General features: G+C 74.1%; 218 protein-coding genes, 1 tRNA gene, 2 pseudogenes and 2 riboswitches (2 of these 223 only partly in view). Of the genes and pseudogenes, 95 read left to right on the forward strand and 126 right to left on the reverse strand.

Annotation, left to right across the window (positions count from 1 at the left end):
• Both AC5L34_RS02715 and AC5L34_RS02720 read left to right on the forward strand, forming a co-directional pair.
• Nucleotides 1-87: the end of a glycoside hydrolase family 10-like protein gene (locus tag AC5L34_RS02715; protein WP_494823720.1), read on the forward strand. 1578 nt of this gene lie to the left of the window's left edge; only the last 87 of its 1665 coding nucleotides appear in the window; the start codon falls outside the window, past its left edge; its stop codon occupies nt 85-87.
• A 179-nt stretch (nt 88-266) separates the two neighbouring features.
• On the forward strand, nt 267-806 hold the full coding sequence (locus AC5L34_RS02720) for a phospholipase (protein ID WP_441176080.1): 540 nt from the start codon (nt 267-269) through the stop codon (nt 804-806).
• Nucleotides 807-888: 82 nt separating this feature from the next.
• Here the strand turns inward: AC5L34_RS02720 and AC5L34_RS02725 are convergent, their stop codons facing one another.
• Together AC5L34_RS02725 and AC5L34_RS02730 are read right to left on the reverse strand one after the other, a co-directional pair.
• Nucleotides 889-3720 carry an ATP-binding protein gene (locus tag AC5L34_RS02725; protein WP_494823721.1) on the reverse strand — a complete coding sequence of 944 codons (2832 nt, stop codon included), beginning with the start codon at nt 3718-3720 and terminating at the stop codon, nt 889-891.
• 184 nt (nt 3721-3904) lie between these two features.
• The gene (locus AC5L34_RS02730; RefSeq protein WP_101412874.1) at nt 3905-4123 is read right to left on the reverse strand and encodes an FmdB family zinc ribbon protein; all 219 of its coding nucleotides are present in this window, start codon (nt 4121-4123) and stop codon (nt 3905-3907) included.
• A gap of 39 nt (nt 4124-4162) precedes the next feature.
• Between AC5L34_RS02730 and AC5L34_RS02735 the strand changes: the two genes are divergently transcribed.
• The 3 genes from AC5L34_RS02735 to AC5L34_RS02745 all read left to right on the forward strand — a co-directional run bounded on the left by AC5L34_RS02735 (nt 4163) and on the right by AC5L34_RS02745 (nt 10157).
• Nucleotides 4163-5692: a lytic murein transglycosylase gene (locus AC5L34_RS02735; protein ID WP_494823722.1), complete on the forward strand. Its 1530-nt coding sequence runs from the start codon at nt 4163-4165 to the stop codon at nt 5690-5692.
• Between the two features lie 72 nt (nt 5693-5764).
• The gene (locus AC5L34_RS02740) at nt 5765-6781 is read left to right on the forward strand and encodes a GNAT family N-acetyltransferase (RefSeq protein WP_441176264.1); all 1017 of its coding nucleotides are present in this window, start codon (nt 5765-5767) and stop codon (nt 6779-6781) included.
• A gap of 97 nt (nt 6782-6878) precedes the next feature.
• Nucleotides 6879-10157 carry a lamin tail domain-containing protein gene (locus AC5L34_RS02745; protein WP_494823723.1) on the forward strand — a complete coding sequence of 1093 codons (3279 nt, stop codon included), beginning with the start codon at nt 6879-6881 and terminating at the stop codon, nt 10155-10157.
• 65 nt (nt 10158-10222) lie between these two features.
• Here AC5L34_RS02745 and AC5L34_RS02750 read toward each other — a convergent pair whose 3' ends face one another.
• The 6 genes from AC5L34_RS02750 to AC5L34_RS02775 all read right to left on the reverse strand — a co-directional run bounded on the left by AC5L34_RS02750 (nt 10223) and on the right by AC5L34_RS02775 (nt 17482).
• Nucleotides 10223-10747, reverse strand: coding sequence for a helix-turn-helix domain-containing protein (locus AC5L34_RS02750; protein WP_494823724.1), 525 nt, complete (start codon nt 10745-10747; stop codon nt 10223-10225).
• A 974-nt stretch (nt 10748-11721) separates the two neighbouring features.
• Nucleotides 11722-12705 carry a porphobilinogen synthase gene (gene hemB / locus AC5L34_RS02755; protein WP_494823725.1) on the reverse strand — a complete coding sequence of 328 codons (984 nt, stop codon included), beginning with the start codon at nt 12703-12705 and terminating at the stop codon, nt 11722-11724.
• 19 nt (nt 12706-12724) lie between these two features.
• Nucleotides 12725-14305, reverse strand: coding sequence for a bifunctional uroporphyrinogen-III C-methyltransferase/uroporphyrinogen-III synthase (locus tag AC5L34_RS02760; protein ID WP_441176086.1), 1581 nt, complete (start codon nt 14303-14305; stop codon nt 12725-12727).
• A complete protein-coding gene (hemC, locus tag AC5L34_RS02765; protein ID WP_441176087.1) occupies nt 14302-15270 on the reverse strand; it encodes a hydroxymethylbilane synthase in 969 nt (322 codons plus the stop codon). Before hemC ends, AC5L34_RS02760 begins: the two co-directional genes overlap by 4 nt.
• Nucleotides 15267-16715, reverse strand: a complete 1449-nt coding sequence (locus tag AC5L34_RS02770) for a glutamyl-tRNA reductase (protein WP_494823726.1) — start codon at nt 16713-16715, stop codon at nt 15267-15269. Before AC5L34_RS02770 ends, hemC begins: the two co-directional genes overlap by 4 nt.
• A complete protein-coding gene (locus AC5L34_RS02775) occupies nt 16712-17482 on the reverse strand; it encodes a redox-sensing transcriptional repressor Rex (protein WP_357713603.1) in 771 nt (256 codons plus the stop codon). Before AC5L34_RS02775 ends, AC5L34_RS02770 begins: the two co-directional genes overlap by 4 nt.
• Before the next feature lie 400 nt (nt 17483-17882).
• On the opposite strand from AC5L34_RS02775, the gene AC5L34_RS02780 reads away from it, so the two are divergent.
• Complete coding sequence (locus AC5L34_RS02780; RefSeq protein ID WP_494823727.1) at nt 17883-19184, forward strand: sensor histidine kinase; 1302 nt, start codon at nt 17883-17885, stop codon at nt 19182-19184.
• A gap of 22 nt (nt 19185-19206) precedes the next feature.
• A complete protein-coding gene (locus tag AC5L34_RS02785; protein WP_088998230.1) occupies nt 19207-19860 on the forward strand; it encodes a response regulator transcription factor in 654 nt (217 codons plus the stop codon).
• 111 nt (nt 19861-19971) lie between these two features.
• On the opposite strand, the gene AC5L34_RS02790 is transcribed toward AC5L34_RS02785, so the two are convergent.
• Genes AC5L34_RS02790 through AC5L34_RS02800 form a run of 3 tightly spaced genes read right to left on the reverse strand, consistent with a single transcriptional unit; the run spans nt 19972 to nt 22623 of the window.
• Nucleotides 19972-20622 (reverse strand): HAD family hydrolase, encoded by a 651-nt coding sequence (locus tag AC5L34_RS02790; RefSeq protein WP_494823728.1) that lies wholly within the window; start codon nt 20620-20622, stop codon nt 19972-19974.
• 35 nt (nt 20623-20657) lie between these two features.
• Nucleotides 20658-20909 carry a glutaredoxin family protein gene (locus tag AC5L34_RS02795; RefSeq protein WP_088998228.1) on the reverse strand — a complete coding sequence of 84 codons (252 nt, stop codon included), beginning with the start codon at nt 20907-20909 and terminating at the stop codon, nt 20658-20660.
• Nucleotides 20902-22623, reverse strand: a complete 1722-nt coding sequence (locus tag AC5L34_RS02800; protein WP_494823729.1) for an AMP-binding protein — start codon at nt 22621-22623, stop codon at nt 20902-20904. The genes AC5L34_RS02795 and AC5L34_RS02800 overlap by 8 nt, the downstream gene beginning before the upstream one ends.
• A gap of 554 nt (nt 22624-23177) precedes the next feature.
• Between AC5L34_RS02800 and AC5L34_RS02805 the strand changes: the two genes are divergently transcribed.
• The 3 genes from AC5L34_RS02805 (at nt 23178) to AC5L34_RS02815 (ending at nt 26291) form a co-directional block, all read left to right on the forward strand.
• Nucleotides 23178-24137, forward strand: coding sequence for an ECF subfamily RNA polymerase sigma factor, BldN family (locus AC5L34_RS02805; protein WP_441176092.1), 960 nt, complete (start codon nt 23178-23180; stop codon nt 24135-24137).
• Nucleotides 24138-24424: 287 nt separating this feature from the next.
• The gene (locus AC5L34_RS02810) at nt 24425-25294 is read left to right on the forward strand and encodes a DUF5667 domain-containing protein (protein WP_494823730.1); all 870 of its coding nucleotides are present in this window, start codon (nt 24425-24427) and stop codon (nt 25292-25294) included.
• A gap of 121 nt (nt 25295-25415) precedes the next feature.
• Nucleotides 25416-26291, forward strand: coding sequence for an HAD family hydrolase (locus tag AC5L34_RS02815; protein WP_363619838.1), 876 nt, complete (start codon nt 25416-25418; stop codon nt 26289-26291).
• A 142-nt stretch (nt 26292-26433) separates the two neighbouring features.
• Here the strand turns inward: AC5L34_RS02815 and AC5L34_RS02820 are convergent, their stop codons facing one another.
• The 7 genes from AC5L34_RS02820 to AC5L34_RS02850 all read right to left on the reverse strand — a co-directional run bounded on the left by AC5L34_RS02820 (nt 26434) and on the right by AC5L34_RS02850 (nt 32793).
• A complete protein-coding gene (locus tag AC5L34_RS02820) occupies nt 26434-27243 on the reverse strand; it encodes a lysophospholipid acyltransferase family protein (protein ID WP_494823812.1) in 810 nt (269 codons plus the stop codon).
• A 278-nt stretch (nt 27244-27521) separates the two neighbouring features.
• The gene (locus AC5L34_RS02825; protein WP_494823731.1) at nt 27522-28595 is read right to left on the reverse strand and encodes an NAD-dependent epimerase/dehydratase family protein; all 1074 of its coding nucleotides are present in this window, start codon (nt 28593-28595) and stop codon (nt 27522-27524) included.
• Nucleotides 28596-28715: 120 nt separating this feature from the next.
• Complete coding sequence (locus AC5L34_RS02830) at nt 28716-28817, reverse strand: 30S ribosomal protein bS22 (RefSeq protein WP_007465623.1); 102 nt, start codon at nt 28815-28817, stop codon at nt 28716-28718.
• Nucleotides 28818-29033: 216 nt separating this feature from the next.
• Nucleotides 29034-29243, reverse strand: a complete 210-nt coding sequence (locus AC5L34_RS02835; RefSeq protein ID WP_007465625.1) for a helix-turn-helix domain-containing protein — start codon at nt 29241-29243, stop codon at nt 29034-29036.
• A gap of 524 nt (nt 29244-29767) precedes the next feature.
• Nucleotides 29768-31366 (reverse strand): hypothetical protein, encoded by a 1599-nt coding sequence (locus AC5L34_RS02840; protein ID WP_494823732.1) that lies wholly within the window; start codon nt 31364-31366, stop codon nt 29768-29770.
• 58 nt (nt 31367-31424) lie between these two features.
• Complete coding sequence (locus AC5L34_RS02845) at nt 31425-32003, reverse strand: TetR/AcrR family transcriptional regulator (protein WP_350822407.1); 579 nt, start codon at nt 32001-32003, stop codon at nt 31425-31427.
• Nucleotides 31996-32793 carry an alpha/beta fold hydrolase gene (locus tag AC5L34_RS02850; protein WP_494823733.1) on the reverse strand — a complete coding sequence of 266 codons (798 nt, stop codon included), beginning with the start codon at nt 32791-32793 and terminating at the stop codon, nt 31996-31998. The genes AC5L34_RS02845 and AC5L34_RS02850 overlap by 8 nt, the downstream gene beginning before the upstream one ends.
• A gap of 77 nt (nt 32794-32870) precedes the next feature.
• Here AC5L34_RS02850 and AC5L34_RS02855 point away from each other — a divergent pair, with 77 nt between their 5' ends.
• Nucleotides 32871-33272: a VOC family protein gene (locus tag AC5L34_RS02855; protein WP_494823734.1), complete on the forward strand. Its 402-nt coding sequence runs from the start codon at nt 32871-32873 to the stop codon at nt 33270-33272.
• A 1-nt stretch (nt 33273) separates the two neighbouring features.
• Here the strand turns inward: AC5L34_RS02855 and AC5L34_RS02860 are convergent, their stop codons facing one another.
• Nucleotides 33274-34194, reverse strand: coding sequence for a proline dehydrogenase family protein (locus AC5L34_RS02860; RefSeq protein WP_494823735.1), 921 nt, complete (start codon nt 34192-34194; stop codon nt 33274-33276).
• 130 nt (nt 34195-34324) lie between these two features.
• Here AC5L34_RS02860 and AC5L34_RS02865 point away from each other — a divergent pair, with 130 nt between their 5' ends.
• The 3 genes from AC5L34_RS02865 to AC5L34_RS02875 are packed head-to-tail and all read left to right on the forward strand — an operon-like array spanning nt 34325 to nt 36354.
• Nucleotides 34325-34594: a hypothetical protein gene (locus AC5L34_RS02865; protein WP_441176099.1), complete on the forward strand. Its 270-nt coding sequence runs from the start codon at nt 34325-34327 to the stop codon at nt 34592-34594.
• Between the two features lies 1 nt (nt 34595).
• Entirely contained in the window at nt 34596-35762 is a 1167-nt protein-coding gene (locus AC5L34_RS02870) for a glutathionylspermidine synthase family protein (RefSeq protein ID WP_494823736.1), read from the forward strand.
• A 19-nt stretch (nt 35763-35781) separates the two neighbouring features.
• The gene (locus AC5L34_RS02875) at nt 35782-36354 is read left to right on the forward strand and encodes a CGNR zinc finger domain-containing protein (protein WP_101415254.1); all 573 of its coding nucleotides are present in this window, start codon (nt 35782-35784) and stop codon (nt 36352-36354) included.
• Nucleotides 36355-36422: 68 nt separating this feature from the next.
• Here AC5L34_RS02875 and AC5L34_RS02880 read toward each other — a convergent pair whose 3' ends face one another.
• Both AC5L34_RS02880 and AC5L34_RS02885 read right to left on the reverse strand, forming a co-directional pair.
• Nucleotides 36423-37229 carry a sugar phosphate isomerase/epimerase family protein gene (locus tag AC5L34_RS02880; RefSeq protein ID WP_199184597.1) on the reverse strand — a complete coding sequence of 269 codons (807 nt, stop codon included), beginning with the start codon at nt 37227-37229 and terminating at the stop codon, nt 36423-36425.
• 120 nt (nt 37230-37349) lie between these two features.
• Nucleotides 37350-38294 (reverse strand): Ppx/GppA phosphatase family protein, encoded by a 945-nt coding sequence (locus tag AC5L34_RS02885; RefSeq protein WP_441176102.1) that lies wholly within the window; start codon nt 38292-38294, stop codon nt 37350-37352.
• A gap of 74 nt (nt 38295-38368) precedes the next feature.
• On the opposite strand from AC5L34_RS02885, the gene AC5L34_RS02890 reads away from it, so the two are divergent.
• Nucleotides 38369-39178, forward strand: coding sequence for a DUF3109 family protein (locus tag AC5L34_RS02890; RefSeq protein WP_101412897.1), 810 nt, complete (start codon nt 38369-38371; stop codon nt 39176-39178).
• A 58-nt stretch (nt 39179-39236) separates the two neighbouring features.
• Here AC5L34_RS02890 and AC5L34_RS02895 read toward each other — a convergent pair whose 3' ends face one another.
• Both AC5L34_RS02895 and AC5L34_RS02900 read right to left on the reverse strand, forming a co-directional pair.
• The gene (locus AC5L34_RS02895; RefSeq protein ID WP_088998216.1) at nt 39237-39920 is read right to left on the reverse strand and encodes a response regulator; all 684 of its coding nucleotides are present in this window, start codon (nt 39918-39920) and stop codon (nt 39237-39239) included.
• 23 nt (nt 39921-39943) lie between these two features.
• Nucleotides 39944-41230 (reverse strand): sensor histidine kinase, encoded by a 1287-nt coding sequence (locus AC5L34_RS02900; protein ID WP_494823737.1) that lies wholly within the window; start codon nt 41228-41230, stop codon nt 39944-39946.
• A gap of 200 nt (nt 41231-41430) precedes the next feature.
• On the opposite strand from AC5L34_RS02900, the gene phoU reads away from it, so the two are divergent.
• The gene (gene phoU, locus AC5L34_RS02905; protein ID WP_357972793.1) at nt 41431-42084 is read left to right on the forward strand and encodes a phosphate signaling complex protein PhoU; all 654 of its coding nucleotides are present in this window, start codon (nt 41431-41433) and stop codon (nt 42082-42084) included.
• A gap of 64 nt (nt 42085-42148) precedes the next feature.
• On the opposite strand, the gene AC5L34_RS02910 is transcribed toward phoU, so the two are convergent.
• Nucleotides 42149-42916 (reverse strand): phosphoglyceromutase, encoded by a 768-nt coding sequence (locus tag AC5L34_RS02910; protein WP_441176104.1) that lies wholly within the window; start codon nt 42914-42916, stop codon nt 42149-42151.
• Between the two features lie 149 nt (nt 42917-43065).
• Here AC5L34_RS02910 and AC5L34_RS02915 point away from each other — a divergent pair, with 149 nt between their 5' ends.
• Nucleotides 43066-44400 carry an MDR family MFS transporter gene (locus tag AC5L34_RS02915; protein ID WP_494823738.1) on the forward strand — a complete coding sequence of 445 codons (1335 nt, stop codon included), beginning with the start codon at nt 43066-43068 and terminating at the stop codon, nt 44398-44400.
• A gap of 112 nt (nt 44401-44512) precedes the next feature.
• The gene (locus AC5L34_RS02920; RefSeq protein ID WP_441176106.1) at nt 44513-45886 is read left to right on the forward strand and encodes an MFS transporter; all 1374 of its coding nucleotides are present in this window, start codon (nt 44513-44515) and stop codon (nt 45884-45886) included.
• A 435-nt stretch (nt 45887-46321) separates the two neighbouring features.
• On the opposite strand, the gene AC5L34_RS02925 is transcribed toward AC5L34_RS02920, so the two are convergent.
• From AC5L34_RS02925 to mshA, 3 genes are all read right to left on the reverse strand, one after another.
• On the reverse strand, nt 46322-47221 hold the full coding sequence (locus tag AC5L34_RS02925; RefSeq protein WP_441176107.1) for a hypothetical protein: 900 nt from the start codon (nt 47219-47221) through the stop codon (nt 46322-46324).
• A 79-nt stretch (nt 47222-47300) separates the two neighbouring features.
• The gene (locus AC5L34_RS02930) at nt 47301-47912 is read right to left on the reverse strand and encodes a type III secretion system chaperone family protein (protein ID WP_494823739.1); all 612 of its coding nucleotides are present in this window, start codon (nt 47910-47912) and stop codon (nt 47301-47303) included.
• Between the two features lie 61 nt (nt 47913-47973).
• The gene (gene mshA, locus AC5L34_RS02935) at nt 47974-49338 is read right to left on the reverse strand and encodes a D-inositol-3-phosphate glycosyltransferase (RefSeq protein WP_441176109.1); all 1365 of its coding nucleotides are present in this window, start codon (nt 49336-49338) and stop codon (nt 47974-47976) included.
• 180 nt (nt 49339-49518) lie between these two features.
• On the opposite strand from mshA, the gene AC5L34_RS02940 reads away from it, so the two are divergent.
• Together AC5L34_RS02940 and AC5L34_RS02945 are read left to right on the forward strand one after the other, a co-directional pair.
• Complete coding sequence (locus tag AC5L34_RS02940; protein WP_441176110.1) at nt 49519-50280, forward strand: SDR family NAD(P)-dependent oxidoreductase; 762 nt, start codon at nt 49519-49521, stop codon at nt 50278-50280.
• A gap of 23 nt (nt 50281-50303) precedes the next feature.
• Complete coding sequence (locus AC5L34_RS02945) at nt 50304-51110, forward strand: class I SAM-dependent methyltransferase (protein ID WP_494823740.1); 807 nt, start codon at nt 50304-50306, stop codon at nt 51108-51110.
• 51 nt (nt 51111-51161) lie between these two features.
• Here AC5L34_RS02945 and AC5L34_RS02950 read toward each other — a convergent pair whose 3' ends face one another.
• Nucleotides 51162-52253, reverse strand: a complete 1092-nt coding sequence (locus AC5L34_RS02950) for a UDP-N-acetylmuramate dehydrogenase (protein WP_494823741.1) — start codon at nt 52251-52253, stop codon at nt 51162-51164.
• Between the two features lie 70 nt (nt 52254-52323).
• Here AC5L34_RS02950 and AC5L34_RS02955 point away from each other — a divergent pair, with 70 nt between their 5' ends.
• The 8 genes from AC5L34_RS02955 (at nt 52324) to AC5L34_RS02990 (ending at nt 60308) form a co-directional block, all read left to right on the forward strand.
• Nucleotides 52324-53085 (forward strand): maleylpyruvate isomerase family mycothiol-dependent enzyme, encoded by a 762-nt coding sequence (locus AC5L34_RS02955; protein WP_441176113.1) that lies wholly within the window; start codon nt 52324-52326, stop codon nt 53083-53085.
• A gap of 236 nt (nt 53086-53321) precedes the next feature.
• On the forward strand, nt 53322-54623 hold the full coding sequence (locus tag AC5L34_RS02960; protein WP_363896573.1) for an ABC transporter substrate-binding protein: 1302 nt from the start codon (nt 53322-53324) through the stop codon (nt 54621-54623).
• Between the two features lie 76 nt (nt 54624-54699).
• Nucleotides 54700-55710 (forward strand): carbohydrate ABC transporter permease, encoded by a 1011-nt coding sequence (locus tag AC5L34_RS02965; protein WP_441176114.1) that lies wholly within the window; start codon nt 54700-54702, stop codon nt 55708-55710.
• Nucleotides 55707-56540 carry a carbohydrate ABC transporter permease gene (locus AC5L34_RS02970; protein WP_088998202.1) on the forward strand — a complete coding sequence of 278 codons (834 nt, stop codon included), beginning with the start codon at nt 55707-55709 and terminating at the stop codon, nt 56538-56540. Before AC5L34_RS02965 ends, AC5L34_RS02970 begins: the two co-directional genes overlap by 4 nt.
• Nucleotides 56537-57916, forward strand: coding sequence for a GH1 family beta-glucosidase (locus tag AC5L34_RS02975; protein WP_441176115.1), 1380 nt, complete (start codon nt 56537-56539; stop codon nt 57914-57916). Before AC5L34_RS02970 ends, AC5L34_RS02975 begins: the two co-directional genes overlap by 4 nt.
• 19 nt (nt 57917-57935) lie before the next feature.
• A complete protein-coding gene (locus AC5L34_RS02980; RefSeq protein ID WP_101412912.1) occupies nt 57936-58940 on the forward strand; it encodes a LacI family DNA-binding transcriptional regulator in 1005 nt (334 codons plus the stop codon).
• A 56-nt stretch (nt 58941-58996) separates the two neighbouring features.
• Nucleotides 58997-59410 carry a RidA family protein gene (locus AC5L34_RS02985; protein ID WP_441176116.1) on the forward strand — a complete coding sequence of 138 codons (414 nt, stop codon included), beginning with the start codon at nt 58997-58999 and terminating at the stop codon, nt 59408-59410.
• A 1-nt stretch (nt 59411) separates the two neighbouring features.
• On the forward strand, nt 59412-60308 hold the full coding sequence (locus tag AC5L34_RS02990; RefSeq protein WP_494823742.1) for a GNAT family N-acetyltransferase: 897 nt from the start codon (nt 59412-59414) through the stop codon (nt 60306-60308).
• A 130-nt stretch (nt 60309-60438) separates the two neighbouring features.
• Here AC5L34_RS02990 and AC5L34_RS02995 read toward each other — a convergent pair whose 3' ends face one another.
• From AC5L34_RS02995 to AC5L34_RS03010, 4 genes are all read right to left on the reverse strand, one after another.
• Nucleotides 60439-60954, reverse strand: coding sequence for an O-acetyl-ADP-ribose deacetylase (locus AC5L34_RS02995; protein ID WP_494823743.1), 516 nt, complete (start codon nt 60952-60954; stop codon nt 60439-60441).
• A gap of 1 nt (nt 60955) precedes the next feature.
• Entirely contained in the window at nt 60956-61747 is a 792-nt protein-coding gene (locus AC5L34_RS03000; RefSeq protein ID WP_494823744.1) for an EI24 domain-containing protein, read from the reverse strand.
• A gap of 78 nt (nt 61748-61825) precedes the next feature.
• Complete coding sequence (locus AC5L34_RS03005; RefSeq protein ID WP_441176120.1) at nt 61826-62629, reverse strand: MerR family transcriptional regulator; 804 nt, start codon at nt 62627-62629, stop codon at nt 61826-61828.
• Nucleotides 62622-63158 (reverse strand): VOC family protein, encoded by a 537-nt coding sequence (locus AC5L34_RS03010; protein WP_494823745.1) that lies wholly within the window; start codon nt 63156-63158, stop codon nt 62622-62624. Before AC5L34_RS03010 ends, AC5L34_RS03005 begins: the two co-directional genes overlap by 8 nt.
• A gap of 149 nt (nt 63159-63307) precedes the next feature.
• Here AC5L34_RS03010 and AC5L34_RS03015 point away from each other — a divergent pair, with 149 nt between their 5' ends.
• Nucleotides 63308-64294 carry a helix-turn-helix transcriptional regulator gene (locus AC5L34_RS03015; RefSeq protein ID WP_441176122.1) on the forward strand — a complete coding sequence of 329 codons (987 nt, stop codon included), beginning with the start codon at nt 63308-63310 and terminating at the stop codon, nt 64292-64294.
• Here AC5L34_RS03015 and AC5L34_RS03020 read toward each other — a convergent pair.
• Nucleotides 64285-65199: an SDR family oxidoreductase gene (locus AC5L34_RS03020; RefSeq protein WP_441176123.1), complete on the reverse strand. Its 915-nt coding sequence runs from the start codon at nt 65197-65199 to the stop codon at nt 64285-64287. The genes AC5L34_RS03015 and AC5L34_RS03020 overlap by 10 nt on opposite strands.
• Nucleotides 65200-65275: 76 nt before the next feature.
• Between AC5L34_RS03020 and AC5L34_RS03025 the strand changes: the two genes are divergently transcribed.
• Nucleotides 65276-65980, forward strand: a complete 705-nt coding sequence (locus AC5L34_RS03025; protein ID WP_441176266.1) for a nucleotidyltransferase domain-containing protein — start codon at nt 65276-65278, stop codon at nt 65978-65980.
• A 17-nt stretch (nt 65981-65997) separates the two neighbouring features.
• Here the strand turns inward: AC5L34_RS03025 and AC5L34_RS03030 are convergent, their stop codons facing one another.
• Nucleotides 65998-66447 carry a VOC family protein gene (locus tag AC5L34_RS03030; protein WP_441176124.1) on the reverse strand — a complete coding sequence of 150 codons (450 nt, stop codon included), beginning with the start codon at nt 66445-66447 and terminating at the stop codon, nt 65998-66000.
• Between the two features lie 66 nt (nt 66448-66513).
• Here AC5L34_RS03030 and AC5L34_RS03035 point away from each other — a divergent pair, with 66 nt between their 5' ends.
• Nucleotides 66514-67140 (forward strand): CGNR zinc finger domain-containing protein, encoded by a 627-nt coding sequence (locus AC5L34_RS03035; RefSeq protein WP_441176125.1) that lies wholly within the window; start codon nt 66514-66516, stop codon nt 67138-67140.
• An 11-nt stretch (nt 67141-67151) separates the two neighbouring features.
• On the opposite strand, the gene AC5L34_RS03040 is transcribed toward AC5L34_RS03035, so the two are convergent.
• The 5 genes from AC5L34_RS03040 to AC5L34_RS03060 all read right to left on the reverse strand — a co-directional run bounded on the left by AC5L34_RS03040 (nt 67152) and on the right by AC5L34_RS03060 (nt 70597).
• Nucleotides 67152-67889, reverse strand: coding sequence for an alanyl-tRNA editing protein (locus tag AC5L34_RS03040; RefSeq protein ID WP_441176126.1), 738 nt, complete (start codon nt 67887-67889; stop codon nt 67152-67154).
• Between the two features lie 11 nt (nt 67890-67900).
• Entirely contained in the window at nt 67901-68788 is an 888-nt protein-coding gene (locus tag AC5L34_RS03045; protein ID WP_441176127.1) for an alpha/beta fold hydrolase, read from the reverse strand.
• Complete coding sequence (locus tag AC5L34_RS03050) at nt 68785-69099, reverse strand: DUF2516 family protein (protein ID WP_088998194.1); 315 nt, start codon at nt 69097-69099, stop codon at nt 68785-68787. The genes AC5L34_RS03045 and AC5L34_RS03050 overlap by 4 nt, the downstream gene beginning before the upstream one ends.
• A 71-nt stretch (nt 69100-69170) precedes the next feature.
• Complete coding sequence (locus AC5L34_RS03055) at nt 69171-69977, reverse strand: hypothetical protein (RefSeq protein WP_494823746.1); 807 nt, start codon at nt 69975-69977, stop codon at nt 69171-69173.
• Nucleotides 69974-70597 carry a helix-turn-helix domain-containing protein gene (locus AC5L34_RS03060; RefSeq protein ID WP_494823747.1) on the reverse strand — a complete coding sequence of 208 codons (624 nt, stop codon included), beginning with the start codon at nt 70595-70597 and terminating at the stop codon, nt 69974-69976. Before AC5L34_RS03060 ends, AC5L34_RS03055 begins: the two co-directional genes overlap by 4 nt.
• 111 nt (nt 70598-70708) lie before the next feature.
• Between AC5L34_RS03060 and AC5L34_RS03065 the strand changes: the two genes are divergently transcribed.
• On the forward strand, nt 70709-71506 hold the full coding sequence (locus AC5L34_RS03065; RefSeq protein ID WP_494823748.1) for an alpha/beta fold hydrolase: 798 nt from the start codon (nt 70709-70711) through the stop codon (nt 71504-71506).
• A 257-nt stretch (nt 71507-71763) separates the two neighbouring features.
• On the forward strand, nt 71764-72723 hold the full coding sequence (locus AC5L34_RS03070; protein WP_494823749.1) for a sulfotransferase family protein: 960 nt from the start codon (nt 71764-71766) through the stop codon (nt 72721-72723).
• Nucleotides 72724-72738: 15 nt separating this feature from the next.
• Here the strand turns inward: AC5L34_RS03070 and AC5L34_RS03075 are convergent, their stop codons facing one another.
• The 4 genes from AC5L34_RS03075 to AC5L34_RS03090 form a co-directional block, all read right to left on the reverse strand.
• On the reverse strand, nt 72739-73698 hold the full coding sequence (locus AC5L34_RS03075) for an asparaginase (protein WP_441176133.1): 960 nt from the start codon (nt 73696-73698) through the stop codon (nt 72739-72741).
• Between the two features lie 96 nt (nt 73699-73794).
• Nucleotides 73795-74637 carry a beta-keto acid cleavage family enzyme gene (locus AC5L34_RS03080; protein ID WP_494823750.1) on the reverse strand — a complete coding sequence of 281 codons (843 nt, stop codon included), beginning with the start codon at nt 74635-74637 and terminating at the stop codon, nt 73795-73797.
• Between the two features lie 92 nt (nt 74638-74729).
• Nucleotides 74730-75842 carry a CAF17-like 4Fe-4S cluster assembly/insertion protein YgfZ gene (gene ygfZ / locus AC5L34_RS03085; RefSeq protein WP_441176135.1) on the reverse strand — a complete coding sequence of 371 codons (1113 nt, stop codon included), beginning with the start codon at nt 75840-75842 and terminating at the stop codon, nt 74730-74732.
• Complete coding sequence (locus AC5L34_RS03090; protein WP_101412925.1) at nt 75839-76267, reverse strand: Fur family transcriptional regulator; 429 nt, start codon at nt 76265-76267, stop codon at nt 75839-75841. The genes ygfZ and AC5L34_RS03090 overlap by 4 nt, the downstream gene beginning before the upstream one ends.
• A 65-nt stretch (nt 76268-76332) precedes the next feature.
• Between AC5L34_RS03090 and AC5L34_RS03095 the strand changes: the two genes are divergently transcribed.
• Nucleotides 76333-77181 carry an aminotransferase class IV gene (locus AC5L34_RS03095; protein WP_494823751.1) on the forward strand — a complete coding sequence of 283 codons (849 nt, stop codon included), beginning with the start codon at nt 76333-76335 and terminating at the stop codon, nt 77179-77181.
• 11 nt (nt 77182-77192) lie between these two features.
• Here the strand turns inward: AC5L34_RS03095 and AC5L34_RS03100 are convergent, their stop codons facing one another.
• Together AC5L34_RS03100 and mtfM are read right to left on the reverse strand one after the other, a co-directional pair.
• Nucleotides 77193-77786 carry a heme-binding beta-barrel domain-containing protein gene (locus AC5L34_RS03100; RefSeq protein ID WP_088998184.1) on the reverse strand — a complete coding sequence of 198 codons (594 nt, stop codon included), beginning with the start codon at nt 77784-77786 and terminating at the stop codon, nt 77193-77195.
• Nucleotides 77783-77887: a small membrane protein MtfM gene (mtfM, locus tag AC5L34_RS03105; RefSeq protein WP_267897534.1), complete on the reverse strand. Its 105-nt coding sequence runs from the start codon at nt 77885-77887 to the stop codon at nt 77783-77785. The genes AC5L34_RS03100 and mtfM overlap by 4 nt, the downstream gene beginning before the upstream one ends.
• A 12-nt stretch (nt 77888-77899) precedes the next feature.
• Here mtfM and AC5L34_RS03110 point away from each other — a divergent pair, with 12 nt between their 5' ends.
• From AC5L34_RS03110 to AC5L34_RS03120, 3 genes are read left to right on the forward strand one after another with little or no spacing between them, the layout of a single operon-like run.
• Nucleotides 77900-78274, forward strand: a complete 375-nt coding sequence (locus AC5L34_RS03110) for a DsrE family protein (protein WP_088998183.1) — start codon at nt 77900-77902, stop codon at nt 78272-78274.
• A gap of 55 nt (nt 78275-78329) precedes the next feature.
• Nucleotides 78330-78710, forward strand: a complete 381-nt coding sequence (locus AC5L34_RS03115; protein ID WP_441176137.1) for a hypothetical protein — start codon at nt 78330-78332, stop codon at nt 78708-78710.
• Complete coding sequence (locus AC5L34_RS03120) at nt 78707-80761, forward strand: amylo-alpha-1,6-glucosidase (protein WP_494823752.1); 2055 nt, start codon at nt 78707-78709, stop codon at nt 80759-80761. The genes AC5L34_RS03115 and AC5L34_RS03120 overlap by 4 nt, the downstream gene beginning before the upstream one ends.
• Before the next feature lie 9 nt (nt 80762-80770).
• On the opposite strand, the gene AC5L34_RS03125 is transcribed toward AC5L34_RS03120, so the two are convergent.
• The 6 genes from AC5L34_RS03125 to AC5L34_RS03150 all read right to left on the reverse strand — a co-directional run bounded on the left by AC5L34_RS03125 (nt 80771) and on the right by AC5L34_RS03150 (nt 85264).
• Complete coding sequence (locus AC5L34_RS03125) at nt 80771-81628, reverse strand: beta/alpha barrel domain-containing protein (RefSeq protein ID WP_441176139.1); 858 nt, start codon at nt 81626-81628, stop codon at nt 80771-80773.
• A gap of 98 nt (nt 81629-81726) precedes the next feature.
• Complete coding sequence (locus AC5L34_RS03130; protein WP_088998179.1) at nt 81727-82050, reverse strand: DUF1416 domain-containing protein; 324 nt, start codon at nt 82048-82050, stop codon at nt 81727-81729.
• A gap of 3 nt (nt 82051-82053) precedes the next feature.
• Nucleotides 82054-82902, reverse strand: a complete 849-nt coding sequence (locus AC5L34_RS03135; RefSeq protein ID WP_088998178.1) for a sulfurtransferase — start codon at nt 82900-82902, stop codon at nt 82054-82056.
• A 201-nt stretch (nt 82903-83103) separates the two neighbouring features.
• The gene (locus AC5L34_RS03140; protein WP_311202345.1) at nt 83104-83181 is read right to left on the reverse strand and encodes an Ms5788A family Cys-rich leader peptide; all 78 of its coding nucleotides are present in this window, start codon (nt 83179-83181) and stop codon (nt 83104-83106) included.
• Nucleotides 83182-83331: 150 nt separating this feature from the next.
• Nucleotides 83332-84120: an LmeA family phospholipid-binding protein gene (locus AC5L34_RS03145; protein ID WP_494823753.1), complete on the reverse strand. Its 789-nt coding sequence runs from the start codon at nt 84118-84120 to the stop codon at nt 83332-83334.
• A gap of 82 nt (nt 84121-84202) precedes the next feature.
• Nucleotides 84203-85264: a hypothetical protein gene (locus tag AC5L34_RS03150; protein WP_441176140.1), complete on the reverse strand. Its 1062-nt coding sequence runs from the start codon at nt 85262-85264 to the stop codon at nt 84203-84205.
• Between the two features lie 245 nt (nt 85265-85509).
• Between AC5L34_RS03150 and AC5L34_RS03155 the strand changes: the two genes are divergently transcribed.
• From AC5L34_RS03155 to pstB, 7 genes are all read left to right on the forward strand, one after another.
• Nucleotides 85510-86229, forward strand: coding sequence for a winged helix-turn-helix transcriptional regulator (locus AC5L34_RS03155; RefSeq protein WP_197697787.1), 720 nt, complete (start codon nt 85510-85512; stop codon nt 86227-86229).
• Between the two features lie 100 nt (nt 86230-86329).
• Nucleotides 86330-87262, forward strand: a complete 933-nt coding sequence (locus tag AC5L34_RS03160; protein ID WP_441176141.1) for a polysaccharide deacetylase family protein — start codon at nt 86330-86332, stop codon at nt 87260-87262.
• Nucleotides 87263-87374: 112 nt separating this feature from the next.
• Nucleotides 87375-88301 carry a mycothiol synthase gene (gene mshD / locus AC5L34_RS03165; RefSeq protein WP_494823754.1) on the forward strand — a complete coding sequence of 309 codons (927 nt, stop codon included), beginning with the start codon at nt 87375-87377 and terminating at the stop codon, nt 88299-88301.
• Between the two features lie 429 nt (nt 88302-88730).
• Nucleotides 88731-89837 (forward strand): phosphate ABC transporter substrate-binding protein PstS, encoded by a 1107-nt coding sequence (pstS, locus tag AC5L34_RS03170; protein ID WP_357713442.1) that lies wholly within the window; start codon nt 88731-88733, stop codon nt 89835-89837.
• Nucleotides 89838-89889: 52 nt separating this feature from the next.
• Nucleotides 89890-90981, forward strand: coding sequence for a phosphate ABC transporter permease subunit PstC (pstC, locus tag AC5L34_RS03175; RefSeq protein WP_441176143.1), 1092 nt, complete (start codon nt 89890-89892; stop codon nt 90979-90981).
• A complete protein-coding gene (pstA, locus tag AC5L34_RS03180; protein ID WP_441176144.1) occupies nt 90978-92066 on the forward strand; it encodes a phosphate ABC transporter permease PstA in 1089 nt (362 codons plus the stop codon). Before pstC ends, pstA begins: the two co-directional genes overlap by 4 nt.
• Nucleotides 92067-92086: 20 nt before the next feature.
• Nucleotides 92087-92863 (forward strand): phosphate ABC transporter ATP-binding protein PstB, encoded by a 777-nt coding sequence (gene pstB / locus AC5L34_RS03185; RefSeq protein ID WP_494823755.1) that lies wholly within the window; start codon nt 92087-92089, stop codon nt 92861-92863.
• Between the two features lie 110 nt (nt 92864-92973).
• On the opposite strand, the gene AC5L34_RS03190 is transcribed toward pstB, so the two are convergent.
• On the reverse strand, nt 92974-93807 hold the full coding sequence (locus tag AC5L34_RS03190) for an NUDIX hydrolase (RefSeq protein WP_441176146.1): 834 nt from the start codon (nt 93805-93807) through the stop codon (nt 92974-92976).
• 71 nt (nt 93808-93878) lie between these two features.
• On the opposite strand from AC5L34_RS03190, the gene AC5L34_RS03195 reads away from it, so the two are divergent.
• Nucleotides 93879-94847, forward strand: coding sequence for a Gfo/Idh/MocA family protein (locus AC5L34_RS03195; RefSeq protein WP_441176147.1), 969 nt, complete (start codon nt 93879-93881; stop codon nt 94845-94847).
• Nucleotides 94848-94892: 45 nt separating this feature from the next.
• Here the strand turns inward: AC5L34_RS03195 and AC5L34_RS03200 are convergent, their stop codons facing one another.
• From AC5L34_RS03200 to AC5L34_RS03210, 3 genes are all read right to left on the reverse strand, one after another.
• Nucleotides 94893-95897 (reverse strand): inorganic phosphate transporter, encoded by a 1005-nt coding sequence (locus tag AC5L34_RS03200; protein WP_088998169.1) that lies wholly within the window; start codon nt 95895-95897, stop codon nt 94893-94895.
• Nucleotides 95898-95901: 4 nt separating this feature from the next.
• The gene (locus tag AC5L34_RS03205; protein ID WP_088998168.1) at nt 95902-96528 is read right to left on the reverse strand and encodes a DUF47 domain-containing protein; all 627 of its coding nucleotides are present in this window, start codon (nt 96526-96528) and stop codon (nt 95902-95904) included.
• A 143-nt stretch (nt 96529-96671) separates the two neighbouring features.
• Nucleotides 96672-97637, reverse strand: coding sequence for a PPK2 family polyphosphate kinase (locus AC5L34_RS03210; RefSeq protein WP_494823756.1), 966 nt, complete (start codon nt 97635-97637; stop codon nt 96672-96674).
• Nucleotides 97638-97981: 344 nt separating this feature from the next.
• Between AC5L34_RS03210 and sigJ the strand changes: the two genes are divergently transcribed.
• Complete coding sequence (gene sigJ / locus AC5L34_RS03215) at nt 97982-98938, forward strand: RNA polymerase sigma factor SigJ (protein WP_441176149.1); 957 nt, start codon at nt 97982-97984, stop codon at nt 98936-98938.
• Between the two features lie 106 nt (nt 98939-99044).
• Here sigJ and AC5L34_RS03220 read toward each other — a convergent pair whose 3' ends face one another.
• On the reverse strand, nt 99045-99551 hold the full coding sequence (locus AC5L34_RS03220) for a DUF402 domain-containing protein (protein WP_441176150.1): 507 nt from the start codon (nt 99549-99551) through the stop codon (nt 99045-99047).
• Between the two features lie 66 nt (nt 99552-99617).
• Between AC5L34_RS03220 and AC5L34_RS03225 the strand changes: the two are divergent.
• Together AC5L34_RS03225 and AC5L34_RS03230 are read left to right on the forward strand one after the other, a co-directional pair.
• A pseudogene (locus AC5L34_RS03225) lies at nt 99618-101041 on the forward strand (ATP-dependent DNA helicase); the annotation flags it as partial.
• Between the two features lie 138 nt (nt 101042-101179).
• Nucleotides 101180-101875: pseudogene (locus AC5L34_RS03230) on the forward strand (ATP-dependent DNA helicase); the annotation flags it as partial.
• 172 nt (nt 101876-102047) lie between these two features.
• On the opposite strand, the gene AC5L34_RS03235 reads toward AC5L34_RS03230, so the two are convergent.
• The gene (locus AC5L34_RS03235) at nt 102048-103346 is read right to left on the reverse strand and encodes an AI-2E family transporter (protein ID WP_494823757.1); all 1299 of its coding nucleotides are present in this window, start codon (nt 103344-103346) and stop codon (nt 102048-102050) included.
• Between the two features lie 158 nt (nt 103347-103504).
• Between AC5L34_RS03235 and AC5L34_RS03240 the strand changes: the two genes are divergently transcribed.
• Complete coding sequence (locus AC5L34_RS03240; protein ID WP_088998164.1) at nt 103505-103843, forward strand: GroES family chaperonin; 339 nt, start codon at nt 103505-103507, stop codon at nt 103841-103843.
• Between the two features lie 98 nt (nt 103844-103941).
• Nucleotides 103942-104109, forward strand: coding sequence for a hypothetical protein (locus AC5L34_RS03245; protein WP_165947924.1), 168 nt, complete (start codon nt 103942-103944; stop codon nt 104107-104109).
• A 63-nt stretch (nt 104110-104172) separates the two neighbouring features.
• Here the strand turns inward: AC5L34_RS03245 and AC5L34_RS03250 are convergent, their stop codons facing one another.
• The gene (locus tag AC5L34_RS03250; RefSeq protein ID WP_494823758.1) at nt 104173-105663 is read right to left on the reverse strand and encodes a PrsW family intramembrane metalloprotease; all 1491 of its coding nucleotides are present in this window, start codon (nt 105661-105663) and stop codon (nt 104173-104175) included.
• A gap of 22 nt (nt 105664-105685) precedes the next feature.
• A riboswitch (SAM riboswitch) is annotated at nt 105686-105806 on the forward strand.
• A gap of 46 nt (nt 105807-105852) precedes the next feature.
• Here AC5L34_RS03250 and AC5L34_RS03255 point away from each other — a divergent pair.
• Nucleotides 105853-107145, forward strand: coding sequence for an aminotransferase class V-fold PLP-dependent enzyme (locus AC5L34_RS03255; RefSeq protein WP_494823759.1), 1293 nt, complete (start codon nt 105853-105855; stop codon nt 107143-107145).
• A 99-nt stretch (nt 107146-107244) separates the two neighbouring features.
• Here AC5L34_RS03255 and AC5L34_RS03260 read toward each other — a convergent pair whose 3' ends face one another.
• Nucleotides 107245-108183, reverse strand: coding sequence for a DMT family transporter (locus AC5L34_RS03260; protein WP_494823760.1), 939 nt, complete (start codon nt 108181-108183; stop codon nt 107245-107247).
• On the opposite strand from AC5L34_RS03260, the gene AC5L34_RS03265 reads away from it, so the two are divergent.
• A complete protein-coding gene (locus tag AC5L34_RS03265; RefSeq protein WP_494823761.1) occupies nt 108182-109573 on the forward strand; it encodes an aminotransferase-like domain-containing protein in 1392 nt (463 codons plus the stop codon). The genes AC5L34_RS03260 and AC5L34_RS03265 overlap by 2 nt on opposite strands.
• Before the next feature lie 22 nt (nt 109574-109595).
• Here the strand turns inward: AC5L34_RS03265 and AC5L34_RS03270 are convergent, their stop codons facing one another.
• Nucleotides 109596-110852: an FUSC family protein gene (locus AC5L34_RS03270; RefSeq protein ID WP_494823813.1), complete on the reverse strand. Its 1257-nt coding sequence runs from the start codon at nt 110850-110852 to the stop codon at nt 109596-109598.
• Between the two features lie 74 nt (nt 110853-110926).
• Here AC5L34_RS03270 and AC5L34_RS03275 point away from each other — a divergent pair, with 74 nt between their 5' ends.
• Nucleotides 110927-111568, forward strand: coding sequence for an HD domain-containing protein (locus AC5L34_RS03275; RefSeq protein ID WP_494823762.1), 642 nt, complete (start codon nt 110927-110929; stop codon nt 111566-111568).
• 84 nt (nt 111569-111652) lie between these two features.
• On the opposite strand, the gene AC5L34_RS03280 is transcribed toward AC5L34_RS03275, so the two are convergent.
• Entirely contained in the window at nt 111653-112009 is a 357-nt protein-coding gene (locus tag AC5L34_RS03280) for a DUF4031 domain-containing protein (protein WP_494823763.1), read from the reverse strand.
• 67 nt (nt 112010-112076) lie between these two features.
• On the opposite strand from AC5L34_RS03280, the gene AC5L34_RS03285 reads away from it, so the two are divergent.
• Entirely contained in the window at nt 112077-113477 is a 1401-nt protein-coding gene (locus AC5L34_RS03285; protein WP_441176159.1) for an FAD-binding oxidoreductase, read from the forward strand.
• A 41-nt stretch (nt 113478-113518) separates the two neighbouring features.
• Here AC5L34_RS03285 and AC5L34_RS03290 read toward each other — a convergent pair whose 3' ends face one another.
• Complete coding sequence (locus tag AC5L34_RS03290) at nt 113519-114049, reverse strand: hypothetical protein (protein ID WP_441176160.1); 531 nt, start codon at nt 114047-114049, stop codon at nt 113519-113521.
• 90 nt (nt 114050-114139) lie between these two features.
• Nucleotides 114140-115957 (reverse strand): glycerol-3-phosphate dehydrogenase/oxidase, encoded by a 1818-nt coding sequence (locus AC5L34_RS03295; protein ID WP_494823814.1) that lies wholly within the window; start codon nt 115955-115957, stop codon nt 114140-114142.
• 78 nt (nt 115958-116035) lie between these two features.
• On the opposite strand from AC5L34_RS03295, the gene AC5L34_RS03300 reads away from it, so the two are divergent.
• Nucleotides 116036-118564 carry a S8 family serine peptidase gene (locus tag AC5L34_RS03300; RefSeq protein WP_494823764.1) on the forward strand — a complete coding sequence of 843 codons (2529 nt, stop codon included), beginning with the start codon at nt 116036-116038 and terminating at the stop codon, nt 118562-118564.
• A 16-nt stretch (nt 118565-118580) separates the two neighbouring features.
• Here AC5L34_RS03300 and AC5L34_RS03305 read toward each other — a convergent pair whose 3' ends face one another.
• Nucleotides 118581-119171: a dienelactone hydrolase family protein gene (locus AC5L34_RS03305; RefSeq protein WP_494823765.1), complete on the reverse strand. Its 591-nt coding sequence runs from the start codon at nt 119169-119171 to the stop codon at nt 118581-118583.
• Nucleotides 119172-119234: 63 nt separating this feature from the next.
• On the opposite strand from AC5L34_RS03305, the gene AC5L34_RS03310 reads away from it, so the two are divergent.
• The 3 genes from AC5L34_RS03310 to AC5L34_RS03320 all read left to right on the forward strand — a co-directional run bounded on the left by AC5L34_RS03310 (nt 119235) and on the right by AC5L34_RS03320 (nt 121184).
• Nucleotides 119235-119837 carry a helix-turn-helix domain-containing protein gene (locus tag AC5L34_RS03310; RefSeq protein WP_441176163.1) on the forward strand — a complete coding sequence of 201 codons (603 nt, stop codon included), beginning with the start codon at nt 119235-119237 and terminating at the stop codon, nt 119835-119837.
• A gap of 128 nt (nt 119838-119965) precedes the next feature.
• Nucleotides 119966-120895, forward strand: a complete 930-nt coding sequence (locus tag AC5L34_RS03315; protein ID WP_494823766.1) for a GNAT family N-acetyltransferase — start codon at nt 119966-119968, stop codon at nt 120893-120895.
• 91 nt (nt 120896-120986) lie between these two features.
• Nucleotides 120987-121184 carry a hypothetical protein gene (locus AC5L34_RS03320; protein WP_441176165.1) on the forward strand — a complete coding sequence of 66 codons (198 nt, stop codon included), beginning with the start codon at nt 120987-120989 and terminating at the stop codon, nt 121182-121184.
• A gap of 56 nt (nt 121185-121240) precedes the next feature.
• On the opposite strand, the gene groL is transcribed toward AC5L34_RS03320, so the two are convergent.
• From groL to AC5L34_RS03335, 3 genes are all read right to left on the reverse strand, one after another.
• Nucleotides 121241-122863 (reverse strand): chaperonin GroEL, encoded by a 1623-nt coding sequence (gene groL / locus AC5L34_RS03325; RefSeq protein WP_088998150.1) that lies wholly within the window; start codon nt 122861-122863, stop codon nt 121241-121243.
• Nucleotides 122864-123137: 274 nt separating this feature from the next.
• Nucleotides 123138-124211, reverse strand: a complete 1074-nt coding sequence (locus AC5L34_RS03330) for a hypothetical protein (RefSeq protein ID WP_494823767.1) — start codon at nt 124209-124211, stop codon at nt 123138-123140.
• Between the two features lie 177 nt (nt 124212-124388).
• The gene (locus AC5L34_RS03335; RefSeq protein WP_067305333.1) at nt 124389-124592 is read right to left on the reverse strand and encodes a cold-shock protein; all 204 of its coding nucleotides are present in this window, start codon (nt 124590-124592) and stop codon (nt 124389-124391) included.
• Between the two features lie 210 nt (nt 124593-124802).
• Here AC5L34_RS03335 and AC5L34_RS03340 point away from each other — a divergent pair, with 210 nt between their 5' ends.
• Nucleotides 124803-125336, forward strand: a complete 534-nt coding sequence (locus AC5L34_RS03340; RefSeq protein ID WP_441176167.1) for a GNAT family N-acetyltransferase — start codon at nt 124803-124805, stop codon at nt 125334-125336.
• Between the two features lie 52 nt (nt 125337-125388).
• On the opposite strand, the gene paaN is transcribed toward AC5L34_RS03340, so the two are convergent.
• From paaN to AC5L34_RS03360, 4 genes are all read right to left on the reverse strand, one after another.
• Nucleotides 125389-127062, reverse strand: coding sequence for a phenylacetic acid degradation protein PaaN (gene paaN / locus AC5L34_RS03345; protein ID WP_441176168.1), 1674 nt, complete (start codon nt 127060-127062; stop codon nt 125389-125391).
• A 53-nt stretch (nt 127063-127115) separates the two neighbouring features.
• Entirely contained in the window at nt 127116-128135 is a 1020-nt protein-coding gene (locus tag AC5L34_RS03350; RefSeq protein WP_494823768.1) for a GNAT family N-acetyltransferase, read from the reverse strand.
• Between the two features lie 263 nt (nt 128136-128398).
• Nucleotides 128399-129685: a threonine synthase gene (thrC, locus tag AC5L34_RS03355; protein ID WP_358164495.1), complete on the reverse strand. Its 1287-nt coding sequence runs from the start codon at nt 129683-129685 to the stop codon at nt 128399-128401.
• A gap of 10 nt (nt 129686-129695) precedes the next feature.
• A riboswitch (SAM riboswitch) is annotated at nt 129696-129832 on the reverse strand.
• A gap of 131 nt (nt 129833-129963) precedes the next feature.
• Entirely contained in the window at nt 129964-130392 is a 429-nt protein-coding gene (locus AC5L34_RS03360; RefSeq protein ID WP_441176170.1) for a DoxX family protein, read from the reverse strand.
• A gap of 176 nt (nt 130393-130568) precedes the next feature.
• Here AC5L34_RS03360 and AC5L34_RS03365 point away from each other — a divergent pair, with 176 nt between their 5' ends.
• Nucleotides 130569-131318 carry a hypothetical protein gene (locus AC5L34_RS03365; protein ID WP_441176171.1) on the forward strand — a complete coding sequence of 250 codons (750 nt, stop codon included), beginning with the start codon at nt 130569-130571 and terminating at the stop codon, nt 131316-131318.
• Nucleotides 131319-131388: 70 nt separating this feature from the next.
• On the opposite strand, the gene AC5L34_RS03370 is transcribed toward AC5L34_RS03365, so the two are convergent.
• Nucleotides 131389-132312 carry a hypothetical protein gene (locus tag AC5L34_RS03370; protein ID WP_441176172.1) on the reverse strand — a complete coding sequence of 308 codons (924 nt, stop codon included), beginning with the start codon at nt 132310-132312 and terminating at the stop codon, nt 131389-131391.
• A 476-nt stretch (nt 132313-132788) separates the two neighbouring features.
• Between AC5L34_RS03370 and AC5L34_RS03375 the strand changes: the two genes are divergently transcribed.
• Nucleotides 132789-133349, forward strand: coding sequence for a DUF4232 domain-containing protein (locus AC5L34_RS03375; RefSeq protein WP_494823769.1), 561 nt, complete (start codon nt 132789-132791; stop codon nt 133347-133349).
• Here AC5L34_RS03375 and AC5L34_RS03380 read toward each other — a convergent pair.
• On the reverse strand, nt 133346-134221 hold the full coding sequence (locus tag AC5L34_RS03380) for an ABC transporter permease (RefSeq protein WP_101412963.1): 876 nt from the start codon (nt 134219-134221) through the stop codon (nt 133346-133348). The genes AC5L34_RS03375 and AC5L34_RS03380 overlap by 4 nt on opposite strands.
• Nucleotides 134218-137082, reverse strand: a complete 2865-nt coding sequence (locus tag AC5L34_RS03385; protein WP_494823770.1) for an alpha/beta fold hydrolase — start codon at nt 137080-137082, stop codon at nt 134218-134220. The genes AC5L34_RS03380 and AC5L34_RS03385 overlap by 4 nt, the downstream gene beginning before the upstream one ends.
• Before the next feature lie 364 nt (nt 137083-137446).
• Between AC5L34_RS03385 and AC5L34_RS03390 the strand changes: the two genes are divergently transcribed.
• Genes AC5L34_RS03390 through AC5L34_RS03420 form a run of 7 tightly spaced genes read left to right on the forward strand, consistent with a single transcriptional unit; the run spans nt 137447 to nt 145700 of the window.
• Nucleotides 137447-138616: a hypothetical protein gene (locus AC5L34_RS03390; protein WP_494823771.1), complete on the forward strand. Its 1170-nt coding sequence runs from the start codon at nt 137447-137449 to the stop codon at nt 138614-138616.
• Entirely contained in the window at nt 138603-141131 is a 2529-nt protein-coding gene (locus tag AC5L34_RS03395; protein WP_494823772.1) for a sensor histidine kinase, read from the forward strand. Before AC5L34_RS03390 ends, AC5L34_RS03395 begins: the two co-directional genes overlap by 14 nt.
• The gene (locus AC5L34_RS03400) at nt 141128-141598 is read left to right on the forward strand and encodes a roadblock/LC7 domain-containing protein (protein WP_441176177.1); all 471 of its coding nucleotides are present in this window, start codon (nt 141128-141130) and stop codon (nt 141596-141598) included. The genes AC5L34_RS03395 and AC5L34_RS03400 overlap by 4 nt, the downstream gene beginning before the upstream one ends.
• Complete coding sequence (locus AC5L34_RS03405) at nt 141595-142068, forward strand: DUF742 domain-containing protein (RefSeq protein ID WP_441176178.1); 474 nt, start codon at nt 141595-141597, stop codon at nt 142066-142068. Before AC5L34_RS03400 ends, AC5L34_RS03405 begins: the two co-directional genes overlap by 4 nt.
• Nucleotides 142046-142783 (forward strand): GTP-binding protein, encoded by a 738-nt coding sequence (locus AC5L34_RS03410; RefSeq protein WP_494823773.1) that lies wholly within the window; start codon nt 142046-142048, stop codon nt 142781-142783. Before AC5L34_RS03405 ends, AC5L34_RS03410 begins: the two co-directional genes overlap by 23 nt.
• A 45-nt stretch (nt 142784-142828) precedes the next feature.
• Nucleotides 142829-143377: a hypothetical protein gene (locus AC5L34_RS03415; RefSeq protein WP_494823774.1), complete on the forward strand. Its 549-nt coding sequence runs from the start codon at nt 142829-142831 to the stop codon at nt 143375-143377.
• 22 nt (nt 143378-143399) lie between these two features.
• The gene (locus AC5L34_RS03420) at nt 143400-145700 is read left to right on the forward strand and encodes an AAA family ATPase (protein ID WP_441176181.1); all 2301 of its coding nucleotides are present in this window, start codon (nt 143400-143402) and stop codon (nt 145698-145700) included.
• Between the two features lie 33 nt (nt 145701-145733).
• Here the strand turns inward: AC5L34_RS03420 and AC5L34_RS03425 are convergent, their stop codons facing one another.
• The 19 genes from AC5L34_RS03425 to AC5L34_RS03515 all read right to left on the reverse strand — a co-directional run bounded on the left by AC5L34_RS03425 (nt 145734) and on the right by AC5L34_RS03515 (nt 158751).
• The gene (locus tag AC5L34_RS03425; protein WP_441176182.1) at nt 145734-146162 is read right to left on the reverse strand and encodes a gas vesicle protein K; all 429 of its coding nucleotides are present in this window, start codon (nt 146160-146162) and stop codon (nt 145734-145736) included.
• On the reverse strand, nt 146159-146413 hold the full coding sequence (locus AC5L34_RS03430) for a gas vesicle protein (RefSeq protein ID WP_441176183.1): 255 nt from the start codon (nt 146411-146413) through the stop codon (nt 146159-146161). The genes AC5L34_RS03425 and AC5L34_RS03430 overlap by 4 nt, the downstream gene beginning before the upstream one ends.
• A 19-nt stretch (nt 146414-146432) precedes the next feature.
• On the reverse strand, nt 146433-147272 hold the full coding sequence (locus AC5L34_RS03435) for a GvpL/GvpF family gas vesicle protein (protein ID WP_441176184.1): 840 nt from the start codon (nt 147270-147272) through the stop codon (nt 146433-146435).
• Nucleotides 147256-147624 carry a gas vesicle protein gene (locus AC5L34_RS03440; RefSeq protein WP_088998131.1) on the reverse strand — a complete coding sequence of 123 codons (369 nt, stop codon included), beginning with the start codon at nt 147622-147624 and terminating at the stop codon, nt 147256-147258. Before AC5L34_RS03440 ends, AC5L34_RS03435 begins: the two co-directional genes overlap by 17 nt.
• Nucleotide 147625: 1 nt before the next feature.
• Nucleotides 147626-147970, reverse strand: coding sequence for a gas vesicle protein GvpO (locus AC5L34_RS03445; RefSeq protein ID WP_363896366.1), 345 nt, complete (start codon nt 147968-147970; stop codon nt 147626-147628).
• The gene (locus AC5L34_RS03450) at nt 147924-148235 is read right to left on the reverse strand and encodes a gas vesicle protein GvpG (protein WP_441176185.1); all 312 of its coding nucleotides are present in this window, start codon (nt 148233-148235) and stop codon (nt 147924-147926) included. Before AC5L34_RS03450 ends, AC5L34_RS03445 begins: the two co-directional genes overlap by 47 nt.
• Nucleotides 148236-148238: 3 nt before the next feature.
• Nucleotides 148239-148994: a GvpL/GvpF family gas vesicle protein gene (locus tag AC5L34_RS03455; RefSeq protein ID WP_494823775.1), complete on the reverse strand. Its 756-nt coding sequence runs from the start codon at nt 148992-148994 to the stop codon at nt 148239-148241.
• 2 nt (nt 148995-148996) lie between these two features.
• A complete protein-coding gene (gvpJ, locus tag AC5L34_RS03460; protein ID WP_441176187.1) occupies nt 148997-149440 on the reverse strand; it encodes a gas vesicle protein GvpJ in 444 nt (147 codons plus the stop codon).
• A complete protein-coding gene (locus AC5L34_RS03465; protein WP_494823776.1) occupies nt 149437-150681 on the reverse strand; it encodes an SRPBCC family protein in 1245 nt (414 codons plus the stop codon). Before AC5L34_RS03465 ends, gvpJ begins: the two co-directional genes overlap by 4 nt.
• Nucleotides 150682-150683: 2 nt before the next feature.
• Complete coding sequence (locus AC5L34_RS03470; protein ID WP_494823777.1) at nt 150684-151160, reverse strand: hypothetical protein; 477 nt, start codon at nt 151158-151160, stop codon at nt 150684-150686.
• A 275-nt stretch (nt 151161-151435) separates the two neighbouring features.
• On the reverse strand, nt 151436-151945 hold the full coding sequence (locus tag AC5L34_RS03475; RefSeq protein ID WP_441176190.1) for a GNAT family N-acetyltransferase: 510 nt from the start codon (nt 151943-151945) through the stop codon (nt 151436-151438).
• A 152-nt stretch (nt 151946-152097) separates the two neighbouring features.
• Complete coding sequence (locus tag AC5L34_RS03480) at nt 152098-152997, reverse strand: hypothetical protein (protein ID WP_441176191.1); 900 nt, start codon at nt 152995-152997, stop codon at nt 152098-152100.
• Complete coding sequence (locus tag AC5L34_RS03485) at nt 152966-153727, reverse strand: DUF3618 domain-containing protein (protein ID WP_441176192.1); 762 nt, start codon at nt 153725-153727, stop codon at nt 152966-152968. The genes AC5L34_RS03480 and AC5L34_RS03485 overlap by 32 nt, the downstream gene beginning before the upstream one ends.
• A 22-nt stretch (nt 153728-153749) precedes the next feature.
• On the reverse strand, nt 153750-154142 hold the full coding sequence (locus tag AC5L34_RS03490; RefSeq protein ID WP_088998122.1) for a phage holin family protein: 393 nt from the start codon (nt 154140-154142) through the stop codon (nt 153750-153752).
• Nucleotides 154139-154852 (reverse strand): hypothetical protein, encoded by a 714-nt coding sequence (locus AC5L34_RS03495; RefSeq protein WP_441176195.1) that lies wholly within the window; start codon nt 154850-154852, stop codon nt 154139-154141. Before AC5L34_RS03495 ends, AC5L34_RS03490 begins: the two co-directional genes overlap by 4 nt.
• Before the next feature lie 221 nt (nt 154853-155073).
• The gene (locus AC5L34_RS03500; protein WP_441176196.1) at nt 155074-155616 is read right to left on the reverse strand and encodes a DUF3263 domain-containing protein; all 543 of its coding nucleotides are present in this window, start codon (nt 155614-155616) and stop codon (nt 155074-155076) included.
• 183 nt (nt 155617-155799) lie between these two features.
• Nucleotides 155800-156816, reverse strand: coding sequence for an ABC transporter permease subunit (locus AC5L34_RS03505; protein ID WP_441176197.1), 1017 nt, complete (start codon nt 156814-156816; stop codon nt 155800-155802).
• The gene (locus tag AC5L34_RS03510) at nt 156813-157823 is read right to left on the reverse strand and encodes an ATP-binding cassette domain-containing protein (protein WP_494823778.1); all 1011 of its coding nucleotides are present in this window, start codon (nt 157821-157823) and stop codon (nt 156813-156815) included. Before AC5L34_RS03510 ends, AC5L34_RS03505 begins: the two co-directional genes overlap by 4 nt.
• A 142-nt stretch (nt 157824-157965) precedes the next feature.
• Nucleotides 157966-158751: a DeoR/GlpR family DNA-binding transcription regulator gene (locus AC5L34_RS03515; protein ID WP_088998118.1), complete on the reverse strand. Its 786-nt coding sequence runs from the start codon at nt 158749-158751 to the stop codon at nt 157966-157968.
• Between the two features lie 194 nt (nt 158752-158945).
• Here AC5L34_RS03515 and AC5L34_RS03520 point away from each other — a divergent pair, with 194 nt between their 5' ends.
• Genes AC5L34_RS03520 through nagA form a run of 3 tightly spaced genes read left to right on the forward strand, consistent with a single transcriptional unit; the run spans nt 158946 to nt 161901 of the window.
• Nucleotides 158946-159875 carry an SIS domain-containing protein gene (locus AC5L34_RS03520; protein WP_441176198.1) on the forward strand — a complete coding sequence of 310 codons (930 nt, stop codon included), beginning with the start codon at nt 158946-158948 and terminating at the stop codon, nt 159873-159875.
• Nucleotides 159872-160792 (forward strand): ROK family protein, encoded by a 921-nt coding sequence (locus AC5L34_RS03525; protein WP_101412986.1) that lies wholly within the window; start codon nt 159872-159874, stop codon nt 160790-160792. Before AC5L34_RS03520 ends, AC5L34_RS03525 begins: the two co-directional genes overlap by 4 nt.
• On the forward strand, nt 160792-161901 hold the full coding sequence (gene nagA / locus AC5L34_RS03530; RefSeq protein ID WP_441176199.1) for an N-acetylglucosamine-6-phosphate deacetylase: 1110 nt from the start codon (nt 160792-160794) through the stop codon (nt 161899-161901). Before AC5L34_RS03525 ends, nagA begins: the two co-directional genes overlap by 1 nt.
• Before the next feature lie 300 nt (nt 161902-162201).
• Here the strand turns inward: nagA and AC5L34_RS03535 are convergent, their stop codons facing one another.
• A complete protein-coding gene (locus AC5L34_RS03535; RefSeq protein WP_441176200.1) occupies nt 162202-163410 on the reverse strand; it encodes a DUF4032 domain-containing protein in 1209 nt (402 codons plus the stop codon).
• A 112-nt stretch (nt 163411-163522) separates the two neighbouring features.
• On the opposite strand from AC5L34_RS03535, the gene AC5L34_RS03540 reads away from it, so the two are divergent.
• Nucleotides 163523-164290: a phosphatase PAP2 family protein gene (locus AC5L34_RS03540; protein WP_494823779.1), complete on the forward strand. Its 768-nt coding sequence runs from the start codon at nt 163523-163525 to the stop codon at nt 164288-164290.
• A gap of 9 nt (nt 164291-164299) precedes the next feature.
• Nucleotides 164300-165538 (forward strand): APC family permease, encoded by a 1239-nt coding sequence (locus AC5L34_RS03545; protein WP_441176202.1) that lies wholly within the window; start codon nt 164300-164302, stop codon nt 165536-165538.
• A gap of 18 nt (nt 165539-165556) precedes the next feature.
• Here the strand turns inward: AC5L34_RS03545 and AC5L34_RS03550 are convergent, their stop codons facing one another.
• Nucleotides 165557-167347, reverse strand: a complete 1791-nt coding sequence (locus tag AC5L34_RS03550) for a potassium channel family protein (RefSeq protein WP_441176203.1) — start codon at nt 167345-167347, stop codon at nt 165557-165559.
• Nucleotides 167348-167438: 91 nt separating this feature from the next.
• Between AC5L34_RS03550 and AC5L34_RS03555 the strand changes: the two genes are divergently transcribed.
• The 4 genes from AC5L34_RS03555 to AC5L34_RS03570 all read left to right on the forward strand — a co-directional run bounded on the left by AC5L34_RS03555 (nt 167439) and on the right by AC5L34_RS03570 (nt 171506).
• On the forward strand, nt 167439-167930 hold the full coding sequence (locus AC5L34_RS03555) for an MSMEG_6728 family protein (RefSeq protein ID WP_441176204.1): 492 nt from the start codon (nt 167439-167441) through the stop codon (nt 167928-167930).
• 90 nt (nt 167931-168020) lie between these two features.
• The gene (locus AC5L34_RS03560) at nt 168021-169553 is read left to right on the forward strand and encodes an FAD-dependent oxidoreductase (RefSeq protein ID WP_441176205.1); all 1533 of its coding nucleotides are present in this window, start codon (nt 168021-168023) and stop codon (nt 169551-169553) included.
• A gap of 49 nt (nt 169554-169602) precedes the next feature.
• Nucleotides 169603-170811: a hypothetical protein gene (locus tag AC5L34_RS03565; protein ID WP_494823780.1), complete on the forward strand. Its 1209-nt coding sequence runs from the start codon at nt 169603-169605 to the stop codon at nt 170809-170811.
• Between the two features lie 251 nt (nt 170812-171062).
• Nucleotides 171063-171506 (forward strand): HNH endonuclease, encoded by a 444-nt coding sequence (locus tag AC5L34_RS03570; RefSeq protein WP_441176207.1) that lies wholly within the window; start codon nt 171063-171065, stop codon nt 171504-171506.
• Nucleotides 171507-171620: 114 nt separating this feature from the next.
• On the opposite strand, the gene AC5L34_RS03575 is transcribed toward AC5L34_RS03570, so the two are convergent.
• Nucleotides 171621-173495 carry a hypothetical protein gene (locus tag AC5L34_RS03575; protein ID WP_441176208.1) on the reverse strand — a complete coding sequence of 625 codons (1875 nt, stop codon included), beginning with the start codon at nt 173493-173495 and terminating at the stop codon, nt 171621-171623.
• A gap of 311 nt (nt 173496-173806) precedes the next feature.
• Between AC5L34_RS03575 and AC5L34_RS03580 the strand changes: the two genes are divergently transcribed.
• Complete coding sequence (locus AC5L34_RS03580; RefSeq protein ID WP_494823781.1) at nt 173807-175366, forward strand: MSCRAMM family protein; 1560 nt, start codon at nt 173807-173809, stop codon at nt 175364-175366.
• A 106-nt stretch (nt 175367-175472) separates the two neighbouring features.
• On the opposite strand, the gene AC5L34_RS03585 is transcribed toward AC5L34_RS03580, so the two are convergent.
• Nucleotides 175473-176246, reverse strand: a complete 774-nt coding sequence (locus AC5L34_RS03585; RefSeq protein WP_494823782.1) for an enoyl-CoA hydratase/isomerase family protein — start codon at nt 176244-176246, stop codon at nt 175473-175475.
• 123 nt (nt 176247-176369) lie between these two features.
• Nucleotides 176370-178763: a M4 family metallopeptidase gene (locus AC5L34_RS03590; protein WP_441176212.1), complete on the reverse strand. Its 2394-nt coding sequence runs from the start codon at nt 178761-178763 to the stop codon at nt 176370-176372.
• A gap of 168 nt (nt 178764-178931) precedes the next feature.
• On the opposite strand from AC5L34_RS03590, the gene AC5L34_RS03595 reads away from it, so the two are divergent.
• The 3 genes from AC5L34_RS03595 (at nt 178932) to AC5L34_RS03605 (ending at nt 181708) form a co-directional block, all read left to right on the forward strand.
• Entirely contained in the window at nt 178932-179426 is a 495-nt protein-coding gene (locus tag AC5L34_RS03595; RefSeq protein WP_441176213.1) for a hypothetical protein, read from the forward strand.
• A gap of 69 nt (nt 179427-179495) precedes the next feature.
• On the forward strand, nt 179496-181115 hold the full coding sequence (locus tag AC5L34_RS03600) for a succinic semialdehyde dehydrogenase (protein ID WP_494823783.1): 1620 nt from the start codon (nt 179496-179498) through the stop codon (nt 181113-181115).
• Nucleotides 181116-181117: 2 nt separating this feature from the next.
• Nucleotides 181118-181708, forward strand: coding sequence for a TetR/AcrR family transcriptional regulator (locus tag AC5L34_RS03605; protein ID WP_441176215.1), 591 nt, complete (start codon nt 181118-181120; stop codon nt 181706-181708).
• Between the two features lie 298 nt (nt 181709-182006).
• Here the strand turns inward: AC5L34_RS03605 and AC5L34_RS03610 are convergent, their stop codons facing one another.
• On the reverse strand, nt 182007-182603 hold the full coding sequence (locus tag AC5L34_RS03610) for a hypothetical protein (protein WP_441176216.1): 597 nt from the start codon (nt 182601-182603) through the stop codon (nt 182007-182009).
• Between the two features lie 718 nt (nt 182604-183321).
• Between AC5L34_RS03610 and AC5L34_RS03615 the strand changes: the two genes are divergently transcribed.
• Both AC5L34_RS03615 and AC5L34_RS03620 read left to right on the forward strand, forming a co-directional pair.
• Nucleotides 183322-184542 carry a LysR family transcriptional regulator gene (locus tag AC5L34_RS03615; RefSeq protein ID WP_494823784.1) on the forward strand — a complete coding sequence of 407 codons (1221 nt, stop codon included), beginning with the start codon at nt 183322-183324 and terminating at the stop codon, nt 184540-184542.
• Nucleotides 184543-184582: 40 nt separating this feature from the next.
• Complete coding sequence (locus AC5L34_RS03620) at nt 184583-185785, forward strand: LysR family transcriptional regulator (RefSeq protein ID WP_441176218.1); 1203 nt, start codon at nt 184583-184585, stop codon at nt 185783-185785.
• Nucleotides 185786-185853: 68 nt separating this feature from the next.
• Here the strand turns inward: AC5L34_RS03620 and AC5L34_RS03625 are convergent, their stop codons facing one another.
• Genes AC5L34_RS03625 through AC5L34_RS03635 form a run of 3 tightly spaced genes read right to left on the reverse strand, consistent with a single transcriptional unit; the run spans nt 185854 to nt 187486 of the window.
• Nucleotides 185854-186273, reverse strand: a complete 420-nt coding sequence (locus AC5L34_RS03625; RefSeq protein ID WP_121401524.1) for a VOC family protein — start codon at nt 186271-186273, stop codon at nt 185854-185856.
• Between the two features lie 10 nt (nt 186274-186283).
• Complete coding sequence (locus AC5L34_RS03630; RefSeq protein ID WP_441176219.1) at nt 186284-186730, reverse strand: helix-turn-helix domain-containing protein; 447 nt, start codon at nt 186728-186730, stop codon at nt 186284-186286.
• Nucleotides 186731-186766: 36 nt separating this feature from the next.
• Entirely contained in the window at nt 186767-187486 is a 720-nt protein-coding gene (locus AC5L34_RS03635) for a TetR/AcrR family transcriptional regulator C-terminal domain-containing protein (protein ID WP_494823785.1), read from the reverse strand.
• 100 nt (nt 187487-187586) lie between these two features.
• Here AC5L34_RS03635 and AC5L34_RS03640 point away from each other — a divergent pair, with 100 nt between their 5' ends.
• Nucleotides 187587-187814 carry a hypothetical protein gene (locus tag AC5L34_RS03640; RefSeq protein ID WP_089003170.1) on the forward strand — a complete coding sequence of 76 codons (228 nt, stop codon included), beginning with the start codon at nt 187587-187589 and terminating at the stop codon, nt 187812-187814.
• A gap of 298 nt (nt 187815-188112) precedes the next feature.
• Here AC5L34_RS03640 and AC5L34_RS03645 read toward each other — a convergent pair.
• Nucleotides 188113-188189 (reverse strand) — tRNA-Thr (locus tag AC5L34_RS03645).
• 331 nt (nt 188190-188520) lie between these two features.
• Here AC5L34_RS03645 and AC5L34_RS03650 point away from each other — a divergent pair.
• Entirely contained in the window at nt 188521-189612 is a 1092-nt protein-coding gene (locus AC5L34_RS03650; RefSeq protein ID WP_441176221.1) for an ABC transporter ATP-binding protein, read from the forward strand.
• 60 nt (nt 189613-189672) lie between these two features.
• On the opposite strand, the gene rlmB is transcribed toward AC5L34_RS03650, so the two are convergent.
• Nucleotides 189673-190806 carry a 23S rRNA (guanosine(2251)-2'-O)-methyltransferase RlmB gene (gene rlmB / locus AC5L34_RS03655; RefSeq protein ID WP_441176222.1) on the reverse strand — a complete coding sequence of 378 codons (1134 nt, stop codon included), beginning with the start codon at nt 190804-190806 and terminating at the stop codon, nt 189673-189675.
• Nucleotides 190806-192221, reverse strand: coding sequence for a cysteine--tRNA ligase (gene cysS / locus AC5L34_RS03660; RefSeq protein ID WP_089003150.1), 1416 nt, complete (start codon nt 192219-192221; stop codon nt 190806-190808). The genes rlmB and cysS overlap by 1 nt, the downstream gene beginning before the upstream one ends.
• Before the next feature lie 64 nt (nt 192222-192285).
• On the opposite strand from cysS, the gene AC5L34_RS03665 reads away from it, so the two are divergent.
• Together AC5L34_RS03665 and AC5L34_RS03670 are read left to right on the forward strand one after the other, a co-directional pair.
• Nucleotides 192286-192933: an IclR family transcriptional regulator gene (locus tag AC5L34_RS03665; RefSeq protein ID WP_089003149.1), complete on the forward strand. Its 648-nt coding sequence runs from the start codon at nt 192286-192288 to the stop codon at nt 192931-192933.
• Between the two features lie 175 nt (nt 192934-193108).
• Entirely contained in the window at nt 193109-194260 is a 1152-nt protein-coding gene (locus AC5L34_RS03670; protein ID WP_494823786.1) for a putative endonuclease domain-containing protein, read from the forward strand.
• A gap of 96 nt (nt 194261-194356) precedes the next feature.
• Here the strand turns inward: AC5L34_RS03670 and AC5L34_RS03675 are convergent, their stop codons facing one another.
• On the reverse strand, nt 194357-196045 hold the full coding sequence (locus AC5L34_RS03675) for a S8 family serine peptidase (protein ID WP_441176226.1): 1689 nt from the start codon (nt 196043-196045) through the stop codon (nt 194357-194359).
• Between the two features lie 136 nt (nt 196046-196181).
• Complete coding sequence (locus AC5L34_RS03680; protein WP_494823787.1) at nt 196182-197147, reverse strand: EamA family transporter; 966 nt, start codon at nt 197145-197147, stop codon at nt 196182-196184.
• A gap of 75 nt (nt 197148-197222) precedes the next feature.
• Here AC5L34_RS03680 and AC5L34_RS03685 point away from each other — a divergent pair, with 75 nt between their 5' ends.
• On the forward strand, nt 197223-197768 hold the full coding sequence (locus tag AC5L34_RS03685) for a CGNR zinc finger domain-containing protein (protein WP_441176228.1): 546 nt from the start codon (nt 197223-197225) through the stop codon (nt 197766-197768).
• Nucleotides 197769-198246: 478 nt separating this feature from the next.
• On the opposite strand, the gene AC5L34_RS03690 is transcribed toward AC5L34_RS03685, so the two are convergent.
• Entirely contained in the window at nt 198247-199656 is a 1410-nt protein-coding gene (locus tag AC5L34_RS03690) for a class II fumarate hydratase (protein WP_494823788.1), read from the reverse strand.
• A gap of 170 nt (nt 199657-199826) precedes the next feature.
• Here AC5L34_RS03690 and AC5L34_RS03695 point away from each other — a divergent pair, with 170 nt between their 5' ends.
• Nucleotides 199827-201677, forward strand: a complete 1851-nt coding sequence (locus AC5L34_RS03695; RefSeq protein WP_494823789.1) for a DNRLRE domain-containing protein — start codon at nt 199827-199829, stop codon at nt 201675-201677.
• Nucleotides 201678-201735: 58 nt separating this feature from the next.
• On the opposite strand, the gene AC5L34_RS03700 is transcribed toward AC5L34_RS03695, so the two are convergent.
• The 3 genes from AC5L34_RS03700 to AC5L34_RS03710 form a co-directional block, all read right to left on the reverse strand.
• Entirely contained in the window at nt 201736-203403 is a 1668-nt protein-coding gene (locus tag AC5L34_RS03700) for a fumarate hydratase (RefSeq protein ID WP_441176231.1), read from the reverse strand.
• 67 nt (nt 203404-203470) lie between these two features.
• The gene (locus AC5L34_RS03705) at nt 203471-204895 is read right to left on the reverse strand and encodes an outer membrane protein assembly factor BamB family protein (RefSeq protein ID WP_494823790.1); all 1425 of its coding nucleotides are present in this window, start codon (nt 204893-204895) and stop codon (nt 203471-203473) included.
• A 106-nt stretch (nt 204896-205001) separates the two neighbouring features.
• Entirely contained in the window at nt 205002-205490 is a 489-nt protein-coding gene (locus AC5L34_RS03710; RefSeq protein WP_441176233.1) for an Lrp/AsnC family transcriptional regulator, read from the reverse strand.
• A gap of 150 nt (nt 205491-205640) precedes the next feature.
• On the opposite strand from AC5L34_RS03710, the gene hppD reads away from it, so the two are divergent.
• Genes hppD through hisC form a run of 4 tightly spaced genes read left to right on the forward strand, consistent with a single transcriptional unit; the run spans nt 205641 to nt 209721 of the window.
• On the forward strand, nt 205641-206846 hold the full coding sequence (hppD, locus tag AC5L34_RS03715) for a 4-hydroxyphenylpyruvate dioxygenase (protein WP_494823791.1): 1206 nt from the start codon (nt 205641-205643) through the stop codon (nt 206844-206846).
• Between the two features lie 10 nt (nt 206847-206856).
• A complete protein-coding gene (locus tag AC5L34_RS03720; protein ID WP_441176235.1) occupies nt 206857-207579 on the forward strand; it encodes an RDD family protein in 723 nt (240 codons plus the stop codon).
• A gap of 22 nt (nt 207580-207601) precedes the next feature.
• Nucleotides 207602-208621, forward strand: a complete 1020-nt coding sequence (locus tag AC5L34_RS03725) for an RDD family protein (RefSeq protein ID WP_494823792.1) — start codon at nt 207602-207604, stop codon at nt 208619-208621.
• Nucleotides 208618-209721, forward strand: a complete 1104-nt coding sequence (hisC, locus tag AC5L34_RS03730; protein ID WP_494823793.1) for a histidinol-phosphate transaminase — start codon at nt 208618-208620, stop codon at nt 209719-209721. The genes AC5L34_RS03725 and hisC overlap by 4 nt, the downstream gene beginning before the upstream one ends.
• Nucleotides 209722-209770: 49 nt before the next feature.
• On the opposite strand, the gene AC5L34_RS03735 is transcribed toward hisC, so the two are convergent.
• From AC5L34_RS03735 to AC5L34_RS03770, 8 genes are all read right to left on the reverse strand, one after another.
• Complete coding sequence (locus AC5L34_RS03735) at nt 209771-210781, reverse strand: COG1361 family protein (protein ID WP_441176238.1); 1011 nt, start codon at nt 210779-210781, stop codon at nt 209771-209773.
• A gap of 103 nt (nt 210782-210884) precedes the next feature.
• Complete coding sequence (locus AC5L34_RS03740; RefSeq protein WP_441176239.1) at nt 210885-211427, reverse strand: hypothetical protein; 543 nt, start codon at nt 211425-211427, stop codon at nt 210885-210887.
• A 59-nt stretch (nt 211428-211486) separates the two neighbouring features.
• A complete protein-coding gene (locus AC5L34_RS03745; RefSeq protein ID WP_494823794.1) occupies nt 211487-212020 on the reverse strand; it encodes a hypothetical protein in 534 nt (177 codons plus the stop codon).
• Nucleotides 212021-212077: 57 nt separating this feature from the next.
• Nucleotides 212078-213364 (reverse strand): outer membrane protein assembly factor BamB family protein, encoded by a 1287-nt coding sequence (locus tag AC5L34_RS03750; RefSeq protein WP_494823795.1) that lies wholly within the window; start codon nt 213362-213364, stop codon nt 212078-212080.
• Between the two features lie 146 nt (nt 213365-213510).
• On the reverse strand, nt 213511-213984 hold the full coding sequence (locus AC5L34_RS03755; protein WP_441176242.1) for an SRPBCC family protein: 474 nt from the start codon (nt 213982-213984) through the stop codon (nt 213511-213513).
• 99 nt (nt 213985-214083) lie between these two features.
• Entirely contained in the window at nt 214084-214293 is a 210-nt protein-coding gene (locus tag AC5L34_RS03760) for a DUF397 domain-containing protein (protein ID WP_441176243.1), read from the reverse strand.
• Nucleotides 214294-214471: 178 nt separating this feature from the next.
• Entirely contained in the window at nt 214472-215671 is a 1200-nt protein-coding gene (gene fahA, locus AC5L34_RS03765) for a fumarylacetoacetase (RefSeq protein ID WP_494823796.1), read from the reverse strand.
• Nucleotides 215668-216540, reverse strand: a complete 873-nt coding sequence (locus tag AC5L34_RS03770; protein ID WP_494823797.1) for a hypothetical protein — start codon at nt 216538-216540, stop codon at nt 215668-215670. Before AC5L34_RS03770 ends, fahA begins: the two co-directional genes overlap by 4 nt.
• Nucleotides 216541-216635: 95 nt before the next feature.
• Between AC5L34_RS03770 and AC5L34_RS03775 the strand changes: the two genes are divergently transcribed.
• Entirely contained in the window at nt 216636-217802 is a 1167-nt protein-coding gene (locus AC5L34_RS03775; protein WP_494823798.1) for a homogentisate 1,2-dioxygenase, read from the forward strand.
• A 124-nt stretch (nt 217803-217926) separates the two neighbouring features.
• Here AC5L34_RS03775 and AC5L34_RS03780 read toward each other — a convergent pair whose 3' ends face one another.
• The 5 genes from AC5L34_RS03780 to AC5L34_RS03800 all read right to left on the reverse strand — a co-directional run bounded on the left by AC5L34_RS03780 (nt 217927) and on the right by AC5L34_RS03800 (nt 221093).
• Nucleotides 217927-218112 (reverse strand): hypothetical protein, encoded by a 186-nt coding sequence (locus AC5L34_RS03780; protein ID WP_441176247.1) that lies wholly within the window; start codon nt 218110-218112, stop codon nt 217927-217929.
• Nucleotides 218113-218320: 208 nt separating this feature from the next.
• On the reverse strand, nt 218321-219346 hold the full coding sequence (locus AC5L34_RS03785) for a tetratricopeptide repeat protein (protein ID WP_441176248.1): 1026 nt from the start codon (nt 219344-219346) through the stop codon (nt 218321-218323).
• Nucleotides 219347-219356: 10 nt separating this feature from the next.
• Nucleotides 219357-219839 carry a 2-C-methyl-D-erythritol 2,4-cyclodiphosphate synthase gene (gene ispF, locus AC5L34_RS03790; protein ID WP_091101607.1) on the reverse strand — a complete coding sequence of 161 codons (483 nt, stop codon included), beginning with the start codon at nt 219837-219839 and terminating at the stop codon, nt 219357-219359.
• 16 nt (nt 219840-219855) lie between these two features.
• Nucleotides 219856-220551, reverse strand: coding sequence for a 2-C-methyl-D-erythritol 4-phosphate cytidylyltransferase (gene ispD / locus AC5L34_RS03795; RefSeq protein ID WP_441176249.1), 696 nt, complete (start codon nt 220549-220551; stop codon nt 219856-219858).
• A 56-nt stretch (nt 220552-220607) separates the two neighbouring features.
• Nucleotides 220608-221093 carry a CarD family transcriptional regulator gene (locus AC5L34_RS03800; protein ID WP_007073334.1) on the reverse strand — a complete coding sequence of 162 codons (486 nt, stop codon included), beginning with the start codon at nt 221091-221093 and terminating at the stop codon, nt 220608-220610.
• A gap of 327 nt (nt 221094-221420) precedes the next feature.
• Between AC5L34_RS03800 and AC5L34_RS03805 the strand changes: the two genes are divergently transcribed.
• Nucleotides 221421-222092 carry a hypothetical protein gene (locus tag AC5L34_RS03805; protein ID WP_494823799.1) on the forward strand — a complete coding sequence of 224 codons (672 nt, stop codon included), beginning with the start codon at nt 221421-221423 and terminating at the stop codon, nt 222090-222092.
• 75 nt (nt 222093-222167) lie between these two features.
• Here the strand turns inward: AC5L34_RS03805 and AC5L34_RS03810 are convergent, their stop codons facing one another.
• Together AC5L34_RS03810 and AC5L34_RS03815 are read right to left on the reverse strand one after the other, a co-directional pair.
• Nucleotides 222168-222893 carry a hypothetical protein gene (locus AC5L34_RS03810; RefSeq protein WP_494823800.1) on the reverse strand — a complete coding sequence of 242 codons (726 nt, stop codon included), beginning with the start codon at nt 222891-222893 and terminating at the stop codon, nt 222168-222170.
• 31 nt (nt 222894-222924) lie between these two features.
• Nucleotides 222925-223009, reverse strand: partial view of a type III polyketide synthase gene (locus AC5L34_RS03815; protein ID WP_101413030.1) — the final stretch only. The gene runs 974 nt beyond the window's last position; 85 of the gene's 1059 nt are visible here — the last part of the coding sequence; its start codon lies off the right edge, out of view; the stop codon is at nt 222925-222927.

Here is a 223009-nt window from a genome sequence, read left to right on the forward strand (position 1 = left end):
GCCGGCAAGCGCTACACCTACTACGTGACCGCGCTCGACCGACTGGCGAACGAGAGCCCGGCAAGCCCGCCGGCGTTCGTCCGCTGACGTCCGACCGAATGCCCCGGGTGCCCCTGGCACCCGGGGCATTCGTCTGTTTCAACGCCTGTCACTAATTGTCGGCGGGCACCACATCCCCCGGATCCCTCCATGATCCACACTGGTCGGCATTCCGGTGACCCGCCGGTAACCCCCGTCCCGCCCGCCATCCCCCGCGGAGGTAACCCGTGCCCAGACGCCTCACCACCCTGCTCGCCTCGGCCGCGCTCGCGATGCTCTTCGTCTTCGGGGTCTCCTCCCCCGCCGCCGCCGTCACGACCTCGCAGAAGCTCTCCGTCCTGTCCAGCTGGACCCAGACCAGCGCCACCAGCTACAACTCCTGGAACTCGGGCCGGCTGAACAAGGGCGCCTGGGCGGCGTACGAGTTCAACTGGTCGACCGACTACTGCTCGTCGAGCCCGGACAACCCGCTCGGCTTCAACTTCACGCTCTCCTGCTACCGGCACGACTTCGGCTACCGCAACTACAAGGCGATGAGCCGGTTCTCGGCGAACAAGGCCCGACTGGACAGCGCCTTCTACGCCGACCTGAAGCGGGTCTGCGCCACGTACAACAGCGTCGTGCGGCCCGCCTGCACCAGCCTCGCCTGGACGTACTACCAGGCCGTCAGCGCCTTCGGCTCGGTCGCCGCCGTGCAGCAGGCCGACATCGACCGCGCCGCCCGGATGAAGGCCGACGCCGAGCGCCGCGCCGCCCTGAGCCGCTGACCCACCCGTACCGCCCAGGGGTCCGCGTCCCCGCCCACCGGGTCGACGCGGGCCCCGACCGGCACGACGACGGACCCCGCCGTCAGGCGTGCCCCGTGTGGTGGCGGCACCGGTCGGGAGTGACGGTCTGGCGGGGCGCCACGTGGGCGTGCCCCGCGCCGAACCGCGCCGAGCCGGCCGCCAGGTCCGGGTGCTCGACGGCGAGGGCCAGCGCCGCCGCCTCCTCCAGCCCCAGCTCGGTCCCCTCGCCGTACGCGCCGTCGAAGGCCGCGTCGCCCAACTCCCGGCGCAGCTCCCCCTGCCGCTGCGCCCAGTACCCGTCGTAGATGCCCGGGGCGCAGCGCATGCTCGCCCGGGTCGCCCCCGCCGCGCCGAACAGGCGGGCCGCCGTCAGGCCGTCGCCGCCGGTCGCGCAGCGCACCGCCATCGCGTTCAACGTGTCGCAGGCCCGGCCGTGGAAGCCGTGGCTCATCCGCGAGCGGAGCGCCACCTGGAGGTGCTCGTGCGCGGCGACGAGGTCCCCACGCGCCAGGGCGACCATCCCGAGCAGCATGTCGACGGAGCGCCGCCCCCGCTCCACCGGCCGGGCCGCCTCCACCGGTCGCGCCGCGCCCAGCAGCTCTGCCGCCTCGTCCAGGGCGCCCCGCCGCCACAGCAGCTCGGCCAGGCTGAACACCCCGAAGAGCGCATCGCCGAGCACCTCCTGGCCGGACGCCCAGTCGATCACCTCGCGGCAGATCCGCTCGGCCTCCGCGAACTGTCCCATGTCGACCAGCGGGGCGGCCCGCCCGGCGAGCACCCGGGCGAGCAGGCCCGCGTCGCCCGCCTGCCGGGCCGCCGCCTCCGCCCGCTGGGAGTAGCGCAGCTCCTCGGCGAACTCGCCGTCCGCGCCGGCGTGCAGCGAGTGCATGTGGTACGCCGCCGCCAGCTCGGCCTCCGGGATCCGCTCCCCCGTCTCGGCGATGCGCCCGTACAGCCGGAACAGCCAGAGCCGCCCCTCCCGGGCCAGGCCCCGCTCCCGCCACCACTGGTCGAGGCCCCCGGCCAGCCGCAGGCCGGCGCGGGCACTGCCGCCGGTGGCGCACCAGCGCAGCGCGGCCCGCAGCTCGCCGGCGAGCGGGTCGAGGGCGTAGAGCGACAGGGTCACCGGCCGCCCGTCCGGGCCCAGGTGCGCCCGTTCCAGCGCGTGCATCGACCACGCCACGTGCCGGTTGCGGGCCGACCGCTCCTCCCCCGCCTCCACCAGCCGCCGCGCCGCGTACGCCCGGATCGGGTCGAGCATCCGGTAGGTGCTGCCCGCGGCGTGCGGCTCGGCCAGCACCATCGACTTGTCGACCAGCACCGCGAGCGGATCGAGCGGATCGTCGCCGAGCAGCCACTCCACCGCCGCCAGGTCCACCGGCCCGGCGAAGACCGCCAGCCAGCGCAGCAGCCGGGCGGCCCGTGGCCCCAGCGTCCGGTACGACCAGGTGACCGTGGCCTGCATGGTCAGGTGCCGTTCGGTGGCGGAGCGCTGCACCGCCCGGACGGCCGGGCTGGGCGACGCCATCCCCTCGGCCGCCGCCACCGGATCCACGCCGTCCTGCCGGTCGCCCGACGGGTCCGGCTCCGCCGGAGGCGGGTCCTCCCGCCCTGCGTCGAGGGTGCCCAGCACGTCGTCGAGACGCGCGGCGAGCTGACCGACGGAGAGCACCCGCAGCCGGGCGGCGGCCAGCTCGATGGCGAGCGGCAACCCGTCCAGCCGGCGCACCACCCGCCGCAGGTCGGCCGACTCCGCCGGGTCCGGGGGCCGGCCGCCCCGCGCCGCCGCCGTCCGGTCCAGCAGCAGCGCGACGGCGTCGCTCTCCGCCCCCTCGACCGGCGGGTCGACCGACAACGACGGGATCCGCCAGACCACCTCGCCCGGCAGGCCGAACGACTCCCGGCTGGTGGCGAGCACCCGGACGCCCACCCCGCCGGCGAGCAGCCGGGAGATCACGGCGGCCGAGGCCGCCGGCTGGGCGTCGCAGGTGTCCAGGAGGATGAGCATGCGGCGCGCGGCCGCGTACTCCACCAGTGTGTCCACCATCGGGCGGCCCGGCTCGGGACGCAGGCCGAGCACGGCGGCGACCTCGAACGCCACCAGGCCCGGGTCGGTGACCGCGGCGATGTCGACGAACCAGACCCCGTCCGGATGGGACTCCACCAGGTCGACGGCCAGCTCCACGGCCAGCCGCGTCTTGCCCGCGCCACCCGCGCCGAGGACGGTGACCAGCCGGTGCGCCTCCACCAGCCGCCGCAGCTCGGCGAGCTCGGCGTCCCGGCCGACGAACGAGGTGACCGGGGTGGGCAGGTTGTGCGCGCTCGCGTCGGCGGTGCGGGGCCGCGGGAACTGCCGCTCCAGGCCGGGGGCGACGAGCTGGAAGAGCCGTTCCCGGTCGTCGAAGCCGCGCAGCCGGTGCAGGCCGAGGTCGACCAGGGACACGCCGGGCGGCAACGGCTCCACCTGCCGCGCCGTAGACGCCGAGCAGAGCACCTGCCCACCGTGGGCGGCGGCGGCGACCCGGGCCGCGCGGTGCACCTCCGGGCTGACGTACTCGCCGTCGCGCGGCTCCGCCCAGCCGGTGTGCAACCCCATCCGGACCCGGGGCACGGCGTCGGCGGTGGGCCACTCGTGGCTGGCCAGCGCCCGCTGGGCGGTCAGGCAGGCGGTCAGTGCGGCGGTCGCGTCGCCGAAGGCGAGGAAGAACGAGTCCCCCTCGGTCAGCAGCTCCGCGCCCTCGGTCGCGGCGATCGTACGGCGCAGCAGGCGGCGGTGCTCCCGCAGCACCGGCGGGTAGTCCGGCCCGAGCAGCTGGGCCAGCCGGGTGGAGCCCTCGATGTCGGTGAAGACGAAGGTCACCAACCCGCTCGGGAGATGGATCCGTGGCGACATGGTGGAACCTCCGCCCGTGACGTCGGACTCATGCTGCCTGATACCGGACCATCACGCATCGTGAGAACGGTCGGGCGGCTCCGGCCCCCGGGGAGCCCTCCGCCCCGGCTGGCCGGAGGGGTTGGGCCGGCGGACGTCGCGGCGGACGAGGAACCGGCCCGGACGGGCGGGGGCGGACCGCCGGTCAGCAGCCGCAGCCGCCGCCGCAGCACCCTCCGCCGGCCGGCGCCGGCGCGCCACCGGCCGCACCGCCGCCCCGGCCGGTGACCGCGACGGTGGAGAGGAGCTTGACCGTGTCGGCGTGCCCCTGCGGGCAGGACGCCGGCTCAGCGGCCCGCGCCATCGGACGGTTGACCTCGAAGGTGTCGCCGCAGGCGCGGCAACGAAACTCGTACCGGGGCATGGCACCCAGGGTACGACCGGTCCTGACGTACGGGGGTACATGGGTGATACTCAACTTGTGGTGGACGGCGAGGACAGGAAGACCCTTCGGCCCCTGCGGCCGGCGGCACCCATCGACGGGCCGCTCGCCGAGTCCGGCGCCGTGCCCGGGCCCGCGACGCGGTTGCCGCGTCCCCGCCGCCCCTGGCTGAGATCCACCTCCACGGAGGACACGAAGCCGGCCGCCGAAGCGAAGCCAGCCGAAGCGAGGCCGGCCGACAAGCCGGTCGCCACGAAGCCGGCGGAAGAGCCCACCGCCGAGGCGAAGCCAGCCGAGAAGGCGAAGCCGGTTGAGAAGGCGAAGCCGGTTGAGAAGGCGAAGCCGGCCGCAGGGCCGGCCACCGAGACGAAGCCGGCCACGGCCGCGAAGCCGGACGAGCCTGCCGCCACCACGGCCGCGCAGCCGGACGACAGGAGCGCCCCCGACACGAAAGCCGGCGGCGCGGCCGGGAAGCCGGCCACCGCGACCTCGGCCACGGGAGCGGCGGCCACCGGGAGCGGGGCGAAGGACGGTGACGGCGACGGCGCCGAGTCGGGCGCGGGCGACCTCGCGCAGACGAAGGTCGACGTGCCCGCCACGAAACCGGCCGCCGGGCCCCGCCGCCGCCGGGTGCAGTTCGCGCACGCCGTACGCCGGCCTCCGCACCGCATCGCGATCGCCGCCGCCCGCGCCACGCGGGACTGGTCGCGGCGACCCAGCGGGCGACTCACCCTGCCCGGGGTGTTCCTGCTCGCCCTGGTCGCGGCGACGGCTGCGGCGGGCGCGCTGCTGGTGCCCGCGACGGCCCGGGGAACCCGGCCGGTCGCGGTCGACGCCACCTCCCCCGCCCCGACCACCGACCCGCAGGCGCCGCTGCCCGGCGGGACGCCACCGCCCGGCGGGATGCCACTGCCCACCCAGACGGCGCTGCCGCCCGGAACGGCGCCGACCGGCCCGGTCGTCGGCGGTTCCACCGGTCGGCCGTCGGACGCGCTGGCCGGCTGGGCCGCCCAGGTCGGGCCCAAGGTCGGCATCTCGCCGGTGGCCATGCAGGCGTACGGCTACGCCGAGGTGGTGCTCGCCCAGACCAACCGCAGCTGCGGGCTGAGCTGGACCACGCTGGCGGCCATCGGGTTCGTCGAGTCGGGGCACGGTCAGGCCAACGGCGCGACGCTCCGCCAGGACGGCAAGGCACTGCCCGAGATCATCGGCCTGCCGCTCGACGGGCAGGGCGGCCGGATGCGCATCCCCGACACCGACCGCGGCGTGATGGACAAGGACCCGGTCCTCGACCGGGCGGTCGGGCCGATGCAGTTCATCCCGACGACCTGGCAGGAGATCGGGGCGGACGCCGACAACGACGGCGTCAAGGACCCGCACGACCTGGACGACGCCGCCCTCGCCGCCGGCAACTACCTCTGCAAGGGCGGCCGGAACCTCACCATCCCGGCCGACTGGTGGAACGCGATCCTGTCCTACAACGACGTCCGCCGCTACGCCCAGGACGTCTACGACACCGCCAACCGGTACGGACAGGCCAGCCGCACGTGAAGTGATCGTCCGCGTACATTGGAGAACTGGACACTTCCCCCGGGCAGCGGTTAGCGGCAAGCTAGACGGGTGATGGTGCGCGAGTGGGACCCCAGGACCGCGTCGTCCGCCGAGATCGCGTCGCTGCTGGACACGCTGAACGCGGTCCTGGCGGCCGATCTGCCGCAGGATCCGCCGTGGCGGGAGAGCTCCATGCGGGAATACCTCGCTGAGGTCATGCCCGGCGAACGGCGGATCTCCTGGGTCGCCCAGACGGAACCGGCGGCCGACGGCAGCCCGGGGGCGATCCTGGGCCACGTGCACGTGCTGCTGCTCGGCGACATCGGCGTGCTGGAGGTGCTGGTCCACCCGTCGGCGCGGCGTACGGGCCTCGGCCGGGACCTCGTCCTGACCGCCGCCCGGCGGGTCTACCAGGAGGGCTTCCAGTCGATCGGGGTGGAGGTGGTCGGCGACACGCCGGCCGTCGCCTTCTACGAGTCGCTCGGCTTCTCCAAGGAATACGTCGAGACCCGCAGCGTGCTGGACCTGTCCGGGGTGGACTGGGCCGAGCTGGCCGAGATGGCCACCGGCATCGGCGCGGGCTACCACCTCCAGTTCCACCCGGGCGGTCCGCCAAACGAGCTGATCGAGGCGTACGCCCGGGCCAAGGCGGAGGTGCGCGACGTCGAGGACGGCGAGCTGCGCCCCAGCTCCTACGACCCGGAGCGGCTGCGCGACAGCCTGGACTGCCTGCACCGGCGGGGCATGAAGCCCTACATCGTGCTCGCCCTGCACGAGCAGACCGGCGAGGTGGCCGGGCTGACCGAGGTGGTCGTGCCGGTCCAACATCCCACCCGCGCCGACCAGTACGACACGATCGTCGTGCAGGACCACCGGGGCTACGGCATCGACCGGGCGATCAAGGCCCGGATGCTGATGGAGCTGCGCTCGGCCGAGGCGGAGCTGACCGAGGTGCAGACGTGGAACGCGCAGGCCAACGAGGCCATGCTCAAGGTCAACGCCGAGCTGGGCTACCGTCCGGACCGCGAATGGTGCGAATACAGCATCGACGTGGCTGAGCTGGTGCACCGCCTCGACGCCGGACGCTGACCGGAACGTTCACGAATCCGTCCGCTGGGGGATGGACGGCGGTCAGCAGCGACCCTTAACGTGCGTTAGTTCCCCGTCCACCCATCGTGGAGGCCTTATGCGCCCGCGCCGCACTCTTGCCGCGCTCGCGACCGCCACCGCCGCCGTGACCGTCACGGCCGTCGGCGTCGCACCCACCGCGGCCAGCGCCGCGCCCACCGACCTCTTCATCTCCGAGTACGTCGAAGGCTCGTCGAACAACAAGGCGATCGAGCTGTTCAACGGCACGGGCGCCGCCGTCGACCTGGCCGCCGGCGGCTACCAGCTCCAGTTGCACTTCAACGGCTCCACCACGCCGACGAACCTGGCCCTCACCGGCACCGTCGCGGCCGGGGACGTCTTCGTCCTCGCCGCCGCCTCGGCCGCACCGGCCATCCTCGACCGGGCCGACCAGACCACCGGCGCCAGCCTGTTCAACGGCGACGACGCCATCGTGCTGCGTCGCGGCGGCACCGTGCTCGACTCGATCGGGCAGGTCGGCGTCGACCCGGGCACCGAGTGGGGCACGGGCGTCACCAGCACCGCCGACAACACGCTGCGCCGGTCGGCCGCCGTGACGTCCGGCGACACCGACCCCTCCGACGCGTTCGACCCGGCCGCCCAGTGGGCCGGCTTCCCCGTCGACACGTTCGACGGCCTCGGCACGCACGCCGTCGACGGCGGCGGGCCGGTCGACGCGCCCGCCACGCTCGCCTGCGGCCCGGCCCTGGTGACCCCGGCCGGCACGGCGGCCACCCGGGAGGTCACCGCCACCGACACCGACGACCGCATCGTCGACCTGGCGGTCACCTCAGTCAGCCCGACCCCGGCCACCGGCTCCGTCAGCCGCTCGGCGGTCACCCCCGCCGACGCGGTGGGCGGCACCGCCCGGGCCACGGTCGCCACGAGCGCCGACCTGGCCGCCGGGGCGTACACCGTGGTGCTGACCTCCACCGACGCGGACGGCGGCACCGCCACCTGCACGCTGGCCGTGCAGGTGACCCGGGAGCTGACCGTCGGCGAGGTGCAGGGCCCGACCACCGACGCCGAGTCCGGTCCCGCCGACCGGTCGCCGCTCGCGCCGGCCACGGGCAACGGGACCAGCAGCACGCTGTACGACGTACGCGGCGTGATCACCCAGCGCACCCTGGCCCGCGACTCGTCGGGCCGCGACCAGCACGGCTTCTTCCTGCAGAGCCGTTCCGACGCCACCGACGGCGACCCGACCAGCTCGGACGGCATCTTCGTCTTCATGGGCTCGTTCACCTCGCTGATCGGCGGCTACGTGCCGACGGTCGGCGACGAGGTGGTGCTGCGCGCCCGGGTCTCCGAGTACTTCAACTTCACCCAGCTCTCCGGGGCGTCGCTGGTGCGCCGGATCGCCTCCGGCGTGGACGTGAACGCCGAGGTCGAGGTGACCGACGCGGTGCCGCCGGTCGACCTGGCGGCGGCCCAGCGCTTCTTCGAGCGGCACGAGGGCGCCCGGCTGCGCGTACGCGCCGGCAGCGGCGCGGTGAGCGGGCGCAACGTCTTCGCCTCCACCGCCGACGCCGAGATCTTCGTGATCGACCGGGACGACCCGCTGCTCGACCGCGCCGACGCGTACGCCCGCCGGGTGTTCCGGGACGCGCACCCGCTGGACAACGACCCGACCCGCCGCTTCGACGACGGCAACGGGCAGCGCGTCCTGCTCGGCAGCATGGGCGTCAAGGGCAGCACGGGTGACAGCGCCGCGCTGCTCCCGCCCGCGCGCACCTTCGACACGCTGACCGCCGACGCGGTCGGCGGGCTCTACTACTCGTTCGAGAAGTACGGCGTGCAGGTCGAGGCGGCCGCGTTCACCGGCGGGGCCGACCCGTCGACGAACAACCCGCCGAAGCCGGCCAACCGCTCGGAGGAGGTCGCGGTCGCGACCTACAACGTCGAGAACCTGTACGACTACCGCGACGACCCGTTCGACGGCTGCGACTTCGCCGGCAACGCCGGCTGCACCGGGGTGCGCCCGCCGTTCGACTACGTCCCGGGCAGCGAGCAGGAGTACCGCGAGCAGCTCGTCGCGCTGGCCGACCAGATCACCACCGACCTGCACTCCCCCGACCTGATCCTGGTGCAGGAGGCCGAGGACCAGGACATCTGCTCGGTCTCCGGCACCGAGCTGGTCTGTGGCAGCACGGACAACGCCGACGGCGCGCCGGACAGCCTCCAGGACCTGGCGCTGGCCATCGCCGCCGCCGGTGGCCCGGCCTACCAGGCCGCGTACGACCGGACCGGCGCGGACGCCCGGGGCATCACCGCGGCGTTCCTGTTCCGCACCGACCGGGTGTCGCTGGCGGCGCCCACCGCCGCCGACCCGCTGCTGGGCTCGGCGCCGACCGTCGAGTACCGGGGGGCGGGGCTGCCGGGCAACGCGGACGTGCAGAACCCGAAGGCGCTCAACGCGGTGCTCCCCGCCGACGTGGACACCTCCACCGGCAAGGACGGAAACAACGTCTTCACCCGCGCCCCGCAGCTCGGCAAGTTCACGGTCGCCGCCGCGCCCGGCTCCGCCGAGCGGTACACGCTGTGGGCCGCGAGCAACCACTACTCGTCCGGGCCGGACAGCCGGGTCGGGCAGCGCCGGGAGCAGGCCGCGTACGGCGCCGCGATCGTCACCGCGATCGAGGCGTCGGACCCGCACGCGCGGGTGGTCTACGGCGGGGACCTGAACGTCTTCCCCCGCCCCGACGATCCCATCGCCACGGCGGCCGACCCCACCCCGTCGGACCAGCTCGGGCCGCTGTACGAGGCGGGCATGCGCAACCTCTGGGACGACCTGCTCGCTGACGCGCCGTCGTCGGCCTACTCGTACAGCTTCGAGGGGCAGGCGCAGACGCTGGACCACCTGTTCGTGAACGGCGCGCTGCACCGGGACCTGGTGCAGATGCGGGCGGCGCACATCAACGCCGACTGGCCGGCCGACCACGCGGCCGACGGCAGCCGGGGTTCCAGCGACCACGACCCGCAGGTGGCCCGCTTCCGCTCCCGGGCGTCGCTGAGCGTCGGCGACGCGTCGGTGGTCGAGGGTGACCGGGGCACCCGGCCGCTGACCTTCACGGCCACCGTCTCGCGCCCGCTGTCGCAGCCGGTGCTGCTCTGCGCCGCCACGTACGGCACCACGGCCCAGGCCGGCGCCGACTACGACCCGTACGTCGGATGCAAGGTCCTGGCGGCGGGGCAGACGTCGCTGGACTTCCCGGTGACCGTGCGCGGTGACCGGAAGCGGGAGGCGGACGAGAAGGTGAACCTGGTGGTGGCCGGCGTGCCGGGCCTGCGCCTGGCGGACCCCCTCGCCGTGGGCACCATCACCGACGACGACTGACGTCGCACCGGAGCACGCCCCGACGGCCCGCCGCCCAGGAGTTCCCCGGGTGGCGGGCCGTTCGCTCACCACGGAGAGCGTGGGTCGGGCAGCCCCGGCGGTGGGGGAACGCGCGGCGGTGGGGGTACGCGCGGTGGCGGGGGCACGCTGCGGTACTTCGCCACCCGCACCTCCCACTGACTGCGCCGTCGCATGGCGTCGCGGACCCTGCGGTCGCGGTAGAACGTCTCCGGCGGGCGGGCCAACCCGTAGACGTCCGCCCACCACTCGCCCGGCTCGGGGTCGAGAATGGTGTCCAGGTGCGAGGGATAGCGACGCCCCGCCCCGTCCCGGGTGTCCTGCCAGTCCCGCATCGGCTTCAACACCCGCCCGAACTCGTCGACGACGGCCAGCCGGAATCCGGCGACCCCGATGATGCGGCGCAGGAGCAGGATGCTCGGCACCAGCCGGCCCGCCTCGATCCGCCCGACGGTGGAGTGGTTCACCCCGGCCCACCGGGCCAGCTCCCGCTGGCTGAGGCTGGCGTACCGCCGCACCGCCCGGACGATGCCCGCAGCTGGCCACGGCGTGTCGAACGGTTCGGTCAACATCACCGACGGCTCACGCGAGCCCAACGCGGCGGCCCCAGCACCCGGCACGACGGCCCCAGCACCCGGCACGGCAGCCTCAGAGCCCGGCACGGCGGAGCCCGACGTGGCGGCGGAGCCGGGCGCGATGGCGGAGTCCGGCCCGGCGGCAGAGCCCGGCACGGCGTCGGGATCAAGGGGCCGGCCTCTCGCCGGTTCTGCGGGTAGGGCGGTCATCCGGCCACGCTCCCCCGCTGCCGCGCCCTCCCGCAATCCCAGCCGCGCCACCTGTGGATAACCCAGCCGCCTGTGGAAAACCCACTACCCGACGCCACACCGCAGCAAGCCGGCCTCACCCACTGAATGGTGACTCACAGTAACAGAAGTGATATCCCGCCCAATTCCTACTCTGCGTAATTGCATCCTTCCCCTCGAAGCGGCTCTCAGCGACCCCACCAATCAGCAAAACGGCCTGACCAGCAGTTTCATCCTCCGGCTCGCTGAGGAGCCGCCCAACTCCGCGCGCCCTTTGCTCTGCAGCCATATACGCAACAGTCACCGTGGGTTGCCGGTGCGTGAATGGATGCAGAGCAAAGCGTCCGAGGGACACTGACCTTCGAGCGCAGCGGGATCACTTAACGTGACGAAGGTTCGACCGTTTCCGGCGAGCAAGGTCGCGAGCCTCTACTCGCACCAAGTGCCGGGCAGCGACGATGAGGTGGCACCACCAACACCCGAGCCTGCTGGCGAGGCATCGAAAGCGCCCCGCCGGCAGCAGCAAGCACCAGCGCAGAACCCGCCGGCCCGGCTCGGCCCAGCCCGGGTCGGCTCGGGCGGCTCGGGGCGTCCGTTCAGGCCGGCAGCGACGAGTTGACGAGCCCGGGCAGGGGTGCCGGGCGGACGGAGTTGCGGTCCGGCCGGGGCGGCGGGTCGGGCAGGGTGCCGGTCTGGCGGAGTTGCGGTCCGGCAGAGGGCGGCGGGTCGGGCAGGGGCGGCGGTCAGTAGCGCTGGCGGAGGAGTTGGGCGGCCTCGACCGCCCAGTAGGTGAGGATGATCTGGGCGCCTGCCCGGCGGATCGAGGTGAGCGTCTCCAGCATGACCCGCTCCCGGTCGATCCAGCCGTTCGCGGCGGCCGCCTCGACCATCGCGTACTCGCCGGAGACCTGGTAAGCGGCGACGGGCACGTCCACCGCCGCACGCACGGCCGCCACCACGTCGAGGTACGGCAGGGCCGGCTTGACCATCACCATGTCGGCGCCCTCGGCGACGTCCAGCTCGACCTCGCGCAGCGACTCCCGCAGGTTCGCCGGGTCCTGCTGGTAGGTGCGCCGGTCGCCCTCCAGCGCCGACTCCACCGCGTCGCGGAACGGGCCGTAGAAGGCCGAGGCGTACTTGACGGCGTACGCCAGGACGGCCACGTCCTGGTGGCCCGCGGCGTCGAGCGCCCGGCGTACCACCGCGATCTGGCCGTCCATCATCCCGGACGGCCCGACCACCCCGACCCCGGCGGCGGCCTGGGCGACCGCCATCTCGGCGTACGCCTCCAGCGTGGCGTCGTTGTCCACGTCGCCGCCGGGGGTGAGCAGGCCGCAGTGCCCGTGCGAGGTGAACTCGTCCAGGCAGAGGTCGCTCATCACGACCGTGGCGTCGCCCACCTCGGCGACGACGTCACGGATCGCGACGTTGAGGATGCCGTCCGGGTCGACCCCGCCGGAGCCGGTGGGGTCCCGCTGCTCCGGCACGCCGAAGAGCATGATGCCGCCGACGCCCGCCTGGACCGCCTCGGCGGCGGCCTTGCGGAGCGAGTCCCGGGAGTGCTGGAGCACCCCCGGGAGCGACACGATCGCCCGCGGTTCCGTCAGCCCCTCCTTGACGAACATCGGCACGACCAGTTCGGCCGGGTCGACGCGGGTCTCGGAGACCAGCCGCCGGATGGCCGCGTTGCGGCGCAGCCGGCGGGGCCGGATCTCGGGGTACGGCATCACGGACCTCCTGCTACGACTAACGGAACCGCAGGGCGGTCGGCCCCTGCACCTTCGAGCCGCGGCGCTGCTTCGCCGGCATGGCGGCGAGCTTCTCGCGCAACTCGACGGCGTAGGCGGCGAGCGCCTCGACCAGATCGGGGACCGAGGCGTGCGGCGGCTGGACGTCGACCCGCAGGCCGAACTCCGTCGCGGTCTCCGCCGTCTTGGGCCCGATCACTGCAACGACGGTACGGGCGTGCGGCTTCCCCGCGATACCCACGAGATTGCGCACCGTGGAGCTGGACGTGAAGAGCACCGCGTCGAAGCCACCCGACTTGATCGCGTCCCGGATCTCGGCGGGCGGCGGGGCGGCCCGGACCGTCCGGTACGCGGTCACGTCGTCGACCTCCCAGCCGCGCTCGGTGAGCCCGGCGGCGAGGGTCTCGGTGGCGATGTCGGCGCGCGGCAGCAGCACCCGACCGACCGGGTCGAGGATCTCGTCGTGCGGCGAGAACTCGGCCAGCAGCCCGTCGGAGGACTGCTCGCCCGACGGGATCAGCTCGGGCTGGATGCCGAACGCGCGGACGGCGTCGGCGGTCGCCTCGCCGATACAGGCGATCTTGACGCCGCCGAAGTGCCGGGCGTCCAGGCCGTGCTCGGCGAACTTCTCCCAGACCGCGCGGACCGCGTTGACGGAGGTGAAGATCACCCAGGCGTACCGGCCGTCGACCAGGCCCTTGACCGCCCGCTCCATCTGGGCGGGGGTACGCGGCGGCTCGACCGCGATCGTCGGCACCTCGCAGGGGATGGCCCCGTACGCGCGCAGCCGCGCGCTCATCACGCCGGCCTGCTCCTTGGTGCGGGGCACGAGGACCTTCCAGCCGTACAGCGGCCGGTTCTCCCACCAGCTCAGCTTGTCGCGCTGGCCCACGCCCTCGCCGACGGTGAGCACCACCCGGCCGGTGAAGCCGAGCGCCGCCGCGACGAACGAGTCGACGGTCGAGGTGGTGGTGTACTGCGTCTCGCCGGTGCCGTCCCCGGTCACCCCCACGCCGGTGGTGCCCTCCACGCCGGCGGCGAGCAGCCCGTCGCGGATCGCGGCGAGGTCACCGGCGTCCACGGCCAGGGCCAGCGAGCCCCGGCGTACGGCGGCGGCCAGCGCGTCGAAGTCCAGCGTGCCGACGTCCTCGACGTCGGCGGCCGTCCGTACGCCCGGCAGCGGCACGCCCGCGTAGGTCGCCACCCCCTCGGCCTGGCCGACGCCGGGCACCACCTCGAAGTGCGCGGCGGTCCGCGCGACCGCCTGCACCTCCTTGACGACCGAGTCGTGGCCGAACGGGTCGCCGGCGACCAGGTGCACCGCGTTCAGCCCGGAGCGGGCCGCCGAGATCAGCACCTTCGCCACGTCACCCGGCGCGCCCTCCGCCGGCGTGAACTCGGCGTCGGACCTGGCCTGGGCGCGCACGGCGTCGAGCAGCGACTCGGGGACTCCCCGGTCGTACACCACCTGGTCGGCGTCGACCAGGGCGTCGTGCGCCCGGCGGGTCAGCAGGCCCGGGTCGCCGGGACCGGCCCCGACGAAGGCGATGCGGCCTACGGGCTTACGGGTGCGGGTCATTCTGTGCTCCCAAATTGCTGGGTCCCCGGGCCGGCGTGTCCATCGTGGCCGAGGATCGAGTCGGCGCCGAGGTCGAGGAGTTCGGCGGCGAGTGCCTTGCCGATCTCCGCCGCGTCGGCGGGCGTTCCGGTGCGGGACAGCCGGAGGTCTCTCGTACCGTCCGGACTGATCACCGCCCCGCGCAGATAGATCTCCTCGCCGGCGTCGCCCTCGGCGAGTTCGGCGTAGGCGGCGACCGGGGCGGAGCACCCGGCCTCCAGGGTGGCCAGCAGCGCCCGCTCCGCGACGACCGCGGCGTGGGACGGTGCGTGGTCGAGCACGGCGAGCAGCTCGACCAGGTCGGTGTCGTCGGCCCGGCACTCCACCGCCAGGGCACCCTGGGCGGGCGCGGGCAGCATCAGCATCGGGTCGAGCGTCTCGGTGATCACATCGGTCCGCCCGAGCCGGGCCAGCCCGGCCCGGGCCAGCACGACCGCGTCGAGGTCGGCCTCCGGGCCGAGCACCCGCGCGAGGCGGCTGTCGACGTTGCCGCGGATCGGGGTGACCTCCAACTGCATCCCGAGGGCGTGCAGCTGGGCGATGCGGCGCAGCGCGCCCGTACCCACGGTCGCGCCGGAGGGCAGCTCGGTGAGGGTACGGCCGTCCCGGGCGACCAGCGCGTCCCGCGGGTCCTGCCGGGTCGGCACCGCCGCGACGTGCAGTCCGGCCGCCGCCGCGGTGGGCAGGTCCTTGTAGGAGTGCACCGCGAAGTCGATCGTGCCGGCGGTCAGCGCGTCACGCAGGGCGGAGACGAAGACGCCGACGCCGAGCCGGTGCACCGGCGCGGCCGAGCGGTCGCCGGCGGTGACCACCTCGACCAGCTCGACGGGCCGGCCGGTCGCGGCGGTCAGGGCCTCGGCGACGTGGCCGGACTGGGCCATGGCCAGTTTGCTGCCACGGGTACCGAGGCGCAGGGGCGTGCTCATCGCTCACCTCCGATGGGCGGGACGTCGGCGGAGCGCGTCGACGGCGGAATGTCGGCGAGGCCGACGGGCGGCGGAACGTCGGCGAGCCCGAACGGCAGCGTGGCGTCGGCGAGCCCGAACGGCGGCGCGGCGTCGCCGGCCCCGATGTCGGGGACGTTGTCGACGGGCGAGGTCTGCGGCACCTGGAGGTCGAACAGCTCGCGCAGCAGGGCCGCGTACTGGTCGCCGCCGGGCTCGGCCGCCAACTGGCGGACCCGCACGGTCGGCTGGTGCAGCAGCCGCTGCACGACCCGGTGCACCGTACGGGCCACCTCGGCGCGCTGGTCGTCGGTGAGGTCCGGGCGGCGCTGGGCGAGACGGCGCAGCTCGGCGCCCACCACGTCGTCGGCACGGCCGCGCAGGGCCGCCACCGTCGGCGCCACGTCGGCGCCGCGCAGCCAGGTGAGGAAGGCGTCGACCTCGCCGACCACGATCCGCTCGACGGCGGCGGCGTCGGTGGCGGCGGGCCCGTCGGCGAGCAGCGCCGCCATCCGGTCGATGTCGATGACCTCGACGCCGGGCAGCTCGGCGACGCCGGCCTCCACGTCGCGCGGCACGGCCAGGTCGAGCAGGACCAGGGGCCCCCGGTCGGGGTCGCGCCGGGCGAGCGCCCGGGTCACCACCTCACGGGTGAGGACCGCTTCGGCGGCCGCGGTGGCGGCCACTACGATGTCCACTGTGGAGAGCACGGTGGTCAGCTCCGCCATCGGCGTCGCGCCGGCCCCGTACGCCTCGGCCAGCCGGACGGCCCGGTCGGTGCCCCGGTTGGTGACGGTGAGCGGCCCGGCGCCCAGCCGGGACAGCGTGGCGACGCCCAGCGACCCCATCGCGCCCGCACCGACCACGAGCGCGGGACGGCCGGCGAGGTCGCCGTCGAGGTGCCCGGCGGCCAGCTCCAGCGCGGCGGTCACCACGCTCTGGCCGGCCCGGTCGATCCCGGTCTCCGCGTGCGCCCGCTTGCCGACCCGCAGCGCCTGCTGCATCAGCTCGTGCAGCAGCCGCCCGGCGGTGTCGGCCCCGGTCGCGGAATGGTAGGCGTCCCGGAGCTGGCCGAGGATCTGCGCCTCGCCGACCACCATCGAGTCGAGCCCGGCGGCGACCCGGAAGACGTGGTCCACGGCGGCGGCGTCGAAGTGCACGTAGAGGTGGTTGGCGAGCGCGGCGGGCTGGCAGCCGGCGTGCTCGGCCAGCACCGCGCAGATGTCGCCGAGGCCGCCGTGGAAGCCGGACACGGCGGCGTAGACCTCCACCCGGTTGCAGGTGGAGACGATCACGGCCTCGGTCACGTACGGCTGGGCGACCAGCCGGTCCAGGGTGCGGGTGAGGTCCGCGGGGCCGACCGCGAGCTGCTCCAGCGTGGCGACGGGAGCGGTGCGGTAGGACGCGCCGACGACGAGCAGTTTCACGTGCCGATCGCCTCCTGCGGGTCGGTGACGGCGAGCCCCCCGGGCAGGGCGGTGAGGGCGGACCCACCGGTGGCGGGGAGCGCGGTCAGCGATGCCTTGCGGTGCTCGTGGAAGGACAGGATCTGCAGCTCGATGGCGAGATCGACCTTGCGCAGGTCGACCCCCTCCGGGACCGAGAGTACGCACGGGGCGAAGTTCAGGATGCTCGTCACACCGACGGCCACGAGCTGGTCGGCCACCGCCTGGGCGGCCGAGGCGGGGGTGGCGATCACGCCGATGGCGATGGCCTCCTCGACGGCGACCCGGGGCAGCTCGTCGATGTGCCGCACGACCAGCCCGTTGATCTCCTCGCCGACCCGCGCGGTGTCGGCGTCGAAGAGCGCGGCGATCCGGAAGCCGCGGCTGGCGAAGCCGTCGTAGCCGGCGAGGGCGTGACCGAGATTACCCACCCCGACCAGGGCGACGGCCCGCCGCTGGGTGAGCCCGAGCACGTACTCGATCTGGTCGATCAGCAGCGCCACGTCGTAGCCGACGCCACGGGTGCCGTACGAGCCGAGGTGCGAGAGGTCCTTGCGGAGCTTCGCGGAGTTCACGCCGGCGGCGCTGGCCAGACCCTCGCTGGACACGGTCTCGTGGCCGGTTTCGGCGAGATTGTGCAGGGCACGGAGGTATTCCGGGAGCCGCGCGACGGTCGCCTCCGGCAGATCCGGGAGCGCCGGTACGGCACCGGCGCGGCCGGGCGCGCCAGGGTGACGGTGCTGACTCATGAGACTCCGTGCGGTGCGATCCTCGGCCAACTCCACCGGCCGGCCGTTTCGGGACTCCCGCTGGCGACCGAGATTGCCGGCTGTGCTAGCAGGGCGCGTCGGAACTACAGAGTAGGCGCTTGTGAAGGCGTGCACAAATCGCGATCTTGAAAGCTCGCGACGCGGCTTCACCAGCCCCTCCATTCCGCAAGATCGATCCGGCGGCCTCCGCCGGCCGCCGCCCGACCTCCGGGCGGCGCCGTTGGCGCTGGCCGCGCCGATTATTGCTCAATTAAGACTTCTCTGACCAATCGCGCGACCCACGGCTCGCCCACGATCCGGTCACGGTAGGGCCAGCCCTACGCCGCAGAGGCGGGCCGACGGGATGGGTCGGCCACCCCGCGCTGCCTAGCCTCGTGGCATGACCGCCGTACCCGTCACCGCCGACCAGCCCGTGCCGGCGCCGACCATCTCCCGCCAGCTCCTGCTGGACTCCGGCTACGTGCTGCTGGGCCTCCCGCTGGCCCTGGCCAGCTTCGTCGTCCTGCTGGTCGGCCTGGCGGCCGGGCTCGGGCTGGTGGTGACGGTGATCGGCCTGCCGATCCTCAGCGGCACCCTCTACGCCGCCCGGGGCCTCGCCGACATCGAGCGGCTGCGCCTCCCCGCCGTGCTGCACCAGTCCCGCATCCGCCCCCAGTACCGGCTCGCCGAGCCCGGGGCGAGCGCCTGGCGGCGCATCTTCGTGCCGATGGGGGACGCGCAGTCCTGGCTCGACCTGGCGCACGGCATCCTCAAGCTGATCGTGGCCATCGTCACCTTCGTGGTCACGCTGGTCTGGTGGGCCGGCGCCGTCGCCGGCACCCTCTACTGGGCGTACGACTGGGCGCTGCCGCACGGCGACCCGGAGGACGTGGGCCTCCCCCAACTCCTCGGCCTGGGCGACTCGACCATCGCGCGGATCGGCCTGCACACCGCGATCGGGCTGTTCTTCCTGATCACCCTGCCGATCGTGGCGCGCGGCTGCGCGCTGCTCCAGGCCAGCTTCGGCCGCGCCCTGCTCACCGGCGTGGCCGAGATGCGCAACCGGATCACCGTGCTGGAGGAGCAGAAGCGGGCCGCCGTCTCCGCCGAGGCGAGCGCGCTGCGCCGGCTGGAGCGCGACATCCACGACGGCCCGCAGCAGCGCCTGGTCCGGCTGGCGATGGACCTCAGCCGGGCCCGCCAGCAACTCGCCGTCGACCCGGAGGCCGCCGGACGCACCCTGGACGAGGCGGTCACCCAGACCCGGGAGACGCTCGCCGAGCTGCGCGCCCTGTCCCGGGGCATCGCGCCACCGATCCTGGTCGACCGGGGACTGCCCAGCGCCCTGGCCGCCCTGGCCGGGCGCGGCCTGATCCCGATCGAGCTGCGGCTCGACCCGGAGCTGGGCAGCCCGGCCGGCCGGCTCGACCCGGCGGTGGAGAGCACCGCCTACTTCGTGGTGTCCGAGGCGCTGACCAACGTCGCCAAGCACAGCCGGGCGACCGAGTGCCAGGTCACCGTGGCCCGGCACGAGGGGCGGCTGGAGGTCGACGTCGACGACGACGGGCAGGGCGGCGCCCACCTGGCCAAGGGGCACGGGCTGGTCGGCATCGCCGACCGGGTCCGCGCCGCCGGCGGCCGGCTCTCCGTGGTCAGCCCGGCCGGCGGCCCCACCAAGATCCGCGCGGAGCTCCCGCTGTGAGCCGTACGTGGTAGACAGGCGCATGCGGATCGTGATCGCGGACGACGCGGTGCTGCTCCGGGAGGGGCTGGTACGGCTGCTCACCGAGCGTGGGCACGAGGTGGTGGCCGCCGTGGCCGACGGCGAGGCGCTGGTGGCGGCGGTGGTGGCCCACCGGCCGGACGTGTCGATCGTCGACGTCCGGATGCCGCCGTCGCACACCGACGAGGGGCTGCGCGCGGCGGTGGAGGCCCGCCGGCTGGTGCCCCGCACCCCGATCCTGGTCCTCTCCCAGTACGTCGAGGTGTCGTACGCCGACGACCTGCTCGCCACCACCGGCGGCGGCGGGGGCGGGATCGGCTACCTGCTCAAGGACCGGGTGGCCGCGATCGACGAGTTCCTCGACGCGCTGGACCGGGTGGCCGGCGGCGGGACGGTGCTCGACCCCGAGGTGGTCGGGCAGCTCTTCGCCCGGCGCCGGCGCGACGACCCGCTGCGCGAACTCACCCCGCGCGAACGCGAGGTGCTCGCGCTGATGGCCGAGGGCCGCTCCAACACGGCGATCGCGAAGACCCTGGTGGTCACCGACGGGGCCGTCGAGAAGCACGTGCGGAACATCTTCACCAAGCTCCAGCTCCCGCCCGACACCGAGCAGCACCGCCGGGTCCTGGCCGTGCTGGCCTACCTGCGAAACTGACCCGGCACCCGGTGCGGCACCGTCGACGGAGCGGTGGGCGGCCGGGGCACTCGCCGTGGGCCGGGCAGCGGGCGCACCCGCCGTCGGCGCGCGCGGACCCGCCCGGGCCGGTCAGGGCAGCGTGGCCGCCAGGCCGACGGCCTCGCTGAGGGTGTCGGCGACCGGGTGCCCGGAGGCGCGCAGCCGGGCCGGGTCGGTGAACCCGCCGGTGTAGAGGACGGCGCGGCCCCCCACCGACACGGCGGCGTCGGCGTCGTCGACCGAGTCCCCGATCAGCACCACGTCCCGACCGTCCACGCCGAGCTCCGTCAGGTGCCGCCGGAGGGACTCGGCCTTGCGGTCCCCGCCGACGCTCGCCCGCAGCCCGTCCACCCGGACGAAGTGCCCGGTGAGCCCGTACGTGTGCACGGTCGGCACCAGCTCCTCGTGGAACCACATGGACAGCAGGGACTGGCTGCCCGGCCAGGCCGCCATCGCGACGCCTGCGTCGTGCGCCAGCTCGCAGGTCGTCAGCCCCGTGCGGTACGCGTCGTGGAAGATCCGGTCCAGCCGACCGAACGCGTCGTCGTCGACCGCCCGGCCGAGCACCTCGGCGTAGTAGTCGGCGATCGGCCGGCGGAACCGCACCCGGTGCTCGTCGGCGGTCACGGCGGGCCCGCCGACGCTGGCGAAGGCGACGTTGGTGCAGGCGACCACCAGGCTCAGGTCGTTGAGCAGGGTGCCGTTCCAGTCCCACACCAGGTGGTTGCGCGTAGGGGTCATCCGAGCACCCTAGCGCCCGGGCCGGACATGGCTCGTCAGAGCTGCGGGGTGGTCAGGTCGCGCAGCAGCCGCTCCTCCTCCACCCGCCAGTAGCCGTGCTCCTTGCCGTCGAGCAGCACCACGGGCAGCCGGTCGCCGTACTCGCGTTCCAGCTCGATGTCGTCGGTGACGTCCTTCTCGATCCACCGGTCCCCGGTGACCGCCACCACCCGGTCCAGCGCCACCTTCGCCTCGTCGCAGAGGTGGCATCCGGGGCGGGTGATCAGGGCGAGTCGGGGCTCACGCATCGGTCTCCTCCGTCGTGCTGGTGCCGGCCGGGGCCGACGTACGGGTCTCCGGCGACGCCGCCGGGGACGGCACCGGGGCCGGGGACGGCGCCGGCCGGAGCAGGGTCTTGCGTACCTTGCCGATCACCGAGTGCGGCAACTCGTCGACGAACTCGACGGCGGTCGGGCACTTGAACCGGGCCAGGTTGCGGGCGCAGTGGGCGAGCAGTTCGGCCTCGGTCACCGCAGCCCCCGGCGCCGCCACCACGTACGCCCGGACAGTCTCGCCGGTGCGCGGGTGCGGCACACCCAGTACCGCCGACTCGCCCACCCCCGGGTGCGCGCTGAGCACCAGCTCGACCTCGTGCGGGTACACGTTGAAGCCGTTGACCAGGATCAGCTCGCCGATCCGGTCTACCAGGAAGAGGTCGCCGTCGGAGTCGGCGTACGCCACGTCGCCGGTGGGCCACCAGCCGTCGGCGTCCGGGCCACCCCGGCCGTCCGGCCAGTAGCCGGCGAAGACGTTGGCCCCGCGCACCACGACCTGCCCCGGGTCGGTGCCGGGCATGACGTCGGAGAGGTCCAGCTCGTCGGCGTCGTCCTCCGGCTCGGCCACGCCGTCGCGCCACAGGTCGGAACCGTCGGACCCGACCAGACGCAGCTCGACGCCGGGCAGCGGCCGGCCGATCGAGCCCGGCTTCGGCTCCCCGCCGACCAGGGTGGAGGTCAGCACCGGCGCGGTCTCGGTGAGGCCGTACCCGACGTGCACCGGGCGACCGGCGACCTCGGCGAAGCGGGCCGCGACGGCCGGCTCCAGCGGCGCCGCGCCGCAGACCACGGCCCGGACCGACGCCGTCGCCGCGGCCAGGGCGGCGGCGTCCGCCGTGGACCAGGCGGCCACCATCGACGGTACGCCGACCAGCACGGTGACCCGGTGCCGGGCGATCTCGGCCAGCCCCGCGTCGGGGCCCGGGTCGTCGACGAGCACCCCGGTCGCGCCATGGTGGACGACGGCGCCGAGCCCCGTGTTCAGCCCGTACGCGTGGAACAGCGGCAGCGCCAGCAGCACGGTGTCGTCGGGACCGACGACGGGCGGGTCGATGCGCCCGACCTGCTCGTGGTTGGCCGCCAGCGCCCGGTGCGTGAGCATCGCGCCCTTCGGCCGCCCCTCGGTGCCGGACGTGTAGAGCAGCAGCGCCAGGTCGTCGCCGCCCCGGTCGGGGAACGGCGGGCCGGCCGGCGCCACCGGCGGCGCGGTGTGCACGGCGACGAGCGCGGGCAGGTCCCCGGCGACGCCGGCGACCAGGTCGCGCACCCGCTCGGTGCCGATCAGCACCGAGGCGCCGGAGTCGGCCAGCACGTGCCGCAGCTCGGGAGCGGTGAGGCCGGGGTTGACCGGCACCGCGACCAGCCCGGCGCGCAGCGCGGCCAGGAAGGTCACCACGAAGTCGGGCGAGTTGCCGAACGCCACGGCGACCCGGGGCGGGTGCCGGTCGGCGGCGGGGCCCGGCGCGGCCGGCGGCGCCCCGGTCAGGGTCACCAGGGCGTGGGCGGTGGCCGTCACCGAGGCGTCCAAATCGGACCAGGTGACGGTCCGGTCGCGCCAGTGCAGCGCGGGTCGGTCGCCGTCGGCGGTGGCCGCCCGGTGGAGCCGCTCGACGAGGGTCGAGGCGGAGCTGTCGGTTGCGTCCTGCACGGTGGCTGAGTCTGGCACAGCGCGGGGCCTGTGGGCCATGCCCGGCGAGAGCCGGTGCAGCGTCGCGGCGGGCGGGACCGCCCACCCGGGCAAGTCCCGCCCACGGGACGGGCGAGGCGCGCGGACGGGACGGCACCGGTCCCGCGCACGGGACGCGCCCGGGCCCGCCGGGCGCGTCCGACGGTCCTGGGGCGACAGTCGCGCCGGCGCCCCGCCCGACGCGGCGGAAGGGGGCACTGACCTGGAATTTCCTTCGCAATCACGCCGCAATCCGAAAGTCAACCGCACACGACGGACAACCGGTCCGCCAGCTGTGCGACGCGGCGGGAAATACTTCCGCCCTGTGTAACGGACTTGCCACGCGTGGGTGACGTTGGCCCTATCATCACTCGGGTCGGCTCACCCCATTTGCCGTGAGTCGACACCCCTCAGCCCGAGGAGGCCCCCGTGCCTGTGAGCGCATTGGACCAGCACCTCAAGGGGATCTGCCGCCCGTCGGCACACCCCGAGCCAGCCCTGCCCGGCCCTGCCGGCCGGGCCACGACGGCCACGCGCCGGCCGGCAAGGCCGGTCGGCGGGACGGAGGCGGCGCGGTGACCACCTTCGGATACGCGGAACGGCCGGCCGGCCTGACCAACCCGGCGATCCGCGGCGCGGTCAACGAGCGGCCCGCCGCGCGGGGCCCGCTGGACGACACGGGCAACCTCGTCGCACGGGGGGACGGCACGTCGAGCCGGACCCGCAACCGGCCGCACCAGAACGAGCCACCGCCACGCTCCGCGACACCGGGCGGCAACGCGAAGCCGGCCGGCGGCCGGGTCGTGGTCCCCGCCCGGCCCACCATGCCGGCGCAGGGCCGCCGCACCACCGAGCCGGCCAAGGCGCCCGACGAGTCGGGCCCGGAGACGGCGGTGCTCCCGGCGGTGCCGGCCGCCCCCGCGCCGGTCAACGCCTCGACGGGCTTCCCCAGCCGTCCCGACCCGTCCGACCCCGCCACCGAGGTGTGGGGGCTGGTCGAGCGGGCCCAGGCAGGCGAGTCCGAGGCGTTCGGGCTGATCTACGACAGGTACGTCGACACGGTCTTCCGGTTCGTCTACTTCCGGGTGGGCAACCGCCAGCTCGCCGAGGACCTCACCTCCGACACCTTCCTCCGTGCCCTCAAGCGGATCGGCAGCTTCACCTGGCAGGGGCGCGACCTGGGCGCCTGGCTGGTCACGATCGCCCGTAACCTGGTGGCGGACCACTTCAAGTCGGGCCGCTACCGGCTGGAGGTCACCACCGGGGACGTGTTGGACGCCGACCGCGAGGACCGCGGCCCCGAGGGCAGCCCGGAGGCGGCGGTCGTCGAGCACATCACCAACGTGGCCCTGCTCAGCGCCGTCAAGCAGCTCAACCCTGAGCAGCAGGAGTGCATCGTGCTCCGCTTCCTCCAGGGCTTCTCCGTGGCCGAGACGGCCCGCGCGATGGGCAAGAACGAGGGCGCGATCAAGGCTCTCCAGTACCGCGCGGTGCGGGCGCTGGCCCGGCTGCTGCCGGACGGCTTCCAACCGTAGTCCCGTGCAGGAGACCGCCGTGCATCGATGGATGTACGCGCAGGTCAGCGCCGTCGCGACCCCGTGTCGCCGATCACTTTCCGTGATTTCGCCGCCGCCGGCCCCGTAACCCATGTCCGGTGCGGACCGTTTCTCCGGGTGCGACCGGTGGTGGCCCCGGCATCCCCGGGCCCCCGAGGTCCGGCAGTGCGGCCGGCCACGAGCCTCGTCAGTGGTGTCCCGCCGTCACCGGTCGCTGTCGACGACAGCGGCCGACCGGCCGCGACCAGCGAGAGGAGGTGCCCGCGGTGGACAGCAACCTCTTCTCCCGTCGGCGCGCGGAGCGCTTCGCGCAGCTTCTCGACGAGGCCAACGGGGGCCGGCGACACCACGTCCGTTCCCGGGCCGACGACCAGTTGACCGCGCTCGTCGCGGTGGGTCGCCGGTTGGCCGTGGCCCCGCCCGCCGTGCAGGTGGACCCGGAGTTCCGTACGGGACTGCGGGCCATGCTGCTGGCCACGGCCGAGCGCGAGGGCATCGGCGCCCCGGCCGAGCCGTCGTCCCGGCGCTCCGCCGACGCCGGCCGCAACCGGCTGCTACCGGCGGTGACCGCTCGCCGGGCCCGCGCCCGCGGTGCCATCCTCGTCGGCGTCGCCGCCGGCGCCGTCGCCCTCTCGGGCATCTCCGCCGCCAGCGAGAACGCCGTCCCCGGCGACGCGCTGTACGGCATGAAGCGCTCCACCGAACGCGCCCAGCTCGCGCTGGCCAGCTCGGACGTCAGCCGGGGCCAGCTGTTCCTGGACTTCGCCCGCACCCGGCTCGCCGAGGCGGCCGCACTGCGCGGGGACGAGGACGGCTTCAGCGCCGTGCTGGACGACATGGACGCCGACACCCGCCAGGGCGTACGCCTGCTGACCACCGCCGCGGCGCAGCGCTCGGACCCGGCGGCCCTGGACGCGATCAACTCCTTCCTCACCGGCCAGCGCCGGGCGGTCGGCGGGCTCCTCGACGACGCCGGCCGGGCCGACCGCGACCGGACCCGCCGCTCCCTCGCCCTGCTCGACGCGGCCCGCAAGCGCTCCGACGCGCTGCGCGCGGCGATCGCCTGCGGCCTGCCCGCGCCGGCCGGCAGCGACGCCCTCGGCCCGACACCGGCGAGCTGCCCCGGCGAACGCTGACCCGTCCCGCCGCCCCGGACCGGCCGAGACGTCCGCGCCACAGTTCACCCGTGGGGCGGACGTCCGTCACCCGGGCCCGGCTACCCTCGCGGGAGGCACACGTCGAGCGGAGGGAGGTCGCGTGGCCCGCAGCCGCAAGGTGACGGTCAGCACCGACGCCCATGGTCACACCGCCGGCTGGGCGGAGACCGACCTGGCGCCCCTGGCTCCCCCGGAACCGGATCCGAGCGCGGCGGCCTTCTTCGACGTCGACAACACGATGATGCGGGGCGCGTCGATCTACTGGTTCGCCCGGGGGCTCGCCGCGCGCAACTACTTCACCACCACCGACCTGGCCCGGTTCGCCTGGCAGCAGCTCCGGTTCCGCCTGCTCGCCACCGAGCACGCCGGTGACATGTCGCAGGCCAAGGAGGCCGCCCTCGCCTTCGTCGAGGGCTGGCGGGTGGACGACGTGGAACGCCTCGCGGAGGAGATCTTCGACGAGTTGATGGCGCCCCGGATCTGGGCGGGCACCCGCCAGCTCGCCCAACGCCACCTCGACGCCGGCGAGCGGGTCTGGCTGGTCAGCGCGGCGCCGGTCGAGATCGGCCGGGTGATCGCCGCGCGGCTGGGCCTGACCGGCGCGGTCGGCACCGTCGCCGAGATCGTCGACGGCGCGTACACCGGTCGGCTGGTCGGCGACCTGATGCACGGCCCGGCCAAGGCGGAGGCGGTCTCCCAGCTCGCCGCTGTCGAGGGGCTCGACCTGGGCCGCTGCACCGCCTACAGCGACTCGTGCAACGACCTGCCGATGCTCTCGATGGTGGGCCGGGGCGTGGCGGTCAACCCGGACGCCGCCCTGTTCAGGGAGGCCCGGCAGCGCGGCTGGGACGTCCGCGACTTCCGCACCGGCCGCCGCGCCGTCAAGATCGCCGTACCGTCCACCGCGGCGGCCGGCCTGGTCGCCGGGGCGGTCACCGCCGGGCTGGCGCTGCACCGTCGCCGCCGCGACGGCTGACGGCGTAGACAGGCGCGCGAAGCTGCCGGACCGCTGCCGCCGGAACGCTGATACCTGTGCGGCATAAATATGCCTGTGTGGTATCGAGGCGAGGGGACTACACCGCCGGCCGTCGAGGTCCGGCCCAGCGGGCGGGCGCCCCTCAGGGGCCGAACGGGTCCGGGCGCCGTTCCAGGAGCTGGTGCAGGGTCTGCTGGATGGTCTCGCGCACCTGGTCGGCGAGGTTGAACACGACCAGCGGGTCGTCGGCGGAGTCCATCAGGTGGGCGGTGGGAATCGGCGGGCAGAACTCGATCAGCCACTTGCTCGGCAGCGGCACCACACCGAGGGGCCCCAGCAGGGGGAACGTCGGCGTGACCGGGAAGTAGGGCAGCTTGAGCAGCCGCGCCAGGGGCTTGATGTCGGCGAGCATCGGATAGATCTCCTCGCCGCCGACGATGGCGACCGGCACGATCGGGGTGCCGGTGCGCAGCGCCGCCGAGACGAACCCGCCCCGACCGAAGCGTTGCAGCTTGTAGCGGTCGGAATAGAGCTTGCCGATGCCCTTGAAGCCCTCGGGGAAGACGCCGACCAGTTCGCCGTTGCCGAGCAGCCGCTCGGCGTCCGGGTTGCAGGCGACCGTCCCGCCGGTCTTGCGGGCGAGCTCGGATACCACCGGCATCCGGAAGACCAGGTCGGCGCCGAGCAGCCGCAGGTAGCGGCGGGCCGGGTGCTGGTCGTGCAGCGCGGCCGAGAGGATCAGCGCGTCCAGCGCCACGGTGCCGGAGTGGTTGCCGACCACCAGGCCGGCGCCCTCGGCGGGCACGTGCTCCAGGCCGGTGACCTCGGTGCGGAACCAGTCCCGGTAGAGCATCCGCAGCAGCGGGTGGAAGACCGCCTGCGTGATGTCGGGATCGAAGCCGAACTCGTCGACCTCGTAGTCGCCGGAGAGCCGGCGACGCAGGAACGCCAGCCCCTTGGCGACCTTGCGGTCCCAGTGGTCGCCGGGCCGGTCCGCTACCGCCGGCCCGCCCGCCGGTGCCGGCGCCGCCCCGTTGCGACCCGCATCGGCCGCCCCGTCCGCCACGGTGGCGGCCGGCTCGTCGCCGGGGGCCGCCGCGACCGCCTCGTCCGTGGCGGCCGGGTCGGGCGTGGCGGGGTGGTGTCCGTTCGCCCGCGCGGGCTCCGCGCCCGGCGCGGCCACCTTCAGCGGTACGTCGTAGCGGCCGTCGCGCCGCTCGTCCGGCGCGTTCACGAGCCCTCCCGTACGGCCGAGCGGACCTGGCGGATCCCGTCCAGCACGAGTTGCTCCGCGACGGCCAACTGGTCCCGGTGCACCACGACCCCGCCGTGGTGGGCGCGGATGAAGTCGTCGAAGGCGGCGGCGGTGGAGCGGGGCGTGAAGCCGTACTCCTGCTCCAGCCGGCTGGTGTCGACGACCCGGCCGTGCACGAAGAGGTCGACCTGGTCGAGGCCGTAGCGGCCGAAGCCGAGGTTGCGGGCGATCGCGGCGGCGCTGGAGAGGCCGGGCTCCAGCACCGGCACGGCGATCCGGCCCGCGCGGCGGATCGCCTGCGACAGGGAGAGCACGCCGGGGCCCGCCACGTTGTACGTCCCCGGGTGGTCCTCGACGATCGACCGGTGCAGCACCTCCAGCGCGTCGTCGAAGTGCAGGAACTGCAGGCGGGGGTCACGCCCGAACACGGTGGGCACCACCGGCCGGGAGAAGTAGCGGGTGAGGGTGGTGTCGGCGGTCGAACCGATGAACGGCGCGAAGCGCAGCACGGTCGCGGTGACGTCGGGGCGCCGGCGGCGGAAGCCGCGGACGTACCCCTCGATGTCGAGGATGTCGCGGCCGAACCCCCCGCGCGGCACCTCGCGCGGCTCGGTCTCCTCGGTGAAGACGGCCGGGTCGCGGAACGACGCCCCGTAGGCCGCCGTCGAGGAGCGCACTACGAGCTTGCGCAGCCGGGGGGCGCGCTGGCAGGCGGCCAGGAGCTGCATCGTGCCGATGACGTTCTGGTCCTTCATCGCCGCGCGCCCGCCGTGCTGCGGATCCGGCGAGGTGACCAGGGCGAGGTGGACCACCGCGTCGACGTCGAGGTCGGCGAGGAGGCCGCCGAGCGAGCCGGCGTCGACGCGGACGCGCTCGACCCGGTCGAGCAGGTCGGTGATCTCGGCGCCGGGCTCGGGCTGGTCGACGCCGATGACCCGTTCGATGCGGGGATCGGCGGCGAGCCGGGCGGCGACGTGTGCGCCGAGGTAGCGGCTGACCCCGGTGACGACGACTACCCCCGGGGCACCTGGGGTGCCACCGGGGGTCATGTCGTGCACCTCCCCCGGCAGGCGGGATCGAGCCGGGACATCCGCGGCGTGATCACCAGAGCCTCCGAGGGTCGACAGTTGGCAAGTGACGACGGGAGCCGGGTCGGGACCCGGCCCCGGTCACTTGCCGAGACGGCGACGCTGGACGCGGGTCTTGCGCAGCAGCTTGCGGTGCTTCTTCTTAGCCATGCGCTTGCGGCGCTTCTTGACCACCGAGCCCATACGAAAGCCTTTCGATGCAACGTGCGGGGCGACCGGATGACGCCACGGTGTGACGTCGGCGACCGCTTGCGGACAACGGACCGGACCAGCGGGGTTTGCGGCAGGGCGCGCCTGCGGTCACGGTCGGGCTCCAGGGTAGCCGGAGAGCGTCAGCAGGACCAACGCGCCCCCGTCGATGCCCGTCACGTCGCCCTCGACGGGCGGCCCGCGCAGGGGTCAGGCGGTTTCCTGGAAGGCGCCCCGCAGGTATTCGTGCACCGCGTGTTCGGGTACCCGGAACGACCGGCCGACCCGGACCGCGGTGAGTTCACCGCTGTGCACCAGGCGGTAGACCGTCATCTTCGACACCCGCATGACCGTCGCCACCTCGGCGACGGTGAGGAACTTGACCTCCGACAGCCGTCCGTCGGACTGCGACCCGGCCATGGCTCACCGACCCATCCCATGCCCGGCGCGTGCGGCCGGACGGGTTCGTCCCGCCCGGACCGGCGACGCGCGTGTTACCAGTACGGTAGCGGGACGGCTGTGACCGGCGCGATCCCTTCGTACAACTGATCATGGTTCCTCGCCTGGCGACCACCCGTCCGGTCGGTTCGTCGGCGAACCCGTTGCGCCCGGCGTCCGATCGGTCCTCGCCGGGAAGCCGCCGTCCCTTCCGGGGGCGGTCGGAGTGCCGCGTGCGGGCCGTGGACGCCGAAGGTCGCGACCCTCGGAGCGGGGGTCACCGCCGCGCGGAAGGCGCCCGGTGGCTCCGGCGGCGCCACCGGAGCCACCGGGCGGGTGCCCCGGGCCGCTTCCGGACGCGGACCGGGGCTCCGCGCTGGGAGCGGGCACCAGTGTGTCAGGTCGTCCGGCGCCGCCCGACAGCGGTCGATCATGAACGGAGCCGACCCGCCCCGGGCCGTGCGCCCGGCCGCCTTCTCCCGCCACTGCCGCCCGTCCGGGTTCCGTCAGCCGACCACGGCCCGCACGTAGGCGACGCACTCGGCGTGCAGGGCGGGCCAGGGTTCGCCGAGGACCCGCTCGGCCGCCTCCGCCACCGGCGTGAGCTCGTGCACCACCGCCGCGAAGAAGGCGCGCAGCCGCTCCGGGCCGAACCGGTCGACCAGATGCCGGACCGCCAGGTAGGAGATGCCGTAGCTGCCGCCGACCCGGTCGGCCGGGGCGTCGTCGGCCGGGCTGAGGCTGTCGAGCCGGCCGTCCCAGCCGCCGCCGAGCAGGCCCCCGACCTCGTCGAGCCCGGCGTACCGGTCGATCGGCTCGCCGTCGGCGCCCGCGTACTCGGCCAGCCCCTCCACCAGCCACCAGGTGTCCCTGCCGGGGTAGCCGCGCTCGGGCAGGGACGCGGCGTGGGTCAGCTCGTGGCGCAGCAGGTCGTCCACCCCGCCGGCGACGAGTCCCTCGGCGTTGAGCACCACCTCGTGGTGGCCGCCGCCGACCGTGACCGCGTACCCGCCGGTCCACTTCGGCCGGCCGCCGCCGTACCAGCGCTGCCACTCGCCCCGGCCGGCGTGGAAGATGCGGTACCGGTCCGGCCTGCGGCCGTCGACGGCGTACGTGTCGGCGATCCTGGCGGCAGCCTCCGCCTGGGCGAGCAGGCCGGGCAGTTCCTTGCGCAGGGCGGGCGTGGTGGCCACGAGCGTACGCGCACCCACCGCCACGGCCAGCTCGCTGACCTCCCAGGGCCGGGTGCCGGTCTCGGCCGATCGGGACGGCTCCACGGCGAGCAGCCGGGGTCGTTCCCCCTCCCGCCAGCGGGTGCCGGTCAGCACGCGGCTGGTGCGGCAGCCCGGGGCGACGAAGCAGTAGCGGAACTCGACCAGCAGCCGCCACTCGCCGGGGCGGCCCTCGACGGGGGTGGGCAGGCCGGTGGCGTCGGCCTCCCAGGTGGTCACCCGCAGCGCGCGCAGCGCGGCGTACCGGCGGCGCAGGTCCGGATGCGCGACCGGCTCCGCGACGGCCAGGAAACCGGCGCGGTCCCCGCCGAGCAGGGCGGCGGACTGCCGGGCCAGTTCCGCCGTCATCCGCTCCCCGAGGCGGCGGACGGCCGCGGTGGCGGGGTCGTCGGACGCGGCGGTGGACGCCTGCGGGGCCGGCGCGTCACCGGCACGTACCAGGCCGGCCACCAGCGCCGCGGGCAGGCCGCAGGCCAGCAGCAGGGCCACCGCCGCCAGTACCACCCCCAGCGGCCGGATCCGCCGCGCCGCCGGCCCGCCACCCACCGCCGACGGGAGAGGCGCGACGGGGGCCGCCGCGGCTTCCGGCGCGCCGGAAGCCGCCGGCACGTTGCCGGCGACCGTCGCGACCGTCGCGACCGGCGCGGTCGACTCGGCCGGCACGGTGAGCTCAGCACCGTCAGCCGGCTCGGCGCCGTCAGTGGGCTCAGCACCGTCAGCCGGCTCGGCACCGTCAGTGGGCTCGGCGCAGTTGGCGGGCTCAGCGCCGGCAGTGGGCTCGGTGTGGGCGGCGGACTCGGCGTCTCCGGTCGCGGTGGTCGGCGCGTCGTCCGCCGCCGGTCGGCCGTCCGTCCCGGGCTGCCCGTCACTCACCCGCCGAAGGGTACGACCATCCGGGCGGCCGGGCGACCAGGGCCCACCGGGCAAGCCCTCACCGGTCCTCCCGCCGGGGCCAGGACCCCAACGCGCCGTCCAGCGCGGCGACCAGGCTGTCGAAGGAGGCGTCGACGGCGCGGGGCAGCCCGAACCCGCCGGCCGCCTCCAGCGAGACGAACCCGTGCAGGGTGCTGCGCAGCATCCGGGTCGCGTCGAGGGCGTCGTCGCCGTCGAGCCCGTAGCCCCGCAGGGTGGCCCGGATCGCCCCGACGGCCCGCTCACCGGCGGCGACGTGCTCCGGGTCGGTCGGGTCCGGCACCCGCTGGGTGGCCGGGTAGCGACCGGGGTGCCGGTGGGCGTACGCCCGGTAGGCCGTGGCGACGGCCCGCAGCGCGTCCCCGCCGGCCCGGCCCGCGACGGCGGCGGTCAGTTCGTCGGCGAGCTCGGCCGTGGCCAGCGCGGAGAGCTTCTGGGCGAGCGCGTCGGCGCCCCGGACGTGCTTGTAGAGGCTGGGCAGCGCGACGCCGAGCCGGTTGGCCAGCGCGGCGAGGGTGAGCTGGTCGGCGCCGACCTCGTCGGCGAGGCGGGCCGCCTCGCGCACCACGGCGTGCTGGTTGAGCCCGACCCTAGGCACCGGTGACCGCCAGGAACTCGGTGAGCTGGTCGGTCGTGCGGGCCGGCTGGTCAGCGTGCGGGTAGTGGCCGGAGTCGTCGATCATCCGCGCCTCCGCGGTGGCGAAGAGCCGGCGCGCCGCCCGCGCCGCCGCGCCCGGGTCGCGGAAGTCCGGGTCCTTCGTGCCCATCAGCACCAGCACCGGCTGCCGGACCTCGGGGGCGCGGGCGGTCCAGTGCGGCTCGGCGGGCGCGATCAGGCCGCGCATCGCCGCCATCCGGCCGGGCTCGCGCAGCGTGGCGACCATGGCCCTGCGGTACGCCGCGTCGTCGGCCGGCCGGTCGCACGGGAAGAGCGTGCGGTGGAACAGCCCGAACAGCCGTGGGCTGCGCAGCACGGCGGCCAGCCCCATCCGCATGAACGGGTTGAGCTTCGGCTCCTCGACGAACGGGGCGACCTGGACGATGCCGTTGACCAGGGCGGGGGCCTCGGCAGCGGCGAAGACCACGGCCGCCGCGCTGGACGAGCTGCCGACCAGGGTGGCCGGCCCCCCACCGAGGTCGCGGACCACCGCGAGCAGGTCGGCGCCGACCTGCGCCGGGGCGTACGTCGGCCAGCCGACGCTGGACGCGCCGTGCCCCCGTACGTCCACCGAGGCCACCCGGTGCCCGGCCGCGACGAGCAGCGGGACCAGGTGGCGGAACGAGCCGCGGCTCTCCCCCATGCCGTGCGAGAGGACGACGAGCGGCCCCCGCCCGTGCGCCTCGTAGGCGATCCGTCCGCCGCCCCGCTCCACGTAGCTAACTGTCATAACCTGAAAGCTAATGCTCTTAGCCAACGCCGTCAAGGGCTTGACCTCACGCCGGGTTCAGGTCACACGATCGGGTCATGTCGCTCGCCCCCACGCACCTGCGCATCGCCCGACCGAGCCGCGACCTGGCAGCCGCCGAACGCTTCTGGGTCGACGGGCTCGGCCTCGACGTGCTCTGGCGCTCCGCCGCCGAGTCGCCGGGCGAGCACGACCTGCTCATGGTCGGCCGGCCGGGCGAGCACTGGCACCTGGAACTCGTGGGCGGCGAGCAGCTCACCGTCGCGCCGACGCCCACTTTTGAGGACCTGCTGGTGCTCTACCTCGACGGCCCGGTCGACGACGAACTCGTCCGGCAACTGGTACGGGCCGGCGGGACGAAGGTCTCCGCCGGCCCGTACTGGGACCGCTGGGGGGTGACGGTGGCCGATCCGGACGGCTACCGCCTGGTGCTGAGCACCCGGGGCTGGTCGAACGGCTGACTCACTTCTTCGACAGCACGGCCCGGCCGAAGAACATGAGGTTGGCCGGGCGCTCGGCGAGCCGGCGCATCAGGTAGCCGTACCAGTCCTCGCCGTAGGGCAGGTAGGTCCGCACCGTGTAGCCCTCGCCGGCCAGCCGGGCCTGCTCCTCCGGGCGGATGCCGTACAACATCTGGAACTCGAACCGCTCCGGGCCGCGGTCGAACCAGCGGGCCCGGTCCTCGCCGATGGCGATCAGGCGGGGGTCGTGGGTGGCCAGCATCGGGTAGCCGTCGCCGGACATCAGGATGTTCATGCAGCGTACGTAGGACTTGTCCACCTCGCGCGCGGACTGGTAGGCCACCGACTCCGGCTCCTTGTACGCGCCCTTGCACAGCCGCACCCGGGAACCGGCCGTCGCCAGCTCGCGGCAGTCCGACTCGGTGCGGCGCAGGTACGCCTGGAGCACCGCGCCGGTCGACGGGTGGTCCTTGCGCAGCTTGGCGAGGATGTCCAGCGTCGAGTCGGTGGTGGTGTGGTCCTCCATGTCCAGGGTGACCGTGGTGCCCGCCTCCTCGGCGGCGGCGCAGATCGCCCGCGCGTTGTCGTAGGCGAGCTGCTCGTCGAACATCTGGCCGAGCGCCGACAGCTTGACGCTCACCTCGGCGGCCGGGGTGAGCCCCGCGCCGGAGAGCAGCTTCAGCAGCCCGACGTACTCGTCACGGGTGGCGGTGGCCTGCTCGGGGGTGACGGTGTCCTCGCCGAGGTTGTCGAGGGTGACCGCGAGACCGTCGTCGACGAGTTCGCGGGTCGCGCGCAACGCGTCGTCGGTCTTGGCGCCGGCGACGAACCGGCGGACGAGGTCCCGGGTGAACGGGGCCGTCGCGACGAGCCGCTCGACCTGGGGTGACCGGGAGGCGGCGAGGATGATGGTACGGAGCATGGATCGAGCCTAACGCCCGCCGGTGGGCCCGCGCGGGGCAGCGGCGCAGCCCCGGAGGTCAGGTCCCAACCGCATCACAGGCACCAGCCGCGGGGGGACGGCGGTGGCCCCCATCGGTTACAACGATGACGTGGAACAACGCCCCCGCCGCCGGCTCCGGTCGGCCTCCGTGCAGCTCGGCGCGCTCACCGTCCTCGCGCTCACCCTCTCCGGCTGCAACATGACCTCGGACGACGACGATGACGACTGCGCCCTCGGCCCGGTGGGCGGCGGCGACACGGTGGCCCTGGCGCTGCGGGCGCCCGTGGTGACCACCGGTCGCGCCGCGCCGGAGCCGACCGCCGCGGCGGTGCCCGACCGGGGCGGCTTCGGCACGCACCTCGCCTCCTGCGGCGGCTGACGTGCGCCGGGAGTCGGTCACCCCCCGCCCGGACTGGGACGCCACGATCCGTTCCCAGGGCCTGGTGTACGTCGACACCGAGCTGCCCGACGGCGGCATCATGTCGTACTGGGACGAGACCGCCGCGTACGCGTTCGAGCTGGACGAGGTGCTGCGGCTGGAGGAGGCGACCGAGGAGCTGCACCACATGTCGGTCGCCGCCGCCGAACACGTCGTCGCCCGCCGCCGGCACGCCGAGTTCGGCATCCCGGACTGGGCGGCCGAGGCCGTGGCCCGGTCGCTGCGCGAGGCGCCCCCCACCCTCTACGGGCGCTTCGATCTGGCCTACGACGGCAGCTGGCCGCCGAAGATGCTGGAATACAACGCCGACACCCCCACCGCGCTGGTCGAGGCGAGCATCGTCCAGTGGTACTGGCTGGAGCACACCCGGCCGGAGCTGGACCAGTGGAACAGCCTGCACGAACGCCTCGTCGGCGCCTGGGCGAAGATCGGCGCGGGCCTGCACGACCGCCGGGTGCACGTGCTCTGGTCGAACGAGGAGGAGTCCGGCGAGGACCACATGACGGCCGGCTACCTCGCCGAGACCGCCCGCCAGGCCGGGCTGGAGGTCACGCTCCAGCCGATCCAGCACATCGGCTGGGACGGCCGGCGCTTCGTCGACGCGGCCGACCAGCCGGTCACCACCTGCTTCAAGCTCTATCCGTGGGAGTGGATGCTCGCCGAGCCGTACGGGCCGCTGGCGCTGGAGCCGGGCACCCCGACGACCTGGATCGAGCCGGCGTGGAAGCTGCTGCTGTCCAACAAGGCGCTGCTCGCCGTGCTCTGGGAGCTGTACCCCGGCCACGAGCTGCTGCTGCCGGCGTACCTCGACTCGCCGCGCGGCATGACGGAGTACGTGGCCAAGCCGCTGCTCGGCCGGGAGGGCGGCTCGGTGCGGATCGTCACCGGCGGCAGCGAGATCACCAATCCGGGGATCTACGGCGACGAGGGCTGGTGCTACCAGGAGTTCCGGGCCCTGCCGGAGTTCGCCGGCAACCGGATGGTGCTGGGCAGCTGGATCGTCGACGGCGAGTCGGCCGGGGTGGGGGTGCGGGAGAGCGCGAGCCTCATCACCGACGGCTACGCGCGGTTCCTGCCGCACTACATCGACGCGCCACGGGCCCCCTGAGTCGTCTACCGTTGTGGGCGTGAACTTCGACGCGTACGCCCGGACCGGCGTTGACCTCGTCAACGCCCGCCTGGACGACCTCGACGACCTGCGGGCCCTCTTCCCCGACGACAACGCGTGGATGCGCGACGAGGTGGCGGAGCGGGACCTGGCGACATTCCGGCGGGCGCAGAAGCGGTTGCGCGACGTCTTCGAGTACGGCACCTCCGGGCGGGACGCCCAGGCGGTGACCGAGCTCAACGCCATGCTGGAGGCGTTCCCGGTGCAGCCCCGCATCTCCGGGCACGACTCCAGCGACTGGCACATGCACGTGACCAGCCGGGGCGCCTCCGTGAGCGCCGAATACCTGGCCGGCGCGGCCTGGGGGCTGTCGGTCTGGCTCTGCGAGTACGGCAGCGCCCGGTTCGGGGTGTGCGCCGACGAGCGCTGCGGCAACGTCTACCTGGACACCTCGTCCAACTGCTGCCGGCGGTTCTGCTCGGAACGCTGCGCCACCCGCTCGCACGTCGCCGCCCACCGCGCCCGCAAGCGCGCGGCGATCGGCGAGCAGGCCGGCGCGGGCACCAAGGAATCGCTCACCACGGCCGTCTGACGCCCCGTCCCCGGCCGGCCCCCACGCGTCGGCCGGGAGACGGCCCCGACCGGCGCCTCGACCGAGGCTCAGGCGTCGACCGGGGACGGCGTGCCGAGGTGCTGGCGGGCGAACGCCAGCGCCTCCCGCAGGTCGGCCTCCCGCACCGCGCGGCTCTTCGCGCCCCGGGTGGTGACCTCCACGGCGACCGAGCCGGTGAACCCGCGCCCGGCCAGCGAGGAGAGCAGCTCCCCGCACGGCTGGGTGCCGCGGCCCGGCACCAGGTGCTCGTCGCGGCCCTCGCCGGTGCCGTCGCCGAGGTGCACGTGGGCCAGGCCGGCGCCCATCCGGTCGGCCATCGCCAGCGAGTCGGTGTGCGAGGCGGCGCAGTGCGACAGGTCGAGCGTGTAGGAGGCGTAGCCGGTCTCGGTCGGGTCCCAACCCGGCACGTACGGCACGAACTGCCGGCCCGCCATCCGGACCGGGTACATGTTCTCCACCGGGAAGCGCAGGTCCGGGTAGTCGGCGGCGATCGCGGCGAGCCCGTCGGCGAAGCCGCGCGCGTAGTCCCGCTGCCAGGTGAACGGCGGGTGCACCACCACGGTGGGCGCCCCGAGCGTCGCCGCCATCTCCGCCGAGCGGCGCAGCCGCTCCCACGGGTCGGGGCTCCACACCCGCTGGGTGACCAGCAGGCAGGGCGCGTGGACCGAGAGCACCGGGACGCCGTAGTGCTCGGCGAGCCCTCGCAGCGCGCCGACGTCCTGGCTGACGGCGTCCGTCCAGACCATCACCTCGACGCCGTCGTAGCCGAGGGCGGCGGCGAGCTGGAACGCCGCCGCGGTCCGCTCAGGGAAGACCGAGGACGTGGACAGGAGCACCGGGACGCGGGAAGTCACACCATCGAGGGTAGCCGGGATCGATCGACACCTCGTGACGAGAGATTGCAAACCGCCCAGATCACACTTCCCGCGCCCACTCGGGACCGGCTTCCGTTCGCGACTGCGGGGCCCGCCGACTCACACCGGACCGAGCTGGTCCAGGCGGCGCAGGATGACGCCCTCGCGCAGCGCCCAGGGGCAGATGTCCAGCGCGTCCACGTCCAGTTGGCGCAGCACGGCCTCGGCGACGACCGCCCCGGCGAGCAGCTGGTGCGCCCGGCCGGCACTGACCCCCTCCAGCTCGACGAGCTGGGCCGGCGGGATGTGCCGGATGAACGCGAGCACCTGCCGCAGCCCGGCGCGGGTCAGCCGGCGCGGCGCCCACAGGCCGGCGCCGGAGGGGGCCGCACCGGCCAGCCGGGCCAGGGTCCGGAACGTCTTCGAGGTGGCCACCGGCCGCTCCCAGCCCACCTCGGTCATCTGCGCGACGACCGGTTCGAGCAGCCCGTCGACGTACGCCCGCAGCTCGTCGACCGCCTCGGCCGGCGGCGGCGCCGCGCTGTCGGGGGCCACCCGGAGCCGGTCACGGGTGAGCCGGCCGGCACCGAGCGGCAGGGAGACCGCGACGGCCGGGTCCTCGTCGATGCCGGCGGCGATCTCCAGCGAGCCACCGCCGATGTCCAGCACCAGCAGCCGGCCCGCCGACCAGCCGAACCAGCGCCGCACCGCGAGGAAGGTCAGCCGCGCCTCGTCCGCGCCCGGCAGCACCTCCAGGCGTACGCCGGCCTCGTCGCGCACCCGGGCCAGCACCTCGGCGGCGTTGGTGGCGTCGCGGACGGCGGAGGTGGCGAACGCGATCAGGTCGTCGGCGCCGAGCCCGACGGCCGCCGCCTTGGCCATGCCGACCGCCTTGACCAGGCCGTCCGCGCCGGCCTCGGTGAGCGCACCGTCCGGGCTGATCTGCTCGGCCAGCCGCAGCACGACCTTCTCCGAGTGCGCCGGCCAGGGGTGCGCCCCGGGATGGGCGTCGACCACCAGCAGGTGCACCGTGTTGGAACCGACGTCGAGGACACCCAGTCGCATGCTGAAGACACTAGGGCCAACCGGATTGCGCGGCTCGGCGGACCGGTGGGGGCGCCGGGCGTACGCTGGGCCGGGTGACAGGCCAGATCGAACTCCGCGTGCTGGTGGACGACCCGGACGACCCGCGCAGCCGCGAGGTGCCCCTGGACTTCCCCCGGGAGTGGATCGAGTTCACCGACCCGGCGGACGACAACCACCTCATCCGGGCCGACCTGACGTGGCTGCTCTCCCGCTGGACGTGCGTCTACGGCCGGGGCTGCCACGGCATCGTCGCCGGCCGGGCCGCCGACGGCTGCTGCTCGCACGGCGCGTTCTTCACCGACTCCGAGGACGAGCAGCGGGTCCGGGCCGCGGTCAAGCGGCTGACCCCGGCGACGTGGCAGCACTTCCGGCGCGGGTTCAAGAACTGGACCGAGAACGACACCATCGACGGCAAGAACTCCGCCCGCCGCACTGCCACGCAGGGCGCGGACGGGCCGTGCGTCTTCCTCAACGACGCCGGCTTCCCGGCCGGCGCCGGGTGCGCCCTGCACGCGCAGGCGCTGCGCGACGGGGTGCATCCGCTGGAATACAAGCCGGACGTCTGCTGGCAGCTGCCGATCCGCCGCGACCAGGAGTGGGTGAAGCGGCCGGACAACACGAAGGTGCTGGTCTCCACGCTCTCCGAGTTCGACCGGCGGGGCTGGGGCGCCGGCGGGCACGACCTGGACTGGTGGTGCACCTCCTCCACCGACGCGCACGTCGGCACCGAGCCGATGTACGTCTCCTACGGCCCGGAGCTGACCGCGCTGGTCGGCGCCCCCGCGTACGCGAAGCTGGCCGAGGTCTGCGGGGCACGCGGGCGGCAGGGCCTCATCGCCCCGCACCCCGCCGACGGCGCCTGACACCGACCGACGACGAAGGGGCCCGCGTGCGGCGCGGGCCCCTTCGTGCGTACGCCGGTCAGGGCTCGAACTTGTAGCCCAGACCCCGCACGGTGACGATGAAGCGCGGGGCGGACGGCTCCGGCTCGACCTTGGAGCGCAGCCGCTTGACGTGCACGTCGAGGGTCTTGGTGTCGCCGACGTAGTCGGCCCCCCAGACCCGGTCGATGAGCTGGCCCCGGGTGAGCACCCGGCCGGCGTTGCGCAGCAGCAGCTCCAGCAGCTCGAACTCCTTGAGCGGAAGCTGCACGGGGGCGCCGTCGACGGTCACGACGTGCCGCTCGATGTCCATCCGCACCGGGCCGGCGGCCAGCGTCGGGCCGCCCGACTCGGCGGCCTCGGCGCTCTGCCGCCGCAGCACCGCCCGGATCCGGGCGACCAGTTCCCGGGGCGAGTACGGCTTGGTCACGTAGTCGTCGGCGCCGATCTCCAGGCCGACCACCTTGTCGATCTCACTGTCCCGGGCGGTGACCATGATGATCGGCACGTGCGAGCGCTGCCGGAGCTGCCGGCACACCTCGGTACCGGACATCTCGGGCAACATCAGGTCGAGCAGCACGATGTCGGCGCCGGTCCGGTCGAACTCGGTGAGGGCGGAGGTGCCCGTCGCGGCGACGGAGACCTCGAAACCCTCCTTGCGGAGCATGTACGACAGGGCGTCGGAGAACGACTCCTCGTCCTCGACCACCAGAACGCGGCTCAACGGGACTTCCTTTCCATGTGCTGTCAGGCCTGCCGGAGTTCGGCCGGAGCGGCCTCGATCCCAGCGGAGGGTGGTGTCGCCGGGACCTCGTCGGGGGGACGGGTGGGCAGCCGGAGGGTGAACGTCGATCCACCACCAAGAGTGCTCGACACCTCCACCCTTCCGCCATGGTTGCCGGCGATGTGTTTCACGATGGCCAGCCCCAGGCCGGTGCCGCCGGTGGAACGGGACCGGGCCTGGTCGGCCCGGTAGAACCGTTCGAAGATCCGGTCGACGTCGGTCGGGGCGATCCCGATGCCCTGGTCGGCGACGGAGATCTCCACGTGTTCGTCGGTGGCGCGTGCGGTGATCCGGACGGTGGTGTCCTCGCCCGAGTAGTTGACGGCGTTCTCCACCAGGTTGGACACGGCCGTGGCGAGCTGGGTGTCGCTGCCGTGGACGGTCAGGCCCCGCTCGGCGTCGACGGTCACCTCGATCCGGCGGGCGGCGGCGGAGGTGCGGGTCCGGTCGATCACCTCGGCGATGACCCACTCGACCGCGACGGGCTCCGGCGGCGGCTGCGGCTCGGCGCCCTGGAGCCGGGTCAGCTCCAGCAACTCCTGCACGAGGCGGCCCAGCCGGGTCGACTCGTGCTGGATGCGCTCGGCGAACCGGCGGGCGGCGACCAGGTCCTCGGAGAGGTCGGGCGCGCCCGCGCCGGCCGGTTCGGTGGCGTCCAGCAGCGCCTCGGCGAGGAGCTGGAGGGCCCCGATCGGCGTCTTGAGCTCGTGGCTGACGTTCGCGACGAAGTCGCGCCGGACGCGCGCCAGCCGGTGCGACTCGGTCACGTCGGACGCCTCGACGGCGATGAAGCCGGCCCCGATCCCCATCGCCCGCAGGTGCACGCCGAGCGGGTTCACCCCGGCGTTGTCGCGGCCCCGGGGCAGGTCCAGCTCGATCTCGCGCCGCACGCCGGTGCGCCGCACCTGCCCGGCGAGCGTACGGATCAGGGGGTGGGCGGCGATCGAGCCCTGGGTGGGGCCGGTGCGGAGCAGCCCCATCGCGCGGGCGGCCGGGTTGACCAGGACGGGCAGGTCGTCGGGGTCGAGTACGACCACGCCGGCCCGCAGCGAATCGATGGTCCGGCGACCGATCCCGGACTGCGGATCCTCGGCTATCGGGAGCCTCCCGGAGGTGTTGGGGAAGCCGGACCGGCTCCCCGCCCGCGTGGCGCGCTCGCCCAGCGCCGGGACGAACCGGGGCAGCAGCACCCCGGCGATCAGCCCGACCGCCAGTCCCACGGCCACCGCGACCGTCACCGCCCATTCCACCCGGCGATCGTAGGGTCATTGTTAACCTGGCAACCACCACAAATGGGATGAATCACCTTCACTTCCGGGAAAGTTCACTCCCGCGCCGAGCGTCGTTCACCGGGGTTCACCTCGGGTCCCCCCGTCCGACCTACCGTGGGCGGCGCACCTGCTCCCCGCCGGCCTCCCGGGCCGGCGACCACCGACCACAGGACGTGACAATGCGCGACGAGTTCCGGGCTGACCTGCAGATCGTCAGCCAGCTGCTGGTGGACATGGCGGAGGGGGTCCGGGCCGCGATGCGGCAGGCCACCCGCGCCCTGCTCACCGCGGACCGCCGGGCGGCCGAGACGGTGATCGAGCGGGACGCCGAGATCGACGAGCTCTACCGGCACGTCGAGGAGCGGGTCTGCGACCTGCTCGCCCGGCAGGCCCCCGTCGCCTCCGACCTGCGCGCGATGATCACCGCGCTGCACGTCGCGGCCGACCTGGAGCGGATGGGCGACCTGGCCGACCACGTCGCCAAGACCGCCCTGCGCCGGCACCCCTCGCCGGCCGTTCCGGCGGAGCTGCGACCGACCTTCACCGACATGGCGGCCATCGCCGACCGGATGGCCATCAAGATCGGCTCGGTGCTCGCCAAGCCCGACGCCGACCTCGCCGCCGAACTCGACGGCGACGACGACGCCATGGACGACCTGCACCGCAGCCTGTTCGGGCTGCTGCTCGGCGAGGACTGGCCGTACGGGGTGGAGACCGCCATCGACGCCACCCTGCTCGGCCGCTTCTACGAGCGCTTCGCCGACCACGCCGTCAACGCCGGCGAACACGTGGTCTACCTGATCACCGGGCAGACCACCCCCACGGCGAACTGAGCCGTACGCGAAGGGCCCCTCCCCCGCGCAACCGCGCCGGGAAGGGGCCCCTTGCGTGCCTGGGTCAGCGGCCCTGGTTGGCCACGGCGGCAGCGGCCGCCTTCGCGGCGGCCGGGTCCAGGTAGGTGCCACCCATGGTGAGCGGGCGCAGCTGCGGGTCCAGGTCGTAGCGCAGCGGGATGCCCGTGGGGATGTTCAGCTTGGCGATCGCGGAGTCGGAGATCTGGTCCAGGTGCTTGACCAGGGCGCGCAGCGAGTTGCCGTGCGCGGCCACCAGCACCGTGCGGCCGGCCAGGATGTCCGGCACGATCGAGTCGTACCAGTACGGCAGCATCCGCTCGACGACGTCCTTGAGGCACTCGGTGCGGGGCATCAGCTCGCCCGGCAGCAGCGCGTAGCGCGGGTCGCCGACCTGCGAGAACTCGTCGTCGTCGGCGATCGGCGGCGGCGGGGTGTCGTACGAGCGGCGCCAGAGCATGAACTGCTCCTCGCCGTACTCCTCCAGGGTCTGCTTCTTGTTCTTGCCCTGGAGGGCGCCGTAGTGCCGCTCGTTGAGCCGCCACGACCGCCGCACCGCGATCCAGTGCCGGTCGGCGGCGTTCAGCGCCAACTCGGCGGTGCGGATCGCGCGGCGCATCACGCTGGTGTGCACCACGTCCGGCAGCAGGTCGTGCTCGCGCAGCAGTTCGCCGCCGCGGCGCGCCTCGGTCTCGCCCTTCTCCGTCAGGTCGACGTCGACCCAGCCGGTGAAGAGGTTCTTGGCGTTCCAGTCGCTCTCGCCGTGCCGCAGCAGGACCAGCGTCCCGACGGTGGGCCCCTCGCTAGCAGTCATGCCGATCATCCTGCCGCACGCCGTCGGACGACGCGCGGGCAGTGGTCGTGACGACCACCACGTGGAAAATGCGCTGCCCGGAGATCCGGCCTGGCACTAGGTTGTAAGGCGCAACAATCAAGACGGTCATTACGGGCGGGGGCGCCGACGTGCGGACGATGCAGGGCTGGTTCCGGGAGACCACCGGCGGCCTGCCGGTCACCTTCTGGTACCTGTGGGCCGGCACCCTGATCAACCGGCTCGGCTCGTTCGTCCTGGTCTTCCTGGCCATCTACCTGACGCAGGAGCGCGGCTTCTCCCCGGCCCAGGCGGGGCTGGTGCTCGGCCTGTGGGGCGTCGGCGGCGCGGTCGGTACCACCGCCGGCGGCACCCTGAGCGACCGCTGGGGCCGACGGCCCACCCTGCTCACCTCGCATCTCGGCGCGGCCGCCATGATGCTCGCCCTCGGCTTCGCGCGGGAACTGTGGGCCGTCGCGCTCGGCGCCCTGCTGCTCGGCATGTTCGCCGAGGCGGCCCGGCCCGCCTTCGGCGCGATGGTGATCGACGTGGTGCCCGAGAAGGACCGGCTGCGGGCCTTCTCGCTGAACTACTGGGCGATCAACCTCGGCTTCGCCAGCGCGGCCATCCTCGCCGGCCTCGCCGCCGAGGCCGGCTTCCTGCTGCTCTTCGTGGTCGACGCGACCACCACCGTGATCACCGCGCTGATCATCTTCGTCAAGGTCGGCGAGACCCGGCGGCCCCCCGTCGTCGGCAACGGCCACAAGGGCGCCGGCGCGCCGGCCGGGGCGCTGCGCACCATCCTGCGCGACCGGGTCTTCCTCGGCTTCGTGACGCTCAACCTGTTCGCGGCGCTGATCTTCCTCCAGCACATCTCGATGCTGCCGATCGCCATGGGCGACTCCGGTCTCAGCCCCACCACCTACGGCTCGGTGATCGCGCTCAACGGGGTGCTGATCGTGGTCGGGCAGCTCTTCGTACCCCGGCTGATCAGGGGCCGGAGCCGGTCGCACGTGCTCGCCCTCGCGTCGGTGGTGATGGGCGTCGGGTTCGGGCTCACCGCCTTCGCCGACACCGCCTGGTTCTACGGCCTGACCGTGCTGATCTGGACGGTCGGCGAGATGCTCAACTCGCCGTCCAACGCCACCCTGATCGCCGAACTCTCCCCCGCCGAGCTGCGCGGCCGCTACCAGGGGGTCTTCTCGCTCTCCTGGCAGGGGGCCGCCGCGATCGCGCCGGTCCTCGGCGGCCTCGTCCGGGAGCAGGCCGGCAACGCCCAGCTCTGGCTCGGCTGCGCCGCCATCGGCGCGCTGATGGCGGTCGCCCACCTGGTCTCCGGCCCGACCCGGGAGCGGCGGGCCACGACGCTGCGGGCGGCCACCGGTCCCGCCGTACCGGTGGTGGCGATCCAGTCGCCCGCCCCGCAGGCGGCCGAGGCGGCAGCGACGGCACCCGCCGAGCCGGCGACGGTCGACGCCCGGGCGTAACGGGCGCGGAGCAGCCGGCAGGGCGGTGACCAGCGACACCCTGGCGCGCCGGCCGACGGCTTCCTACGGTCTAGGGCGGTTCGGTTAGGAAACAAAACTGTCGGGAGGACCGGTGCGGGGGTTGCGCCGCTGGCTGGACGACACCGCGGGTGGGCTCCCCGCCACCTTCTGGTACCTCTGGGCCGGGCTTCTGATCAACCGGGCCGGCGCCTTCGCGATGCTCTTCCTGTCGCTCTACCTGACCGACGCGCGGGGCGCGAGCGAGGCGCTCACCGGGACGGTCGTCGGGGCGTACGGGCTGGGCGGGGCGGCGGGCGTGCTGCTCGGCGGGGTGCTGGCCGACCGGTGGGGGCGGCGGTCCACCCTGCTCGCCGCCCACCTCGCCACCGCCGGGCTGATGGTCGGGCTGGCCTTCAGCCGGCACCTGGCGATGATCGCCGCGCTCGCCGCCCTGGTCGGGGTGGCGCACTCGATGCCCAGTCCCGCCTTCGTGGCGGCGATCGTCGACGTGGTGCCCGAGCGGCGCCGCTCCCGGGCCTTCAACCTCCAGTTCTGGGCGTTCAACCTGGGCATGGCCGTGGCCTCGCTGCTGGCCGGCCTGCTCGCCGAGGCGAGCTTCGTGGCGCTCTTCCTGGTCGATGCCGCCGCCACCGTGCTGGCGGCGGCGGTCATCGCGTGGAAGGTCCCGGAGACGCTCCCCCGCCGCCCCGCCGGCCTTCCGCCGATCTTGGACAGTTCCCGTTCCGACCGGACGGATGGCGTCCAAGACCTTCGGTCGGCGGCGGTCGGCGGCGGGGCAGTGGGGCGGCAGCGGCGGGCCCGGTGGCTGGGGCGGGCGGGGCGGCAACGGCAGCCGGGGCTGCACACCGCGCTGACCGACCGCACGTTCCTCACCTTCGTCGGCCTGACCTTCGTCCTGGCCGTGTTGACCATGCAGACGTCGACGATCATGCCCCTGGCGATGCGGTCGGACGGCCTGCGCCCGTCGGCGTACGGCGCGGTGGTGGCGCTCGGCGGGGTCCTGATCGTGCTCGGGCAGCTCTTCGTGCCACGGCTGATCGAACGGCACCGCAAGGATCGCGTCCTGGCCGTCTCCACCGCGCTGCTGGCGATCGGCTTCGCCACCCTCGCGTTCGCCGACGACGTGGTGGTCTACCTGGCGGCGGCGGTGGTCTGGACCGTCGGCCAGATGCTCGCCGCACCGCCCAACGCGCAGATCAACGCCGACCTCGCCCCGCTGGAGCTGCGGGCCCGCTACCAGTCGGTGTTCTACCTGGCGTTCCCGGCGGCGTCGTTCGTGGCGCCCACCCTCGGCGGGGTCAGCCTCCAGTACCTCGGGGACCGGCACTGGCTGATCGTCGGCGGGCTGGGACTGCTGGCCGCCGGCTGCCACCTGCTGGCCGGCCCGCCCCGCGAACGGCGCGTCGCCGCCCTCCGCCGCCGCTCCGCCCCCCTCCCGTCCCCGGCCCCCACCGCCGTGCGGTGACCCGGGGGTCGAGGCTTGCCGCCGGCATCGCGCCGAGGGGCCCGCGAGAGAGGGCCGGACAGCAGAACGCCCACCGCGACTCGTGATCGCGATGGGCGCTCGCACCGTATGACCGGCGGCGGCGGGCGAAGCCCACCCCCGTAGGCGTCGCCCGCTCGCGCCGCCGGTCCAAACAGGTGGCCACCGTCCCCCAACGGTGTTGTTCCACCCGTCCCCTGCGCCTCACTCGGTGCACGGATCTGATCGATCCACCGCTCCCCCGAACGGTTCCAAGCGTGGCGCGGTGCAATAAAGTTAGTTCGCCCGGTATTACGAAGACAACCTGAATGGGCTGTCTCGCTGGTCACAGCTCCGGTGTCCCACCCGGGGGGTGACCGCTGTTCCGGTCTCGGTCAGCCGAACAGCGCTTACCCGCCCGCCATTCCCCGAAACACGTCAGCCGTCCTCACGATCGGGCGATTCCGTACGGAAGAAGTTGCTCGGCCGGCCGTCACGCAACTGCTCCTGGTAGATCAGGTTCAGCTTCCGCTCGTCGAAGGTGCGGAACCACTCGCCCCAGGTGATCTCGCGGATCCGGCTGCTCTCCCGGTAACCGGGCATGTTGAAGGTGAGCACGCCGGCCCGCCCCGCCCGCTCGGTGCCCGCGATCGTCGCCGGTTTGGCGCCACGCTCCCGCGCCCAGCGCTGGATCACCTCGTGGTTGGTGGTCACCAGGCTGCGGCCCGGACGCTCCGGCCGATCAGCGGTGGACGAGATGAGCTGCGAGGAACGCACCGACCGCGAGGTGCTCCGCCCGGTCCGTACGCCGGTCGTCGTGCCCCCGCGAGGCGTGCCCGCCCGCGCCGGGGCCGGCGCGGCCTTCCGGGCCGCCGACGTGGTCTTCCTGGCCGGGGCCGCCTTCGCGGCGGCCTTCCTGGCCGGGGCCTTCTTCGCCGCCGCCTTCTTCGCCGGGGCGGCCTTGTTCGCCGCCTGCGCCCGGCCCGGTGCGGCCTTGCCCGCCGCCCGGCCCGACGCGGCCTTCTTGGTGGCGGCGGCCCGCCCGGCGGACGCCCGGGTGCCCGTCGCCCGACCGGCCGGCCCGGTGCTGCGACGCGCGGCGCCGCCCGCCGGACGCTCCGCCCGCAGGGTCTTCGCCAGCGTCTTCACCAGTTCCGGCTTGCGCAGGGCGGAGATGCCGGAGACCCCGCGCTTGCGGAGCTGCCCCCGGATCTCGTCCACCTTCATCCGGGAGATCTCGGATTCGGAGATCGTCGGGGTGTTCGGGGTCTGGTTGCCCGCCTGCCGTTTCGTCCTGGTCGCAGTCCCGCCGCGACCTGAGCTGTTCCGCTGAGCCATGGGACGCTCACGCTCCTCGACAGTTGGTCCTCGGCGCGCGGCGGGTCCCAGTGCCGCACCGCGCGGTGCGGCATACCCGTCAGGACCGGTCCGAACCTCCGACCCGGGCACCTGTGCCCGAGGCGTCGCCGGACTGCCCGGCGGCGGCCGGCTGGCCGGGATCGGCGGCGGCCGGCTGGCCGGAATCGGCGGCGGCCGGAGACGGCTCGAAGAGGTGCGCGAACGCCGCGAGGTTCGCGGTGGACTCGCCCCGCTTGACCCGCCACTCCCACTCCCGCCGGATCGAGCTGCCGAAGCCGATCTCCAGCATCGTGTCGAAGGACTCGTCGGCGTACGTCAGCACCGCGCCCAGCAGCCGGTCCAGCTCGTCGGCGTCGATCCCGGCGGGGTTGACGCGGCCGGTCAGGTAGACGTCGCCGACCGCGTCGACGGAGAACGACACGCCGTACATGCGGGCGTTGCGCTGGAGGAGCCAGGCCCACAGCTCCTCGCGGCGCTCGTCCGGCTGGCGCATCACGAACGCCTCGATCCGCAGCGCGTGCTCGCCGACGATCAGGTTGCAGATCGTCTTCAGCTTGTGGGTGCCCGGCAGCGTGACCGCGTACGAGCCCGGGCCGGTCGACTCCCAGGCCAGTTCCCGCTCGTCGCAGACCGACTCGATCAGGGCCGCAAGATCGCTCTTCCCGCTCATCGGATCCACTCTACGGCCGCCACCGCCCTGGCACCGGGCGACGGCGGCCCGGCCCGGTCGGTCACCAGGAGCAGGACATCGCCGGCCCGCAGGCCAGCTCGGAGGCGAGCCGGGACCGGTGCGCGGCGATCGCCTCGCCGTAGACGGTGAGCAGCCCGGAGGCGGTGCGGTGCCAGGAGAAGTTGCGGGCGTGCCGCGCAGCGCCCCGGGCCAGCTCGGCGCGGCGGAGCCGGGCCGGCAGCAGGCGGGCGAGCGTACGGGCCCAGTCGGCCGGGTCGTGGCCGTCGATGAGCACGCCGCTGACCTGGTCCCGGACGGCGGTCACGAGGCCGCCGACGGCGGCGGCCACCACCGGCGTACCGCAGGCCTGTGCCTCCAGCGCGACCAGGCCGAAGGATTCGTTGTACGACGGCACCGCGACCAGGTCGGCGGCCCGGTACAGGGCGGGCAGGTCGTCGCCGGTGCGCGGGGGCAGGAAACGCACCCGGTCGGCGACGCCGAGCGTCGCGGCCAGCTCCATCAGGGCGGTCGGGCGGTCCAGCCCGCTGCCGCTGGGGCCCCCGCAGATCACCACGGTCACCTCGTCGGCGAGCCCCGGGTCGCGCTCGCGCAACGCGGCCACCGCGCGGATGAGCACGTCCGGGGCCTTCAGCGGCTGGATGCGGCCGACGAAGGCCACCACGTACCCGGTGGCGGGCAGCCCGAGGCGCCGACGGGCGTCGGCGACGACGCGGTCGCGGTCGCCGGGGGCCGGGCGGAACCGGTCCAGGTCCACACCGGGCTCGACCACCGCGACCCGGGCCGGGTCGGCGTCGTACCGGTCGATCAGGTCACGGGCCTCGACCGTCGTGTTCGCGACCAGCCGGTCGGCCTCGGCGACCACCTGCTCCTCGCCGATGACGCGCGCCTTCGGCTCGGGCCGGTCACCGGCGGCGAGCTGGGCGTTCTTGACCTTCGCCAGGGTGTGCGCGGTGTGCACCAACGGCACCCCCCAGCGCTCCTTGGCCAGCCAGCCGACCTGCCCGGAGAGCCAGTAGTGGGAGTGGATCAGGTCGTAGTGGCCCGGCGGACGGGCCGCCTCGGCGCGGAGCACGCCCGCGGTGAACGCGCAGAGCTGCCCCGGCAACTCCTCCTTGGTGAGCCCCTCCAGGGGCCCCGCCGGGACGTGCCGGACGTGCACGCCCGGGGCCGTCTCGACCACCGGGGGGAGGTCGCCGGAGGTGGCCCGGGTGAAGATCTCCACCTCGACGTCAGCCTCCGCCAGCCGGCGGGCGATTTCCAGGATGTATACGTTCATCCCCCCCGCGTCGCCGGTGCCCGGCTGGTGCAGAGGGGAGGTGTGTACCGAGAGCGTCGCGATCCGCCGGGGGCGGGGCCACGGTCGCGCACCGCGCTGACGACCCACACCGGTGTGCAACTCCGCCACGTCCGCTCCCTTTGTCACGGTTTATGCCGTCGGCACGCCCGGCGCTTAACGGACAACGTCCTCGGCCGATGTCATCTTCCCCATCGGGCATACCTAATGCGCCGGGACGACCCCCGGGCGTGACGGACCTCATCACCGCGCCGCCGGCATTCGTCCCGGTACCGCGGGGAGAATGACCGGATGACCTCTGTCGCCGTCGTCACCGGAGCGTCCAGCGGGATCGGGGCGGCCACCGCCCGCCGCCTCGCCGCCGAGGGCTTCCACGTGCTCGCCGCCGCGCGGCGTACCGACCGGTTGGCCGCCCTGGTGGCCGAGATCGAGGGCGCCGGCGGCGCGGCCACCGCCGTGGCCTGCGACGTCACCTCCGACGAGTCGGTGGCCGGCCTGGCCGACGCGGCGGCGGCCCTGGGCCCGGTGACGCTGCTGGTCAACAACGCCGGCGGCGCGCGCGGCCTGGATCCGGTCGAGTCCGGGTCCGTGGGCGACTGGCAGTGGATGTACGACGTCAACGTGCTCGGCACGCTGCGCGTCACCCAGGCGCTGCTGCCCGCGCTGGAGGCGTCCGGGGCCGGCACCATCGTGGTCGTCTCCTCGACCGCCGGCTTCACCGTGTACGAGGGCGGGGGCGGCTACGCCGCCGCGAAGCACGCGCAGACGGCGATCGCCGGCACGCTGCGGCTGGAACTCTGCGGCCGACCGGTGCGGGTCATCGAGATCGACCCCGGCATGGTCCGCACCGACGAGTTCGGGCTGGTCCGCTTCGCCGGGGACGCCGAGCGGGCCGCTGCGGTCTACACCGGGGTCGCCGAACCGCTGGTCGCCGAGGACGTCGCCGACTGCGTCGCCTGGTGCGCGACCCGCCCGCAGCACGTCAACGTGGACCGACTCGTCGTACGCCCGCTGGCCCAGGCCGCCCAGCACAAGGTGCACCGGGTCGGCTGAGCCGGCCCGGACGGTCACCGACGATGGCGGGCACGGCGCGGCACCGTCCGCTGGGCGTGGTCACCCGGGGTACCACGAACCCCAACCGGCTGCGCCGGGTGGACAACTGGATCGTCGAGACCTGCGGCGAGGCGCTGCGCGGGGCGGCCGACCCGCTGGTGGTGGACCTCGGCTACGGCGCCAGCCCGGTGACCGCCGTCGAACTGCGTACCCGGCTCGCGACCGCCGTCCGCCCCGACGTACGGGTCGTCGGGCTGGAGATCGATCCGGTGCGCGTCGCCGCCGCCCAGCCGTCCGCCGACCCGCCCGGGCTCACCTTCGCCCGGGGCGGGTTCGAGCTGGCCGGGCTGCGCCCCGCCCTGGTCCGCGCGTTCAACGTGCTGCGCCAGTACGACGAGCACGAGGTCGCCGACGCCTGGCGCACCATGACCGTGGGGCTGGCTCCGGGCGGGCTGCTGGTCGAGGGCACCTGCGACGAGCTGGGGCGGCTCGGCGGCTGGCTGCTGATCGACGCCGACGGCCCCCGTACGCTCACCCTGGCCGCGAAGCTCACCACCCTGGACACCCCGGCGGAGCTGGCGGAACGGCTGCCCAAGGCGCTGATCCACCGCAACGTCCCCGGCGAGCGGATCCACGACCTGATCCGTGCCCTCGACGACGCCTGGCAGGCCGCCGCCGGCTACGCCCCGTACGGCCCCCGCCAACGCTGGCTGCGCGCGGTCTCCGCCGTCCGCGAGGCGGGCTGGCCGATCCTCGACGGCCCCCGCCGCTGGCGCCACGGCGAACTGACCCTCCCCTGGCCCCGGATCGCCCCCACCACCGCACCCTGACCCCGCCCGGCACGGGACCGGCGGCGCGGGCGGGAGGGCGGGAGGGCGGGGTCAGATGGTGCAGTTGATGAGGATCGGTTCGGGGTGGAGGGTGACGCCGAAGCGGTGGTGCACGCCGTCGCGGATCTCCCGGGCGAGCTCGACCAGGGACGCGGTGCTGGCGGTGCCGCTGCGGTTGGTCAGGGCGAGGGTGTGCTTGCTGGAGATGGCGACGCCCTCCGGCCCCGGGTGGCCCTTGCCGAAGCCGGCCTTGTCGATCAGCCAGGCCGCGCTGACCTTCACCACGTCACCCGCGCCCGGCCAGGCGGGCGGCTCGCCGATGTCGGCGGCGCGCTCGCACAGCAGCTCGTACGCGGCGACGTCCAGCACGGGGTTGGTGAAGAACGAGCCGACCGAGCGGGTGTCCGGGTCGGCGGGGTCGAGCACCATGCCCTTGCCGGCGCGCAGCCGCAGGACCGTGGCCCGGGCGTCGGCCAGCGGCACCCGCTCCCCCACCTGCACGCCGAGCGCCCGGGCCAGTTCCGCGTAGCGCACCGGGCCCGACAGCGGCGAGCGGGCGAGCCGGAAGTCGACGGAGAGCACCACCCAGCGGTCGCTGTACTTGAAGATGCTGGAGCGGTATGCGAAGCCGCAGTCGGCGGCGGCGATCCGCCCGACCGTCCCGTCGACCCGGTCGTGGACCTGCACGCCGGTGATGGTCTCGGCGACCTCCTGCCCGTACGCGCCGACGTTCTGGATGGGGGTGGCGCCGGTGGAGCCGGGGATGCCGGAGAGGCACTCCAGGCCGGACCAGCCGTTGGCCACGGTGGCGGCGACCAGCTCGTCCCAGGGCTCGCCCGCCTCGACGCGTACGGTGACGCTGTCGGCGTCCTCGGCGACGACCCGCAGGCCCCGGGAGCGCACCAGGACCACGGTGCCGGGGAAACCGGCGTCGCCGATCACGACATTGCTGCCGCCGGCGAGGAGCAGGACCTGCTCGTCGCGTTCGGCCGCCTGCCGCACCTCCCGGACGATCCCGTCGGCGTCGGTGCCGGCGACGACGCGGCCGGCCGGACCGCCCAGGCGTAGCGTCGTGTATCGCGCCAGGTCGCACGTCGTGGCGGGTTCGGTTCCGGTTGTCGGCTGGGCGTAGACGTCTGACACGCCTTTCACCCTAGGCTGAGGGGTAGCCGCGGCGCCCACTGGTGGCCCGGTCACCCCCAGGAGGATGGCGATGAGCAGACTGCATGGCACGAAGGACTTCTGGATGGGAGCGCTCCGGGCGGAGGGCCCGGCGTTCGCCGCAGCCGTGGCGGAGGCGCCGCCGGAGACACCGGTGCTGTCCTGTCCCGGCTGGACCGTCGCCGACCTGACGCTGCACCTGACCTCCATCTACCGCTGGGTGCACTCGTTCGCCGGCTCCGGCGCCACCACCCCGTCGCCGGGGAGGTCCGAGCCGGTCGAGCCGGAGCCCGGCGTCGCCCCGCTCCAGCTCTGGCAGCAGGCGTACGACCAGCTGATGACCCTCTTCGACGGCCTCGACCCGGAGGCCCCGGCGTGGAACTGGGCGCCGCAGCCGAAGAGGGCGGGCTTCTGGCCGCGCCGGATGGCGCACGAGACCGCGGTGCACCGCTGGGACGCCCAGCTCGCCATCGCGGCGGGCGAGCCGGTCGAGGCGAAGCTCGCCGCCGACGGGGTGAGCGAGATCCTGGACACCTGGCTGCCGGCCGGCCGGCGCCGCACGGCGGGCCAGTGGCGCGGGGTCGTGCAGCTCTCGGCCGTCGACGCCGGCCAGGAGTGGTTCCTGCGGCTGCGCGGCGAGGGTGTGGCCCTGCTCGACACGGCCACCATCTTCGACCACGACGACCACCACGCGCGGGCGCAGGTGAGCGGCACCGCGAGCGACCTGCTGCTGGCGCTCTGGGGCCGGCTCGGCCTCGACACGCTCGACGTGGCCGGCGACCGCAGCCTGCTGGAGGGCCTCCGCGTCGGCTGAGCCCCGCCGCGCGGAGCCGGGCCCCGAGGGCTCCGCGTAGTCCCACCGCACGTCCTGAGAGAGTGGCCGCCCGGCACAGGCGGCCACTCTCTTCGCGTCCGACCCCTCAGAACTGCGGAGAGCGCTCTCTTGACACCGGCGGGACCCAACCACCACCCTGTCGTGAGAGCGCTCTCTCAGCTCTGCTCCACCACCTGCCTCACCACCTCAGACGACCTGAGAGGGGTCCGACCGAAATGGGTGTCTTTCCGCGCCGCCGCCTCGCGGCGGTGGCCCTCGTCGCCGCCAGCGCGCTGCTCGCCACCGCCGGCTGCGCCGGCGACGAACCTGCCGAGGACGGCAAGATCACGTTGACCGTCGACGTGTTCAGCCAGTTCGGCTACGAAGAGCTCTACAAGGAATACATGGCCAGCCACCCGAACGTGAAGATCGTCGAGCGTGGCACGGGCACCAACCTCGACGACTACTCGCCGAAGCTGACCCAGTGGCTCGCCGCCGGCAAGGGCGCGGGCGACGTCGTCGCCATCGAAGAGGGGTTGATGGTCGAGTACAAGGCCAACCCCGACAACTTCGTCAACCTGCTCGACCACGGCGGCGCCGAACTCCAGGGCAACTTCCTGGAGTGGAAGTGGGAGGGCGGCAAGACCAAGGACGGCAAGCTGATCGGCCTGGGCACCGACGTCGGCGGCATGGCCATGTGCTACCGCAAGGACCTGTTCGCCAAGGCCGGCCTGCCCACCGACCGCGAGGCGGTCTCGAAGCTCTGGCCGACCTGGCAGGACTACATCAAGGTCGGCGAGCAGTTCAAGGCGAAGAACACCGGCGCGGCGTTCCTGGACGCCGCGACCAACATCTTCAACACGATCGTGCTCCAGACGGCGGGCAACGCGCAGGGCTACCACTACTACGACACCAGCGACAACCTGGTGGTGGACAGCAACCCGGCGGTGCGCCAGGCCTGGGACACCACGATGGACATCGTCGACTCCGGCCTCTCCGGCAAGTACGGCTCCTGGTCGGAGGAGTGGGTGTCGGCCTTCAAGCAGGCCAAGTTCGCCACCATCGCCTGCCCGGCCTGGATGACCGGCGTCATCGAGGGCAACGCCGGCGCCGAGGCCAAGGGCAAGTGGGACATCGCCCGGGTGCCCGGCAACGGCGGCAACTGGGGCGGGTCGTGGCTCGCCGTACCGACCCAGAGCAAGCACCGCGCCGAGGCGATCGAGCTGGCGAAGTTCCTGACCAGCGCCAAGGGCCAGATCGGGGCGTTCAAGGCCAAGGGCCCGCTGCCCTCCTCGCCGCAGGCGCTGGCCGACCCCGCGATCGTCGAGGCCAAGAACGCGTACTTCTCCGACGCCCCTGTCGGGCAAATCTTCGGCGAGGGCGCCAAGACCCTGAAGCCCGTCTACATGGGACCGAAGAACCAGGCCGTACGCACGGAGGTCGAGAACGCCGTCCGGACGGTGGAGCTGGGTCAGCGCAAGCCCGACCAGGGCTGGACGGACGCGGTCAACAACGCCAAGAAGGCCGCCGCCAAGTAGCCCGAGCCGGGGATGCGGGCGGGCGGGCGCCGGGGGCGCCGGTCCCGCCCGCACCCGGGAAAGGAGTGGTCCGGGCATGACCGTCCAGCTCGACGCGCGTCCGCCGGTCGCACCGGCGCCCCGCACCGGCCGGCGCCCGCCGGCGATGCGGTTCAGCCGCCTCGACACGAAGTACTCGCCCTACCTGTTCATCGCCCCGTTCTTCGTGCTCTTCGGGGTGTTCGGGGCGTATCCACTGATCTACACCTTCTGGGTCTCCCTGCACGACTGGGACCTGCTCGGCAGCAACCACCCGTTCGTCGGGCTGGAGAACTACAGCCGGCTGCTGGCCGACGCCGACTTCTGGCACGCCGTCGTCAACACCCTCGGCATCTTCGTCATCTCCACCATCCCGCAGCTGCTGGCCGCGCTCTGGCTGGCCAACCTGCTCAACCGGCAGCTGCGGGCCCGCACGACGTTCCGGATGGCGGTGCTGATCCCGAACATCACCTCGACCGCCGCGGTCGCGATCGTCTTCGGGGTGCTCTTCGGTCGCGAGTTCGGCATGGTCAACTGGCTGCTCGACCTGGTCGGCATCGACGCGATCGCGTGGAAGTCGAACCGGTTCGCATCCTGGGTGGCCATCTCCACCATGGTCGACTGGCGGTGGACCGGCTACAACGCGCTGATCTTCCTCGCGGCGATGCAGGCCATCCCGCGCGACCTGTACGAGTCGGCCGCGATCGACGGGGCCGGCCGGGCGCGGCAGTTCTGGTCGATCACCGTGCCGCTGCTCAAGCCGACGATCATCTTCACCGTCATCATCTCCACCATCGGCGGGCTCCAGCTCTTCACCGAGCCCCGGCTGTTCCACTCCGGGACCAACCCGATCCGGGGCGGGACGCTACGGGAGTCGCAGACCGTGACCATGTACATGTTCGAGAACGCCTTCGCACCCCACTACAACTTCGGGTACGGCTCGGCGGTGGCGTGGCTGCTCTTCGCGCTGATCGCGGTCGTCGCGGCGATCAACGTGCTGCTCCTGCGCCGGCTCGGCGGCGCGAAGCCCCCGAAGGAGGACGCGAAGTCCAAGGAGGTAGCGCGATGACCCGCCTCTGGGCCGCCAGCCGGCTCACCTACGCCGCGCTGATCGCCGCCGGGGTCCTGTCGATCTTCCCGATCTACTGGATGTTCGTGGTGGCGAGCCGCTCCAACGACGCGATGGGCCAGCTACCGCCCCCGGTCACCCCCGGCGGCAACTTCGGCGCGAACGTGTCCCGGCTGCTCAACAACACCGACGCGTACTTCGTCGCCGGCCTGGTCAACTCGGCGATCGTGGCGACCACGGTCACGGTCTCGGTGGTCTTCTTCTCCACCCTGGCCGGGTTCGCCTTCGCCAAGCTGCGGTTCCGGGGGCGCAACGCGCTGCTCATGGTGATCATCGCGACGATGATGGTGCCCACCCAGCTCGGCGTCATCCCGCTCTACCTGCTGATGACGAAGCTGAACTGGAACGACCGGCTGCCGGCGGTGATCGTGCCGGCGCTGGTCACCGGCTTCGGGGTGTTCATGATGCGGCAGTACGCCGGCCAGGCGGTCAGCAACGAGCTGATCGAGGCGGCCCGGGTGGACGGCTGCAACACGGCGCGGATCTACTGGAACGTGGTGCTGCCGGCGCTGCGCCCGGCCGCCGCCGTACTCGGGCTGCTCACGTTCATGACGACCTGGAACGACTTCCTCTGGCCGTACGCTGTCCTCAACGACCCGGAGAACCCGACCGTGCAGCTGGCCCTGCGCACCCTGTCCGACGGGTACTACACGGACATGTCGCAGGTGTTCACGGGGACAGCCATCGCCACCCTCCCGTTGTTGCTGGTCTTCGTCCTGTTCGGCCGCCAGATCATCGGCGGCATCATGGAAGGTGCGGTCAAGGCGTGAGCACTCTGCGATTCCCCGACAACTTCGTCTGGGGGGCGGCCACCGCCGCGTACCAGATCGAGGGCGCGGCCACCGACGACGGCCGCGGGCCGTCGATCTGGGACACCTTCAGCCGTACGCCGGGCAAGGTCCACCACGGGCACACCGGCGACGTGGCCTGCGACCACTACCACCGGTACGCCGACGACGTGGCGCTGATGGCGGAGCTGGGGCTCGGGGCGTACCGCTTCTCGGTGGCCTGGCCCCGGATCCAGCCGGACGGCACCGGCCCGGTCAACCCGCGCGGCCTGGACTTCTACGACCGGCTGACCGACGCGCTGCTGGCCCGGGGCATCGACCCCATCGTCACGCTCTACCACTGGGACCTGCCGCAGGCCCTCCAGGACCGGGGCGGCTGGACCAACCGGGAGACCGCCGAGCACTTCGCCACGTACGCCACGGCGGTGCACACCCGCCTCGGCGACCGGATCCCCACCTGGACCACGCTCAACGAGCCGTGGTGCTCGTCCTACCTCGGCTACGGCAACGGGGTGCACGCCCCCGGCGAGCAGGACGCGGGGGCGGCCTTCGCCGCCGTACACCATCTGCTGCTCGGGCACGGCCTGGCGGCCCGCGCGCTGCGCGCCGCCGGCGCCAGGACCGTCGGGATCACGGTCAACCCGGCCGACGTGCGCGCGGCCGACGCGGACAGCGCCGCGGACGCGGCGGCGGTCCGCCTGGTCGACGGCCTACACAACCGGATCTTCCTCGATCCCCTGCTGCGCGCCGCGTACCCCGACGACGTGCTGGAACACGTGGCCCGGATCGTCGAGCCGACGTTCATCCGCGACGGCGACGAGAAGCTGATCGCCGCCCCGATCGACCTGCTCGGCATCAACTACTACGCCCCCACCTACGTCGCCGGCCGGCCGGACGGCGCGGGCGGCAGCGCCTACCCGGGCACCGAGGGCGCGGTGGAGTTCCTGCCGCCGGCCGGGCCGCTGACCGACATGGGCTGGATGATCGAACCGGCCGGGCTGACCCGGCTGCTGGAACGGATCGCCACCGACTACCCCGGTGTGCCGCTGATGGTCACCGAGAACGGCGCGGCGTTCCCCGACAAGGCCGGCGCGGACGACAGCAACGGCGCCGGGCAGGTGCTGGACGCGGACCGGATCGCCTACCTCGACGGGCACCTGCGCGCCGTGCACGAAGCGATCTCCCGGGGAGTGGACCTGCGGGGCTATCTCGTATGGTCGTTGTTGGACAACTTCGAGTGGGCAGAGGGCTACCGTCGACGGTTCGGGATCATCCACGTCGACTACCTGACGCAACGACGCACACCGAAGTCCAGCGCCCGGTGGTACCAGGAGGTGATCTCCCGGAACGGGCTGTGACGAGGCGGTGGTAACGGGGATGACGACGGCGCAGCGGCCGACACTGGAGGCGGTGGCCCGACGGGCGGGGGTCTCGCGGGCGACCGTGTCCCGGGTGGTGAACGGCTCCATGACGGTCGCCGAGCCGATCCGGGAGGCGGTCCGCCGGGCGGTGGCCGAGCTGGGGTACGTGCCGAACCTGGCCGCCCGCAGCCTGGTCACCCAGCGGACCGACTCGATCGCCCTGGTGCTGCCGGAAGCCGCCACCCGGGTCTTCTCCGACGACCAGGTCTTCCCCGGGATCATCCGGGGCGCGGCGCAGGAGCTGGAGGCGGCCGACAAGCAGCTCGTGCTGATGCTGGCCGGCTCCCCCGCCGGGCACGACCGGGTCGAGCGCTACACGACCGGCCGGCACGTCGACGGGGTGCTCTTCGCCTCGCTGCACGGCGAGGACCCGTTGCCCGGCCGGCTCGCCCGGCTGGGCATCCCCGTCGTGTGCAGCGGCCGGCCGCTCGACGGCGCGGACGTGCCCTACGTCGACGTCGACCACGTCGGCGGGGTGGCCACGGCGGTGCGGCACCTGCTGGACGGCGGGCGCCGCCGCATCGCCACCATCGCCGGCCCGCAGGACATGGTGGCCGGCATCGAACGGCTCGCGGGCTACCGGAACACCGTCGCCGAGGCCGGGCTGCCGCAACTGGTGGCGACCGGCGACTTCACCCGCGAGTCGGGGGCGACGGCGATGCGGCAGCTCCTCGCCGAGCACCCCGACCTGGACGCGGTCTTCGCCGCCTCCGACCTGATGGCGCACGCCGCCCTGCGGACGCTGCGCGAGGCGGGACGGCGGGTGCCCGACGACGTGGCGGTGATCGGCTTCGACGACATCGAGACGGCCGCGTACACCGAGCCCCCGCTGACCACCGTCCGCCAGCCGATCGTGCAGCTGGGCCGGCAGATGACCCGGCTGCTGCTGCGGCTGGCCGCCGGCGAGGCCATCGAGCCCGTGGTGCTCCCCACCGAGCTGATCGTCCGCGAGTCCGCCTGACCGGCCGGCGGATAACCGGTCGAGCCGCGCGGGGGTCCGGCGGTAGCGTCGCCGCCGTGACCCCACCGACCCGGCTGATCCGCGTACCCGCCCTCTCCGACGTCGCCGAGTACGCGTACGCGGCCACGGTCGAGCCGCCCGCCCGGCTGGTGTTCACCGCCGGCGCCTGCCCGCTCGACGCCGAAGGCCGGACCGTCGCGCCCGGCGACCCCGTCGGCCAGGCACGGCAGGTGATGACGAACCTGGAGACCGCCCTCGCGGCGGCCGGGGCCCGGCTCACCGACGTCGTCAAGACCACCGTGTACGTGGCGTCGTCCCGCCAGGCCGACCTGGTGGCCGTGTGGGAGGTGGTCCGGGACGCGTTCGGCGACCACGAGCCGCCCAGCACCCTGCTCGGGGTGGCCGTGCTGGGCTACTCCGACCAGCTCGTCGAGGTCGAGGCCGTGGCCGCCGTACGCGGGGAGGGCTGACGTGCGGATCCGCGCCGCCCACCCCGACGACGCGCCCGCCGTGGTGGCGCTGCGCGCGCTCGTGCACCCCTACCTGGTACGCGGCGTCGAGTCGACCCGGCGCATGATCGCCCAGCCCCCGCCCGACGAGGACTGGGCCGCGTACGTCGTCGAGGTGGACGGCACGGTGGTCGGCTGGGTGTCGGCGTACCGCAACGCCCAGACCTCGCAGGCGGACGTCGGGGAGGTCGCCACCCTGCACGTGCACCCGGAGCACCGGGGTCGGGGCGCCGGCACCGCGCTGCTGACCGCCGCGCTGGGGCACCTCCGCGACATCGGGGCGCGTACGGTGCGCACCTGGGCGCTGCCGGAGTCGCTGCCGTTCGCCCGCCGGCACGGCTTCACGCCGAGCCGGGAGCTGCGCTACTCGGCGCTGGACCTGCGGCCGGCCCCGCCGATGCCGCAACCGCCGCCGGGCGTACGCCTGCTCCCGCTGACCGACCTCGACCCGCGCCGGGTCCACCGGGCCGAGGTGGCGGCGGCGGCGGACGAACCGGGCGACGTTCCCGCCGACGCGATCAGCTACGAGAACTGGTACTCCGAGGTCTGGGACAACCTTGGCCTGGACCGCGCGGCCAGCACCGTGGCCGAGGCCGGTGACGAGATCGTGGCGTTCAGCCTCGTCAAGCGCGACGGCGACCGGATGTGGTCGGACTACACCGGCACGCTGCCGACGCACCGGGGGCGCGGGCTGGCCCGCCTGGTCAAGACGGCGGCGCTGCACCGCGCCGCCGCCGGCGGGGTACGCGTCGCCTACACCTCGAACGACGAGGCGAACGCGCCGATGCTGGCGGTCAACGTCGGGCTCGGCTACCGCCCGGTCGGTTCGAGCTGGTCGTGCCTGCGCGAGCTCGCCTGACGGTCCGGGTCATCCGGCTGCCCGCCCGAGGTACAAGGCCAGCCGGCGGCCCGGAGGCGATGCTGCTGCCGTCGGGGAGGAGTTCGGCCCGAGGGCCAGGGCCAGCCGGCGGCCCGCCCCGAGGTCCGGGTCATCCGGCGGCCCGCACCCGCTGGGCGACCGCCAGGGTCTCGGCGCCGAAGAGCACCAGCCGGGCCTCGGTGACGTGCGCCGGGGTGGCCGAGCCGAGCACCGACAGGGCCTGCCGGACGGCGTCCTCGACCGGCCAGCCGTAGACGCCGGCCGAGATCAGCGGGAACGCCACGGTGCCCGCACCCAACTCGTCGGCGACCCGCAGGCTGTTCGCGTAGCAGTCGCGCAGCAGCGGCGAGCGGTCCTCGTCGGTCGACCAGACCGGCCCGACCGTGTGCACCACCCAGCGCGCCGGCAGGTCGCCCGCGGTGGTGGCCACCGCCTGGCTGGTCGGCAGGCCGCGCCCGTACCGGGAGGCGCGCAGCGCCCGGCACTCGTCGAGGATGGCCGGCCCGCCCCGCCGGTGGATGGCGCCGTCCACTCCCCCGCCGCCGAGCAGCGACGAATTGGCGGCGTTGACGATCACGTCCACCCGCTGCGTCGTGATGTCGCCCCCGACCAGGGTGATCTCCACGTCAGCCCTCCGTGACGGACTGGCCGAGTGAGCGGCGGGCCAGCAGGGTCGCCCCGGCGACGGCGGCCGGCATGACGAGCACCGCGCCGAGCGGGATCAGGAAGCAGACGAAGACCGCCACGCCGAAGCCGAGCGTGGTCGGCCGGTCCGCCTTGAGGTGTGCCCGCCGCTCCGGCAGCCGCATTCCGCGCCGGTAGAAGGGGGCCCCGACCAGCTCCACGGCGAGCAGCCAGCCCCCGACCGCCGCCCCGATCACCGGCACCACGGTCTGGCCGACCACCGGGATGAATCCGGCGGCGAAGAGCGGGATGCCGAAGAGGATCGACAGGCCCACCAGCCGTACCGAGTCGGCGAGGCTGCGCCGCAGCGACGGCCAGAACGGCACGTCGACCGCGCCGGGCGTGCCACCGAGACGCTCCTCGACCCGTTCGGAGATCTTCTCGTAGAACGGGTCGCCGATGACCAGGGTGACGGCGGTGAAGGTGACCACCGCGAGCAGGCCGCCGATGCCGAGGAAGGCCAGCCCGGCGACCACGCGGACGAGGCTGCGCGAGGTGGTCGACCAGTCGTCGGCGAACGGGGTGACCAGTGCGGCCAGGTCCTCGACGAAGTACGCCAGGGTGGCGAACGCGGTCACGAAGAGCGCGCCCGAGATCAACGCCGGGATGACGCCGAGCAGCATCAGCCCGGGGCTGCGGACGTAGAGACCGAGGCCGCGCAGGAGCAGGCCCACGCCGGTGAAGAACCGGCCGGCGGCGCCGGTCACGGGCGCGGCGATGCGGGGTGCGTTCACGACCGCAGAGCCTAGTTGTACCCGGTCATGAGGGTGATCGCAGCCGGCCGACTGACGGCGGGCCTCCGGACCCGCGCTCTACTGCCAGGTGGCGGTGTCGGGGTCGATGTCGTGGGCGCGTGCGCTGGCGTCGATGCTCTGCCGGAACCACGTGGTGAGGCCGGCACGGATGCCGTCGTAGTGGGCGGCGAATGCCGGATCGGCCTCGTACCTGCGGCCGAGACAGACCTGCATCTGCCTGGTGAGGGGAAAGTACGAGGAAAAGACCTCGCGGTGCCGCTCGACGAGTCGATTCGCCTCCGGGCTGCCAGGGGTGACCCCGGCGTCCATCGCGTCGCCGAGGGCACGGTCGAGGTCGGCAACGGTGTCGGCGACGGCCTGCCATTCCTCCGGGCTGCGAGAGGCTGCGCGTTCGGCGTACTGCTGCCATTGCGTCGTGTCTCCGTAGCGGTCGCGGGCCTGGGCGTGCCGGTCCGGGTCCCACTGGGGGCCGAAGATCGCGGCCTGCTGCTCGACGGTCAGCAGCAGGCCGCGCTCGTGGGCGTCGATCATGCGATCCAGGCCGGCGCTGAGCTGCTGGAGACGGTCGATCCGCTGGGCAACCTGGATGCGCTGCGCGCGCAGTGCGCCGGGCACGTCTGCGGTCGAGTCGTCCAGGATGGCCCGGATGCTGTCCAGGCCGAGGCCAATCTCCCGGTAGACGAGGATGCGGTGCAGGCGTTCCAGATCGCCGGCGGTGTAGAGCCGGTAGCCGGCAGTCGTGCGCAGCGACGGTCGCGCCAGACCGATGTCATCCCAGTGGTGCAGCGCGCGGACCGTCACGCCCAGACGCGTCGAAACCTGGCCGACGGTCAGGCCATCGGCGTCGGTGGCATCAGGCATGCTCCTCATTGTCGCCGCGACCGCCGCCCGGTGGAGTGATCCCGATGGCTTCAAGGTTCCGCGCCTCCTGGCTGGCCGGATCAAAGGGCTTCGCCGCAGTGAAGACGATCCGTGCGTTCTCGGGGGTGATCACCTCCACGTCGCGGGTGTTCCAGGGGGTGTCCCGGGGGCCATCGACCGAGTTCGGGCTCACCGCACGACACGCCTCGACAAGGGGATCGATCTGATAGAGCACGCACGAGAAACTGAAGCTGACCGCGGGTGCCTGCGCCGGGACGCTCGCCGCCGAGCGGAGGAGTACGTCCTGGAACGCCCACCGGCGCAGGTGCACGAGCGTGCCGGGGATGCTGAACAGCTCGAAGAACCCGAGCCCACGAGTCCAGAAGTCCACCGACGCCGCCAGGTCTCTCGTGGGGATCGTCACGAACGCCGGCATCGCATAGATGCCCCGGAACGGCTCCGGCGCCACCGCGTCCGGGCCGGGATCGGGCACGGGACTCATCTCGAAAGCGTCGTAGTAGTCACTCATGCACCCCACCCTGGGGCCTTACGCAGCGTGAGGGTCAAGCCGCATCGGTGCCGGTCCCACCGCTGGCCGCGACCAACGTCGTGGCCGCGGTCCACCCAGGAGGCGGACCGCCGGCTGGGGACGTCGAGCGGGGACGGCAGGATGGATACGTGCGGGCGGCCCGGTTGATCTCGTTGGTCCTGCTGCTCCAGGCGCGGGAGACGATGACCGCGGCGGAGCTGGCGCGGGAGCTGGAGGTCTCCGAGCGGACGGTCTACCGGGACGTGCTGGCGCTCTCCGCCGCCGGGGTGCCGGTCTACGCCGACCGGGGCCGCGCCGGTGGCTACCGGCTGCTCGGCGGCTACCGGACCCGGCTGACCGGGCTGACCCGGGACGAGGCGGAGGCGCTCTTCCTGGCCGGGCTGCCCGGACCGGCGGGCGACATGGGGCTCGCCGACGCGGTGGCCTCGGCCGAGCTGAAGGTGCTCGCCGCGCTCCCACCGAGCCTGCGCGACGCGCCGGTGCGCACCGGGCAGCGCTTCCACCTGGACGTGCCGGGCTGGTTCCGGGAGTCCGGGCCACCGCCGTGGCTGACCGAGCTGGCCGGCGCGGTGTGGCGGGACCGGATCGTCGAGCTGCGCTACCGGCGCGGCGACCGCGAGGTCGAACGGGAGGCGCACCCGTACGGGCTGGTCCTCAAGAACGGGGTCTGGTATCTCGTCGGCCGGGTCGGCGGCGCGTACCGCACGTACCGGGTGGACCGGGTCACCCACGTCGAGGTCCAGACCACGACCTTCGACCGGGACGCCGGCTTCGACCTGGCCGGATACTGGCGGGAGCAGGCCGAGGAGTTCCTGCGCGGCATGCTCCGGGCCGAGGTCACGGTGCGGCTGAGCCCCGTCGGCCTGCGCCGGCTCCGCTTCGTCGCCGACGGGCCCTTCGCGTACGACGAGGCGCTCGCCGCGGCCGGCGAGCCCGACGGGCGAGGCTGGGTGGTGACCCGCCTGCCCGTCGAGTCCGTCGACGTCGCGTACGCCCAGTTGCTGTCCCTGGGGCCGGAGGTGGAGGTGCTCGGCCCGCCGGAACTGCGGGAGCTGATGGTCGACGCCGCCAGGCGGTCCGCCGCCGTCTACCGGGTCGCGCCCGTTCAGCGGTAGCCGGTCACGTCGGCCGGTCTGCCTGTCTCCACCACCTCGGTGATGTAGCGGAACCCGTCCGGCCGGCTGCCGTCGACGTCGGTGAACCCGTACACCTGGGCCAGTTCGCCGGCCGAGACGGATGCCTGGTTCCAGCGGGCCCGGTCCTCGTCGGCGGCGAGCGCGGCGACCGCGCGCCCGACGAAGGCCGGGGTCTCCGAGATGAGGAAGTGCGGATCCTTGGCGGCGCCGTCCCGCCAGGTCTCCTCGGTGACCCCGAAGTGCTCCAGCATCGCCTCGGACCGGATCCAGCCCGGTGTCAGCGCCACGGCGGTGCCGCCGTGCGGCTTCAGCTCGTGCCCCCAGACGTACGCCAGCCGGTTGACCGACGTCTTCGCCAGGTCGTAGAAGACCGACAGCCGGTAGTGGGTGTCGTTGTACGCCTTCGTGCCGTCGCCGACCTCGACGACCAGCCCGCCGGGGCGGCGGATCATCAGCGGCAGCGCGAAGTGGGCGGTGACGACGTGCGTGTCGATCGCCAGGCGCAGGCTGCGGAAGCCGGCCTCCAGCGGCTGTTCCCAGACCGGCTTCTCCCAGGTGGTCAGGGGGTCGCCGCCCCAGATGTCGTTGACCAGCACGTCGAGGCGACCCTGCTCGGCGTCGATCCGGGCGACGAGGTCGCGGACCTGCTCGGGGACGAGGTGGTCGACCCGTGCCGCGATGCCGGTGCCGCCGGCGGCGGTGACCAGCTCGGCGGTCTCCTCGATGGTCTCCGGGCGGTCCATCTCGGAGCGGCCGGCCCGGCTGCTGCGGCCGGTGGCGTAGACGGTGGCACCGGCGGCGCCGAGCTGGACCGCGATCTGCCGGCCGGCGCCCCGTGTCGCCCCGGCGACGAGCGCGATCTTTCCTGTCAGCGGTTTCGTCATGCGGCGAGCCTGTCAGCGATACCTGACAACCGAAGTCCGGTTTCGCGAAGCCGTGTCGTCCGTCATGCTCGCCGGCATGCACCTGCTGCTCTCCGGGATCGTCGGCTCGGTCGCGTACGGGCTGGCCGGGCCGGGCTCCGACGTCGACCGGATCGGCGTCTTCGCCGCGCCCACCGTCGCCTTCCACGGGCTGCGCCCGCCCCGCGAGTCGGTGGTGACCACCGATCCCGACATCACCCTGCACGAGGCCGCGAAGTGGTGCCGCCTGGCGCTGAGCGGCAACCCGACCGCCACCGAACTGGCCTGGTTGCCGCAGGACTGCTACGAGACCCGGACGGAGTTCGGCGACCGGCTGGTCGCCATCCGCTCGGCGTTCCTCAGCGCGCCCCGCGTACGCGACGCCTACCTGGGCTACGCCGGCCAGCAGTTCCGCAAGTTGGAGTCCCGGGGCGACGGCACGTTCTCGGCCGACAGCCGGCGGCGCACCGCCAAGCACGCCCGGCACCTGGCGCGGCTGGTGCACCAGGGCCGGCTGCTCTACGCCACCGGCGTGCTGGAGATCCGGCTCGCCGACCCGGAGTGGTTCCGCGGCTTCGGCGAGCGGGTGGCGGGCGGCGCGTTGGACGAGGCACGGACCCTGATCGCCGAGGCGGAGCGCGACTTCGACCGGATCCGCACCCCGCTGCCGGACCGCCCGGACGAGGCGACCGTGGAGAGCTGGCTGCTCGACGTACGCGCCGCCCACCTGCCGCCGGGGCGGGGTCACCCCACCGACCGCTGAGCCGGCGTCGGGGCCGGTCACTGCACGTCGAACTCGTTGCCCTCCGGGTCCGCCATGGTGGTGTGCACGCTGCCGAAGTCGGCGACCTCGCGCAGCACCGTGGCGCCGAGCCCCTCCAGCCGCTTGACCGTCGCCGCCCGTTCGGCGGGGCCGACGTGCAGGTCGACGTGCAGCCGGTTCTTGACCTGCTTGCCCTCGGGGACCTGGTGGAACAGCAGCCTGCGGCCCAGCCCGGTGCCGCTGGCCGGGTCGACCGGGTCGTCGGGGTGGCGGACGGCGGCGAGCTGCCGCCACGCCTTGCGGCCGTCGATCTCGAGGTACGCCTCCGGTCCGATCGCGCCGCCGGCGAGCAGGCGCTCGATCAGCACCGCGTTGTCCTCGATCGCGTAGTCGAGGGCGGCGGCCCAGAACCGGGCCTGCGCGTTCGGGTCGGCGCAGTCGACGACGAGCTTCCATTCCACGGCCATGGCGTCCTCCTCGGTGTCCGGCGACCGCCGGCACGGCCCGCCGCCGTAACCAGTTATAGTGGTTACGTGACCGACGCCGCAAGCGGACTCACCCTGACCTCCCCGGAGGGCACCCGCTACCTCTTCGACCCCGGCGCACTCTGCCTGGAGTTCCTGACCACCGGCGGCCCGGGCGCGCTGGCCCGCTACGACGTGCTGCACCGACCCGACGACCTCACCGGCTGGCTGGCGCTGTCCCGGCTACGCCTCGACCCGGCCCGGGTGGAGGTGGACGCCGACGAGCTGGCCGACGCCCGGGGGCTGCGGGACGCGCTGTGGCGCCTCGTCTGCGTACGCACCGGGGCCCGGCCGCCGGCCGTCGACCCGACCGAGTTCGACGCGACCCCCCACGACCTCGCCACCCTCAACCGACTGGCAGCCGGCGCTCCGCTGGCGCCACAGCTCACCGCCGACGGGGCCCGCCGCTGGGCGCTGCCGGCACGCGGCGGACAGGCCCTCGCCACGATCGCCCGGGACGCCGTCGACCTCTTCGCCGGCCCGCACCGAGACCGCGTCCGGGAGTGCGCCACGCACGACTGCTACCTGGTCTTCGTCGACACCTCACGGCCCGGCCGGCGCCGCTGGTGCGCGATGGAGCGCTGCGGCAACCGGCACAAGGTCCGCTCGCTGCGGGCCCGCCGCACCGCGGACTGACCCCGCGCGGGTCAGTCCGCCAGTCGTACGCGGACCCGGCGGTTGGCCCGTCCCTTGCTCTCCACCTTGACCACCTGCACCTTGCCGATCTGCGCGGTGGAGGCGACGTGCGTGCCGCCGTCGGCCTGGACGTCCAGCCCGACGATGTCGACGATCCGCACCTCCTGCTCGTCCGGCGGGATCAGGTTCGACTGGGTACGGATGATGTCGGGCAGGGCGAGCGCCTCCGCCCGGGGCAGCACCCGCACGGCCACCGACCGGTCGGCGGCCACCTCGGCGTTGACCAGCTCCTCGATGCGGCTCTTGAAGTCGGCCGGCACCTCGGGCAGGTTGAAGTCCATCCTGGCCTCGCCCGGCTCCATGTTGCCGCCGGTGACGAGCGCGCCGAAGTCGCGGAACACCACGCCGCAGAGCACGTGCAGCCCGGAGTGGGTCCGCATCAGCCGGGTACGCCGGTCGTCCTCGACCGCCCCGGTCACCGCCGTCCCGGCCGGCGGCAGCGGGTCGCCCTCGGCCGGGATCAGCCACAGGTCGTCGCCCTTACGGGTGCCGACGATCCGGGTCTGCACGCCCTGCCAGAGCAGTACGCCGTGGTCCGGCGGCTGCCCGCCGCCGCCCGGATAGAACGCCGACCGGTCCAGCACGACGCCCTGCTCCGGATCGGCGTGCAGCACCGTGCACTCCCACTCCCGCAGGGTCGGATCGGCGAGGTCCAGCCGGTGCGTACGACCGTGGTGTGTGACGCCCATGACAGGGCACGTTACTCGTTGAGGAAGGCGGATATCCGGCTTCGCAGGTCGGCGCGTTCGGTCCAGAGGACGCCGGGCCGGTCGTACACGTGCAGGGTGGCCCGGGGCAGCGCGGCGGCGAGCTGCTCGGCGACCTCGACCGGATGCAGGTCGTCGCCGGCGCAGCCGATGACGAGGGCCGGCGCGGTGACCGCGGCCAACGCACCGGCGTCGCGCAGGGGCGCCTGCTCGGGCAGGCTCGCCAGCCCCGGGGCGAGCCCGTCGCGCAGGAGCTGGTCGAGGCGCTGACGCAGGTAGGCCCAGCCGGCCGGGGTGTTGCGTACGGCGGGCGGCAGCTCGGCCTGGACCACGTCGGCCACGGCGGCGGCGTCACCGCTCTCCACGGCCTCGAACAGGGCGGTCAGCCGGGCCCGGGCGACCTCGCCGCGCGGCCGGTCCAGCGCCGCGGGCAGGAAGAGGACCAGCCGCTCGAAGCGTTCGGGGCTCTCGGCGAGCAGCCGGCAGAGCGCGCCCGCGCCGAGGCTGGCGCCGAACGCCCGGGTGGCACCCGCGAGGTCGGCGACGGAGCGCAGGTCACGGGCCAGGTCCAGGTAGCTCCACGGACCGGGCGGCGCGTCGGAGCGGCCGTGCCCCCGGAACTGGAAGAACAGCTTGCGGCCCGTCACCCCGCTGCCGAACGGGCGGGTGGTGGCGATGCCGTTGCCCAGGCCGTGGGCGAACACCGTGACCGGGTCACCCGCGCCGGTGAGGAGCTGTTCCAGGCGTACGCCGTGCGGCGTGGCGATCAGCTCGGTCTCCGGCTCCGGCAGGGCCGGCCTGCCGGTGCGCGGGCCGCCCGGGCCGGGACCCCAGGTGCGGGGCCCGCCGTCCGGCGGCGGCGGCCAGCGGAAACCTCTCACCAGAACCCTTTGCCGTCGCTGAGGTCGCGCAGCCCCACCCGGACGTCGAGCAGGTAGATCAGGCCGGCGGCGATGCCGACAAGTCCGAAGAGGCTGATCGGGCCGAAGCCGAGCAGGGTCAGCACCAGGCAGACGGCGAGGATCGCGATCCAGCCGCCCTTGGGCAGGGTGCCGATGGCGGCGAAGGCGTCGGAGCGCTGGGTGATGGCGTGCACCAGGGCGATGCCCTGCACGATCAACGCGAAGACGAGCAGGATCAGCTCGATCACGTAGCGAACATCGAAGGCGAAGAGCGGCGCGGCGTAGGCCATGCCGGCAAGCTTATGCCGGTGAGCCCGGATACGTCCGACAGGACGCATCCGGGCTCACCGGGCGGGGCGAACTACTCGCCGGCCGGGCGGGTCCGCTTGGTGGCCCGGGGCAGCTTCGCCGACGGGGTGACGGCCGGCTTGGTGGCCTTCGTGGCCCGGGTCGTCGCCTTCTTCGCGGCGGCCGGCTTGGCCTCCAGCACCTCGGCCACGTCGGCCGGGGTCGGCACCTCGGCGGCCGGGGTCGACGTCTCGGCGGTCACGGCCGGGGTCGCCACCTCGGCGGTCGCGGCCGGGGTCAACGTCTCGGCGGCGGGCCGGACGGCGGCCGGCTTCGCGCCGGTCTCGACCGGCTCGGTGTCGGCCTCGGTCGCCTCGATGTCGGCGTTCACGGTCTCGGCGGCCTCCAGCACGCCGGCCCCGACGACCCGCTCACCACGGGCGATCAGCGCGACGTACGCGGCCTGCGCCCGCTCCTGTGCGGCCTGGGCACCGGCGACCACCACGGCGGCGTTGCGGGTGGCCAGCGCACGCAGCCGGTCCAGGTCGGCGACCTCGCGCAGCTTGTCGAGGTCGGCCACCTCGCGCAGCTTGTTCAGGTCGGCGGCCTCACGCAGGCGCTTCAGGTCCAGCTCGGTCGGGACGGCCTTCTCGCGCAGGCCCTCGGCGGTCAGGTTCGCCGTACGCAGGGTGTCGTTGGCCTTCTGCCGCAGCTCGACGCCGGTGACGACGGCCTTGCCACCCAGGTCGGCGACGACCTTGGTGCCGAGGTCGGTCACGACGGCGGGGAGCTTGCGCAGCTGCTGGAGGGCCAGCTCGCCGGCGCCGGCGGCGGCGTAGATCGGGGCCGGGATGCGGCTGGTCTTCGGCTGGGTCATCACTTCTCCTCTTCGGCCGCGTCGGCGGCCTTCCGGACCGCGCTGCGGGCGGCCTTCTTCTCGGGGGTGTCGGTCGGAGCGGGGGCGGGGCCGGCCTCGGTGACGGCGACCGACTCCAGAACGGCCTCGGTCGGGGTGCCCTCCGCCGTGGTGGGGCCCGTGGCCGCGAGGTTGGCCAGGTCGGACGCCGCCTCGACGGGATCCGGCGTGCCCGCGCCGGGGGCGGTCTCGGGCCCGGCGGCGGGCGTTGGGCCGGTGGTCGCCGCGGTCGCCTCGGCGAGCCGCGCGTTCTCCCGGCGGAACGTCTCGTAGATCTGGGTCAGCGACTGCTTCTGCGCCATCGTCAGGTCGGGGTCGACCGAGATGGCCGCGAGCACGCCCTGGCCCTCCTTGTCGTCGAGCAGCCCGGCCCGCAGGTACATCGCCGGGGTGGAGACCCGCAGCGCGCTGGCGAGCTGCTGGAGCACCTCCGCGCTCGGCTTGCGCAGGCCGCGCTCGATCTGACTGAGGTACGGGTTGCTGACCCCCGCCTGCTCGGCGAGCTGCCGGAGCGAGATCTTCGCGTTGCGGCGCAGATCGCGAATGAACCCGCCGACGTCGGGAAGGTCCTTACCAGTGGCCATGGCTCGACGCTAACGCGCACCGCTAGCTCCTGCAAGCAAAGTGCTAACCAGAGTTAGCGACATCTCACTTCGCGGTTGCGCCCCGGTCTCCCCGGTGCGTACCTTGCCGCAGTGACCAAGATCGAGGTGAACGGCGCCCTGCTCGCGTACGACGACACCGGCAGCGGCACGCCCGTCGTCCTGCTGCACGCCGGCATCGCCGACCGCCGGATGTGGCGGGAGCAGGTCGGCCCGCTGGCCGCGAGCCACCGGGTGATCGCCCTCGACCTGCGCGGGTACGGGGACTCCGAGCTGCCGCCGGCCCCGTTCGCCCACCACGACGACGTGGCCGGACTGCTCGACGCGCTCGACCTCCCCCGGGCCGCCCTGGTGGGCTGCTCGTTCGGCGGCGCCGTCGCGATCGACACCGCGCTGGCCCACCCGGAGCGGGTCAGCGCGCTCGCCCTCCTCGGCACCGCCGCCTCGGGCCACGAGTGGTCGGAGGAGGCGAACGACCTCTGGGAGAGCCTGGTGGGCGAGGTCGACCCGGAGGACTTCGCCGCGAGCGCCGCTGGCGAGGTGCGGTTCTGGGTGGTCGGCCCGGGCCGCGAGCCCGCCGACGTCGACCCGGCGCTGCTCGCCTTCGCCCGCGAGATGGACCAGCGGGCGCTCGCCGCCGAGCTGGCGCTCAGCGCGGTCGACGTCGCCGAACTCGACCCGCCCGCGATCGGCCGCCTCAGCGAGCTGCGGATGCCCGTCCTGGTCGGCGCCGGTGCGGCGGACGTGCCCGACATCAGCCGCCTCGCCGACCGGATCGCCGCCGAGGCGCCGCACGCCGTCCGCCTGCCCGACGTGCCGGACGCCGGTCACCTGTTGCCGCTGGAGCGACCCGCCCCGGTCAACGCCGCCCTGCTCGACTTCCTGCCCTGACACTCGCCCCCTCGTCGACGACGGTGCGGGGTTCCGGGGCAGAGGTCCAACCACAGCGCGTTTCAGAAGTGGAGGGGCGCGTGAAGCCAGCCACGGCGTCCGCTTCCGCCGATGCGCGGATGTGGGTGGTGGCGAGCGGTGGAACGGCCCTTGCCGCGACAGAATCCAGCCAGCGCCGGGGGACGCGCCTCCGCAGCAGCGGGTGAAGGGGATAAATGGTTTGCCCAGGCGCCGGGCTCAGAGTTTGACTGCCCGCCATGCCTTCTTCCCCCTCACCGATCTTCGTTGCGGGTACGGGTCGTTCGGGGACGTCACGGATCGCCGACATCATCGGCGAACATCCGCTGATCCATCGGATTCCCATGGAGACCAGGTTCCTCATCGACCCGGGTGGCCTGCGGGACCTGGCCGACGCGCTCACCGATCGATACGACCCCACCGTCGGCGAGGACGCCCTGCACCGGCTGAGCGACTTCCTCACCGTACGAGTGCCCGGCCGACGCGACGATCGCGGCAGGACCGTGCCCGAACTGGTCGGCGAGCGGCGCTACCGGGACGCGGTGCGACAGCTCTGGCCGCAGTTGATCGCGTACACCTACGACGAGCCTGCGCCCGCGAATGGCTTCGGCGACGCCGACCGGCCCGCCGGGCCGTTCGAGCCGCTGAGCCGCCGGCGGGTGCTCCCCAGGCATTTCAGTGACCGGGGCGAGCTGCTCGGAATCCTGCGGGGCCTGGTCGACACCCTGTTCGGGGGAGCAGCCGCCGACGCGGGCAAGCCGACCTGGTGCGAGAAGACACCGTTCAACCTGCTGTGCATGGAGTTCCTCTGGGAACTGGTCCCCGAGGCGACCATCGTGCACATCAAGCGTCACCCGGTCTCAGTGCTCGCCTCCCACCTGGCCCAGCCGTGGGCACCGCCCACCGTCGACGGCGCGCTCGCCTACCTCAGGCCGGTCTACCACCGATGGCTCACCTGGAAGGACACGGTCGACCTGACGGGCAGGCGATACGTCGAGGTGAGAGCGGAAGATCTCGCAGCCGACTGGCCCGGGCAGCGCCGCGCCCTGTTCGAACGGCTCGACGTCGACGACGTCGCCACCGCTTCGACGTTCCAGTCGGACAAGCTGACGAACCGCAAAGACCAGTTCGACGACGAGACCCGCGAGTTCATCGAAGAAGCGCTCCGCGAGGTCATCCCGGCCATGGGATACGAGTGACGGCTCCGGCTCGGGCTACCAGAGGGAGCGGACGGCGCCGACCGGCAGTCCGCCGCCGAAGAGCGGCAGCTCGGCGTACTCGGTCAGCACCGGGGCGTCCAGCCCGAGCCGGCGCAGGGCGGAGACCAGCACCGGCATCCGGGCGCGGCCCGCACCGTCGTCGATCTTGAGGGCGACCGCCCCGACGCCGGGCACCGCGGTGGCGATGACCCCCTCGGCGCCCACCTTGGCGAGCAGCCCGGGCACCCCGCGCATGAGCCGGCTGTCCTCGGCCCGCGTGCCGCCGACCAGGTCGGGGTGCGCGCGCATCGCGTCGGCCACCGTCCGCGACACGGTGCCGGGCTCCGCCGAGACGAGCCGGAGGTACGCGCCGGCCAGGCCGGTCAGCGAGACGGCGAGCACCGGGGCGCCGCAGCCGTCCACCCCGACCGCCGCGGCCCGCTCACCGGTGAACTCCTCCACCGCGTCCCGCAGCGCCTGCTGCAACGGGTGCTCCGGGCGCCAGTAGCCGTCGAGCGGCCAGCCGGCGGCCAGGCAGGTCAGCAGCATCCCGCTGTGCTTGCCGGAGCAGTTCATCTGCGTACGGGTGGGGCCGCCGCCGGCCCGCAGCACGGCCGTCCGCGCCTCGTCGCCCACGGGCAGGTCCGGCGGGCAGTGCAGGGCCGACTCGTCCAGCCCGGCGCGGGCGAGCAGCGCGCCGACCCGGGCCAGGTGGAACTCCTCCCCGGCGTGGCTGGCCGAGACCAGCGCGACGTCGGCGGGATCGGCCAGCGTCAGCCCGGCGCGGAGCATCCCGACCGCCTGCATCGGCTTGTTCGACGAGCGCGGGAAGACCGGGGAGGTCACGTCCCCGGCACCGGTCACCGTCTGCCCCGAGGCGTCGAGCACCACCACCGAGCCCCGGTGTACGCCCTCCACGAACCCCGACCGGACCACCTCGGCGAGCGGCGCGCCGCCCTCGTACGTCTTTCCCACAGGGTGGACGGTACCGGCACCGTGGACCGCGCCCGGCAGGCGGGTGAGCAGGCCGTCGAGCAGCCGGTGTACAGCAGCGGCGGCCCGGGCCGCCGCTTACCGGCCGGCGGCGGGCACGCCGAGCAGACCGCGCGCCTCGGCGGTGGTCAGCGGCGGCCGCTGGGCGAGCTGGGCGAAGCCGACCGCCCGGGCGACGAGCTGCATGTTGGACTCCACCGGGCGGCCCTTGGCGTAGGTCACCGTGTCCTCCATGCCGACCCGCAGGTGCCCGCCGGCCGAGAGCGAGGCCAGCATGACCGGGATGGTGCTGCGGCCGATGCCGGTGGCCGAGAAGGTGGCGCCCTCGGGCAGGTCGCGCAGCGCCTGGTGGGCGGCGACCAGCGTGGCCGTGGTGCCCGGCATGCCGCCCGGCACGCCCATCACGAAGTCGACGTGCACGTGCCCGCCGGCCGGCAGGCCGTACTTGCCGAGCAGCCGTTGCAGGGCGGTGAGGTGGCCGAGGTCGAAGATCTCGTACTCGGGCACGATGCCCCGCTCCTGCATCCGGGTGTGCAGGTCGACGATGAACTCCCAGCGGTTGAGGAAGACGTCGTCGCCGAAGTTGAGCGTGCCCATCGTGCAGGAGGCCATGTCCGGCCCGGCGTCGAGCACCGCGAGCCGGTCGGCCTCCGGGTCGGTCGCCGCGCCGCCGGAGGAGAGCTGCACGATCAGGTCGGTGCTCTCCCGCAGCGCCGCCACCGTCTCCCGCAGCCGCCCCTGGTCGAGGGTGGGCTTCGCCTCGTCGTCGCGGATGTGGACGTGGATCACGGCGGCGCCGAGCGCCTCGCACTCCTTGGCGGTGAGCAGCAGCTCGTCGAGAGTCACCGGCAGCGCCGGCACCTCGGCCTTGGCCGACTCCGCGCCGGTGGGGGCAACCGTGATCAACGTCCCTGTCGTCATGCCCGGATCCTAGACCGAGGCCGACGAGCCAGTCGACCGGAACTTTTCCGGCCTCGGCCCCTCCGAGCAGAGAATCTTTCGCCGATGGGCGGTCAGGCCGGATCGATCGCGGCGGCGGTCTCGCCGATGAGCAGGCGGGCGTCGTCGGCCACGTTGCGCTTGACCACGGCCAGGGCGACCTGGCCCAGCTCGTGGTGGTGCACGGCCGTGCCGACGAAGCCGACCGCCCGGCCGTCGAGGGTCACCGGCGTGCCGGCGGCCGGCGGCTGGTCGGTGGTCACGCCGTCCAGGTGCAGCAGTACGAGCCGACGCGGCGGCCGGCCCATGTTGTGCACCCGGGCCACGGTCTCCTGGCCCCGGTAGCAGCCCTTGTCCAGGTGCACGGCCGGGGCGACGAGATCCACCTCGGCCGGGATCGTCCGGTGGTCGGTGTCCACCCCGACCCGGGCCCGCCGGGCGGCCACCCGCACCGCCTCGTACGCCCACAGCCCGGCGACCGGCACCCCGTCGCCCCGCAACTGGGTGACCACCTGCTCCATCGCGGCCCGGGGCACCAGCAGGTCGACGCCGAGCGGGCCCCGGCGCGCCCAGCCGCCCACGGGCAGCGGGCGCACGTCGTACAGCGCGGTGGGCCGCGGCGGCAGCTCGCCGGCGCGGAACTTCGGACCCGGCACCGCGACCACGTCGGGTGCCACCAGCCCGGTCACGCCGAGCGTCTCCGCCGCGGCCGGCGCCTCGGGCCCGACCAGCGACAGCAGCGCGTGCTCGGCGGTCACGTCGCGCGGCTCGACCTTGCTGAAGAACCGCATCCGCTCCAGGTACGACAGCAGGCCCGCGGTGGCGCCCGGCTCGGTGTCGAGCCAGGTGGTGACGCCGTCCTCGGCGACCATGGCGTGCTGCTCGACGTGCCCGTGCGGGGAGAGCACCAGCAGCTCCGTGCCCTGACCGGCGCCGAGCTGCGCCAGGTGCTGGCTGGTGAGGGTGTGCAGCCAGCCGATCCGCTCCTCGCCCGGCACCGCGACGACGCCCCGGTGCGACCGGTCGACCAGGCCGACCGCCGTGTCGAGGGTGCGCTGCTCGCGCATCGGGTCGCCGTAGTGCGCCGCCACCCCCCGCACGCCGGCCGCCGCGTGCGCCGGCTCGGGCTGGTCCCGGCTGGCCTCGTCGATGCTCTCGACGCTCACCGCACCCGCGATGTCGATCATTTCCGGTCCCCGTTCTCGCAGCGGACGCAGACGCCGAAGAACGAGACATGGCCGATGTCGACCCGAAACCCGCGCTGGCTCGCCAACTCGTCGGCCAGCGGACGCAGCAGCTCCGGATCGATCTCGTCGATCGCCCCGCACTCCCGGCAGACGAGGTGGACGTGCTGGTCCTCGCCGGCCGCGTGGTAGGTCGGCGAGCCGTGCGAGAGGTGGGTGTGGGTGACCAGGCCGAGCCGTTCCAGCAGCTCCAGCGTGCGGTAGATGGTGGTGATGTTGACCCCTGCGGCGACCTCCCGGACGGCTGTGTGCACCTGCTCCGGGGTGGCGTGCCCCAGCTCCAGCACGGCCTGGAGGATCAACTGCCGTTGCGCCGTCAGCCGGAGCCCACGGGCCCGGAGCATTTCCGCGAGGGAGGATTCGGACACCGTCCGATCATAGTTCGCTCCGCCACGCGCGCCGCCCGGTCGACCCGCCGCTACGCTCGGCGGTCATGGTGGCGTCGAGGATCGCGGTGCCGGGGCGCGGGCTGGTGCCGCCCGGGGAGCCGGTGCTGCGCGGCGACGACCGGGGCGTGCTGCACGGCGACGGGCTCTTCGAGACGATGCACCTGCGCGACGGGCTCCCGTGGCTGCGCGACGCGCACCTGGCCCGGCTCGCCCGGGCGGCGGCGGCCGTCGACCTGGCGCTGCCCGCCGCCGAGGTGCTGGTCAAGCTGCTGGACGCCGTACGCGCCGGCTGGCCCGCCGAGGTGGAGGGGGCGCTGCGGCTGGTCTGCACCCGGGGCCCGGAGGGCGGCGGCCCGCCGACCGGCTACGCCACGCTGGCCGAGGTGCCGGCGGCGGCCCGGGCGGCCCGCCGGGACGGGATCACCGTGGCGACCCTGCCGCTCGGCGTCGCGGCGCGGGCCCGCGCCGAACTCGACTGGCTGCCGGCCGGGATCAAGTCCACCTCGTACGCGGTGAGCACCGCCGCCCGCCGCTGGGCCGCCCGCGCGGGCGTGGACGACGCGCTGTGGGTCTCCTCCGACGGGTACGCGCTGGAGGGGCCCACGGCCAACCTGATCTGGCTGACCGGTGACACCCTCCGCACGGTGCCCGCCGCCGAGACCGGCATCCTGCCGGGCGTGACCGCCGCCTGGCTCCTCGGGCACGCCCACGAGCTGGGCCTGCGCGCCGAGGAGCGCCTGGTCACCCCCGCCGAGCTGGGTACCGCCGACGGCGTCTGGCTCAGCTCGTCCGTGCGCGGCCTGGTGGAGATCCGCACCCTGGACGGCGTCCCGCTGCGCCGCTGCGCGCGTACGCCCGCCCTCCAGGCGTTTCTGGGCTTTCCCCGCCCGTGACCGGGGGAGGGTCAGCCGGCCACCCGGGTGAGGCGCGCGGAGAGGTGCGGGGAGAGCGGGTGGCCGACGGCGGCCATCTCCTGCGCGTAGAGCAGGGCGCCCTCGACGATGCCGAAGAGGCGGTGACCGGCGGTGACCTCCTTGGCGGTCGACGTGCGGACCACCGCGTCGGTGACGAACTCGATCTGCGTGCCCTTGCGCTTGCCGATGTGCAGCTCCATCACCCCGGTGGGCACGGTCATCAGCGCTTCCAGCTCGTCGGTGGCGCGGTCGCCGTCCATCACCGGCCGCCACCAGCCGACCTCGCGGCCCGCCGGGCGGACCGGGCGGCTCTGCTCGTCGAGCAGCCAGGCGCGGGACTCGTAGAACAGGAACGGCCGGCCGTCGTGGCTGATCCGGATCTCCTGCGCGAAGTCGAAGTCCTCGATGGTGGGGAAGCCGCCGCGCCCCCGGCCGCGCCACACCCCGACGTACGGCAGCAGACCGTCCAGCGTGGGGTGCAGCTTCGGGCCGACGCGCAGGTCGTGGCTCTCCTCGTAGGGGTACGGGTCGACCGGCGGCGCGTTCAGCCACGGCGGCGGCTGCAGGGGGTTCTCGTCGCTCACCAGCGTCCTCTCGATATGCGTACGGCCAGGTAGACCAGGCCGCCAGCGAGCGCGCCCAGGCCGGCGACCAGCAGGCTGACGAACCCGATCTCGGTGACCATCGGGACCATCCTATGCTGGGGCCCATGGCCCGCTCTCTCGTGATCAAGGCCACCGCCGGCGCGGACGCCCCGGAGCGGTGCGCCCAGGCCTTCACCGTCGCCGCCACCGCGGCCGCCGCCGGGGTGCACGTGTCGCTCTGGTTGACCGGGGAGTCGACCTGGTTCGCGCTGCCCGGGCGGGCGCAGGAGTTCGAGCTGCCGCACTCGGCCCCGCTGGCCGAGCTGCTGCACGTGATCCTCACCACGGGCACGGTGACGGCCTGCACCCAGTGCGCCGCCCGGCGGGACATCGGGCCGGACGACGTGCTGCCCGGCGTCCGCATCGCCGGCGCCGCGGTCTTCGTCGAGGAGGCGATGGCCGAGGGCGCCCAGGCCCTGGTCTACTGACGGGCCACCCGCCGATACCGACCCGGCACGTCGGGCAAATGCCTACGATTCGGGTGTGACCGAGGCGACGGAGCGGTTCTTCGAATCACTGCCGGCGCGCGCCCCGGATGTGCTGGTCAGTCCGGTCAGCGGGACCATGCAGATCGACCTCGCGCACGGCACCCGGACGGTGCACTGGCTGGCCCACCTGCGCCCGGGCGCGATCGAGGTGAGCCGCAACCGGGGGCCCGCCGACGCGATCTGGTACACCAGCGAGGAACTGTTCGACAGGCTCGTCACCGGCCGGGCCCAGGCGATCTCGTCGGTGCTGCGCAACGAGAGCAGCTTCAGCGGCGACGTCGTGCTCTTCCTGCTGTTCCGGCGGTTCTTCCCCGACCCGCCCGGCACCCGCGACCCCCGCGAGGCCGCCCGCGCACAGCTCGGGCGGCTGCGGTGAAGGACCTGGTCAGCATCCTCGACGGCAACACCTTCCTGGTCAGCGACAAGCGCGGCGACGTCGAGCCGTCCCTCGACTTCCCGACCGGGCTCTTCTCGTTCGACACCCGGCACCTCTCCACCTGGCTGCTGACCCTCGACGGCGAGCGGCTGCACGCCCTCTCGGTGGACACCGCGGAGTCCTTCCGCACCCGGTTCTTCCTCGTTCCCGGCGAGCCGACGCACTACCTGGACGCGAAGGTCTCGGTGATCCGGAGCCGGGCCATCGGCGGCAGCTTCGAGGAGGAGCTGACCCTGCTCAACCACTCCGGGGAGGAGGCGGAGTTCGTCGTCCGCCTCGACATGGCCGCCGACTTCGCGGACCTGTTCGAGATCAAGCACGTCCGGAGCAAGCAGGGCCACACCACCGCCACCGTCGGCGACAACGAGCTGCGGCTGGCCTACCGCCGCGAGGGGTTCCACCGCGAGACGGTCATCACCAGCACCTCGCCCGCGCACGTCGAGGTCTCCGGCATGACCTACCGGATCCGGGTCGGGCCGCGCGGCGAGTGGACGACCCGGCTGCACGTGTCGACCGTCGTCTACGGCGCGCGCGGCGAGGACATCCGGGCCAACCTGCCGCAGTACGGGGGCAGCCGCGACCCGCACGCCATCCGCGCCGAGCAGGACGACCTGGTCGCCCGGGCGCCGAAGCTCGGCTGCGACTGCCAGCCGCTGGCCGGGGCGTACCGGCAGAGCCTGAACGACCTGGCGGCGCTGCGCTACGAGTCGATCACCCTCGGCGTACGTCTGGTGGCCGCCGGCCTGCCGTGGTTCATGACCCTGTTCGGCCGGGACAGCATCATCACCTCGCTCCAGCTGGTGCCCTTCCTGCCGGAGCTGATCCCGCCGACCATCATGATGCTGGCCGGCCTCCAGGGGCACCGGATCGACGACTTCCGCGACGAGGAGCCGGGCAAGATCCTGCACGAGCTGCGCTACGGCGAGACGGCGGGCTTCGAGGAGCAGCCCCACTCGCCGTACTACGGCTCGGCCGACTCGACGCCGCTGTTCGTCATCCTGCTCGACGAGTACGAGCGGTGGACCGGCGACGACAGGCTGGTGCGGGGCCTGGAGGCCCAGGCCCGGGCCGCCCTCGCCTGGATCGACACGTACGGGGACCTGCTCGGCACCGGCTACCTCTGGTACCAGACCCGCAACCTGGACACCGGCTTGCAGAACCAGTGCTGGAAGGACTCCTGGGACGCCATCTCGTACCGTGACGGCCGGCTTCCCGGCTTCCCGCGCGCCACCTGCGAGCTTCAGGGCTACGCGTACGACGCGAAGGTGCGCGGCGCCCGGATGGCCCGGACGATCTGGGGCGACCCCGCGTACGCCGACCGGCTGGAGCGGGAGGCGGCCGAGCTGAAGATGCGGTTCAACCGGGACTTCTGGATCCCGGAGCGGGAGTACTACGCGCTCGCCCTGGACGCCGACGGCCGGCAGGTGGACGCCCTGACCTCGAACATCGGGCACCTGCTGTGGAGCGGCATCGTGGACGAGTCGCGGGCCGGCCGGATCGCCGAGCACCTGTTGGGTCCCCGGCTCTACTCCGGCTGGGGCGTCCGTACGCTCGCCGACGACCAGGGGCGGTACAACCCCGTCGGCTACCACGTCGGGACGGTGTGGCCGTTCGACAACTCGATCATCGCCTGGGGGCTGTGGCGGTACGGGTTCCGCCGGGAGGCCGGGCAGATCTGCGACGCGATGCTGGCCGCGTCCCGGTTCTTCGGCGGACGGCTGCCGGAGGCCTTCGCCGGCTACGATCGCAGCCTCACCGACTACCCGGTGGAGTACCCCACGGCGTGCAGCCCGCAGGCCTGGTCGGCGGGCACGCCGCTGCTGCTGCTCCGTGTGATGCTGGGGCTGGAGCCGCAGGGCGAGCACCTGATCATCGATCCCGCCGTGCCCGAGGGCATGGGGCGCGTCGAGCTGCTCGACATCCCGGGCCGCTGGGGCCACGTCGACGCCCTGGGCCGCAGCCGCACGCCGCACGACCACCAGCGCGGCTGACCGCCCGGGTCAGGCGGGGCAGCCGGTGGTGACCGAGACGACGACCAGGTCGCCCGAGAGGTCGGCGACGACGGTGACCGGGCCACGGCGGTAGGCGTACGCCTGCGGGTCGTCCAGCACCGGGAGGCGGGTGACGGGGGCCAGGGCGGCGGCCGGGGACGCGGGGGCCGGAACGCCGGCGGAGCGCACGGAGCGGGCGGCGCCACCGCCGGGGCAGGGCGCGGTGACCACCCGTTCGGGGGCTTGACCGGCCGGAGCCCCGAGGGCCCGGAGCGCCTCCCCGAGGGCGTCCGCCTCCGCACCGGCGGCATCGGCCGCGGGTACGTCGTAGCCGTCGCCCACCGGCCGGCAGCCGGTGTCGACCATCAGCCGGACCCGGCCGTCATCAGCGACCCCGCCGGAGACGGTGACGAACTCGCCCGCGTCGGCGCGTAACCGGGGGCCGTCCGAGGTGACCCGGACCCCGGCCCGCCAGTCCGTCGGCAGCCGGTCGGCGACCCGTTCCAGCAGCGTCGCCTCGCCGCCGGCCGCGACGAAGACGTCCACCCCGCGCGACAGCTCCGCGCCGTCGGCGAACGGGGTGACGCGGCAGCCCCGGTCGACCTCGGGCGGGGTCAGCACGGCGGTGTCGCCGGCCGCCGCGACGAGTACGCCGACCGCGCGGTCGACGACGGGACCGGCCTCGGTCAGGGCGCGCTGCTCCCGGACCGTCGGCGGATCGTTGCGCACCGACGTCCAGGTCAGCGCCGCCAGCAGCACCGCCCAGGCCACCGTGCCCGCGGCCAACCAGGGCAGCCACCGTCGGGGGGACGCCGGCCGCCCGGGACCGGTAGGCGGGGCCTGCCCCGCCGCTTCGACGCCGTTCACGGGGGCCATCGTGTCACGCCGCCCGGTCGCGGCCGGAAACGGTCGTGGCCCGCCACCTGCTGAGGGGACGGGCCACGAACCGAGGCGGGGCGTGGGGGTCAGGAGGCGACCGTGACGGTGACCTCGTTGATGCCGCGCGCGGCGGTCACGGCGGTGTCGCCGTTGCCGTGCCGGGAGAGCGCCCGCAGGGTCCAGGAGCCCGGCGCGGCGAAGAACCGGAACTGGCCGGCCGGCGAGGTCACCACCTCGGCGGTGAACTCGCCGGTCGAGTCGAGCAGCCGGACGTACGCGCCCGGAACGGCCTCGCCCGCGTCGGACCGGACGACGCCGGTGATCACGGTCTCCTTCTCCAGGTCCAGGCTCGCGGGCAGCGGGGCGGCCTGGTCGGGAGCGGCGCAGCCGGCAGCGGTGGGTGCGGTCATGGCTCAGGCCTCCCCGGGCTCGTCGCCGAGCGCGACCGGCACGCCGACCAGCGAGCCGTACTCGGTCCAGGATCCGTCGTAGTTCTTCACGTTGCGGTGGCCGAGCAGCTCCTGGAGCACGAACCACGAGTGCGAGGAGCGCTCGCCGATCCGGCAGTACGCGATGGTCTCGCGGCTGTCGTCCAGCCCCGCGTCGGCGTAGATCTTGCGCAGCTCGTCGTCCGACTTGAAGGTGCCGTCCTCGTTGGCCGCCTTGGACCACGGCACGCTGATCGCCGTGGGGATGTGACCGGCCCGCTGGGCCTGCTCCTGCGGCAGGTGGGCGGGGGCGAGCAGCCGGCCGGCGAACTCGTCGGGGCTGCGCACGTCGACCAGGTTCTTGGTGCCGATGGCGGCCACGACCTCGTCGCGGAAGGCCCGGATCGAGGTGTCCGGCTCCTGCGCCACGTACTGCGTCGCGGGGCGGCTCACCGCGTCGCGGACCAGCGGGCGGGCGTCCAGCTCCCACTTCTTGCGACCGCCGTCGAGCAGCTTCACGTCGCGGTGGCCGTAGAGCTTGAAGTACCAGTACGCGTACGCGGCGAACCAGTTGTTGTTGCCGCCGTAGAGGATGACGGTGTCGTCGTTGCTGATGCCCCGCTCGGAGAGCAGCGCCTCGAACTGGCTCTTGTTGACGAAGTCCCGGCGCACCTGGTCCTGGAGGTCGGTCTTCCAGTCCAGCTTGATCGCGCCGGCGATGTGGCCGGTGTCGTAGGCCGAGGTGTCCTCGTCGACCTCGACGAAGACGACGCCCGGGGCGTCGAGGTTCTTCTCGGCCCATTCGGCCGAGACGAGTGCGGTGTCGCGACTCATCAGATCACTCCCTGGTGAGGATGAATGGTGACCAGCACGGGGCATCGAAAGTCGTGACGATCGCACCACGCGCAGGATCCACCGTATGGACGGATCACGGGTTCGTGCGACGGCGCCGCTGCCGGGCGTTGAGAGAGAGCACGGGAGAAGAAAGGCTCCTGCGTGCCGGTGGCCGCTAGGCGGCCGAGGACAGCCCCGCCGTCAGATGACGGGGCGACACAGGCAGGTGGCCACGCGGCACAGGTCGACCGCGCGCCGTTTGGTGAGGAGCGTCCCCATGAGCAGGGAGCCTACCAGCCGGGCGCGTGGACACCAGGGGGCCGACCAGCATCCGGGACGTACCCGGGCGGGCACCCGCCCCGCGCGCCCGGCCGCGCCGGGCCCCGGGCAGGGGCGCCGCCCGGGACCACCGTCGGGCGCGGCCGGTGATCAGCCGGTGGCGGAGTTGATCGGTACGTTCCTGGCGTCCGCGGTGACGGCCAGCCCCTCGGGCAGCGGCCGGACCTCCCGGACGGCGAGCTGGAACGGCAGCTCGGGCAGGGGCACGTCGATGGAGATGCCGCGGGCGTAGTTGTTCAGCAGCGTCCGGGCCAGCGGCAGGTTCGGCAGGCCGTCGGCGTTCAGGTCGTTGAAGCGCAGCGCCACCTGCCCCTCCTTGCCGACGGTGATGTCGGCCGTGCCGGTCACGGTGAGGCGCTGGCCGAGGATGTCGACCGGGGCGGTGACGGCCAGCCGGCCGTTCTGCTCGCCGAGGGTCAGCCCCGGCCGGTCGAGCAGCTTGGCGAGGCTGTCGTAGCTGATGGTGCCCGTCCCGTCGACCGTCTCGGCGACCACGTCGCCCTGGCCGGAACGGATGGTGTCGAGCGAGGCGCTTACGTTGCGGGCGTCCACGTCGAGCTTCGGCAGCGCGACCGCGTCGCCCCGCACCGAGCCCTGCACGTCGCGCAGCGCGATGGAGATGCGCTCGTAGCGGCCGTCGAGCACCTGGGTGAGGAACGGGACGCCGCCGACCTCCACCTCCGGCGGCGAGGACTGCGCGCCCTGCTTGGCGATCTCCTGGCGGACCTGGTCGGCGATGGCCCGCTCGGCCACCCCGACGGCGACCCGGTCGGCCACCACGATCAGGCCGCCCAGGACCAGCAGCAGCACGACGAGGGTGATGAGCACCTTGCGCCCGCGTCGCCGGGGCCGCTCCTCGTACGGGTCGTCGTGCGCCACGCCGCCTCCTGTCGTCAGTGTCGAGGGTGCCGCGAAGCGGCCCACCGGTGGTACCCGAACCGCCAAATCCTCAATCGCCGCGTCAGAGAACGAGCTTGCACATGGCGTACGCGGCCGGCGCGGCCAGGGCGAAGCCGCCGAGCGGCCCCTGCATGTGCCGGGCCACCCACATGGTCGGCGGCTCCCCGGCCATCAGCCGGCCCGCCTCGGCGTAGCCGACGGCCAGGTCTGCCAGTACGGCGGCGACCGCCGCCACCAGCCCGATGATGGCGGCCCGGGTGGGGGTGAAGGGCGTCACGAGGTAGCTGCCGAGGAGGGCGCTGACCAGCGTGCCGACCATGGCGCCGGCGACCACGCCGGCCGCGCCCCGGGGCACCTGGGGGGCCAGCCGTGGCCACGGCGCCACCGCGTCGGTCAGCCGGGCGACGGTCAGCGCGACCGCGCTGGCGGTGAGGCACACCGTGATGGCCTGGGTGCCCGCCGGGATCCGGCTGAGCACGATCAGGGTGGCGAAGGCGACGACGCCGACCACGATCAGCAGGGTGCTGCCGAGCGAGTCGGTCACCCGCACCCGGTCGACCCGCCGCACGAGCTGGCCGAGCACCCCGAGGGCGAAGCCGCCCGCCGCGACGTAGCCCAGCGGCGCCAGGCCGGCGACGTCGGTCTGTACGGCCGCGGTGTCGGCCGCGACCGCGGCGCCGACGCTGACGGCGGCCACCAGCAGCAGCGCGGGCGGCCGCATGGCCATCGTCCAGGCGAGCACGAAGAGCAACTGCACGCCGAAGATGACGAACGCGAAGGGCAGCCGGTGCCCCGGGCCGGAGGTCTGTGCCCCGAGCACCAGGCCTACCCCGAGCAGGACGGCGAAGCCGGCGACGGTCAGGGCGAGCGGGCGGCGCACCTCGACCGGCTCGATCGGCTCCTCGTCCGGTTCGTCGTCCGGCTCGTCGTCGGGCCGGCGGGCCGGCTCGCCGGGCCGCCGGGCGCGGCGCGGTCCGCCGCGCTCCCGGCGCTCACCGTCGTCGTCGGGGGCCGGCCCGGTGCGCGGCGCCGGCGGCTGGCCGCGGGAGGGGCCGGACGGCCCGGGGCGGGGCCCGTCGGGCCACTGGTCGCGGCCGGTCTCGGGCGAGCTGGAGGGAAACACGCCCCGATCGTGCCAGACCGGCCGGCCCGCGCGGGGACCACGGTTTCGGCAACGTTAAAACCTGCGGCACGATCACGGGCAAGCCGGGCAAACGGGAAATGACGCGGAGGTCCGGCCGAGGCGATCGGTTACGCTCAAGCCGCTACCCGCCCGTCAGCGACGCCGGGACCCACGCAAGTTCATCAGCGTCACACCCCGCCACGGAGTGCGCTGGTCGCGCGCGGCCGACGGCCGCCGGGACGGAGGTGATCGTGGAGATCCTGCTGCTGGTGACCGCACGCGCAGGCGAACCGTCCGCAGTGTTGCCGGCGCTCGACCTGCTGCCGCACTCGGTCCGTACCGCGCCCCGCGACGTCCGCACCCTCGTCGCCGGCCCCAGTCCGGACGCGGTGCTGGTCGACGCCCGCTCCGAGCTGAGCGAGGCCCGGGCCACCTGCCGGATGCTGCACGCCACCGGCCTCGGGGTGCCGCTGGTCGCGGTGGTCACCGAGGCCGGCCTGATCGCGCTCAACGCCGACTGGGGCGTCGACGACGTCATCCTCGCCGCCGCCGGCCCGGCCGAGGTGGAGGCCCGGCTGCGGCTCGCTGTCGGGCGGCTGAGCAACGCCACCTCCGGGGCGGGCGGCTCGATCCGCGCCGGCGAGCTGACGATCGACCCGGACACCTACGCCGCGAAGCTCAAGGGCCGCCCGCTCGACCTCACCTACAAGGAGTTCGAGCTGCTGAAGTTCCTGGCCCAGCACCCGGGCCGGGTGTTCACCCGCGACCAGCTCCTGCGCGAGGTGTGGGGCTACGACTACTTCGGCGGCACCCGCACGGTCGACGTGCACGTCCGGCGGCTGCGGGCCAAGCTCGGCTCCGAATACGAGTCGATGATCGGCACGGTGCGGCAGGTGGGTTACAAGTTCGTCGTACCGCCCTCGCGGTCGCTGCCGGAGAGCGAGCACGCGCCCCTGCCGGTCTGACTTCCCGTTCCTTCGGGGACTGTTCCGCATATGCCCCTTTTGTGCAGCTCGTCGGCTCTATTCTGACTGCCGGGTTTGCGACTTACAAGGGGGCGACGGGGTGCGCATCGACCACGGGGGCGGCGGCGGATCGGCACGGACGGGCCAACTCTTCCGGGACGCCCCGGCGGCGCGCACCATCGGTCTCGTCGCGGTGGTGGTCGCCGCGCTGCTCGGCTCCGCGTACGCCCTCGGGCGCAGCCTGGTCCCCGACCCGCCGACCCGGTCCAGCGTGACCACCAGCGCCACCGGCCCGCACTACGCCGACCAGCCCCCGGCGGACGACGCCCCCCGCCGCACGCCGCAGGGCACGCCGGACCCCAGCCCGGCGGAGGCCGGCCAGGACGGCGGCACCGGCCCCGACGCGCCGCCGCCGTCGGGCCCGACGGACGGACCGTTCGGCACGCAGACCACCAGCGGCACCGCGCTGGTCGCGCTGACCTTCGACGACGGGCCGGACCCGCAGTACACCCCGCAGGTGCTCGCCCTGCTCCGCGAGCACCAGGTGCGGGCCACCTTCTGCGTGGTCGGCGAGAACGCGCAGCGCCACCCGGACCTGATCCGGGCCATCGCGGCCGATGGCCACACCCTGTGCAACCACAGCTGGAACCACGACGTCACCCTAGGCCGACGATCGCCCGCCGCCATCCGGACGGACCTGCTGCGCACCAGCGACGCGATCCGGGCCGCCGTGCCCGACGCGCCGATCGCGTACTACCGGCAGCCGGGCGGCGCCTGGACGGGGCAGGTGGTGTCGGTGGCCCAGGAGCTCGGCATGACGCCGCTGCACTGGACGGTGGACCCCTCGGACTGGGCGGCGCCGGGCGCCGGACGGATCGCGGCGACGGTCGTCGCGGGCGTCGTACCCGGATCGGTCGTGCTGCTGCACGACGCCGGCGGCGACCGACAGGGCACCGTGGACGCGTTGCACCGCATCCTGCCGGAGCTGACCAGCAGGTTCGAGGTGGAGGCGCTGCCCGACGGGGTGACGTGAGCCGGCCAGGCGGACGTTCGTACGGCGGCGGGGCCGGGGACGCTCGCCGGAAGCACCGCGCGAACGGCCCGAGCCCGGCGGCGCCGCGGGCCGCCCCGACTACGGTGATCCCATGAGCATTTCCGAAGCGAGCAGCGGCCGGGTGACCCGGGCCGAGCGCCTCAGCCCCACGGAGATCGCCGACGTGACGGCCCTCGCCCGGGTCGCCGGCGACGCGGACGGGGCGGACCCGTTCGACGAGCACGTCCTGCTGCGCCTCCGCGACCCGGACGCGCCGGCGGTGCACCTGACCGCCCGGGCGGACGACGGCACACTGGCCGGCTACGCGCACCTGGACACCACCGACGCGGCCACCGGGGTCGGCGTCGAACTGGTGGTGCACCCGGCCCACCGGCGGCGCGGCACGGGGCGGGCGCTGGCCCGGGGCGTCCTGGCGGCGGCCGACGGCCCGCTGCGGGTCTGGGCGCACGGCGACCACCCCTCGGCCGCCGCGCTCGCCGTCGACCTGGGCCTGCGCCGGGCCCGGGTGCTCTGGCAGCTGCGCCGGCCGCTGACCGCCCCGATCCCGGAGCACCCACTGCCGGACGGGGTGACGCTGCGCGCGTTCCGGCCCGGCGCCGACGACGAGGAATGGCTGGCGCTCAACGCGCGGGCCTTCGCCGAGCACCCCGAGCAGGGTCGCTGGTCCCCCGCCGACCTGCGCGTACGCCTCGACGAGCCGTGGTTCGACCCGGAGGGCTTCCTGCTCGCCGGCGACGGGGCGACCGGCCGGCTGCTCGGCTTCCACTGGACGAAGGTCCACGAGCGACCCGGCTCGGCCCGCATCGGCGAGGTCTACGTCCTCGGGGTGGACCCGTCGGCGCACCGTGGCGGGCTGGGCCGGGCGCTGACCGCGGCCGGCCTGGCGTACCTGCGGGACCGGCGGAACCTGGACCGGGTCATGCTCTACGTCGACGAGTCCAACACCGCGGCGGTGGCGCTCTACGAGCGGCTCGGCTTCGCCCGCTGGTCGGCGCACGTGAACTACCAGTCGGCCTGACGTCCACAGGGCCCGGGCCGCGGCGGCCCGGGCCCTCGCGCGCCACCTCGGAGCGCGTCACGTACCGCTCCGCGATCTGGCGCCTGCGCCCCGCGATGGAGGCCGCGCCTGTCCCGGCGCACGCCCACCCCGAGCCCGGGCCACGGCTCGCACCGCCCGTAGGGTCACCGTCGGTGACGGCGGCGTGCCCGCGAGATGGCGTCCTACCAGGAAAATCCGCATACTTCCGACAGTGGCATCTGAGTTCACTTAACGGACAACCCGCCCTCAGCGAGCGGTCATCTGCACTGCCGCACCTGTTCACTCCCCGTTCACTTCCGACCGGCGAACCGGCTACCTGGCGCTCCTAACTTTTGGATCAGCCGGTCAGCGCCGGCACCCCGGGCCCCAATCCGGGTGCGAAGTCAGACGTGAAGGGAAACCCCTCAGGTGAAGCTCCAGCGGCACGGCACTCTCGCCTGCCTCGCTCTTACCGCGACGCTCGCTCTCAGCGCATGCGGCTCGGACAACAACGAGCCCGCGAGCAGCGCCTCCGCCTCCGGGTCGGCCGCCGCCGCCGACTGCGCCACCGGCACGCTGAACGCCCAGGGCTCGTCGGCGCAGAAGAACGCGATGGACGAGTGGATCAAGGCGTACCAGCAGAAGTGCTCCGGTGCCAAGATCAACTATGAGCCGTCCGGCTCGGGCGCCGGCATCCAGGCCTTCATCGCCGGCACCGCCGACTTCGCCGGCTCCGACTCCGCCCTCAAGGAGGAGGAGCAGCCGCAGGCCAACGCCAAGTGCGTCGGCGGCGCGGCCATCAACCTGCCGATGGTGATCGGCCCGGTCGCCATCGCGTACAACGTCAACGGCGTGGACAACCTCCAGCTCAAGCCGGCCACCCTGGCGAAGATCTTCGCCGGCAAGGTGACCAAGTGGGACGACCCGGCGATCAAGGCGGACAACCCCGACGCCAAGCTGCCGTCGACCGCCATCAACGCGGTGCACCGCTCGGACTCGTCCGGCACCACCGACAACTTCACCGACTTCCTGACCAAGACCGCCGCGGCCGACTGGACCTTCGGCAAGGCCAAGGAGTGGAAGGCCCCGGGCGGCACCGGCGCGGCGAAGTCCGACGGCGTGGCCAGCGCCATCAAGAACCAGGACGGCACCATCGGCTACGTCGAGTGGTCGTACGCCGAGAACGGCGGCCTGAAGACCGCCAAGGTCGGCAACGGCGCGGGCGAGTTCGCCGAGCTGACCGCCGAGTCCGCCGGCAAGACCATCGCCGGCGCCGAGGTGGTCGGCCAGGGCGACGACCTGAAGATGAAGATCGACTACAACACCAAGGAGGCCGGGGCCTACCCGATCGTCCTGGTGACCTACGAGATCGTCTGCTCCAAGGGCCTCGCCGCCGACAAGCTCCCGCTGGTCAAGGGCTTCCTCGGCCACGCCGCGAGCACCGCGGGCCAGGCCGACCTGACCGAGCTCGGCTACGCCCCGCTGCCCGAGTCGGTCCGCGCCAAGGTCGAGGCCGCGGTCAAGAACCTCGCCTGAGCCGGCCGCCCCGACACCGCCACCACCACCTCAACTCGAAGCGAGCGAGCAGATGGGTGAAACCCCTCACCGCTCGGCCCACGCCGGCACCGGCGGGACCAGCGTGACCGAAGGTCACGACCGGCCCGCCGGTGCCTCGGCGCGTTCGGCCGAGGCACCAGTCAGCACCCGTACGCCGGGCGGAGCCGGGTTGGGCGGCGGCGGCGCGCTGCCCCGGGCCCGCGCGTTCGGCGCCGAACGGGCCTTCCGCGCCCTCACCCTGGGCGCCGGCACCGCCGTCCTCGTCGTCATCGCGGCGATCGCGGTCTTCCTGGTCGCCAAGGCGGTACCGGCGCTGCGGGCCAACACCGAGAGCTTCTGGACCTTCGAGGGCTGGTTCCCCAACGACGCGGACCCGAAGTTCGGCATCGGGGCGCTCGCCTTCGGCACCGTGCTCAGTTCCGCGCTGGCCCTGCTCATCGCGGTCCCGGTGGCCCTGGGCATCGCGCTCTACCTGTCCCACTACGCGCCGCGCCGGCTCGGCACCACGCTGGGCTTCCTGATCGACCTGCTGGCCGCGGTGCCGAGCGTCGTCTTCGGCCTCTGGGGCCGCGACGTCTTCATCAACCCGGTGCGGGACTTCTCCGCCTGGCTGAACACGTACTTCGGCTGGATCCCGATCTTCGGCGGCGACGGCCCCTTCGGGAAGTCCATCATGCTGGGCGCGCTGGTCCTGGCGATCATGGTGCTGCCGATCATCACCTCGCTCTCCCGCGAGGTGTTCATGCAGACCCCGACCGCCAACGAGGAGGCCGCCCTCGCCCTCGGCGCCACCCGCTGGGAGATGATCCGCACCGCCGTGCTGCCGTACGGCCGGCCCGGCATCGTCGCCGCGGTGATGCTCGGCCTGGGCCGGGCGCTCGGCGAGACCATCGCCCTGGCGATGACCCTCGGCATCACCTTCAACATCTCGTTCAACCTGATCGAGAGCGGCGGCAACACCATCGCCGCCAACATCGCCAACACGTTCGGCGAGGCGAACGACACGGGTCGGGGCGCGCTGATCGCCTCGGGTCTCGTGCTCTTCGCCATCACGCTGATCGTCAACATCACGGCACGGGCGATCATCCACCGCCGCCGGGAGTTCACGGAGTCGGCCGCATGACCACTACTGTCCCGTCGCACCGGACCCGTCCGCCCGCGCAGCCGCCCACCCTCAAGGCCCGGCGGCTGCCGAAGTACGCCGCGCCGGCCATCGCGGCAGCCGCCCTGCTGGTCGCCGCCGCGTTCGTGTACGGCACCGGCACCGGCGGTCCCGTGCTGGTCGTGGTGCTCGGCGCGCTGCTCTACCTGGCCGGCCTGTTCGCCGCCGCCAACAAGGTCGAGGGGCGGCGGTCGGCCCGCAACCGCACCTGGAGCGCGCTGATCCACTCGGCGTTCGTACTGGCCGTCCTGCCGCTGGCCTCGGTGGTCTGGACCCTGGTCAGCAAGGGCGCCGAGCGGCTGGACGCCGACTTCTTTCTCACCTCCATGAACAACATCGGCGCGCGGGACCCGAACGGCGGCGCGTACCACGCGATCGTCGGCACGCTCCAGCAGGTCGGCATCGCCGCCCTGATCACCGTCCCGCTCGGCATCCTCTGCGCGATCTACATCGTCGAGTACGGCCGGGGCCGGTTCGCCTTCACCATCCGGTTCTTCGTGGACGTGATGACGGGCGTCCCGTCGATCGTCGCCGGCCTGTTCGTGCTGGCGTTCTGGGTGCTGATCGTCTCGCCGTGGTTCAACGACGGGCGGCCCAGCTTCTCCGGCTTCGCCGCGGCGCTCGCCCTGAGCGTGCTGATGCTGCCCACCGTGGTCCGCTCCACCGAGGAGATGCTGCGTCTCGTCCCGGCGCCGCTGCGCGAGGGGGCGTACGCCCTCGGCGTGCCGAAGTGGAAGACCATCCTGCGGGTCGTGCTGCCGACCGCGCTGCCGGGCATCGTCACCGGCGTCATGCTCGCCATCGCCCGCGCGGCCGGCGAGACCGCCCCGGTGCTGCTCGTCGCCGGCGGCGGCGCGGCGATCAACTTCAACCCGTTCGAGAACAACCAGTCGTCGCTGGCCCTCTTCGTCTACCAGCAGGCCGGTGACGCGTCCCGGTACGCGCCGGCGCGGGCGTGGACGGCGGCACTCACCCTGGTCGCCCTCGTGCTGATCCTGACCGTCGCGGCGAAGCTGCTGGCCCGTCGCAACCGGCTCGGCCGATGAACCCCGGAGGTACCACCACCATGGCCAAGCGCATCGAAGCCTCGAACGTCACCGCCTACTACGGCACCTTCAAGGCGATCGAGAACATCAACCTGACGGTCGAGCCGAAGACGGTGACCGCCCTGATCGGCCCGTCCGGCTGCGGCAAGTCGACCTTCCTGCGGTCGATCAACCGGATGCACGAGGTGCTCCCCGGCGCCCGGGTCGAGGGCAGCCTCACCATCGACGACCAGGACATCTACGACCGGGACGTGGACGTCACCGCCGTCCGGCGCATGATCGGCATGGTCTTCCAGCGGCCGAACCCGTTCCCCACCATGAGCATCTTCGAGAACGTGGTGGCCGGGCTGCGGCTCAACGGGGTCCGCAGGAAGTCGATCCTGGAGGAGGCGGCCGAGAAGGCGCTGCGCTCGGCCAACCTCTGGGACGAGGTGAAGGACCGGCTCGGCAAGCCCGGCGCCGGCCTCTCCGGCGGTCAGCAGCAGCGGCTCTGCATCGCCCGGACCATCGCCGTCGAGCCGCAGGTGGTGCTGATGGACGAGCCCTGCTCGGCGCTCGACCCGATCTCCACGCTGGCCATCGAGGACCTGATGTTCCAGCTCAAGGACAAGTTCACGATCATCATCGTCACGCACAACATGCAGCAGGCCGCCCGCGTCTCGGACCGGACCGCCTTCTTCTCGATCGAGAAGACCGGCGACCCGGGCCGCCTCATCGAGTACGACAACACGCAGAAGATCTTCAGCAACCCCGGTGTGAAGAAGACCGAGGACTACATCACCGGCCGCTTCGGCTGACGCACGTCGAGAGGGCCTCCCCGCCGCGCTCGCACCGGCCGCTGCGGAGACCTTGGCGGAAGACGGCCCTTCCGGGGGCCGCCTTTCGCCAAGATCCGAAACGGTGCGGGTCAGGCCAGCACGAAGCGGGGCTCGCCGTCGTCGGGCTCGTCGAGCCGGGGGGTGACCGGGGTGGCCGCGTCCCGGGTGGCCGCGGCGCGGGCGACGCCGGCCAGGTCGCCGCCGGCCGCCACCTGGGACAGGCTCACCAGGGTGGGCGGGAGCATGGTCAGCTCGCCGGCCTCCGCCCGGGACAGGGCGTCCGCCGGGCGGGCCCACAGGGTGTGGTCGGCCTCGCCGGAGACGTCCCGGGTCCGCTGCCCCTCCGGCAGCAGGGCCACGAAGAAGTACGTGTCGAAGCGGCGCGGCTCGAACTCCGGCGTGATCCACCGGCTCCACGGCAGCAGCAGGTCGGACCGGAGGGTGAGCCCGCGCCGGGCGAGCAGGTCGGCGAAGCCGCCCCGGCGCTGCTCCAGCGCCACCCGGTCGGCCTCCCAGTCGTCACCGCTCACGTCGCCGACCACGGTCCGCGCGTCGGGGCCGGCGAGCAGGACCCCCGCCTCCTCGAAGACCTCCCGGGCGGCGGCGCAGACGACCGCCTGGGCGGCCTCGGGGGTCAGCCCCAGGCGCTCGCCCCAGCCGGCCGGCGTCGGCCCGGCCCAGTCCAGGTGCGCCTGCGAGTCCGAAGGGTCGACCCCGCCGCCGGGGAAGGCGTACATCCCGCCGAACGCCATCGCGGCGACCCGCCGGATCAGGTAGACCTCGAAGCCGTCGCCGGCGGGGCGGAGCAGCAGCACGGTGGCCGCGACCCGGGGCGCCGCCGGGGTGCCGCCCTCGGCGCGGAACCGGCGGGCGTGCTCCACGAGCGCCGGGGGTGCGGGGAAGCCGTCGGCGTCGATCGTCATGCGCCGAGCCTAGTTCCCGACGGGTGGATCGCCCCCGCCGCCGTCGGGTGATCTTCGCTAGCGTGGCCGACATGACTCGTTGGGGCATCCTGGCCACCGGCCACATCGCCGCCCGTTTCGCCGAGGACCTGCGGCTGGTGCCGGGCGCCGAACTCGCGGCGGTCGGCTCGCGTACCGCCGAGAGCGCGCAACGGTTCGCGGCCCGGCACGGCGTGCCGCGGGCGTACGCCTCCTGGGCGGAACTCGCCGCGGACGACGAGCTGGACGTCGTCTACGTCGCCACCCCGCACGCCGCGCACCACGAGGCGGCCATGACCTGCCTCTCGGCCGGCCGGGCCGTGCTGCTGGAGAAGCCGTTCACCCTCGACCTGGCGACCAGCGTCGAGCTGGTCGACACCGCCCGCGCGGCCGGGGTCTTCCTCATGGAGGCCATGTGGATGCGGACCAACCCGCTCGTACGCCGGCTCTGTGACCTGGTCGCGGACGGCGCGATCGGCACGGTGACCGGCGTGCGGGCCGACTTCGGGGTGGCCGGGCCGTTCCCGCCGGAGCACCGGATGCGGGCCCGCACGCTCGGCGGCGGCGCCCTGCTCGACCTCGGCGTCTACCCGGTCAGCCTGGCCCACCTGCTGCTCGGCGTGCCCGACCACGTCCGGTCCTGGGCGAAGCTCAGCCCGGAGGGGGTGGACGAGAACACCGGCATCGTCCTGGGCTACGACTCGGGCGCCGTCGCCACGCTGAGCTGCGGCATGGTCGGGGCCACCGCGCTGGACGCCTCGATCACCGGCACCACCGGCCGGATCGACCTGCCCGAGCCGTTCTTCCGCCCCGGCTCCGCGACCCTGCACCGGGCCGGCGCCGAGCCGGAGACGATCACCGACGAGCTGGTCGGCGGCGGCTACCAGTACGAGGCCGCCGAGGTCCAGCGGTGCCTCGCCGAGGGCCTGCCGGAGAGCCCGCTGGTCCCCCACGCCACCACGCTGGAGGTGATGGCGCTGCTCGACGGGATCCGCGCCCAGATCGGCGTCGACTACTCCTGACGCGGAAGGGGCACCTCGCCGACGAGGTGCCCCTTCTCCCGCACCTCAGCTGAACAGGGGCCGGACCAGGAAGTACATCAGGGCGCCGATCGAACCGGCGGCCGGGAAGGTCAGGATCCACGCGCCGACGATGTTGCCGGCCACGCCCCACCGGACGGCGGAGAGCCGCTTGGTGGCGCCGACGCCCATGATCGCCGAGGTGATCGTGTGGGTCGTCGAGATCGGCGCGCCGAGGACCAGCGCGTTGAAGTAGAGCACGCCGCTGGCCACGGTCTCGGCGGCGAAGCCCTCCGGCGGCCGGAGGTCGATGATCTTCCGGCCCAGGGTCCGGATGATCCGCCAGCCACCGGCGTACGTGCCGGCGGCCAGCACGGCCGCCGACGTCCAGAACGCCCACTCGGGGATGAAGCTGGGGTCGTCCTGGTAGCCGCCGACGTAGAGGGCGAGTACCACGATGCCGATGGTCTTGGCGGCGTCCTGCATGCCGTGGCCGACGGACATGGCGGCGGCGGACGCGGTCTGCGCCCAGCGGAAGCCCCGGTTGAGCCGGCCCGGGTGCCCCTTCCGGAAGATCCACTGCACGGCGATCATGACGATGTAGCCGAGCAGGAAGCCGACCATCGGGGAGAGGACCATCGGGATGATCACGCTCTCCCCGATGCCGGTCCAGAGCACGGTGCCGGACGCGGCGACGGTCGAGCCGACCAGGCCGCCGATCAGCGCGTGCGACGAGGACGACGGCAGGCCGAAGTACCAGGTCACCAGGTTCCAGACGATGGCGCCGATGACGCCCGCGAAGACGATGCCGAGGCTCGCTGTGCCGGTGGGCAGCTTCACCAGGCCGCTGCCGACGGTCTTGGCCACCTCGGCGCCGAAGTGGGCGCCGATGAAGTTGCCGACCGCCGCCATGGCCAGGGCCACCCGGGGTGTGAGCGCCCGTGTGGAGATGCTGGTCGCGATCGCGTTGGCAGCGTCGTGGAAGCCGTTGGTGTAGTCGAACGCCAGGGCCACCGCGATCACCGCCAGCACGGCGATGAGTTCGGGACTCACAGGATCAGGACTCCTTGACCGCGATGGTCTCGACGGTGTTCGCCACGTGCTCGAAGGCGTCGCAGGCGGCCTCCAGCTCGTCGGCGACCTCCTTCATCTTCAGCACGGTCAGGGCGTCGTACTCGCCGGAGAAGAGGCGGACCAGCAGCATCCGGTACACCTGGTCGCCGTCGTTCTCCAGCCGGTTGCACTCGATCCAGTAGTCCTCGAGGTCCTTCATCGACTTCAGGCGCGGCATCGCGTCGGCGGTCAGCTTCGCCTGGGCGTCCAGGACGTTGACCATCTCGTGCATCTCGCGGGGCAGCGAGGGAAGCTTGGTCAGGCCGTAGAGATAGAGCAGGTTCCCCACCGCTTCGAGGTGGTCCATCACGTCGTCCAGCAGCGACCCGAGCCGGTAGATGTCCTCCCGGTCGAACGGCGTGATGAAGGTCGAGTTGATCTTCTTGTACAGCTCGTGGGTGATCTGGTCGCTGTCGTGCTCCACCTCGGTGAGCCGCTCGCTGACCGACTGCACCTCCACCCCCGGCAGGGCCAGCTCGTTGAGCAGCTCGGTGCCCTTCACCAGGTTCTGTGCGGCCCTGGTGAAGAGCTCGTAGAAGGCGCCCTCGTTCGGGCGGAAGGAAAACTTCACAGCACGGACCTCGTCGTGTCGGTGGAAGGGTGGCGGCCGCCCGGAGGGTGCCCGCCTGGGAATGCTAGGAAACGACGAAAGCGGGAATTCGGCGGCCTCCCCCTGGTCAGACCGCATTCACCAGTCGTTCACCCGCCGTTCACCTACGACGTTCTCTCCGATCCCAGCAGCCGCTCCCGTTCGCGCCGGACGTCGAAACCGGCAGGCGGATACCCGAGATCGAGGGTGTCGAACGTCTCGCGGAGCAGGTGCGCGACGGCCCAGTCGCGGTACCACTTGCGGTCCGCCGGCACCACGTACCAGGGCGCGGCGTCCGTGCCGCACCGGCTCAGGGCTTCGGCGTACGCGGCCTGGTAGTCGTCCCAGCGGGCCCGGGCGTCGACGTCCGACGGATCGTACTTCCAGTGCTTGCGCGGCTCGTCCAGCCGCTCCAGCAGCCGCCGGCCCTGCTCCGCGTACGAGATGTGCAGCAGCACCTTCACCATGGTCACCCCGGCGTCGGCCTGCTCCCGCTCGAAGGCGTTGATCTCGTCGTACCTGGCCTGCCAGATCGGCTCGGGCACCAGCGACTCGACGCGCGCCACCAGGACGTCCTCGTAGTGCGACCGGTTGAAGACACCGACGTACCCGGGCGGCGGCAGCGCCCGTCGGATCCGCCACAGGAAGTCGTGCTGCAACTCCTCGGCCGTGGGCGGACCGAACGAGCGCACGTGCAGGCCGAGCGGATTCATCGCGCCGGCCACCCGCTTGATGGTGCCGTCCTTGCCACCGCAGTCCATCGCCTGGAGCACCAGCAGCACCCGACGCCCGCCGGTCGCACCGGCCCGGTCGGCGCCGCCGGCCGCAGCCGCCCCCTCGGCGCCGCCAGCCGACCCGTCCACGCCGGCAGCCGCGCCGACGGGTCGAGCCGACTGCCGGGCCTTGGCGTCGGCGAAGAGCATCTCCTGCTGCCCGCCCAGTTCCGCGCCGATCAGCGTGACCTGGCCACGGGCCCACTCCTTGCGCTGCGGGCCGGTCACCTCCTGCCCGGGCAGCCCGGGCGTCGACCGGGGATCGACCGCCCCGAGATCGACCGCCCCGCCGGGCGCCACCCGGAGCAACTCCCGCATCGTCCCTCCGACCGGCCCCACGACAGCATCGGCCCGACCCACGGCATCGCGGCCCACGCCGCTCCCCTCAACCCCTGGCATCTCAACCCCTCGCATCCCCGGATCATCACCCACATCCGCCCCACCCGCCCGCCAACCCCGCCCGCACCCCGGCCCCGGCCCGCGATCCTGGGGCCGGCGATCACGCACCCGCGGCGGGCGAAATCCCCTAGTCAGCCCGCTACGCGGGGCACCACGACTGCGTGATCGACCGCAGTCTTGGGGTGTGGGGGCCGGGGCGGGAGAATCGCGGGCGGGCGGGGCGGTACGTGCCCCGGCAGTGGAGCGGGGGCAGCGTGCGGGAGATGGTGACGGAGTTCGAGGCCGAGCGGGGGCGGCTGCTGGGCGTGGCGCACCGGATGTTGGGCAGCCGCAGCGAGGCCGAGGACGCCGTGCAGGAGACGTGGCTGCGGTACGCCAGCGCGCTCGCCGACCCGGCGGCCCGCGCCGAGATCCGGCACCTCGGCGCCTGGCTGACCACCACCTGCGCCCGGATCTGCCTGGACGTGCTCCGCTCGGCGCGGGTACGGCGGGAGGCGTACCCCGGCCAGTGGCTGCCGGAGCCGGTGGTGACGCCGCTCGACCAGGGCCCGCGTCCCGACGGCTTCGCGCCCGACCCCGCGGAGCGGGCGGTCCGCGCCGATCAGGTCGGCACCGCCCTGCTGGTGGTGCTGGAACGCCTCGCACCGGAGCAGCGGGTGGCCTTCGTGCTGCACGACGTCTTCGCCGTGCCGTTCTCCCAGATCGCCGAGGTGCTCGGCACGACCGACGCCGCCGCCCGTCAGCTCGCCTCCCGGGCCCGCCGGGCGGTGCACGCGCCCGACGCGCCCCGGCACACCGCCGACGCGGTCGAGCAGCGTCACGTGCTCGCCGCCTTCGTGACCGCCGTCGAGTCGGGCGACCTTGCCGCGCTGGTACGGGTGCTCGCCCCGGACGTGGTCGCCATCGGTGACAGCGGCGGCCACTTCCCGGCGGCCCGGCGGCCGGTGCTCGGTGCCGACGCGGTGGCCCGCTTCCTGCTGGGCCTGTTCGGGCGTGCCGGACGCTACGGCGGGACGCTGCGCGCCCGTCGGGTGCTCGTCGACGGCGTCGAGGGCCTGCACCTGGAGACCCGGCACTCGGACGGCCGGCCGCTGCGGGTGGTGGCCGCCCTCGCGGTGGACGAGGGCCACGTGACCGGGGTCTTCCACCAGCTGAATCCGGAGAAGCTGGGCGACCTGCCGCCGCTGACGGAGGAGGACGGCTGGCCGCCGCGCTGGTGACACCCGGCGGTTCCCCGCCACGGCGGGCCGCGCGCCGCCAGATCCGGTGACACCGGCGGTTCCGCCGCCGATGTCGGTCGCGCCGGTAGGCCGGCCGCGCCGACGGTCAGAGCACCAGGGCCAGCCACTTGCGGTACGACGTGGCGAACGGCTCGGTGCCGTCGCCCAGTGCGTCGAGGAGCCACCGGGCCGCCGCCTCGGCCTGCGTCACCACGTCGTCGGGGTAGCCGAAGCGGGCCCGGTGCTCGGCGAACTCGTCCTCGTCGCGCAACTCCACCACGCCGGTGGTCCGGCGACGCACCACGTCGAGGTCGAGGTCGATGAGGTGGACGGTGTCGTCGTTCTCCCAGCGGGCCGGGCTGGCGATGTCGCAGTAGACCTCACTGGTGCGCGGCGGGGGGTTGAACATGCCGGTCCACCAGGCGTGATGCGGCACCAGGAGGACGAACGGGATCTGCTCCACCGACGGCCGGCCATGGTAGACGGACCTCGTGCCCTGGGTCACTCCGAGCCAGACGCCGAGGTCGTCCTCGGCGAGGCGGCGGGCCGGGTAGTCACGGTGGGCGCTGCCGTCGTACTTGCGGTAGATCACGCGGACCACGTCGCTCGGCATGAGTCGCACCCTAACCGATACCGCCCATCGGTCGCCGTACGGAAGTAACCGGACGCGGTCGGCGGGAGACCGTACCGTGACGACGCCACGTCCGGATCGGCGCGGCCGGTGTCGGGGACGGCGGGTACCGTCGCACGGTGACTCCGCGCCTCGCCACCGGTTCCGCCGCCCCCTCGCCCCGCACCGGAGGCCGACGGCGGGGCGCCCGGCCGAGCGGGGTGGAACTGCTCGCCGCCGCGGTCGGCGCGGTGCCCGGCGGGGCGGCGCGGCCCGGCCAGCAGCAGATGGCGACGGCCATCGAGGAGTGCGTGCAGGCGCGGGAGCACCTGCTGGTGCAGGCCGGCACGGGCACCGGCAAGTCACTGGCCTACCTGACGCCCGCGCTGACCGTGGACGGGCCGGTGGTGGTCTCCACGGCCACCCTGGCGTTGCAGTCCCAACTGGTCGATCACGACCTGCCCCGGCTCGCCGACGCCGTGGAGCCGGTGCTCGGCCGGCGGCCCACGTTCGCGGTGCTCAAGGGGCGGCACCACTACCTCTGCCTGGCCCGGCTGGACAACTCCACCGAGGACGAGCCGGAGGACACGCTCTTCGACGCCCCGGCCACGCGCCCCGGCGGCGGCACCAAGTGGCTCGGCGAGGCTGGACGGCTCGGCAAGCAGGTCCAGCGGCTGCGCGACTGGGCGGAGAAGACCGACACCGGCGACCGGGACGAGCTGGACCCGGGCGTCGACGACCAGGCCTGGCGGCTGGTCTCCATGCCGGCCCGGGAGTGCGTCGGCGCGTCCCGCTGCCCGTTTGGCGCGGAGTGCTTCGCCGAGGCGTCGCGGGCCCGCGCGCGGGAGGCCGACATCGTGGTCACCAACCACAGCCTGCTCGCGGTGGACATGCTCGCCGGCCGGCACATCGTGCCCCCGCACAAGCTGCTCATCGTCGACGAGGCACACGAGCTGGCCGACCGGGTCTCCTCGGCGGCGCAGGCCGAGCTGGTGCCGGAGCTGATCGACCGCTCAGCGAAGCGGGCCCGCCCGCTGCTGCGGCCGGACGTCGCCGAGTCGCTGACCGCAGCCGGCGACGCCCTGGCGGTCGGGCTGGCCGAGGCGCCGGCCGGGCGGATCACCTCGGGGCTGCCGTCCGTGCTGCGCGAGGCGTGCACCCTGCTGGACGCGGCCACCCGGGCGGCGCTCGACGCGATCGGCGAGGTCAAGTCCGACGACCCGGACCCGGTGCGCAAGCAGCAGGCCAAGGCGGTGCTCGACGAGCTCTCCGCCACCGCGCAGCGGCTGCTGGAGGAGGCCGACCACGACGTCGCCTGGGTGGAGAAGAACGACAACACCGGTCGCCGGGCGCTGGTGGTCGCGCCGCTCTCGGTCGCCGGCACGCTCGCCACCCACCTGTACGACGAGCGCACGGTGGTCGCCACCTCGGCGACGCTGACGCTGGGCGGCCGGTTCGACACGGTGGCCCGGGCGCTGGGCCTGGAGGCGCCCCCGGCCGACCCGCCGTCCCCGGCCGCCGCCGCCCTGGCCGCCCGTTCCGCCGGCCGCACCGGCGCCGCCGCACCGGCACGAGGCACCGGACCGTCCGAAGGCGGCACGGCGCAGGACGGCACCGCACAGGGTGGCGCGGCGGGGGCACCGGCGACCTCGGGGCCGGGCTGGCGCTCCCTCGACGTCGGCTCGCCGTTCGACTACGGCCGGCAGGGCATCCTGTACGTCGCCGCGCACCTGCCCCGACCCAGCGTCTCCGGGCTGCCCGACGCGGCCGGCGAGGAACTGCTGACGCTGGTCACCGCGCTCGGCGGGCGTACGCTCGGCCTCTTCTCCTCCCGGCGGGCCGCGCAGCAGGCGGCGGAGCTGCTGCGCGCGCGGACCGACCTGCCCGTCCTGCTCCAGGGCGAGGAGGCCCTGCCGCTGCTGGTACGCCGGTTCCGGGAGGAGAAGTCCAGCTGCCTGTTCGGGGTGATGTCGCTCTGGCAGGGGGTCGACGTGCCGGGCGACTCCTGCCAGCTGGTGGTCATCGACCGGCTGCCCTTCCCCCGGCCGGACGAGCCGCTGGCGGCGGCGCGGGCCGCCGCGGTGGACGCCGGCGGCGGGTCGGGTTTCGCGGCGGTCAGCGTGCCGATCGCCGCGATCCGGCTGGCCCAGGGTGTGGGTCGGTTGATCCGGTCGACGGGCGACAAGGGCGTGGTGGCGGTGCTCGACTCGCGCCTGGAGACCGCCCGGGGCTACGGGGCGTTCCTGCGCCGGTCGCTGCCGCCGTTCTGGTACACCACCCGGCCGGAGGTCGCCCGCGGCGCCCTCGAACGCCTCGCCAGGTCCTGACCGGCGCGACCCGTCCCGTCGGCCTCGACCCGCCCCGTCGGCCGGGGCCTGCGACGGCGAGCGGGCGGCCTCCCCGCCTCGTCGGCCCGGGCCTGCGACGGCGAGAGGGCGGCCTCCCGGCTCGGGAGACCGCCCTCTCGGCGGTTGTGCGGATCGCGCCCGGGGCGCGGGGTCAGGGCGCCTGGGAGGCGACGACGACGGCGTCGGGCGGGGTGTCCGGGACGGTACGGGCGGCGAGCCGGCGCACGGCCGTGTTGAGCACGGCGATCAGCGGCACCGACACCAGCGCGCCGGTGATCCCGGCGAGGACCACGCCGGCCGCGATGCCGATGATGACCGCGAGCGGGTGGATGGCCACCGCCCGGCCCATGATCAGCGGCTGGAGGAGGTGTCCCTCCACCTGCTGCACCCCGATCACGGCGCCGAGGATGATCAGCGCCGTCACCGGGCCGCTGTCCACCAGCGCGACCAGGACCGCGACCACGCCCGACAGGGTCGCTCCGACGATCGGGATGAACGCCCCGAGGAAGACCAGGGCGGCGAGCGGGAAGGCGAACGGGATGTCGAAGATGACGAGGAAGATGCCGATGCCGACCGCGTCGATGAAGGCGACCAGCACGGTCGCCCGGACGTAGGCGACCAGCGTCGCCCAGGACGCCCGCCCGGCGTCGTCGACCTTCCAGCGGGCGGCGACCGGCAGCAGCCGGACCAGGAAGCGCCAGATCTTGTTGCCGTCGCGCAGGAAGAAGAAGGTGGCGAAGAGCACCAGCAGCGTGCCGGTCAGCACCTCAGCCAGCGTGGCGGCCGTGGAGAGGGCGCCGCTGGTGAACCTCTCGGTGTTGTTGTTGATCCACTTCTGGCCCTCGTCGATGTAGTTGTCGAGCTGGCCGTCGGAGAGGTGCAGCGGCCCGGTCTTCAGCCAGTCCTGGATCTGCCGGACGCCCTCGGAGGACTTCTTGCTCAGCTCCGGCACGCCCTGGATGAACTCGTTCACCACCAGGGTCAGCGTGCCGATCACCCCGGCCAGGCCGCCCACCAGCACCACCGCCGTCGCCATGGACCGCGGGAAGCGGGCCCGCAGCAGCCAGCCGACCGCCGGCGCGAGCAGCGCCGAGAGCAGCAGTGCGACGGCCAGCGGGATGACCACGATCCGGACGGTGCCGACGATCTTCAACAGCGCCCAGGCGACGACGCCGATCACGATCAGCCGCCAGGACCACGCGGCGGCGATCCGCAACGCGTGCGGCACGTCCGCGTCGTCGCGGCTGGAGGTGGAGTTGTGCATGGCACCGGGCGGCGGGGCGCCGACCACGGTCGCGGACGGCGCAGCCGCCGGTCCGGGGGACGTCGGCGAGGCCACGCCGGCCGGTTCGGGGACGTCGGCCGGGTCCACGCGGCGGGCGCGCGCCGACTCCCGGCCCGACTCGTACGCGCGACGGAGCCGTCCGCGTATCTGCTCGAAGCGGCTCAAGCGCACCTCCTGGCAAGAGAACCGGCCCGCCCATGCCGATGGGCGGACAGGATACGTCCGACGACGCCACCGTAGGGCAGGTCCGCCACACATTGCCCCCGGCCCCCGGCGCGTAACCGCCCACGGCCGACCGACCGGGACACGGTAGCGTTTCCGGCGTGACCGCCGACCAGAATCTCGACTCCGGGCTGCCGATCCGCCTGCTGCACGACCGCGTGCTGGTGCGGATGGAGGGCAGCGAGGGTGAGCGACGCTCGACCGCCGGCATCGTGATCCCGGCGACCGCCGCCGTGGGCAAGCGCCTGGCCTGGGCCACCGCCGTGGGGGTGGGGCCGAACGTACGCGCCATCGTCTCGGGCGACCGGGTCCTCTTCGACCCCGACGACCGCTCCGAGGTCGAGTTGCACGGCCGCGGGTACGTACTGCTGCGCGAGCGCGACGTGCACGCCGTGGCCGCCGAGCGGGTGGAGAACGACTCCACCGGCCTCTACCTCTGATCCCGTCCCCTCCCCACCCGCCCGGATGAGGGCGTCGGTGCCGTTTGCGTCGCTCCCGGCCGGGAAGCCAGCCGCACCACCGGCCCTGGGGAGGGACGATGCCGGTACTCGTGAAGAAGATTCTGCTCTGGGGGAGCGTCGCGTTCCTGATCTACTTCATGGCCTTCCGGCCGGAGGGCGCGGCGGAGATGTTCAAGGCGATCGGAGCGGGACTGATGGCGATGGCGCAGGGCCTCGGTGACTTCCTCACCAGCCTGATGACCTGACGACCGGGGCCGGCCCGAGCGGGGCGGCCCCGGTAGCGGGTCCGGGGGCCCCGGGCGTCCGCGTCAGTGGTGGCCGGGGGGCCACGGCGCCGGCGGGCGCTGGCCGTACCAGCCGGGCGGGCCGTACCAGCCGGCCGGGGGCGGCGGGGGAGACGCGACGAGCACCACCGGGATCGGCACGACGGGCTCGTCCGGCGCCTCGACCGAACGCTGCGTGCCGTCCGGGAAGCGCAGGTGGTAGCGCTGCCCGTCCCAGATCCCCACCGGCACCTGCGGGTCCCGGCCCACGAAGAACGACCGGTACGCGCCGATCGCCTCCAGCAGTTCCCGTTCCTCCCGCGCGGTCCGCTCCCGGTCGGCCGGGCGCCGGTCCAGGCCGCGTAGCGCGCCGTCGCGCAGCAGCGCCAGCCGGGTAGCCGCGAACTGGTAGCCGCGCATCGCCTTCAGCCCGCCGTCGCCGGCCACCCGCTTGGCCCACACCCGGGCCGCGTGCCGCCGTCCCAGGCTGCTCAGCGCCGCCACCTCCGGCGGGGTGAGCCAGCCCGCCCGGACGTAGTCCGGCAGGGTCCGCTCGGTGAGCCGCCCCTCCCAGGCCCGTAGCCACACGGCGAGCCCGACCATGCCGAAGAAGACCGGCACCATCACGCCGATGAAGCCGTACAGCATGATCAGCGTCTCGCCGGTGGCCTGGGTGAGCGTCGGCAGCAGGTTCCACAGCCCGTGCAGCATCATCGCCAGGAGCAGGCCGGCGAGCGGGGCGAGCACCCGCACCCACCGGTCGGCGGCGCGCGCGGCGATGCCCAGCCCCACCCCGGTCATCGAGGTGAAGAGCGGGTGGGCGAAGCCGAAGAGCAGGATCCGGACGATGAAGATGGCGATGACCTGCTGGGTGCCGGTCGCCGGCCCGTACCGCTCCACGCCGCTGGCGTAGCCGTAGCCGCCCAGGTAGAGGATGTTCTCCACCATGGCGAACCCGACCGCGGAGAGCCCGCAGTAGACCAGGGCGTCGGTGATCCCGGAGATCTCGCGACGGCGGAAGATCAGCAGCAGGATCGGCCCGAGGGCCTTGGTCAGCTCCTCGATGAACGGCGCCACCAGCACCGCGGTCAGCGCGGTGGGCAACCCCCAGTCCTCGAACAGCCCGGCGGAGAACTCGTTGACGGTCAGCGAGGCCGCAGTGGAGACGAACGCGCCCCAGGCGAAGCAGAAGATCAGGTACTTGAGGGGTTCTGGCTCGTAGCGGTCCAGCCAGAGGAAACAACCCACCAGCACCGGCACCGGGAGGATCGCGGCGACCACGCCGATCAACAGCGCCTCGACGCCGAGGTTCTCCCCCAGCGTGAAGACCATGAACAGCGCGCACGCCGCGATGAACAGGACGGTGCCGGCCAGCACCAGGGCCCGACGCCACCCCAGCCGACGCAGCGGCATCCGGGGCCCGGCCCCGCCGGGCGGCGGAACGGCGGGCGCGGTCGGCGACGGCAGGGACGCGCCGGGCGGGGTGTCGGCCATGCGGTCAGCGTAGCCATCCCGGGCCGGCTGGTCCGGTCGCATCGACCCGGCTATGCTGCCGGCAGGTCACGAGCGCCAGCGTCAAGCCCCGGCTTGCTGGCCGGCAACCCTCGTCGAGTTCGCGGTGGGGTGCCCCGGGTGATGACCGGGCCCGGCCCGATCCGCGCGCCGGGCAAGCGCGGACCCCGCCCGTGTGCGCCCACCCGGGGTCCTGGACCCCGGAGGTCGGCCGTGACCGTCACCCTCGTACCCCCGCCCGCGCCGCAGCCGCCCGCCGTCGCCGGCCCGCTCGACGTGCTCGGCGTACCCGGGCAGGTGAACCTCGACTACGCGGCCACCGCGCCGTGCGCGCGGGCCGCGGCCGACGCGGTGGCCGAACTGCTGCCCTGGTACGCCAGCGTGCACCGCGGCGCCGGGGCGCTGTCGCGGCGCTGCACCCTCGCCTACGAGCGCGCCCGGCAGACGGTCGGCGACTTCCTCGGCGCCCGCGCCGGCGACCACGTGGTCTTCACCCGCAACACCACGGACGCGCTGAACCTGCTGGCCCGGGCGCTGCCCGCCGGCACGACGGTGGTGACCTTCGGCGGGGAGCACCACGCCAACCTGCTGCCCTGGCCGCGTGGCTCGGTGCGGCTGCCGGTGCCCGCGGAGCCCGCCGGGGCGGTACGCGCGCTCGACGCCGCGCTCGGCGAGCTGCGCAGGCCGGACGCCGCCGGCCACCGGCCCGCCCGCCCCGGCGCCGAGCACGGGCCGCCCGTGCTGGTGGCGGTGACCGCCGCCAGCAACGTGACCGGCGAGCGCTGGCCGGTGGCCGAGCTGGCCCGGGTGGCGCGGCGACACGGGGCCCGGATCGCGGTGGACGCCGCGCAGCTCGCCCCGCACGCGCCGGTCGACGTCGCCGACCTCGACGTCGACTACCTCGCGCTCTCCGGCCACAAGCTGTACGCGCCCTTCGGCGCGGGGGTCCTCGTCGGGCGGGCGGACTGGCTGGACGCCGCACCGCCGTACCTGGCCGGCGGGGGCGCCACCAGCCACGTCGGGGCCGCCACCCACGACGTACGGTGGGCGACCGGCCCGGCCCGGCACGAGGCGGGCACCCCGAACCTGCTCGGCGCGGTCGCCCTGGCGGCGGTCTGCGCCGCCCTGGCCGACGCCGACCGGGTCGCCCTGCACGACGCCGAGCAGGCCCTGCTGACCCGGCTGCGCGAGGGCGTCGCGGCCCTGCCGCACGTGGTGGAGCTGCGCACGTTCGGGCCGGCGGCGCCCCGGGTGGGCATCGTGTCGTTCGTGGTGGCCGGCCGGGACTCGGCACAGGTGGCGGCGGAGCTGGCCGCGACGTACGACATCGGGGTGCGCGACGGCCTCTTCTGCGCCCACCCGCTGGCCCGGCGGCTGCTCGACGAGGCGGCCGCCCGCAGCGGCCGGCGGGACCTGCCGCCGACCGCCCTGCGGGCCAGCATCGGACTGGGCAGCACGACCGGGCACGTGGACCGGCTGCTCGCCGCCCTCGCCGCGCTGGCCTGACGGGCCCGGGAGGCGACCCTGCCGGCCCGGGAGCCCACTGTGCCCGCAGCGGCGGGCCGGCGGGCGCGCGAGGTCGGCGGGCGGGGCGGCGCGGAGCCGTCAGGCCTGCTTCGCCACGGGTGCCGGCGTGCGGCCGCGGGTGCGCTGGATCAGCACGACGCACGCCAGCACCGCCAGCGCCGCCGCGATCGAGGCGGGGGTGACGGCCTCGCCCAGCAGCAGCGCCGACCAGAGCAGGGTGAGCACCGGCTGCGCGAGCTGGATCTGGCCGACCTGCGCGACGCCGCCCCGGGCCAGGCCCGCGTACCAGGCGAAGAAGCCCAGGAACATGGAGACCGCGGTGAGGTATCCGAACGCGGACCAGGTGACGGCGTCGGCGTGCGGTGGGGCGGCCACGGCGGCGACGACCGTGACCGGCACGGTGACCGGCAGGGAGAGCAGCAACGCCCAGCAGATCGTCCGGGCGCCACCCAGTTCCCGGGCCAGCGCGCCGCCCTCGGCGTATCCCAGGCCGCACAGCACGACCGCCGCGAGCAGGAACAGGTCGGGCGGGGCGAGCGCACCGCGCACCGCACCGCTGGCGCCGAGGAAGGCGAGCACCGCCAGCAGCCCGCCGGCGCTCGCGACCCAGAACAGTGCCGGCGGTCGCTCACCGGCCCGCAGCACGGCGAACACGGCCGTCATGGCGGGCAGCACGGTGATGACGACCGCGCCGTGCGCGGAGGTCTGGGTGATGAGCGCCAGCGAGGTGAACAGCGGGAAGCCGACGACGACGCCGAGGGCGACGACGGTCAGCCGCCGCCACTGGGCGCGGGTGGGGCGCGGGGCGGCGGTGAATCGCAGGTACGCCACCGCCAGCAGCCCCGCGCCGACGGCCCGGCCGAAGGCGACGAACCACGGGTCGAGCTGCTGCACGACGACGCGGGTGGCGGGCAGCGACATGCTGAAGGCGAGTACGCCCAGCGCGCCGAGGGCGAGACCGACCGTCCGGTCCGCCGTTACCGCGTTCCGGACAGTAGCGCTACTCTTGTCGTTCATGAATGACGGTAACGCAGTCGGACGTGTCAGCCAAGATCTGCGCGGGCTCGTCGCCGTCGCCGAGCCCGGCACGCGGCTGCCCTCGGTGCGCGAGCTGACCGCCCGCCACCACGCCTCACCGGTCACCGTCGCCGAGGCCATCCGGCAGCTCGTGGCCGAGGGATTGATCGAGACCCGGTCCGGCAGGGGAACCTTCGTGGCCGCCCCGCCGCGCGAGTGGCGGGTGCCCGACCTGTCGTGGCAGACCGTGGCGCTCGGCCCCCGCCGGCCGGGCGAGGACGAGATGCAGGCGCTACTGGCGTTACCGCCCGCAGGAGCGATCCCGCTGTCGGGCGGCTACCTCGACGCGGAACTCCAACCCGCCGCCGCGCTCGGTGCCGCGCTCACCCGCGCCGCCCGGCAGCCCGCGTCCTGGCAGCGGGGGCCGGCCGAGGGACGCGAGGACCTGCGCGCCTGGTTCGCCCGCGAGGCCGGGGCCGGGCTGCGCGCCGAGGACATGGTGATCTGCCCGGGCGGGCAGGCCGCGCTGTCGTCCGCGCTGCGGGCGCTCGCCGCGCCCGGCGACACCCTGCTCGTCGAGTCGCCGACCTACCTGGGCGCGCTCGCCGCCGCCCGGGCCGCCGGCCTGCGGGTGGTGCCCGTGCCCGCCGACGCCGACGGCGTACGGCCCGACCAGCTCGCCGCCGCGTTCGCCCGTACGGGCGCCCGGCTGTTCTACTGCCAGCCGCTGCACGCCAACCCGCACGGCGCGACCCTGGCGGGGCACCGCCGGGCCCGGGTCGCCGAGGCCGTACGCGACGCCGGGGCGTTCCTGATCGAGGACGACTACGCCCGCGACCTCACCATCGACGGCCAGGCCCCGCCGCCGCTGGCCGCCGACGACCCCGACGGGCACGTCGTCTACCTGCGCTCGCTGACCAAGTCGGCCGCCCCCGGGTTGCGCGTCGCGGCGATCGGCGCCCGGGGCCCGGCCGGCGCCCGGCTGCGGGCGGCCCGGCTGCTCGACGACTTCTTCGTCGCCGGCCCGCTGCAACAGGCCACGCTCGAGTTCGTCACCGCCCCGGCCTGGACGCGGCACCGCCGCGCCCTGCGCACCGCCCTGCGGGCCCGCCGCGAGGCATTGCTGGCCGCGCTCCGCCGGCACCTGCCGGAACTCGCCCGGCAGCCGGTCCCGCGCGGCGGCATGCACCTCTGGGTCCGCCTGCCCGAGGGCACCGACGACGTGGCGCTGGCCGCCGCCGCGGCCGCCGAGGGCGTCATCGTCTTTCCCGGCCGCCCCTGGTACGCCGCCGAGCCCCCGGCGGCGCACCTGCGCCTCACCTACGCCGCCGCCGGACCCGAGCTGATGGACGAGGCCGTCCGCCGCCTCGCCCGCGCCCTGCGGGCCTGAGCGGGCCCACGGGGCGTACGGGTCAGCCGAGCGGCGGGGCGGCGGGCGGCTTCGGGGCGTCGTCGGGCTTCCCCTGACCGCGTGGCCCGTCCTGGTCGCCGAAGGACTGCCGGACGCCACGGTTGGCCTCCTCCTGCGTGAGGCCGGAGGCCACCATGATGTCGCTGGCGGTGGTGCGCACCTGCGCGACCACCACGCTGCCGGAGAAGCCGACCCCCTCGGCGTACGCCCGGCCGGCCTCGCTGACCGCGCGCAGCGCCCGCTCCCGCGCCTGCTCCGGCTCCTCGCCGACGGCGAACTCGTGCTTGAGCAGGCGTACCGACTCGGCGAGGTGGGCCACCGCGTCCGGCATCGTCTCCGGGATCGGCTCCTCGTCCTCGATCAGGGTGACCGCGCGGCGGGTCAGCGTGCCGGCGTTGCGCATCGCCCGGTCGACCGGGCCGGCCGCCTCGGCGTAGTGGGTGAGCTCGTCGCGCCGGTGCCAGCGGACCGGCGAGAGCATGGCGGTCTCCTTCGCCCCGTCGATGGCCTCGGTGAAGGCGGACAGCTCCTCCTGGTTGTCGCGGAGCCGGTCCAGGGCCCGCTGGGCCTTGGCCTGGTCCCGGTCCCGCAGGGCGTCCGCGGTGGCGTCGAGCTGGGCGGCGAGCAGGTCCAGGGCCGGCCGGGCGGCCCGGTTGATGACCCGGAGCGGGTTGAGCGGCAGCAGGATCGCGGTGACCAGCAGCGCGACCCCACCGCCGACGAACGCGTCGATGAACCGGGGGATCTCCAGGTCCTGGGTCGACGGGGTGAGCGTGACGATCAGCACCGCCGTGGCCGCCGCCTGGATGACGATGGCCACGCTGGCGCCGGCGAAGACGGTCAGCATGATGGCCAGGGTGACCACCACGCCGAGCTGCCACGGGCCGGTGCCGACGAAGTAGATGATGAGGTCGCCGACGGCGACCCCGATCGCCACCCCGACGATCAGCTCCACCGTGCGGCGGAACCGCTGGCCGACCGAGGCGGCGAGGGTGCCGACCGCGGAGATCGGCGCGAAGACCGGCTGCGGGTTGCCGAGCAGCTCGTGCGCCGCCAGCCAGGACAGCCCGGCGGCGAGGCCGGCCTGCACGGCGAGGCCCATCGCCATCCGCAGCCGGTGCAGGCGGTCGTGCAGCGTGGCCTTGCCACGGTGCCGCAGGGTCCGCAGGGCCTGGGAGACCCGGGCCGTGTCGAGATCCTTGCCCCGGTCGCCCAGGGCGGCACGTCGCGCCACTGAGGGTCGACGGTCCCGGGCCACGGCCATGGCGGGGACTACCCGTGCCGCGCCGGGTGAATCCTCGGCGCCGACGGCGGTACGGCAGACTCGACCGGGTGGCCGACCTTCTCGACCGGTGGCGGGCGGCGGCCCGGGGAGCCGGGGCCGCCGACACCGCCGAGCTGACCCAGATCGGCGCGGACCTGCTGGTTCGCTGGCGGGAGCCGCACCGGCACCACCACGACACCCGCCACCTGACGGCCGTCCTCGACGTCGTCGACGCGTACGCGCCGGCCGCCGGGCGGCCGGACCTGGTGCGTCTCGCTGCCTGGTGCCACGACGCCGTCTATGATCCGCACGCCGGGGGCGACGCCAACGAGCGCGACAGCGCGGCGCTCGCCGGCACGCTGCTCGCGCGGGCGGGCCTGCCGGCCGACGCCGTGGCGGAGGTACGCCGGCTGGTGCTGCTCACCGCCGGGCACGCCGTGGACCCGGGCGACGCCGACGGATCGCTGCTCTGCGACGCCGACCTCGCGATCCTGGCCGCGCCCCCCGAGGCGTACGACCACTACGCCGCGGCGATCCGCCGGGAGTACGCGCACGTGCCCGAGCCGGCCTTCCGGGCGGGCCGGGCCCGGGTGCTGGCCGGGCTGCTCGCCCTGCCGACGCTGTTCCGGCTGCCGCCGCTGGCGCGGCGCTGGGAGTCGCCGGCCCGCGCCAACCTGACCCGCGAGCTGGCCGCCCTGTCCCTGCCCTGATCTCTCCGTCGCCGGGGCGGTCGGACGGTCGCCGACGGGGGCGGTAGCGGCGGGTCACCACCGGCAGAGAACGGCAGCGGCGGGTCAGCGCGGGCGCAGGGCGGGAAGCGCGGCGTCGCCGGGCGAGCGGGTGGCGGGCGGTTCGGGGCGGGGACGGGTGGCGGGCGGTTCGGGGCGCGGGCGGGCCAGGTGCTTGGGGCGGCGCAGGCCGGCCTGACGCAGCAGGCGCACCAGCTCCCGGCTCGGCACCACCCGCGCGCCCAGCCAGACCGCCATGGCGAACCGTTCGGCGGGGATGTCGTAGTGGTCCCGGTCGAACCCCCGCCGGGACACGCCCAGCGTCTCGGCGAAGACGTGCAGCTCGGCGGGCGAGACGTCGCTGATCAGGTGGGACCAGAGCCGCCCCCGCCACGGCCAGGCGGGCCGGTCCAGGTAGAGCATGTCGGCCAAGCTACCCGCGCCGGGGAGCGGTTGGTGATCGCCCGGGACCGGTCGTAGCCTCGGCGGCATGGCCGGATCCCCTCTCCTCGACGACCTGCGGGCGGCGCTCGGCGACGACGCCGTGCTGACCGACCCGGACCTGCTGCGCACACACGAGCGGGACGAGGCCGACCTCTGCGCCGCCGGCACGCCCCTGGTCGTGGTCCGTCCGCGCAGCACCGCGCAGGTGGCCGCCGCGGTACGGGCCGCCGCGCGGCACGGCGTACCGGTGGTGCCGCAGGGGGCGCGCACCGGGCTGGCCGGCGCGGCCAACGCCGTCGACGGCGCGATGGTGCTGAGCACCGTCGCCATGGACGCCGTCCTGGAGATCGACCCGGTGAGCCGGATCGCCGTGGTGCAGCCCGGCGTCGTCAACGCGACGCTCGCCGCCGCCGTGGCGAAGCAGGGGCTGTGGTACCCGCCCGACCCCGGTTCCTGGGAGTCGTCGACGATCGGTGGGAACGTCGCCACCAACGCCGGCGGCATGTGCTGCGTCAAGTACGGGGTCACCACCGAGTACGTGCTGGGCCTGGAGGTGGTGCTCGCCTCCGGCGAGGTGCTGCGCACCGGCCGGCGTACCGCCAAGGGCGTGGCCGGCTACGACCTCACCCGGCTCTTCGTCGGCTCCGAGGGCACCCTCGGCGTGATCACCGAGGTGACCGTGGCGCTGCGGCCCGCCCCGGCGGAGTCGCTGACGATGGTGGCGGTCTTCCCGTCCACGGCCGCCGCCGGCGCGGCCGTTGCCGAGATCGCCGCCCGGGGACTCTCGCCCAGCCTGCTGGAGTTGCTCGACCGGACGCACCTGCGGGCGATCGAGGCGTACCGTCCGATGGGGCTGCGCACGGACGCGCAGGCGCTGCTGCTGGCCGCCGCCGACACCGGTTCCCGCGCGGCCGACGACCTGGCCGGGCTGGCCGCGGTCTGCGAGGCGGCCGGCGCCGACGAGGTCTACGCGGCCACCGACGCCGTGGAGGCGGCGGCCCTGTTGCAGGCCCGCCGGCTCGCCCACCCGGCGATGGAGAGGTTCGCGGCCCAGACGTACCCGGGTGGCAACGGCGGCCTGGTCATCGACGACGTGGCGGTGCCCCGGGGCGCCCTGGCCGCGCTGCTCGACGGGGTGGCCCGGATCGCGGTGGAGTGCGACGTGCCGATCGGCGTGGTCGGCCACGCCGGCGACGGCAACATGCACCCGAACATCGTGGTGGACCGGGCCGACCCGGCGAGCCTCGAACGCGGCCGGCGCGCGTTCGACGAGATCATGCGCCTCGGCCTGGACCTGGGCGGCACCTGCACCGGCGAGCACGGCGTGGGCCTGCTCAAGCGGGACTGGCTGGCCCGGGAGATCGGCCCGGTGGGCGTACGGGTGCACCAGGCGATCAAGGCCGCCCTGGACCCGGCCGGCCTGCTCAACCCCGGCAAGGTCCTCTGACGGCACGGACGGCCGACCCGCCGGACCGGCGGGCCCGGGCGTCAGGCGGTCGGCTCGGCCGGGGTGGCCTGGGTGAGCAGGAGCAGGATCTCGTGGGCGATCGGCGGGTGCTCCTCCCCCGGGCAGTCCTGCGACGTGACCAGGCCGACCGAGGTGACCAGGCTGGAGGTGAGCGCGTCGATGCAGGTGACCTGGTAGCGCCGGACCTGGTCGGTCTCCTTCGCCAGCCCCGGGTCGGCGAGCAGTCCCTGGAGCCGGGTGACGTGCTCCGGGCCGAGGACGCCGGTCGACGTCACGCCGTCGCCGGCGCAGTCGACGCACTCCCACCTGCCGTCCGGTGCCACGTTGAGCGTGCGCAGCGGGCCGTTCGTGCCGACCCGCTGGAGGAGGCTGACCTCGCCCTTCCCGGCGGTCGCCGCGCCGCCGGGCCCCGATCGCGACGCCCCGGTGCCGGCCGGCCCCGGCGCGGGGCCGTCGTCGGCGTTTCCGGGCAGCGAGCAGCCGGCGAGGGCGGCGACCAGCAGGGCGGCGACGGGCACGCGTACCGCACGCGACCGGGAAGCGGAGGGCACGCGCCGGAACCTATCCCACCGCAGGTGGAGGCCGTAACCGCTGACCGGGGTCCGGGCGGTGAAGGTAGGGGGTGACCGGGGCCCGGCCGGTCAGCGCGACGAGGACGGCAGTTCGGCCTGGTCGTCGTCGGCGCCCCGGTCGGCCGCGAAGCCCCGCACGTCGGGCGCACCGAGCCGGGCGGCGTCGGCGGTGGCGTCGTCGGGCATCAGCTGGGACTGGCGTTCTGCCTCCACCCGGGCCCGGTAGTGCTCCACCTCGCGGGCCCGGGTCGCCCCGTCCCAGCCGAGCACCGCGCCCATCAGCTCGGCCGCGTGGCCCGCCGACTCCAGGCCCCGGTGCGTCGTCTCGAAGGAGATCCGGGTACGCCGGGTGAGCACGTCCTCCAGGTGCAGCGCCCCCTCGGCGCGGGCCGCGTACGTCACCTCGGCGGCGAGGTATTCCGGGGCGCCGGCCAGCGGGGAGGCGAGCAGCGGGTCCGCGTCGATCAGCGCGAGCAGGTCGCGGGTGAGGGTGCCGTAGCGCTCCAGCAGGTGCTCGATGACCCCGACCGGCACCCCGTGCCGGCGGGCCAGGTCCGCCCGGTCCCGCCACATCGCCGGGAAGCCGTCGGCGCCGAGCAGCGGCAGGTCGGCGGTGCGGGTGGGGCGTACGGCACCGAGCCGGTGGGCGGCCCGGTCGACCACGTCGGAGGCCATCACCCGGTACGTCGTGTACTTCCCGCCGGCGACCAGCAGCAGACCGAGCATCGGCTCGAAGACGGCGTGCTCGCGGGACAGCTTGGAGGTGGAGTCGGCCTCGCCGGCCAGCAGCGGGCGCAGCCCGGCGTAGACCCCCTCGATGTCGGCCGTCGTGAGCGGCCGGTCGAGCACCGTGTTGACCTGCTCCAGCAGGTATTCGATGTCCCGCGCGGAGGCCGCCGGGTGGGACCGGTCCAGGCGCCAGTCGGTGTCGGTGGTGCCGATGATCCAGTGCCCGCCCCACGGGATGACGAAGAGCACGCTGGTGGCCGTACGCAGGATCAGCCCGGCCTCGCCGGTGATCGCCGAGCGGGGCACCACCAGGTGCACGCCCTTGGAGGCCCGGACGCGGATGCCGGGGCGCAGCCCCACGTCGTTCAGCATCCGCGACATGTCGTCGCTCCACACGCCGGTGGCGGCGATGACGGTGCGGGCGCGTACCTCGAACTCGGCGTCCGGGGAGCCGGCGGGCGCCTCCAGGTCGCGGACCCGGACGCCGGTGACCTCGCGGGCCTGCCGGATGAGCCCGACCGCCCGGGTGCTGTTCACCACGGTCGCGCCGAGGCTGGCCGCCGTGCGGGCCAGCGTCACCACCAGCCGCGCGTCGTCGACCTGCCCGTCGTAGTAGCGGATCGCGCCGGCCACCGCGTCGGCCCGCAGGCTCGGGAAGACGCGGCGGGCGCCCTCGCGGGTCAGGTGCCGGTGCAGCGGCATGCCGCGCCCACCGCCGAAGACCCCGGCGAAGGCGTCGTACGCCGCCACGCCGGCGCCGTAGTACGAGCGGCGCAACACCCGGGCCGGCAGGCCGCGCACGCCCCGCCCGTCGGGCAGCGGCACCAGGATGGGCACCGGCCGGACCAGGTGCGGGGCCAGCCGGGTGGCGAGCAGCCCGCGCTCGGTGAGCGCCTCGTGCACCAGGTGGAACTCCAACTGCTCCAGGTAGCGCAGGCCCCCGTGGATGAGCTTGCTGGAGCGGCTGGAGGTGCCGGCGGCGTAGTCGCGCGCCTCCACCAGAGCCACCTTCAGCCCCCGCGAGGCGGCGTCCAGGGCGGCGCCCGCCCCGGTCGCGCCACCGCCGATGACCAGCACGTCGAAGCGTTCGGCGCGCAGGCGGCGCAGGTCGGCGGCCCGGCGCTCGGGGGAGAGTTGGCCGGCCGTCGTTCGGGACACGTTGGGGTCACGCACCCGTCCACGGTAACCGTCGCCGCCACCGGGCGGCACGGCCCGTCCGCGCCGTACTGTCGCAGGATGGAGGTCGACCCCCCGTTTCCCGCCGGTCAGCCCGTCCCGCACCCGGCGGCCGCGCCGGGCCGGTCGAGCCCCTGGCCGGTGGTGGCGGCGGTGGTCACCGGCTGCTGGACCGTCGGGGTCGTCGTCGTGGGCCAGAGCGGCGGGTGGCTGGCCGACCAGGTCGTGCTGGCCTCCGGGCTGGACCGGGTGGTCTGGCTCTGGCCGGCGACGGTGCTGTTCACCGTGCTGCTGGTCGGCGCCCCCGCGCTGTCGCTCGCCCTGCTGCCGCGCTCGGCGACGGTCCGTGCCGCCGGCCGGGCCTGGCTGGCGGCGGCGCTCGTGCTCGCCGCGCTGGGGCTGCTCCGGACGATCCCGCCGGTGCACCACGAGGCGTACCTCGCCGCGCTCGCCGCCACGGCCGGCCTGGCCGCCTTCGTCCTGCGGACGCTGGGCCGCCGCGCGGCCGCCAGGCCGCCCGGGGCATCGGCACCGCCCGGGGCGTCCGCGCCGGCCGTCACCATGCCCGCGACGCCCGGGGCGTCCGCGCCGGCCGCCACGCTGCTCGGGGCGGCCGGCGGGCTGGCGCTGCTGCTGCCCTGGGTCTGGGTGGGGGCGCTCGGCGGGCTGCTGGAGACGGTGCTCGCCGGGGTCGCGGCCGCCGCGGTCGGCGTGCTGGCCGGGGAGCTTCTCGGCGGCGCCTTCTGGTCCCGCTTCGCCGTCGGCGAGCCGCCCCGGCCGGCCCCGTCGGTGCTGGTCGGTGGGCTGGTCGCCGGGGTCGCGCTGCTGCTGCTCGCCGCCGGGGTCGGGCAGTCCGGCGCCCAACTGCCCCTGCTGCTGACGCTGCCTCCGGCCGGCTTCGCGCTGGCGGCCCTGCACGTGGCGGCCCGGCCGCCGGCCGCCACCCGCTACCACCGGCCCGCCAGCCCGGTCGACCCGGCGCCGGGCGCCGCCGCCGGTGGGGCGGAGGCCGCCGTGCGGCCCGCGGTCCGCTGGCTGGTCGGGCTCGGCGTACTCGGCCCGCTGGCCCTCACCGACCCGGAGGAGATCACCCTCGTCCTGGCCGGCACCCGCGACGTGCCGTTCTGGGTGGCGGCGGCAGCCGGCGCGGGGCTCGCGGTCGCGGCCGTCCTCGCCGTGGCGTACGGCGTGCTGCTGACCCGGGGCCGGCGGCCGAGCCGGCGGGTCGCCGGGGTGACCGTCGGCGTGCTGCTCGTCGCGGTCGGGGTGGTGGCCGTCGGGGCGGGCCAGCCCGGCCTGCACGGCGAGCGGCTGTTCGTGGTGCTGCGCGAGCAGGCCGATCTCGCGGGCGTGCCGGCGACGACCGGCCGGGACGGCCGGGACGCCCGGATCGGCGAGGTCCACCGGCGGCTCGTCACGACCGCCGAGCGGACCCAGGCCGACCTGCGCCGCGACCTGCGCCGGCTGCGGCTCGACCACACCCCCTACTACCTGGTGAACGCGGTCGAGGTCGAGGGCGGGCCGGCGGTACGGGCCTGGCTGTCGCGCCGGCCGGAGGTGGCCCGGGTGCTGGTCAGCCAGCGGGTGCGACCGCTGCCCGCGCCGGCCGGCCGCAGTCGCGGCACCGCGCCCGCGCCGGCCGGACCGGAGTGGAACGTCCGGATGCTCGGCGCGGACCGGGTCTGGTCCCAGCTCGGGGTGGACGGCTCCGGGATCGTGCTGGGCAGTTCCGACTCGGGCGTGGACGGCGGGCACCCCGCGCTGGCGGGCGGCTTCCGGGGCGGCGACGACTCGTGGCACGACCCCTGGAACGGCACCCGGGCACCCACCGACCAGGGCGGGCACGGCACCCACACGGCGGGCAGCGCCGTGGGGCGGGGCGGCATCGGGGTGGCCCCGGGCGCCCGCTGGGTCGGCTGCGTGAACCTGGACCGCAACCTCGGCAACCCCGCCTACTACCTGGACTGCCTCCAGTTCATGCTGGCGCCCTTCCCGCCGGGCGGGGACCCGTTCACCGACGGGCGCCCCGCGCGCGCCCCGGACGTGCTCACCAACTCGTGGGGCTGCCCGTCGATCGAGGGCTGCGACCCGGGGGTGCTCCGGCCGGCCACCGCGGCCCTGGACGCCGCCGGCATCCTGGTCGTGGCCGCGGCCGGCAACACGGGGCCCTACTGCGGCTCGATCGACGACCCGCCCGCCCCGTACGCGGACGTGCTGACCGTGGGCGCCGTGGACCGGCAGCGCAAGGTCACCCTGTTCTCGTCGCGGGGCCCGGTGCCGGGCGCGGCCAAGCCGGACCTGGTCGCGCCGGGCGACGAGGTGCTCTCGGCGATGCCGGGCGGCGGGTACGCCACCCTGAGCGGCACGTCGATGGCGACCCCGCAGGTGGCCGGCGTGGTGGCGCTGATGTGGTCGGCCAATCCGGCGCTGGTCGGCGACCTGCCCCGCACCCGGCAGATCCTGCGGGACACCGCGACCCCGGCCGTGGCCACGTACGCGTCGTCGACGCAGACCTGCGGCGGCGACCGGAACATCACCGGCGCCGGCCTGGTCGACGCGTACGCGGCGGTGCGGGCGGCACGGGGGTGAGGGGCGGGGCGCCGGTTCACCGCAGCCGGTCGAGGAACTCCTGCGAGCGCCGCAGCACCAGTGCGGTCGCCTCCGCGTCGTACGACGGCAGCGTGCTGTCGGTGAACAGGTGCTGGTCGCCCGGGTAGACGAACAGCTCGCCGAGGTCGGGCCCGGCGATGCCGACCAGCTCGCGGGCGGCTTCGATGTCGCCCTCCAGGGCGAAGAACGGGTCGGCGTCCATGCCGTGGATCTGCACCGGAACCCCGGCGGGCCAGGGGCCGACGGCCCATTCGCCGGTGACGGGCAGGCAGGACTCGTAGAGCAGCGCGCCACGGGTGCCGGGCCGGGTCTGGGCGAGCCGCTGGGCGGTGGCGGCACCCCAGGAGAAGCCCGCGTAGACCAGACCGTCGGGCAGCTCGGCCACGGCCCGGTCGGCGCGTTCGCGGAGCACCTCGCTCCCGATGCGTTTCGTGAGCGCGAAGCCCTCGTCGAGGGTCGCCGGGCGTTCACCGTCGAACAGGTCGGGGGTGTGCACGGTGTGCCCGCCCGACCGCAACTGTTCGGCGAACCCGCGCAGCCCGTCGGTGACCCCACGCAGATGGTGGAACAGGACCACGTCGGCCATCTCTACACTCCTGTCAACAGACGACAACGATCGAATGATCCATGATTCTAGAACGGTCGAGAAATGTCGAGCAATGAGCGGATCCCGGACTACGACCTCGACGAGATGCTCGTGGTCACCGCGCCCGCGCAACTTCGCGCGCTGGCCGATCCCCTGCGCGCCACCCTCCTGGAGCTGCTCCTGGAGCGGGCCGCCACGGTGACCGAGCTGGCCCGGGCGGTCGACCGGCCGAAGAGCAGCGTCGCCTACCACGTGACCGCGCTCGTCGACGCCGGCCTGCTCAAGGTGGTGCGGACCCGGCGGGTGCGGGCGATCGACGAGCGGTACTACGGCCGGGTCGCCCGCACGCTCTACATCGGCGCACTCAGCCGCCCCGAGGACAGACAGGTCGCGACCGCCGTCAACGGGCTCGCGGAGGCCGTCGCCGAGTCCGCCGCGGCCCACGCCGCCGACGAACTGCGCTGCACCCTCGTCCACGCCCGCATCCCGATCGAGGAGGTACGCGCGTTCTGGGCCGAGGTGCAGGCGCTGACCCGCCGCTTCGCCCAGATCCCCCGGTCCGGCGACCAGGTGTACGGGTTCGTCGCCGGCCTCTACCCCACCGACGCGCCGACCCTTCCCGAGCCCGACCCGGAGCCGGAACCGAAACCCGAGCCGGCCGGTTGAGGCGACCGGACGGGGCGCGGCACGCCACGGCGGACCGCCGGCCGGGCGGCGCCAACGGGGACGCTTCCCGGGCCGTCAACAGGGGCTCTCCTTAACAGCAGCGCTCCGGTGACCTAGGGTCGGCGTCCATGGACCTGAAGATCGTCGAGCTGGGGCCCGACCGGCTGCCCGCCGTGGTGGAGCTCTGCGGGCGGGCACTTGACCTGCCGGAGGACGCGGCCGAGGCGCCGGCCGTCGTGGACACCCTCTGGGTGCGGGCCGCCGACCACCGCCCGGTGTTCGCGTGGGGCGCGCACCGGGAGGGGCGGCTCGTCGGCGTGCTCGTCGGTTCCCTCGCCGCCGGCGACGGCGACGCCCGTGGTCACGTCGACCTGGTCGCGGTGGCACCGCAGGAGCGGCGAAAGGGTGTCGGGAGGGCCCTGCTGGCGGTCGCCGAGGCGCGCTTCGCCGAACTGGGCACGGTGGAGGTGCTGCTCGCCGGCAACCCGCCGCACTACGCCTGGCCCGGCATCGACGTGCGCTACACCCCGGCGATCTGCGCCGCGCTGGCGCTCGGCTACCGGCAGGACCGCACGGCGTGGAACATGACCGCCGACCTGTCGTACGACGACTCGCCCGCGCTGCGCCCGACGGAACCGGCGGAGGAGCGGCTGGCCGGACAGGGCGTCACGGTCCGCCGCGCCGGGGCGGACGACCTGCCGGTCCTGGTGGAGTTCGCGCGCGCCACCTTCGGCGGGGCCTGGGACGCCGAGCTGGCCGGCTCGGTGGGCCGGGAGGGAGCCGGTTGCCACCTGGCCGAGCGCGACGGCGAGGTGCTCGGCTTCGCCGCGTACGGCTCGTCGCGGCCGAGCTGGTTCGGCCCGATGGGCACCGCCCCGGCGGCGGAGGGCTCGGGGATCGGCGGGGTGCTGCTGCGCCGCTGCCTGCGCGACCAACGGGCGGCGGGCGTGTCGGCGGCGCAGATCGGCTGGGTCGGGCCGGTCCCGTTCTACTCGGGCAGCGCGGGTGCCCGGATCGAGCGCGTCTTCTTCCTGTACCGCAGGTCACTGAGGGGCTGACAACCGGATGAACGGGATATAGATCCCCATAACGCCATTTGCCCGCATTGGTGATCGTCGCGCCCTACCGTTTCCGGTAGAGGAGGCAGCCATGACCACGGACGACGAACGCCCCGGCCCGTTGCCGTTCGACCGGCTCGACTACGGCGACGCCGAGCAGCAGGCGGAGATGGCCGGCGTCGGCGAGCCGGCCGACGAGCCGGTGACGCTGGTCGACGAGCCGGTGCAGATTCCGCAGCCGTACGACCGGGCGCAGAAGAGGCGCAACCAACGGCCACTGCCGACGTGACAGCGGAAGGGGCGGACCGCTGACGCGGCCCGCCCCTTCCGGCGTTGGAGCTGGACTCAGAAGTCCATGTCCCCGCCACCCGGACCAGCCGGGGCGGCCGGGGTCTTCTCCGGCTTGTCCGCCACGACGGCCTCGGTGGTGAGGAAGAGCGCCGCGATCGACGCGGCGTTCTGCAGCGCCGAGCGGGTCACCTTGGCCGGGTCGATGATGCCCGCGGCCAGCAGGTCGACGTACTCACCGTTCGCGGCGTTGAGGCCGTGACCCGGGTTGAGGTTGCGGACGTGCTCGACGACCACGCCACCCTCGAGACCGGCGTTGACGGCGATCTGCCGCAGCGGGGCGTCCAGCGCGATCTTGACGATCTGCGCGCCGGTCGCCTCGTCGCCGACCAGGTCCAGCTTGTCGAAGGCGGTCTTGCCGGCCTGCACCAGCGCGACACCACCACCCGGGACGATGCCCTCCTCGACGGCGGCCTTCGCGTTGCGGACGGCGTCCTCGATGCGGTGCTTGCGCTCCTTCAGCTCGACCTCGGTGGCCGCGCCGACCTTGATCACCGCGACGCCGCCGGCCAGCTTGGCCAGCCGCTCCTGCAGCTTCTCGCGGTCGTAGTCGGAGTCGCTCCGGTCGATCTCGGCCCGGATCTGGTTGACCCGGCCCTGGATCTGCTCGGCGTCGCCGGCACCGTCGACGATGGTGGTCTCGTCCTTGGTCACCACGACCTTGCGGGCGCGGCCCAGCATGTCGAGGCCGACGGCGTCCAGCTTGAGGCCGACCTCCTCGCTGATGACCTGGCCACCGGTGAGGATGGCGATGTCGGCCAGCATGGCCTTGCGGCGGTCACCGAAGCCCGGCGCCTTGACGGCGACCGACTTGAAGGTGCCCCGGACCTTGTTGACGACCAGGGTCGCCAGGGCCTCGCCCTCGATGTCCTCGGCGATGATCAGCAGCGGCTTACCCGACTGCATGACCTTCTCCAGGATCGGGAGCAGGTCCTTCACCGACGAGATCTTGCTGTTGACGATCAGGAGGTAGGGGTCGTCGAAGACGGCCTCCATGCGCTCCGGGTCGGTCATGAAGTAGGCCGAGATGTAGCCCTTGTCGAAGCGCATACCCTCGGTGAGCTCCAGCTCCAGCCCGAAGGTGTTGCTCTCCTCGACGGTGATGACGCCTTCCTTGCCCACCTTGTCCATCGCCTCGGCGATGATCTCGCCGACGCTGGTGTCACCGGCGGAGATGGAGGCGGTGGAGGCGATCTGCTCCTTGGTCTCGACGTCCTTGGCGAGCTTGAGCAGCTCCTCCGAGACGCTGGCCACGGCGGCCTCGATGCCCCGCTTCAGGGCGATCGGGTTGGCACCGGCGGCCACGTTGCGCAGGCCCTCGCGGACCAGGGCCTGGGCCAGGACGGTCGCCGTCGTCGTGCCGTCACCGGCGACGTCGTCGGTCTTCTTGGCGACCTCCTTGACCAGCTCGGCGCCGATCTTCTCGTAGGGGTCCTCGAGCTCGATCTCCTTGGCGATGCTCACACCATCGTTGGTGATGGTGGGGGCACCCCACTTCTTCTCGAGCACGACGTTGCGGCCCTTGGGGCCGAGCGTCACCTTCACGGCGTCGGCGAGCTGGTTCATGCCCCGCTCGAGGCCGCGGCGAGCCTCTTCGTCGAACGCGATCATCTTGGCCATACGGCGTTGTCCTCCTGGACACTCACGGGCCACCCGGAGTGTGTGTCCCGGATGGGCCGCCTGGTGTACGCACCTTGGGACGTCGCCACCTGGCGACGACGACGTCTCCTCGGCCGGGCCGGATAGCCCGCGACGACCGGCCATGTGCCGCAGCCGCGTCTGGACGCCGCTACGACCGTGGCCCTACCGCCCCGACCATTGGCACTCACGGTATGCGAGTGCCAATGACTTGTTTAGCACTCTCCCCTGCCGAGTGCAAGCACGATGGGCCCGGTCAGCCGAGTTCGCCGGCCAGCCGCGCGCTGTCCACCGGCCCCTCGTGGGCGCGTTGCTCGGCGTACGTGACGACCAGTCCGACCAGCTGGGCGAGGTGGGTCGGCAGGGCCAGCAGCGCGCCCACCACCGCAACCACGATCACGCCGACCGCCGTGCCGGGCGAGTCCATCGGGGTGGTGCCGAACGGCAGCGCGCCGATGCCCTCCACCATGCCCGCGGCGCCGCCGCCGACGATCACCGCCGCCGCCACCAGCGCCACCCGGCCGAGCAGCAGGCCGAGCCGGTCGTGGAACATCCGGAAGGACCGGCCGATCGGGTGCTGCCGCTCGAACAGGTAGACCGGGCCGGCCATGCTCAGCGCGAAGGCGAAGTAGATGCCGGGGATGAAGCAGAGGCAGAGGCCGAGGCCGATGATCACGCTCATCAGCAGGGTCCAGGCCCAGAGGCCCAGGGCCCGGCGCGCCCCGTACGACAGGGCGGCGCCCAAGCTGACCGGCTGACCGGCCGCCTGCCGGGTGACCACCCAGGTGCCGGCCGCCCAGCCCAGGCTCTGCACGAAACCGAAGACGAGGGCGCTGCCGAGCACCACGGACAGCATGACGCCCAGGTCGGTCACGAAGGTGTCGGGCAGCGCGGCGGGATCGTCGCCCATCGACTGCTCCCACTTGGCGGTCGGGTCGAGGACCAACGAGAGCACCGACACCACGAGGGCCGGCAGCACCTGGGTGAGCAGCAGGATCGGCAGCAGCAGCAGCCAGCCCCGGCGCACCGCGCCGACGCACCGGTTGAACCAGCCGTTGACGCCCGCGCCGGGCGGGGTGACGAGCAGGTCGGCCGGGTCGAGGCCGTGCCCCGGCGGGTACCACCCGTGGCCCGGCTGCCCGGGGTAGGCGACCGGAGCGCCCGGATACCACGGCTGCCCGCCGTACGGGCCCGAGCCGACCGGGTATCCGCCGGTGGGCGGGAAGACCCAGCCCTGCGGCGGTGGACCGGCCGGCGCGCCGCCGGGTGGCGGCGCGGAGGGGTCGGGGTCTCCCGGGGGCGGCGCGGCCTGGGGCGGCTGGTCGGACATGAACCCTCCTCAGCGATGGCTGGAACGGCTCACGATCCTCCCCTGCCGACGCAACCGGGCCGACGCCCGCCCCCGGGGGACGGGCCGGTCACGGGTGCCCCGCGTTGCCGGGTCGCCCCCGGCCCCCACGGCCGGGCCGAGGGGGCGACCGGCGCGGGCGCGGGAGGAGTGCCGGGGTCAGGCGATGACGCGCACGCGCTCGGCCTGCGGCCCCTTCTGGCCCTGGGCGATCTCGAACTCGACCCGCTGGCCGTCGTCCAACGCCTTGTAGCCGTCCATCTCGATCGCCGAGAAGTGGACGAAGACGTCCTGCCCGCCGTCGACGGCGATGAAGCCGTAGCCCTTTTCGGAGTTGAACCACTTGACGGTGCCCTGTGCCACGGTGCACTTCCTCACTCTGCGCGGCGTTCCACGACCCCGGAGGCCGGGCGGGCCGGCACCGGAGGACCACCGGCTCGGCGATCGACGAGGGCCGCTGAAACGGTGACCGAAATCGCACGCTACACGAAGCGTGACGACGGCGCACGACCACAAATCGGGCGAATTTCGACCGAGCGGCATCGGCGCTCATCGCTGTGGTAGGCATGCGTCATGACGAGCGCGCCCGCCGGGTCGCCGCCCGCGCGGCGGGCGGAGATCCGCCGGGTCCGGCCGCGCGACGCCGCCCGGATGCGGGCCCTGCGGCTGGAGATGCTCGCCGACGCCCCACTGGCCTTCCTGGAGACCCTCGCCGACGCGGCGGCCCGGTCGCACGCGGACTACGCGGCCCGGATCGCGTCCGTCTCCACCGGGGCGGGCACCGCGCAGTTCGTCGCGGATCCGGGCGGCCGGCTCGTCGGGCACGCCGGCGGCACGGCGGCTCCCGGGGAACCGGGGCTGACCGTGGTGTACGCCGTCTACGTCACCCCGGCCTGGCGGGGCAGCGGCCTCCTCGGCGACCTCGTCGACGCTGTCGCGGCCTGGTCGCGGGCGTGCGGGCGCCCCGAACTGATGCTGGAGGTCGTGGTCGGCAACGACCGGGCCTACCGCGCGTACCAGCGGCTGGGCTTCGTCGACACCGGCGTACGCGTCCCGCACCCCACCGTGCCGGCGCTCACCGAGCTCCAGATGCGCCGCCCGGCCTGACCCGGCCGCCCGGACCGGCCCGCGTGGGGGCCGCCCCGGGCAGCGGGCCGACTCAGGCGTGCCGGCGGGACTGCACGATGCGGAACCGGTTGGCGACGTAGGCGCCGTCGGTGAGGGCGGAGTTGGCCGCCGCGTTGGCGCCGCTGCCGTGGAAGTCGGAGAAGGCCGCCGACTGGTTCACGAAGACCCCGCCGGTGAGGTTGCAGGACAGGTGCACCCCGACCTCGACCGCCGCCGCCTCGGCCGCGTCGAGGACCGCCCCGTCGGTGGAGTAGACCGCCGCGGTGAGCGCGCCCTTCTCGCCGACCGTGGCGCGCAGGATCTCCAGGCTGTGCGCCGTGGAGTCCGTGGCGATGGCGAACGAGATCGGCCCGAACCACTCCTGCGAGTAGGTCGCGGTGTCGTCGGCCGCCAGCCGGACCACCGTCGGGGTGCGGACCACCGCGCCGGGGAAGGCCGGGTGCTCGACCGTACGCGACTCCAGCACCGCCTCGCCGACCTTGGTGACCGCGTCGAGGCGCTCCAGCACCCCGTCGTTGACGATCGCGCCGGTCATCTCCACCCCGCGCGCCGGGTCGGCGGTGATCTTGGCGACCGCCGCGGCGATCCCGCCCGCCACCTCGTCGAAGCTCTTGTGCCCCTGGTCGGTCTCGATGCCCCCGGAGGGGATGAGGATGTTCTGCGACGTGGTGCACATCTGGCCGCTGTAGAGGGTCAGGGTGAAGCCGAGGTTGCGGCACATGCCGGCGAAGTCGTCGGTGGAGTCGATCACCACCGTGTTCAGCCCGGCCTTCTCGGTGTAGACCGCCGCCTGCCGGGCGTTGGCCTCCAGCCAGTCGCCGTACTCGGTGGAGCCGGTGAAGTCGACGATCTTCACGGCCGGGTGCAGGGCCAGCGTGGAGGCGAGCTTCTCACCCGGGGCCTCGGGCGCGAGCAGCACCAGGTTGGGGTCGAAGCCGGCCTCGGCGAGCACCTCCCGGGCGTACTTCACCGTGATCGCCAGCGGCAGCACCGCGCGCGGGTGCGGCTTGACGACCACCGGGTTGCCGGTGACCAGCGAGGCGAACAGCCCCGGGTACGAGTTCCAGGTCGGGAACGTGTTGCAGCCGATCACCAGCGCCACGCCACGGGGCACCACGTGGAAGGTCTTGCTCATCCGCAGCGGGTCGCCCTTGCCGGCCGCCTTCTCCCAGCCCGCAGTCCCCGGGTGCCGGGTCATCTCCGCGTACGCGTAGGCGACCGCCTCCAGCGCGCGGTCCAGCGCGTGCGCGCCGCCGGCCTGGAACGCCATCACGAAGGCCTGGCCGCTGGTGAACTGCACCGCGTTGGCCAGCTCGAAGATGTGCTTGTGCAGCCGGTCGAGGATCTCCAGGCAGACCCCCGCCCGGGCCTGCGGGCCGGCGTCGCGCCAGGCGGGCAGGGCGGCGGAGGCGGCGGCGACCAGTTCGTCGGCGCCGGCGTGCGGGTAGCGGACGTTCAGCTCGACACCGAACGGGCTGGCCTCGGTGGCGACCCGGTCTGCCGCGCCCGGCTGGTCGAGGGGGAAGTCACCGCCGAGGTACGCCTCGAAGGCGGCCTTGCCGTCGGCGGCGGCGGTCTCGCCGTAGACCCGGGGGCTGGGCGACTCGGGGTAGGCGGACCAGTACCCGCGCTCCGTGATCGCGGTCAGCGCCCGGTTGAGGGTGTCGGCGTGCCTGTCGTACAGGGGGTGCGGGGTCTCCGTCATGCCCGCCATCATGCAACAGGAACCCCTCAGATCAGTAGGGGCGTGTCACAAACTCAGATGGTGAGCTGCCAGTCGGTCCAACCGTCGACGGGACGGAACCCGAGTTGCTCGTTGATCCGCACCATGTGGGCGTTCTCGGCCGCGTTGAAGGTGTCGATCGCGCGTACCGCCGGCTCGTGGGCCAGCAGGTGACGCAGGTTCTCGACCTTGGTGAGCAGGCCGAGGCGGTGACCGCGGTGCTCCGGGTCGACGATGGTGATCTGCTGGAACGCGTGCCAGTCGGCCGACGCGCCGACGTCGAGCAGGGTCCAGGCGACCACCCGGCCGGACGCCTCGTGGCGCGCCGCCGTGTGGTAGCGCCGCCGCCCCCGCGCCCGCAGTGCCCGCTCGATGCCGCGGACGCGTTCGACGTCGATCCGCTCCGGTTCCCACTCCACGTCGCCCAGGGGTGCGTCGGTCATCAGCCGGCCGTCCAGGTAGGCGATGTCGGCGACGTACTCCTCGGGGGTGTCCCCCCGCCAGCGCACGACGTCGTAGCCGGCGGCCCGGCCCCGGGCGTCGACCAGCGCGGCGGCCAGGCCGTCGTGGTCGAGCCGGGTGGTGTCGAGCCGGCGGCGGACCTCCGCCAGCGCCGGCCGGGCGCCGGTCGACGCGGCGAAGGCGGCGGCGGCCCCGGAGCGGGCCGGGCCGCCGGGCAGCGCGGAGACCGCCATCGCCAGCACCCGCTTGCGGCCCCGCTCCCGCAGCAGGCGTACGCCGTGCTCGTGCAGCGCACGGCCGACACCGCGACGCCGGCACTGGGGGTGCACCACCACCTCGGCCGTGGCGTTCTCGGTGTTGTCGAGCTGCGGCAGGTCCAGTGCGAGGTAGCCGGCCGGCACGCCGTCGAGCCGGGCCAGCGCCCAGAGCGGCTCGTTGCCCGGCATCGGGTGCCGGATCGCCGCCTCGAAGCGCCGCCGGCAGAAGGGCGGGAAGTCCGGCAGGTCGGCGTCGTTGGCCGCCGCGCCGATCCGGTACGCCTCGTCGACGGCGGCCTGGTCGGCGGCGTCGAGCGGCGCGATCGCGATGCTCATCGGCTCAGGGTGCGCCCCCCGACGACGATCGGGCCAGCGAATTAACGCTGGCCCGATCGGAAGTTGGTCGGGAGGGACGCTCGCACAACGCCTCCGGCGTTGGGTCGCAAGAACTCAAAGTCTCCGGCGAAACGCCCTCCCGCACGGAGCATCTTGCGCCGTCCGGTTCCTGCCGTCAAGTCCTTGTCGGCGCGTTTTCCGCACTCACAGCGAAAACCCAGTTACGCCGCGAATCCCCCGCCCGCCCCGGTAGCCGGGTCGGGTCAGCCGAGGAGGCCGGCGTCGCGGGCGGCTCGCAGCGAGGGCTTGATGCGGTGGGTGGGGCCGACCTGGCCGGCCACCGCGTCGAGGGTCTTGAGGCCCTCGCCGGTGTTGAAGACGACGGTCTCGGCGGTCGGGTCCAGGCGGCCCGACTCGACCAGCTTGCGCAGCACGGCCACGGTCACGCCGCCGGCCGTCTCGGCGAAGACGCCGGTGGTGCGGGCCAGCAGGCGGATTCCGGCGCGGATCTCGTCGTCGTCGACGTACTCCATCCAGCCCCCCGTGCGGCGCACCGCCTCCAGGGCGTAGATGCCGGCGGCCGGGTCGCCGATGTTCAGGGACTTGGCGATGCCGGTCGGCCGGACGGGGGTGATGGTGTCGGTGTCGGCGTGCAGGGCGGTGGCGATCGGGTTGCAGCCGGCCGACTGCGCGCCGAACACCTTCCAGCCGCCCGCCGGCGCCTCGACCAGGCCGATCTCGACCAGCTCGGCGAACGCCTTGTCGATCTTGGTGAGCAGTTCGCCGGACGCCATCGGGATCACCACCTGCGCGGGGATCCGCCAGCCGAGCTGCTCGGCCACCTCGTAGCCGAGCGTCTTCGAGCCCTCGGCGTAGTAGGGGCGCACGTTGACGTTGACGAACGCGGTGTCCTCGAACTCGTCCGTCTCGACCAGCTCGCCGCAGAGCCGGTTCACGTCGTCGTACGAGCCGTCGATGGCGACCAGTTCGCCGCCGTAGACGGCGGTGGTGATGACCTTGCCCTGCTCCAGGTCACCAGGGATGAAGACCACCGACGGCGCGCCGGCCCGGGCCGCGTGCGCGGCGACGGAGTTGGCCAGGTTTCCGGTGGAGGCGCAGGCGTAGCGGCTGAAGCCGAGCGCGCGGGCGGCGGTCAGGGCCACCGAGACGACCCGGTCCTTGAACGAGTGGGTCGGGTTGGCGCTGTCGTCCTTGACCCAGAGCGGGCCGGTGACGCCCAGTTCGGCGGCCAGGTGCGGGGCGGCCACCAGCGGGGTGAAGCCGGGGTCGAGGGTGACCCGGGTGGCCGGGTCCTGCCCGGCGGGCAGCAGCGCCGCGTACCGCCAGATGTTGCGCGGGCCCGCCTCGATCTGCTCCCGGGTGACCGTCGCCAGCGCGGCGGCGTCGTAGTCGACCTCCAGCGGGCCGAAACACTCGTAGCAGGCGTGCTGGGCGGCGAGCGGGTAGCGGGCCGAACAGGCGCGGCAGACCAGGGCGCGGGCGGGGCTGGCGGTGGTGTCGATGCCGGAGGGGGCGAACGTCGACGTCATGTCGAGGGTCCTCTCATCTTTCCCCCGCATCGCACCCTGCGGCGGGGACGGAATTGGCACCTGCCCCGCCGGTCGCTCTGCGGTGAGCGCGCGGGGTGGTTGCCGGGGCGTCGTCGGGCCGTATCCCTCAGCCCCTCTGGATGAGGTATGCAGTTGTGCCGTCGAGTCTAAGCACCGACAACGCCCGGATCGACGTCGGATCCCACGCTGTGAGCGATCCCGCAGCCGCCGTCGATCCGCCGGGCGGGGCCGGCGGAACCCTCCTCGACGGTACGGATTCAGACGGTCACCGAGCGGGAGTCGGCGGGGCGCCGGGCGCGCAGCAGGGTGTCGAGCGCCCACGCGCCGGGACCGAACACGGCGATCAGCAGGAACGACCAGCAGAACAGGACGGCCAGCTCACCACCGTTGCGCAGCGGCAGCAGCGCGTCGGGCTGGTGCACCACGAAGTACGCGTACGCCATCGAGCCGGACGCCAGCAGGGCCGCCGGCCGGGTCAACAGCCCGACGAGGACCAGGCCGCCGCAGACCGCCTGGATCAGCGCGGCCCACCAGCCCGGCCACTCGCCGAGCGGGACCGCCTCGCCGGTGCCCCGGCTGCCGCCGAGGATCCCGAGCAGTGAGGCCAGGCCGTGGCAGAGGAAGAGCAGGCCGACGACGGCACGGAACAGGGACAGGGCCGGGCCACCTATCCGGTCAGTGAGCATCAGGGCACCTCCGATCAGGACGGCAGGACGGCACCAGGATGCCGACAAAGATTCGACCGTGTCGATGAATTCCCTATCCGTGGGAACGCTCCCATGGATAGGGGCGTCCCTGCCGCCTTGCGGGCTGGCGCGGGCCCGTTACGGTGCCGGTCACATCGACGGAAAGGAACGCGCGAATGCGTCGCAAGCTCGTCCCGGTGGTGGCGCTGACCATGGCCTGCCTGCTGGTGGTGACCACCGCCTGCTCCACGGGCAACCGGAAGAAGCGGAACCGGTCCGCCGACCGGCCCGCCGGCACCGCCGTCGAGCGGGACGACGTCGACACCGCCCCGGCGACCGCCCGGGCCACCCCGACCCCCCGCCCCACCGACGACCGGCTCAGCTGCCTGGAGCTGCGCAACACCCGGGTCGGCAGCAGGAAGATCCGCTACCGCGGGTACGCCGCCCCGATCCGCCTCGCCGACGGCCGCTGGTCCGACCCCGACGGCACGAGGGTGGAGTTGCAGCGGCCGTGCGCCGTGGGCGACCTCGACGGCGACGGCGCGGGTGACGCGGTGGGGGTGGTCATGCTCGACGGCGGCGGCACCGGCCGCTTCTTCACCCTCGCCGCCTGGCGCAACGTCAGGGGCGAGCCGGACTACCAGGCCCAGGTCGACCTCGGCGACCGTACGCCGGTGGAGAGCGTCAGCGTGCGCGACGGCAGGGCGACGGTGGTCTACCTGACCCGCCCCGCGGACGGCCCGATGGCGGAACTGAGCATCCGGCGCACCGCCGTCTACCAACTCCGGGGCACGACGCTGGCCGAGCTGCGCCACACCGACGCCCGGGTGACCGACGCGTCCGGCGACGGGGACACCGCCGACTCCGGCACCGCGCCGGACTCCCCCGACTCCCCCACCCGCAAGCGCAGGCCCCGGTCCCGCTGACGTCCCCGCGACCGGGCCGTCCGGGACCCGTCGATCGTTGCCGGCTCCGGCCGGAACGAGCACGCGCGGCTCAGCCCGGGACCGGCCGGTGGGCCGCTGGCCTCGGGAGCTGTACGGATGCGGTCTCCGGGCAATTCTGCTGGCTCACCTCGCCGAGGCAGCCCCACCCCGGGCCCGGGGGGCGTTCGAAGTACTGGACGGGCTGCGACGGGACGGCCTCGGTGGTGAACGTTCCGGTGCCGCCCGGGATGCGTTGCTCGTGGGAACCGGTCGTGTCGGTGTAGGAGGCGACGATGTGCCACTCGCACGTGTGGGTGGACACCTCCGGCTGGATACGGAAGGCCATGTTGGACTGACCGTTGCCCAGCTCGACGACGTTGCGGCGGAAGTACAGCCGGCCCTCCTCCGGCTCGCCCTCGGCCAGGGCGTACGGACCGTGCGGCTCGTCCGTCGGTCCCCCGGTCAGGTCCCACAGCAGGCCCTGCCGGGACTCCGCACCCGCCGGGGGAAGGGTGACGACGGTCTGCGCCGTCGGTACGCGGCACGTGTCCTTGACGGCAGTCATGTTGTTGATCGTGAGCCCGGCGGCGCGGTCGCTGTTCAGGTTCAGGTCGAACGTCTGGGCATGGCCGCGATTCTCGTTGCCGTCCTCCCGCGGGGCCACGTAGGACGCGTGCTCGACCAACCGGCCGCCGAGCGGCTTCAGGAACTCCCACACCTCCGACCTGGCGCCGGTCAGGGCGGTGAGGGCGGCCTGCTCGCCCTCGGTCAGCGGCCGGTCGAGCAGCACGGTGAAGGCCTCGGGCAGGTCCCGGTCGTAGTCGAGGGGAGTGACGGTGGACACGAACGCGGGCTGCTCACGGTCGACCACCTTCTCGGCCTGCCTGTCCGATCGGGCCCGATCGGTGGCCGTCGACCGGTCCAGCAGAAGGTCGGCGTGGTAGGCGAACAGCACGCCGAGCACGACGACGACGGCGACGGCGGTCGCGTACACCGCACGCTGCCTCGGCCGAAGCCCGCGAAACCCGGGCAGGCGTTCATCGGCCAGCACGGCCAGGGCGCTCGGCCCGGGCCGCTGCCCCGGTGCCGGCGCGGGTGGCGGCGCGGCCTGCGAGACGGGTGGCGGCGCGGGCGGGGACGTGGACGGCCGAGCCGGTGGCGCGGGCGACGGCTCGGCGGGCGGCTCAGGCGGCGGCACGGCGGGCGGAGTGGACATACCCGATTCTCACTCACGGGAACCGCAGTCTCACAGACAGCAGTTCGCGCTCCCCGGGTTCCTCACCTGAGGAGAGACCGGTCCCACGCACGGGGCAGCTCGACAGCGCCCATCAGCCGCTCCCCCGGACGGGTGTCCGGGGCCGGCTGAGCACCGGCCGGTGCGATGATCGGGCGATGGCAACCCCCGCGTACCGACCCGCACCGTGTCCGCGCGGCGGAGTTTCCACACCGGCACGGCTGATCGGCGTCACGATGGCCGGCCTCGTCCTGCTCGGCGCCTGCTCCGCGGCCGCACCGCCGTCGGTCGATCCGGCACCGAGCACCATCCCGAGAGCGGGCGCGCCGACACCGGATTCCGGGACCGCCCCCGGCGGGTGCCCGGAGTCCGGCGTCCGGATCAGTTCGCCGGGCTCCAGCGCCGCGATGGGTCTGCGGGCCCTCGGGCTGGAGCTGGTCAACTGCGGCACGGAGCCCTACCCGCTGAACGGTTATCCCGTGCTGCGTCTGCACGACGGCGACGGCAACCCGATACCGGTCCGGGTGGTCGAGGGGGCCAAGGAGATCACGTCGGGCTTCGACGCGCCGCCCCGGCCACTGACCCTGCGGCCCGGCGAACGGGCCGGTGCCGCCGTGCTCTGGCGCAACCTGGTCACCGACCCGACGGTCGTCGCCACCACCGGCGAGCGCCTGGAGGTCGCGCCCGCCGCTGGCCGGCCCGCGCAGGTCGTCGGCCTGGACGGGCCGATCGACCTCGGCAACACGGGCCGGATCGGGGTCAGCGCCTGGAAGAAGGCGGCCGACCCGGCGCCTTAGCTGGTGACGTCCTTTCGGGTGAAGCGCCAGAACGCCAGCCCCCAGAACAGCGTCGCGTAGCTGATCGCGGAGATCGCGCCGCGTACCACGTCGTCGGTCTGCACCGGCGTCGACAGCAGGCCCAGCCAGGCGGTGCTGTAGTGCGTCGGCAGGAACGCGCGCAGCGCGCCCAGCGCGGTGATCTGGTCGAGGATGCTGGAGAGAATCCAGAGCAGCACCGCGCCGCCGACCGCGCCGAGCGCGGCGTCCGTGACCACCGACAGCAGGAACGCCAGGCCGGCCACCACCAGGAGTACGACCGCCAGGTAGCCGAGCACCCCCAGCAGCCGCAGCAGCCCCTCGCCCGGTTCGAGCTGGGCCGCCACGGTGCTGCGCAGCGGCTCCCAGCCGTAGCGCAGCGTGCCGATCAGCAGGGCGGTGCCGGCGAGCAGCAGCAGCGCCAGGGCCGAGTAGACGAGCGCGACCACCAGCTTCACCGTCAGCAGGCGGGCCCGGGGCACCGGCACCGCGAGCAGGTACCGCAGGCTGCCCCAGCTCGCCTCGCTGGCCACCGTGTCGCCGCAGAACAGCGCCACCACCACGACCATCAGGAACGACGCCGAGACGAAGATGGTGAAGAGGGTGAAGTTCAGCCCGCCCGACGTGGCGAACTCCACCAGGCTGCCGAACTCCCCGCGCCCGTTGTCGTCGTCGTCGCCCGTGTCGAACTGGAACGCGATCAGGATGATCAACGGCAGCAGCACCATGAAGCCGAGGGCGAGCTGCGTACGCCGCCGGGAGGCCTGCCGCCGGAACTCGGCGCCGAACGGCAGGGTCGCCGACGGTCGGTAGCCGGCCGCCGCGCCCGCCGTGGGTGACGTGCCCGCCATCATCGGTCCCCGCTTCCCCGAGAGTTCTCGCCCACCAGGGCGAGGAACGCGTCCTCCAGGCGGCGCCGCGGCACCACCCGGTCCACCCCGATGCCGGCCCGGACCAGCTCGGCGACCACCTCACTGCGGGCGGTGCCATTGGTGTCCACCACGAGCTGGCCCTCGCTGTCGGGGAGCACCCGCACCCCGTGCAGGCCGTCGAGCACCGCCCGGGCGGCCTCCGGGTCGGTCACGTCGAACAGCACGCTGGGCGACTCGCCGACGATCTCCTCGACGGGGCCCGAGGCGACGATGCGGCCCTTGTTCACCACCACCGCGTGCGTACAGGTCTGCTCCACCTCGGCCAGCAGGTGGCTGGAGACCAGCACCGCCCGGCCGTCGGTGGCGTAGCGCTGGAGCACCCGGCGCATCTCCGCGATCTGCGGCGGGTCTAGCCCGTCGGTCGGCTCGTCGAGCACGAGCAGTTCGGGCAGGCCCAGCATCGCCTGCGCGATGGCGAGGCGCTGTTTCATGCCGTGGCTGTAGTTCTTGATCCGCCGGCGCACGGAGTCGCCCAGGCCGGCGATCTCCAGGGCCTCCTCGAAGTGCGCGTCCTCGGCCGGCCGCCCGGTGGCCCGCCAGTACGCCTTGAGGTTCTCCAGACCGGACAGGTGCGGCAGGAAGCCCGGCCCCTCGACCAGCGCCCCGATCCGGGACAGCACCGGCGACCCGGGCACCAGCCGGTGCCCGAAGACGTAGACCTCGCCGGCCGTCGGCTGGGTCAGCCCCATCAGCACCCGCAGCGTGGTGGTCTTGCCCGCGCCGTTCGGGCCGAGCAGGCCGACGACCTGACCGGGGTGCACCTCGAAGTCCACGTTGGAGACGGCGACGAAGCCGTCCGCGTACTCCTTGCGGAGCTGCCGCACAGCCAGCGGGACGCCCGCGTACGCCGGGTGCACGGAGCTGTCCTGGCGGCGGTGCCGGCGGCGGACCACGGCGACGACCACGACGAGCCCGACGACGATCGCGGCGACCAACCCGGCCAGCACCCAGCGCCACACGGTCGCGGAGGTGGGGATCGGGTCGCCGGCGACGGTCGGCAGGCTGACCGCGCCGGTGGCCGCGACGGTGTGCACGGCCGGCTCGACCGGGGTGGCGTACGCCTGGTCGGAGGTCGCCACCACCACGCGCAGCCGGTGCCCGGCCTCGATCCGGCGCACGATCGCCGGCAGGGTGACGGTGACCGGGCGTGCCGCGTCGATCGTCGGCGGCAGGCCGGTGAGCCGGATCGGGGCGACCAGGCCGTTGGGCAGGGTGGCCGCGCCGTTGGGGTCGACGTCGTAGAGCTTGACGAAGAGCACGGCCTCCCCCGTCGGCGACGCCGCCCGGACGTCGACGGTCGGGGCGCCCACCACGTCGACCGCCTCGGCCAGCGGCTCCGACTCGAAGCGGGCGTGCTGGCCGGGAATGTCGCCGGCCACGCCGCCGAGCAGCGCCGACAGCTCACCGGCGAAGGGCACCGAGGAGATGGCGGCGGGGTTGCCGGCCGGTGGGTTGGCGACGGGCTGGGCGGGACCGGCCACCGGCACGCTCCGGCGGGCCGTGCCGGCGACGCCGGGATAGTCGGCGTAGCGGTAGCCGGTGGCCACCAGCCCCCGGTCGAGGGCGTCGAAGCCGGCGATACGCGACCAGGTGAAGTCGTCGCCCGGGGCCTCGCCCTCGCCCTTGACGTAGTGGTCGAGCCACTGCACGGTCAGGAACTTCACCCGGTCCGAGTCGGTCTTCGGGCCCTCGCCGCCGTCGTGGCCGCCGGTGAACCAGGCCACCCGCACGGGCGTGCCGGCGGCGGCGATGCCGCGCGCGTTGGCGTCCGCCTCGCCGAGCGGGAAGAGGGTGTCCGCCTCGCCCTGCACCAGCAGGGTCGGCGCCTCGATCCGGTCGAGCACCCCGGCCGGGCTGGAGCGGCGCAGCAGGTCCACGGCGGCCTGGTCGGCCCGACCCGTGGTGGCGATGCGCAGGTACGCGGCGCAGATGTCGGCGGCGAACCGGCCGCACGCCGGGTCGCCGGCGCCGGCCGGCGCGCGCCCCGGGCCGGTGCCCGGACCGGCGCCCGGCCCCGGGCTGGGCGGGCCGGCGGAGGCGGGCGCCCCCTCGGGCTGCGCGGCGCTGGTCCCGGAGAGCCCGGCCGGCCCGGAGCCGACGTTGCCGCCGCCGCCGAAGAACAGCCCGGCCCAGCCCGACTTGAAGACGCCCTCGGTGGGCTCCTTGCCGCTGCTCTCCGGCAGGAAGGAGCGGGACAGGTCGTTCCAGGTGATCATCGGCACGATCGCGTCGACGCGCTGGTCCTGCGCGGCGAGCAGCAGCGCCAGGGCGCCGCCGTACGAGCCGCCGACGACGCCCACCCGCGGGTCCCCGTCCCCGTCGGTACGGACGTCGGGGCGGGCGGCGAGCCAGTCCAGCAGCCGTTGCGCGTCGCGTACCTCGTAGTCCGGGTGGTCCAGGTGGATCTGCCCGCCGCTGCGGCCGAAGCCCCGCGCGGTCCAGGTGAGCACCGCGTAGCCGCGACCGGCGAACTCCTCGGCGTCGGCGCGTACGGACTCCTTTGTGCCGCCGAAGCCGTGCGCCAGCAGCACCGCCGGCACCTTGTCGGCCGGCGAGGCGCCCTCGGGCAGGTAGAGCGTGGTGTCCAGGTCGACGGGCTCGTCCCCGGTCGGCCCGGAGGCGACGTTCACGAACGCCGCCTCGGTGCGCACGGCCGGCTCCCGCGGCAGGACCGCCCAGGTCACGGCTGCGGCGAGCAGCACGACGACCACCGTCGCGGCGACGACGCGCCGGCGGGTGGGCAGGGCACGCCGGATCCACGCGGCCGACAACGGCGATCTCATTCGGCACACGGTACGGCCCGGATCCTGAGCGTTGGCTGAGATCCTCCGTACGTCCGTCCGGTCGGGCCGATCGGCGTCCGGGGCACGCGGTCCAGACCGTCCCAGGAAGATGAATTCGGATCACGTGAATTCCGATGTTCGTCGGAAATCCACTCCGATCCATCCTTGCCACTCTCCGTCCCGGCACCCACCGTGCCCGCCGAGTCACCCAGGGGTCACTTCGGGCTTCATGACGCAAAGCTGACTGTTCGACGGCCGGATCAACTCCCCGCTGGTCGGTTAGTTTTCCGGTCCGGTGCACGGGACTTCACCGTCGACCCCCGACACCCACCACCATCCCGTGCTCCCGCCGGAGGAGACAGACATGACAGTCCCCGCGCCGCCGGCCGGCCGGCGGCCCACCACGGTGGGCCGCGTACTGCCGCTGCTGCTCCTCGTCGCCCTGCTCGCGCCGATGACCCTGCTCTTCGTGCAGACCTGGCGGCTCACGGCCGACGACCGGGACCTGGCCAGCCGGGAACGGCTGGGCGTGGAGTACCTGCGCGCCCTCGGCCCGGTCACCCACGCCCTGATCGACGCCCAGTCCGCCGCCGTCGCCGCCCGACCCGCCGACAGCGCGGCGCTGACCCGCGCGGTCGAGGCCGCCGCCTCCGTCGACACGCGGATCGGCGCCGAGCTGCGGACCCAGGAACGCTGGGCCGGCCTACGGGCCAAGATCGAGGCGCTGGGCGCCCGCGGCCCCGCCGACCCGGAGGCGGCCTTCGCCGCGTACGGCGAGGCCACCGACCTGCTGCTGGCCCTGCACGACAAGGTCCGGGAGACCTCCGGACTCGTCCGCGACCCCCGGTCGGACTCCTTCTTCCTCCAGCACGCGAGCCGGGACCTGCCCGAGACGGTGGTGGCGACCGGGCGGCTGGCGGACCTGGCCGTGCTCGCCGCCCGCCGGCCCGCCGCCGACCGCAACCGCACCGCCGTCGAGATCGCCGCCCTCCGGGTCGCCGTCCTCACCCCGGCCGGCGACCTGGTCACCGACCTGCGGGCCGCCGTGGACAGCTCGGAGAGCGCCGACCTCGGCGCGAGCGTGCTGACCCCGCTCGACACGTACCAGCGGGCCGTCGAGGCGCTGGCGGCCAACTCCGCCCCGACCGGCCGCGACGCCGTTGCCAACCAGGCGCAGATCACCGACGCCCGGCGCGACGCGCAGGCCGCCGCCGAGCAGCTCCAACCCGTCATCCTGGACGAACTCGACGCGCTGCTCGCCGAACGCCTCGGCGGCCTGGACCGCAGCCGGTGGCTGACCGTCGCGGCGGGGGTGCTGGCCGTACTGCTGTGGGCGGCACTCGGCGCGGTGTGGCTCGCCGCCGCCCGCCGGGCCCGACAGCGCGCGGCACAGGCCCGCCGCGAGCGGGACGGGGCCGCCACCCCGCCGGAGGCCACGCCGTGGCCGCCCACCGCCGAACCGCGTCGACTCCAGCCCGTGGGGCCGGCCCGCGAACCCGGCGCGCAGTGGGGGCCCGCCGATGCTGCTCGCTAGGCTCCGGATCCGGGGCAAGCTCGCGCTGCTCGTGGTCATCCCGCTGCTCAGCATCGTGGGGCTGGCCGTGCCGGCGGTGCTCGACCGGGTGTCCGCCGCGCAACGCGCCGGCGACATCGCCGAGCGGGTCCGCGTCGCCAGCCGCATCGGCACCCTCGTGCAGGACCTGCAACAGGAACGCGTCCTCTCCGTCGGCCTGCTGCTCGGCCGGGTCACCCGCACCGAACTGGTGCAGCGGACGGCCAGCGTCGACGACCGGGTCGCCGACCTGCGGGCCACCCGGGGCGACAAGCTGCCGAGCCGGGTCGCCGAGGCCCTGCACGGCGTACGCGGGCTGACCGACCTGCGGGCCGCCGTGCTCGCCGGGGCCGCCACCCCGGACCAGATCATGGCCGCGTACGGGCCCGTCAACACGGCGCTGATCGAGTCGCTGCGGCTGCCGTTCGGGGTGAACACGGAGACGGCGGCGGGACGGCAGGTGCTGGCCCTCGACGGGCTGCTGCGCGCCGACGAGGGGCTGGCCGCCTGCGCCACCCTGATCGTGCTCGTCAAGGCCACCGGCGCGCCCCGGGCGAGCGCCTCGTACGTCGCCTGCATGGCCGCGCTGCGCGTGGACAACCAGCGGTTCCGCAGCCTCATCACCCCGGAGCAGTTCGCCCTGGCGAGACTCAACGACGCGGCCGTGGCCGCCCGTACCAGCGCGAACTTCCTCCACACGAGCGCGTTGGACCCGGCCGGCGCGACCAGGGACATCCCGCTGGACGCGCTCTTCCCGTCGGTCCGCTCGATGATCACTTTCGGGCAGTTCATCGAGAAGAAGCTCGTCGCCGACGTCATCGCCGAGGTGACCCGGCAGCAGCGCCGGGCGCTGACCGAGGCGTACCTGGTCGGTGGGGTCGCCACCCTGATCCTCGCCGTGGTGGTGCTGCTCAGCGCGGCCGTCGCGAGGACGGTGGCCCGGCCGCTGACCCGGCTCACCCGCTCCGCCGACCGGGTGGCCCGGGTCGCCGAGGCGGAGCTGACCCGGGTCGCCGACGACGAGACCGAGGGCGTAGCGCCGGTGCGCCTCGACCCGGTCGACGTACGGGCCCGCGACGAGATCGGCGACCTGGCCCGCGCGTTCGACCGGGTGCAGAGCACCGCCGCCCGGCTCGTCGAACGGCAGGTCGCCGGACGGCGCAACGTGGCGCAGATGTTCGGCCACGTCGGCCGCCGTACGCAGAACCTCGTCGGCCGGCAGATCGCGCTGATCGACCGGCTGGAGCGGCAGGAGACCGACCCCGACCGGCTGGAGCACCTGTACCGGCTCGACCACATCTCCAGCCGGCTGCGCCGCAACGCGGGCAGCCTGGTGGTGCTCTCCGGCTCGGCCGGCGCGGACCCCCACGTGGCGCCGGTGCCGCTCGGCGACGTGGTCCGGCTGGCGCTCGGCGAGATCGAGGACTACACGCGCGTCGACGTGCGGGTCCCGCCCGGCGTGTCGGTGGCGCCCGGCGCCGTCGGCGACCTCGTCCTGGCGCTGGCCGAACTGATGGAGAACGCCACCGTCTTCTCCCCGCCGCACACCCGGGTCACGGTGGACGGCGAGCAGACCGGCTCCGGGGCGCGGCTGACCGTGGTCGACCGGGGCATCGGCATGACGCAGGAGCGGCTGGCGGAGGAGAACGCCCGGCTCACCCGGCGGGAGCGGCTGGATCTCGCACCGACCGAGGTGCTGGGGCTCTTCGTGGTGGGCCGGCTGGCCCGCCGGCACGGCTGGACGGTGCGGCTGGCACCGACCGCTGGCGGCGGCGTGACCGCCCACCTGGAGGTCCCGGAGAGCTCGCTGGTGATCCACCGCGCCGAGCGGGCCGGCGTGGCCGTGGCCCGGGCCGCCGTACCCGCGCGCGACCGGCGCTCCCCCGCCGACGCGCCGGAGGCGGCCCGGGTCCGCGCCACGGCGGCCGAGGCACCGCCCGCCCGGATCCACGCCACAGCGGCCGAGGCACCGGCTGCCCTGCCCCGCGCGGCGGTCGGGACGGCGCCGGGGGCCCCGCCGTCCGGGTTCGACGCGGCGCTGCTGAGCCGCGCCACGCGCAGCATGGAGTCCGGCGCCCCCTGGGACGCGTTCGGCTCCGGGGGCGAGCCCGAGGCGCCGGCCGGCGCCGCCCCGCCGGGCATCCGCCAGCGGGTGCCGGGGGCCACCCTGCGCCCCGCCGACCCGCCGGTGGTGGGGCCGGTGGAGGCCGGCGGCGCCGATCCGGCCGCCGCCCGCGCCCTCGTCGAGGCGGTCGAGTCCGGCGTACGCCGGGCCGAGCGCGGCGGCCGTACCCCGGACGGCACGGTGCCGGGCCAGTTGACCCGGCGGGTGCCCGGGGCCAACCTCGCCGCCACCCCGGCCCGGCAGCCCGACAGCCCGCACCCGGGAAATCCGGACGAGGTCCGCGACCTCCTCACCGAGTTCGAGGCGGGCGTCGCCCGCGCTCTGCGTGAAGTCAGTCAAGACCACCGCTACGAAGAGGGAACATCACGGTGACCAGCCCCTTCCTGCACGACAACGTCGACCACCAGAACCCGGGCGCCGGGGACCTGAGCCCGGAGGCGCGCACCTTCAACTGGTTGCTGGACTCCTTCACCTCCAGCACGGCCGGCGTGCTGGAGGCGATCGCCGTCTCGTCGGACGGTCTGCTGATGGCCATGTCGGCGATCAAGGACCGCTCCAACGCGGAGCGGCTCGCCGCCGTGGTCTCCGGCATGACGAGCCTCGCCGGTGGCGCCGCGAGCTGGTACGCCCTCGGCGGGGTGAACCGGGTGGTCGTGGACATGGCCGAGGGCTACCTGCTGATCAGCGCGATCAGCAGTGGTTCCGTGCTCGGGGTGGTCGCCGACCGCTCGGCGAACCTCGGCACCGTGGCCTACGAGATGACGCTCTTCGCCGGCCGGGCCGGTGGCGCCCTCACCCCGAGACTGATCGCCGAGCTGAAGAACGCCGCTCAGCAATGACCCCGGAGGTCGTCGGCGAGGGACCGGACCCGGAGCCCACGATCCGGATCCGGCCCTACCTGCGCGCGTCGTCCCCCCACGACGCCCGCCCCGGCCTGCCGGCGGCCACGGCCACGCCGACGCCCGAGGACGGGCCGGCGGGCCCGCGCCCGTTCGTGCTCACCGCCGGGCGGGTAACCGGCGCCGACCCGGCGATCGGGTTGGAGACGCAGGTGACCGCCCGACCGGCGACCGACCGCGCCGCGCCGCTGAACCTGCTGGCGCCCGAGTTGCAGGCGATCGTCGCGCTCTGCGACGAGCCGATCTCGGTCGCCGAGATCTCCGCCCGCACCCGGCTGCACTTCGGTGTGGCCCGGGTGCTGGTCGGCGACCTCCGCGCGGCGGGCCACCTGGACGTGCACGACGGCGCCGACGCCCTCGACCCCGACATCATCCTCCGAGTGATTGATGGACTCCGTGCGATCTCCTGAATGGCCGGCCGCCCCGCTGGGCGGGATCGCCGCCAACAGCGCCGCCGCCCGGTACGGCTCCCCGACGGGGCCGCAACCCGCCGCGTCCGCGCCGCCGCCGCACCGGTCGCCGGCCACGGGCGTGGCCTCGGTGCCCCGGCCCGCGCCGGCCGCCGCGCCGCCGATCCCCGTCAAGATCCTCATCGCCGGCGGCTTCGGGGTCGGCAAGACCACCACGGTCGGCGCGATCTCCGAGATCGCCCCGCTGACCACCGAGGCGGAGATGACCAGCGCCGGGATCGGCATCGACGACCCGGGCGTACGCTCCGCGAAGACCACCACCACGGTGGCGATGGACTTCGGCTGCGTCACCATCGACCGCAGCCTGAAGCTGTACCTGTTCGGCACGCCGGGGCAGGCCCGCTTCGGCTTCATGTGGGACGACCTGGCCCGCGGGGCACTCGGCGCCCTCGTCGTGGTGGACAGCGCCCGGCTGGACGACTGCTACCCGGCGATCGACTTCTTCGAGCGGGCCGGCCTGCCCTTCGTGGTCGGCGTGAACGCCTTCGACGGGCGGCTGGCGCACGACCTCGACGCGATCCGGTGGGCGCTGGCCGTCGGCGACCACGTGCCCCTGGTGCAGTTCGACGCCCGGGACCGGCTCTCGGTGCGGGACGCCCTGCTGGTCGTCCTGGACCGCGCACTGGAGCGGGCCACCCGGGAGAAAAAGTCCTGAACCGCCGCGGCGGTTCGACCCGTTTCGCGAGAAGGGGTGGTCGTGATGAGAGGTGGACTGGACGAGACACTGGCCCGGATGGCCCGCCGCGAGGAGGCCCTGCGCCGGCGGGCCGCCGACGCGGGGGCGGTGGGCGGGGAGGTCGCCGAGCCGGCGGAGGCGCACGACGGCTCCGGCCCGGGCCGCGCCGGGACCCGGGCCGAGGTACGCAACGCCGGACCGGGCTGGGCCGACACGCGGCGGGGCGCGGAACCCCGCGACCCCGTGGCGGAGGTCGCCGAGGCCGTCCGCCGAGTGTTGGCCGGCCACCCCGGCACGGCGGTCAGCATCCGGGTGGAGCACGACGGGCAGGCGTACCCGCTGCGGGTCGCCTGGACCGACGCGGGCGTGACGGTCGGCACGGAGGCCACCGCGCCGCCGCCGGAGTGGCCCCTGTCGGTCAAGACCGTGCCGGCCTGGACGCCAACCCGGGAGGGGCTGACCCCCGACCCGGCGGCGCGGCTGGCCGCGCTGATCCGCCGCGACCCGTCCCTGCTCGGCGACGGTGACGGGCCCCGCGCGGCGCACGACGCCCCGGGGGCGGGCGCGGCGTGACCACGGCGGCTAGGGTCGGGCGGTGGCGGAACCCGACCTGACCCTGACCGCGAGCCTGCGGCCGGCGGCCCTGGACGCCCGGCGGGGCGTCGTCCGGCTACACCCCGAGGTGCTCACCGCGCTGGCGCTGCGCCCCGGCGACCCGGTGCGGCTGGCGGGCCGGCGGACGACCGCCGGCATCGTCGCGCCGGCCGAGCCGACCGCCAGCACGGCGCTGCTCTACGCCGACGACCTGCTGCTGGGCAACCTCGGGATCCGCGACGGCGGCCAGGTCACGGTGAGCCCCCTGCCGGTCACCCCGGCCCGCCGGGTGCTGCTCGCCGGTCCGGCGCAGATCGCCGCCGTGGTCTCCCCCGAGATGCTCCGCCTGGCCCTGCTCGGCAAGGTGGTGACGACCGGGGACGACGTGTCGCTGCTGCCGCAGGACGTGCTGCCCGACGCCTCGGTGCGCAGCCTGGTGGAGGCCGCCCGGCGCAGCCTCTCCAACAGCGTCGGGTACGCCTGGACCAGCACCCTGCTCGCCGTGGTCGCCGCCGAGCCCGACACCGGCTCGCTGGTCACCATGGACACGGTGGTCGGCTGGGAACACGGCCAGGCGACCCACGGCTCCGCCGGCACCACGCCCGGTGGGGGGCGCCTCGGGGCCGGCGGCCCGACGGCGAACGGGACCGGCCCGGGCCGACCGGGTGCCGCAGGCGTACGCGGCGGCGGCCCGGTCGTGGACGCCACGGGACGGACCGCCGGGAGCGCCGACGACGCGCCGCCCGCCGTGGACGAGTTGCCCGGGCTGCGGGCGCAGGCCGAGGAGCTCACCGAGCTGCTCGACCTCGGCTTCCACCACCGGGAGGTGCTCGGCCGGCTGGGCACGACCGTCTCGCTGGGCGTGCTGGTCGCCGGGCCGGCCGGCTCCGGCAAGGCCGCGCTCGTACGCGCCGTGGCCGCCCGGGTCGGGGCCCGGGTCAGCCCGCTCTGGGCCCCCGAGGTCGCCGCGCTGACCAACCAGGCCGCCGCCGACCGGCTGCGCACCGCCGCCGCCGAGGCGCGCGCCGACGGCCCCGGGGTGCTGCTGGTCACCGACGTGGAGGCACTCGCCCCGGCGGACGGCCCGGGCCCGGTGGCGACCGTGTTCCGGCAGGTGGTCGCCGAGACCGTACGGGCGGGGGTGGCGGTCGTCTGCACCACGGGCCGCCCCGAGGCCGTCGACCCCGCGTTGCGCGCCCCGGACCTGCTCTCGCTGCGGATCAGCGTCCCGCTGCCGGACGCGGCCCTGCGCCGGGAGCAGTTGACGGTGCTGACCCGACAGGTCCCGCTCGCCGACGACGTACGGCTCGACGAGGTCGCCGGGCGTACCCCCGGTTTCGTCGCCGCCGACCTGGCCGCGCTGGTCCGCGAGGCCGGGGTGCGCGCGGCGCTGCGGCAGAAGTCGGCGGAGACGCCGACGGTGGCCATGGCGGACTTCGCCGCCGCGCTGGAGGTCGTCCGGCCCACCACCATGGCCGCCTCCACCCTGGAGCTGGCCTCGGTGACGCTGGACGACGTGGGCGACCTGACGGAGGTCAAGGAGACGCTCACCGAGTCGGTGCTGTGGCCGCTGACCTACCCGGACACCTTCGCCCGGCTGGGCGTGCAGCCGCCGCGCGGGGTGCTCCTCTACGGCCCGCCGGGCTGCGGCAAGACCTACCTGGTGACGGCGCTGGCCGGCTCGGGGCGGGCGAACGTGCTCTCGGTGAAGGGCGCGGAGCTGCTGTCGAAGTGGGTCGGCGAGAGCGAGCGCGCGGTCCGCGAACTGTTCCGCCGGGCCCGGGAGGCCGCGCCCACCCTGATCTTCCTGGACGAGGTGGACGCGCTCGCCCCGGTACGCGGCCAGGCCAGCGACGGCGGCACCACCGACCGGGTGGTGGCCGCGCTGCTGACCGAGCTGGACGGGGTGGAGACGCTGCGCAACGTGGTGGTGGTCGGCGCGACGAACCGCCCCGACCTGGTGGACCCGGCACTGCTGCGCCCCGGACGGCTGGAACGGCTGGTCTACGTGCCGCCGCCGGACGGGCCGGCGCGGGCGGAGATCCTGCGCGCCTCGGCGCGCAACGTGCCGCTGGCACCCGAGGTGGACCTCGCGGAGCTGGGCGCGGAGCTGGACGGCTTCTCGGCCGCCGACTGCGCCGCGCTGGTGCGGGAGGCGGCGCTGGCCGCGATGCGGGAGTCGCTGACCGCGTCCACGGTCACCGCCGCGCACGTGGCCTCGGCCCGCGCCCGGGTCCGCCCGTCCCTGGACCCGACCCAGGTCGCCTGGCTCGCCGCGTACGCAGAGAAGCGGGCCGGCTGACCGCCGGCTCCCCGGTGCGACGGGCCGGCGGGGTCAGTCGGTCGGCAGGAGGGGGCCGAGCGGCCCTAGGTCGAGGTTGAGGTCCTCGGGGGCGAGGCCGAAGTACTCGCGCAGCCCCGTCATCTGCTCCTCCAGCGCCATCAGCGTGGTGCCGATCCGCTCGACCTGTTCCTCGGTGAGGTCGCCGAGGTCGACGCGGCGCAGCGCCTGCCGCTCCATGAGCTGCCGCAGCAGCTCGATCACGGTGAGCACGAGGCTGGCCAGCCCCCGCTCGACGGAGTCCCGGTCGACGGCCAGCCGACGGTCCAGCGGCGTCACCCGGGGCGGCTGCCACCGGGTGTCACCGAGCGCGGCGGCGAGTTCGGCCGCCTCGTCCCGCCGGACGCCACCACCGCCCCGTCCGCCCGTGCCCACCGCGCCGCCCCCGCCACCCGGGCCGGTCGCGCCGTGCGCGGCGGTCATGGCGACGTCCCCGGCGTCGCGGCGGCGGCGCCCGGGACGGCGTCGCGCAGTTCCGGCGGGGCCAACGCGCCGACGGAGGCGACCAGTGCGCGCAGGGAGATCCGGACCAGGTCCACGTCGGCGACGGCGATGGTGATGTCGCCGCTGATCACCACGCCGGTGGCGAGGACCCGGTCGAGCAGGTCGACCAGGGCCACCGGCCGGTAGGCCAGCGGGTCGTCGGCGCTGCTCGGCGCGAGCGACGTGGTCATGTCGCCGGCCCCCGGTCCGTCAGCACGCCGGCTCCCGTACGGTCAGCGCCGGCCCGGCGGACCGTTCGTCGGCGAAGGAGTACGGCGGCCACGGGCCGGTCAGCTCCAGTCGGATCTCGGGATGCCGCCCGGCGAGCGCGTCGACCAGCCGGCGGAACCCGGCGACCGCCCCGTGCCCGACCAGGTAGGCCCCGTTGAGCGCCATCGCGGTGGGCGCCCCGGAGAGCCGGCGGTCCTGCGGGGGGTGCCGCCGGGCGGCCGCCGCGTGCCCCGCCAGCGCCTCGTGCACGGCGCCGGCGGCCTCGGCAGCGATCCGCTGCCCCTCCTCGCGGGCGGTGAGCTGGGCCCGGCGCCGCCGCAGGTACGCCGCCCCGGCGCCACCCGACCCGGCGGGCTCCGTCGGGCGGGGCGTCGCGCCCGGCACGACGTACCCCTTGACGCCCCACTCGTCGTGGCCGGTGAGCCGGTCCAGGACGGCGGTCAGCTCCGCCCGGCGGGCGGTGAGCTGCCCCGCCACCCGGGCGTCGTCGTGGTGGACGGTGGCCAGTCGGGCGGGCACCACCGCGCCGCCCCGGGACAGGGCCGCGACGACCGCGTGGTGCGTCCGGGCCGCCCGTTCCAACCAGGCCAGGTCCTCCAGGTTGCGGCGCAGGGCCTCCTCGCCGTACTCGGACAGCGGCGCGGCGCTGACGACGGCGACCAGGCCGGCGGCCCGCACCGCGCGCGCCGCGGCACCGTCCATCCCGACGGTCGTGGCGAGCAGGGCCGGATCGACGTCGCGTGTCACGCCGTGCAGCCACACCCCGACGCCGTTGCCCGCCGGCCCGGCGGCGGGCAGGAGGTCAGCCGTCGAACTCATCCCACTCCTCTCCGCGGGCGGCCCGGCGGGCGACCCGGGGGCGGCGTTCCGCCTCCACCTGTTCCGGGTCGCGTGGGCCGGGCTCCACCGGCGGCCTCGCCCGCGAGCTGAGCCACGGGTCGTGCTCCCACCAGTCGATGCCGATCTGCCGTGCCGTGTCGACCGAGGCGATGACCAGCCGCAGCTTGAGCGTCAGCAGCTCGATGTCGAGCAGGCTGACCCGGATGTCGCCGGCGATCACGATGCCCCGGTCGAGCACGCGTTCCAGGATGTCGCCGAGGTTGGCCGGCTCGTGCCCGGCGGGCAGGACCTGACCGGAGTTCTGCACCACCGGTGGCGGCTGCGTGGTCACCTCAGCCCACCTCGCCCTTGCCGCGCTGGTAGCGCCGCACCCGCCGGTAGCCGAGCAGGCCGCCCTCCAGGTCCAGCTCCACCTCGTAGAGGCCGAGCAGGTCGGTGGAGGCCGGGAGGCGCCGGTCCTCGACCACCTCCACCCCGACCAGCCAACCGTCCCGCGACGACTTCAGCGAGGTGGTCCCCACGGGATCGCGGCCGGTCAACTCCACGACCTGCCGCAGCCCCTCGCGCGCCGCCTCGGCGGCCGAGATCGGTTCGAGGTACTCCTCCTCGTCGTACCGGTCGTCGACGGGCTCACTCCTGCGCGCCCGCCCGCCGTCGCCGCGGATCAGATCCACCATCGCGCTCACCTCCCTCGCCACCGCCGGGGGCCACCCCCCGGGCGCCGCCGGTCAGCCGTTCCAGCACCCGCTGCTGCCCCTGGTCCCGTTCCGCGGCGCTGATCTCGCCGGCGGCCTCCGCCGCGTCCAGCGCCTCCAGCTCGCGCCGGACGTCGACGGGGTTGTGCTGCCGTGACTCCGCCTCCCGGGCGACCACCTTGACCACGGCGGTCAGCCCCCGCACCGGCGCGTACGGCAGGGTCAGCAGCGCCCAGAGGATGTCCACCGCTCACCCGGTCAGCTGATGGGCGCTGACGAAGTCGTACGGGGCGAGCGGGCCGAGCAGCCGCATCCGGATCAGCTCCCGGCGCTGCTCGGCGTACTCCTCGACCGCCGCGACGAACTCGTCCTCCCGGTCCTGGTCGACCAGGAAGGCGGCGTTCGCCGCGTCCAGCTCGTTGCTCGGCGCCCGGGGTGCGCTCGCCACGGTGAGCGGGCCGAGCGCGTCGACGAGCTGCCGGTTCTCCGCCTCCCGGCTCAGCTCCACCGCCTGGCTGATGATCTCGCCGAGGCGGATCCGCTGCGGCCGGGTGGCCGCCTCCGGGTGCCCGCGCACCTGGTCCGCCAGCTCGGCGGCGGCCGGGTTCTCCGCCAGCACCGCCGCGATCACGCTCGCCTCGTCGTAGCGGCCGTGCACGGTGTACTGGATCCGGCCCTCGAATTCGTCGAGGGCTGCGGCGAACCGGTCGTGGTGCGCGTCCAGCAGGTCGGCGACCGCGTCGGGCCCGGTGACGACCGTGCCGAAGCGCACCGGAAGCACCGGCGCCACGGCCGCCGTGCCGTCCAGCATCTCCTGGTACACGGTCAGGTCGGCCGGCCGGCCGATCGGCTCGGTCAGGCTCACCTCGCTGACCAGCGCGGCCAGTTCGCCGTGCCGGATCGCCGCCACCTCGCCGGGCGGGTCGCCGACCCCGGCGGCGTCCGGGGTCGGCTCCACGTCCGAGGGCACGATGCCGTAGATGAACAGTCCGGTCTCCTCGGCCATGCTCACCGACCCCCGTCGCGGCGTCGTCGGGGCCGCTCGCGGTCCCTACCCGGGCCCCCGTCCCGGTCGCCCGCGCCGAGTCCGCCGACGGTGTCCCTGACGGTGCCGCCGAGCGCACCGACGGCTCCGCCGATCCCGGAGACGGCACCGCCCGCGCCGAGCGCGCCGGCGGCGTCCCCGACCAGGTCGGTCAGCCCCTTCTGGTCCGCGGGGGTGATGTCGAACCGGTCCACCGCCTCCGCGAAGCGCAGGTACGTCTCGATGCTGGCGATGGTGATCCGGGCGTTGATCTCCAACAGCTGGATGCCGACCACGTTGACGGAGACCTGGGCGTCGATCACCACGCCCTTGTCCAGCACGGTCTCCACGACGTCGGCCAGGCTCGAGCCGGCCCCGCCGCGTTCCAGGGCACCGCCGGCCGGGCCCTCGCTCGTCGCGATGCTCACTCCCGCTCCTCCCGTCGACGCCGGACCACGGGTCGGCGGGGCGCCTCCGGGGAGCGGCGGGCCCGGGGCTCCTCGCGGGGGCGGGGCTCCTCCCTCGGCTGGGGGCGACGGGCTCGCTCCGGGGCGCGGCGGCGCGGCGGGGCCGGCTCCTCCTCCGGCTCCTCCCCGTACTCGTCGTAGTCGCCCCCGTCGTACTCGTCCTCGTACTCCTCCTCGGCCGGACGGCGGCGCTGCGGTGGCCGGCGGCGCGCGGTGGGCCGGCGCTCCTCGCGCGGCTCCTCCTCGGCCTCCTCGTCGACCTCCTCCTCGGGCTCGCGCCGGCCGCGCGGCGCACGCTCCGGCCGCCGCCCACGGGGCTGCTCCTCCTGCCGCTCCCGCTCCTCCTGCTCCCGCTCCTCCTGCTCCTCGCGCAGCGCGGTCTCGTGGTCCCGGACGACCTGCGAGTCCTCTATCTCGCCGCGCCAGCCCTGCACCGAGTCCGGGTCGAGGACGGTCTCGGTCATCACGTGCCGGACGAAGTGCTTCAGCTCCAGCCGGACGCGGCGGCCCTGGGCCCGCCACAGGTTCCCGGTGTGCTCGAAGAGACCCTGCGGGTGGTACTCCAGCACGACCAGGATGCGGGTCAGGTCGGGCGACAGCTCGTGGAAGCTGACCGTGCCGTCCACCGAGCCCTTCTCGCCCTTGGAGCGCCAGTGGATGAGCTTGTCCGGTATCTGCCGCACGATGGTGGACTCCCAGGTGCGGTGCGACCAGAAAACCTGTGCCTTCCAGGTCAGCTTCTCGTCGGACTCGGTGTCGACGTTCTCGACCTTCTTCATGAAGCTCGGGAAGTCGCCGAACTGGGTCCACTGGTCGTACGCGACCCGGACCGGCACGCCGACCTCGATCGTCTCCACGATGTTGGTGACCTTGAGCTTCTTTCCGCCGCCCTTGCCGCCCTTGCCGCCCTTGCCGAGAGCCGCCATGACCTTCTCCTTACCGCCGGCCAACCCGGCATGGACCATCGCCTTGACCGGTGAGCCGCCCTCGGCGAGCTTCTGCGCGCCGGTGGCGGCGGCGATCAGGCCGGGGCCGCCGCCCTGCTTCGCGTAGTCGCTGAGCCGGCCGGTCGCGCCGGTGATCCGCTCGGTCACCACCTGGACCGCGCGTTCTCCGATGGCGCTGGCCAGGTTGCGCGCCTCGCCGGCGAGTTGGCCGCGGACCTTGTCCCCGAGGCCGCCGGGGCTCGTCGTACCCGTCATGGTCACCGCCCCCGCTGCTCGGTGCCGGCGTCGGACCGCCCGCCCTCGGCGTCGGCGTCCTGCTGTCCGCCCTGAGCGTCGGCGTCCTGCTGTCCGCCCTCGGCGGAAGCGTCCTGCTGCCCGCCCTCGGCGGCGGCGCCCGGCCGGTCGCCGTCGGGGGTGCCTGCGCCGCCCTTGCGGCGCAGCGCGTCGGCCGAGCCGCGCAGCTTGCCGGTGATGGCGTCGATACCGCTGCCGGCGGCGGCGGTCGCGGCCGCCTTGGAGGCGGCGGCGAGGGGGGCACCGAGGCGGCCGATGTTGCTCAACTGGGGGGACGACTGGATCAGGTTGCCGCCCGCCTTCAGCAGCCCGCCGGGCTCCCGACTGGCCCGGCCGGCCGCGACCGCGGCGGCCAGGGTGAGGGCGGTACGCAGTTTGCGCCGCCGACCGAGCAGGTAGCCGAAGCCGACCGCGAGCCCGATTCGTGCTCCGCTTCTCATCAGTTCTCCTTCGCTCCCCGGAGCGCCGGACACCTGACGGCAATGGTCGAAAGAATTGCCGCCGGGGATCAGCACGCGCCGGACCGCACATCAGGTGTCCCGTTCAATCGGACCCGGCGGGCAGTACCCGTTGCCCCATCGGCAAAACATTTCCGCGTTTTGCCGACGCCATTGACCGGGGCTCGACCCACACACCTCGCCAAGCGCGCAAAAGGGACACCGGAGCGGTGCGGAGCAGGAAGAACGTCAGATGGTGAAGAATTGCCGAATGGCCGTCACACGGCCGGCAGCGCCGAATCGAGACATATTTCGGCGTGCACCTTACCGCCGTCCTCACGCAATTTAGCGCCGCATTTTTCCAGGACCGACACGGCACCGAGATTGTCGGCCGTGGTCTCCGCGACCACGAGGCGCATTCCGGCCGCCGCCGCCTCGTTCAACAACTCGCGCAGGGCGGCCGCGCCGATCCCCTGGCCCCGGGCGGAGCGGCCCAGCCACATCCCGGTCTCGACCGTGCCGGGCTCGCCGCGTCGGCTCATCCGGATCATGCCGACCACCTCGCCGCCGGCCAGGATCGCGTACATGCGGGTGCCGGTCGGGCCGTCCAGGCCGGCGAAGCTGGCCCGGTGGAACTCGCGGAACGCCTCCCGCCGGGCGTGCGACCACCCCGCCGGCGCCTCCACCGGCGGCATCACGTCGCCGGGCTCCGCCTCCGCAGCCGCTACGGAGAGCAATGGCTCCAGGTTTCGCTCGTCGATCGGCTCCAACCGCACCGTTCCCGCCACGTGCCGCAGTCTGCCGCCCCCACCGGCCCAAGTCCACCCCATCGGGCTTCCACTGGCGGTCCGGCGGAAGGTACCGGCCGGTCGGACCGCTGGTGTTCCGCCTCACGCTCCGCTGTCGAGGCTGGCAGGGCTGCCGGCGGGCGCGGGCCCGGTCAGGGCTCGCCGGCGTCGAATTCGCAGAGCAGCACCGAGGCGTCGTCGGCGGGCTTGTGCCGACGCAACCGGTCCGGATGGTCACGCTCCGCAGCGCGTACCCGGTCGATCAGCGCCCCCGGCCCCTCTGCGGTCGCCACGTCCAGCAGGCCCGCCCAGTCGAGCAGGCCGAACTGCTCCACCATGGCCGACGCCCCGTCGCTGAGCAGCGCCGCCCGCCGTACCGCGCCCGGCCCGCGCAGCGGCAGGGTGCCCGTCACCGCGTGGAACGCCGCGTCCGGGTCGGCGGCGGCCACCCAGTAGCCGTGGGTACGGTTCATCCGCTCCCGCTGCACGCCGACGGCCCGGCGGAACCGGGTGAGCCGGTCGGCGGAACCCGCCGGCACGGCCGCCACCGTGGCCCGCACCGCCGCCATGGCGGCGTCCAGCCGGTCGTCCGTGACCACGCTGATCCGGCCGCCGGCGTCGAGCACCAGCGGGCTGTCGCAGAGCACCAGGTAGTCCAGGTGGTCGCCGCCGTCACGCAGCAGGCAGACGGTGCTCGACGGGGTGCCCGGATGGTCGAGGTCGCACTCGCCGCCGTGGTCGGCCCGCACGCCGAGGATCGCCGCCGCCAGGTTGCTCATCAGGGTCGCCGTCGGCCGGACGGCCTCCGCCAGCCCGAGCCGGGCCGCGAGGTGCCGGACGTACCAGGACGGCCCGTGCACGCAGCCCGTGTCGAAGCCCTCCGGCACGGTCGCGCCGTCCAGCACGCCGGCCAGCGGCCCGAACCGGAAGACGAAGTCCTCGTTGAGCGGCCGGCCGGGCGGCGGCGCGGACGCGGAGCGTACCCGCATCGTCCGCGCCGCCCCGACGACCCGGGTCGCCTCAGCGGCGACGGAGGTCGTCGGCGGCCTCATGCGCCTGCCCCTGCATCTGGTGGGCGGCCGACCGGCCCTGCTCCCGTACGGCGGACGCGCCGCTGACCGCGGTGGAACCGACCGCGCGGGCCGCCTCCTGCGCCGGCTCGCGCAGGTTGTGGCGCATCTCCTGGCCCACCTCGCGGCCGACCTCGCTGGCCTGCTCCCGAAGGTGCCCGGCCTGCGCACGCAGCTGGTCGGAGTGCTCGCTCACCATCTCCTTGGCCTGCCCGGCCCACTGCCGTTCGGGACGGCTGGCCGGGATCAGCGACGAGACCAGCAGCCCGGCGCCGAACGCGATGAGGGCGGCCGCGAGGGGGTTGCCCTGCGCCTGCTGGCGGGACTGCTGCCCGAGCGAGCGGGCCTCCTCCCGCACCGACCCGGCCACGTGCGACATCTGCTCCCGGGACTGCTCGCCGAAGGCCCGCGCCGAGTCTGCCGCGTGCGACATCCGCTCCCGGGACTGTTCCCCGAGCCCTCGCGCCGAATCGGCCGCGTGCGACATGCGCTGGCCTGTCGCGTGCGACATCCGCTGCGCGGCACCGTGCCCGTCCGACTGCACGCCCATCACCTTCTCCCTGGCCCGGGTGAGCGCGCCACGGGCCTGCCCGACGCGCTCACCGGCGATCCGCCGCGGATTGACCTTGTCGGCCAGCGCGTCGACGTCGCTGCTCAGTTCGTTCCGGGTGTTCTCGATCTCACGCCGGATCCGGTCCGGATCGTTGGACATGATCTGCTCCCTCCCGGCTGGTTCACCGACCGCGCATCGCGTCCGGTATCTCCCCTGCGGTCTGCCTCGTCCGGGGCAGCACCGCGCGGAGTTGCGCCTTCTCCTTGCGCGCCCTGCCGAGCAGGACACCCGTGACGGCGGCCCAGATGACGGCCACGATCAGCGCCGCCCAGCCCTGGTCCATCACGTTGGACAGCCCCCACCACAGCGCGTACGACACGAACAGCACCGTCAGGAACCCGGCCAGCGCCGCCCCGCCGAACATGCCGCCGACCTTGCCGGCCTGACCCGCCTCCTCGCGCAGCTCCGCCTTGGCCAGTTCGACCTCCTTGCGGACCAGCGTCGAGAAGTCCCGGGTCACGTCGCCCAGCAGGTCGCCGACCGACTGCGTCCGTTCCTTCTCGGGGGCGCTCACGGTGCCACCCCGCCGGGGATGTCCGGCCCCTGCCGACCGGGAGGCGAGGCGTTGCGCACCCGGGCCGTCCCGGTGTACGCCTCCTCGGCCACGTACGGCGCCTCGACCGTCCGCTCGTACGGTCGCGGGCCGGCTGGGCTCGGCGCGGCACCCGGTCCGGTCGGGGCGGCGGCCGGCGGGGTCGACGGCTGGCCCGCGCCCCGCGCCCCGTCGCCCGAGGCGGTCAGGTTCCGGGTGAGCCGCCCGACCAGCATGCCGGCCAGGGCCGCGCCGGCCAGGAAGGTGCCCGGGTGCCGGCGCGCGTACGACCGCACCTCGTCGAGCACCGCCGTGGGTTCGCGCTCGTCGAGCCAGCCGGCGGCCTGTTCGGCGGCGTCGGCCATCCGGCGGACCGCCTGACCGGCCATCCCGGAGTCCTCGCTGCGCTCCGCCATCGAGCCGAGTTCGCGCCCGATGCCGCGCAGCCCGTCGGCGGCCCGGTGCTGTTGCGCCCGGGCCTGGTCGCGCAGTTGCGTGCCGGCCTCGCCGGTCAGGTTGCGCGCCTGCCGCCGGGCCTCCGACGCCACCTGTCCGCCCTGTTCGGCGGCGGTGTGCGCGACCTGTCCGCCGGCCTGGGCCGCCTGGTGCCCGACCCGGGACGCCTCCTGCCGGGCCTGCTGTGCGGTGCCGGTCGCACCGTCCGGTGGCCGGCTCGGGTTCATCTGCGTCATCGCCCGCTCCCTCCGTCGGCCCCGGGCCGCAGGTCACGGCCCGGAACGTGAACCGGCCGCGGCACGCGGCCCGGAACGACACCCGCGTACCCGTGCGGGTCGCCGACATTCGTGCGCGGGGTCCGGGACAGCGGTGGGACGGCCGGCCGCGCGGTACACGGCGACGGCACCGGACCGCCGGTGGCCGACGGGTCGGAACCGGTCGCGGGGTGCGACAGCGGTCAGCGGCGGCGGTTGCGGGCCCGGGAGGAACGCAGCCGACGTAGCCGCCCGACCAGAACCGGTTCGGCGGCGAGGGCGGCCGGGTTGTCGAGCAGCGCGTTGAGCAGCTGGTAGTAGCGGGTGGCCGAAAGGCCGAAGGTGTCCCGGACGGCCTGTTCCTTGGCGCCGGCGTGCCGCCACCACTGCCGCTCGAAGGCGAGGATCCGCCGTTCCCGCTCGGTCAGGCCGCCCTCCGGGCGGGCGTCCGCCGGGACGCCGGTGTCGAGGTCGGCGGGCCCTGCGTCGGTGCCGAGGTCGCCGGGCGGTACGCCGGTGTCGAGGTCGGCGGCGCCGGGCGGTGCCACGGCGAGTTCCGGTTCCGCCGCCGAGCGGGGCTGCGGGACGGTCGGTGCCGCGGCGACCGGGCCGCCGCGCGGGTGGGGGACGACGCCTGCGGCGTCGGGCGCGTCGGCGACGACCGCCTCGCCCGTCGCGACCGGCTCGCCGGACCGTCCCGCCGCGGGCGGCTCGGTGGCGGCCGGGGCGGCGTCGGCGGGCTGCATGGCGCTCCTCGTGGGGCTGGTCCTGCTCCGGGCGGATCGGTCTCCCGGGGCGGCGCGCGGGCGGCACACCGCGACAGCCGACCGGTGGGGAACACCAGCCTAACCAGGGCGGACCCGGTTCGCATCGGACGATCCGGCGGTGCGACCGGGGCCGGGGAGAGCCACGGTCGCACCGCCTGACGGTCAGGAGATGTCGCGCCGGCGCATCGCCCAGAGGGCCGCGCCCAGGATCACCACGAACCCGACCGTCATCATCACCGAGGACTGCTGCCAGGTGATGTCCAGAGTGTCCGGTTTACACTCGCCGTAGTAGGTGGCCTGGCAGGTGTTCCAGTCCTCCAGGGTCACCTTCTTCTGCATCCACGCCACGGCGTAGGTCGGCAGCAGCCAGGCCTCGGCGAAGCGCACGCCGGCCATCGCCAGCAGGATGCCGAGGCCGAACTGGCCGACGACCATCAGTGCGATCACCCCGCCCAGGGCCATCGCGGTGTGCCGCCCCAGCGAGGCGAGCGCGAAGCCGATGGTCGCGGAGACCAGTGCGAGCACCAGGCCGCGCAGCCCGGTCAGGGCGAAGGACTGCCACGCCCCGGAGGTCATCTTCGCCGTGCTGCCACGGAACGTGGCGACCAGCCAGAAGCTGCCGAACCACAGCACCGCCGTGGGCACCGCCAGGGCGACCAGCCCGGTGAGCAGCGCCGCCAGCTTCGTCAGCAGTACGGTCAGCCGCTTCGGCCGCCACAGCAGCAGGTTCATCATGCCGCCGGTGTTCCACTCGGCCCCGACGAACGAGGCCCCCACGACGAACCCGACCAGCGCGAGGATCGCCGCGAGCGGCAGCAGCGTGTCGCCGAAGTTCTCCCGGAAGTCGAAGGTGGAGGGCAGGAACCACTGCGTCTCGATCGCCTCGCGGGGCGGCGGCTGGATGGACGCGCAGTCCTCCGGGAAGCCCTCGGACTGGCCCGTTCCGGCGGCCTTCGCCTTGTCGCACTCCGCGCGGTACTGCGCGTTGTGGCGGACGTCCTGCTGCCACTGCTGCTCGGCGGCGCGCTCGGCCTTCGCCACCGCGGCGGCGTCGATCTTCTCGTTGGTGAAGAAGACCCCGACCACCACCATGGCGAGCACCAGCAGGCCCAGCAGGCTCATCCAGCGGGTGAAGCGCCGCTTCGCGAGCCGGCGCAGCTCCGTACGGTAGAGGCTCACGCGCCCCACCCTCCTCCGGTGGCGCCGGGCTGCCCCGCGCCACCGACCTTCGTGGACTGGTCGACCTGCCGGTGCTGGCCGGGTACCGGCGCGGTGGCGGTCAGTTCGAGGAAGACGCTCTCCAGGTCGACGGCGACCGGGGCCAGCTCGCTGATGTAGAGACCCTGCTCGGCGAGGAGCCGGGTCACCGTGGCCGGCTTGTCGACCCCGGCGAGCATCAGGTGGTCGGGCTGACCGGTCACCCGGATGCCCGCGCGGGTCAGCGCCTCGGCGGCGACCGGCAGGTCGGTGACCGCCTCCAGCCGCACCCGGACCGCGCCCGAGGAGTGCTGCGCGAGCACCTGCTCGACCGGCCCGAAGGCGACCCGCCGGCCGAGCGAGATGATGGTGACGGAGTCGCAGATCAGCTGGATCTCGCCGAGGATGTGGCTGGACAGCACCACGGTCATCCCCGACTCGGCGAGGCTGCGCGTCAGGGTGCGCATCTCACGGATGCCGCCCGGGTCGAGGCCGTTGGCCGGCTCGTCGAGGATCAGCAGCTTCGGGTTCTTCAGCAGGGCCGAGGCGACGGCGAGCCGCTGCTTCATGCCGAGCGAGTAGGTCTTGACCCGCTCGCCGGCCCGGTCGCGCAACCCGACCAGCTCCAGCACCTCGTCGACGCGCTGCCGGGGCACGTCGCCCGCGCCGGCGAGCAGGGACAGGGTGTCGCGCGCGGTGAAGTGCGGGAAGAACTGCGGGCTCTCCACGATCGCGCCGACCTGACCGGCGACGGCGGGCAGCGCCGCGGGCACCTCGTGGCCGAGGACCGTCATCCGGCCGCCGTCGGGCCGGATGAGGCCGAGCAGCGTACGGAGCGTGGTGGTCTTGCCCGACCCGTTCGGGCCGAGGAAGCCGTGCACCTGCCCTTCTTCGACCCGCATGTCGAAACCGTCGAGCGCGTTGCGGGTGCCGCGCCGACGGCTCTTGTACGTCTTGCGGAGACCTTCGATCTCCAGGACAGCTGGCAAGCTGCACCTCCCCCGATGGGCGTATGACACGCGACACCATACGCGGTATGCAGCGCATCGCAATACCCGGTATGCATCCGACGCGCCGACGGATGAGGGAGGTGACTCTGCGTGACCTGGCTTGCCGGGAGGCGCGCGTACCTCAGGCGCAGACGACCGTGACCCCGGCGGCCCGGAACGCCTCCACCACCTCGGGGTTGGCGCCCGAGTCGGTGACCAGGGTCTCCACCCGGTCCACCGGGCAGATCCGGGCGAAGGCGTGACCGCCCAGCTTGGACGAGTCGGCGATGATCACGACCCGCTTGGCCCGCGCCACCATCAGGTTGTTCATCGCCGCCTCGCCCTCGTGGTGGGCGGCGGCGCCGAGCTGCGGGTCGATGGCGTCCACGCCGAGCAGGGCGACGTCCAGGGTGACCTCGCGCAGCAGCGCCCCGCCCAGCGGGCCGACCAGCTCGAACGACTTCGGGCGGACCACGCCGCCGGCCACCACGACCTTCATCCGGGAGCGGACCAGCAGCTCGTTGGCGATGTTCAGCGCGTTGGTGACCACGGTGAGCTGGGCGCCCTCGGCACTGGTGTTCAGGTCGGGCCGCACGGCCAGGGCCCGGGCCACCTCCGTGCTGGTCGTGCCGCCGTTGAGGCCCACCACGGTGCCCGGCGAGACCAGCGCCGCGGCGGCGGCGCCGATGCGCTGCTTCTCCGCCGAGTGCTTGGCGGTCTTGTAGCGCAGCGGCAGGTCGTACGAGACGCCGTTGGCGACCGCGCCGCCCCGGGTCCGGGTGATCATCTGCTGCTGGGCGAGCTGGTCGAAGTCACGCCGGATGGTGGCCTGGGAGACGTCCAGCCGCTCGGCGGCCTCCTCGACGCTGACCCGGCCGTTGTCGGTCAGCATCTCGAGCAGGGCGTTCCATCTGGCGTACCGGTCCACCCCGGCCCTCCCGTTACTGCGCGGTCGGTGATTGATTGCGTGCACAGTAGTGCGCGAAACTACGAGGGCGCAAAACCCTGTCTTGCGCGATGCCGGGGCTGGTTGCCACAGCCAGCCGCTTTCGCGCAGAATAACGCGCGAAAGGCGGCTCTAACGAGCCGTATTGCGCACCGCTCCCCTGCGTAGGAGTTCTCATGTCGTACGTCGACGCCGAGATCGCGAGCCAGCCCGACTGCTGGCGGGAGGCGGCGCGACTCGCCGCCACCGCGACGAGCCACCTCCCCCGCCCCGGGGAGCGGATCGCCGTCGTGGGCTGCGGCACGTCGTGGTTCATGGCGATGGCGTACGCGGCCCGCCGCGAGCACCTCGGCCAGGGTGAGACCGACGCCTTCCAGGCCTCCGAGTTCCCGACCGGCCGGCGGTACGACCGGCTCGTGGCGATCACCCGCTCCGGCACCACCACCGAGGTCACCGAGCTGATCGCCGCCCTGCGCGGGCAGGTGCCGAGCACCGTCCTGGTCGGCGACCCCGACTCCCCCGCCGTCGCGCTGGCCGACGCGGCGGTCACCATGCCCTTCGCCGACGAGCGCTCGGTGGTGCAGACGCGCTTCGCGACCACCGCGCTGGCCCTGCTCCGCGCCCACCTCGGCGACAACATCGACGCGCTCGCGGCCGACGCCGAGGTGGCCGTACGCGCCCCGCTGCCGATCGACCCGACCCGCATCGAGCAGGCCACCTTCCTCGGTCGCGGCTGGACCGTCGGGCTGGCCCAGGAGGCGGCCCTGAAGTGCCGCGAGGCGGCGACCTTCTGGGCCGAGGCGTACCCGGCGATGGACTACCGGCACGGCCCGATCTCGATCGCCGCCCCGGGCCGGCTGGTCTGGGCGTTCGGCGAGCTACCCGACGGGCTGCCGGCCGACGTGGCGGCGACGGGCGCGGCGTTCGTGCACAGCCGCACCCACGGCTGCCGCACCGTGCTCGGCAGCTGGGCCGCCGGCCGTACGCCCGTCGACCCGATGGCCGACCTGATCCTGGCGCAGCGCTTCGCCGTCGCGCTCGCCACCAGCCGGGGCCTCGACCCCGACGCGCCCCGGCACCTGACCCGCTCCGTGGTCCTCGCGTGAGGTCGGCCGACGTCGTCGTCGCGCTGGACGTCGGCGGCACCGGGATGAAGTGCGCCCTGGTCCGGGGCGACGGCACCGTGCTGCACGCCGAGCGGCACCCCACCGACGCCGGGCGCGGCCCGGACGCCGTGGTGGACACCGTCCTCGGGGTCGCCGAGGGACTCGCCGGCAAGGCCCGCGCCGACGGGCTCGACCCGGTCGCGGTCGGCATCGCGGTGCCCGGGGTGATCGACGAGGCGCGCGGGATCGCCGTCTGGTCGGCCAACGTGGGCTTCCGGGACGTACCGCTGCGGGACCTCGCCCAAGATCGGCTCGGGCTGCCCACGGCGCTCGGCCACGACGTGCGCGCCGGCGGCCTGGCCGAAGCCCGGCTCGGCGCGGGACGCGACGCCGGGCACGTCCTCTTCGTCGCGATCGGCACCGGGATCGCCGCCGCCCACGTGGTCGCCGGTACGGCCGCCACCGGCGCGCACGGCGCCGCGGGAGAGATCGGCCACATCCTGGTACGCCCCGGCGGACCGCCCTGCGGCTGCGGTCGGCCCGGCTGCCTGGAGGCGGTCGCCTCCGCGTCCGCCATCGGTCGGCGCTACTCCGCGCTGGCGGGGGTCCCGACGAGTGCCGCCGAGGTCGCCGACCGGGCGGCCGCCGGTGAGCCGCTGGCGGCGGACGTGTGGCGGGAGGCCGTGGAGGCGCTCGCCGACGGTCTCGCCACCGGCCAGGCCCTCTACGACGTGGAGACCGTGGTGCTCGGCGGCGGGCTGGCGCGCGCCGGCGCGCGGCTGTTCGACCCGCTCCGGGCCGCGCTGCACGAACGGATGACGTTCCACCGGGAGCCGCGCCTGGTCGCGGCGGCCCTCGGCGACGAGGCCGGCTGCCTCGGCGCCGCCCTGCTCGCCCTCGACAGTCTGGAGAAGTGATGGCCAACCGGGTGAACGGCAAGGTGGTGACCCCGACCGGCGTGATCCGGCAGGGCTGCGTGGAGCTGGACGAGGGCCGGATCCGGGCTGTCGCCGAGTACCCGTCCGTGCGCGACGGGCACTGGATCGTGCCCGGCTTCGTCGACATGCACACGCACGGCGGCGGCGGACACACCTTCACCACCGGCGACGCCGGGCAGGCCCGGCAGGCGGCCGACTTCCACCTGCGGCACGGCACCACCACCCTGCTGGCCAGCCTCGTCAGTTCGCCCTTCGCGCTCATGCGCTCGGCCACCGAGGCGTTCGCCCCGCTGGTCACCGAGGGGGTGCTGGCCGGGATCCACTTCGAGGGCCCGTACCTCTCCTCGGCCCGCTGCGGCGCGCAGAACCCCGAGTACCTGCGCGACCCGTCCACGGACGAGCTGGCCGAGCTGGTCGAGCTGGGCGGCGGGGCGGTCCGGATGGTCACCCTCGCCCCGGAACGCGACGGCGCGCTGGAGGCGATCAAGCTGCTCACCGCGCACCAGGTGGTCGCCGCGGTCGGCCACACCGACGCCACGTACGACGAGACCCGCGCCGCCGTGGCGGCGGGCGCGAGCGTCGGCACCCACCTGTTCAACGGGATGCGGCCGGTGCACCACCGCGAGCCCGGCCCGGTGGTGGCCCTGCTGGACGCCCCGAACGTGGTCTGCGAGCTGGTCGCCGACGGCGTGCACCTGCACGACGGGATGCTGACCTTCGCCACGTCGACGGCGGGCCCCGAGCGGGCCGCCCTGATCACCGACGCGATGGCCGCGGCCGGCATGGCCGACGGCGAGTACGACCTGGGCGGCCAGGCGGTCACGGTGGCGGACGGCGTGGCCCGGCTGGCCCGCGACGGCGCGATCGCGGGCAGCACCCTGACCATGGACGCCGCGCTGCGGCACGCCGTGGGCGCCGGAATCCCGATCGCGGACGCCGTGCGGATGGCGTCCACCACGCCGGCCCGCGCGATCGGCCTCGGCGACCAGCTGGGCGCGCTCCAGGTCGGGCTCCGGGCCGACCTGGTGGTGCTCGACGACGACCTGAACGTGGTCCGGGTGATGCGCGGCGGCTCCTGGGTGGAGTGACCGCCGGCCCGGCTCCGGCGATCCGGCGGTCCTGCCGCCACCGGTCCTGCCGCCACCGGCCCGGACGTGCCACGCCACCGGTTCCTGCCGCTACCGGCCCGGCCGCGCCGGAGCCGGGCCGGGCCGGGCCGCCCAACGCTGTCGAGCTGAGTCGTCTACGACATCAGCCGCCCTCGTCCGCCTGAATCGTCTACGACATCAGCTCGACAGGGCCGCGACGACCCACCACCCGAGGAGGGGCGCCGGCCCGCGCCCGTCCCCGGGACGCGACGGGACGGGACGGACCTCAGGCGTCAGGCGTCAGGTGGTGGGGACCTCGACGCCGAGCACCGCCTGCTCGTCCGGGCGGTGCACCAGCACGTCGGCGAGGAACGACTGCACGGCCGGGGCCATCCCGACGTCCCGGCCGGCCCGCTCGGAGAGCAGCCACTTGTGCTCGATGATCTGGGCGAAGAGCTCCTGCGGCTCCAGCTTGCGGCGCAGGTGCGCGGGCACGGCCCGGACCACCGGCTCGAAGACCTCGGTCAGCCAGCGGTGCGCGGCCTGCTGCTCGTCGGTCAGGTAGCTCTCGGCCCGGTAGGCGTCGAGGTCGTTGAGCAGCCGACGGGCCTGGTTCTCCTCGGCGTCCAGGCCGGTCAGGCGCAGCAGCCGCCGGGTGTGGTAGCCGGCGTCGACCACCTTCGGCCGGATCAGGTACCGGCCGTTGTCGATGGTGGACATGGCCACCTCGGCGACGTCGAAGCCCAGCTCGTTGAGGCGGCGGATCCGCCCCTCGATGTCGTGCCGGGCCTCCCGCTCGACCTGCTGCTCGTAGGTGATCTCGTGCCACAGCCGCTCGTAGCGCTGCACGACCTCCTCGCAGACGACCTCCGGGTCGATCGACTCGTGCAGCAGCCCGGCGGCCTGGAGGTCGAGCGCCTCGCCGAAGATGTTGACCCGGGCGATCTCCAGGTCCTCGCCGCGCTGGCCGTTGGAGAGCGAGTGGTGCAGCGCCCCGGTCTCGGCGTCCACCAGGTAGGCGGCGAACGCCCCGGCGTCGCGGCGGAACAGGGTGTTCGACAGCGAGCAGTCGCCCCAGAAGAAGCCGGTCAGGTGCATCCGGACGATCAGCGCGGCGAGCGCGTCGAGCAGCCGGCCCATCGTCTCCGGGCGCAGGGTGTGCGAGAAGAGCGCCCGGTAGGGCAGGGAGAACTGCAGGTGCCGGGTGATCAGCACCGACTCGAGGGGTTCCCCGTCATCGGTCTGCCGGTCGGCGACGATCGCCACCGCCTCCACCGACGGGAAGTCGATCCGCTCCAGGGCGCGCAGCAGGTCGTACTCCCGCTCGGCGACCCGCTCGCGGGTCTCCTTGAACGCGTAGACGTACTCACCCAGCCGGACGAAGCGCACGATGTGCCGGGAGATGCCCTGGGGCAGCGCCACCAGGTGCTGCGCAGGCCACTCCTCCAGCGGCGTCGACCAGGGCAGGTCGAGCAGCGCCGGGTCCACGAGGGCCGAGGTGATCCGCACGGGCACAAGTCTGACGGGTTCCCCCCGCCGAGCGCCTCCCTTCGTGGCTCGGCACACAGCCGTCCCCGGCCCGTCCCGGTCCGGCGCCGACCGGGGCCGGTAGCGTGACGGGGTGCGCGAGACCACGGCGGTACGGGGAAAGGTCCAGCTCCGGCCGGTCCGGCCGGCCGGCTGGTGGTTCGACGCGCTGCTGCTCACCGCGCTGGTCGGGATGACCGTGGCCCTCGCTAACGAGAGGCTCTTCGGCATCGACCGGGCGGTCGCCGACTGGTCGCAGGCGCACCGACCGACGGCCGCGCACTGGACGGCGGTGATCCTCAACTACCTCGGTCAGGGCACCCCGTTGACGTTGATCGCCCTGGGGCTCGCGGTGCTGCTCGCGGTGCGGCTGAGATCCGTACGACCGGTGCTGCCGCCAGTGCTCGCCTTCGCCCTGACCTTCCTCACCATCGGCCCGCTCAAGGTGTGGACCGCCCGGCCCGCGCCCAGCGCGAGCATCAAGGAACCCTTCCTGCCCGCCGAGCGGACCCTCCCGCTGTTCCAGGACGAGCTGCCGCTGCGGTTCGCCCAGTCCTATCCGTCCGGCCACGTCGCGAACGCGATCGTCTGGTACGGCGTCATCGCGCTGCTGCTCGCCCCGCTGCTGCGCACGTACGGCCGCAGCGTGCCGCCCCGACTGGTCGCCGTGGTCCGGGTGGTACCGCCGCTCGTGGTGCTCTGCACCACCACCTACCTGGGCTGGCACTGGCTGACCGACTCGATCGCCGGGCTGCTGCTCGGGCTTCTGCTCGACCGGCTGCTGCACCGGGTGCCGTGGGACGACCTGCCGTTGCCGGGCATGCTGCGGGACTGGAACCGTCCGTTCATCTCCGCACCCTAGGGTCCCGCCGTGGATCAACTGGCGCGCCGGCTGGGCGCAGGGGACGCGGTGGTCATCGGTCTGGGCTCGATGCTCGGCGCGGGCGTCTTCGTGGTCTTCGCGCCCGCCGCGGCGGCGGCCGGTGGGGCGGGGCTGCTGGCGGCCCTCGTACTGGCCGGTCTCATCGCCTTCTGCAACGCCACCAGCTCGGCCCGGCTCGCCGCCCGCTACCCGGAGTCCGGCGGCACCTACGTGTACGGGCGGGAGCGGCTCGGCCCCTTCGCCGGGTTCCTGGCCGGCTGGGGCTTCGTGGTCGGCAAGACGGCGAGCTGCGCGGCGATGGCGCTGACCATCGGGGCGTACCTCTGGCCGGGGCAGGCGCGGCTCGTCGCCGTCGGCGCGGTGGCGGCGGTGACCGCCGTGAACCTGCGCGGCGTCGGCAAGACCGCGACCGCGACGAAGGTGCTGGTCGGCGTGGTGCTGGCGGTGCTGGCCCTGGTCGCGGTGGCCGGCGCGGTCCGCGGCGACGTCGCGCTGGACCGGCTCGGCGACCTCGGCGGCGGCGGGCGGGGCGTGCTCACCGCCGCCGGGCTGCTCTTCTTCGCCTTCGCCGGGTACGCCCGGATCGCCACCCTCGGCGAGGAGGTACGCGATCCGGAGCGGACCATCCCCCGGGCGGTCCCGCTGGCTCTCGGCGTGGTGCTGGCGGTCTACCTGGTGCTGGCGGTCGTGACGGTCGGTGTGCTCGGGGCCGACCGGCTGGCCGCATCCTCCGCCCCCCTGGCCGACGTGGTGACGGCCGCCGGGCTGCCCGGCCTGGCGTGGCTGGTGCGCGCCGGGGCGACCGTGGCGGTGACCGGGGTGCTGCTCTCCCTGCTCGCCGGGGTGGGGCGCACCGCGCTGGCGATGGCCCGCCGGCGCGACCTGCCGGGGGCGCTGGCCGCCGTCCACCCGGTGCACCGGGTGCCGCACCGGGCCGAGCTGGCCGTGGCCGCCGTGGTGGTGGCGATCGTGCTGCTGGGCGACGTGCGCGACGCGATCGGCTTCTCCAGCTGCACCGTGCTGGTCTACTACGCGATCACCAACGCCGCCGCGCTGACGCTGGGTCGGGACCCGGGCCGGCGGCTGCCGGTGCGGGCGCTGGCCGTGCTGGGGCTGGTCGGCTGCCTGCTGCTCGCGGTCAACCTGCCGCCGGCAAGCGTGCTCGCCGGCGCCGCCGTGCTCGCCGCCGGCGCCCTCTGGTACGCCCTGCGTCCCCGCCGGGCCTGACGCCGCCGGCCCGACCCGTCACTCCTCCGGCTGCCGGGGCGCGGGCGTGACCGGCTCCTCCGGCGGGGGTGGCGCGGCCTCGCGGAGCAGGGCGTTCAGGCCGGCCCGGCGGGCCACCACCGTCAGCCGGTCGCCCGCGACGATCACCAGGCGCGCGTCGGGCGCCCAGTCGAGGCGCTGGCCGGCCCGGGCGTGCGCCAGCAGGCGTACGCTCTCGGCCCGCCCTACGGCGGCGAGCGGCCGGCCGTCCAGCGGCGATCCGGCGGCGACGCTGACCTCGGTGACCAGCAGCGCGTGCCGGCCGACCGGGATGGTGGCGATCACCGCGCGGTCCAGCAGCGCGGCGGCGAACGACGGCGCCGCGAGGTAGGACACGCTGCGCGAGACGCCGATGCCGAACGCCTGCTGGATGCGTTCGGCGAAGTGGCCGTCGAAGAGCCGCAGCACCACCTGGAGTTCCGGGTTGACGGCCCGGCCGATGAGCGCCGCCTGGAGGTTGGTCTCGTCGTCGGTGGAGACCACCACCAGCGCCTGGCAGCCGCCCACGGACGCCGACTGGAGGGTCTCCTCCAGCGCGGCGTCGCCCACGATCAGCGGTACGCCGAGCCGCCGGGCCAGCGCCCCACCGCGCGGCTCGGCCAGCTTGTCGATCGCCACCACCTCGACGCCGAAGTCGCAGAGCTGGGCCATCACCCGGGTGCCGACGTTGCCCAGCCCGACCACCACCACGTGCCCGGAGCGCTCCGGCTGGATGCGGCCGGAGTGCAGGGCCAGCCGGGCGTTGACGATGCCGTCGACCACCACGGCGGTGATCAGCGGGATCAGCGCCAGCCCGGCCAGGTTGAGCACCACCTGCATGACCTGCTCGGCGGCCGACTTGTCGGGGTTGGGGTCCTGCCCGGTCAGCGTGGTGACCAGCGTGAGGTAGAGCGAGTCCCCCCAGTCCTTCTCGTGCGCGGCGTAGCCGTTGAGCCAGCCGAGCACGCCGATCACCGCCAGCAGCACGATCACCGCCACGCCGATCTTGCGGGTGGCGAAGCTGCGTACGGCGCGCAGCAGCACGGTCAGGGGACGGCGGCGCCGGCGGGCCCGTCTCAGCCGGCGCGCGGCCAGCTCCGTACCGGGTGGCGTCCCGGTCGCCTCGGCGATCACCAGGTCGGCCACGCCCTCGTCGGCGGGCAGCAGCCGGACCTGCTGCGGGTCGCGGGTGTCGGCCACCCCGCAGACCACGTCGGTCGGGCGTACGTCGTCGCGGCGGGCCACGTAGAGGGTGCGACCGCCGTGCCGGAAGTGGGTGGGGGCGACCTCGCCCAGGGCGGCGGCCACGAAGGCGGGGGCGGCCATGGAGGCGTCGGAGAGCACCGCCGAGTCGGGGAAGATCTGCCGCACCCCGTTGGCCAGGCCGGTGTTGAACATCCGCACCACCAGGCGCAGCCGGGGCTCGACCTCCTGCGCGCAGAGCGCGGCGTGCATGTTGCCGACGTCGTCCTGGTGCAGCAGGGCCAGCCCGTCGGCGCCGGCCAGCCCGGCCCGGCGGAAGGTGACCTCGTCCAGCCGGTCGGCGCGGACGACCTCGACGCCCTGGAGGTCGCGCCCGTCGGGCTCGTCGGAGCTGGGTCGTTCGGGCACGACCAGGGTGATCCGGACGCGGCCGGCCTGGAACTCGGTGGCGAGCAGTGCGCGCACCACCCAGTAGGCGAGGGCGTCGCGGCCACAGATCACGTAGTGCGCCCGCGCGTCCCCGTTGACCCGGAGCCGCCGACCGGCACGGCGCGCACGATCCAGCAGGGGCTCCGCCATGTGCCGCATCGTAGTCAGCCGGTCGCGGCGCGCGCAGCCCCGTGATCATGAACGCTGGTCGCGTCGGCATGTCCCATCGGGGGACGGGTAGAGCACGGGCATGCAGACGTTCCTGCCGTACCCGGACTTCCTGGCCAGCGCCCGGACGCTGGACCAGAAACGGCTGGGCAAGCAGCGGGTGGAGACCATCCAGGTGCTGCGGGGGCTGACCTGGCCCACGTACGGCTGGCGCAACCACCCGGCGGTCAAGATGTGGGCCGGGTACGAGGAGGCCCTCACCCGGTACGGGCTGGACGTCTGCGCGGTCTGGTGCGAGCCCGGGCGGGCCGACACCTGCGCGAACACGATGACCGCCGACCTCGCCGCCGCCTGCGGCCTGACCCTGGTGCGTACCCAGGCCGAGCTGGCCGAGGCCGGCGAGTTGCCGCCCTGGCTGGGCCGCGACGACCTGCACCTGAGCCACCGCTCGTCGCTGCTGCGCAAGGACCCCGGGCACTACGGCCCGATCTTCGGCGACGACGTCCCGACCGACCTGGAGTACGTCTGGCCCGCCTCGGACCGGCAGCGGCGCTGCCTGCCGCCGCCGACGTGAGTCGGGGCGCGTGAGGCGCCTGCGGTCGGGGAACGTTCCTCCTGACGGGTCAGCGGGCAGACTGGAGACCCATCCGGCGGGAAGGTGCACATGGCGCTGTCGAAGGTGGTCGGTCGGCTCATCGGCGTACGCGAACACGAGGTGGACCCGGGCGGTGGCGGCGCCCCCCGCGTGCCGGGCCGGGTCGAGGCGGTGGTGGTCGGCGGCGGGATCGCCGGCATGTCGGCGGCGGTGGTGCTGGCCGAGCGCGGGGTGGCGGTGACCGTGCTGGAGGCCGCGCCGACGCTCGGCGGCCGGCTCGGGGCCTGGCCGGAGACGCTCGCCGACGGCACCCGGCAGATGAACGAGCACGGCTTCCACGCGTTCTTCCGGCAGTACTACAACTGGCGGTCGATCCTGCGCCGCGTCGACCCGGAACTGGGCTTCCTCAAGCCGATCCCGGGCTACCCGATCCTGAGCGAGCGGTGGCCGACCGAGGAGTTCGGCAGGCTGCCGCCCGCCCCGCCGGCGAACCTGCTGGCGCTGCTGCTGCGCAGTCCCAGCCTGCGCCTGGGCGACCTGCGCGGGATGGACCGGGACGCGGCGCTGCCGCTGCTCACCTACGACCCGAAGCGCACCTACGCCGAGTTCGACGACAGCACCGCCGACGCGCTGCTCACCTCGCTGCGGCTGCCGGACCGGGCGCGGGCGATGCTCTTCGAGGTCTTCTCCCACTCGTTCTTCAACCACGAGGCGGAGATGTCGGCGGCGGAGATGATCGCCCAGTTCCACTTCTACCTGCTCGGCAACCCGGAGGGGCTGGCCTTCGACTGCCCGGACGAGGACTACGCGACGGCGATCTGGGAGCCGTTGACGCGGCACGTGGAGAAGCACGGCGGCCGGGTGGTGACGGGCGCCGCCGCCACCACCCTGACCCGCGACGGCGAGGGCTGGCGGGTGACGACCGCCGACGGCACGTCGTACCCGGCCGGGCACATGGTGCTCGCCGTCGACCCGCCCGCCCTGGCCGCGCTGGTCGCGGCCTCGCCCGGCCTGGCCGACCACGCGCCCCGACTGGCGGCGCGGATGCCCGCGTTCGGCCGGCCCGGCCCGCCGTACGCGGTGGCGCGCTACTGGTGCGACGGGGACGTCTCCGCCGACCGGGCGGTGTTCAGCGGGGTGTCCCGGCAGCCCACGCTGGACTCGGTGACCCTCTACCACCGGCTGGAGAACGAGTCCCGCCGCTGGGCGCAGCGCACCGGGGGCTCGGTCGTGGAGCTGCACGCGTACGCCTGCGACGCGGGCGTGCCCGCCGAGGAGCTGGCCGAACGGATGCGGGCCGAGCTGACCGCGCTCTGGCCGGAGGCGGCCCGGCTGCGGGTGCGCGAGCTGCGCGCCCGGGTGGAGGCGCAGGCGCCCGCCTTCACGCCCGGCAGTCACGCCTGGCGGCCGGGGGTACGCACCGACGCCGCCGGGCTCTACCTGGCCGGCGACGGCATCCGGACGGATTTCCCGAGCGCGCTGATGGAGCGCTCGGCGGCGACCGGGATCGTCGCGGCCAACCACGTCCTGCGGGCCGAGGGCGGCGCGGCCGAGCCGGTGCGCTCGATCCGGCCCCGGGGCCTGCTCGCCGGGCGGGGTTGAGCAAAACGGACAAAAGACCCGACCGGCTGGCCTAGGCTGATCGTCTGGGATGAGCCGGGAGGTCAGCGGGATGGCGCCGCGCACGGACGACGACCCGCTCGTCGCCGACGTGCCGCGGGACGACGCGTACCCGCTGATCCGGGACGAGCGGGCCTGCGTGGTGACCGCCCTGCGGCTCGGCTGGTGGATGGCCGACGCCTACCACCACGCGCAGACCGCCGAGCTGCGCGCCCCTGGGGCCGACCGGCCGGCGGGCGCACCGGCGAAGCTGTCCAACCTGACCGAGATGCCGGGGCCGCGACGCCTGCAGATGTACCTGGACGGCGTGGACGTCGCCCTCGCCCGGATCGCCGAGCTGACCCGGCGCGTCGGCCCCGCGCCCACCACCGCCGACGCGCGGGGCCGGGTCGCCGACGGCTCCGGCGACGCCCTGCTGCTCGCCCTCGACGACCTCAACGTGGAGCTGCTGCGCTGGACGATGGCCACCGACCAGCGGGTGGGGCTGGCGTACCGGCTGGGGCGCTCGCTGGCCGACACCGTCCGCTACGGCGAGGCCGTCCGGCACGGCGACGCGGAACAGGTGGCGCACCGCTTCGGCGGCCGGCAGTTCGAGATCGGCCGGTGGCTGGGCGAGCTGGCCAGCGTGCTACCCCCGTACTCGGCCGCGGTGGTCCGCCGGTCCCTGTCGGCGTGGGCGTCGGCCGTCACCAGGGCGGGCGTGGGCGACCCGACCGAGGCGGGGCTGCCCGAGCTGGCCCGCGAGCTGCGCAACCAGGGCGAGTTGTGGCAGAGCGTGCTCACCGGCGGGCTGCACCCGAGGGACCTGCTGGACGAGGAGGACTACGCGATCGTCGCCCGGAACCTCATCGTCCGGGACCGGAAGCTGGTGGCGCAGGCCGTCCGGGGGATCTTCTGGCCGGTGCTCGTACCGCTGCTCGCGGTGCTGTTCGCCGTCGTGGGGGTGAGCGCGCTCGCCGCCGCCGGGTCGCCGGTGACCCGGGCCGCCGTGGCCCTGCTCGGGCTCGGCGCCGGGCTGGCCGCGATCTGGCGTACGGTCTCCGGGCCGGCGCTCGCGGTCGCCGCAGAGGTCAACCGACCGCTGCTGGAAAGCGAGCTGACCGCCCGGATGGCCGTACGCGTCGACCGGCCCCTGGCCGCCGCGCGGGCCGCTGGCCGGGCCCGCCGCCAGCGCCGCCCCGACCAGCCGGGGCCTCGATCGAAATCCGTTGCCCCTCTCTCCCCCGCCGACCTACCGTGATCGCGCAAGGTCAACCACCGCCGCGGGAGCTGATCATGTCGATGTCGCACGTCACCTGTGTGCCGTCGTCGCTGCCCACGCGTCCGGCGTCGCCGGCGAGCGGCGGCGGCCACCGCGCCGAACACCCCGGGGGCGGCCGGCCCGACTGACGCGTGCCCGCACGACGTCGAGCCGCCCGTCCGCATCCGGACCGGGCGGCTCTTTCGTCCTCCGGTCCGCCCAGCTCGTCACCGCCACGAAGGGAGACACCGGTGGACGCCGTCCTCGTCGTCAACGCCGACCTCGGCCCGCTGCACCGGGTCACCGTCCAGCACGCGATCCGGATGCTCTGCCGGCGGGTCGCCGAGATCCACGAGGCCGAGCCCGACCGGGTGATCGGGGTGTTCCCGGTCCCCCGGGTCGTGCGCCTGGTCCGCTACGTGGTGACCCGGTGGCGGTTCAGCACCGGCCCGGCCTGGTCGCGCGCCGGCGTGCTGCGCCGCGACGGGCGCTGCTGCGCGTACTGCGGGGGGCCGGCCGGCACCATCGACCACGTCCTGCCCCGCTCGCGCGGCGGCCGGAACACCTGGCGGAACACGACCGCCGCCTGCTACGGCTGCAACCAGCGCAAGGGCGACCGGACGCCGGCCGAGGCGGGCATGCCGCTGCGGCGCGAGCCGGCGGTACCGAGCTGGGCGGCACTGGCGGGGCGGTGACGGACCGGCCGGCGGGAACGGGGGGCCGCGTCGGGGGTACGGCCCTCGGTGCGGCGCCCGCCGGCCCCGCACCCGAGGCGGGGCGTGGGAGGGTTCCCGCGCCCCGCCGTCGGGTCACCGGACGGTGGTCGAGAACGACCGCCAGCCAGACGAGGTGCCGTCGGCGTACTTCACGGAGAACCAGAAGTAGGTCCAGCCTGAGGCTGTCGGCGTCCACGTGATCCGGGCCTTGCCGTCGGCGCCCAGCGGAACCACCGTGTGGTTGCTGTCGGCAGTGGTGAACCAGCTGACCGAGGTGGCTCCCTGCGTTACGGCCGGAGCCACCGTGAACACTCCGGGGACACCGACCCCGCCGCCCGAACCCTCGATGGGGTACACGCCGTCCGAGGTCACCGTCGGCGCGTCGTCGACGTAGAAGGTGGTCTCCTGCTCGTACAGCACTTCGCCGGCGGCGTTGCGGCCCGCGTAGCCGAGCGTGTGCTGGCCGCCCTTGAGTGGCCCGATCACCGGCTCGGCCACCCCCTCGTCACCCACCGCGACGGACTGCTGCGCCGCGCCGTCGACGCGGTAGGTGACGGTGGTGACGCCGTTGCCGGGCTGGGTGCCGAACCGCATCGTCACCGCGATGCCGGCCCCGGACGGGTCCGGCTCCTGCTTCGTCGACCAGGCGGTGACCGTCAGGTCCCGGACGTTGAACGTGTACGCCCGTACCGGTGAGGCGTTGCCGGCCCGGTCGACGCTGGTCACGTAGAGCGTCTGCTTCCCGGCGTCGCGGGGCCGCCACTGGATGGTCGCCGCGCCGCCGAGCTGGTCGGCCGGAACCTGGTTGTAGAGGCTCCACTGGCTGTCGCCGTACTGGAATCGCACCACGTCCCCGACGCCGTGCGCGGTGAACAGGAAGGTGCCGGTGACGGAGGTGCCGCCGGTGGGGTTGGCCGGGTTCTCCGGATACTCCGGGGACGCGACGGTCGGCGCGACACCGGGAGCCGTCCGGTCCACCGTGAACCGGCACGGATCGCTCCACGGCGACCAGGCGCGCTGGTCGTACGTCCGGGCGTGCCACGCGTACTCGCCGTCGGGCAGAGAGGTCACCGGCACCGTACCGACGCCGCTCAGGCCGTCCCCGCCGCTCGAGATGGATGCCTGCATCGCGGTCACGGTGGACGGGTCGGCGACCGGCCAGAACTCGAACTCGGGGGTCAGCGAGTCGCCTGGGTCGCGGTCCCGGTCGGTCATGTCGGCGTACGCGCTGAACTCGGACCGGGCGAAGTGCGCTGCGCCGCACGGCGTGTCGGTGTTGCCGTTGTAGAGCCTGGTCGGCTTCAGCGGGGCGGCGTTGGTCAGCTCCACCTCGAAGCGAAACTCGTTGGTCTCCAGCCAGCGGCCGTAGGAGACGTTTGCCTCGTACCGCCTGGGGATGCGCAGCTCGGTGGTGAGCTTGTGGTCGCCCCGGGTCAGTGCGTCGCGCAGGGCGGCGGCCAGGTCCCAGGTCGTCCGCCAGGAAGTGCAGTCGCTTCCCTCCGCGGTCGCGTCGACCGCCCTGCCGATCGTCCTCGGCGGGCTCGACCAGCTGTTCTCACCGGTGAAGGCCGCGGTGGGTTGGGCGATGGTCGTACGTGGACGGGCGCAGTCGTTGGCCCTGCTCTCCCGCGCGACGAGGGTGGCCTTGCTCACCCGCCCCGCGTAGATCCCGCCGATGTCGAAGGTGACGTAGACCCGGGAGGTGTGGACGGCCTGGACATCGTCGCGCCATGAGCCGGCCGGGATCTCGCCCCCGCTGGGGTGGAAGACCGCGGTGTCGGGTGTGGTGGAGTCGGTGTAGGCGAGGAACGAGGGGGTGAGCACGTGGTGTGGCTCAGCGGCGGCCGCCGGCCCGGCCGGGAGGCCGACGGCTCCCAGCACCAGTGCGGCGGCGGCCACCCCTGCCGATGTGCGCCCGCGCCCCCGAAGACCGCGGGTGATGTATTTCAACTGGAGTTCCTCCTTCATGGCGCACCGTCGAGCGGCGGCCCACTCGGATCGTAGTGACCGTCGTCGACGGCGACGGCCCCCACGACAGCCCTCGGCGCGATGCCGGCCGGGAACCACCTGATCGGCGGAGTTCGATCACCCGGCTGGCGGTGGGCCGCCGGGCCGTCCGGCCGGTTCCTGCGGCGAGGTCAGCGCGGGCGAGGGCTGGCGGAGTAGCGTGCGGGCAACCGGAACACCGTGTGGGAACAGCGTGACCGCCGCCCGTGTCAGCCCGTCCGGGTCGCCGGTCCGCCGCCCGCGTCCGCCTCCTCCGCCCGAACGGGGAACAGATGAACCATCCTGCCCGCAGGTACGCCGCCTTCGCCGCGGCTGCGGTGCTGAGCCTCACCACCGGTCTGGCCGCCACACCCGCGTACGCTGAGGAGCCCGCCCCGGGCACGATCACCGGCCACGTGGTGACGGAACGGCCCGGCAGCGTGACCGTCAACCTCTTCACCACCGACGGCGCCGCCGGCGGACAGGTCCTCTCCGACGCCGAGGGCAGCTTCAGGTTCCCCTCGGTGCCGGCCGGGACCTACAAGATCCAGTATGGCTTCCTGGGCCGTTTCCAGTGGTCGCACCAGAAGCTCGGCTACTCCACGGCCGACGTGGTCACGGTCGCGTCCGGCGCGACCACCACGGTCCCCGAGGAGACCATGCTGCTACCCGGCGTCGTGGAGGTGGTGGCCACCGACGCGGTCAGCGGCGCTCCGGTCGACACGATCTGCGGCGGCGTCCAGGAACACTTCCTCCAGTGCGGAGCCACGAACGGTCACCTGCGGCTGGAGAACCTGGCGTCCGGGACGTACACCCTTCACGTGCGCTCGTCGGACGGCCTGCACGCCCGGCAGGAGGTCAAGAACGTCGCGGTCACCCTCGGCCGGACCACCCGGGTCGAGGTCGCCCTCCGTCCCACCACCGCCATCACCACCACCGTGGTGGACCGGGCCACCGGTGAGCCGGTGCCGTACACCTGCGTGGCCGCCCTGCCGCTGGTGTTCGGCGCACTCGACGACGACACCTGCCGGTGGGACGTGAACTACACCGACGACCAGGGCCGGGTCACCCTGCGGGAGTTGGAGCCGGGCGAGTACACCCTGCTGGTCCTCCCCGGCGACGACGTGCACGGCGCCCAGTGGGTGGGCCGCAGCGGCGGCGTCGGCCGGCAGCACGACGCCCTGCGCGTCGACGGGCAGGGCGGCCGGCTGAGCACCGTCTCCACGATCAAGCTGGATCCGGCCGCCCGGATCACCGGAACCATCCGGGACGCCGCGACCGGCGAGCCCCTGGCCAACGGCTGTGCGTCCATACTGCCGCTGCGGCAGGGCAGCGGCGGAGCACCGGGGATCGGCAGATTCTGCACCGACGCAGAGGGTGCCTACACGGTGCCCAACCTCGGCCCGTACGCCTGGCCGTTGCAGTTTTCCCACTACTACGACCACATCGAGCCCTACGCGGCCGTCTGGTCGGGTGACGCGCCGAACCGCAGGGCGGCGGAGGCGATCAGGGCGGGAATCGACGAGCCGGGCATCGCCGACATCTCGCTGCGCAGGACCGGTCCCCGGATCAACATCGCCGCGACCTCCGCGGACGGTCAGCCGTACCACGGATGGCTCGCCGGCGAGGTCTACAACGCGACCACGGGCGACCTGGTGAAGGAGTACTCCTTCTATCACGGGCCACGGGTGATCGAGGGGCTCGCGGACCAGCCGGTCAAGCTCCGCTACGTCCCGAACCCGCCATGGACCGCCGGATGGTACGGCGGCGCCGACCGGTCCTCGGCAAAGACGATCCGGTTGCGCAACGGCGCGGCCCGGTCGATCACGATCGTCCTGGCCGACCCGGCCTGACCCGGCTGGGGGTGGGGGCGGTCGCCCCGGCTCCCGCCCCCGGCCAGGTGCCGCCCGGCGCGGGCCGGATGCCGTCCGCCCTACCGGCCGGGGAACGTCCTCGCGGTCAGTGCCGGGCGGGCGGGGTCCAGCCGAAGCGGGGCGGGCGGCGCTCGTGGAAGGCCGCGACGCCCTCGCGGGCCTCGCCGCTGGCCCGGACCTGCCCGTGCCACCAGGCGATCCGGTCCTCGTCCGCCCGCCCGTCGACGATCTCCTTGGCGGCGGCGACGCTGAGCTGCGACCGGGCGACCACGGCGGCGGTCAGCTCGTCCACCCGGGTGGCGAGCCGGTCGCCCGGCAGCACCTCGTCGACCAGGCCCACCCGCAGCGCCCGCTCGGCGTCGATCAGCTCGGCCGTGAAGAGCAGGTGCTTGGCCGCGGCCGGGCCGACCAGCCGGGCCAGCCGGCGGGTGGTCGGCGCGGGATACACCAGACCCAGCCGTGCCGGCGGTACGCCGAACCGCGCGTCGTCGGTGGCGATCCGCAGGTCGCAGGCGACGGCGAGCTGGCAGCCCCCGCCCACGCACGCGCCCCGCACGGCGGCGACGGTCGGCTTGGCGAAGGCGGCGAGCCGCTCCTCGGCGGCCACGGCGATGCTGGCGTCGCCGGCGTCCAGCAGCTCGTCCAGGTCGCCCAGGTCCGCGCCGGCGCAGAAGGTGTCCCCGGCCCCGGTGAGCACCAACGCCCGCACGGCCGGGTCGGCCTCCAGCCCGTCGAGCAGCGCCGGCAGGCGCCGCCACATCACGGTGGTCATCGCGTTGCGCCGGGCCGGATTACGGATCACCACCGTCGCCACCGGCCCGGTCACCTCGACGAGGAGTTCCGCGTCCGCCACCGTCACCACCCCTTCGACGTCCGCCCGGCCGCCGGGAGCGGCGACGCGTCGGTGCGGCGACCATAACGGCGCGGGCCCGACGACCACCCTGGCGGGGTGGTCGCCGGGCCCGGCGGCGGCGCGGCTACGTCAGGAGACGTTGAGCGCGGTGTCGTCCACGACGAAGGACGTCTGGAGCGACGCGTCCTCGACGCCGGTGAACTTCAGGGTCACGGTCTGGCCCTTGTACGCGGCCAGCGAGAACGACTTCTGGCTGTACCCGGCGGCCTTGTTCAGATTCGAGTACGTGGCGAGGGTCGCCAGCACCGTCCCGGAGGAGTTGAGCACCTGCACCCGCAGCGTGTCGTACGCGGTGCCGGTGGTGGTCTCCGCCGAGTCGACGTGCAGCCAGAAGCTGAAGTTGTACGACGTGCACCCGGCCGGCAGGCTCACCGACTGGGCGAGCGTGTCGGTGCGGCTGCGGCCGTACCCGTTCAGCCACGCGCTCCACGTGCCGGTGCGGGCCGGCTGCTCGGCGCCGTGCTGGCCGATGACGCCCGAGGTCTGCGTCCAGGTGGTGGCCCCGGACTCGAAGCCCGCGTTGCCGAGCTTCTGACCCGGGCTGGTGCAGCCGCCGCCGGTGCCGTTGACGGTGAGCGTGTAGGTGGCGCTGCGGGTGACCGAGCCGGCACCGTTCACGGTCACCGTGTAGGTGCCCGGCGCCGTGGCGGCCGTGGTGGCGATGGTGAGGGTCGAGGAGCCGCCCGAGGTCACCGAGGCCGGGCTGAACGAGGCGGTCGCCCCGCTCGGCAGGCCGGCGGCCGACAGCGTCACGGTCTGCGCCGAGCCGCTGGTGGTGGCGGTCGCCACGGTGGTGGAGACCGAGCCGCCCGGGTTCACCGCGCCGGAGGTCGGCGAGAGCGAGACCGAGAAGTCGTTGCCGGTCGAGCACGGCGCGTCGTTGCCGGCCACGTTCACCGCGGTCCAGGCCGCCTGGACGGTCCGGTACTCGGTGGAGCAGCTGCCGTACAGGTCGGTGGCGGCGCGCAGGGTGTACGCCCGGGCGGTGTTCGCCGGGTTGCTGGTGTTGACGTACGAGGTGTTGGAGGTGAAGTACGCGTCCAGCGCCCGCCACCAGATCTTCTCGGCCTTGACGCGGCCGATGCCGGTCACCGCCGGGGCGGAGCCGCAGATCGGCGAGGTGCCGTACGGGGTGGCCCCGGTGCCCTCGGCGAGGTTGAAGAAGAAGTGGTTGGCCACGCCGGACGAGTAGTGCACGTCCTTGTTCTTGGTGGAGGTGGACCAGCAACTGTCGCCGGAGCCGTCCAGGGCCGGGTTGTACATGTAGCGCAGCGGCGTACCGTCGCCGTTGATGTTGATCTTTTCGCCGACCTGGTAGTCGCCCGGGTCGGCGGGGCTGTTGGCGTAGAACTCGACCATGTTGCCGAAGATGTCGCTGGTGGCCTCGTTGAGGCCGCCGGACTCGCCGGAGTAGGTCAGGCCGCCGGGCACCACGTTCTCGGTGACGCCGTGGCTCATCTCGTGGGCGGCCACGTCGATGGAGACCAGCGGCCGGGAGTTGCCGCTGCCGTCGCCGTACGTCATCCGGGAGCCGTCCCAGAAGGCGTTCACGTAGTTGTTGCCGTAGTGCACCCGGCTGGGCACGCCCCGGCCGTCGCCGAAGATGCCGTTGCGCCCGTGCACGTTCTTGAAGTAGTCGTACGTCTTGGCGGCGCCGTAGTGCGCGTCCACGGCGGCGGACTGCCGGTTGGAGGTGGCGCCGGTGCCCCAGGTGTTGTCGGCGTCGGTGATCGTGGTGCAGGTCGACGTGCCGTTGTTCATGTCGCACGTGGAGCCGTTGCCGCGCAGCGGGTCGATCATCTGGTACGTGCTGCCGGAGAGCGTGGTGTCCACCGTGACGGTGCCCGAGTAGACGCTGTTGCCCGTGCCGGCGACGGCCTCGATCTCGTCGTACGAGCCGATGACCTTGCCGGTGGTGGCGTCGGTGACGACGTGGAACCGCGACGGGGTCTGCCCGTCCGGGTGCCAGCCGGTGACGACGGTCTCCCAGGCCAGCCGGCCCTTGCCGGAGCTGGCGTCGACGAAGAGCTCCGGGGTGCCCACGGCGGTGAGCGTGCCGGAGAACTCGGCGCGGGCGGCCTTCTTCGCCGCCGCGGCGGGGACCCTGGCCGTGGTGGGCAGGGTCAGCGGGGCGTCCAGACCGACCGAGGAGCCGGCGTAGCCGCCGTTCGGGGTCGTGTGGATGACGAAGTCACCGCCGTACACGCGCAGGCCCTGGTAGGTCCGGGTGTAGCGGGTGTGCGCGGCGCCGTTGGCGTCCACCTTGGTGCTGTGCACCTGGTAGGCCTCGGCGGCGGTGCCCTGGACGGCACCGGGGTTGGTGCGCAGGACGCTCGCCGCGGCGGCGGCGGGCCCGCCCGGGGCGGGGGCGGTGGGGGGTGCCGCGAGCGCCGGGGTGGCGACGCCGGTCAGCAGGCCGCTGGTGAGCAGGGCCGTACCGACGGCGGCAAGGGGTCTTTTCACGTGCCCTCCTGAACGGGGGTATGCGTGACGGGGATAGTCACGCATGTAGATATAACGATGTGACGACCCAAAAGAGAAGGGGTGATCCGAATTCCGTCCGGGACATTGACCGTTCGGTGGAACCGGAGCCGGTGGGAACCGCGCCGCCGCGCCGCGCGTCCGAGCGGCATGAGATCAGCTTCGATGGCCGGCGTCAAGGTCGCGCTGGTGGCGGCGGTCCTGTCCGGCTGCACGACGACCGCGCCGACGGACCGGACCACGCCGCCCACGACCGACCGCCCGGCGGCCGGCACGACGGCCCCACCCGCCTCCGAGCCGACGCCGGCGCGCGTCGTGCTGACCCGTTCGGGCGGGATCGCCGGGCGCGGCGACACGGTGACCGTGGAGCCCGACGGGCGGTGGAGCGTTGTCGACCGCGCCGGGTCGCGGCGTACCGGCCGGCTCTCCGGCGCTGACCTGGACCGGCTGCGCCGGCTCGTCGCCGACCCCGCGCTCGCCGCCGAGGCGGGCCGCCCGTCTGCTCCGACGGCCTGCCGGGACGCCTTCAGCTACCGGCTCACCGTCGGGACGGTGGAGACCGGGTACGTGGACTGCCCGACCGACGGCGGCGCGCCGGCGACCGCCCGCGCGGTGGTGGAACTGCTGGTCGGGGCCACCGGCTGAGCGCCGCACCGCCGGGGCGATCCCGCGCGCAAATTGCAACGCAACGTCGCGTTGCGTTAACGTCGACGCATGACCACCACCGCGCTCACCCCGCACGCCGACCCGGCGGGCCCGGTCACCGGCAACCCCGCCGCCCCCGGTCGCCCACCGGCGCTGCCCGCCGGCGCCGCCGCGCTCGTCGGGCAGGTGCGCGGCACCGGGCCCGCGTTCAGCGCCACGTCGCCGCTGACCGGCGCCCGGACGGTGGACGTGGCGTCGAGCACCCCCGCCGACGTCGACGGCGCCTTCGCCGACGCGCGGGCCGCCCAGCGCCCCTGGGCCGGCCTGCCCGTGGCCCGTCGGGCCGCCGTCCTGCTCCGGCTGCACGACCTGGTGCTCGACCAGCAGGCCGAGGGGCTCGACCTGGTCCAGTTGGAGGCCGGCAAGGCCCGCCGGCACGCGGTCGAGGAGGTCCTCGACGTCGCCATCAACGCCCGCTACCACGCGCGCGCCGCCGCCCGGCTGCTGCGCCCCCGCCGCCGGGCCGGGGCGCTGCCGGTGCTCACCCGCACCCGGGAGCTGCGCTTCCCGGTGGGCGTGGTCGGCGTCGTCTCGCCCTGGAACTACCCGCTCTCGCTGGCCGCCTCCGAGGTGCTGCCCGCCCTGGCGGCCGGCAACGCGGTGGTGCACCGGCCCGACCCGGCGAGCATGCTCAGCGCGCTGTGGCTGCGGGCCCTCGCCGTCGAGGCGGGGCTGCCCCCGGCGCTCTGGCAGATCGTCGCCGGCGAGGGCGCCGACGTCGGGCCGCTGGTCACCGAGCGGGCCGACCTGGTCTGCTTCACCGGCTCCACCCGGGTCGGCCGCGAGGTCGCCGCCCAGGCCGCGCGCCGGCTGGTCCCGACCTCGCTGGAGCTGGGCGGCAAGAACCCGCTGCTCGTGCTCGACGACGCCGACCTGGACCGGGCGGTCGAGGGCGCGATCCGGGCCTGCTTCGCCAGCGCCGGCCAGCTCTGCGTCTCCGCCGAACGCGTCTACGTGGCCGACCAACTGCACGACGAGTTCCTGCGCCGCTTCGTCGCGCGCACCGGGACGCTGCGGCTGGGCGTGGGCGGCGACTTCGCGGCCGACCTCGGCTCGCTGGCCTCCGCGCGGCAGCTCGACACCGTCACCGCGCACGTCACCGACGCCGTCGGGCGGGGCGCCACCCTGCACACCGGCGGCCGGCACCGCCCCGACATCGGCCCGTACGTCTTCGAACCGGCCGTGCTCACCGGCGTCGCCCCCGGCATGCGGATGTACGCCGAGGAGACCTTCGGGCCGGTCGTCGCCGTGTACCGCTTCCGCACTGACGACGAGGCGGTGGCCCTGGCCAACGACACGGCGTACGGGCTGAACGCCAGTGTGTTCAGCGGCTCCGGGGCACGCGGCGAGGCGGTCGCGGCGCGGATCGACGCGGGCGCCGTCAACGTCAACGACGGCTACAGCGCCGTCTGGGGCAGCGTCGACGCCCCGATGGGCGGCTGGAAGGACTCCGGGCTGGGCGGCCGGCACGGCGCCGACGGGCTGCTCCGGTTCACCCGGGTCAAGACCGTCGCCCGGCAGCGCGGGCTGGACCTGGCCCCCGCGTACCACCGGCCGGGGGCGCACAGCGCGGCCTGGACCCGACGGATGACCGCGGCGCTGCGCCTGCTGCGCCGCACCGGGCTGTGACCGTGACCGGCGGGCCGGCGGCCGTCCGGGGGCCGCGCGGCGCGGGGGCGATCCACGCGGCCGTGCTGGACCTGCTGGAGACCGAGGGGTACGCCGGCCTGACCGTCGAGGGGGTGGCCCGCCGCTCCGGGGTCAACAAGACCACCCTCTACCGGTGGTGGCCGTCGAAGCCCTCGCTCGTCGCGGCGACGTTCCGGCACGCCATCGCCCGGGACCTGCCGGTGCCGGACACCGGCACGCTGCGCGGCGACCTGACCGCCCTGCTCAGGTCGAAGGCCGCGTTCTTCGCCGACGGGCCGGGGCGGCTCGCCGCCGACGTGCTCGCCCACACCGGCGCCGACGCGGAGCTGGGGCGGCTCGCCGACGAGCTGCTCGGCCAGCACTGCGCGCACGTCACCGAGCTGACCGGGCGGGCCCGTGCGCGGGGCGAGCTGACCGGGCCGGTGGACGACGCGCTCCTGGCCGACCTGCTGCTCGGGCCGGTCTGGCTGCGGGCCGTGGTCACCCACCGTCCGCTCACCCCGGCCGACGCCGACGCCTTGGTCGACACCCTGCTCGCCGGCCTGCCGACCGGCCGGGGTCAGCAACGGTAGTCCTTCGGCGGGGCCGGTGTCGCGCAGCCCGGGCGGCAGGTGCGCGCCACGTCGTCGACGGCCACCAGTGCCGGCGTCCCACCATAGGGAGATGGCCGCCGACAGGTGAGACCTTGGGAAGATCCGGCCGACACGGAGGTCACCCGCACCGTCTGGAGTCTGATGCTGTCGGGGCCATCTCATGGTGATCCATGAGATGGCCCCGACAGTTCTCATCGGTCGTTCTCCTGCGGTGCGGCGTCTGACTCGCCTCTGGTGCTGAGTGCTCGTTCCTCAGACCGTCCCGCGTCGCCGGACGTCAGGCTCGGGTGATCCAGTAGAGCAGGTAGGGACCGCAGGTCACCGGGTCCGTCTGCGATCGAGTGACCACCCAACCTGCGGGCACCTGGGTGGCGGAGCAGATGTGCATCCCGTTGTAGAGATTGCTCGTGACCCAGTAGCTCAGGTGGGGTCCGCAGTTGACCGGGTTCGTCTGCGCCTGAGTTGCCACCCAGCCGGCGGGCACGTGGGTGGCGGAACAGATGTGCATCCCGTTGTAGAGATTGCTCGTGACCCAGTAGCTCAGGTGAGGTCCGCAGTTGACCGGGTTCGTCTGCGCCTGAGTTGCCACCCAGCCGGCGGGCACACGAGTGGCGGAACAGATGTGCATCCCGTTGTAGAGATCGTTGGTGATCCAGTAGAGCAGGTGGGAGCCGCAGCTGGCCGAGTCTCTCTGCGCCTGGGTGACAACCCAGCCGGCGGGGACCGGCGTGGCCGAGCACATGGTGGTGGTGGCTGCCTGCGCGGGGCTGGAAACCGCGAGAGAGAGGCCGAGGCTGGCCGCGGCGAGCGCCACCGCCATCAGAATTCGGTGCACAAGCCTCAGGTGACCTTTCGGATGCTGGCCCGTCTTCATCCGTTCTCCTTCATTTCCGGTTGGATATCGCCCACCGCGCAACGGCTAAGACTGCGGCGAATGGGCTGGGCAACGCCGGACCGCATGACCGGCCGGCCGACAGGCCTCGCCGCCCCGCCGGAGGCAGCGGAACCGTCACTGAATTGGATCAGCAGCAGGCTTGGCCTGGGGACTACCAACTGGTTTCGTCGCCCATACCAAACCCGACGCTCGTGCGATCTCCTGACGCCGCCCCGGCGCCCACGCGTACACCCGGGCGGTGCGCACGGCCGACGGGTGGGCAGGACGGCGGCCGGACGCGCTCTTTCGGCTGCCCACACTCGACTGACGCGGCGGCGAGAAGGCTGCTGGCAGCCGCCGGTGGACCCGCCTCGGCCCGTAAGGCCGGAGCCGTGTGCTCGGCGACTCCCGGCCGGGACGGTCCGGGCAGGCGGCCCCCTCCGCCCATACCGCAGGGGGCGCGGACGTGACCGCGCCTGACGACGCCCTCCACGAGAGACCTATCCGTCAATACGTGGCATATCATTGTTCCTTCTCCTACCGCCCGTCACCGATCGGCGGCAATGGATCGGGAAATGCCGAGCGCCGCGCCGCCGAACTCCATTTCGTGCCCATTCGGTCGCTGTCCGTGCCGACCGTCCTTAGCCCGTCCGATCCACCAGTGGGTCGTGCGAGTTGGCATTACCGATCACGCGCGCCGGCCATACCATCTGAACTCGTGGAGACGGTAGATCTTCGACTTCTGCTGGGTGTCGCTGACGGTGACGACTGTCCCGCCCTCGCCGCCTCGCTCGGCCTCAGCGAATCCGCGGTGCGAAAGCGCCTCCGCCGATTGACCGGTCCCGAGGAGACGGCCTGGCTGCGACAGACGGGACGAAGTCACCACCTGACCGAGCGGGGGAGGGCCGTGTTGGGCCCGGCCAGCCAGGCGGTGGCCGCATCGCAGGAGATCGCGCGGCTCCTCGGCGTCGAGTCCCTTTCGACGCGCCACGTCCGGGTGGTCACCACGATCGCCGCGACCGGCTCGATCGGCAGCGCTGCCGGCCAGCTACGGATTCCGCAGCCTTCGCTCAGTGCGCAGCTGGCGCGGATCGAACGGCGCTGGCAGGTCACCCTGTTCGAGCGCACCCGAAGCGGTGTCGAGCCCGCCCCGAGACTCGTCGAACTGCTGCCACACCTGCGCCTGCTGGAACGGACGCTGTCCTGCCTCGCCGCGCCGGCCACAGCCGAGGAAGCTTCGGTGACCTCAGGAAACCTGCAGTTGGCCAGCGAATTCGGTTTCCACGGGCTCATCGACGCGCTCCGCGACGATGCTCAGGTCGACGTGCGGCAACACATCATCGACATCCCCGGTCCGGGCTGGGCGCCGACCATGCTCGCCGCCGACATCTGCCTGTACGCCGATCTTCCGTTCGTCAGTCTGGCCGTACCGCCTGGGCGGGACAGGGCCGTCGCGTTCGAGGATCCTGCCCATGTCCTGATGCCACTCGGTGCCGATGGCGGCCGGACGACGGTGGGCCTGCGCGAGTTGGCCGACTACGACTGGATCACTGGTCCGCCAGGCAGCCGCAACCACCAGTCCGTACTCCTGCTCTGCCGGTCGATGGGATTCGACCCGCGGATCCGGTTCACCGCCCTCAACGGGCCCAGCGGTCGCCGCATCATCGAAGATGGTGGAGCGGTGGCCCTCACCGGCGCGACCCTGGTCCCCAGTGGCGCGCTGCGCGCCGTCCGACTCGCAGAGGACGTCCGGGTGCGGATGACCGTCGGATGGCGGCGAGGCAGCACCGCTACCGCGACGGCTCAGTGGATCGTTCGCTGGCTGCGCGACGGTCAGATCCGGCGACTGGCGGAGCTACGCCCGGACCTGCTCGCCGAGATGCGTGCCGACCCGGTCGGCTGGCCCGCCTTCGCCGAAGCGCGAGCCGACCGTCAGTGACAGCCGGAGGAACCTGCCGCCCGTTCTCCTGGAGACCAACGTGGACACGATCGACCTGCGGCTGCTGCTGGGCGTCGCCGACGGGCTCGACTGCCCGGTCCTCGCCGCCCGACTCGGTCTGAGTGAGACCGCCGTCCGCAAGCGGCTACGCCGGCTGGCCGGTTCCGCCGGAGTGTCGTGCCTACAGCGGACCGGGACGGAGTACCACCTGACCGGCCAGGGGCAGGCAGCGTTGGGATCGGTCAGTCAGGCGACGGCCGCTGCCGAGACGATCGCCGCCCTGATCGGCGTCGACGTCGTGGCCAGGCGGCACGTACGGCTGGTGACCTCGGTCGCCGCAGCCGGATCGATCAGCGGAGCGGCCCGTCACCTCGGGCTGCCCCAGCCGGCGGTGAGTGCCCAGCTGACACGGATCGAGCGACGCTGGGGCACCCTGTTCGACCGGACTCCGAGGGGAGTGTCCGCCAGCCCGCTACTCGTCCAGTTGCTGCCACACCTGCAGAGGCTGGAGAAGGAAATGTCCCGGCTGGCCGGGACGACCATGGCCGACGACACAACATCGGTCCCGGGTGGCCTGACGGTGGCCAGTGAGTTCGGTTTCACCGGGCTGGTCGACGCGCTGCGCGACGGAGGCTTGGCCAACGTACGGCAGCACGTCGTCACCATTCCCGGCCCGAACTGGGCACCGGCGATGCTCGCCGCCGACATCTGCGTGTACGCGGACCTGCCCCTCGCCGGCCTTGCCACGCCCGCCGGGTGGGACACGACCGTCGCCTTCGAGGACCCGGCGTACGTCCTGCTCCCCAGGGATGCTGGTGCCGGCCGGACGACCATCGCACTGCGCGAGTTGGCGGAGCACGACTGGCTCACCGGCCCCGCCGGCACCCGCAACCAGCGGTCGGTCCTCGCCGTCTGTCGAGCCGCGGGCTTCGTACCCCGGATCCGCTTCACCGCCCTCAACGGGCCCAGTGGTCGCCACATCCTGAAGGATGGCGCAGCGGTCGCCCTCACCAGCGCCACCCTCGTGCCTCCCGGCGAGCTGCACACCGTGCGGCTGGCAGAGGACCTCCGGGTCGCATTGACCGTCGCGTGGCGGCGCGGTGGCCCGGCCGCGCCGACCGCCGCGTGGTTGGCGCGGTGGCTGCGTGACCGACACATCGGGCAGTTGGCCGAACGTCGCCCGGACCTGCTCGCCGTGTTGCGCGCCGACCCCTCCCGCTGGCCCGGCTACGCCCCGACGTGAGTCGGGGCGCCCCTTCCGGTAGGCACCCACCGGCGGCACGCTCCCGATCAGGGTCCCCGCCGCGAGGGTCAGCCCCTGGGGAACATCTGGCCGATGCGGATCTTGTTGCCGAACGGGTCGCGGATGCCGAAGTCGATCCCGTACGGGCGCTCCATCGGCTCGTCGGTGATCTCGACGCCCTTGGCGACGAGGTCCTCGTACGTCTTGTGCGCGTCGTCGGTCGTCATGAAGAGGTAACCGCCCAGCGCGCCCTTGGTGAGCAGCTCCCGGACCTGCTCGGCGGTGGCCGGGTCCAGCGCCGGCGGGCCCGGCTTCTCCAGCAGGATCTCGCGCTCCGGGTCGCCGGGCAGGTTCACCGTCAGCCAGCGCATGAACCCGAGGTCCTGGTCGGTGTTGACCTCCAGGCCGAGCTTGCCGACATAGAAGTCCAGGGCCTCGTCCTGGTCGAGCACATAGATCTGGGAGCGGCTGATCGCGTTCATCGTCATGCCGGAAACGCTACGGGGCGGGCCTGACCTGCTGCTTATCCAAAACTGACGTCTGCTGCCCGAAGCTGCTGGGCCGGGTCCACGCCTTGGTGAAGCACACCGGCACGGCGGCGGCCGGCGCCTTGCGGCGGCGGTACTCCGACGGCGGCTCCCCGACGATCTGCCGGAACGTGCGGCTGAATGTGCCCAGGCTGGAGAAGCCGACCGCGTAGCAGACGTCGGTGACGTCCCGGTCGGTGTGCAGCAGCAGGTACATGGCCCGCTCCACCCGCCGCCGCTGGAGATAGCGGTGCGGGGTCTCGCCGAAGGTGGCCCGGAAGGTGCGGATGAAGTGCGCCTCCGAGACGTACGCGATCCTGGCCAGGGCGGGGATGTCCAACGGCTGGTCGTACGCGCGGTCCATGGCGTCCCGGGCGCGCAGCATGGCCCGGTTCGACTCCTCCGTCGCCCTGCTCACGCCGTCCAGCATAGGGTGCGCACCACGCCGGGCCCGCTACCCCGGCGCGGACGCCAGGATGGCGTCGAGGCCCAGGTCGAACAGCTCGTCGTCGCTCCATCGCGCCTCGTCGAGGTGGCCGGAGGCGCCGAGGGTCGGATAGGCGGTGGGGTTCGCCGTGATGTGCCGCCGGGCCTCGGCCCGCGCGTGCGGATCAGCGGTCTGGCGCCAGGTGGCCTCGGTGAGCGCAGCGCCGATGACGTAGTTGGCGAGCAGTCGGGTGGCCACCGCCAGTCGACGGTCCGAGAAGCCGCCGCGGACCAGGGCCGACTGGAGGAACTCGGTGCGCGCGAGCACGTTGGGGCCCAGCATGGGACGCCCGATCAGGCTCGCCGCCCAGGGGTGGCGGAGGATGGCCGCCCGCCAGTTCCGGGCGAGCGTACGGACGTCGTCGCGCCAGTCGCCCACGTCGCGCGGGAGTCGCACCTCGCCGAAGATCTCGTCGACGGCCAGGTCGAGCACGTCGTCCTTCGTCCTCACGTGCCAGTACAGCGCGGTGGGGGTGACGTCGAGCTGCTGGGCGAGGCGACGCATGGTCAGTCCGTCGATGCCGTGCCCGTCGAGCAGTGCCACGGCGGCGTCGACGATGCGCTGGCGGTTCAGCGGCGGCGTACGGCGCTCGCGGGCGGGGTCCGCACGGAGCCACACCGAGCGGGGAGCACCGGCACGACCGGCCGGCTCTTCGCGCGGCGCCCCGTCGGATCCGTTGATGGCCACCCGACCACCCTAGTACGGTGCTGAAGTAACTTAACGGCGGTAAGTTGCCCCCACGACGTTAGGTTCGCCGGCCACGACACCGATCGAGGGAGGTCCGGACATGCCCCTGATGCGGATCCAGCTCGACACCGACCCGACGACGGCCCGCCGGGTCCTGGCACTGCACCGCGCCGGGAGACACCACCACGAGTCCCGGGAAGCCGCCCGCAGCGAGGTCTGGCGCCACGGCCGCACCCCGGCCGCCGACCCGGTCTTCGTCGGCGTCACCAACGGCAGACCCGTCCGCCTCATCTACGACGTGGAGGTCCATCTCGACACCACCGCGTAAGCCGGGCAGCTTCAGCAGGGAAAACGCCGTGCCGCTGACTGCACGGGTGGCCCTCTCGTGGTGATTGACGGAGCCCTCGTCGGGGTCTCATCGGCGTGCGCGCTGTCGACGCCACGGTCGACGTCAAGCAGCGCCTGCGAGAACTGCTCCGCGAGGCCGGCGTCGACCCCGACCTCGTTCAGGCGCCCGGGCGCGACCGGTGACGACCTCACAGGTCAGCAGGGCGGAGCGCCCGAAGGCCCGTCGGAGTCCACGGACACCCAGCCACGCCCGCCCGGCGCGAAGTGCTGATGAAATTTGGAGCCCCCGGCCGGGATCGAACCGGCGACATCTCGCTTACAAGGCGAGTGCTCTGGCCAGCTGAGCTACAGGGGCGTGTGGTGCCGACGTCAGCATAGCGACTGACGTCCGGATTTCCGCCTCGGCAGGCCCCCCGACCACGGGAAACGTCACCGACGCGCTGCGGCGTACCGGCATTGGCGGTCGATTGATGTCCGCCCGTGCCCGAGTGACCGGAATGTCTATGCGGCCCGTCCCATCCCGTGCGCCCCGCCTTGGCAGGTGACGAAAAGCCGTTTACCGTGCAGTGACACGGACGACATCTCGATCATCGAGAGGCTGCCCGTGGGCCGGCGCGTCCCGTGCCGACCGCTCCTTCACTCGGATCGTCCGGCACGTTCCTGCCGGTGAGAGGAAGCACCCCACCATGGCTACGGTCACCTACGCCAAGGCGTCCCGGATCTACCCGGGCACCGAGCGTCCCGCCGTCAACCAGCTCGACCTGGAGATCGGCGACGGCGAGTTCCTCGTGCTGGTCGGCCCCTCCGGTTGCGGCAAGTCCACCAGCCTGCGCATGCTCGCCGGCCTGGAGGACGTCGACCAGGGCTCGATCCACATCGACGACCGGGACGTCACCCACCTGCCGCCGAAGGCCCGCGACATCGCGATGGTCTTCCAGAACTACGCCCTCTACCCGCACATGACGGTGTACGAGAACATGGCGTTCGCGCTCAAGCTGCGCAAGACCTCCAAGGCCGAGATCGACCGGCGGGTGAAGGAGGCGGCGGCGCTGCTCCAGCTGGAGGAGTTCCTCGGCCGCAAGCCGAAGGCCCTCTCCGGCGGTCAGCGCCAGCGGGTGGCCATGGGCCGGGCGATCGTCCGCGAGCCGCAGGTCTTCCTCATGGACGAGCCGCTGTCGAACCTCGACGCGAAGCTGCGGGTGCAGACCCGTACCCAGATCGCGTCGTTGCAGGCCAAGCTGGGCGTCACCACCGTCTACGTCACCCACGACCAGGTCGAGGCCATGACCATGGGCCACCGGGTGGCGGTCATGCTCGACGGTGTGCTCCAGCAGGTGGACACCCCGCGCGCGCTCTACGACACCCCGGCCAACGTCTTCGTCGCCGGTTTCATGGGCTCCCCCGCCATGAACATCAAGACCGTGCCGCTGAGCGAGCGGGGCGCCGCCTTCGCCGACCTGCACATCCCGCTCACCCGGGAGCAGGTCGAGGCGGCCCGCGCCGACGGCGGCGCCGACAAGGTGACCGTCGGCTTCCGCCCCGAGGACTGCGACCTCGTCAGCCCGACCGAGGGCGGCATGCCCGTCGTCGTCGAGCTGGTCGAGGACCTCGGCTCGGACGCCAACATCTACGGCCACGCCGCGCTCGAGGGCAACAACGAGCGCTTCGTGGTCCGTACCGACCGGCGCAGCATGCCGAACATGGGCGACACCGTGTTCGTCAAGCCGCGCGAGGGCCGCAGCCACGTCTTCAACGCGAGCACCGGCAACCGCATCTGACGTACGACGGAAGAGGGGCGGCCCGCCATCGGCGGACCGCCCCTCTTCGTGTCTGCGGGATCAGCCCTCGGCGGCCCGGCGGCGCGCCACCTCGGCGAGGGTGACGGCGGCCGCGACGCTGGCGTTGAGCGACTCGACGTCGGAGACCATCGGGATGCTGACCGTGAGGTCGCAGGTCTCGCCGACCAGCCGGGAGAGCCCCCGGCCCTCGGAGCCGACCACCACGACCAGCGGGCCGACGGCGGCCTCCAGGTCGTAGAGGTCGGTCTCGCCGTCGGCGTCCAGGCCCACCACCATGAAGCCGGCGTCCTGGCAGGCCTTCAGCGACCGCGTCAGGTTGGTGACCTGGGCGACCGGCACCCGCGCCGCCGCACCGGCGCTGGTCCGCCAGGCGGTCGCGGTGATCCCGGCGGCCCGCCGCTCCGGTACGAAGACGCCCTGCGCGCCGAAGGCGGCGGCGGAGCGGATCACGGCGCCGAGGTTGCGCGGGTCGGTCACCCCGTCCAGCGCCACCAGCAGCGGGGCGGCCTGCTCCAGCGCCGCCGCGACGAGGTCCTCGAAGGGCTCGTACGCGAACGGCGGCACCTGGAGACCGACGCCCTGGTGCAGCACGCCGCCCGTCATCCGGTCCAGCTCGGCCCGGCTGATCTCCAGGTTGGCGATGCCCCGGTCGGCGGCCCTCCGGATGATCTCGTTGACCCGGTCGTCGACGTCGATGCCCTGGGCGGTGTAGAGCGCGGTCGCCGGCACCAGGGCGCGCAGCGCCTCCAGCACCGGGTTGCGTCCGACCAGCAGCTCCGGGGTGTCCTTCGACGGGTTGGACTTGCGGCCCGGGGCGACCCGGGGACCGCCGCGACCCGTGGGCCTGGCACCCCGACCACCCGTACCGCGCCCGCCCGTGGTCGGTACGCCCCGGCCACCGCCCTTGCCCCAGGTGGTGTCCTTGCTGCCGGGCTGGCCGATCTTGGGAGCGCGGCCCTCCTCGGCCGCCGCCCGGCGCTCCTTGTCCTGCTTCCAGGCGGTGCGCTGGGGCAGCTTCTCGGTGCCCGAGTATGCCTTGTGCCAGGGCCGCTCGTCGGCGGGCAGGGTCCTTCCCCGCCCGGCGAGGGAGTCCTTGTTCTTGCCACCGGAGCCCTTCGGGGCTCCCGCCTTCGGCGTCAGACGCCGGCCACGGCGCTGCGAGTTGCCGGCCATCAGTCCTGCTCTCCAATAGTCCAACGGGGGCCCTGGGGGGTGTCCTCGACCACCACGCCGGCCTGCTTGAGCTGGTCGCGTACGGCGTCGGCCGCGGCCCAGTCCTTGCGACCGCGGGCCTGTGCGCGCTGTTCCAGGGCCAGCGCGACCAGCGAGTCCACCACGCCGCGCAGGTCGTCCGCGCGGCCGCCACCGGTCCACGCCGGGTCGAGGGGGTCGATCCCGAGGATATCCAGCATGGCGCGGGCCGCGGCCAGCGCCGTGCGGACGGTCACATCGTCGCCGCCGGTCAGCGCGGTGTTGCCGTCGCGGACCACCTCGTGCAGGACGGCGAACGCGGCCGAGGTGTTCAGGTCGTCGTCCATCGCCGCCGCGAACGCGCCCGGCAGCTCACCGAGCTGGCCGGGGCCGACGCGCTCGACGGCCCGCTGCACGAACCCCTCGATCCGGCGGTACGCGACGGCGGCCTCGCGCAGCGCGTCCTCGGAGTAGTCGATGCGGGACCGGTAGTGCGCGGCGGCGTAGTAGTAACGCAGCTCCACCGGGCGCACGCCGAGCGAGTCGACGTACGTCAGGTCGAGGGCGTTGCCGAGCGACTTGCCCATCTTGGCGCCGCCGATGCTGAGCAGCCCGTGGTGCACCCAGTAGCGGGCGAACGGCAGCCCGGCGGCCTGCGACTGGGCGATCTCGTTCTCGTGGTGCGGGAAGGTGAGGTCCAGCCCTCCGCCGTGGATGTCGAACTCGGCGCCGAGGTAGCGCCAGCACATCGCCGAGCACTCGATGTGCCAGCCCGGCCGGCCCCGCCCCCACGGCGACGGCCAGTAGGCGTCCGCCGGCTCGTCGGGCTTGGCGCCCTTCCACAGCGCGAAGTCGCGCGGGTCGCGCTTGCCCCGGTCGGGCGCGTCCCCCGCCGACTGCATCGCGTCCGGCGACTGCCCCGACAGGGAGCCGTACGCCGGCCACGAGCGGACGTCGAAGTAGACGTCGCCGGAGTCGTCGGTGGCCGGGTAGGCGTGCCCGTCGGCGATGAGCTTGGCGATCAGCTCGTGCATCTCCGGGATGTGCCCGGTGGCCCGCGGCTCGTACGTCGGCGGCAGCACGTTGAGCGCCCGGTAGGAATCGGCCAGGATCAGCTCGTTGGCGTACGCGATCGACCAGAACGGCCTGCCCCGCTCCATCGCCTTGACCAGGATCTTGTCGTCGATGTCGGTCACGTTGCGGATGAAGGTGACCTCGTAGCCGGCGGCGAGCAGCCAGCGGCGCAGCACGTCGTAGTTGACGCCGGAGCGAAGGTGACCGATGTGCGGCGGGGCCTGGAGGGTGAGACCACACAGGTAGACCCCCACCTTGCCGGCTTCCCGCGGGACGAAGTCCCGCACCGATCGGGTGGCGGTGTCATACAGGCGTAGCGTCACCGTACAAGGGTAGCCGTCCCACGCGTTCCGGGGTTGTCCGGAGCCGGGTCGTACGCTGCTGGTCGTGGAGACGACGGCGCGGGGCGGGGAGACGGCGCAGACCCTGGACCGGGGGCTGCGGCTGCTGCACCTGGTCGCCGACGCACCGGGCGGGCTCACCGTCACCGAGGCGGCGAACCGGCTGGGCGTCGGCCGGGCGGCGGTGTACCGGCTGGTCGGCGCGCTCGCCGCGCACGGCATGCTGCGCCGCGACGGCGAGGGCCGGCTGCGCCTCGGCGCCGGGGTGCTGCACCTGGCGCGACGGGCCCAGCCGCTGCTCGCCGAGGGGGCGCTGCCCGCGTTGCGCCGCCTCGCGGAGCAGGCCGGCGCGACCGCCCACCTGACCGTGGTCGAGGGCGGCGAGGGGGTCGCGCTGGCCGTGGTCGAGCCGAGCTGGACGTCTTTCCACGTCGCGTACCGGACGGGGGCGCGGCACCCGCTGGAGCGCGGGGCGGCGGGACGGGCCATCCTCGCCGGCCGGGCGGGCGCCGCCGGCCCGGTGAGCACCGCCGGGGAGCTCCAACCCGGGGCGTACGGCGTGGCCGCCCCGGTGCTCGGCGTGCCGGGCCTGGAGGCGAGCGTCGGGGTGGTGGCGCTGGCCCAGCTCGACGCCGAGGTGGTCGGCGCGCAGGTCCTCGCCGCGGCCACCGCCATCGCCGCCGCCCTCTCCTGAGCCGGCCGGCCCTCTACCTCCCTCGACTGGGGGGACGTCCTGCGCCTCCCGAGGGGCGGTCCTCTAGCACATCCGGCGGCCGTCGTTCCGGTTGTCCACAGGCGACGGTCCCCGGTGCGACCCCGGTTGTCCACAGGGGTGTCGGGCGGCCCCGGGCGGCGGGCACGCTGGCCGCATGCCACCTCCACCGCACCGACCAGGCGTCCTGGCCTGGCAGGTCTTCCGCGGCTCGGACGCGATCCGACAGGGCCTGGTCACCGAGCACCAACTGCGCAGCTCCGCCTGGCTGCGCCTGCGCCACGACGTCTACGCCGACGCCCGGCTGGACCGGGACCACGCCCTGGCCTGCCGGGCCGCCGCCCTGCGGTTGCCGCGCGAGGCGGTCGTCGCCGGCCCCTCGGCGGCCTACCTGCACGGTGTCGAGCACGCCGCCTCGTTCGTCGACGACGTGCACGTCCTCGTCCCGAGGGCGATGCGGCTCGGCCCGCAACGGGGCCTGCGCGTGCACTCCACGGGCCCGCACCGGCAGCCCGGAAAGGCGGGTGGCGGTCCGCACCCGACGCTCCGCACGCCGGCCGAGGGCGGGGGCACGGCGGCACCCGCAACCGCCGGCCGGGACATGGCGGTCTGCGCAACCGCCGGCGGCCGGGACACGGCGGCACCCGCGACCGCCGGTGGCGGGGAGGTCGTGGTCGTACCGCCGGGCGGCGGCCTGCGCACGGCGCTGCGCGCGCCGGCCGACGGCCCGGGCACCGCGGTCCGGCCGGTTCCGGCCGGCCTGAGGGTGGCGGATCTGCGCACCGCCGGTGTGCCGGTCAGCACCGATCCGACGTCTGCGGCGTGGGAGACGGCGGTCTGGTTGGAGCCGCTTCGTGCGGTCGGCATCGTCGACTCGCTGCTGCGGCAGGGGCTGACCAGCCGCACGGCCCTCGCCGACGTCGCCACCCGCAACGCCGACCGGCCCGGCGGTCGCCGGGCCCGCTGGGTGTTCGGCCTGGCGGATCCGGGCGCCCGGTCGCCGGCCGAGTCTGAGCTGCGGGTCCGGCTGGTGCTGGCCGGGCTGCCGCGCCCCGCCGTCCGGCACCCGGTCCGGGTCGCCGCCGGGCTGGTCGTGCACGCCGACCTGGCGTGGTCGGCGTACCGCGTCGCCGTCGCCCAGGACGGGCGGCACGCCGAGGCCGATGGCGGGCGCCTCGACCGGATCGCCCGGCTGGTCGGCGCCGGCTGGCTCGTGCTGCCGGTCACCGGCAGGCGGCTGCGCCACGACTTCCCGGGTGTCCTGCGCGAGGCTCGCGCCGCGCTCGGCGCCCGGGGCTGGCGCCCGTGACCGGGGCGCCCGCGTCGGGCAACCAAATCGACCGCCCGCCGCCGGACGTGCGAGGGGCCCGGCCGAAGTCGGCCGGGCCCCTCGGGTGGTGCGTCGTTACGGGCGGGCGTTGGGCTTGAGCGGGGTCTTCACCGCCGCGTACGCGTCGACGATGCCGTAACCGTAGAAGCCGTTGAAGTTCAGCCCTCCGGCGCAGTAGGCGTCGAACTCGGCGTCCCGGCCCTCGTTGGCGTACGACTGCAGGCGCGGCTCCGGGCAGGCGCGCTCGGTCGCCGTCCGGTAGAGGTGCTGCTCCACCAGCTTCGGTGCCATCCCGAAGCCGCCGTGACGCTCCTTCTTGCCGTGCTTGCTGACGATCAGCGCGGCGACGCCGGAGGCGTGCGGGGCCGCCATCGAGGTGCCCTGCAGGTAGGTGTAGTACCCGCACTCACCGTTGGCCTTGCACTGCTTGAAGACCGTCTCCTCGAAGCCGGCGACGATGTTGCCGTCGGCGTCGACCGAGCCCTCCTCCTGGAGCACCTTCTTCGGGTACGTCGAGAGGATCATGTTGGCGTCGGTGCGGTAGGTGTCCGTGCCGAAGCCGTCGCGGAACCAGCCGCCGGGCGCCGCCACGGCGGTCCGCTCGGTGCCGTAGTTCGAGAAGTCCGACTTCTTGCCCGACGGCCCGACCGCCGACACGCTGATCACGTTGGGGCCCTCGGCGGGCAGATCCCAGCAGGTGTCGTTGTCGATCTCGCGCGGGTAGGGCGCGGTGTCACCGTAGTCCGGGCTCGACACGTCGGTCCGCGGGTCGCCCAGGTCCTCGTGGTTGTTGCCCAGCGCGCCGACCAGGGTGACGCCCCGGTTGTGGGCGAAGTTCAGGGCCCGCTTCATGGCCTTGATGATGGCCCGCTGCTCGGCCTGGTGCTCCGGGGAGTCGGCCGGGTTGGCGGTGCAGTTGTAGAGCCACGGGTCGACGTAGAAGGACATGTTGACCACGTCCAGGCCGACCTTCCCGGCGTGCAGCAGGGAGTTGACCACCGGCTCCAGGAAGAAGTAGCCGGAGTCCTGGCCGCCCTTGAGCTCGACCAGGGAGACGTTCGGGGCGACGCCGGAGAGACCGAAGCCGTTGGCCGCGGCGCCGATGGTGCCGGCCACGTGGGTGCCGTGCCCGCCGTCGTCGGTGCCGACCGGGTCGAGGCAGCTCGCCACCTCGCACTCGCCGTCGACGTCGACGATGTCCGGAGCGAAGTTGCGGGACAGCGCCCAGTTGAAGTTCGGCGCGATGTCCGGGTTGCTGGCGTCGACGCCGGTGTCCAGGACGCCGACGGTGACCCGGCGGTCGCCCGGCTCAATCTTGCGCGCCTGGTCTGCCCGGATCATCTCCAGGCCCCAGAGCTTGTCGTCCAGCGGGTCCATCTTCTTGCCGCGCTTGGCGCCGGCGCCCTTGGCAGCGGCGGCGGCCAGCAGGTGCTCCTGCTCGACCCGGTCGAGCTTGGGTTTACGGCCGATCGCCTTCTGCTCGGTGGCGCCGATCAGCGCCGACGCGGCAGTGGCCTTCGCGGCGAAGTCCGTCCGGTCGCTGGTGACCCGGAACATGCCGACCTCGTCGGACCGGGAGACCACCGTGCCGCCGGCCGAACGGATGGCGGCGATGGCCGCGTCCGCGGAGACACCGTCCTCGGCGACGACGGTGAAGGTACGGGCACTGGCCGGCACGGCACTGGCCGGCACGCTCATACCTGTCACCGCAAGTGCCAGCGCGGTCGCGGACGCGACAGCACCGGCGGTGAAGCGCTTGCTCACCACATCGGATCCTCTCGTTGAGGGACGTGGCAGCCATCAGACATCACCGGTGCGCATTCCGCCAGGGCAGCGTCGGCTATGGCGGGAATCTCGTTTTCATCCGCACTGCGGGCAGCAGGCCGGACCGTTCAGGTCGTCACGGCAGGGCGGGCTCGGTGGCGCGCGGCTCCGGGCGGTCGTCGGCACGGGGAGCGCGCAGCTCGTCGACGCGCACCAGGGCGACGCCGGCGACGATCAGTGCGCCGCCGAGCAGTTGCACCACGGCGGGCAGTTCGCCCAGCACCAGCCAGGCGATCAGGACTGCGAACATCACCTCGGTCAGCCCGACGAACGACGACAGCCGCGCGCCGAGGATCCGGGTGCCGGCGATCCCGGCGAGGTACGCGACGACGGCGGCGATCAGCGACAGCCCGACCACCGGCACCAACCAGCTGGTGCGCTGCCCGGCGAAGGTGACCTCGCCGAAGGCCACCCGCAGCGGCAGCGCACCGACCGCCCCGAGCAGCAGCAGGACGGCGGCCCCGACGGCCATGCCGCCGCTGGCCATGGCCACGGAGGGCAGATCCTCGTCGACCCGTCCCGCGAGCACGAAGTAGCCGGCGAGGCCGACCGCCGCCCCGAGCCCCCAGAGCACGCCCACCGCGTCGAGCCGGCCGGCGCCGGTCAGGTCCAGGACGAAGAACAGGCCGGCGAGGGCGGCCACCGAGCCGGCGACGGTCAGCCGGCGGGGACGCTGCCCGTGGACCAGCCACATCCAGCCCACCACCAGGACGATGCCGAGATACTCCAGCAGCAGCGCGACACCGACCGGCAGGTAGCGCACCGCGTTGAAGAAGCAGACCTGGGCCGTCGCGACCCCGAGCAGCCCGAACACGCCGATCGCGGCGAGGTTGCGGCGCAGCACGCCCCACCTGCCGCGCAGCGACAGCGCGGCCGGGACAGCCACGATCAGCGCGGCGACGCCGACGCGGGCGATCACGGCCGCCTCGGCCGACCAGCCGGCGTCGATGAGGGACCGGGCGAAGGTGCCCGACGTGGCGAAGGTGACGGCGGAGAGCAGGGCGAGGCCGAGGCCGAGCCCGGCGGCGGGTGGCTGACGCATCGATCCACTCCCACTGTCATGAGTAAAATGCAACTTCACTCGTGACGCTAGGTCGGCCCCCCGACAGGAGTCAAGTTGCTTTTCACCCATGACACGGAATGTTCCCTGACCGCCGTGGCAGCGCTGGTGAACACCGCCGGCCGCGACGGTGAGGGCCTGCCCGACGTCGCCGCCCTGGACGCGTACTTCGTCGCCCACGCCTACAGCGGGCGGCACGAGCACACCGAGGAGGAACTGCGGGCCGTACGCGACCTCCGGCCCCGGCTGCGCCGCGTCTGGTACGCCGACACCGAGGGCATCGTCACGATCGTCAACGAACTGCTCCGCGAGTACGACGCGTTGCCCCAGCTCATCACCCACGACGACGAGCCGTACCACTTCCACGCCGTGCCGCGCGACGCGCCGCTGGCAACCCGGATGGCCGTCGAGGCCGCGATGGCGCTGGCGGACCTCGTACGCGCCGGTGAGCTGCGCCGGCTGCGGATCTGCGACCACCCGGACTGCGAGAACGTGCTCGTCGACCTGTCGAAGAACCGCTCCCGCCGGTTCTGTGACGCCGGCTGCGGTAACCGTGCCGCCGTCACCGCCTACCGCGCCCGCAGGTCCGCCTCGCGCGGTTGACGGCGACGATTCAGCGGGCCCGGCCGCGCGTCCGCTCCCCCGTGCCGATCCACCAGTCCCCCGGCGCGGTACAGGAACCACACCGGCGACAGGTGCGGCGAAACGTCCGGGCGTAGGGTGCACAGCCACACCACGCGCTCGCGGCCGAGGCGGTCCAGGACCTCCACGCCGGGCACTACCGTCACCGCCGTCGACGCCGCCGATGGAAGCGTGTCAACCGTCCCGCCCGTCGGCACGCCTGCCCCTGCCCTGTCGAGCTGCCCCGCCCATGGGACCACTCCGCGCACACGGCCCTCGCCCGGTGCTCTACGTCGGATGGTCCGCTTTCGGGTCAGCGCTGGGACACCTGGCTGTCGGCAGGGCCGTCGGCGCCCCGGTCTCACCGGCGGGGCAGGTCGACAGCGCACACACCGCCCTCCGCGAGCGGGGACCGGACACCACCCGGCACGGACCCCCGGGCGAGGCGAGGCGGGACGACTCAGGGGTGGGTCATCCGGAGCAGGTCGAGCGCCTCGTCGAGCTGGGTCTCGGTCAGCTTGCCCGAGTCGACGTGCCCCCGGGCGATGACCACCTCGCGGATCGAGATCTGCTTGGCCAGCGCCTCCTTGGCGATGGAGGCGGCCTCGTCGTACCCGAGGTGGCGGTTGAGCGGGGTGACGATCGACGGCGAGCCCTCGGCGTACGCCAGGCAGACCTCGGCGTCCGCGACCAGGCCGACCACCAGGCGGTCGGCGAAGAGCCGGCTCGACGCGGCGAGCAGGCGGACCGACTCCAGCAGGTTGCGGCCCATCACGGGGAGCATGACGTTCAGCTCGAAGTCGCCCTGGGAGCCGGCGAACCCGACGGCGGCGTCGTTGCCGATGACCTGGGCGCAGACCTGCCGCATCGCCTCGGCGACGACCGGGTTGACCTTGCCCGGCATGATCGACGAGCCGGGCTGGAGGTCGGGGATGCGCAGCTCGCGCAGCCCGGCGCGGGGGCCCGAGCCCATCCAGCGGATGTCGTTGGCGATCTTGTAGAGGCCGACGGCGATCGTGCGCAGCTGCCCGGAGGTCTCCACCAGCGCGTCCCGGGCGCCCTGCGCCTCGAAGTGGTTGCGCGCCTCGGTCAGCGGCAGCCCGGTCGAGCCGCGCAGCTTCTCGATGACCTTCGCGGCGAAGCCGAGCGGGGTGTTGATGCCGGTGCCCACCGCCGTGCCGCCCAGCGGCAGCTCGGCCAGCCGGGGCAGTGCCCCCTCCAGCCGCTCGATGCCGTAGCGGACCTGGGCGGCGTACCCGCCGAACTCCTGCCCGAGGGTCACCGGGGTGGCGTCCATCAGGTGGGTACGCCCGGCCTTGACCACGGTCTCGAACTCCGCCGCCTTGCCCTCCAGGGCCTCCGCCAGGTGGGCCAGCGCCGGCAGCAGGTCCCGCGCCACGGCCTCGGTGGCCGCCAGGTGGATCGAGGACGGGAAGACGTCGTTGCTGGACTGCGAGGCGTTCACGTCGTCGTTCGGGTGTACGTCGCGGCCCAGCTCCCGGCCGGCCAGGGTGGCGATGACCTCGTTGGTGTTCATGTTCGACGACGTGCCGGACCCGGTCTGGAACACGTCGATCGGGAACTGGTCGTCGTAGCCGCCGTCGGCCACGTGCGCGGCGGCGGCGGCGATCGCCGCCGCCACGTCCGCGTCGATCACGCCCAGTTCGCCGTTGACCTCGGCCGCCGCGCCCTTGATCTGGGCCAGCGCCCGGATCTGGGCCGGTTCGATGCCCCGGCCGGAGATCGGGAAGTTCTGCACCGCGCGCTGGGTCTGCGCCCGCCACAGCGCCTCGGTGGGCACCTCCACCTCGCCCATCGAGTCGCGTTCGATCCGGTAGCCCGTCGCCTCTGGAGTCGTCACGCGTACCATCCTGCCGCCTCGACGAGGGACTCGCAGATGATCGCCCAGTCCAGCCCGGCCCCCGCGTACGCGGCAGGGACCGGCCGGCGCACGGGATCGGTCGAAAGTCGGGCGCCGGCACCGGGACCAGGCACTTAGGATCGTGGAAGTATTCGCACTCCATCGGAGGGTCTTCCACCTTGCACGAACAACGGGGTTCCACCGGCGTGCCCGCCGTACGCCGACGGCGCGCTCCGCGCCGGTTCCTCACCACGGGGCTCACCGCACTGCTGACCGCCACCGGGGCGGTCGTCGTCACCACCCAGCCCGCCGTCGCCGCACCGGCCCACTGGGTCCCACCGACGAGCGTGAGCTACACGGACGCGCGGCAGCAGGGCACGACCTTCACCACCACCACCGAAGCGGACGTCCCGGTCGGCACCCTGGAGACCGCCGGGGTCAAGCACACGACCAGGGCCTACCTCACATTCGACCTGACGCCCTACCAGGGCAAGGAGATCATCGACGCCACGCTACGCACCGGGGAGTCGGCGGTCGCGGACTGCGACCGGCCGCGCGAGCTGGAGCTGTGGCGCACGGACTCGCCGGCGACCGCGCCGACCTGGGACGACGCGCCGACCGTACGGGAGAAGGTCGGCGACCTCGGTCCCACCGCTGGATGCCCGGCGGCCCACCTCGAACTGCCGCTCACGCGGACCGTGCAGCAGGCGGTCGACGCCGGGCGGGGCTCGCTCACGCTGATGATCCGGGTCCCCGGGGACCACGAGGAGAACAAGCACCACGGTCGGCGGCTGCGGACGCCGGGCATCTCGCTGACCGCGAACGCCGCGCCCGACGTACCGGGCGCCCTCACCGTCGCCGGGCGGGACTGCGCCGGCGACCAGGTGGTCGACACCGCCACGCCGACCCTCGCCGCCGAGGTCACCGACCCGGACGCGAACGGGACCGGCCTCGTCGAACAGGTGACGGCGACCTTCGCGTGGTGGCCGGTCGACCGGCCCGACGAACGGACGGAGTGGACCTCGGGGACGTTCTCCGCGCCGCGCCGCTTCCAGTACACGGTGCCCGCCGACGCGATGGTCGAGGGCGGCAGCTACGCCTTCGCGGTCCGCGCGGCCGACCAGCACGCCACCTCCGCCTGGTCGCCGGAGTGCCGGTTCGCGGTCGACACCACCAGCCCCGCCGCGCCGACGGTCAGCTCCACGGACTACCCGGCCGACGACGGCTGGTACGGCGGTCCCGGCATCCCGGGCCAGTTCACCTTCTCCGCCGGCGGCGACACCGACACGGTGCGATTCCGCTACACCGTGTCCGGGCAGCCGGCGACCGACGTGGCGGCCGACGTCCCGGGCGGCTCGGCGACCGTCACCCTCACCCCCGACCGGGACGGGCCGAGGACGCTCACCGTCGAGGCGGTGGACCTCGCGGGCAACCGCTCCACGCCCACGAGCTACGTGTTCCGGGTGCGCACCACCAGCCCGACCATCACCGACGCCAACCCGACGGCCGGCTTCGGCCAGCCGCGCACCCTGACGTTCGCGCCCCGGATGGAGGACGTCGTCGAGTACACCTACCGGCTCGACGACGGACCGGAGCAGACCGTGCCGGCGACCGCCGACGGCACGGTCACGGTCACGATCACGCCGACGAAGCCGGGCTACAACACCGTGTACGTCCGCAGCCGGACGGCCGGTGACCTGCCGTCCGGCGAGGGCAGCTACCGGTTCCACCTCGCGACCAAGCCCACGGTCAGCTCGGTCGAGTACCCGATCAACAAGTTCCAGGGTGCGGTCGCCGGCACGCCGGGGACGTTCGTCCTCCAGCCCGGCATGCCCGGGGTGACGGAGTTCGTCTACTCCTTCGACGGCCGTCCGGCGCAGACGGTCGCGGCGGGCGCCGACGGGTCGGCGTCGGTGGGTTACACCCCGACGACGGTCGGGATCCACCGGGTCACCGTCTACACGCGGACCGGCGACGGGACCGTCTCGGAGACCTTCAGCGGCACCTTCTACGCCAGCCGGGCGAGCTGACGTAGGGCAACGACGAGGGGCGCCGGGCCACTGCCCGGCGCCCCTTCGCGTACGCGGGTCAGCGGCGGCCGACCGTCAGCACCGGCTTGGTGACCTCGGCGAAGAAGTCGTTGCCCTTGTCGTCGACCACGATGAAGGCCGGGAAGTCCTCCACCTGGATCTTCCAGACCGCCTCCATGCCCAGCTCCGCGTATTCCAGGACCTCCACGTGCTTGATGCAGTCCTGGGCGAGCCGGGCGGCCGGGCCGCCGATCGAGCCGAGGTAGAAGCCGCCGTGCTGCTGGCAGGAGCGGGTGACCTGGGCGGACCGGTTGCCCTTGGCGAGCATGACCTGCGAGCCGCCCGCGGCCTGGAACTTCTCCACGTACGCGTCCATCCGCCCGGCGGTGGTCGGGCCGAACGAGCCGGACGCGTAGCCCTCGGGGGTCTTGGCCGGGCCGGCGTAGTAGACGGCGTGGTCGCGCAGGTACTGCGGCATCGGCTCGCCGGCGTCCAGCCGCTCCGCGATCTTGGCGTGCGCGATGTCGCGGGCCACCACGAGCGGACCGGTCAGCGACAGCCGGGTCTTCACCGGGTACTTCGACAGCTCGGCGCGGATCTCGTCCATCGGTCGGTTGAGGTCGACACGCACCACCTCGGACGCGTCGAGCGTCTCGTCGGTGACGTCGGGCAGGTAGCGCGCCGGGTCGGTCTCGAGCCGCTCCAGCCACACGCCCGACGGGGTGATCTTGGCGACCGCCTGCCGGTCGGCCGAGCAGGAGACGGCGATCGCCACCGGGCAGGAGGCGCCGTGCCGGGGCAGCCGGACCACCCGTACGTCGTGGCAGAAGTAGCGCCCGCCGAACTGCGCGCCGATGCCGAAGTTGCGGGTCAGCTCCAGCACCTCCGCCTCCAACTCCAGGTCCCGGAAGCCGTGCGCGCTCATCGAGCCGGAGGTGGGCAGCGCGTCCAGGTACTTGGCGCTGGCGTACTTGGCGGTCTTCAGGGCGTACTCGGCGGAGGTGCCGCCGATGACGACGGCGAGGTGGTACGGCGGGCAGGCGGCGGTGCCGATGAGCCGCAGCTTCTCCTCCAGGAACTGCATCATCCGCGTGGGGTTCAGCAGCGCCTTGGTCTCCTGGTAGAGGTAGGACTTGTTGGCCGAGCCGCCGCCCTTGGCCATGAAGAGGAACTTGTAGGCGTCGGGCTGCCCGTCGGGGTCCTCCGCGTAGAGCTCGACCTGGGCCGGCAGGTTGCTGCCCGTGTTGCGCTCCTCCCACATGGTCAGCGGGGCGAGCTGCGAGTAGCGCAGGTTGAGCCGGGTGTAGGCCTGGTAGACGCCGCGAGACAGGGCCTCGGCGTCGCTGCCGTCGGTGAGCACGTGCCGGCCGCGCTTGCCCATCACGATGGCGGTGCCGGTGTCCTGGCACATCGGCAGCACGCCGCCGGCCGCGATGTTGGCGTTGCGCAGCAGGTCGAGCGCGACGAACCGGTCGTTCGGCGAGGCCGCCGGATCGTCGATGATCGCGCGCAGCTGGGCCAGGTGCGCGGGGCGCAGGAAGTGCGCGATGTCGTGCATGGCCTCGGCCGTCAGCGCGGTGAGCGCGGTCGGCTCCACGGTGAGGAACCGGCGGCCCCCCGGCCCGTTGACGACGTCGACGCCCTCGTCGGTGACCAGGCGGTATTCCGTCTGGTCCGGACCGGTCGGCAGCAAGGGAGCGTACGAGAACGCGGCGGCACTGCTCATGAGCGGAAAGCCTAGGGCAGAAGGGTCGATCAGTCCCACCCGCCGGGTCGGTCCTGGGACGACGCTCTCACCCGGGGCAGAGCTCCCGCTTCGGGCCGCAGCTGTCCGCCGGCCCCGGCACGCTCCCCGTGCCGCCGGGGCCCGGTACGCCGCCGTCGCGCGGCGGGACGGGGGCGCCCCGCGCGCCGCCGAAGCGGACGTAGCCGATCTCCCGCCCCTCGCCGATGACCATGCCACCCGGGCCGACCGCGAGGGCGTTCGCGGAGGTGCGCAGGCTCGCCAGTTCCCGCCCGGTACGCGGTTCCAGCGCCACCAGCCGGGACGGCTTCTCGTCGGCGATCACGGCCGCGTACGGGGTGAGCGCGGCGCCGGCCTTCGCCCCGGTGGGGCGGGTCCACCGGACCCGGCCGGCGCCCAGCTCCCGGCCGACCACCGCCCGCTTGTCGGCCGTCCGGACCAGGGCGTGCCGGTCGTCGACCGCGAGCAGCCGCTCCCCGGCGTCGGTGACCAGCAGCAGCCGCCCGTCGTAGCCGTCGAGGACCGCCTCACGGGCGTCCGGGGCCACCCCGATCAGCACGTTGCGCGCCCCGTACGGGTCCTCGCGCTGCGCGCAGCCGGCGTTGTCGGCGGTCCGCAGGTTGATCCCGGCCCGCTGCCACGCCTCCTGGCCGGTCGCCGGGTCCCGCCCGGAGATGGCGAAGTAGCAGGTGCCGTCCTGGGAGCGGGCGGTGATCCGCAGCAACCGGCCGCCGACCACCGACAGCCGCTCGTCCCGGCCGGGCTCGACGTCCTGGAGCATCCGCCCGGTGGCGGTGTCGAGGACGTGCACCCGCCCGTCGATGGGGAAACCGAGCAGCGGCGGTACGGGCTCCGGGCCGGCCACCTCGTCGTCGATCCGGACGGCGTCGAGGCGGCGGGTGTCGAGCAGCCCGGGGTTGTCGCCGAGCAGGCCGCTGCGCACCCCCGGCACGAAGGCCGTCCAGAGGGGGGCGGTGCCGCGCGGGTCCCAGGCGCTCACCGTGCAGTCGGTGGCGTCGACGCAGCGGGCGTCGAGCAGCATGTTGCGGTACGTCCAGACGGCCACCGCGTCGCCGTCGCGCCGCCGCGTGGCGCCGGTCGTCGGGTCGAGCACCTCGTACCCCTTGACCAGCAGCTTGCCCACGACGACGACCGGGTCCCGGTCGCCGCCGGCCACCGCGGACCAGTCGGCCTTGCGCTCCCACAGCTGGGCGCCCGTGGCCAGGCTGCGGGCCTCCACGCGGGTGCGCTGCTCGACCACGACGGTCTCGCCGGCGATGGTCACGCTGCGCGGGGTGCCGCCGACGCGTTGCTGCCAGACCACGTCGGGCTTGGAGATCGGCTCGCTGCGGTCGACCCAGTCCCACACCGCGGGGAACGGGTTCCACACCCCGGTCGCGGCGAGCGCGACGACCGCGGCGAGCGCGAGCAGCAGCCCACCACGCCACCCACCGAGGCCGCCCGCCTTCGCCACACGCACACCGTAGCGACGACCGCCGCGCGCCCGCCCTCCCGCGCCGCCGTGTCGCCGCCCTTTCTCGCGTGCCCGAGGGCGTACGGGAGGGCCTTCGGCCCGCTGCTCACCGCTGGACGGCGGAGCGCACCAGGGGAAGGGTGCGGTAGGGGATCTGCTCGGCCAGGGCGATGATCGTCGAGGCGCGGCGGATGCCCTCGTACGAGACGATCTGGTCGATCACCCGCTGGAGGTCGGTGTTCGAGCGGGCAACGATCCGGCAGAGCAGGTCGCTGGAGCCGGTGATGGTGTGCGCCTCCAGCACCTCCGGGATCGCGCCCAGGTGCGCGGCGACCCGGTCGTGCCCGTGCCGCTGGCTGATCTCCAGCGTGACGAAGCTGGTCACCCCGAACCCGATCGCCGCCGGGGTGATCTCCGGCCCGAACCCGGAGATGACGCCGCGCTCGGCGAGCTTGTCCAGCCGGGCCTGCACGGTGCCCCGGGCGACCCCGAGGCGCCGGGACGACTCCAGCACCCCGATCCGCGGCTCCTCCGCGAGCAGTTCGATCAACCGCGCATCGAGGGCATCGAGCTGCACAACCTGACCAGCACTCATACGGTTGCACCCTACTTAATGCGCAACCTGACCAGGCACAGGCACGACAGTTGCCCAGTGCGGCCCTTCACCGCGATCCTCGCCACAGAGCCACGGCACACGACCGACGGCGGCGGCCACGAGGCCGACCGGAACTTGAGGGAGACCGCGATGACCCAGGCGATCGACCGACCCCAGGCAACCGAAGACGTCGACGTCGACGTGCTCGTCGGCGCCGTCGACCACGACATCAGCCGCGACCCGTTCCCCGTCAAGGGCCTCGACCACGTGCACTTCCTCGTGGGCAACGCCAAGCAGGCCGCGCACTACTACTCCACCGCGTTCGGCATGACCTGCGTGGCGTACCGGGGCCCGGAGCAGGGCTACCGCGACCACGCCCAGTACGTGCTGACCAGCGGCTCGGCCCGGTTCGTACTCACCGGCGCGGTCCGCCCGGACGCCGACGGCGCCGAGCACGTGACGAAGCACAGCGACGGCGTCTCCGACATCGCGCTGGAGGTGCCGGACGTCGACGCCGCGTACGCGCACGCCACCGCGCAGGGCGCCACCGGCCTGGTCGAGCCGCACGACGTCAGCGACGAACACGGCACCGTCCGGCTGGCCGCCATCGCGGCGTACGGCGACACCCGGCACACCCTGGTCGACCGGTCCCGCTACACCGGCCCGTTCCTGCCCGGGTTCGTGGCCCGCAAGCCGATCGTGGACCGGCAGCCGATGATCGACGCCGGCGTGCAGCCGAAGCGCTTCTTCCAGGCCGTGGACCACGTGGTCGGCAACGTCGAGCTGGGCCGCATGGACGAGTGGGTCGAGTTCTACAAGCGCGTCATGGGCTTCTCGAACATGGCCGAGTTCATCGGCGACGACATCGCCACCGACTACTCGGCGCTGATGAGCAAGGTCGTCGCCAACGGCACCCGCAAGGTGAAGTTCCCGCTCAACGAGCCGGCGATCGCCCGCAAGAAGTCGCAGATCGACGAGTACCTGGAGTTCTACCAGGGCCCGGGCGCCCAGCACATCGCCGTGGCCACCAACGACATCCTGGCCAGCGTCGACGCGATGCGCGCCGCCGGCGTCGAGTTCCTGGACACCCCGGACTCGTACTACGACGACCCGGAGCTGCGCGCCCGGATCGGCCAGGTACGGGTGCCGATCGAGGAGTTGAAGGCCCGCAAGATCCTGGTGGACCGGGACGAGGACGGCTACCTGCTCCAGATCTTCACCAAGCCGGTGCAGGACCGCCCGACGGTCTTCTTCGAGCTGATCGAGCGGCACGGCTCGCTCGGCTTCGGCAAGGGCAACTTCAAGGCGCTCTTCGAGGCCATCGAGCGGGAGCAGGAAGCGCGCGGCAACCTGTAACACTGACGGCGTGACGCAGCCTCCGACGTACCCGACGCCGCCGGCCGGTGGGCACCCGCCCGCCGCCGGCGGCTTCGCGCCGCCCGCCGGTCCCGCCCACCAGGGGTACGCGGTGCCGCCGCAGCACGTCCCGCCCGGTCAGTTCCCGCCGCCCGGCTGGACCCCGCCGCCCCCGGGCTGGGCCGGCCCGCCCCGCCCGGCCCCGGCGCTCGGCCCGGGCGGGCAGCCGCTCGCCAGCTTCGGTGACCGGCTGCTCGCCGCGCTGATCGACGGCGCGCTGAGCGGGGCCGTGGTGATGGTCCTCCTCATGCCGCCGATGCTGATCCTGTTCCTGAACATGACGAGCGACCTGTCCCGGACCAACCCGGACGGCACCCTCGGGCCGACGCCCGACGCGTTCCTCACGGAGTTCCTGCTGCCGCTGTTCCTGCTTCAACTGGGCCTGATGGTGGTGATGTTCGGCCTCTACTGGCTCTACCACGTCGAATACATGAAGCGCACCGGGCAGACCTTCGGCAAGAAGGTGATGAAGCTGCGCATCGTGCCGCTCGACCCGGCCGCCACCCTCGACCGGCGGATGGCCGGCAAGCGGTACGCCGTGCAGTACCTGGCCGCCGGCTTCCTGCCCGGCCTCAGCTACCTCGACGGGCTGTGGCAGTTGTGGGACAAGCCCTGGCAGCAGTGCCTCCACGACAAGTTCGCCGGCACCGTCGTCGTTAAGGTGTCTGCGTGAGCGAGCGCAGCGAGGCCAGGCCATGAGCGTCGAACCGGGCTGGTACGTCGACCCGGCAGACCCGGACACCCGGCGCTACTGGGACGGCGGGGGCTGGATCGGCGCGCCGATCCCCGTCGACGCCACCCCGCCCGAGGGCCCGCCGCCGGCCGAACCGCCCCCCGCGCCCGCTCCGACGCCGCCCGTGGCCCCGGTCTCCGCGCCGGGCACCCCCACGGGCGGGCCGCCCCTGCCGGGGCAGCCGCATCCGGGCCAGCCCTACCCCTGGCAGCCGCCGCAGGGGCACGGCCACCCGCAGGCCCCGCCGCCCGGCTGGCCGCCCGGTGGCGGACCTCCGCCCGGTTGGCCGCCCGGCGGCTGGCCCGGACGGCCGCCCGAGCCCCGCCCGCACGGGCTGCCCCTGGCCGGGTTCGGCGCCCGGCTGGTCGCCCGGCTGATCGACTTCGCGATCGTCTTCGCGCTGAACGCCGTCGTGAACGGCTGGTTCGTCTGGCGGCTGGTCGAGGAGGTCACGCCGTACTGGCGGGAGGTGTTCCGGCGGGCGATGGCCGGCGACAGCTCCACCGACGGCCTGCCGCAGCCCAGCGAACAGGCCGGCGGCCTCCAGGTCGTGATCCTGCTGATCGCCACCGCGCTCTGGCTCGCGTACGAGGTGCCGACGATGTCCTCAGGCGGGCAGACGTTCGGCAAACGGCTGGTGGGCGTCAAGGTGGTGCCGATGAGCGCGAACGAGCCGCTCGGCTTCGGCCGGGCGCTGCGCCGCTGGAACACCCTCGGCCTGCCCACCCTGCTCTGGTACTGCTGCGGCCTCGGCCTGCTGCTCCAGCTCGTCGACGCGCTCTCCCCGCTCTTCGACCACCCGATGCGTCAGGCGTTGCACGACAAGCGGGCGCAGACCGTGGTGGTCCAGCTCCCCCGCCGCGACCGCACCACCGGGGGCGGGCGCACCGCCACCGACGAGCGCGCCGCCACCGGCGAGGACACCGCCCCGGACGACCGCACCCCCGACGACCGCACCCACCCCTCGGGAGACACCCCATGACCGACCCCGGACGACACCAGCCGGCGCTGCGGCTGACCCGCGCCGACCTGGACGCGCTGCCCAACTACGTACCCGGCCGCAGCGCTGCCGACCTGGCCCGCGAGCTCGGCCTCCCCGAGGCGATCAAGCTGGCCAGCAACGAGGTGCCGTACGGGCCGCTGCCCGGCGTCGTGGAGGCCGTCGCCGAGGCCGTCACCGGGGTGCACCGCTACCCGGACATGGGCGTGCTCGCGCTGCGCCAGGCGCTGTCCGAGCGGTACGGCGTGGACATCGACCGGATCGCCACCGGCTGCGGGTCGGTGGCGCTGGCCGAGCACCTCGTCCGGGCCACCTGCCTGCCCGGTGACGAGTTCCTCTACGCGTGGCGCTCCTTCGAGGCGTACCCGATCATCGCGGCGACCAGCGGCGCGACCAGCGTGCGGGTGCCCAACGACGCCGGGCACGGGCACGACCTGGCGGCGATGGCGGCGGCGGTGACCGACCGGACCCGGCTGATCGTGGTCTGCAACCCGAACAACCCCACCGGCACCTCGGTACGCCGGGCGGAGCTGGACCGGTTCCTCGACGCGGTCGGCGAGGACGTGCTCGTCGTGATCGACGAGGCGTACCGCGAGTTCGTCACCGACCCGGAGGTGCCGGACGGCCTCACCTACCTCGACCGGCCGAACGTGGTCGTGCTGCGGACGCTCTCCAAGGCCTGGGGCCTGGCCGGCCTGCGGATCGGCTTCCTGGTCGCCCAGCCGGCGGTGGCAGCGGCCGTGCGCAAGGTCGTGACGCCGTTCTCCAGCAGCATGGCCGCGCAGGCGGGCGCGCTCGCCGCGCTGGCCCAGGAGGACGAGGTACGGCGGCGCTGCGCCCTCGTGGTGGCCGAGCGCGACCGCGTGACGGAGGCCCTGCGCAAGCTGGTCGGCGACGTGCCGGACAGCCAGGCCAACTTCGTCTGGCTGCCGCTGGGCGACCGGGCGGTGGACTTCGCCAAGGCGTGCGAGGCGCGGGGCGTGATCGTCCGGCCGTTCGCGGGCGACGGGGTCCGGGTGACCATCGGTACGCCGGCCGAGAACGACGCCTTCCTGGCCGCGGCGGAGGCCGCGCTGGCCTGAGGCGGGTGCCGGTCCGGTCCGCCATCCCCTCGCGGACCGGACCGGCTGCTCAGGCGGCCGCCACCGGCTGCCGGACCCGGATCCGGCGCCGGTACGCGTACACCGCGAACAACACCAGGACCAGCCCCGAGGTGGCCAGCCCGCCGGTGAGCACCTGGCCGGAGCGGTCGACGGCGGTGGTGGCCGCCACCGGTACGGGCCCGAAGCTGACCCGGCCGGTGGCGGAGCGCTTCGTCCAGCCGCTGGCCAGGTCGAGCTTCGCCGCCCACGGCCCGTCCGGCAGCCGGCGGTCCAGGGCGACGCGTACGGTGGTCGTGCCGTCCAGCGCGAGCGTGCCCGCCTCCACCTTCACCGGCCCGGCCGACAGCCCGCCCGGCCCCTCGGTGAGCCGCAGGTCGCCGGCCAGGTCGAGCGCCCGCCTGCCGGTGTTGCGCACCTCGGCGGTGAGCACGGGGGTGCCGTCCTTCTCCCGCTTGCCGGTGAGCGGGCCGATCTCGAAGCCGGAGGGCGGCTCGCCACCGGGCCCGACGGAGAGGTAGACCCGGACGCCGGCCCGGCCGACGTTGCGTACGGTCTGCCCGTCGTCGGCACCGGCGACCTCGGCCCATACGACGGCGTACCGCTCGCCGGCCTCGGCGGCGCGTGGCACCTCGATGGTCACCAGAACCTCGGTCTCCTCGCCCGGTTCCAGGTCCAGTTCCGGGCGGCTGACCGTGATCCAGCTGCTCAGCTCGTTCTCGGTGCGGCCGGGCGCGAAGACGAAGCCCTCGCCGGTGACGTCGGCAGCGGCGGCGTAGACCGCGACGGGGCGACGATCCTCGGACTGGTTCTTGACCATGATCCGCCGCTCGATGGTCGTGCCCGGGCGCAGGTGGTCGACGACGTACCTGTGCGCCCGGGTGTCGTCGCGGCGGTTCACCGGGGCGTCGAGCAGCCTGATCCCGACAGCGGACGCCGGCCCGACCGGACTCGGGCTGGGCGACGGTTCGCGTGGGCCGTCCCGGCCGGGCGGCTTGACGGCCGGTTGGTCCGTGTCGGGCAGGTCCGGCGCCTGCGCCATCGGGTCGGAGCGGACGGACGGCCCCGACCCGTACGGGGCGGCCAGCGCCGGCGCCCCGACCGTGACGAGGAGGGTCAGGGCCAGGGCGACGACGCGGGCCGGGTCACGCCACCGAATGGGTCACCGTCGCACTGTAGGTGCCGCTCACCGCCGTTGCCGGGACGTTGATGCGGATGGTCGGGTTCCAGGTGGCGGAGTTGTTGCCGCTGCCGGAGGTCTTCGAGAAGGCCACCCGGGGCGAGGAGAGGGTGACGGCGTCCGCCTCGGTCGGCTGTCCGGGGACGAAGACGCCGGTGCCGGTGGTGGCGGTCGCGGGGCCGGACCAGTACTCGACCAGGCTGGGGGTGATGGTCTCCTCGGGGCTGCCGGCGCCGCTGACGAACTCCGTCACGCTCACCGTGGCGACCCAGGTGGCGTTGAGCGCCGCGCGCTGGTCGACGACCTGCACCGGGCCGATCTGGCCCTGGATGGTGGTGTCGGCGAAGGTGGAGCCGAGGTTCACCCCGGGCGGAGCGAAGACGTCCAGGTTCGCGGCCCCCACCGTGAAGGTGACGATGGTGTCGTCGGTGGGCGAGGCCGCTGCGGGCGAGCCCAGGGCCACCACGGCGGCCGCGGCGGCGGTCAGGGCAAGAAGTGGCTTTCTCATACGGCCCACGCTAGATACCCGACCTCGACCATAACGCCCCCTTTCGGACAAATCACCCATCAGGCAACGGAATGGATGATGGCGCCCCGATACGTGCCCGCCACGATGTCCGCCGGGATGGCGATCCGGATCGTCGGCACCCAGACCACCGCGTTGTTGCCGTTGCCGGCGGTCTTGCGGAACGCCTCGCGCGCGGTCCCCAGGGACACCGCCTGCGCCGAGGTGGACTGCCCGGGCACCAGGGTGCCGCCGCCCGTGCTGCGCACCGCCTGCCCGGACCAGTACGAGACCCGGCCGCTGGCGATCGTCCGCTGCGGGCCGCCCGCCCCGGCGACGAAGGCGGTCGCGGAGACGGTGGCGACCCAGGTGTTGGGGTTGACCGACCCCCGCGCGTCGCGCACCTCGACCGCACCCAGCTGCGCGGTCAGGGAGCCGCCGACGAAACCGGCACCGAGGTTCGCCGTGGCGGGCACGGCGATGTCCACCCCCACGGTCCGGGCGAGCCGGACCGTCCGGCCGGACGGCGCGGCGTCGGCCGGCGAGGCGGTGACGAGGATCAGGATCGCGCCCAACAGGGCTGCCAGTAGACGCACAGTGGGACTATAAATAACTTATGTCCGTTTTGCGAGTAGCCTGGCCACCCCCGCGTTTCATGTCGCGGCGAGGATGATCGGCTCCGAGGTCAGGTAGTAGCGCTGGTCGTCACCGGTCGGGTCGACGGGCTTGCGAAGCCGCTCCACGGCCACGAACCCGTCGGCCGCGTACGCCGCGCCGGGCGCCCAGCCGATGCCGTCCGAGCCCGCGTTGAGCGCGAAGAAGGACCGCTGCGCCCCCGTCGCCGGGTCCAGCGTCACCAGGTCGTTCGTCTCCGTCAGCAGGTGCACGCGGTCGGGCTGCACGGCGAGCAGCCGCACCGGCGGCAGGCCGACCCGGCGCCACAGTTCCGCGCCCGTACGCGCCGACCGGCCGACCGGCACCCCGTCGACGACGGCCACGGCCGTGCCGCCGACGAGTTCGGCGTCCGGCCGGTCCAGGGCCGGGGCCGCGACCGGCGCACCGGCACCGAGCAGCCAGCCCCGCCCCGGCTCGTCGCCCGGCCCGGCCGTCCGCAGCCCGGCGCACCCCGTCCGGCCGGTGCCGCAGCCCACCGGGGTCGCCACCAGCGCGTCGCCGGCGTCCGGCGGGTGCCAGCGCAGGCCCACCGCCCCGGTCACGGCGTCGCGGAACTCCACCACCGCCGGGCCCGCGCAGGAGTCGACGATCATCACCTGTCCCGACCCGGTCGTGCCGAGCGCGTCCCGGCACCCGGCGAACGCGTCGGCGTCCCCCGGCGGCACCGTGACCGTGCGGTGGGACTGCCACAGTTCGCGGCCGTCGGCCAGATCCACGGCACGCATCCGCTCCGCCCCGGCCGCCACCACCGCCTGCCGGCCGTCGGCCCCCCGGGCCACGAGGAGCCCCCGGGGATCCCAGACCGTCACCGCGCCGGTGCGCCGGACCGTACGCTCCCCGGCCGGCGCGGGCCCGTCCGCCCGCCAGGCGACCCGGCCCGTCCGCGCGTCGAGCGCCACCAGCCGCCCGTCGGACCAGCGGGTGACCACCGTCGTCCCGCTCGCCACGACCCCGTCGAGCGTCGCCGGCCAGCGGCGGTACGACCAGTACGGGGTCGTCCGGTACCGCCAGTCGGCCGGCCGGTCGGCGTAGACCTGGCGGTGGGCCGCGTAGACCCGTAGCCGTCCGTCCACGAGGAGCGGGGCGACGGGGAGCCGGCCGACCACGCCCACGGTGGGAGACGCGGCCGGCGGATACCCGGCCCGGGCGGGCGTGACGACCTCGGCGGGGGCGAGCACCCGGTAGACCGTCGCCGCGACGGCGACGGTGGCGAGCAGCGCCGCGACCGCCACCGCGATCCGCCGCCGGCCGTTCGGGAACCCCATGCCGCACCTCCGTCCGGCACCCTACCCAGCGGGGCCGGTCAGGGCCCGGTCAGGTCGCTGGCGGGCGGGTGCTCCGGCGGTGACCGTCGGCGTACGCGCGGCGCGGCCGGCGCCCGCCGCCGCGCACCGGTGCCCCGACGTGCGACTCAGGCCGCCTCGGTCGCGCCGGTGGCCGCCGCGGCGGCCAGGTCGGCGACGTCCTGCCGCAGCGCGCGTTCGACCGCCCGGGCCGCCAGCCCGCCGAGCAGCAGGGCCACCACCCGACCGTACGGGGCGGTCGGCACCGCCTCCTGCTCGACGGTGACGGCGGTGCAGCCCCGGCGCCGCCGCTCGACCGGGCGCAGCGTCCAGGTGATCCGGTAGTCAACGCCGGCGCCCCGCGAGCCGAGCACCAGCCGTCGGGGCGGCTCGGCCTCGATGACGACGAACTCCTCGAGCAGCGCGGTGCCGTCGGGCTGGGAACGGGTCTCCCGCCACGCGGTGCCCGGGCCGAACGGGCCGGGGGTGAGCACCTCCACCGGGCCGGTGAAGCGCCGGGTGCGGGCGGTCAGGTCGGTCAGCAGCCGCCAGAGGTCGACGTCGTGCGCCTCCACGAACTCCGTGACCGCGACCGTCGACATGCCACCTCCCGTGGCCTCGACGGTACGCCGGGTGAGCGGGGATCGGGGCCCCGGAGCGGAATTTTCACACCGCCGGGAGCCCCGATCGTGGGCGACGCGTCAGCGATCGAACCGGCCGGCCCGGATCGCGCCGACGAACGCCGTCCACCCCGGCGGGCTGACGGCCAGCGTGGGGCCCGCCTGGTCCTTGGAGTCACGTACGCCCACCACGCCGAGGGCGTCGACCAGGTTGTCCGCCACCTCCACGCAGAGACCCTGGTCGTTGGAGCGGCTGCTGGTGCGCCAGACCGCGCCCGGGAGATCGTTCATCGTCGTCACCTTCCTGTCGTCGGTGCGCCAACCGGCGGCCGGGACCGGGACCGGAAGGGGGCGTCCGGGCCGGCCCCGGCGCGGCATGGCGACGGAATCCGCGACGATCAACGCGGAAGACGCGGTCCCCGGTCGCACACTTGGTGCGACCGGGGACCGGCGATGATCGGAAGGCGGGTCAGCGGGCGGCGACGACCTTCCCGGTCACCTCGCCCAGGGCGATGGTGGTGCCGTCCGGGCCGGGCGCGGTGGCGGTGATCGTGACGGTGTCGCCGTCCTCCAGGAAGGTGCGCGTCCCGCCGTCGGCGAACTTCACCGGCTCGGTCCCGCCCCAGGTGAGTTCCAGGAACGAGCCGACCTGGCCCCGTTCGGGCCCGGAGACGGTGCCCGAGGCGTAGAGGTCGCCGGTGCGCAGCGAGGCGCCGTTCACGGTGAGGTGGGCCAGCTGCTGGGCCGGCGTCCAGTACATGGTGGCGAACGGCGGCTCGCTGACCTGCTCCCCGTTCCACTGCACCGACAGGCGCAGGTCCAGCCCGAGGTGCGGCACGTCGCGCAGGTAGTCGGCGACCGGCGGGTCCTGCTCGGGGGCGGGGACGAAGGCGTCGCCCAGCGCGTCCAGCGGGGTCACCCAGGCCGAGACCGAGGTGGCGAAGGACTTGCCCAGGAACGGGCCGAGGGGCTGGTACTCCCAGGCCTGGATGTCGCGGGCCGACCAGTCGTTGACCAGCACGACGCCGAAGACGTGGTCGGCGAAGTCGTCGGCCGGGACCCGGTCGCCCAGCGGGCTGGGCACGCCGACCACGAAGCCGACCTCGGCCTCGATGTCGAGGCGTACGGACGGGCCGGTGACCGGCCCCTGCGGGGTGGCCCGCTGCCCGCTCGGCCGCACCACGGGGGTGCCGGAGACGACGACCGTGCCGGCCCGGCCGTGGTAGCCGATCGGCAGGTGCTTCCAGTTGGGCAGCAGGGGCGGCTGGCCGGGGCGGAAGATCTGGCCCACGTTGGACGCGTGGTGCTCGGAGGAGTAGAAGTCGACGTAGTCGGCGACCTCGAACGGCAGCTGCATCCGCGCCTCGGCCAGCGGCACGAGCAGCGGTTCCACCTCGGCCCGGTGCGCGGCGTCGGTGAGCAGCTCGGTCACCCGCTGCCGGACGGCCGTCCACTGTGGGCGTCCGAGCGCCATGAAGTCGTTGAGGGTGGGCCGCCCCAGCGCCCCGGCGGCCAGCACCAGACCGGCCTCCTCCGCGCCGGCCAGGTCGAGCACGAAGTCGCCGATGCGTACGCCGACGCGCGGCGCGCCCTCCGCCCGGCGGAACACCCCGTACGGCAGGTTGGCCACCCCGTACGGCGAACCGTCGGCACCCGTCACCCACGTCATGCGTCGAAGCCCCCGTTCACCAGCCCCAGCCGGATCAGATCGGTCAGTGGTTCCAGGATGCTGCACGAGCCGAAGCCGATCCACAGCGGGCGCGGTTCGGCGAGTCCCGCCTCGGCGTACTGCACCAGCGGGCGCGGGTCGGCCGCGGTGAGCAGCTCGGCGACCCGGGCCACCGGGGCGCCCCCGGCGGCGGCCAGCGTCGCCGCCAGCACGTTGACGAAGCCGTGGTGGGTGAACCCGGTCTCCGGATCGAGGTGCCGCACCGCCTGGTGCAGCCCGGCGGTCAGCTTGAACGGCAGGTCCCGGTCCCGGCAGGCGCAGATCACGGCGGCCAGCTCCGCCGGGGTGGGGAACAGCTCGGCGGCCAGCCCGCCGGTGCGGAACTTCGCGGCGACCGGCACGCCGTCGGCGCGGGCGGCGGCGAGCGCGTCCAGCGCCCCCATCAGCCCGAACGTGAGCGGCAGCTCGGCGTAGACGGCGTCGAGGGAGGCCGGGCCGGCGCCCGAGCGGCGGGCCAGCGCCACCAGCTCGGTCAGGCCGGGCAGCGGGTCCTCGCCGCGCCTGGCGACCGCCGCCTCCACCTGGCGTACACGGACGCGCGGGTCGGCCGTGGCGCGCACCTCGTCGAGTTGGTCGAGCGGCACGTCGCCGATCACCCCGACGGCGATCCGCTCGTCGGCGCCGAGCAGGCCCGTCAGCTCGGGCAGCCTGGTGGCCGGCACCAGGAGCGGGCCGACCAGGTCCGCGTACCAGGCGCTGCGGTGCCGCCGGTGCGCGGCGACGGCGTCGGGCAGCGGCGCGCTGCCGGGCGGGAAGACGGCGGCGTCGTCGACGAGGCCGTCGAGAAGCGCGGGCACCTGCGTTGACACGAGACAAGAATGTACGGGACGCTACAAGGAACGGACAACAGCGTCCGATTATCGGACGCCGTTGGATCGGTGAACGGGACGAACCGGGAGGCGAGATGCCGTACTACCGCAGCGTCGGCGAGGTGCCGCGCAAGCGCCACACCCAGTTCCGCCAGCCCGACGGCAGCCTCTACGCCGAGGAGCTGATGAGCCAGGAGGGCTTCTCCTCCGACTCGTCCCTGCTCTACCACCGGCACGCGCCGACCGCGATCGTGGCGGCCGAGGAGTTCACCCCGCCGGCGTTCACCCGGGTGCCGAACCTGCCGCTCAAGCCCCGGCACCTGCGCACCCACAAGCTCGACGGCACCGGCGCCGACCCCGTGCTCGGCCGGCAGTACCTACTCGCCAACGACGACGTGCGGATCGCGTACGTGCTGGCGGACCGGCCGTCCCCGCTGTTCCGCGACGCCACCGGTGACCACTGCCTGTACGTGGAGTCGGGCACCCTGCGCGTCGAGTCCACGTTCGGCGTGCTCGACGCGGTGCCCGGCGACTACGTCGTCATCCCCACCTCGACCATCCACCGGCTGGTGCCCACCGGCGACGCGCCGACCCGGCTGCTCGCCGTCGAGGCGGCGGGGCACATCGGTCCGCCCAAGCGCTACCTCTCGGTGCGGGGTCAGTTCCTGGAGCACTCGCCCTACTGCGAGCGCGACGTCCGGGGGCCGGACGCGCCGCTGCTGGTCGACGGCGAGGACGTGGAGGTGCTGGTCCGGCACCGACGCGGCTGGACCCGCTACGTCTACGCCAACCACCCGTTCGACGTCGTCGGCTGGGACGGCCACATGTACCCGTGGGCGTTCTCCATCCACGACTTCGAGCCGATCACGGGCCGGATCCACCAGCCGCCGCCGGTGCACCAGACCTTCCAGGGCCCCAACTTCGTGATCTGCTCGTTCGTGCCCCGCAAGGTCGACTACCACCCGGACGCGATCCCGGTGCCGTACAACCACCACAACGTCGACTCCGACGAGATGCTCTTCTACACGGGCGGCAACTACGAGGCCCGGCGCGGCTCCGGCATCGAGCAGGGCTCGATCTCGCTGCACCCGTCCGGCTTCACCCACGGCCCGCAGCCGGGCGCCGCCGAGCGCTCGATCGGCGCCGACTTCTTCGACGAGTTGGCCGTCATGGTCGACACCTTCCGGCCGCTGGACCTCTGCGACGCCGCCACCGCGTGCGAGGACGACGGCTACGCCTGGACCTGGGCCCGCCGCCCCTAGCGCGTCGACCGGTCGAGCTTGCCGAGGGCTGGCGTGGCAGCTCCGTTCGCGGCGGGAAAGGGCTGCCCGTGCCGATGACGGCGCACGGCCGGAACGATCGACGCCCGGCCGCGCCCGTCGAGGTCTACAGGGTCGACACGGCCCCGTGGGCAAGCATCAGCATCACCGCCAACTTCACCGCGACCTTGTGGGCGTCAGCGCGCTTCTTCTCGCTGCGGGAAGCCACGGCGAAGCCGACAGCCACGACGAACGGCATCCCTACGAGCAGCAGGTAGGCCGCCCCTACGCCTGCCGCAATCCGGTCCTGCACGAGTGCTCCTCTCCACGGTGAGGCGTCCGCCCCATGTGCGGACGATGAACGCGGGACGCGGTATCTCCGTTCGGACGATGTGTGCGAGCGGTGCGGGCGGGCGTTCGGTCCAGGACTTCGGGTAGGCCACCTGTACCCGACCCGGACAGCGCCCCGTCCGGCGCTCGACCTGGTGCCTGTGGTGGAACGTCGATCGGGTGACAGTCGCCTAGGCCGTCGTACGGGACAGCACGGCGAGTTCGGCGGCGGTCGCGGCGAGGATGGCGAGCACCAGCGGCCACGGGGTGCCGACCAGGGCGTAGAGCAGGATCAGCGCCGGGGCGGTCGCCGCCGCGTAGACGGCCAGCGCCAGGACGCGGTCGGAGCGCAGCAGGCTCGGCAGGATGGTGCGGGCCAGGCCGGGCAGCCGGGCGGCGAAGCGCCAGACCACCAGGGCCCCGCCGAGCGCCGCGAACGCCGCCGCGACCCGGGACAGCCCGGCGCTGCCCGGCGCCATGCAGGCGATCAGCACGGCGGTGATCATCGTCCAGCCCGCGCCGTAGACCACGAGCTGGCGCAGGCCGACCGAGATGGTCCGGCCGGAGTCGACCCGGCCGGGGCTCATCGCGGCGGCCTCGGCCAGGTGTTCCAGCGCCTCGCTCCAGCGCCGCTGCTCCAGCCGCAGCACCCCGATGTCGTGGCGGGCCTCGGCGAGCTGCGGGTCCAGCCGCAGCGCCTCGCGGTAGGCCCGCTCGGCCAGGTCGTACAGCTGCATGTTGGCGGCGACCAACCCCAGGACCAGGTGCGCCTCGGGCTCCTCGGGGGTCAGCTCGACCCCGCGCCAGGCCGCGTTCAGCGCCGGCTGCCCGTTGCGGGAGCCGGCCAGGATCGCCGCGGCGCTGCGCTGGGCGTACGCGTCGTCGGGTCCGAGCGCCAGGATCCGGTCGGCGGTGCGGGCCGCCTCGGCGTACTGCTCCAGGTCGCCGAGTGCGAGGGCGCGGGCGACCAGCGCCGGCACGGCGTCCGGAGCGGCGGCGACCGCGGCGTCGGCGGCGGTGAGCGCCTCCGTCGGCCGGCCGGCCGCCAGGTGCACCCGGGACAGCATGGTCAGCGCCCCGGCGCTGGCCGGGTCCAGCGCGACGGCGTACGCCAGCTCGCCCGCGGCCTCGTCGTAGCGCCCGAGTTCGGCGAGGAGCTTGGCGCGCTGGACGTAGCCGTCGAAGGCGGAGCGGTCGGAGGTGGCGTCGCTGGACATCGCGGCGAGCCTAGGCGGCCGGAGCCTCGTACACCAGGGCCACCGCGATGCCGGTGAGGCCCTCGCCGCGCCCGGGGAAGCCGAGGCCGTCGGTGGTCGCCGCGGAGACGGTCACCGGCGCGCCGACCGCCTCGGAGAGCACCCGCTGGGCCTCCTCACGGCGCGGGCCGATCTTGGGCCGGTTGCCGATCACCTGCACGGAGACGTTGCCGATCGCGAAGCCGGCGGCCCGCACCCGGCGAGCGCTCTCGGTGAGCAGGGCGACGCCCGACGCGCCGGCCCACTCGGGCTGGCCCACGCCGAAGTTGGCGCCGAGGTCCCCGAGGCCCGCCGCCGAGAGCAGCGCGTTGCAGGCGGCGTGCGCGGCCACGTCGGCGTCCGAGTGCCCGGCCAGGCCGTCCTGGTCGGGCCAGTGCAGGCCGGCCACCCAGCACGGCCGGCCCGCCTCGAAGGCGTGCACGTCGGTGCCGATGGCCACCCGGGGAACGATCATGCGAAGAGGGTACGCGTCACGCGCCGGTGGCGAGCAGGTGCTCGGCCAACGCCAGGTCGAACGGGCGGGTGACCTTCAGCGCGTACTCCGAGCCGGGGACGCAGGACACCGGGACGCCCTGCTTCTCGACCAGGCCCGCGTCGTCGGTGAGCGGGTCGCCGGCGGCGGCGTGCGCGGCCGTCAGCACGGCCCGGCGGAAGCCCTGCGGGGTCTGCACCGCCCGCAGGGCGGAACGGTCGACGGTGCCGAGGACGACCTCGTCGGCGCCGACCTCCTTGATCGTGTCGACCACGGGCAGCACCGGGATCACCGCGTCGTGACCGGCCCGGACGGCCGCCGCGACGGACTCCACCAGGTCGGGCGGGGTCAGCGCCCGGGCGGCGTCGTGGACGAGGACGATCTGCGGGCCGGCGGGCACCGCCGCGAGGGCGGCGGCCACCGACGCCTGCCGCTCGGCGCCGCCGGGCACCACGGTCACCGGGGCGACCGGGGCGAGCAGGTCCCGCACCGCCTCGACCTCGGCGGCCGGGGCCGCCACGACGATGGTGTGCACCGACGGCGCGGCGGCGAGCCGGCGGACGGCGTGCACCAGCAGGGGCTCCCCGCCGAGCAGGCGCAGGGCCTTGGGGCGGCCGGGGCCGAGCCGTACGCCGGCACCGGCCGCAGGCACGAGGACCGCGACGTCACCGCACGGATTGAGCTGCGCGGTCACGTCGCGGTCCTCGGTGGTTTGTTCGCTACGAATCGGGTACGACGATGCTGTGGGGACTAGGCCTCGGTGAGGACCTTGTCGAGCAGCGTCTCCGCCTCGTCCTTGGTGCTCTTCTCAGCCAGCGCGACCTCACCGACCAGAATGTCGCGGGCCTTCGCCAGCATGCGCTTCTCACCCGCGGAGAGACCCCGCTCCCGCTCCCGGCGCCACAGGTCGCGCACGACCTCGGCGACCTTCAGCGGGTTACCGGAGGCCAGCTTCTCCAGATTCGCCTTGTAACGCCGCGACCAGTTGGTCGGCTCCTCGGTGTGCGGTGCACGGAGCACGTCGAAGACCTTGCCGAGGCCCTCTTCGCCGACCACCTCGCGCACACCCACGATCTCGGCGTTCTCGGCGGGCACCCGGACCGTCAGGTCACCCTGTGCGACCCTCAGGACGAGGTATTGCTTAGGCTCGCCCTTGATGACCCGAGTCTCGATTGCCTCGATGAGTGCGGCCCCGTGGTGGGGGTAAACAACGGTCTCGCCGACACTGAAAACCATAGGTTCGAAACCCCTTTCGCTGTGTCTAGGGTAACACGCTCAGGCACCGATGTCTCACCGCTGTCCTGACCGTTGGCGCAGCTCAGGGGCCCTGTGAGAGGTATTTCTTCAGCTTGACAGGCCGCCAAACCGGTGGTTTGACCACGCTCCGTAACGCTTGGATGACGTCCCGGTACGAGTGACGCGAACGTCGAGATCAAGGGCTATGCGCTCCTCCCATGGTAGCCCGCCGGCCCGGTACGCGCCCAGGTGTAGCGGCAGCCGGCCCCGTGCGGGACGCTGGAGGCCGAGCCGCTGTCCGCTCGCCGAGACGTCCCTGGGGGTGCGATGGGCAAGCCCGACGCAGACGGCCCCGGACTGCCCGACCTGCCACCCGAGTGGGGCCGGGTGGTCGTACCCGACGACGCCTCCGCCCTGGCCACCGAGGCCGAGCAGATCCGCCACGAGCTGCGCCGTACGCCCCGTCGCACCGTCACGGCCCGGTCCCCGTACGCCCTGCCCCTGCTGGTGCTGATCGTGGCGGTGCTGACCACCCTCGCGGGCCTCGCGGCGGTCACCTGGCCCCGCACCGGCCGCTCCACCCCGCAGCCCACCCCCGCCCCGCACGCGCCGCCCGCCGGGCTGGCCGGCCGGCCGCTGCCCGCGCTGGACCTGGTCGACGCGGGGCAGTCACCGGTGCCCCTGCGCGCGCTGGTACCGGCGATGATCATCCTGGTCGACGGCTGCCCCTGCCCGCAGGAGGTGGCCACCGCCGCCGCCCTGGCACCGCCCGGCGTGACGGTGGTCACCGTCGCCGGCGCCCGGCCCGTACGCGCCGGAGCGACCGTACGACCGCTCGCCGACCCGGCCGGCGGGCTGCGCGCGTTCCTGCACCTGCCCGCCCGCCCCGGCGCCGCCACCGCGCTGCTGGTGGACCGCTCCGGCGTCCTCGTCAGCGTGGTGCCGGAGATCCGCTCCGCCGAGGACTACCGCGCCGACCTGACCCGCCTCGCCGCCTGAGCCACACCGTGGACCGCGCGGCGGACCCGCGCCCTGGACCGCGTGGTGGAGGCGGCGGACCCCGGCAGGAGCGGATCAGGGCAGGGCGACCAGTTGCGCCTCGACGCGGAGCGGCTCGGCATTGGCGCTCGACAGTGAGACCTGGAACGGCCCGCCCCTGCCGGTGACCTCCGTCGACGTCATCGAACCGTCGCAGGCGCTGGTGATCGGGTCCGCCGCCCAGGCCCCCTCGACCACGATCAGCAGCTCGCCGGGGCCCACGCAGCGGTACTGGAGCAGGTGCCGGGCCCCGCCCTCGGCGGAGGCCTGCTTGACGAGGCCCTCCCCCGGGCTGAGCAGGGCCCGGGCGGTCCAGAGCGTGCCGGGGAAGCTGTCCAGCCCGCCGCGCCGCCCGCCGCCCTCCTGGCGCCAGCCGTCCCCGGCGCGGCGCGGCTCCGGGTCGGCGACGTCCACCCGCACCCTCGCCCCGCTGCGCGGGTCGGTCCGGAACGCGGCACCGTTGCGCGGATCCACCCAGACGCTGACCGGCCCGTCGGATCCCCGCGGCACCGTGAACCGGACCGAGGCGTCCGGGGGCACGCCGAGCAGGGCCCGGTCCGCCGGCGCGAGGACGCTCGACGCGGCCGGTACGGGGTCGGTGCGGGGCGCCTCGGCCTGCCACCACCAGCCGCCACCGACCAGCGCGGCCAGCCCCGCCACGGCCAGTACGGCGCCGCGCAGCCGGTCGTCGGTGGCAGCCGGAGTCGCCCGCTCACCGGGATCCGGTCCGGATTCCGGCCGGTCTGCCACGTCGGCGTCCATTACCAGAGGGTAACCGCAGCGGGCGACCGGTTCACTCCTGTCGTTCGAGCAGCGCGGCGTAGAGCGTCAGGCCGGGGCCGAACGCCAGCATCACCACCCGTCGTGGCGGCGACGCG

The organism is Micromonospora sp. ZG13 (assembly GCF_059359355.1).

Excerpts from the sequence above, each read along its gene's own strand:
- AC5L34_RS02725 (WP_494823721.1), bottom strand. The coding sequence starts at position 3,720 with ATGTCGCCACGGATCCATCTCCCGAGCGGGTTGGTGACCTTCGTCTTC.
- AC5L34_RS02730 (WP_101412874.1), bottom strand. The coding sequence starts at position 4,123 with ATGCCCCGGTACGAGTTTCGTTGCCGCGCCTGCGGCGACACCTTCGAG.
- AC5L34_RS02735 (WP_494823722.1), top strand. The coding sequence starts at position 4,163 with ATGGGTGATACTCAACTTGTGGTGGACGGCGAGGACAGGAAGACCCTT.
- AC5L34_RS02740 (WP_441176264.1), top strand. The coding sequence starts at position 5,765 with ATGGTGCGCGAGTGGGACCCCAGGACCGCGTCGTCCGCCGAGATCGCG.
- AC5L34_RS02745 (WP_494823723.1), top strand. The coding sequence starts at position 6,879 with ATGCGCCCGCGCCGCACTCTTGCCGCGCTCGCGACCGCCACCGCCGCC.
- AC5L34_RS02750 (WP_494823724.1), bottom strand. The coding sequence starts at position 10,747 with ATGTTGACCGAACCGTTCGACACGCCGTGGCCAGCTGCGGGCATCGTC.
- hemB (WP_494823725.1), bottom strand. The coding sequence starts at position 12,705 with ATGCCGTACCCCGAGATCCGGCCCCGCCGGCTGCGCCGCAACGCGGCC.
- AC5L34_RS02760 (WP_441176086.1), bottom strand. The coding sequence starts at position 14,305 with ATGACCCGCACCCGTAAGCCCGTAGGCCGCATCGCCTTCGTCGGGGCC.
- hemC (WP_441176087.1), bottom strand. The coding sequence starts at position 15,270 with ATGAGCACGCCCCTGCGCCTCGGTACCCGTGGCAGCAAACTGGCCATG.
- AC5L34_RS02775 (WP_357713603.1), bottom strand. The coding sequence starts at position 17,482 with ATGAGTCAGCACCGTCACCCTGGCGCGCCCGGCCGCGCCGGTGCCGTA.
- AC5L34_RS02780 (WP_494823727.1), top strand. The coding sequence starts at position 17,883 with ATGACCGCCGTACCCGTCACCGCCGACCAGCCCGTGCCGGCGCCGACC.
- AC5L34_RS02785 (WP_088998230.1), top strand. The coding sequence starts at position 19,207 with ATGCGGATCGTGATCGCGGACGACGCGGTGCTGCTCCGGGAGGGGCTG.
- AC5L34_RS02790 (WP_494823728.1), bottom strand. The coding sequence starts at position 20,622 with ATGACCCCTACGCGCAACCACCTGGTGTGGGACTGGAACGGCACCCTG.
- AC5L34_RS02795 (WP_088998228.1), bottom strand. The coding sequence starts at position 20,909 with ATGCGTGAGCCCCGACTCGCCCTGATCACCCGCCCCGGATGCCACCTC.
- AC5L34_RS02800 (WP_494823729.1), bottom strand. The coding sequence starts at position 22,623 with ATGGCCCACAGGCCCCGCGCTGTGCCAGACTCAGCCACCGTGCAGGAC.
- AC5L34_RS02825 (WP_494823731.1), bottom strand. The coding sequence starts at position 28,595 with ATGACCCCCGGTGGCACCCCAGGTGCCCCGGGGGTAGTCGTCGTCACC.
- AC5L34_RS02830 (WP_007465623.1), bottom strand. The coding sequence starts at position 28,817 with ATGGGCTCGGTGGTCAAGAAGCGCCGCAAGCGCATGGCTAAGAAGAAG.
- AC5L34_RS02835 (WP_007465625.1), bottom strand. The coding sequence starts at position 29,243 with ATGGCCGGGTCGCAGTCCGACGGACGGCTGTCGGAGGTCAAGTTCCTC.
- AC5L34_RS02850 (WP_494823733.1), bottom strand. The coding sequence starts at position 32,793 with ATGACAGTTAGCTACGTGGAGCGGGGCGGCGGACGGATCGCCTACGAG.
- AC5L34_RS02855 (WP_494823734.1), top strand. The coding sequence starts at position 32,871 with ATGTCGCTCGCCCCCACGCACCTGCGCATCGCCCGACCGAGCCGCGAC.
- AC5L34_RS02860 (WP_494823735.1), bottom strand. The coding sequence starts at position 34,194 with ATGCTCCGTACCATCATCCTCGCCGCCTCCCGGTCACCCCAGGTCGAG.
- AC5L34_RS02885 (WP_441176102.1), bottom strand. The coding sequence starts at position 38,294 with ATGCGACTGGGTGTCCTCGACGTCGGTTCCAACACGGTGCACCTGCTG.
- phoU (WP_357972793.1), top strand. The coding sequence starts at position 41,431 with ATGCGCGACGAGTTCCGGGCTGACCTGCAGATCGTCAGCCAGCTGCTG.
- AC5L34_RS02910 (WP_441176104.1), bottom strand. The coding sequence starts at position 42,916 with ATGACTGCTAGCGAGGGGCCCACCGTCGGGACGCTGGTCCTGCTGCGG.
- AC5L34_RS02925 (WP_441176107.1), bottom strand. The coding sequence starts at position 47,221 with ATGGCTCAGCGGAACAGCTCAGGTCGCGGCGGGACTGCGACCAGGACG.
- AC5L34_RS02930 (WP_494823739.1), bottom strand. The coding sequence starts at position 47,912 with ATGAGCGGGAAGAGCGATCTTGCGGCCCTGATCGAGTCGGTCTGCGAC.
- AC5L34_RS02940 (WP_441176110.1), top strand. The coding sequence starts at position 49,519 with ATGACCTCTGTCGCCGTCGTCACCGGAGCGTCCAGCGGGATCGGGGCG.
- AC5L34_RS02945 (WP_494823740.1), top strand. The coding sequence starts at position 50,304 with ATGGCGGGCACGGCGCGGCACCGTCCGCTGGGCGTGGTCACCCGGGGT.
- AC5L34_RS02955 (WP_441176113.1), top strand. The coding sequence starts at position 52,324 with ATGAGCAGACTGCATGGCACGAAGGACTTCTGGATGGGAGCGCTCCGG.
- AC5L34_RS02960 (WP_363896573.1), top strand. The coding sequence starts at position 53,322 with ATGGGTGTCTTTCCGCGCCGCCGCCTCGCGGCGGTGGCCCTCGTCGCC.
- AC5L34_RS02965 (WP_441176114.1), top strand. The coding sequence starts at position 54,700 with ATGACCGTCCAGCTCGACGCGCGTCCGCCGGTCGCACCGGCGCCCCGC.
- AC5L34_RS02970 (WP_088998202.1), top strand. The coding sequence starts at position 55,707 with ATGACCCGCCTCTGGGCCGCCAGCCGGCTCACCTACGCCGCGCTGATC.
- AC5L34_RS02980 (WP_101412912.1), top strand. The coding sequence starts at position 57,936 with ATGACGACGGCGCAGCGGCCGACACTGGAGGCGGTGGCCCGACGGGCG.
- AC5L34_RS03005 (WP_441176120.1), bottom strand. The coding sequence starts at position 62,629 with ATGCCTGATGCCACCGACGCCGATGGCCTGACCGTCGGCCAGGTTTCG.
- AC5L34_RS03010 (WP_494823745.1), bottom strand. The coding sequence starts at position 63,158 with ATGAGTGACTACTACGACGCTTTCGAGATGAGTCCCGTGCCCGATCCC.
- AC5L34_RS03020 (WP_441176123.1), bottom strand. The coding sequence starts at position 65,199 with ATGACGAAACCGCTGACAGGAAAGATCGCGCTCGTCGCCGGGGCGACA.
- AC5L34_RS03025 (WP_441176266.1), top strand. The coding sequence starts at position 65,276 with ATGCACCTGCTGCTCTCCGGGATCGTCGGCTCGGTCGCGTACGGGCTG.
- AC5L34_RS03030 (WP_441176124.1), bottom strand. The coding sequence starts at position 66,447 with ATGGCCGTGGAATGGAAGCTCGTCGTCGACTGCGCCGACCCGAACGCG.
- AC5L34_RS03040 (WP_441176126.1), bottom strand. The coding sequence starts at position 67,889 with ATGGGCGTCACACACCACGGTCGTACGCACCGGCTGGACCTCGCCGAT.
- AC5L34_RS03050 (WP_088998194.1), bottom strand. The coding sequence starts at position 69,099 with ATGGCCTACGCCGCGCCGCTCTTCGCCTTCGATGTTCGCTACGTGATC.
- AC5L34_RS03060 (WP_494823747.1), bottom strand. The coding sequence starts at position 70,597 with ATGGCCACTGGTAAGGACCTTCCCGACGTCGGCGGGTTCATTCGCGAT.
- AC5L34_RS03070 (WP_494823749.1), top strand. The coding sequence starts at position 71,764 with ATGCCTTCTTCCCCCTCACCGATCTTCGTTGCGGGTACGGGTCGTTCG.
- AC5L34_RS03080 (WP_494823750.1), bottom strand. The coding sequence starts at position 74,637 with ATGACGACAGGGACGTTGATCACGGTTGCCCCCACCGGCGCGGAGTCG.
- ygfZ (WP_441176135.1), bottom strand. The coding sequence starts at position 75,842 with ATGATCGACATCGCGGGTGCGGTGAGCGTCGAGAGCATCGACGAGGCC.
- AC5L34_RS03095 (WP_494823751.1), top strand. The coding sequence starts at position 76,333 with ATGGTGGCGTCGAGGATCGCGGTGCCGGGGCGCGGGCTGGTGCCGCCC.
- mtfM (WP_267897534.1), bottom strand. The coding sequence starts at position 77,887 with ATGGTCACCGAGATCGGGTTCGTCAGCCTGCTGGTCGCCGGCCTGGGC.
- AC5L34_RS03110 (WP_088998183.1), top strand. The coding sequence starts at position 77,900 with ATGCTGGGGCCCATGGCCCGCTCTCTCGTGATCAAGGCCACCGCCGGC.
- AC5L34_RS03130 (WP_088998179.1), bottom strand. The coding sequence starts at position 82,050 with ATGACCGCACCCACCGCTGCCGGCTGCGCCGCTCCCGACCAGGCCGCC.
- AC5L34_RS03135 (WP_088998178.1), bottom strand. The coding sequence starts at position 82,902 with ATGAGTCGCGACACCGCACTCGTCTCGGCCGAATGGGCCGAGAAGAAC.
- AC5L34_RS03140 (WP_311202345.1), bottom strand. The coding sequence starts at position 83,181 with ATGGGGACGCTCCTCACCAAACGGCGCGCGGTCGACCTGTGCCGCGTG.
- mshD (WP_494823754.1), top strand. The coding sequence starts at position 87,375 with ATGAGCATTTCCGAAGCGAGCAGCGGCCGGGTGACCCGGGCCGAGCGC.
- pstC (WP_441176143.1), top strand. The coding sequence starts at position 89,890 with ATGGGTGAAACCCCTCACCGCTCGGCCCACGCCGGCACCGGCGGGACC.
- pstA (WP_441176144.1), top strand. The coding sequence starts at position 90,978 with ATGACCACTACTGTCCCGTCGCACCGGACCCGTCCGCCCGCGCAGCCG.
- pstB (WP_494823755.1), top strand. The coding sequence starts at position 92,087 with ATGGCCAAGCGCATCGAAGCCTCGAACGTCACCGCCTACTACGGCACC.
- AC5L34_RS03190 (WP_441176146.1), bottom strand. The coding sequence starts at position 93,807 with ATGACGATCGACGCCGACGGCTTCCCCGCACCCCCGGCGCTCGTGGAG.
- AC5L34_RS03195 (WP_441176147.1), top strand. The coding sequence starts at position 93,879 with ATGACTCGTTGGGGCATCCTGGCCACCGGCCACATCGCCGCCCGTTTC.
- AC5L34_RS03210 (WP_494823756.1), bottom strand. The coding sequence starts at position 97,637 with ATGCGGGAGTTGCTCCGGGTGGCGCCCGGCGGGGCGGTCGATCTCGGG.
- sigJ (WP_441176149.1), top strand. The coding sequence starts at position 97,982 with ATGGTGACGGAGTTCGAGGCCGAGCGGGGGCGGCTGCTGGGCGTGGCG.
- AC5L34_RS03220 (WP_441176150.1), bottom strand. The coding sequence starts at position 99,551 with ATGCCGAGCGACGTGGTCCGCGTGATCTACCGCAAGTACGACGGCAGC.
- AC5L34_RS03245 (WP_165947924.1), top strand. The coding sequence starts at position 103,942 with ATGCCGGTACTCGTGAAGAAGATTCTGCTCTGGGGGAGCGTCGCGTTC.
- AC5L34_RS03250 (WP_494823758.1), bottom strand. The coding sequence starts at position 105,663 with ATGCGACCGGACCAGCCGGCCCGGGATGGCTACGCTGACCGCATGGCC.
- AC5L34_RS03265 (WP_494823761.1), top strand. The coding sequence starts at position 108,182 with ATGAATGACGGTAACGCAGTCGGACGTGTCAGCCAAGATCTGCGCGGG.
- AC5L34_RS03260 (WP_494823760.1), bottom strand. The coding sequence starts at position 108,183 with ATGAACGACAAGAGTAGCGCTACTGTCCGGAACGCGGTAACGGCGGAC.
- AC5L34_RS03280 (WP_494823763.1), bottom strand. The coding sequence starts at position 112,009 with ATGCTCTACCTGGACCGGCCCGCCTGGCCGTGGCGGGGGCGGCTCTGG.
- AC5L34_RS03285 (WP_441176159.1), top strand. The coding sequence starts at position 112,077 with ATGGCCGGATCCCCTCTCCTCGACGACCTGCGGGCGGCGCTCGGCGAC.
- AC5L34_RS03300 (WP_494823764.1), top strand. The coding sequence starts at position 116,036 with ATGGAGGTCGACCCCCCGTTTCCCGCCGGTCAGCCCGTCCCGCACCCG.
- AC5L34_RS03305 (WP_494823765.1), bottom strand. The coding sequence starts at position 119,171 with ATGGCCGACGTGGTCCTGTTCCACCATCTGCGTGGGGTCACCGACGGG.
- AC5L34_RS03310 (WP_441176163.1), top strand. The coding sequence starts at position 119,235 with ATGTCGAGCAATGAGCGGATCCCGGACTACGACCTCGACGAGATGCTC.
- AC5L34_RS03315 (WP_494823766.1), top strand. The coding sequence starts at position 119,966 with ATGGACCTGAAGATCGTCGAGCTGGGGCCCGACCGGCTGCCCGCCGTG.
- AC5L34_RS03320 (WP_441176165.1), top strand. The coding sequence starts at position 120,987 with ATGACCACGGACGACGAACGCCCCGGCCCGTTGCCGTTCGACCGGCTC.
- groL (WP_088998150.1), bottom strand. The coding sequence starts at position 122,863 with ATGGCCAAGATGATCGCGTTCGACGAAGAGGCTCGCCGCGGCCTCGAG.
- AC5L34_RS03330 (WP_494823767.1), bottom strand. The coding sequence starts at position 124,211 with ATGTCCGACCAGCCGCCCCAGGCCGCGCCGCCCCCGGGAGACCCCGAC.
- AC5L34_RS03340 (WP_441176167.1), top strand. The coding sequence starts at position 124,803 with ATGACGAGCGCGCCCGCCGGGTCGCCGCCCGCGCGGCGGGCGGAGATC.
- paaN (WP_441176168.1), bottom strand. The coding sequence starts at position 127,062 with ATGACGGAGACCCCGCACCCCCTGTACGACAGGCACGCCGACACCCTC.
- AC5L34_RS03350 (WP_494823768.1), bottom strand. The coding sequence starts at position 128,135 with ATGAGCATCGCGATCGCGCCGCTCGACGCCGCCGACCAGGCCGCCGTC.
- thrC (WP_358164495.1), bottom strand. The coding sequence starts at position 129,685 with ATGACGTCGACGTTCGCCCCCTCCGGCATCGACACCACCGCCAGCCCC.
- AC5L34_RS03360 (WP_441176170.1), bottom strand. The coding sequence starts at position 130,392 with ATGCTCACTGACCGGATAGGTGGCCCGGCCCTGTCCCTGTTCCGTGCC.
- AC5L34_RS03365 (WP_441176171.1), top strand. The coding sequence starts at position 130,569 with ATGCGTCGCAAGCTCGTCCCGGTGGTGGCGCTGACCATGGCCTGCCTG.
- AC5L34_RS03375 (WP_494823769.1), top strand. The coding sequence starts at position 132,789 with ATGGCCGGCCTCGTCCTGCTCGGCGCCTGCTCCGCGGCCGCACCGCCG.
- AC5L34_RS03380 (WP_101412963.1), bottom strand. The coding sequence starts at position 134,221 with ATGATGGCGGGCACGTCACCCACGGCGGGCGCGGCGGCCGGCTACCGA.
- AC5L34_RS03385 (WP_494823770.1), bottom strand. The coding sequence starts at position 137,082 with ATGAGATCGCCGTTGTCGGCCGCGTGGATCCGGCGTGCCCTGCCCACC.
- AC5L34_RS03390 (WP_494823771.1), top strand. The coding sequence starts at position 137,447 with ATGACAGTCCCCGCGCCGCCGGCCGGCCGGCGGCCCACCACGGTGGGC.
- AC5L34_RS03395 (WP_494823772.1), top strand. The coding sequence starts at position 138,603 with ATGCTGCTCGCTAGGCTCCGGATCCGGGGCAAGCTCGCGCTGCTCGTG.
- AC5L34_RS03405 (WP_441176178.1), top strand. The coding sequence starts at position 141,595 with ATGACCCCGGAGGTCGTCGGCGAGGGACCGGACCCGGAGCCCACGATC.
- AC5L34_RS03410 (WP_494823773.1), top strand. The coding sequence starts at position 142,046 with ATGGACTCCGTGCGATCTCCTGAATGGCCGGCCGCCCCGCTGGGCGGG.
- AC5L34_RS03415 (WP_494823774.1), top strand. The coding sequence starts at position 142,829 with ATGAGAGGTGGACTGGACGAGACACTGGCCCGGATGGCCCGCCGCGAG.
- AC5L34_RS03425 (WP_441176182.1), bottom strand. The coding sequence starts at position 146,162 with ATGACCGCCGCGCACGGCGCGACCGGCCCGGGTGGCGGGGGCGGCGCG.
- AC5L34_RS03430 (WP_441176183.1), bottom strand. The coding sequence starts at position 146,413 with ATGACCACGTCGCTCGCGCCGAGCAGCGCCGACGACCCGCTGGCCTAC.
- AC5L34_RS03435 (WP_441176184.1), bottom strand. The coding sequence starts at position 147,272 with ATGAGTTCGACGGCTGACCTCCTGCCCGCCGCCGGGCCGGCGGGCAAC.
- AC5L34_RS03445 (WP_363896366.1), bottom strand. The coding sequence starts at position 147,970 with ATGGTGGATCTGATCCGCGGCGACGGCGGGCGGGCGCGCAGGAGTGAG.
- AC5L34_RS03455 (WP_494823775.1), bottom strand. The coding sequence starts at position 148,994 with ATGGCCGAGGAGACCGGACTGTTCATCTACGGCATCGTGCCCTCGGAC.
- AC5L34_RS03465 (WP_494823776.1), bottom strand. The coding sequence starts at position 150,681 with ATGACGGGTACGACGAGCCCCGGCGGCCTCGGGGACAAGGTCCGCGGC.
- AC5L34_RS03470 (WP_494823777.1), bottom strand. The coding sequence starts at position 151,160 with ATGAGAAGCGGAGCACGAATCGGGCTCGCGGTCGGCTTCGGCTACCTG.
- AC5L34_RS03480 (WP_441176191.1), bottom strand. The coding sequence starts at position 152,997 with ATGAGGCCGCCGACGACCTCCGTCGCCGCTGAGGCGACCCGGGTCGTC.
- AC5L34_RS03485 (WP_441176192.1), bottom strand. The coding sequence starts at position 153,727 with ATGTCCAACGATCCGGACCGGATCCGGCGTGAGATCGAGAACACCCGG.
- AC5L34_RS03495 (WP_441176195.1), bottom strand. The coding sequence starts at position 154,852 with ATGACGCAGATGAACCCGAGCCGGCCACCGGACGGTGCGACCGGCACC.
- AC5L34_RS03500 (WP_441176196.1), bottom strand. The coding sequence starts at position 155,616 with ATGCAGCCCGCCGACGCCGCCCCGGCCGCCACCGAGCCGCCCGCGGCG.
- AC5L34_RS03520 (WP_441176198.1), top strand. The coding sequence starts at position 158,946 with ATGTCGTACGTCGACGCCGAGATCGCGAGCCAGCCCGACTGCTGGCGG.
- nagA (WP_441176199.1), top strand. The coding sequence starts at position 160,792 with ATGGCCAACCGGGTGAACGGCAAGGTGGTGACCCCGACCGGCGTGATC.
- AC5L34_RS03550 (WP_441176203.1), bottom strand. The coding sequence starts at position 167,347 with ATGCGGCACATGGCGGAGCCCCTGCTGGATCGTGCGCGCCGTGCCGGT.
- AC5L34_RS03555 (WP_441176204.1), top strand. The coding sequence starts at position 167,439 with ATGCAGACGTTCCTGCCGTACCCGGACTTCCTGGCCAGCGCCCGGACG.
- AC5L34_RS03560 (WP_441176205.1), top strand. The coding sequence starts at position 168,021 with ATGGCGCTGTCGAAGGTGGTCGGTCGGCTCATCGGCGTACGCGAACAC.
- AC5L34_RS03565 (WP_494823780.1), top strand. The coding sequence starts at position 169,603 with ATGAGCCGGGAGGTCAGCGGGATGGCGCCGCGCACGGACGACGACCCG.
- AC5L34_RS03575 (WP_441176208.1), bottom strand. The coding sequence starts at position 173,495 with ATGAAGGAGGAACTCCAGTTGAAATACATCACCCGCGGTCTTCGGGGG.
- AC5L34_RS03580 (WP_494823781.1), top strand. The coding sequence starts at position 173,807 with ATGAACCATCCTGCCCGCAGGTACGCCGCCTTCGCCGCGGCTGCGGTG.
- AC5L34_RS03595 (WP_441176213.1), top strand. The coding sequence starts at position 178,932 with ATGAGATCAGCTTCGATGGCCGGCGTCAAGGTCGCGCTGGTGGCGGCG.
- AC5L34_RS03600 (WP_494823783.1), top strand. The coding sequence starts at position 179,496 with ATGACCACCACCGCGCTCACCCCGCACGCCGACCCGGCGGGCCCGGTC.
- AC5L34_RS03610 (WP_441176216.1), bottom strand. The coding sequence starts at position 182,603 with ATGAAGACGGGCCAGCATCCGAAAGGTCACCTGAGGCTTGTGCACCGA.
- AC5L34_RS03625 (WP_121401524.1), bottom strand. The coding sequence starts at position 186,273 with ATGACGATGAACGCGATCAGCCGCTCCCAGATCTATGTGCTCGACCAG.
- AC5L34_RS03640 (WP_089003170.1), top strand. The coding sequence starts at position 187,587 with ATGCCCCTGATGCGGATCCAGCTCGACACCGACCCGACGACGGCCCGC.
- AC5L34_RS03650 (WP_441176221.1), top strand. The coding sequence starts at position 188,521 with ATGGCTACGGTCACCTACGCCAAGGCGTCCCGGATCTACCCGGGCACC.
- rlmB (WP_441176222.1), bottom strand. The coding sequence starts at position 190,806 with ATGGCCGGCAACTCGCAGCGCCGTGGCCGGCGTCTGACGCCGAAGGCG.
- AC5L34_RS03670 (WP_494823786.1), top strand. The coding sequence starts at position 193,109 with ATGCCACCTCCACCGCACCGACCAGGCGTCCTGGCCTGGCAGGTCTTC.
- AC5L34_RS03680 (WP_494823787.1), bottom strand. The coding sequence starts at position 197,147 with ATGCGTCAGCCACCCGCCGCCGGGCTCGGCCTCGGCCTCGCCCTGCTC.
- AC5L34_RS03690 (WP_494823788.1), bottom strand. The coding sequence starts at position 199,656 with ATGGTACGCGTGACGACTCCAGAGGCGACGGGCTACCGGATCGAACGC.
- AC5L34_RS03700 (WP_441176231.1), bottom strand. The coding sequence starts at position 203,403 with ATGAGCAGTGCCGCCGCGTTCTCGTACGCTCCCTTGCTGCCGACCGGT.
- AC5L34_RS03710 (WP_441176233.1), bottom strand. The coding sequence starts at position 205,490 with ATGAGTGCTGGTCAGGTTGTGCAGCTCGATGCCCTCGATGCGCGGTTG.
- hppD (WP_494823791.1), top strand. The coding sequence starts at position 205,641 with ATGACCCAGGCGATCGACCGACCCCAGGCAACCGAAGACGTCGACGTC.
- AC5L34_RS03725 (WP_494823792.1), top strand. The coding sequence starts at position 207,602 with ATGAGCGTCGAACCGGGCTGGTACGTCGACCCGGCAGACCCGGACACC.
- hisC (WP_494823793.1), top strand. The coding sequence starts at position 208,618 with ATGACCGACCCCGGACGACACCAGCCGGCGCTGCGGCTGACCCGCGCC.
- AC5L34_RS03735 (WP_441176238.1), bottom strand. The coding sequence starts at position 210,781 with ATGGCGCAGGCGCCGGACCTGCCCGACACGGACCAACCGGCCGTCAAG.
- AC5L34_RS03740 (WP_441176239.1), bottom strand. The coding sequence starts at position 211,427 with ATGAGAAAGCCACTTCTTGCCCTGACCGCCGCCGCGGCCGCCGTGGTG.
- AC5L34_RS03750 (WP_494823795.1), bottom strand. The coding sequence starts at position 213,364 with ATGGGGTTCCCGAACGGCCGGCGGCGGATCGCGGTGGCGGTCGCGGCG.
- AC5L34_RS03755 (WP_441176242.1), bottom strand. The coding sequence starts at position 213,984 with ATGTCGACGGTCGCGGTCACGGAGTTCGTGGAGGCGCACGACGTCGAC.
- AC5L34_RS03760 (WP_441176243.1), bottom strand. The coding sequence starts at position 214,293 with ATGAACGATCTCCCGGGCGCGGTCTGGCGCACCAGCAGCCGCTCCAAC.
- fahA (WP_494823796.1), bottom strand. The coding sequence starts at position 215,671 with ATGACGTGGGTGACGGGTGCCGACGGTTCGCCGTACGGGGTGGCCAAC.
- AC5L34_RS03775 (WP_494823798.1), top strand. The coding sequence starts at position 216,636 with ATGCCGTACTACCGCAGCGTCGGCGAGGTGCCGCGCAAGCGCCACACC.
- AC5L34_RS03785 (WP_441176248.1), bottom strand. The coding sequence starts at position 219,346 with ATGTCCAGCGACGCCACCTCCGACCGCTCCGCCTTCGACGGCTACGTC.
- ispF (WP_091101607.1), bottom strand. The coding sequence starts at position 219,839 with ATGATCGTTCCCCGGGTGGCCATCGGCACCGACGTGCACGCCTTCGAG.
- AC5L34_RS03800 (WP_007073334.1), bottom strand. The coding sequence starts at position 221,093 with ATGGTTTTCAGTGTCGGCGAGACCGTTGTTTACCCCCACCACGGGGCC.
- AC5L34_RS03805 (WP_494823799.1), top strand. The coding sequence starts at position 221,421 with ATGGGCAAGCCCGACGCAGACGGCCCCGGACTGCCCGACCTGCCACCC.
- AC5L34_RS03810 (WP_494823800.1), bottom strand. The coding sequence starts at position 222,893 with ATGGACGCCGACGTGGCAGACCGGCCGGAATCCGGACCGGATCCCGGT.